The sequence below is a fragment of the Kocuria sp. MNB10 genome, assembly GCF_054073685.1.
The window spans coordinates 978026-1206943 of sequence record NZ_CM133411.1; the positions used below are offsets into that span (position 1 = coordinate 978026).

A 228918-nucleotide genomic window follows, 5' to 3' on the forward strand; every position below is an offset into this window, starting at 1 on the left:
GAGGTCGCGCGGCTGGAGGGAGGGGAATGCGCGGTCGCGACGTCGTCGGGACAAGCCGCGGTGACCCTCGCTTTGCTCACGCTGACCGGGCCCGCGAAGGACGCGCACGTCGTCGTCTCCTCGCGGATCTACGGCGGGACGGTGGACCTGCTCACGGACACCCTCGCGGACACGGGCCTGGAGGTCACGTTCGCGGATCCCCGCGAACCGCAGCAGTGGGAGGATGCCCTGCGCCCCGGCACGCGCGTGTTCTTCCTCGAATCCGTGGCCAATCCGCTCACGGAACTGCCTGAACTCGAGGCGATCGCGGAGATCGCGCACCGCAACGGTGTGGTCGTGATCGTGGACAACACCGTGGCCACGCCGCACCTCTACACTCCCGGGCGCCACGGTGCGGACCTCGTGGTGCACTCGGCCACCAAGTACCTCTCGGGACACGGCGGGCCCCTGGGCGGTGTGCTCGTGGACACCGGGTCCTTCGACCCCACCGAGGACCCCGAACGGTGGCCGTGGCTGACCCGCAAGCACCACCGCTGGGGGGACCGTTCCCCCGTGGAGGTCTTCGGTGCCCGGCGTGCGCTGCTGGGTGTGGCCCGGTGCAAGTACCTCAACGACCTGGGCCCGTGCATGGGCGCGACCACGGCCCACGAGATCCTGCAGGGCATCACGACCCTGGGTGTGCGCGTGGAACGCCAGTCCGCCACGGCGGAGCGACTCGCCCTCACCCTGGCCGAGCATCCCGCGGTGGAGCGTGTCCACCACCCCCGCTTCGGGGATCCGCGACAGCAACAGCTGCGGGAGACCGGAGGCTACCGCGGGATGGGCGGCGTGTTCTCGATCGACCTCAAGGGAACCCCGGAACAGGTCGAGCATGCCGTGAACTCGTTGCGTCTAATCAAACTCGCGGCCAACATCGGTGACGTCCGCACCCTCGTGGCGCACCCCGCGAGCATGACCCACTGCCGCCTCACGCCCGAGCAGTTCCGCGCGAGCGGGATCACCGAACGGACCCTGCGCGTGAGCGTGGGGCTCGAGGACGAAGCCGATCTCACGGCCGATCTCTTCCAAGCCCTGTCGGTCATCGCCCCCGCGCACGCACCGCAGCCCCGCTCAGCATCGACCACCGCGGCCCACTGAGCTGCCCGCACCCCCCGAAGGAGACCACCCCATGATCCGCACTGACACCCGCCTGCCCGGACTCGCCACGCGCGCCATCCACGACGGCCAACAGCCCGACCCGACCACCGGCGCCGTGGTCCCGCCCATTTACCAGACCTCCACGTTCGTCCAGGACGGCGTGAACCAGTTCCGCACCGGGGGCCACGAATACAGCCGCGGTTCCAATCCCACACGCAACGGTTTCGAGGAACAGCTCGCCTCCCTCGAGCAGGGCACCCGGGCCTTCGCGTTCGCCTCCGGGATGGCCGCGGAGGACGCCTTGTTGCGCGCGGTCCTTGCCCCGGGGGATCACATCGTGCTCGCCTCGGACGTCTACGGCGGCACGTTCCGCCTCGTGGACCAGGTGCTGTCCAAGTGGGGTATCGAGCACGGCTTCGTGCCGTCCGCCTCCGCGTCCGACGCCGCGGAGACCGTCCTCCCCGGACGCACCAAGGTCCTGTGGCTCGAGACGCCGTCCAACCCGTTGTTGCGCGTCGCGGACATCGCCGCGTGGGCGCAGGTGGCCGACGACGCCGACGCCCTCCTCGTCGTGGACAACACCTTCGCGTCCCCCGCCCTGCAGAACCCGCTCGTGCTCGGCGCCCACGTGGTCGTGCATTCCACGACCAAGTACATCGGCGGGCACTCGGACGTGCTCGGCGGTGCCGTGGTCGTGGGTGACACCGAGTGGCGGGGTCAGCCGCTGTCCGAGCTCATCGGGTTCCAGCAGTTCGCCGGGGGCGCGGTGGCCGGCCCGTTCGACTCGTTCCTTGCGGCCCGGGGGTTGAAGACCCTCCCGCTGCGCATGGAACGGCACTGCTCGAATGCGCTGGAGGTGGCCCGCTTCCTGCGCTCACGCTCCGACGTCCTGGAGGTCAACTACCCCGGTCTCGAGGAACACCCGCAGCACGAGCTGGCTGCACAAACCCTCACCGGCGGATTCGGCGGCATCATCTCGTTCCGGCCCGCCGGGGGCATCGAGGCCGCCCACGCGTTCGTGCGCGAAACCGAGATCTACAACCTCTCGGTGAGCCTAGGGGGTGTAGAGTCCCTCACGTGCGTGCCCCACAGCATGACCCACGGTTCCCGGGTGGGCACCCCGTACGAGGTTCCCGAGGATCTGGTGCGCCTGTCCGTGGGGATCGAGGACATCGAGGATCACCTGGCGGACCTGGACCGGGCGCTCGGCGCAGCCAGGTGAACCGGTCCTGACCCGGAAGAGGGACGCGTCGACCACGACCCGGGACAGGGGCCCGTCGATCTTGGCCCGGGCAGGTGGCCCCCGAGAATGCAGCCGGCGGCCACCTGCCCGGTGCAACTGACCGAAACGACCTGCGCGGGCCGCCCAGAGGCAGACGCGCGGGATCCTCGGAGTCAGTCCCCGCGCAGCCCCGCGATACTGAGCTTTTTCATCTCCAGCATGCGTTACCCGCGTTGATGAGGACCACGTGGTAGTCCCCGATCCGCAGATCCGCGGTGAGCAGTTCGCCGGCGAACGTCTACTGGAAATCGCGCAGCCCCTCCAACGGATACCGGGACGAACCGGCGAGCGTGCAGTCCGGCAGGGCGTTCCGGTAGAACGCGACTGCTTCCTCCGCGGTGCCCTGGCACCACACATGCGGGATGATCTTTTCTGCATGGGATCCCACCTCGGGGTCGGTGATCGGTGCGGGGTCGCTCCGGGCAGGGAAGCGCGAAGCGTCACTTACCCCGCAGGATGCGGTGCCAGTAGATCCAAGGAAGGCCCCAGCGGTCGAGGAGGAACGTGGACCTGCGTTCCTTCCGCGGGTCGAACACCTTGCTGCTGGGCTTGGGGGTGCCGTCCGCGGTGAACTCCGCCAGCACCAGCGTGCGGCGGGAGACGGTTAACGGACTCACGGTGTACCCGGAGTACCGGGCGGGGGCGGGCCGCCCACGCAGCGCCGACAAGACGTTTTGCGCGACGACCGGTGTCTGCTTCCGCAGCGCACCACCGGAACTGGAGCCCGGGGTGGCCGCGATGTCCCCGAGTGCCCAGACGTTCTCGTACTGACGATGGCGCAGGGTCTCGGGATCCACGTCCACGAACCCGCGCGCTCCCTCGGCGGAGAGGCCGCAGTCCACCACCCAGTCCGGGGCGATGTGCGGGGGCGTGAGGTGCAGGAAGTCGTACGAGATCTCCTCCGTGGCACCGTCGGATTCGATCGTGATCGCGCTCGTCCCCGAGTCCACCGACCGGACACGGGTGCGCGTGCGTAGCTCGATCCCGTAGTCGTCCATCGCCCGTTGTAGTTCATCGTCCACCACGGGGACGCCGAAGATCGTGTCTTCCGGGACGGTGAGGACCACCCGCATGTCGTCCAGGACACCGCGGCTGCGCCACAGATCGCACGCCATGTAGAGAATCTTCTGGGCGGCCCCCGCACATGGGCACGTGGTGTCGGGCATCGTGAACACAGCGGTCCCCGAGGTGGCGGCGTCCACGAGTCGCCACGTCTTCGGGGCGAGATCGAACAGATAGTTAGTGGACGCGTTCTCGGACAGGACGGCCTCAGCCGATCCCGGGATGAAGTCCCAGTCGGGACGCGAGCCAGCGGCAAGCACGAGCTGGTCGTAGCCGATCGTCGCGCCGCTGCCCAGGGTCACCGTGGAGAGTTCGGGATGGACCCGTGTCACGACGTCGCGCACCCAGGTGGATCCCTCCGGCATGACTTTGCTTTGCTCCCGCCGTGCATCGCCCAGGGTCGCCAGGCCGGCTCCCACGTAGGACAACAGCGGGCGGTAGAAATGCTCCGAGCGGGGCTCAACGATCACGACGTCGCTCTCGCCCTTGCGATTCAGGCGCGAGGCCAGGGCGATCCCGCCATTGCCACCGCCCACCACGACGACGCGCGCTCGGTTCGGAGGCTTCACAGCTGCTTCAACGGCCATAGCCCCAGACACTACAGCGTTCCGGCGTGTTAAATGGTGGGAGGCCGCGCCCCCTAAGGGGGTGCGGCCTCGACCACTTCTTTCTTTCATGTTAATCCCGGCGGTGTCTTACTCTCCCACACCCTTCCGAGTGCAGTACCATCAGCGCTGTGGGTCTTAGCTACCGGGTTCGGGATGGGACCGGGCGTTTCCCCCACGCTATAACCACCGGAAACCCTGCCACCAACCCCTACACGGTGACTACCAGCAACCATGCGTGGGGTAATGAAACCATGGGGTCCCGTGTTTCGTGGACCAAGCTTTATTATATTACCAACCACTACCCCCAGCCCACCCCACGCACCAGCCTGCGCGGCCGGGTAGGGGTGGGGGGTTGTTGGTGGTCAACCACATGGTGGACGCGAACATCACATTCTTCGAATGAAGGCTATGTGTGTGTAGAAGTCTTCGGTGTATTAGTACCAGTCAGCTCCACGTCTTGCAACGCTTCCACATCTGGCCTATCAACCCAGTCGTCTACTGGGCACCTCACACCCCACAAAGGAGGTCAGGAAATCTTATCTCGGAGCAAGCTTCCCGCTTAGATGCTTTCAGCGGTTATCAATCCCGAACGTAGCTAATCAGCGGTGCTCCTGGCGGAACAACTGACATACCAGAGGTTCGTCCGTCCCGGTCCTCTCGTACTAAGGACAGGCCTCCACAAATTTCCAACGCACGCAGCGGATAGGGACCGAACTGTCTCACGACGTTCTGAACCCAGCTCGCGTACCGCTTTAATGGGCGAACAGCCCAACCCTTGGGACCAACTCCAGCCCCAGGATGCGACGAGCCGACATCGAGGTGCCAAACCATGCCGTCGATATGGACTCTTGGGCAAGATCAGCCTGTTATCCCCGAGGTACCTTTTATCCGTTGAGCGACGGCCATTCCACAATGTACCGCCGGATCACTAGTCCCGACTTTCGTCCCTGCTCGAGCTGTCACTCTCACAGTCAAGCTCCCTTGTGCACTTACACTCAACACCTGATTGCCGACCAGGCTGAGGGAACCTTTGGGCGCCTCCGTTACTCTTTAGGAGGCAACCGCCCCAGTTAAACTACCCATCAGGCACTGTCCCTGACCCGGATCACGGGCCGAAGTTAGATATCCAGAGTGACCAGAGTGGTATTTCAACAACGACTCCACCACCACTAGCGTGACGGCTTCACAGTCTCCCACCTATCCTACACAAGCCACACCGAACACCAATACCAAACTATAGTAAAGGTCTCGGGGTCTTTCCGTCCTGCTGCGCGAAACGAGCATCTTTACTCGTACTGCAATTTCGCCGAGTTCATGGTTGAGACAGTAGGGAAGTCGTTACTCCATTCGTGCAGGTCGGAACTTACCCGACAAGGAATTTCGCTACCTTAGGATGGTTATAGTTACCACCGCCGTTTACTGGGGCTTAAATTCTCCGCTTCAACCCCGAAGGGTTTAACGAGTCCTCTTAACCTTCCAGCACCGGGCAGGAGTCAGTCCGTATACATCGTCTTACGACTTCGCACGGACCTGTGTTTTTGATAAACAGTCGCTTCCCTCTAGCCTCTGCGACCCCGACCAGCTCACACCGCGTGGGTGTTCACCAACCAGGGCCCCCCTTCTCCCGAAGTTACGGGGGCATTTTGCCGAGTTCCTTAACCATGATTCTCTCGAACGCCTTAGTATTCTCTACCTGATCACCTGTGTCGGTTTAGGGTACGGGCGACTAGAACCTCACGTCGATGCTTTTCTTGGCAGCATAGGATCACCGAATTCCCTCACCTAAGAGAGTCCCATCACATCTCAGGCCCATGACCCGCGGATTTACCAACGGGTCGCCCTACATGCTTAGACCAGGACAACCATCGCCTGGCTCGGCTACCTTCCTGCGTCACACCTGTTAACACGTTTACCTCCCCGGATCAGGTCCCACGCTCCCCACACACTCCCGTGACCGTAAACGGCCACGGATCGTGATGGTTCGGGTGGTTAGTATCCCCGGTTCGATAGGGTCGGTTCTTCGTCGGTACGGGAATATCAACCCGTTGTCCATCGACTACGCCTGTCGGCCTCGCCTTAGGTCCCGACTCACCCAGGGCAGATTAGCTTGACCCTGGAACCCTTGATCATCCGGCGGACGGGTTTCTCACCCGTCTATCGCTACTCATGCCTGCATTCTCACTCGTTGAGGTTCCACCACTGGGTCACCCCGCAGCTTCACTACCCCAACGACGCTCCCCTACCCACAACACCACCTCAACCACAAACGGCTCGGCTATACGGTGTCATGCCACAACTTCGGCGGTGTACTTGAGCCCCGCTACATTATCGGCGCGGAATCACTTGACCAGTGAGCTATTACGCACTCTTTCAAGGGTGGCTGCTTCTAAGCCAACCTCCTGGTTGTCTAAGCAACTCCACATCCTTTCCCACTTAGCACACGCTTAGGGGCCTTAGTTGATGGTCTGGGCTGTTTCCCTTTCGACTATGAAGCTTATCCCCCACAGTCTCACTGCCACGCTTACACTTCACCGGCATTCGGAGTTTGGTTGACGTCAGTAACCTTGTAGGGCCCATCAGCCATCCAGTAGCTCTACCTCCGGGAAGCAACACGCAACGCTGCACCTAAATGCATTTCGGGGAGAACCAGCTATCACGGAGTTTGATTGGCCTTTCACCCCTACCCACAGCTCATCCCCTCCATTTTCAACTGAAGTGGGTTCGGTCCTCCACGCGCTCTTACACGCGCTTCAACCTGGCCATGGGTAGATCACCCCGCTTCGGGTCTAGATCACGCCACTACACAACGCCCTATTCAGACTCGCTTTCGCTACGACTACCCCACACGGGTTAATCTCGCGACGTAACACTAACTCGCAGGCTCATTCTTCAAAAGGCACGCTGTCACCCCAAAAGGCTCCAACGGCTTGTAAGCACACGGTTTCAGGTACTATTTCACTCCCCTCCCGGGGTACTTTTCACCATTCCCTCACGGTACTGATCCGCTATCGGTCATCAGGAAGTATTCAGGCTTACCAGGTGGTCCTGGCAGATTCACACGAGATTTCACGGGCCCCGTGCTACTCGGGAACAACGTCACACCACGCACACCACGGTTTCGTCTACGGGACTCACACCCCCTACGGTCTGGCACTCACCACCAGTTCGACTACCACAGCGCCACAGCGCCCGGGGTGGCGACCCCGAGAACAACGCATCCCACAACCCCGATCATGCAACCCTCGCCAGGTATCACACACAACCGGTTTAGCCACCATCCGCTTTCGCTCGCCACTACTCACGGAATCACTATTGTTTTCTCTTCCTATGGGTACTGAGATGTTTCACTTCCCCACGTTCCTCCTCGCACCCTATGAATTCAGATACGAGTGACCACGCATGATACGCAGCCGGGTTACCCCATTCGGAGACCCTCGGATCACAGCTCGTTTATCAGCTCCCCGAGGCTTATCGCAGATTTCCACGTCCTTCATCAGCTCCTGATGCCAAGGCATCCACCGTGTGCCCGTAACAACTTCTACGCCACACAACACAAAACAATCATCAAAGAACACACCACACACACCCACCACACCACCACAACCAGGAATCTAAAAAACCCCTTGACCGTGATCATCGTGTGACCAGATGCACGCGGCGTCAAAGATGCTCGCGTCCACTATGTAGTTGACAAACAACAACCCACCAACACCACACACCCACCACAATGGATGCGTCAGTGCCCCAGGAAACCAACCAACGTAACTTGTTGATCGACAACCCAACAATGTGCCACCACGAACCCCCACACACACCACCACCAACCATCCAAGCCGGCAGTGTTCCCGTGTGCGTAGTATCCGTGTCCGCTTGCTGATATTCCACCCATGAGCAAAACACCCACCACCGACTCAACGGCGCACCACGATCTCGTGGTCTGTGGGGCCACCAGCCACCCGGCCGGTCAGCGTGCTCCTTAGAAAGGAGGTGATCCAGCCGCACCTTCCGGTACGGCTACCTTGTTACGACTTAGTCCCAATCGCCAGTCCCACCTTCGACGGCTCCCCCCACAAGGGTTAGGCCACCGGCTTCGGGTGTTACCAACTTTCGTGACTTGACGGGCGGTGTGTACAAGGCCCGGGAACGTATTCACCGCAGCGTTGCTGATCTGCGATTACTAGCGACTCCGACTTCACGTGGTCGAGTTGCAGACCACGATCCGAACTGAGACCAGCTTTTTGGGATTAGCTCCACCTCACGGTATCGCAACCCATTGTACTGGCCATTGTAGCATGCGTGAAGCCCAAGACATAAGGGGCATGATGATTTGACGTCATCCCCACCTTCCTCCGAGTTGACCCCGGCAGTCTCCTATGAGTCCCCACCATCACGTGCTGGCAACATAGAACGAGGGTTGCGCTCGTTGCGGGACTTAACCCAACATCTCACGACACGAGCTGACGACAACCATGCACCACCTGTACACCAGCCCCACAAGGAGGAAAACCCATCTCTGAGCCGATCCGGTGTATGTCAAGCCTTGGTAAGGTTCTTCGCGTTGCATCGAATTAATCCGCATGCTCCGCCGCTTGTGCGGGCCCCCGTCAATTCCTTTGAGTTTTAGCCTTGCGGCCGTACTCCCCAGGCGGGGCACTTAATGCGTTAGCTACGGCGCGGAAAACGTGGAATGTCCCCCACACCTAGTGCCCAACGTTTACGGCATGGACTACCAGGGTATCTAATCCTGTTCGCTCCCCATGCTTTCGCTCCTCAGCGTCAGTAACAGCCCAGAGACCTGCCTTCGCCATCGGTGTTCTTCCTGATATCTGCGCATTTCACCGCTACACCAGGAGTTCCAGTCTCCCCTACTGCACTCAAGTCTGCCCGTACCCACTGCACACCCGGGGTTAAGCCCCGGGCTTTCACAGCAGACGCGACAAACCGCCTACGAGCTCTTTACGCCCAATAATTCCGGACAACGCTTGCGCCCTACGTATTACCGCGGCTGCTGGCACGTAGTTAGCCGGCGCTTCTTCTGCACGTACCGTCACTTTCGCTTCTTCCGTGCTGAAAGAGGTTTACAACCCGAAGGCCGTCATCCCTCACGCGGCGTCGCTGCATCAGGCTTGCGCCCATTGTGCAATATTCCCCACTGCTGCCTCCCGTAGGAGTCTGGGCCGTGTCTCAGTCCCAGTGTGGCCGGTCACCCTCTCAGGCCGGCTACCCGTCGTCGCCTTGGTAGGCCATTACCCCACCAACAAGCTGATAGGCCGTGAGCCCATCCACAACCAGTACAAACCCTTTCCACCCCCCACCATGCGACAGGAGGTCATATCCAGTATTAGACCCAGTTTCCCAGGCTTATCCCAGAGTCAAGGGCAGGTTACTCACGTATTACTCACCCGTTCGCCACTCATCCACCCAGTGCAAGCACCAAGCTTCAGCGTTCGACTTGCATGTGTTAAGCACGCCGCCAGCGTTCGTCCTGAGCCAGGATCAAACTCTCCGTCAAAAAACATTCAACAGAAACCACCCCACCACCACACCAAACAGCGCAGCACAACCAGGGCAGGATCCCAGCTGACACCCAACACCCCCAGGAAACGGGAAAACACCCAGGGAACTGTCAGGCCATCAACCAAAAACAAAAAAACTTTGGTATCAACAAACTAGACACACTATTGAGTTGACAAACAACAAACCACACCTAAGCTCTTATTCAGAGCCATGAGTTGGAAGTTTTGGTCGCCACTGATTCGGAACGCTTTTCGCTGTCCTTGCGGCAACTCGACTAGCTTATCCGTTCCCCGTTTCCTTCGCAACTCGGCGTTCGCACGCCATTGCCGTTCGGAAGTCGGGGAGGTAGCTGGTCGGCCTGCCGGACCAGCGGTTCGCTGTTCGTCCTTGCGGCGACTCGGAATACATTACACACGCCCGCGGGACTGCGCAAAACGGCCCTGGGGTGGGCCCGCCACCCCCTGGCTGCGTTCGCACGCGGCGTCGTCGCCCGTCCCGCGCCGGGCATTGGAACCGCGCCCGCAGACAACGGCCGCATAATCACGTGGCCGTGGTCGCGCAATCGCGTTGCCCGGGTGGCTGCTTCAGTCCCGCAGGAGGTTCTTGCGCACCTTGCCCGTGGCCGTGCGCGGCAGCTCGTCACTAAACACGACCGAGTCCGGCACCTTGAACCCGCTGAGCTGGTTCCGGACGTGGTCGCGCAGTTCCTCCTCCGTGACCGTGGACCCGTTCACCCGCACCACGTGCGCAACCGGGCGTTCGCCCCACTTCTCGTGAGCTACCCCCACGACGGCGACGTCCGCGACGTCCGGATGCGAGTAGAGGGCCTGCTCCACCTCGATGGACGAGATGTTTTCCCCACCGGAGATGATGATGTCCTTGGCGCGGTCCCGCAGCTGGATGTAGTTGTTGGGGTGCATGACCCCCAGGTCACCCGTGTGGAACCACCCGCCCTCGAATGCCTTCCGCGTGGCGGGTACGTCCTTGTAGTAGCCGATCATCACGTTGTTGCCCCGCAACACCACCTCCCCCACGGTCGTACCGTCCGCCGGCACGTCCTCGAGGGAATCGTCCACCACGCGGGCGGATTCCGCCTGGATCATGGCCACGCCCTGCCGGGACATCTGCTGCGCCCGCTCCCGGGGCGAGAGCTCACGCCACTGTTCCTGGGGTTCGCAAATGGTGATGGGGCCGAAGACCTCGGTGAGCCCGTACACGTGGACGATGTCGAAGCCCGCGCTCTCCAGCCGCTCGATGATGCTCGGCGCGGGCGGGGCCCCGGCGGTCGTGATCCTGATGGTGTGTTCGAGTGGGTGAGCCTCCGAGGCGTCCACGATGATCGAGCACACGGCCGGCGCGCCGCACAGGTGGGTGATGCCCTGCTCGTCGAACGCGCGCCAGATCTCGTCCGCGCGCACGGCCCGCAAGCACACGTGCGTACCACCCGCGGCGGTCACGGCCCACGTGGTGCACCACCCGTTGCAGTGGAACATGGGCAGGGTCCAGAGGTATCGCGTGGCGCCGGTGAACCCATTGTGGAACACCTCCCCGAGGCTGTTCAGGTACGCCCCGCGGTGGCTGTACAGCACCCCCTTGGGGCGCCCCGTGGTGCCGGAGGTGTAGTTCAGGGTGATGGGCGCATTCTCGTCCGCGACGCCGTAGCCGACGCCGCCGTCGTTGCCGCCCGACGCACCCGGTCCTGCCGGCTGGGCGGGCTCGACGTCGATGAACTCCTCGAACGTGGGCACTCCCGACCCCGCGCCGTCGCGAACGGGGTGCACGCCCGCCTGCGGGTCGTCGATCTGCACGAGCGTCACGTCCGACCCGTCACCGAGGGCCTGTGCGACGGTCTCGAGCGCCGAGGTGTCCGCGAGCACCACGTGGGCTTCGCAGTGCTCGAGGATGTAGCGCAGTTCCCGCGCGCTCAGTCGCGGGTTGAGCGGCACCAACACCGCCCCGGCCGCCGGCACGGCGTAGTGCGCCATGAGTGTCGCGGGAAGATTGGGCGCGATCACCGCAACCGTGGGCCACGAGCACTCCAGCAACTCCGCGCCCTGGAACGATTCGTTCCCCTCACCCGAGGCCCCCGCGGATCGCTCGGACCCGGCAGTGTCGCCCGACTCGGCAGTTCCGGGCGAACCGCCCGTGACCGGTGACCCGGCGGACTCACGCGACCCCGCGGACGCGGGCGACCCAGCGGCGTCGTCCGATCCAGCGGACCCCCGGGAAGCAGCGCCCGCCGAGCCGTCGGAACCGGACAGCAGCGGCAACAGCGCCGTGGCGAACCGGCGCACGTCTCGTTCGAACTGCTCGTAGCTCCACACCCGCGAGCCGTGCACGATCGCCGGGCGGTCGGGGAAAACCTCGGCGCTGCGCTCGAGGAAGCGCAACGGGGTCAGCGGCTCGGTGTTCGCGAACATGGTGCTCCTGAACGGTCATGGCCCGGCACGCGCCGGACGGGCGCGAACCGGGCCGTGTGGGCACGAGCGGATCAGTTGTAGGCGGAGAATCCCGTGATCGACTTGCCGATGATCAGGGCCTGCACCGTCTCTGTCCCCTCGTAGGTGTGCACGGCTTCCACGTCCGCGAAGTGACGTGCAACACGGTTCTCCAACAGGATGCCATTTCCGCCGAGCAGATCGCGAGCGTTGGCCGCGACCTGGCGTGCCGTGCGGGTGGCCGTGTACTTGGCCAGCGAGGCCTGGTGCCCGGTCAGGGTCCCGGCCTCCTCCTTGCGGGTCATCGCCATTACGAGCGTCTGGATGGAGGTGAGCTCGCTCAGCATGCGGGCCAGGCGCTCCTGCACGATCTGCGACGCCGCGAGCGGACGGCCGAACTGCACGCGCTGCGCCGCGTACTGGACCGCGGTCTCGTAACACGCCTGCGCGTGACCCACCGCGGCCCACCCCACGCCAATGCGGGTCGCGAAGAGGACCGAGGCCGTGTCCCGGAAGGAGCGGGCGTTCGGCAGGACGTTCTCGGTGGGGACGAACACGTTCTCCATGCGGATCTGGGCCTGGTGGATGGCCCGCAGGGAGAGCTTCCCGCGCATGGTGGTACCCGTGTAGCCCTCGGAGTCCTGGGGCACCACGAAACCGTGGACCGCGCCGTCCTCGTCGCTGCGGGCCCACACCACGGTGATCCCGCCCATGGACCCGTTGCCGATCCACTTCTTCTCACCGTTGAGGACGTGGCCGCCATCCACGGGGGTCGCTCGGGTCTCCAGGCCGATCGAGTCCGAACCGTGGGCCGGCTCGGTGAGCGCGAAGGAACCAAGCAGCTTGCCCGCGGCCATGTCCGGGAGCCACCGGTCCTTCTGCTCGTCGCTGCCGCACATGGCGATCGAGCGCATGGCCAGGCCACCCTGCACACCGGCCACGGTGGACACCGATCCGTCCCCGCGGGCCAGTTCCATGGTCACGAGACCCGCGGCGAGCTTGGACATGTTGTCCATACCCGGGACCGCCACGCCGTCGCGCAGCAGGTCCAGCTCGCCCATCCGGGTCACGAGATCCAGGTTGTACTCGCTCTCGTCCCAGTACCGGGCGATCACGGGCAGGACGTCTTCCTGCACGAAGGACCGGGCGCGCATCCAGTGGGCGCGGTCCTCGTCCGCGACGTCCGTGAACACCCCCGCCTCGTCCGTTCCCAGGGCCTCGGTGAGCGTGTATTCCGGTTCCAGCGTGCCCGCGGGGAAGTTCTCCGACGTGGGTGCCGTGTTCTCAGTGGTCATGACTGGTCCTTCGCGATCAGGGGTTACTGCTGGGCGGCGTCGAAACGCCGACCGCGGACGCGCTCGGCGGCGCCGGTGCGGTCCAGGTAGGGGGTGATGCCGCCCAGGTGGAACGGGTAGTTGGCGCCCAGGATCATGCACAGGTCCACGTCCCGTGCGGAGGCGACCACGCCCTCGTCGAGCATGTGCCCGATCTCGTCCGCGAGCGCGTCCTGGACGCGCGTGAGCAGCTCTCCCCCGGCGCCGTCGTCCGACGACGCCGCGACGCCGCTCTCCTGCCGCGTGCGCTCGAGTGCGTCGTGGGCCTCGGGCGAGAGGTAGGTCTGCGAGGTCTCGCCGCGCGCGGGCAGCGTGTGGGTCAGACCCGCGTCCGCGACGGCGTCGAGCCACGGGGAGAGGGTGAACCGGTCCGGGTAGGCGTCGTTCATGGTGTGCGTGATGTGCACGAGCACGGCCGGGCCCACGAAGTCGAGCAGCTGCAGCGGTGTCATGGGCAGCCCCATGGGGGCGAGGGCGTGATCCACGGTCTCCGGATTGCCACCGGCGTCCATGGCGCGGCCAATCTCGTCGAACATGCGGGTCAGCACGCGGTTGACCACGAAGCTCGGGGCGTCCTCCACGCGCACCGCGATGCGCCGCAGCTTGGCGGCGAGGTCGAACGCGGTGGCCAGGGTGGAGTCGTCCGTCTGCTGCGCGGAGATGATCTCGAGCAGCGGGGTGACCTCCACCGGGTTGAACACGTGGAAGCCCACGAGCCGCTCGGGGTGCTTCAGGTCCCGGCCCATGGCCGTGACGGACAGGGACGAGGTGTTAGTCGCGAGGATCGCGTCCTCGCGGATCACGGGCTCCCACTGCGCGAAGACCTGCCGCTTCACCTCGAGCTCCTCGAAGACGGCCTCGATCACGAAGTCCGCGTCCGCGAGGTCCTGCGGGCTCTCGGCCCCCGAGATCAGGGAACCGAGCTGCTCCGCCTGCTCCGCGCTCATGCGGCCCTTCTCGGCCTGGGCGGTGAAGCGGTCGCGGGTGCGCTGCACGCCCGTGGCGAGGCGCTCGTCGTCGAGGTCGGTCATCACCACGGGGACCCGGGCGCCCTGGGCGAGGAGGGACGCGAGCTGACCCGCCATGAGTCCCGCGCCGATCACCGCCGCCTTCTTGATCGGGCGCACGGTAGCGTCCGGGACGTTCGCGGCCTGTTTGCTGCGAGCGCTCACGAGTTCGAACGCGTACAGGGACGCGCGGGCGGCGTCGGACTGCACGATCGAGCTGAAGAGCTGGACCGCGGCGGCACCGTTGGCCTGGCGGGTGTCCGTGCGCGCACGGCCCACGAGGTCGATCGCGGCCACCGGGCCGGGAGCGGCACCGTGCCACGCGGCGTGGGCCTTGGCGGCAGCCTTGTCCACGGCGGCCTGCCAGGTCTGTTCGTCGTCGTCGGCGCGGCGCGGTTCGTGCTTGCCCTCGAGTGCCTCCACGACCCAGCGTTGCCACGCCGTCTCCCACTCGTCCGTGCCGGGGGCGGCGTCCAGGACGGCGTCCACGAGACCGATCTCCGCGGCCTTGGCGGGCTTGAGGTTCCGCCCGCGCATGGAGTCCGTGACGATGATGTTCAGTGCCGCCTCAGCGCCCACCAGGTGCGGCAGCAGGTAGACGCCGCCCCAGCCCGGAAAGAAGCCCAGCCGGCACTCGGGCAGACCCATGGGTGCCTTGCCGGACGTGGCCAGGCGGAAATCGGTGTGCAGCGCGAGTTCCAGACCGCCGCCGAGGGCCACTCCCGTGATGAGCGAGAACGTGGGAACGGGCATCTCCGCCAGGACGCCGAAGGCCTCGTGCCCGGAGCCGATGTAGTCCTCCGAACCCCCGTCGAACTGTGCGGCGCGGATCTCCTTGAGATTGGCGCCTGCGCCGAACGACTTCTCGTTGCCCGTGACCACCACGGCCTCGACCTGAGAGGTGTCAATGGCCGATAGCTCCCGGCGCAACTCGCGCATGGCCTCCGAACCCCAGATCACGAGCCCGTTGGGCTCCGTGGAGCCCAGGGACACCAGGGCGATCGGTCGTTCCCGCCCGGGCAGGACGGGACGGGTCACGTCGATGGTCACGGTGGACGGGAAGGTCTGTTCGCTCACGCTTGGCTCCTGTGTCTGGGCGAAAAGTGGTGTGGCCCACAGTATCGCGAGAACAGTCTGACGTGAGACTGCGTCTCACGTCAAGACATTCAGTGTCACCCGGCCCCCGGATGCCCGGTACGTCCTGGATAGGCTGATCCGGTGACTCTCCAGCTGCCGCTGCACTCGGACCGCTTGCGCTTCCGCTGGCCCACCGATGCCGACATCGAGCCCATGCACTCCTACCAGTCCCGCGAGGACTACGCCATGCATGCATGGCGCGAACCCCGCGACATGGACCACGTGATCAGGACGGTCGAGGCCAATCGCGAACCCGGGTCCTGGTCCTTCGACGGCGACAGCCTGCGGGTCGCGATCTCCCCTCACGACTCCGACGAGCTCGTGGGCGAGATCGTGCTGACCCTCGTGGACGCGGAGTCCGCGCAGGTGGAGATCGGCTGGGCGTTGCACCCGGACCACACGGGCAAGGGGTACGCCGCGGAGGCCGCGCGCACCGCCGTCGACGCCGCGTTCGAGCACCTCGGCGCGCACCGCGTCTTCGCGCGCCTGGACAGTCTCAACGTGGCGTCCGCGAAGGTCTGCGAGCGCGTGGGCATGCGCCAGGAGGCGACCCTGCGGGAGAGCCACTACCAGTTGGGCGAGTGGCGCGACGAACTCGTCTACGCGGTGCTCGTGTCTGAGCGACGCGCGGACTAATCCGCCGCGGGGACACGCACCTCGCCGGAGGGTCGCGCCCCGGCGAACCCGCCGCCCTCGGAGGCGTCCTGCTCCCCACCGGGCCGGGCATCCCGCGCGAGCTGCGTGCCGCCCGGGGCCAGGGCCTCGTACACCGAGCGCGCCGTCCGCTCGGCGACGTCCCGCGCGTCGACCCCCTCGGGGACGATGACGACCACGGGCGCCGTGCCAGCACCGTCGTCCGCGGAGCGAAGTTGCTGAACCGGGCGCCCGGGAACGAACGAGAGCCCGAAAAGGGTGCACAACCACGCGATGCGCCGATTGAGTCCCGCGGCCAGCCGCTCGCCGTCCGAGGCCTGGGGATCGTGCAACCACGTGCGCAGGTAGGCGTTGTGCACGGCCACGATGGCGGAGGCCAACGAGATCGCCGTGACCCGCCGGTCGGGGCCGTCCGGCAAGACGCGGCGCAGGAACTCCCGGAACACCCGCTCGTACCGGTGGGATGTGGCGAGCTCCCGGTCCCGCAACGCCTCGACCCGCTGCAGCAGTCGGTGTCGTGCGAGCGCACGGTCCGCGTGGTCCAGGTTGTACCGAAACACGAGCTGCACGCCCTCACTCACCCCCGCCTGGGCGGTGAGGTACGGGCGGTTGAGCAACTGCTCCAGCCGCTCCAGGTTGGACGCGTGATCCGCGAACACGATGTCCTCCTTGGACCCGTACTTGCGGAAGAACGTGGCGCGACTGACCCCCGTGGCGTGCGCGAGCTGGTCCACGGTGGTGGCGTCGTAACCCTGCGCAGCCAACAGGCGGATCGCTGTGGTGACGGCGTCGCCGCTCACCCCGGGTGCGGTACTCATCTGGCCTCCTGCGGTGATGGTAACCGTGCGGCGAGGCCGCCGCGGTGCGGCGACCACGTCCGCGGGCCGCGCCGGTCCGGGAGCCGGCCCGCCGACGCGCTCAGCCCCCGAAGGCCTGCGTGACCTGGCCTGGGACGGACACGCGCACCGAGTAGAGGGAACCGGCGGTGGGCTGGACGTCGTCCGGGAGGTCCTCGCGCGACGTCGTGATGTACAGCGTGCGCAGGTCCTCACCACCCAGCGTGCACGCGGTGGTTTGAGTGGCGCCCACGGCGACGACGGTGTCCAGGGCCCCGTCCGGGAGGTAGCGGTGGACCTGCCCCGCGCCGTAGAGGGCGACCCACACCGCGCCCTCGGAGTCCACGGTCAACCCGTCCGGGCTCACCGAGACGCGGCCCGGCTCGTAGCTCTCCTCCGGGTCCGTGGCGGCCGCGGCGGCGTGGTCGTCCAGGACGGGCGCGACGAACGTGCGACGGTTCTGCAGGCCGGCCTCGGGGCTCCAGTCGAAAACCGAGACCTCGTGGGTGGGGGTGTCGTTGTAGTACGCGAGGGTGCCGTCCGGGGACCACGCGATCCCGTTGGAGATGCTCACGTTCTCGAGGACGGGCTGCCACGACAGATCCGGCGCGACCCGGTACAGCGTGGCCGCGCCCTCGGTCTGCTCGTACGCCATGGACCCCACGTAGAAGGAGCCGTCGGGGGCCACACCGCCCTCGTTCATGCGGATCTCGGGGTCCCCCCACATGGGGATCTCCCGCTCCACTGCGCCCGTGGGATCGGTCAGGACCACTCCCCGTTCCACCGCGATGATCTGCCCACCCGAACGGCGCGGACGCACACACGCGGCCACGGCGTCCACGTGCTGGCGGCGCGGCTGGTCGTCCGGGGTGAACGTCATGACGTCCCCGGCGAGCATGTCCACCCAGGCCAGCCCGTTCCATTCCTTGCTCCAGCACGGCCCCTCACCGTGGTGCATCCACGACGGGGTGATCCTCTGGGCGGTGAGCTGCTTCACGACTGCGACCTCCTGGGGCTGTTGTGGGCGGGGAGCGACATGCTGGGAATCCTGTCGCGGTCGTACGTGATCTGCGTGTACCCGTGCGGGGCGGGCTTGCCGTCCTCCCCGAGGTTTACGAACACGATCTTGTCGATGCTCAGGATCAACTCGCGGGTGATCATGTTGCGTACCTGCGCCCGCATGGTCAACGAGGTGCGTCCGAACGTAGTGGCACTGAGGCCCATCTCGATGATGTCCCCCTGCACCGCGGAGGAGACGAACTCGATCTCGGACATGTACTTGGTGACCGCCCGCTGATTACCCAATTGCACGATCGCGTAGATTGCCGCTTCCTCGTCGATCCAGCGCAGCAGCGATCCCCCGAACAGGGTGCCGTTGGCGTTGAGGTCTTCCGGCTTGACCCATTTGCGGGTGCGGAACGAGATGTCACCGTGGTGCTGCATGCCCCCAGCCTAGGGGACCGCCTGGACACCGGGCAGCGAACGGCCCAGCTGGCGGGGACCAGGAACGTGGTGTCCACCCCGTAGTGCTCGATGCCCGCGAGCACTTGCGAGGGCACGAATGTCCTGCGCACCAGGGTCGTGTTGCCCCGCACAAGCGCGCGCACGGTGAACGAGTTCAATGCACCGATGCGGAACAGCGGCGCCGTCGCCCCCGAAGCCTCCCCGCCCTGCGAACCGTCCGGGATCCAGGGCACGGCGGGGTCCGTGTCCATGACGACGACGCTGCCGCCCTCGTAACCCTCCGCGAGCGGCAGTGCCGCCTCCAGAACGGGGACGTGACCGGGCTCCACGATGGTCACCGCGGGGGTCGATCGGGTGTGCAGGCCCGCGACCTCGCGCGGGGCGAGGCTGAAGTTCAGGGGCTCGAAAACCGCGCCGAGCCACCACGCGGCGAACATGGTGCGCAGGAAGACCTCGGAGTTCAACCCCAGTGAGGCGACCCGGTCCTCGGTGCCCACCCCGGAACGCGCGAACGCGCCCGCGAGACGCCGCACGCTCTCGGTGAAGTGGGCGTAGTCCACCGTCTCGTCCTCGTAGATCACCGCGGGGTGCTCGGGCTCGGGGCCGTAGCGCGCCTGGTAGAGCAGACCTCGCACGGGGTTGATGTTCACGGGGTGGCTCATGGCGGCTCCTGACATGGGCACGGACACCCCGCAAGTCCCCCGAGTGATATGCGCCACCCTAGCAAGCGGTCACGGCGTTGTGGTCACTGCATCGGTGATGCACACTGGTCCAGCCGTCACGTGTCAGCAGCATCCGTCATGGGCCCCGGCTCCGCGATCCTCACCCGTTCGCGCGGCGGTCCCGGTGTGGAAGGAAATCCTCATGTCCGATCAACGCCCCCTTGCCATGGTCACCGGTGGTTCCTCCGGCATCGGGTTCGAACTGGCCAAGCAGTTCGCCCGGCACGGCTACGACGTCGCCCTGTCCGGTTCGAGTGACCGCGTCCATGAGGCGGCCAGGAGCATCGAGGAGCTCGGCGCACAGGCCTACCCGTTCCAGGCGGACGCCGCCACCTACGACGGTGTCGAGGGCTTCTGGAACTTCGTGGCCGAGCTGGGTCGTCCCCTGGATGCCGCGGCCCTCAACGTCGGTATCGGACTGGGCGGGGCGTTCATGGACACCGACCTCCAGGACGAGTTCCGGCTCATCGACATCAACGTCAAGGGCACCGTGCACATGGCCAAGCGCGTCGTGCAGCACATGGTCCCCAACGGCCACGGGCGCATCCTCATCGTGTCCTCCATCTCCGCCACGACACCCACTCCCTACGAGACCGTCTACGGCCCCTCCAAGGCATTCGGTTTCTCCTTCGCGGAATCGTTGCGCGAAGAGTTGCGTGACACCGGCGTGACGGTCACGGCGCTCTTGCCCGGTGCCACGGACAGCGACTTCCACTCCAACGCCGGCATGGACAACACGGCGCTCGGGCCGGGCGCCACCAAGAACGACAAGGTCCTCGTGGCCCAGCAGGGCTTCGAAGCATTGCTCAATGACGTGGACGAGGTCGTGGGCGGCGATGAGGAGACGAAACAGACCCGCGAGGACAACCGCACCACCCCCGAGCCGGTGAAGGCGCACCGGCAGGCGGAACTGACCCGCCCGCGCGGCGACTGAGAGCGGGACGCAAGCCGGTGATGATGGTGCGCCGGTGCGTTCGTCCGTCATGATGCGTGCATGACCGAAACCTCCACGGCCTCCACCGCGCAGACACCCGACCCCGGGCCAGAGTTCCAGCGCAAAGTGCTGACCGTGCTGGCGCTGGGCCAGATCCTGGGTGGGCTGGGAACGGGTGCGACCCTCGCGTTGGGTGCCCTGCTCGTCACGGAGGTCTCCGGGCGCAGTGCGGCGTCCGGGTTGGCGGCCACCATGAACACCCTGGGTGCCGCCATTCTGGCCATCCCCCTGGCGCGGTTGGCGCAACGTCGTGGTCGGCGGATCTCCCTGACCACCGGCGCCCTCGTGGCGGTCGCAGGGGCGGCCGTGATTGTGGCCGCCGCCGCGCTGAATGTTTTCCCGCTGCTGCTCGCGGGCATGGGATTGCTGGGCTCCGGGATGGCTCTGAACCTGCAGTCCCGCTTCGCCGCGACCGACGTCGCTCCCGCGCGTACCCGCGCACGCGACCTCTCGCTCATCGTGTGGTCCACGACCGTGGGCTCCGTGGTGGGCCCCAATCTCTTCGGGCCCAGCGAGACACTCGGGCGGGTGCTGGGGCTGCCCCAGTTCACCGGCGGGTTCGTGATCGCACTGTGTGCCCAGGTGCTGGGGGCCATCGTGTACTTCATCGGATTGCGCCCGGACCCGCTCAAGGTCGCCCTGTCCCGCGGTGAATCGGTGGCCTCCACACCCAGCCCGGCCGGCGGGTTCACCCTGTTGCGCACCGTCCCCGCGGCTCGGCGCGCGGTGCTCGTGGTGGCCCTGTCCCACGCGGTGATGGTGGGTCTCATGTCCATGACGCCCGTGCACCTCACGACCCACGGGGCCACGCTGTCCGCGGTGGGGCTGACCATCTCCCTGCACGTGGCGGGGATGTATGCCCTTTCCCCCGTCTTCGGCTGGCTCGCGGACAAACTCGGTCGCGCCGCCACGGTACTCGCGGGCCAGGCCCTGTTCGCGGTCGCGCTCGTGCTCACATGGTTGGGCGCCGACCACCAGGGACTCGTGTTGGCGGCCCTGATCTTGCTGGGACTGGGCTGGTCCGCGTCCACGGTGTCCGGGTCCACGATGGTCACCGAGTCCGTGGCGACCCACGACCGCCCCGGACTGCAAGGAACCTCCGACCTCACGATGAACCTGTGCGGCGCGGCCGGTGGGGCCCTCGCGGGGCCGGTCCTGGCGCTCGTGGGTTTCTCCGGACTCGGCCTGATGGCCCTCGTGTTGGTGGCAATCACCACGGTGACGGCGATGCGCTCGCTGCGTTCCGGGAGCAACACCCCGAATCCGGCCGAGGCCTGAATCGCCCTTGGTGCGTCGTGGGCCCGGGCGGGACTATCTGAGCGCCGCCGGCAAGCGGGACCTGCAGAAGGACAGCGCCCGGCCCCAGGACCGCGCGCGGATCGCCTCGATCACCAAGGCGATGATCGCGGTGCTCGTGATGCAGCGCATCGAGGCGGGGCAATGGACTCTGCGCACGACCATCGACCAGGTCACCCCGGGGCTCTACCCGGGCCACGGCGGCGTGACCGTGGCGCAACTGATGAACCACACCTCGGGCATGCCGGACGGGATCTATTCCTTGCTCCCGGACCGGGAGTGGTACACGTGGACCGTGCAGGACCTGGAGGCCGCGGTGGTCCCGTACCACTCCGAGCAGGAACTTGTGGAACTCAGTCGCAGGCTGCCCTGGGAGTTCGAGCCCGGGACCGGCTGGTCCTACTCCAACGCCGGGTACGTGGTGCTGTCCATGATGCTCGAGGCCGCCACGGGGTCGCGCATCCAGGACCTCGTGCGGGACCGGGTGTTCAAGCCCGCCAAGATGCAACAGTCACGGCTCGAGGAGTCCACGCTGGTCCGGGGCCGCTACCTCCTGCCGTACGGGAAGTTCCAGGCCGGGCTGGCCCCGCTGCCCCTGGTCAACCCGTCCATCTTCTCCGGTGCGGGCGGGGTGTACGCGACCGCCGAGGACATCACCGATTTCACCGGCGCCCTCATGACCGGACGGCTGCTGCGCAAGGACCTCGTGGACGCCATGGTCACTCCCGTGGGCGCCGCGCAGCAGGCGCGCTACGGTTACGGTCTCTACCTCATCAACGGTCCCTGCCGCACCGCGGCGGGCACCCCCGAGGTGCTCATCGGTCACGACGGCGCCGGGTTCGGCACCCGTGCGGTGTCCTTCACCACGCGGGACGCCTCCCGCCGGGTGGCCCTGGCCTACACGGGCCGCTCCTACGTGGAGGAGGGCCCGGACCCGGACGCGGCCATGAACGCCGCGCTCATCGCGGGCTTCCGTGCCACGTGCCCGGCGAGCGCCCCGACCACACCGGCATCCGGCAAGGGGCCGGCCTCCGGTGGTGCGGGCTCGCTGCGGTTGTAGTGCCGAGCAGGCCGTAGTACCGCGCCGACCGTTGTGTCACGTCGGCCGTGGTTTCACGCCAGGGGGTGCATCGGGTCTCAGCGACCGGTGCGCTCCCGGTGTTTGCACCCGGGCCAGCAGCACGGGCGGCGCTTGCCCTCGTGCATTTCCTCCTCGGTGCGCCGGATCCGGCGCTGCCGGGTCTCCGGTTTCTTGGCGTCCTCCACCCAGCACACGAACTCGTTGCGCCCGAGCGGGGTGAGTCCGCGCCACAGCTCGGCGGTCGCCGGGTCCAGCGCGAGCGCTTCGGCGAGGTCCGCGGGCAGCTCGTGGACGACACCGCCAGGGAGGTCGGACAAGGTGTTCGCGCCATCGATCGTGGCCGGGTTCTCGGCGGCCTCGGCGCCGTTCACGTTCTGCGCGTCCGTCACGTTCGTCGCATTCTCCGCAGACGACGCCGCAGCTCGGGTCGTGTCGGTCATGGTTCTCTCCCTGCGCTGTCACCTGTTGCCGTGGATCCCCGGCAAGCAGCAGTGTGCCATGAGTCGGACCGAAGACTCCCAGTACTCGATTCAAGAATATCGGGGGCCGCACCCCGCCCCACCGGACTCACGCCAGGTAGAACCCACCGTCCGAGGTGAGGACCTGACCGACGATCCACGCGCCGTCGTCCGTGGCGAGCCAGCCGATGAGGTTCGCCGGATCGCTGGGCGCCCCGAAGCGGCCGAACGGGGTGCTGTCGATCAAATCCTGGATCTCCCCGAGTGGACGGTCCGTGGCATCGGGAGTGAGGTACCCGGTGTCCACCGGTCCGGGATTCACGGTGTTGAGCACGATGCCGAGTTCGAGCAGCTCCGCGGCCACGGTCGCGGTGACCCCGGCGAGAGCGGCCTTGCTCGTGGCGTACGCGACCTCGCCGCGCATGGGCCCGTGTCCCTGTCCCGAGGTCATCCAGAACACCCGTCCCGTCGGTGCGGTGAACGTCCGCTTGCGCTCGCCCCGGATGCGCTCTCCCGGCCGCGCCGCAGCGGTCGGGGCATCGGCCTTGAGGAGCGCGAACGCCCGGGTCAACAGCAGCGTGGAGCGGGTGTTGGTCTGCCAGAACGCGTCCAGAGCCTCGGGGGTCATGTCGAGGATGGAGCCGTCCCCGCCGCTCCTGGCGTGGTTGCACACGAGGATGTCCAGCGACCCGGTGAGCTCGCTCGCGGCGTCGATGAGCGGTTGGATCCGTCCGGGGTCCCGCAGGTCCGCGCTCATCTCCCCCAGCCGCGCACCCTCGGTGAGTTCGGCCCGCAATGCGTTCACGACGCCGCTCAGGTCGTCCGCGCCCCACGGCTGGTCCTCGTCGTGCGGGCCGTAGTGGTGGATGAACACGCTGGCGCCAAGCCGCGCGAAGGTGCGGGCAACGGCGAAGCCGATGCCGCGGCGTCGCGACACCCCGGTGATCAGCGCCGTTCGACCGAGCAGGGGCAGCGTTGCGGGTGAGGCCGTCATGCGATCAGTCTGCCAGTGCCGCTTATTGAGACCGGATCGGTGGATTTTCTCGATAAGGGCTAACCCAACAGCCCACCCACCCGGCGCATGAGGTCGGCCAGGCGAGCGGCGTCGTCGTCCTGGAGTGCGGAGAAGAAGAGCTCCTGGACGTCCCGCGCGTGGGCGGGACGCAATTCGCGGAAGGCGCGCAGGCCCTCGGGGGTGAGGACCGCCTCGAAGCCGCGGCCGTCGCACTCCACGCGGCGGCGTTCCACCCAACCGCGCTTGTCCAGCACACCGATCTGGTAGCTCAACCGCGACGGCGAGAAGATCAGCCGGTGCGCCAGCTCACCCATGCGCATCCGGTGCTCCGGCGCGTTGTAGAGCAGCAGGAGCAACTGGTAATCCATGAGCGAGCAACCGTGCTGCTTGAGCCGCTCCTCGATCCGGGCGGTGAGCAGCGCGGTGGTCTCGAAGTAGACCTGCCACGCGTCCCAATCCTGCCGGGACGCGTCCGAGACGCCCGCGCCCTGCGTCCCGCCGATGCACTCCGCATCACCGAGGGATTCCGCGCCTGCGATGCATGCCGCGCCGGTGGCGTCCGCGCCGTCCGAACCCGTCACGGGCTCGGACGGCGCGGACCCGGACGGCGCGCGCTCGGACCGCACTGGCTCAGACTGCGCCGAGGCGCGGGTGGCCGTGTCGTTCACGATCCCACCGAGGCCAGCAGGCTCGCGAAATCGGGGACGTCACTGAACTCGTCCTTGACCTCGCGGCGCAGACCCGGCCGAGCGGCGTCGTCGGCGGAGGCACCGGAACCGTCCGAGGAACCGGCACCGCCCTGCGAGCCCGCGAGCAGCATGGCGCCGAGCGAGGCGCCCACGCGATCGATCCGGCGCTGCAGGTCGTTGTGACCCCAGTCCTCGGACGCCGCGTAGATGCCCAGGGGCAGCACGAGGGCCTTGAGGTAGCTCAGCAGCGGCCGCATGGCGGTGTCCAGCACGAGCGAGTGCCGCGGGGACCCGCCCGTAGCGGCGACCACGGTGGGCAGGTTCTCGAGCGCGGACTCGTCGATCACGTCGAAGAACTGCTTGAACAGCCCCGAGTAGGACGCCTTGTACGTGGGCGACGCGGCGATCAGGCCGTCCGCGGTGAGCACGGTGTCGATCGCGTCCTGCACGGCGCGCGAGGCCACATGGGTGATCATCATGTCGGTCAGCCCGTGGGCCAGATCTCGCAGCTGGATCACCTTGATGTGCACGTGCTGCCCGGCGTTCTCGACCGTGGTGCTCGCGGCCTGGGCGATCGCCTCGCCCAGGCGCGTGGTCGTGGAGTCCTCCGACAGTCCCGCGGTCACCACCGCGAGGGTCAACCGATCGGTCATGGTGTCCTTCTCTCTGACGTGGTACGTGAACTTACTTGGCGTTCTCGTGGTCGCGCTGCGCGGCCTCCGCCTACTGTGCGCGATCCTTCGCGGCCTGCGAATCCGGGCCACCGCCGGGGATCGGGTCCTTGCCCGCGGCGTGGCGCGCCACGAGGGACTCGTGGGTGGGGGCCTCGGGCACGTGGGCCGGGCGAGCGGCGTCGAACTCCTTGCGCAGCACCGGGACGACCTCCTCGCCCAGGATGTCCATCTGCTCGAGGACGGTCTTGAGCGGCAGGCCGGCGTGGTCCACCAGGAACAGCTGACGCTGGTAGTCACCCGCGTACCCGCGGAAGGACAACGTGCGCTCGATGACCTGCTGCGGGGATCCCACGGTCAGCGGGGTCTGCTCGGTGAAGTCCTCCAAAGACGGCCCGTGACCGTAGACCGGCGCGTTGTCGAAGTACGGGCGGAACGTACGCATGGCGTCCTGCGAGTTCCTGGCCATGAACACCTGACCACCCAGACCCACGATCGCCTGATCGTAGGAGCCGTGGCCGTAGTACTCGTAGCGCTGGCGGTAGAAGTCCACCATGCGCTCGGTGTGCTCCTTGTTCCAGAAGATGTTGTTGTGGAAGAACCCGTCACCGTAGAACGCGGCCTGCTCCGGGATCTCCGGGGAGCGGATGGAACCGTGCCACACGAACGGCGGGACGTCGTCCAGCGGGCGCGGCGTGGCTGTGAAGCCCTGCAGGGGCGTGCGGAAGCGACCGGAGTAGTTCACGCTCTGCTCGCGCCACAGCCGGTACAGCAGCTGGTAGTTCTCCACGGCCAGCGGGATGCCCTGCCGGATGTCCTTGCCGAACCACGGGTACACGGGCCCGGTGTTGCCGCGACCCAGCGTGAGGTCCACGCGCCCGCCCGCGAGGTGCTGGACGTACGAGTAGTCCTCCGCGATGCGCACGGGGTCCGTCGTGGTGATCAGCGTGGTGGCGGTGCCCAGCTGGATCTTCTCGGTCTGCGCTGCCAGGTGGGCCATGAGGATCGGCGGGTTCGCGGGCGCCACAAACGGCGGGTTGTGGTGCTGGCCCATGGCGAACACGTCCATGCCCACCTCCTCCGCCTTGCGGGCGATGGCCACGGTGGCCTTGATCCGCTCGTTCTCGCTGGGGGTCTCGCCGGTGGTGGGGTCCTGGGTCACGTCCCCGATGGTGAAGATGCCGAGTTGCATGTCAGCCTCCTTGGCTTGTGGTCGACGACGCCGCAGCGCGGGCGCCGCGGCTCCGTTCCGTAGGTCTTTCAAATTTGAACTACCTACATAATGCACCCCCGCGGGGATTTATTCCAGGGAAAATACCCGGGTGTGGCGAACGGCACTCGGGCTGCATCCGGGTGGCCTTGCACTGCCCGGAACATCTGGGGCATGCCGAGACCACACACTCGAAACTTTGAGGCACCTCGGGGCCACCCCCGAAACTTTGGGGCACCTTGAGGCCACCCCCGACTTGTCAGGCACGCCAACGCCACCGCGGGGGCATCGAAGTGGCTTTGGCGTGCCCACAAGTTCACGGGCAGCTTTGGCGTGCCCACAAGTTCACGGGTGGCTTTGACGTGCCCCAGATACACCCGGGCCTGGGGCGTGGCGCGGCGGGGCGGAACCCTGAGGGTCACGATGGAACTCTCAGGCACCGTGAGGCCACTTCAGGCCGTCGATTGTGGCTTCCGTGTGTCTGAAAGTTGTGCGAGTCGGGCGGATGGGCCAGAAATTGTTGAACAATCCTTTCCGGTGGGGCATTCTGGAACTCGGCACTGAGACGGAGGTCACGCATGACGGTCATCGATCTGAACAGCGACGTGGGCGAGTCGTTCGGCAACTGGCACATGGGCGACGACGCCGCCATCTTCCGTTCCGTCTCCTCCGCCAACGTGGCCTGCGGGTTCCACGCCGGGGACCCGGGCACCATGGCACAGACGTGCCGGGACGCGGTGGCCGCAGGAGTCACCGTGGGCGCCCACGTGGCGTACAGGGACCTGGCCGGTTTTGGCCGACGGTTCCTGGACTGCTCCCCCACAGAACTCGCCGACGACGTGCTCTACCAAATGGGTGCACTCGAGGCGATGGCGCGCTCGGCCGGCGCGACCATCGAATACGTCAAACCCCACGGGGCGCTGTACAACACGATCGTCCACCACGAGGCACACGCGCAGGCGGTCGTGGACGCGGTCAAGGCGTTCGGCGGTGACCTTCCGTTGCTGCTGCTGCCCGGTTCCGTGGCCCTGGACAAGGCCGAGCGGGCGGGACTGCGCGGGGTGGCCGAGGCATTCGCCGACCGCGGGTACACCCCCGAGGGCACGCTGGTCTCCCGCCGCGAGCAAGGCGCTGTGTTGCACGACGCCGCCCAGGTCACCGAGCGCATGATCCGCCTGGCCGAACACGGCACGCTGACCGCGGTGGACGGCTCCACGGTGCATCTCGCCGCCGAGAGCATTTGCGTGCACGGGGACACCCCCGGGTCCGCAGCCATGGCCGCCGAGGTCCGCGCGGGTCTGGAGCGCGCGGGTATCACGATCCGGTCGTTCGTGTGAGCGGCCGCGACTCGACGACGCACGGTCCGGGCACCGCCCACGACGGCACGGGCGCGCCCTTCCCGGCCACTCCGCGAGCCGCCAACGTGACGCGGAGCGGATCCGGCGCGCCGCGCACCGCACCCCGGGACCGAGCCACCGCGCCTGCCACGTCCTCGTCGGCAGCACCCGACACGGCCACCCCGCCGCGGACGGGTCTGCGCTGGGCCGGCACGCGGGCCTTCCTGATCGAGTGCCCCTCGCTCGAGCACGTGATGCGGCTGCATGCCCACCTGAGTGCCCATCCGTACCCGGGTCAGCTCGATGTCCTGGCCGCCGCGGAGACCGTGTTGCTGACCTTCACAACTCCCGCCGCGGCGCGGAGGGCCGCGAGCGACGTCGTCGACATCCGGCTCGATTCCACCGAGCCGGCCGCGGGTAAGGACGTGGCAATCGACGTGGTCTACGACGGCGAAGACTTGGCCGCCGTGGGAAAGCTGACCGGGCTCGGCGAGCGCGGCGTGATCGAGGCGCACACGGGAACCGGCTGGACGGCGGCGTTCGGCGGGTTCGCGCCGGGATTCGCGTACCTTGTGGCCGACGGCGATCCGCTCGAGGTGCCGCGCAGGGACTCGCCCCGCACCGCGGTGCCGGCCGGGTCCGTGGCGCTCGCGGGACGCTTCTCGGCCGTCTACCCACGGCGTTCCCCCGGGGGCTGGCAGCTGATCGGTCACACGGACGCGCCGCTGTGGGACGTGGACCGGGAGGAGCCCGCCCTGATCCGACCGGGTGACACCGTGCGCTACCGGGCGGTGCGCGAACTCGTGACGGTGTCCTCAGAGACGGCACTACCCGCGTCGCGCCGGGAGCGGAAACACGCCCTGATGATCGAGGATCCCGGGATGCAGTCCCTGCCCCAGGACCGCGGCAGACCCGGCCGAGGCGACCTGGGCGTGGTGGCCTCCGGCGCGGCGGACCGCGCGTCGGCCGAGCAGACCAACCGGCTGGTGGGCAACTCGCCCGAGGCCGCCGTGATCGAGACGCTGCTGGGTGGGCTGTCGGTCACGGCCCGCGGGCACCACGTACTGGCCCTCAGTGGCGCGCCCACTCCGGCCCGGATCGAGGGACCCCTCGGCGGACGCGCCGTCACGTGCCACGCTCCGTTCGCCTTGTACGACGGCGAGCGCCTCACCCTGGGAGCCCCGGACAGAGGCCTGCGCACCTATCTGGCAGTGCGAGGTGGGATCGACGTACCCGAGGTGCTGGGGAGCCGCTCCTCGGATGCGCTCTCCGGGATCGGACCGGACCCGTTGAGCGCCGGTGACGAGCTCCCGGTTCTCAAGGCCGCCGCGGGCCGGACCGTGGGGTTGCCCGAACCGCCGGCGGTCACGCTTCCCACCCCCGAGGAGACCGTCACCTTGCGGGTGAGCCCGGGGCCCCGTGACGATTGGTTCACACCGGAAGCACTCGAGACGTTCACCTCGCGGGACTGGGTCGTGAGTGAGCAGTCCAACCGCGTGGGGGTGCGCTTCGAGGAACCCCCCGAGGGCCCGCCGCTCGAGCGTTCCCGCGAGGGCGAACTGGCGAGCGAGGGCGTGGTGGCCGGTTCCCTACAGGTCCCCCACTCGGGGGTTCCGGTGCTCTTCCTGGCCGACCATCCCGTGACGGGCGGCTATCCCGTGATCGGGGTCGTACTTCCGGAAGACCTCCCCCTCGCCGCGCAGCTACCCCCGAGCAGCGCGGTCCGCTTCACGTTCACCGATCCGCCCCACCCCGCATCCGACACCGCAGGAGACACACCATGAAGAAGGTCCTGATCGCCAACCGCGGGGAGATCGCGGTGCGGATCGCGCGGGCGTGCGCGGACGCCGGCCTGACCTCGGTGGCCGTGTACTCCGAACCTGACGCCGACGCCTTCCACGTGCATATGGCCGACGAGGCCTACGCCCTGCCCGGTTCCGCCTCCGCGGACACCTACCTGCATATCGACCGTCTGCTCGCCGTGGCCTCCCGTTCCGGCGCGGACGCCGTGCACCCGGGCTACGGGTTCCTGTCCGAGAACGCGGACTTCGCGCAGGCCGTGGCGGACGCCGGCCTCACCTGGATCGGTCCGTCCGCCCGGGTCATCCGCGAGCTGGGCAACAAGGTCACCGCCCGGGCCATCGCCGTGCGCGCCGGCGCTCCCCTGGTTCCCGGCACGGACGGTCCCGTGGACGACGCCGCTGCGGCCCGGTCATTCGCCGAGGAGCACGGACTGCCCATCGCCATCAAGGCCGCCTTCGGCGGTGGTGGTCGTGGGATGCGCGTGGCCAGGACCATGGACGAGATCGACGCGGCGTTCGAGGCGGCGGTGCGCGAAGCGACGTCGGCGTTCGGGCGGAGCGAATGCTTCGTGGAGCGTTTCCTGGACAAGCCCCGCCACGTGGAGGTCCAGGTCGTGGCAGACGCCCACGGTTCCGTGATCGTGGTGGGCACGCGTGACTGCTCACTGCAACGGCGGAACCAGAAGCTCGTGGAGGAGGCCCCTGCGCCGTTCCTGACCGATGAGCAGCGCACGACGATTCATGAATCCGCGCGCGCCATCTGCCGGGAGGCCGGGTACACCGGGGCGGGCACGGTCGAGTACCTCGTGGCCCCGGACGGGCTGATCTCCTTCCTGGAGGTCAACACGCGGCTGCAGGTGGAACACCCCGTCACGGAGCAGACCGCGGGCGTGGACCTCGTGCGGGAACAGTTCCGCGTGGCCGACGGGTTGGCGCTGAGCCTCACCGAGGACCCGTCACCGAACGGGCATGCGTTCGAGTTCCGACTCAATGCGGAGGACCCGGCCCTCAGGTTCCTCCCCACTCCCGGCGCGGTGGAGGCGTTCGAGGCGCCCACGGGCTCGGGGGTGCGCATGGACACCGGCGTGCGTTCCGGGTCCGTGGTGCCCGCCGAGTACGACTCCCTGCTGGCCAAACTCATCGTGTGGGGCGAAGACCGGCAGCAGGCCCTCGTACGCTCGCGCGCCGGGCTGCGGGAGCTCGTGATCCGCGGGGTGCCCACAGTGGTCCCGTTCCACCGGGCGGTCCTGGAAGAGCCCGCGTTCACGTCCCCGGACGGGATGGGGGTGTACACCACGTGGATCGAGGACGAGTTCACATGCAAGCTGGAGGCCTCCCCGTACGTGGCGCCCGGGGCCGGCGAGCGCACCACGGTCACGGTGGAGATCGACGGGCGCGCCCATCAACTGGGCCTGCCCGCAGACCTTGCCGCCGCCCTCCTGGGTGGCGGATCCGTCGCAGGTTCCGGGTCCGCTTCGGCATCCGGGGGCGCCGAATCGCGGCCCGGTGAGACCGCGGGAGCGGGGGCAGAAACCGGGGCGGCGTCGTCGCCCAATGCGGACTCGGCAGGAACGAGCCTGGTGGCGCCCATGAACGGGACGGTCGTGACGTGGGCCACGCAGGACGGCGCCGAGGTGGCCGAGGGCGACACCGTCCTCACGCTGGAGGCGATGAAGATGGAGACGCCCGTCCGCGCTCATCGCTCCGGCACGCTGACCCGGGCGGACCTGGCGGAGGGGTCCGCCGTGCGCAAGGGGCAGACGCTGGGAGAGATCGCGTGACGGCCGTCGAGCCGCGCGAGAACGCCCAGGCGAGTGCCCAGGCGAGCGCCCACGCGGCCCGGCAGTTGCGCGCCCGCATCTCGAACGGTCAACTGCCCCCGGGAGCGAAACTCTCGGAACAGGCCGTGGCCCGGGAGCTGGGGGTCTCGCGCAACACCTTGCGCGAGGCGTTCACCATGTTGGCGGCGGAGCGCCTCGTGGATCGGATCGCGCACCGGGGTGTGTTCGTCGCACAGCCCGACGCCGACGACGTCCGCGACCTCTACGCCGCCCGCTGCGTCTTGGAGCCGGGCACCATGCTGTGGGGTGCGCCCGATCCGCAGTCGCTGTCCCGGCTGAGTGCGCTCACCACCTCGGCGCTCGCCGCCCGGAATGCCGGGGACGTGATGGCCATGGCGGATGCGAACCAGGGCTTCCACCGGGAGCTCGTGGCGTCGTCCGGTTCGGCGGAGCTGGTCGCGGTCATGGATCGGTTGTCGGCGCGGATGCGGCTGGTGTTCCACGCGATGTCCACGGATCCGCAGTTCCACGCGCGCTACGCGGTGCGCAATACCCAGGTGCTGCGATCCCTCGAGTCCGGCGACCGTGACCGGGCCGTGCACCTACTCAGGGAGTCCCTGACCGCGGCACGGGACGAGATCCTCGCGCACCTGACCTGACGGGTCGGGTGGGCGGGATCAGGACCAGAGCTTCGCGAGGCCCGCCAGGGAGTTCCACGCGAGATACACCGTGAGCAACCAGGCGAGGACACCCACCACGAGCAGCCACACCGGGTAGCGGTAGCCGTGCAACAGATCCCTGCGGCGCCATGCGACCCACAACAGGATGGCGAAACCGACGGGCAGGATCAGGGCGTTGAACGCGCCAGCGAAGATCAGCAGGGTCTGCGGTGCCTGGCCCAGGAAGAGGTAGACCACCGCGCACACCGCGATGAAGGCCACGGTGAGCAGGTTCCGGGTGCGCGGCTTGCCCTGGGACGAGGTCACGAAGGAGATGGACGTGAACGCGGCCCCGATGACCGAGGTCAGCGCCGCGGCCCACAGCACCACACCGAAGATCCGTACACCGATCTCACCGGCCGCGGCACCGAAGGCCTCCGCCGCCATGTTGTCGCTCGTGAGGGAGACCCCGCCGGCCACCACCCCGAAGATCGCGAGGAACAACAACACACGCATCACGCACGTGACCAGGATGCCCAGCACGGAACTGCGCGTGATCTCCCGGACGCTCTCCACACCGGTGACTCCCGAGTCGATCATGCGGTGCGCGCCGGAGTACGTGATGTACCCGCCCACCGTGCCGCCGATCAGCGTGGTGATCACCAGGACGTCGATCCGCTCCGGCAACACCGTGTTCTTCAGCGCCTCCCCCACGGGCGGAGCCGCCACGATGGCCACGTACAGCATGAGCAGGATCATGACGGCGCCCAACAGCACCACGATGCGGTCCAGCGCGAGTCCCGCGCGCTTCGAGAGGAAGATCAACACGGCGATCGCGGCGGAGATCCCCCCGCCGATCTTGGGATCCAGGCCCAACATGGCGTTGAGGCCCAGACCGGTTCCCGCGATGTTGCCGATGTTGAAGACCGCACCGCCCAGGAAAACCAGCGCCGCGAGCACCGCCCCGGCACCGGGCAACACCCTCCCGGCCAGTTCCTGCGCCCGGCGACCCGAGATCCCGATGACCCGCCACACGTTCAGCTGCACGGCGATGTCCACGAGGATCGAGATGAGGATGGCGAACGCGAAGGCAGCGCCCAACTGCACCGTGAAGACGGTGGTCTGGGTGATGAAACCGGGCCCGATGGCACTCGTGGCCATGAGGAACATGGCCCCCAACAGGGCACTGCGGTGCCCGGTGGTGCGCTGGGGCGTTTTCCCGCCCTCGGTCACGGACTCGCCGGGCTGCGGGCTGGGACTGACAGAGGACATGCTTCCATCCAAGGGGTCACGCGAGCGGGGACACATTCGTGCAATGAAGGCAGCCTATAGGTTGTTCAACAATCTGCCCAGCGAACTGTCGGACAACTGACGGCGCGGCGGCAATATCCGAGGCATCCCCAGACCATGCCCGAGATTCTGGGTAGCGAAAAGCCACTTCGGACGGACCGAAGTGGCTTTTCGATGCCTCGATTTCCATTAACGGCTTCGCGCTGCCTCAGCAGTTGAGGAGCGGCTCACCCTCCGTGGGGGCGGCGCGCTCAGCGCAGGATCGGCAGCTGCATGGGATAGCGGTACACCACGCCCCGGCCGGCCCTGACCGCGGCCATGATGTGGCACACGAGCAACAGGACCCAGTACGCGGCGATCAGCAGCAGCCCCACGGGCGAGAGGATCACCGTGAACAGCAGGATCCAGCCCACCAGGTTGACGAGCCACATGGTCACGTTGAAGTTGAACGCGCCCGCGGCGGCCGACCGCAGGAACGGGCTCTTGTCCTTGTAGACGAACCACACGATGAGCGGGCCCAGGAAGCCGAGCCAGCCTACGGAGACGATCGCGGCGATCGGGCCCGCGAGGTGGGTCAGCACGGCCACGGTGCGCTCGTCGTCCCGGGGCCCGGAGGAACCCGCGCGGTAGCCGTTGGGACCCTGGGCGTGCGGGCCGCCCTGCGCGTACTGCTGGCCGCGGGGGTCGGGCCCGCCGGGGCCCGTGGGTCCCTGCGAGCGGTAGTCGGGACGCGGTTGCTGCGGTTCGTAGCTCATGTCATCTCCGTGGTGTCCGAGCCGGGAAGGCTCACTGGTCGTGTCCTGGCTCCAGCCTAGGCGGAGGCGCCGTTCGGCACGGAGGGGTTATCCGCAGTCTTGGAGAGGGGTTTCTCACCGGCGGGCACGGGAGACTTCGCACTGTGCTTGGCGGCGCCGTCGGAACCGCGCAGACCCACCCACTTGTCGTAGCCCCAACCGCCCAGCACGCCCACGAGCAGAGCGAGCGCGAGCATGACGAACAGTCCGATGACCCCGGTAGTGAGACCGGCCTCCGGGATCGCGTCGAAGAACAGCGCGGAGCGGATGGACGTGAAGATGTGATGCAAGGGCTCGATCGGGGCGATCGCACGGAAGAATCCGGGAACCGCCTCCAACGGGACCACGGCGCCCGCGGAGGGCAGGCCCATGAAGACGAGGTAGGCCAGGCACAACAACATGCCCACGCTACCGCCCACGGAGATCAGGGCCAGGGCGATGGCCGAGACCGTGGACATCGCGAGCCACCCGAGCAGGAACACGAGCAGCCCGTGAGGAACGGGCATGCCCACGGCGGAGGCCACCCACATCATGAGCGCGGACGCGGGCAGTGCCGCGACCACGAACGTCAGCCACTTCATGAGAAAGCCCACCGGGCGGGGCAGCACGGCGCGTTCGTAGTCCTTGAAGAACGGGCCCATCTCGAAGGGCGCCATACCCATCCGCGCATCCATGAGCAGGTTCAGGGCAACGGACCCGGAGAACCCCACCACGAGCAGGAGGATGGAGTAGTAGAAGGCGCTCATCCCCAGCGCAGTACCCTCCTGGAGGTCGTTGTACGGCTTGGAGACCATGGACACCGGGTCGGCCAGGGTCTTCTTGGCCACGGAACTGACCGTGGGCGAGAGATTCTGGGCGATCTGCTCCGCGGAGCCCTCCTGGGCCTTCTGCACCTGCTGCGCGAACTGCTGGACCTCGGGGCCGCCCTGCGCGGCTTGGCGCTGTAGCTGCTGGGATTGTTGCTGCTGGGACTGCTGCAGTTGCTGCAGCACCTGGTTGTATGCCTGTTCCTCGGCGGGAGCCACAGATTCCGAGAGCTGCTCGCCGAGCTTCTTGCTGGCCTCGCGCACGCCGGGCTCGACCGCCCCCGTGGCCAGTCGGGTGCCCAGGGAACCGGCCTGCGGGTCCGTGTAGACCGTGACCTCGGGGCGCGCGGCGTTATCCCGGGTGAGGGACCCCTCGATGAGACTCACGGTGTCCTCGGAGAAGGACTCGGGCACCACCACGGCGGCGTAGAGCTCACCGCGATCCAACTGTTCCCGTGCCTCGTCGATGCTGAGCTGCCGGAGGTCGATCTTGTCCTCCTCCGCGGCCTTGTCCGCGAACTTCTGGACGAGGTCCTTGCCCAGGTTCTCCTGGCTGGCCTTGCCGTCGGCCTGGGGCACCTCCGCGCCCTTGTCCTGGTTGACCACGGCAATGGGGAACTCCTTGAAGTGCTTGTCCGGGCTGGACAGGCCTCCCAGGTAGAGGGCGGTGCCGATCACGCCCACGGCGATGATCGCGAGCATGGGCAGCAGCCAGAACCCGACCTGGCCGAAAGGCCGTCCGAGTCGGGCCCGGAGGGAGTGGGCGGGAGCGTGTTTGGGTGTCACAGGTTTCTCCTGGCGCGAGGAATGCACGACGTGTCTGGGGGTTCCTGATCACGATACACTGATGTATCGAGATGTGAAGACGAGGCGATGGATACGTGAGCAACCAGACAGACGCACCCGCTGCACCCGCTGCGGACCTCTCGGAGGGCACGCGGCCCGTCACGAATGACCCTGCCACACAGCAGGCCGCGCGGGACAGGCGTTCCCGCAGCGCCACGCGGCTCAAACTGATCCGCAGCGCCCCGGCCGTCTTCGCGCGGCAGGGGATCGACGGCGCCTCGGTGAGCGACCTGTGCGCGGCCGCCGGTTTCACGCGCGGTGCGTTCTACTCCAACTTCGAGTCCAAGCGGGAACTCGCGATCCTCGCGTTCGAGGACCTCGCCACCCAGCTCGTGGACACCCTCGGCACGGAGCTGGACCACTGGCTCGGCTCGGGACTGGACGTAGAGGACGTGGTCACCCGCATCATCGAGGGCGTGACGGGCCAGGTGGCCAACGTGAACCAGCAGGCCCTGCGCGTGGAACTGTCCCTCGCGGCGTTCCGCTTCCCCGAGGTGCGCCAGCAGATGGCACCCATCCGCGCGCGGGTCTACCACGCCATCGAGCAGGCCCTCGTGCGGGTCGCGCAGACCCAGCGCCTGGAGTTCCTGGTCTCCCCCGGGGACGTGGCCCGCATGCTGCTCACCAGCTACTCGGGCCAGCTCGCGGACCACATGGCCATGGGCGGCTCCGGGCACGGCGCGCAGCAGGTGATCCCCACCATGTGGCTCGCGTTCACGCGCCCCGCCTGATCCCCGACCCCCTGCTCCTCGGGGTGCTCGTCCTGTTGGTAGTGTTCCGCAGTTCCGAGCAACTGGCGATCGTCTACGGATTGGCCGTGACGGGCACGTTCCTGCTGACCACCACACCGTTCTTGGTCTACGCGCACCCCAACACGGTCTCCACTCCCCTCGCGCTGAGCGAGAACGCCCAGTTCAACAGGGTCATCCACGAGAAGGTGTTCACCGCGCACGGTTCCCGCCAACGTCCCGCACATGGCACCTCAGGACGCAGTCACGGTGGATCGCACGGGTGCGGAGTCCGATCACATCACCCAGTTGACCCTGCACTACGGGTTCCTGGACGACCCGGACGTCCCCGCCGGCCCGCGGATCGCGCGTGACCAGGGGGTGGACATCGACCCGGACATCGCCCCCGGAAGTCCCGCAGCCGCGGGACGACCGGGGGCGATCGAACGCGAGCCGGACGGGCCGGTCACACCACGAACGGCAACACGAACAACATGGTGAGCGACCAGATCAGGTGGGTCACGATCCCGGGGACCAGGGAGCGCGTGCGCTCGCGCAGGTACCCCACGAACGCGCCGAGTGCGGCGGCGGCGAGCGCAAGCAGGGGGATGCCGGCCAGGGACGTGACCGCGGTGTAGGCGATCGTGGTCACGAGGATCCGGCGGCCCCGCGGGAGCACGCGCCACAGCGCGCCGCGGTAGTAGGTCTCCTCCGCGACGCCGTTGACCGCGGTGGTCAGGGCCACCATGAACAAGCTCCCCACGCGGGCGTGGTTGAGCAGTTCGTGGACGGGCCCGGCCAGGAACGGCACGAACCGCACCATGAAACCGCCCGCGATGAAAAGCGCCGCCAGCAGCAGACCTCCGATCACCGCGTCCCGCAAGCCCTTGGGGGTGACCTTCCAGGGCAGGCGCTCCCCCGTCATCCGCACGGCGATCGAACTGCCCACGATGTATACCCCCGCGAGGATGAAGGTTGCGGGGGTGAACCACGGGTCCCCGGCGGGGATGCGCAGGGACCACGCGAGACCTGCGGCGGCCAGGAGGCCCGTGATGATCACGACCCACACGGTGCGCTTGCGCGTGGCCTGGGTGGTGTCCCCGTAGGGGCTGACCCGGTACTCGCTCACATCATCACTTCCTGCGCCGATTGAGTGCTCGGAGGGTGTTGGTCAGGACGGCGGCGAACGCGGTCCAGCCCGCGTACGGGCTGAGCACAGCGCCCTTCTCGGGGGACACCTTTGCGCTACGGCGCACGAGGTCCGCGCTGCTGAGTGTCAACAGGACAGACTCCACGGAGGACGCGGTGAGCTGCTTGCGGTGGAAGAACAGGATGCTCCACCCGGCGTTGAGCACCAGGTTGGTCCCGAGCGCGGCGATGTAGGCGCGCTTCTCCTTCTCCTGCTTCTTCTCCCCGAGATCCGCGATGGACAGCGCGCCCACCGCGGCGATGTCCGCGTACAGCGCCGTCCACGCCACGGGGAACAGCCAGGCCGGGGGCTGGAACCGGGGCTTGCGCAGTGTGCGGTACCACCGCGAACCGGGGTCGGTCGCCAGGGAACCGGCCACCGCCGTGGCCGCCACGGCCCCCGCGGTGGTCAGGAAGACGCGGCGCCACCGGCCGAGGTCCTCGTTCTTCACGGCGGCGCGCACCGCGTCAGCGAAGGACGTGTGCCCGCCCTCCGGGGCACCGATGTAATCGTCCAGGTCCCGTTCGTGCAGCACGGTGTCGTGCTGGAGGCTACCGATCAGAGGCCGCGCGAGCCGGGAGCTGATGGGGGTCGCCAGCCCGATCCAGTACGCCGCGAGCTCGGCGGTGGTCACGGGCGCGGTGAGCATGAACCGCCCGCCCTTGCCCACAGCCCGGGCGTACTGGTCCAGCATGTCCGCGTACTCGATGGCGTCCGGACCGCCCACGTCGAACGTGCGGTTCACGTCCGACGGCAGGTCCGCCGCCCCCGCGAGGTAGTGCACCACATCCGCCACGGCGATCGGCTGGATCCGGTTGCGCACCCACTGGGGGGCGATTGCACCCGGCAGTCGCTCGGAGAGGTGACGGATCATGATGAAGGACGAGGACTCGTCCCCGATCACCACACCCGTCTGCAGCGCCGCAGTGGGCACCCCGGAGTCCATGAGCGCCTGCCCCACCTCCACGCGCGAACGCAGGTGATCGGACAGTTGCTCGACCGGTTCGTCCGTGGGGTGCAGTCCCCCCAGGTAGACGATCCGCTGCACGTGGGCGTCGTGGGCGGCCCGCGCGAACGTCTCCGCCATCTCCACTTCTTCCTGTACGAAGTTCTCGGAGTCGCCCATGGAGTGCAGCAGGTACCACGCGACGTCCACGTCCTTCAGGGCGCGGGCGACGTCGCTCGCGTCCGAGGCGTCCCCCTCCACCACTTCCGCGCGGCCGGGTTCGGCGCTCTGCCCATCGGGGACGACAGCGTCCCCCCAGGGGAGGCCGCGCACCTTCTCCGCACTGCGGCTGAGCAGGCGCACCCGCCACCCCCGCTGCAACAGTTCCTGGGCCACCTGGCCGCCAATGTATCCCGTGGCTCCCGTGACCAGGGCGAGCCGTGCGGTCTCAGTCATGCGAACTCCCAACCGTGAACGATCCGTGGATGACCGCGGCGGCCACCCCATCCATGTCGATCGTATGCCGAGCATCCGACGCCACTCACGGGCAGGGCTCCGTCACCCGCGGACGTCCACGTCCTCGAAGATCAGGAACGTCTGCGTGTCCACGACCTCCGGCATGGGCTGGATGCGGTCGAAGATCACCTCCCGCAGTTCCGCCGTGCCCCGGGCGCGCACGAGGAGCATGACGTCGAACGCGCCACCCACCAGTGCGATGTGCTGCACCTGGGGGATCTTGCGCAGCTTCACGCACAGGGACGGCCACGTGTTCTGCTTCAACCGCACTGTTACGTATGCCGAGGCCTCAAGCCCCGCCCGCGCGGGATCGATCACCGCGGTGTAGCGCAGCACCACGCCCTGTTCGTGCAGCCTGCGGATGCGCTCGTAGGCGTGCGCGCGGGAGATGTGGACCTTGGCCGCGAGCGCGGTCATCGATTGCCGTGCGTCCGCCGAGAGTTCCTCCAGGATCCGCCGATCCGTGTCGTCCAGTTCGGGGCGCTCCCGCTCCGCCATCCGGCACTCCTTCTCTGTCATCGTGCCCCGCGGTCTCTCGTCATGGGCCTCGCGCGCCATGACCATGGGCCTCACACCCCTTCGCGACGGCCCGCGTGCTCCGGGACGACGACGCCGCGCCGAGCGCCGTCGTCACCGGTCGCGACGCGGTAGACGAAGCAGCATGACGCACGTCACTACCAAGCATATTGTCCATGAGAGCGTCCCAGAATCGCCGTTCGTCCACGAGTTCCCCCCGGTGTGGAGACGAGGCGGCCGAATTTTCCATACTGTGCGGACGATGTGTCCACCCCGCCCTTCGCTGCGCGCTGCCGCGGAACGAGGTGCCGGGCACCACCGAGTTCCACACAGAGAAGAAAGGGACGCACCATGAGCGAGCCCACCCCCGCCGGTGGCGAATCCGCCGCCCAGGAGCACACCCCGCCCGTGAATCCGGCGGTGGAGGCCTCCAAGAACTTCGGGATCACCCCCGAGCAGTACATGCTGCCCGCGAGCAGCGAGATCCGGCTGCTGAACCCCGACGGCAGCGCGGTCCCGGAGTCCGAGCAGGGTCAGGAGCCCGGCCACGAGTACCCCATGCCGGAGAACTCCCGCCTGCTGGACGCCTACGAGAAGCTCGTGGTGGGCCGGCGCATCAACGACCAGAACATGGCGCTCGTGCGACAGGGCCGCATGGCGGTCTACCCGTCCAGCCACGGCCAGGAGGCCTGCCAGGTGGCGGCTGCCCTGTGCCTCGAGGACGACGATTGGCTGTTCCCCACCTACCGTGACTCCGTGGCCGTGATGTCCCGCGGTGTGGATCCACTGGAGGTCATGAGCACCTACCGCGGGGACTGGCACGGCGGCTACGACCCCCGCAAGTACAAGGTCTCCGTCCAGGCCACTCCGCTGACCACGCAGCTGCTGCACGCCGTGGGCGTGGCCCACGCCGCCAAGCTGCGCGGCGAGAACGCGGTGACGTTGGCCATGTGCGGTGACGGGGCGACGTCGGAGGGGGACTTCCACGAGGCCCTGAACTTCGCGGCCGTCTTCCAGCTGCCCGTCCTGTTCCTGGTGCAGAACAACGGGTACGCAATCTCCGTGCCGCTGTCCTCGCAGACGCGCGCGCCGTCCCTGGCCCACAAGGGTGTGGGCTACGGGATGGCCAGTGAGCGCGTGGATGGCAACGACCTCGCGGCACTGCTCTCCGTCCTGGGCCGCGGCGTGGAGCTGTGCCGCCAGGGCGGCGGTCCGCTGCTCGTGGAGGCCATGACCTACCGCATGCAAGCGCACACCAACGCGGACGACGACACCCGTTACCGCGAGCGCGACGAGGTCAGCGAGTGGGTGGCCAAGGACCCGATCACCCGCATGCAGCGCTACCTCTCCGACCAGGGTGCGCTGGACGACGCCGCGTCCCAACGGATCTCGGAGCACGCCGAGGCCATGGCCAAGCGGCTGCGCGAGGCCATGGCCTCCAAGCCGGAACTGGATCCCCAGGACCTGTTCCGCTTCGTCTACCACGAACCCACGACCCAGTTGCGCGAACAAGCCGCTCAGCTGGCCGACGAGCTCTCCCGAGAGGAGGCGTGATGAGCGTTTCGAAAGTCAGTTTCGCCAAGGCGCTGAACACCGCACTCGCGGACGCCATGGAGGCGTCCCGGGAGGTCGTGGTCTTCGGTGAGGACGTGGGGACCCTGGGCGGGGTCTTCCGCATCACGGACGGGTTGACCGCGCGCTTCGGCCGCGAGCGCTGCTTCGACACCCCGCTCGCGGAGTCCGGGATCATCGGCACCGCGGTGGGTATGGCCATGAACGGCATGCGCCCGGTCGCGGAAATGCAGTTCGACGCGTTCGCGTACCCCGCGTTCGAGCAGGTGGCCTCCCACGTGGCCAAGATGCACAACCGGACCCGCGGCAAGCTGTCCATGCCCCTGGTCATCCGCATCCCCTACGGCGGCGGCGTGGGCGGTGTGGAACACCACTGCGACTCCTCCGAGTCCTACTACGCGCACACCCCGGGGCTGAAGGTCTTCACCCCGGCGTCCGTGACGGACGCCTACGTGATGCTGCGTGAGGCGATCGACTCGCCGGACCCCGTGGTGTTCTTCGAGCCCAAGCGGCTGTACTGGTCCACCGCGCAGGTGGACCTCGAGGAGCTGCGCTCGCAGTACGAGAACGGGACGCTGCCGCGCCGGGAGGGCCGCGCCGTCGTCGCCCGCGAAGGCAGTGACGCGACCCTGATCAGCTACGGGCCGTCCGTGCCCGTGTGCCTGGCCGCGGCCGAGGAAGCCGCCCGGGACGGGATGTCCGTGGAGGTCGTGGACCTGGGCTCCGTGGTCCCCTACGACGACGAGACCGTGGCCGCCTCGGTGCGCAAGACCGGGCGCGCCGTGGTCGTGGCCGAGGCCCAGGGCTTCGCGTCCGTGGCCTCGGAGATCGCCGCGCGCACCCAGGAACGCTGCTTCCACTCGCTCGCCGCACCGGTGCTGCGGGTCACGGGATTCGACATCCCCTACCCCTCGCCGTCCTTCGAGCACCACCACATCCCGAGCTCCGAGCGCGTCCTGGATGCCCTGGACGACCTGCAATGGGAGGACTGACCCGTGAGCATCAATGTGTTCAACCTGCCCGACCTGGGCGAAGGGCTCACCGAGGCGGACATCCTCCGCTGGCTCGTGGCCGAGGGTGACACCATCACCATGGACCAGCCGATCGTGGAGGTGGAGACCGCCAAGTCGGCTGTGGAGGTACCCACCCCGTTCGAGGGCGTGGTGCACACGCTCCACGGCGCCGAGGGTGACACGCTGCTGGTGGGCCAACCGCTGATCTCCGTCTCCGACGGCATCGAGGCCCCGGAGTCCGCCGCGGGTTCCGGATCCGACGACGACGCTCCCGAGCCCACCTACGGGGCCGGGTACCGCGAGGAGGAGCTCGCGGGCACCCGCCCGTCGGCCGAGCTCCCCGTGGACGAGGCCGACCCCGAGGCCGGCGAGGACGAGTCCTCCGGCAACGTGTTGATCGGTTACGGGACGTCCGCCGCGGGGTCCTCCCGGCGGCGTCGGCGCAAGCGCGGCGGTCCTGCCGCTCCGGACGGCGCCGCCCCCACGGGTGCGGCCGCCCACACGCACGACGCACTGACCGCGGCACCCCGGATGGCCCCCACGGTCGTCTCGCCACTCGTGCGCAAGCTCGCGCGCGAACACGGCGTGGACATCACCGCGCTCGCGGGCACCGGCCCGGGCGGTCTCATCATGCGCCGCGACGTCCTCGCTGCGCTCGACCAGGTCGAGGACCAGCGTTCCCGGGCCGACGCCGCCGGGCCGGCTCCCACGGGTCTGGCCACGGCCGGTCCCGCGGCCCCGGGACTCACGACCGGTGCACCCGTTCCGCCGCCCCCGGTACCGGGTGGACCGGGGGCTCAGGGTGGACCTGCGGGCCTGGCCGGGGCTCCGAAGCCGCCCGCGGCGCCGTCGTCCTCGCCGGAGCTCGGTGGGACGGGTCAGGACGTGGACCCCCGCACGGGGTTGGGCGTGGCCGTCCGGGAGCCCGTCAAGGGTGTGCGCAAGACCATTGCGGACGCCATGACGCGCTCGCGAGGCGAGATCCCCGAGGCCACCGTGTGGGTGGACGTGGACGCCACCGAGCTGCTGCGCTTGCGCGCCGAGCTCAAGGCCGCGGTCCCGCAGACCACGCCCAGCCTGCTCGCGCTGATCGCGCGGTTCACGTTGGCCGGGCTGCAGCGGTTCCCGCAGTTGAACGCGCGCATGGACACCGCGCCGGACGGATCCCGCACGATCACCCGGTTCCAGGGCATCAACCTGGGGCTCGCCGTGGAGTCCGAGCGCGGGCTCATGGTGCCCAACCTGCGCAACGCGGACCGGCTCAGCGCCGTGGAGCTCACGGTGGCCATGCGGGAGGTCATCGACGTCGCCCGCTCCGGCAAGGCCTCCCCCGCGCAGCTGAGTGGTTCCACGTTCACGCTGAACAACTACGGGGTGTTCGGCACGGACGGGGCCACGCCCATCATCAACCACCCGGAGGTCGCGATCCTGGGGATCGGTCGGATCATCGACAAGCCGTGGGTGGTCAACGGTGAACTCGCGGTGCGCAAGGTCGCGACCCTGTCGATCGCTTTCGACCACCGCGTGTGCGACGGCGGCGCGGCGGGCGGCTTCATCCGCTTCGTGGCCGACTGCATCGAGAACCCCGCGGGGGCGCTGGCGCGGATCTGATGTTCCCTGCGCGGGGTGCCCTACTGCTGGCACCCCGCTCTCCTGACGACGGCGCGTGGACCTCGGTCCGCGCGCCGTCGTCGTGCGTGCGGGACGGTTTGGGCCGCGCCGACCTCAACGGATCAGCTCTCGCTCCGCCCAGCCCGTGAGTCGTTCAGTGAGGGACGCGGGGAGGTCCCCGGCCGTCATGGCGTCCCGCGCCCGCTCGACGGCGATCTCGACCATCCGCGCCACGGCCGCGTCCGCTCCGGAGCGGGACAGCAAATCGCGGGCCTGGGCAACGTCGTCGGGCGAAGCGGTTCGCTGCGCGCAGCGTTCCCGGAGCGCCCGCCACGCGGGGCCGTGCGGGCCGGACTCCACGAGGCACCCCAGTACGGTGCGGCGACCGGAGGTCAGGAACCGGGCAGGGGCGTCGTCGTCCTCCGAGCCCGTGCACGCGCTCAACTCCCCGGCGAGTGCGTGGGCGACGCCGAGCGCGCGGCCGGCCTGCGCGAGGGCCGTGACCTGCGCGGTCGGGGCGCCGCCGAGCACCGCTCCGGCGCGCAGCGGTGCTTCGAAGCACGGGACAGCGCTGCCGATCCGCAGGGCGTCGAGGACCTCCTGGCGGGAGACCGCACCCGCGCGCCGGGCATGTTCAGCGGCCATCCGATCCCCGGCGGCGGCGTGGAACGCGGCGTGGTCCAGGATGTCCAGGAGCTTGAGCAGGCGGGACTCCGGGGCGTGGGACGTCGCGATCATCCGGTAGGCGCCGGACAGCGCGAGGTCGCTCGCGAGGGCTTCGTCGGTCTCCCCGGCGGCATCGGTGTGGGCCGAGCGCGCCATGGTCGCGCCATGGGGCGAGAGGTCACTGGGCGTTGCGCCGCCGGGTGTCGTCTGCACGCCGTCGCGGAGCTCGAGGGACGCGCGGAGCAACTCGAAGGCGGCCGCCACCGCGTTGAGGACCGGGCGGGTGGGCCGGGCCGGATAGGACTCCGCCGCGGCCATCACGAGCCCCTGTTGCAGCCCGTCCCCGGGGCCGGTCACGCGGGCCACGCACTCCCAGACGTGCTCGTAGCCGGGACTCAGTTCGGCGGCCCGGCGACCGGAGTGCTCCAGGAAACCGCACAGTGCCGCAGCCGGGGTGAACTCCTGGGACCTACGCCCGGTTCCGCTGCTGGTGTAGGAGGACGTGGGCGTCATGGCACCATTCCAGCACACGCGTCAATGAGGGCTCAGACCCCTGGCATGAACGCGAGCTTGACGGCGATGAACAGCATGACCAGCCCCACACCCACATCCACGATCCGCCAGGTCAGCGGGGTGTTGAGCACCTGGGACAGGGCGCGCGCACCCCAGCCCAGCGCGGAGAACCAGATCACGGAACCGGTCATGGCACCGGCGGCGAAGATCCAACGGTGGTCACCGTGCTGATTGGCCAGGTTCCCGAGCATGAGCACGGTGTCCAGGTACACGTGGGGGTTCAGCCACGTGAGGGCCAGGGTGGTGAGCACCGCGGTGCGCAGTGAGCCACCGCCCTCCTGAGCCGCCTCGAGGGTCTGGGGTTTCAGCGCCGACTTGAACGAGAGCACGGCGAATCCCACGAGGTAGAGGACCCCGGCCCAGCGGAAGATGTCCAGCAACCAGGGCGCACGTTCGATCAGGAACCCGATGCCGGCGGTTCCCAGGGCGATCAGCACCACGTCCGAGGCGATGCAGATCGCCACCACGACGCCCAGGTGTTGGCGGCGGATGCCCTGTCGCAGTACGAAGGCGTTCTGGGCCCCGATGGCCACGATGAGGGCCAGGCCTGTGAGGACACCGGGCAGGAAAGCTGTAGTCACCCGAACAAGTTACCGCCCACGTGAGCTTGCTGACATTCGGTTTACGGTGCCACGGCACAGCACGTATAGTTTCTGAAGAAATTATTGCGGACGCCCGATGAACCGGGTGTCCGACGCCGTAGAAAGGACGTGCCATGACCGTCATGACCGCTGAACATTTGGCCCTCGCGATCACCGAGGAGGATGCCGACCGTCTGTTTTTCGACGCCCGCACCGCAAACCACTTCACGGACGAGCCCGTGACCGAGGACGAGAAGCGCGCCATCTACGAGATCACCAAGATGGGCCCCACCGCGTTCAACTCCCAGCCCCTGCGCATCACGTGGCTGGAGACCCCCGAGGCCCGCGAGCGCCTGGTCCAGCACATGAGCGGCAGCAACCAGGAGAAGACCCGCAAGGCCCCGCTGACCGCGATCCTGGCCTACGACGAGAACTGGCACACCCGCTTCCCCGAGTTCCTCCCCGCCGCCCCGCAGCTGCAGGGCATGTACGACGACAACGATGATCTGCGCCTGACCAGCGGCAAGGCCAACTCCCACATCCAGGTGGGCTACTTCATCGTGGCCGCGCGCGCCGCGGGTCTGGCCGCCGGGCCCATGACCGGTTTCGACGCCGAGGCCGTGGACCGGGAGTTCTTCGCCGGGACGGGCAAGCGCTCGATCGTGGTCGTGAACCTGGGGCACCCCGTGGCCCCCGCCTACGAGCGCGGCCCCCGCTTCCTCGAGGACGACGTCACCGAGACCCTCTGACCCGGGTCAGTCCCCGCTCGACTCCTGGGCCCGCGCGAGCTTGGCCAACACCGGCAGCGCGGCGTCCAGGAGGTCGAGTTCCTCGGCACTCAATTCGTACAGCACATCCGCGACCCGTTCACTGCGGTGCTGATCCTCACGCGCGAGCACCTCTTCCCCCTGCGGGGTCAGCGACACCAGGACGGCCCGCGCATCGGTGGGGTCCGGATCGCGTTGCACGAGTCCGGCCTTGCTCAGCCGGTCCACGCTCTGCGTGGCCGTGGGGGTGCGCACCCCGAGGTTCGAGGCGATGCTCGTCATGCGGGCACCGCCCGGTTTGAGCATGGTCAACAAGCTGATCTGCTGACTCGTGAGCTCCCGCGCCCCCTCCATGCTGCGTAGGAAGTACACCCCTTGGCGCAGCACCGCACGCAGTCGCGCGGCGCTGCGCAGCATGCGGGCTCGGCGGTCGTCGGCGGCCGGAGCGTGCGAGGAGTCCATGACTCACAATCCTAAGCATGCGCGGTACGGCCTCCTCCCGCGTGAACCCCGCGGAGCGCGCCCGTGTGCTTGAATCGTGGCCCACGGTTCCGGCCCCGGGAGGCAGCGGCATGCAGGAGATCCTTTCGGCCCTCGACAGGCTGCTCCCGCGCGCGAGCGAGCACGCGGCGGCTGCGGTGCACGGTAGTGGTCGGTACTGGTCCGGGCCGTTGGACGTCCAGCGGCTGGCGGTTTCGGGGGTGGGGCTGGCAGTGGCGGGCGCCCAGCAGCTCGCCCGCACCATGGGCCATCGGGACAGCGTCATCACGGCGCGGCTGCCGGAGGTCATCGCGGCGTTCGGCTCGGTCTCCCACCTCCGCCTCGGCGGGCAGTCCCTGCCCGGCTTCGCCCCGTGTTCCGGTTTCTTCCCCGTGTCGGACGGCTGGCTGCGCACGCACGCCAATTACCCGCACCACCGCGAGCGTTTGTTCCGCGCCCTGGACATCACGCACGACGACGCCCTCGCACCCGCCCTCGCCCAGCTCACCGGGGAGCAGGCCGAGTCCCGGATCGTCGCCGAAAGCGGCATTGCCGCTCGCGTGGCCACGGAGCAGGAATGGCGCGCAGATGCGGCGTCCGAGCCGGGGCCGTGGCTCGAGCTCACCCCGGCGGACATCCCCGTCCGACTGTTCGACCGTGCCGGTTCCGGCGCGTCGACCCGTTCGTCCGATTCCGCAGGCTGTCCGTCCGGTTCCGCGAAGGGCCCGTTCGCGGCAGCGCGGGGGACGGCGTCGCTCACTCCCCTGGCGGGCGTACGCGTGGTCTCCCTGACCCGGGTGATCGCGGGCCCCACGGCCACCAAGTTCCTGGCGGCCCTGGGCGCGGACGTGCTGCGCATCGACCCGCCCGCCCTGCCCGAACTGCTCGGCCAGCACCTGGACACCGATTCGGGGGTGCGCTGCGTGTCGTGGGATCTGGCGAATCCCGCGCGGGCGGAGGATCTGGCCGACGCCCTGGACGCCGCGGACGTCCTGCTCACGGGGTACCGGCCCGGCTCCCTGACCGATCTCGGTCTCGCCGCCGCGAGCATCCGCGACCGCTTCCCCCACCTGGTCCACGTGGAACTCAGCGCGTGGGAGCCTTCCGGCCCCCGGGGCGGGCAGCGTGGATTCGACAGCATCGTCCAGGCCGCCACGGGGATCGCCCATCACTACGGTGCGCGGGACGAGCACGGGAGGTGGCGCCCCGGGGCCCTACCGGTCCAGGCCCTGGACCACACCGCGGGCTACGGCATGGCCGCCGCGGCCTGCGCGCTGCTCGCCACGGGGACCGCGGGCCACGCACGGGTGTCCCTCGAACGCACCGCGCGGGCCCTGTTGGATGCGCGCACTCTCCGGACGGCGCAGGACGCCCATCTCTCCCCCGCGACCCTGACCGCGCCCACCGACCACGGGATGCTCGAGTACGTCCCGTCGCCGGTCCGCGTCGACGGCGCTCGGCCTCCGGCGCAAGCACCGCAGTGCGAGCACGACGGCGTCAGAGGTCCCGCAGCACCTGCGCGAACCGCTTGACGCCCTCCCGGATCCGCGCGGGAGCAACACCGGAGAACGCGAGCCGCACCGCGTCCGAGTCCCGGCCGTCCATGTAACACGCCGAGCCCGGTACCAGCACCACCCCATGGGCGATCGCCTCCGCGAGGACGTCCTTGCCCACCAACTCGTCCGCCGTGACCCACGTGAAGAACCCGCCCGTGGGCGTGGTCCACCGCACGGAGGACGGCATGAACTCGGTCAACGCCGCGTCCATGGCTTCCCAGCGCTCGCGATACAGCGTCACAGCGTTGTCGAGCGTGGGCTCCCAGTGCTCGGAACCCACCCACGCCGTGACGAGGGACTGTGCCAGGTTGGACGGGTGGATCACCACGGACTCCGCGGCGATCTGCAACCGGCCCCTGACCTCCGGGGGAGCCGCGATCCAGCCGATCCGCAGCCCCGGAGCGAAGATCTTGGAGAAGCTGCCCAGGTGGATCACGTGCTCCGGGTCCATCCCGTGCATCGAGGCCAGGGGCTGCGCGCGGTCGAAGGACAGCAGCGCGTAGGGATCGTCCTCGATGATCATCACGTCCCGCTCGGCGCACACCCGCACCAGTTCGCGCCGCCGCTCCACCGGCATGGTCACGCCCGTGGGGTTCTGAAAACTGGGGATCACGTACACGAACGGGACGCGCTCACCCTGCGCCGCGGCGTCGTCCAACGCGTCGGCGACGGCGCTCGGGTCCATGCCGTGCTCGTCCACCGGGACGTGACGCACGTCCACCTCGTACGCGCCGAACACGCCCAGCGCACCCACGTAGGTGGGGCCCTCGGCCAGGATCACGTCCCCGGGGTCGCAGAACAGCTTGGTCACGAGGTCCAGCCCGGCCTGGGACCCGGTGGTCGGCAGGACGTCCGCCTCCGTGACCGTGGACCCGCCCCGCGCCATGAGCCGCACGCTCAGTTCGCGCAGGCCCGCGGTCCCCGCGCCGGAACCGTACTGCAGGATCTCACCGGCGCGCTCACGGATCAGCTGCGCGGCCAGATCCCCCACGGTCCCGCCCGGCAGCACGGACAGATCCGGGTTGCCCCCGGCCAGGGACACCACCGAGGGGTCCATGGCCGTCTCGAACACCGCGCGCACCGGGGAGGGCCGGAACTCCCCCGCGCGGGACGCGAACGCGCTCATCACTGGCCCCCGTAACGGGCACCCGAAATGCCATAGGCGGGGCCGTCCGCGGACGCGCCGGCGCCCAGGCTGATGAGCGAGATCAGCTCGTAGACGACGTGGGCCGCGGCGATCCCGGTCAGTTCGGCGTGGTCGTAGGCGGGGGCGACCTCCACGACGTCGCACGCGACGACGTCCAGCCCGCGCAGACCGCGCAGGATCTCGAGGACCTCGCGGCTCGTGATGCCACCGGCCTCGGGCGTGCCGGTGCCGGGTGCGTGGGCGGGGTCCAGGACGTCGATGTCCAGGGAGACGTACAGCGGGCGGTCCCCCACGCGCTCGCGCAGAGCCGCGACCACGGCGTCCACGCCGGAGCGCATGACGTCCGCGGAGGAGACGATCTCGAAACCGAAGCGGGCGTCGTCGTCCAGGTCCTGGGTGCCGTAGAGGGGCCCGCGGGTGCCCACGTGCATCACGGCGTCCGTGTCGATGATGCCTTCCTCGAACGCCCGGCGGAACGGGGTGCCGTGGGTGTACTCGGCACCGAAGTAGGTGTCCCACGTGTCCAGGTGGGCGTCGAAGTGCAACAGCGCGATCGTGCCGTGCCGTGAGTGGGCGGCGCGCATGAGCGGCAACGCGATCGTGTGGTCCCCGCCGATCGCCACGACCTTGGTGGACTCTCCCATGAGCTCCTTGGCGGCGGTCTCGATGGACGCGATGGCCTCGGGGATGTCGAACGGGTTGCCCACGATGTCCCCGGCGTCCGCGACCTGCAGGTGGGCGAACGGCGAGTGGTTCTGCGCGGGGTTGTAGGGGCGCAGCAACCGGGAGGACTCGCGCACGTGATTCGGACCGAAGCGCGCACCGGAACGGTAGGAGACGCCCGAGTCGAACGGCACGCCCACCACGGCGATGTCCGTGTGCTCCACCTGATCCGTGCGGGGCAACCGCGCGAACGTGGCCGGCCCGGCCCACCGCGGTGTCAGGGCGGCGTTGACGGGGCCCACCCGTTGCTCACCCGCTGCATTGGTTTCGACGACGCGTTCCGGTTCCACTGCTGAACTCCTTACCTCCCGGGGATCGCCCGGGGACGTGCACCGCGATTCTCGGGGCGTGGTTCCCACGAACACGGCACCCGCGGCGGCGTGAACCGCCACCGCGGTGATACTTTTTGTGACCTGGTGCATAAAACCCTAGTGCCAACCACCCCGCCCACGAGCGCATCCGCTCGCGCGCGCGGACACCCCGAGTTCTGTCGAGGAGACCCCCGTGAACGTCCTGGTCATCGTGCTGTACCTGATCGCCATGGTGGTGATCGGGCTGTGGGCGGCACGCCGCGCCCGCACCGCCACCGATTACCGGGTGGCCGGGCGCCGGCTGGGAACGGGGTTGTACACCTCCACGATGGCCGCCGTGGTCCTGGGCGGCGCCTCCACCGTGGGCGGTGTGGGTCTCGGGTACCAGTACGGGATCTCCGGGATGTGGCTCGTGGTGGCGATCGCCGTGGGCCTGGGGGTCCTGAGTCTGTTCTTCGCCGCGCGCATCCAGTCGCTCAAGGTCTTCACCGTCTCCCAGATGCTGCAGTTGCGCTACGGCGCCAAGGGCGGGGCCACGGCGTCCTCCTTCGTGATGCTCGCGTACACGATCATGATCGCGGTGACCTCCACCGCGGCGTACGCGGCGATCTTCTCCGTCCTGTTCCCGATCTCCCGGCCGTGGGCCATCCTCCTGGGTGGCGCCGTGGTGATCGCATACTCGGTGCTCGGTGGCATGTGGTCCATCACCCTCACGGACCTCATGCAATTCGTGTTCATGACCGTGGGGATCTTCGCGATCCTCCTGCCGTTCTCGCTGGCCGCCGGGGGTGGGTGGTCCGGGATCCGTGAGCGGCTGGACTCCTCCTTCTTCGACCTGGGCGCCATGGGTCTGCAGGGGATCATCACGCAGTTCGTGATCTACGGATTCGGCATGCTGATCGGGCAGGACATCTGGCAGCGCGTGTTCACCGCCCGCTCCCCCGGGGTCGCCCGCTGGGGCGGGGTGATCTCCGCCGGGTATGTGGCCCTGTACGGCGTGGCTGGCGCCCTGATCGGCACCGCTGCGGCCGCCGTTCTTCCCACCCTCGAGATGCCGGACGAGGCCTTCGCGACCATGGCCCAGCAGCACGTCCCCGTGGGCCTGGGTGGTGTGGTGCTCGCCGCGGGCGTCGCGGCCATGATGTCCACCGCCTCCGGGGCCACGATCGCCGCGGCCACCGTGGCGCGCGTGGACGTGGTCCCCACGCTGCGCGGCCTGTTCGGGGCGTCCGACGCCGACGTCGCCCGCTCCCGCTCCGAGGACGCCTCCGTCCTCAAGGACCGCGTCTACGTGGTGGTCGTGGGCCTGCTCATCACCGTGATGTCCATGCTGGTCAGCTCCACCGTGGTGGCCCTGACCATCGCCTACGACCTGTTGGTGGGCGGACTGCTCGTCGCGATCCTGGGCGGGCTGCTGTGGCCGCGCGCCACCGCGGCCGGCGCCATGTGGTCCATGGGGGTGGGGGTCGTCGCCACAGTGGCGGGCATGATGGTCTTCGGGGTGCTCGCCAACGCACCCATCTACATGGGGCTGATCACCTCCGCAGTGGTGTTCGTGGCGGTGTCACTCATGAGCAGGCCCACCCCGTCCGACGTCAGTCAGGAATGGAACCGACGGATTCAGGAGTCCAAGGCATGAGCAACGAGAACACGGTCACCGCCGCCCCCGGGGGGTTCGAGAACCCGGCGGGGGCGGCGTCGTCGTACCCCGAGCGCACCACGGCCCGCGCTGTCCTGGAGACGCTGCGCGGCTACGGGATCGACACGGTCTTCGGCATCCCGGGCACGCACTCGCTCGAGTTCTACCGGCCGCTGCGCGAGCTGGGGATCCGCCCGATCACCACGCGCCACGAACAGGGCGCGTCCTACGGCGCGGACGGTTGGTCCCAGGTGCGCGGGCTGCCCGGCGTGGTCATCACGACCTCCGGACCCGGTCTGCTCAACTCACTGTCCGGCGCGGCCACCGCGTACGCCGAGTCCCGGCCCATGATCCTGCTCTCCCCGGGGCGGCCCGTGGGACACGACTTCCGGGACATCGGCTCGCTGCACGAGACCAAGAACCCGTCCGCGGCGGTCAATGCGATCGTGGGGGTGTCCCGGCGCGTGACCTCTGCGGCCGAGGCCGTGACCATGATCCACGACGCCATGCGCGACTTCGCCCACTCCCGGCCGCGGCCCATCCACATCGAGATCCCCCTGGACATCCTTGAGGCCCCCGCGGACGTCCCCGAGTCCGCGACCGCACCCCGCCCCCTGGGCGAGCCCGCGCCGGCACCGGAGGCCGACGTCGCCGCGGCCGTCGAGGCGCTCGCCGCGAGTGAGCGCCCGGTCATCCTGGCCGGCGGTGGTTCCCTGGCCGCCGGGGAGCACCTGCTCGAGCTGGCCGAACTGCTCGAGGCACCCGTGATCACCACGACCAACGGCAAGGGAGCGATCCCCGAAAAACACCGGCTCTCCCTGGGCGCGGACCTGCGGCTGAGCACGGCCCACGAGTTCCTGCGCTCGCGCGACGCCCTGCTCGTGATCGGCTCCAAGGTGGGCGAGGCGGAGCTGTGGGGCGGCGACATCACCCCGCAGGGGCCCGTGGTGCGCGTGGACATCATGCGCGACCAGATGCTCTGCAACCTCACCCCGGACGTCGAGGTCCCGGGCAACTCCGCCGCGGTGGTCCCCCAGTTGCTCGCGGGTCTGCGGGCGCGGGCCGACGCCGGGGGGCCCGGCCACGCCGCCGGCTCGGGCGACGTCGCCGGCTCGGATGCGGCGGGCGACGTCGCGCCCTCCGCGCGGACGGCACCAGACCTGCGCGAGGTCTTCGATGCGATGGACGAGGAGGGCCGCACGTGGGCCCCCGAGCTCGCGGCGCTCAACGAGATCATCATGAACGTGGTCCCGGACGACACGATCCTGGCGGGCGACTCGTCCCAGGTGACCTACATGGGATCCACCACGTTCTTCCGCGCACCCGTTCCCCACTCCCTGCTCTACATGGGGACGTACGCGACGCTGGGTTACGGCCTGCCCGCGGCGATCGGCGCCAAGCTGGCCGCGCCCGAGCGCCCGGTGGTGTGCCTCGTGGGGGACGGCGCCCTGATGTTCTCCATCCAGGAACTGATGACCGCGGTGGAACTGGGCCTGGACCTGCCCGTGATCTGCGTGGACAACGGCGGCTACGGGGAGATCCGGCAGAACATGGTGGACCGCTCCATCCAGCCGCTCGGTGTGGACCTCGTGCAGCCGGACTGGGTGCGCTTGGCCGAGGGCTTCGGCGCCACTGGCCTCTCCGCGAGCATGGACATCCTCGCGGACACGGTGCGCACGGCGCTGGAGACCAAGGGGACGAGTTTGGTGCACCTCAAGATCTGAGCGTGCCCGCCTGGGGCGCGGCCGGGTGAGGCGTGCGGCCGGACGGAGGCGCATGCTTCACCGGCTCGACCGTCACGTTGCCCTTTCCACCTCCCTGGGCATTTCTAGTGGAGCGAATGCACGCAGGGCGGCAGAAATCTGCTTCGACGGAGTAAAAGCAAAGGCGCATCCAGCGCTCGCGCCGCAATCACGTGAGTCATCCGTTGGATCCAGGAGTGGGCACTCACTGGCCGTCGCGAGGCATGAGGTCTCCTAGCTGTACAGCTAGGAGACCGCCATCGTGGATGACCACTTGGTGGAGGAGACGCGCCGTCGCGTGGAGAGCAGCGAGCTCACGGACACCGGCCAGATCCATCGCGTCTACAAGAGCGACTCCCCCTGATTCTCACCACCGCAATCTAAGACCCATGACAGGAAGCACCATGACCCCTCCCAACCACACCACCTCGGCCCCGGCCGACGCCTCCGTGCAACGCCACCTCCGCAGCGCGATCGACGTGGCCGTGCGCAACGCCTCCGAGGACGGCGGCCCGTTCGGCGCCGTCGTCGTGACCGCGGACGGGCGCGAGTTCACGGCGGTCAACCGCGTCACCGCGGACAACGATCCCACCGCCCACGCCGAGGTCTCCGCGATCCGTGCCGCGTGCGCCGCCCTGGGCACGTACGACCTCAGCGGCGCCGTGCTCTACTCGAGCTGCGAACCGTGCCCCATGTGCCTGTCGTCCTCGCTGTGGGCGCGCTTGGACGCCGTGTACTTCGCCGCGGACCGCCACGACGCCGCGGACGGCGGCTTCGACGACGCCGTGTTCTACGACTTCTTCACCGCCACCCGGGCCCAGCGGGACGAACTGCTGCCCGTGCGCCACGTGGGCATCGACAACCGCACCAAACCCTTCGACACATGGGCGGCCAACACCTCCCGCACCGCGTACTGACCCGAATCCATCCACTGCACCACCGCATTCGGAGCACAACACGTGCTCACCATGTACGGCGCGATCGTTGCCGCCCCCTCATCATCGGCCAGACCGCGGGGCTGGCACCCGAACGTATCGCGCGGATGATCTCGTCCGGGCGGCGCACGCCCCGCACTCGCCCTTCGCGCAGCCTTCCTTGGCCCTGGTCAGTCCGCGTTCCCGCAGGAAGTCGAGCAGTCGGGTGTGGGGGCTGACGTCGTTGAACCCACATTGCCGACCGTTGATGGTCAATTGGATCTCGCTCATGGCGCTGAAGTCCTCGTGACAAGCCACCGGTCACGACGTGGAGTGTGGATCCTCAGCTGTTCCGGGAGCTCCCTGGTGTCGCACCAGTGCATTTCTTGGTTGCTCGCCCGGTAGATAGTCCGATGCAGGACCCGCCGTAGGCTTCCCTCAAGGAAACCCAGATCACATGTCGGCGCAATGCGCGGGGTCCGCCCTCAGTCCTTGTTGATGAGCTTTCCGATCCCACTGGCGGCGCACAACACGAACACGGTGCCGGCCAGGATCAGCAGGAAGAAGGGGATGGCCGGGGACGACAGGGTGGCCTCCGGGAACCAGGAAGCGCTCACGTAGGACACCCAGGCACACAGAATCAAGACTGCGCCACTGACGGCGAGGATGATTTCTCCCTTGAATTTCTTCATGGTCCTATCCCTTGAAATAGGGTGCGCCGAATGCCCTGACCATCCAGTAGTAATAACTGGCGGTGCCGATGCAGCGTTTGTGTTCGATGCCCGTGCTCACGTAGGTGCGTGTGCAGGTGGCATTCATGGCATTGCGGAATTCGCTGTCGCATTGCGCGCGGGAGCGGCCAGCGTCACCCTCGGCCAAGTAGCACACGTCGTGGGCGTTGCAGTCGGCGTTGAACAGCGCGTTCTGGTAGCCATGGCCGGGCACGGGGTTCGAACAGCCGTTGACCTGGGCCGATGCACTCATGCTCACCACCCCGGGGAAACGGTGGGGTGTGGTGGTCCGGGTCGCGTAGTCGATGTCCGCGGCAACCTGCGTCTCGCTGATGCCCGCGGCGTTGGCTGCTCGCACGATCCGGGCGTATTCGGATGCGGATATCCCCATCGATTCCGCCGTTGTCGTGGTCACCGGTTGCGCACTCGTCGTGGACACCGGCTCCGACGCGAAAGAATTCGTCACCAACAGGGCGAGGAACAGCAGGGCAAGGAGCGTGATTCCCGCTGTCCTGCGGACCATCCCACCTACGGCATCCATATCGATTCTTTCGCGTGGACGATGATGTGGACCCCAGCCTAGGAACCCCATGGTCCACGGACAATGGCCATCCGGCCACTTTCCCGGCTCTTCAACTTTGAGCGTGGTGGGGCCCTGAAGTAGGGCTCGCGGCCCTACGCCAGCATGGGTGTTGTCTAGACATCTCATGAGCGAGGACCGCGAGCGTGCACAAGCCTACGTTCGACGTCGATGCGGCGTCGATCCTGTTCAACCTGTCCGGTTACCGAGTCGTCTCGGCCACCCCTGGCGTCGGCGTTGAGCAACCGCGGCAGGTGCTGATCGAGACGACCACGAGCGAGGGCGTCTGCCCCTCCTGCGGGGTGCTGTCCTCGCGGATCCAGGCAAGACCTACCCAGCGCGTGAAGGACGTGCCGTGCGGGGGTGAGCGGCTCGACGTGCTCGTGCGCAAGCGCCGCTACGCCTGCCGTGAGTCGTTGTGCCCGCGGCGGTCGTTCACCGAGGAGACCGAGCAGCTGCCCGCGCGGGCGAGGGTCACGACCCGGCTGACCGAGCAGGTGATATCCGCCTGCCGGGCCGAGCCGCGGGCGGTGTCCCGGGTCGCGCACGAGGCGCACCTGTCCTGGCCCACGGTGATGCGGATGCTCACCACCACCCTGGACCTGGACACCGGCGTGGACCGCCGGCACGTGCGGCACCTGGGGATCGATGAGCACCGGTTCCGCACCGTGCGCTACCTGCGCGACCCGGACACCCACGCGGTGAAGCGGGTCGAGCCGTAGTCCATCGTGTTCACCGACCTGGACGACGGCGCGATCCTGGACGTCGTCGACGGCCGCCGCGGCTAGGTCGTCACCTCCTGGCTCGCGGCGCGGCCGCGGTGGTGGCGCCGGCGGGTGCAGGTCGTCGCCCTGGACATGTCGAGTGAGTTCCGGGCCGCGGTCCGCAAGGCACTACCGCGGGCGAAGGTCAGCGTGGACCACTGGCACGTGGTGCGGCTGGCCAACGAGATGGTCACCAAGGTGAGGAGGCGCCGGGTGTGGGAGCTGCACGAGCGCCGAGGGCGGGCGACCGACACCCCGTGGAAGTACCGCAAGCTGCTCACCTGCGCCGGTGACCGGCTCACCGTCCGGCAGCGCACCAAGCTGCAGCAGATCCTGGCCGAGGACGTCGAGCTGGCCGTCGCGTGGGGCATCAAGGAACACGTCCGCCAGGTCCTCACCGCCACCGACACGCCCTCCTTCCAGCGGCACTGGGCCCGCCTTGAGAGCGCCGTGCGAGCCACCCACCTGCCCGAGCCGGCCGCGCTGTTCCGGACCCTGCTGGCCTGGCGTCGTGAGCTGCTCACCTTCTGCCGAACCAGGGTCACGAACGCTCGCACCGAGGCGGCGAACCTGACCGCCAAGACGATCAAGAGGGTCGGGCGCGGGTACCGCAACCATCGGAACTACAGATGCCGCATCATTGGCTATGCGCCCCGACCGATCGCGGCGTGAACACCCAGCACCACGCTCAAAGTTGAAGAGCCAAATTGAGTCCAGTACAATATTGTTGTCGCGATGTCGAGGAGGCATACCGATGAACCCCATCCGCTACCACGATGACGTCGAGGTCCCCGTCGAGAACGAGGCCGAGATCTCCCAGCGAATCGTCGAACGAATGGCCGCCACCCAGGCGGAGAACGCCGACCGTCACCGCCACGCCCACCGCGACGCGCACGCCAAGAGCCACGCGATCATCACCGGGCAACTCACCGTCCACGACGACCTGCCGCACGAGCTCGCGCAGGGCATCTTCGCCACCCCCGGCACCCACGAGGTCGTCGCCCGCCTCTCGTCGGCACCCGGCGACATCCACTCCGACGAGATCCCTGCCCCGCGGGGTTTCGCGCTCAAGATCATCGGCGTGGAGGGCGAGCGCCTGTCCCCCGACCTCGGTGGCGCCAACCAGGACTTCCTCATGGTGAACTTCCCGACGCTCGCGTTCGGCACCGTGACCAAGTACGAGGACATGCTCGACATCCTCGAGAAGAACGCGAGCAACCCGGCCGCCGCGCAGAAGGCGGTCTCCGCCGCCGCCCGGGGCATCGCCTCGATCACCGAGAAACTCGGTCGCACCCCCGGCGCGACCGTCCAGGGCCTCGCGAACGACTACTCCCACATGCTCGGTGAGACCTTCTACACCCAGGCCGCGATCCGTTACGGCGACCACGTCGCCAAGATGTCCCTCGCGCCGACCGGGGAGGTCGCCGAGCTCACCGGCGTCGACGTCGGCGACGACTTCGACGCGATGCGTACCGCGGTCGTCCGCCACTTCATGACCAAGGGCGCGACGTACGAGCTGCGGGCGCAGCTGTGCACCGACCTGAAGACCATGCCCGTCGAGGACGCCGCCGTGCTCTGGGACGAGGACGAGTCCCCGTTCCGCGTGGTCGCGACGGTCCGTTTCGACCCGCAAGACGTCGGCGGACCCGCCCGTCGGGTCGCCGGTGACGACCACCTCGCGTTCAACCCGTGGAACGGAGTCGAGGCCCATCGGCCCCTCGGGTCGATCATGCGCGTGCGCAAGCTCGCCTACGAGTCGTCCTCCGTGCAGCGTCACCACCTCAACGACGTGACGCGCCACGAGCCCGACGCCCTCACCGAGATCCCCACCTGAACTCCGAACCGGAGGAGAGAACCGTGACCGACCACTCCGACACGACGACCGGCGACCCCCGCATCGCACACGAATCCAAGCTGGAGGAACTCCGCCGCCTCATCGGCGAGATCGCGGAGGACGCCCCGCAGATCGGTCGGATCGCCGCCGAGGCCATCCTCGCCGACCGCGAACCCGACCTCGAGGGCACGGCGCATTCCGCCGGCCGCGCGGGCATCCAGTCCGGCAACGTCTCCGAACTCACCGCCATCGCCGACCTCAAGCCCGGTGGCGCCAACCGCCTTCGCCGGATCTTCTCGCTCACCGGCGGCAACTTCGACGGAGCCCAGCGCGTCTCCACCCTGCACAACATGCGGTTCGTGTTCCTCGACGACGACACCCGCATCCTCTTCGCGACCGCCTACGACGGGGACTGGGACACCTACATCGACGACTTCGCGACGAAGATCCCCGAGCTCATGGACCTGTTGTTCGCCAACGTCGAGGGGTGGCCCGGTATCGACTCGCCCGACGTCAAGGACTACATCGCGAATCACCAGATCGATGCGGCCGGCTGGTTCGTCGCCAATCCGCAGGCCACCGTCGTCGACGTGCGCCGCTACCAGCGCACCGACAAGGCTCTGCAGACCTTCCTCGACCGCATGGCGGAGAACTCCGCCATGGACGCGACGACCCGCGAGGCGCTCACCGAGCTGACGAAGGCGCTGTCGACGCCCGAGGGAGTGGATTATTGATGGCGGGGCTGCTGCAGCACCTGCGCGAACGGTTCCGGCAGGAACGCGTCACGGTCGACCTCGAGGACATCCAGGCGCTCATCCTGCGCTCGCGCCCGGAACCGTACGTCGGCATCCACGCCGCGCTGCGCATCGACGAGGCGGAGGGTGGCCGCGCCCTGCTCGGCAAGCTCGTCGACCACGTGCCCTCGGCGAAAGACTGGACCGAGGAGCTGCACGCGTGGACCGGGGTCGCCCTCAGCCACGACGGCCTCACAGCACTCGGACTCCCCGAGGAGTCGCTCTCGAGCTTCCCCCTGCCGTTCCGTCAGGGGATGGCCGCGCGGGCGGAGCAGCTCCGCGACACCGGCGAGAACGCGCCGGAGACGTGGGAGGAGCTGTACCGCGGAGACGACTTCCACATCGCCGTGACGATCTACGCCGACGGTGAGGAGGCCCTCGAGGAGGCGAGGTCGAAGGCCCTCGGCGTCCTCGACGACACCCCCGGCGTCACCCTGTTGCGGTCGCACCCCTTCGGCGCCGACGAGGACGCCGAGAACCCGTTCGGGTTCCGTGACTCGATCAGCCAGCCCGTCGTCGCGGGTGCGGGCGTCGAGGCCCTCCCCGGGGAGGGTCCGGCGATCGCCGCGGGCGAGTTCATCCTCGGCGAGGACAGCGAAACCGGCGCGCCCGTCGCGATGCCGAGTCCTGACGTCCTCGGCCGCAACGGTTCGTTCGTGGTGTTCCGCAAGTACGACAGTCGCGTGGGCGCGTGGAACGACTTCCTGCGGGAGCACGGCGACAGCGTCGAGGCGCAGGACCGGCTCGGCGCGAAGATGGTCGGACGGTGGCGTTCCGGAGCGCCGCTCGAGCTGGCCCCCCAGGCCGACGATCCCGAGCTCGGCGCCGACCCGATGCGCAACAACGACTTCGACTACGACGACGACGCGACCGGGTTCGTGTGTCCGCACGCGGCCCACTCCCGTCGTCTCAATCCGCGCGGTTCAGAGCTCACCATCCTCTCGGACGAGAACATCCACCGGATCATCCGGCGCTCCTCGACGTTCGGCCCCAAGTGGACCCGCGACGTCACGGCGGCGGACGACGACGGATCGCGCGGCATCGTGTTCATCTTCATCAGCGCCCGCGCCTACGACACGGTGGAATTCCTCCAGCAGGAGTGGATCAACCGGGGCAACTTCATCGACCTCGGCACGGAACGAGACCCCGTCGTGGGCCTCCACGAAGAGCCGGGCGTGTTCACCATCCCCGCGGAGCCGGTGCGCCGCCGTGTCGACGGCGTGACGACGTTCAACCGCCTCCGCGGCGGGCAGAACATGTTCATGCCCTCCCTCACCGCCCTGCGCTGGATCGCCGACGCGGGCTGGGAGAGCTGACCAGGCCGGCGGATCGAGACCGGTGCTCGCCCGGTCGTCCGCACCGGCGATGAACGAGAGGCCCCCTCCCAACCCGGGAGGGGGCCTCTCGACTTGGAACGCCGTGGCTCTGGGGCCGTCCGCGCCCTCGGACCTCACGAGGGCGAGCACGCGCTCGACGCGCTCAGCCGTGTCGATGGCCCCCCTGCCCCCTTCCTCACCCCGCATGACGTCATCGATGACGTCATCCGGGGGGCGGGGGTCAGGTGGTCGCGAGTTCCAGGACCTGGGCGGCGACCTCGCGGGCGGCGGGGACGGCGGACTCGACGAAGGAGGTGCGGGTGCGGCGTTCGACGAGGTCCTCCACCGTGAGGGCGCCCTCCGCCAGCACGCCGAAGAGCATCTCCGCACCGGTGTAGGCGACGCCCTCGGCGACGGGGCCCGCGAACCGGGGGTACCGACGGCCCAACTCCGCGACACGACCGGCCTCGGTGCCGTAACGGCGCACGAGACGGGTCGGTTCCTCGAGACGGGCCAGCACCTCCCGCGGCGCCGCGCCCACGAGCGGGAGCGTCCTCGTCCGGCACTCCCGGTCCGTCCCGAGACGACGGCAGGCGGCGTCCACGGCGTCCTCGGCCATCGTGCGATAGGTCGTGAGCTTGCCCCCGGCGATCGTCAGGGGCCGGCCAGGTTCGTCGATGAGCAGGTGCCGTCGGGACACGTCGGCGGTCGCGCCCGCCTCGACGAGTGCGCGCTCCGCGCCCTCCGACAGATCCCCCGACGCGCCGTGCTCGCGCCTCTCCCCGAACCCGTGCCTCCCGATCCGCCTCTTCGTCCCTCCCGTCGACCCGCCCGACGGAGTCGGCAGCACCAACGGCCGCAGCCCGGCGAACCGGCCCACCACGTCCTGCCTGGTCAGGGGGCGCTCCAGCGCGCGGTTGATCGTGGCGAGGAGGAAGTCCTCGTCGGATTCCGGCACCGGCGGAGCGATGCCGTCGACCCCGGGAGCGGCGTCGTCGGTGAGGCCGACGAGCACGAGGCCGTCGCTCTGTGGCAGAGCGAACACGAACCGGCCGAAGTGACCCGGCACCGGCGCGGTGAACACGGCGCTGGGACACCCGAGCGCCTCGGCCCGCACGACCAGGTGGGATCCGCGGCTCGGCGAGATCCGCAACGACGGGTCGTGTTCACCGGCCCACACGCCGGTCGCCGAGACGACCGTGCCCCGAGCCTCGACGCTCTCGCCCGTCGTCTCGTCCGTGAGGGTGAGTCGGTCCTCACGCAGGTCGGTCGCGGCGCACCGGGTGAGGACGTCCGCGCCGTGCGCCGCGGCGGTGCGGGCCAGCGCGATCACGAGGCGGGCGTCGTCCTCGAGCTGACCGTCGGTGTAGTAGACGGCACCGCGCAAGGGCCCTACCCCCGGATCTTGGACACGGGGTGTGATTACGCAGCCGTCGGCAGCGTAGCGGTGTTGCCGGTCTCGTAGAGGACCGGCGGGACGTAGCGGCACCACGAATGGCGTCGCTTGGTGTTGTAGCGGACGAGCCACCTGAAGACCTGCCGGCGGCAGACCAGTTCGTTGCTCCAGCAGGCGGCGTCTTGGAGAACCTCGCGCTTCATGGTGGCGTTGAACGACTCGGCCAACGCGTTGTCCGCGCTGGACCCGACGGCGCCCATGGACTGGGTGACGCCGAGCTTGCGACAGAGCTTGGCGTAGTCCTTCGAGCAGTAGACCGACCCGTGGTCGCTGTGAAATACGCTGCCCTTGAGGGTGCCCCGGGTTGCGGCGGCGGCCTTCAACGCGTCCTCGACGAGCTCGGTACGCATGTGGTCAGCGATGGCCCACCCGACAAGCCGACGGCTGTAGCAGTCGATCACGGTCGCCAGGTAGAGGTTCGTGCCGTCGGCGATCGGCAGATAGGTGATGTCGCCGACGTAGCGCAGCCCTGGCGCCGGGGCGGTGAAGTCGCGCTTGAGCAGGTCGGGGTACTTCTGGCCAGACGGTTCGGGGATCGTGGTCCGCACCCGCCGCTTCTTCACATAGCGGCTCTTCAACTTTGAGCGTGGTGGGGCCCTGAAGTAGGGCTCGCGGCCCTACGCCAGCATGGGTGTTGTCTAGACATCTCATGAGCGAGGACCGCGAGCGTGCACAAGCCTACGTTCGACGTCGATGCGGCGTCGATCCTGTTCAACCTGTCCGGTTACCGAGTCGTCTCGGCCACCCCTGGCGTCGGCGTTGAGCAACCGCGGCAGGTGCTGATCGAGACGACCACGAGCGAGGGCGTCTGCCCCTCCTGCGGGGTGCTGTCCTCGCGGATCCAGGCAAGACCTACCCAGCGCGTGAAGGACGTGCCGTGCGGGGGTGAGCGGCTCGACGTGCTCGTGCGCAAGCGCCGCTACGCCTGCCGTGAGTCGTTGTGCCCGCGGCGGTCGTTCACCGAGGAGACCGAGCAGCTGCCCGCGCGGGCGAGGGTCACGACCCGGCTGACCGAGCAGGTGATATCCGCCTGCCGGGCCGAGCCGCGGGCGGTGTCCCGGGTCGCGCACGAGGCGCACCTGTCCTGGCCCACGGTGATGCGGATGCTCACCACCACCCTGGACCTGGACACCGGCGTGGACCGCCGGCACGTGCGGCACCTGGGGATCGATGAGCACCGGTTCCGCACCGTGCGCTACCTGCGCGACCCGGACACCCACGCGGTGAAGCGGGTCGAGCCGTAGTCCATCGTGTTCACCGACCTGGACGACGGCGCGATCCTGGACGTCGTCGACGGCCGCCGCGGCTAGGTCGTCACCTCCTGGCTCGCGGCGCGGCCGCGGTGGTGGCGCCGGCGGGTGCAGGTCGTCGCCCTGGACATGTCGAGTGAGTTCCGGGCCGCGGTCCGCAAGGCACTACCGCGGGCGAAGGTCAGCGTGGACCACTGGCACGTGGTGCGGCTGGCCAACGAGATGGTCACCAAGGTGAGGAGGCGCCGGGTGTGGGAGCTGCACGAGCGCCGAGGGCGGGCGACCGACACCCCGTGGAAGTACCGCAAGCTGCTCACCTGCGCCGGTGACCGGCTCACCGTCCGGCAGCGCACCAAGCTGCAGCAGATCCTGGCCGAGGACGTCGAGCTGGCCGTCGCGTGGGGCATCAAGGAACACGTCCGCCAGGTCCTCACCGCCACCGACACGCCCTCCTTCCAGCGGCACTGGGCCCGCCTTGAGAGCGCCGTGCGAGCCACCCACCTGCCCGAGCCGGCCGCGCTGTTCCGGACCCTGCTGGCCTGGCGTCGTGAGCTGCTCACCTTCTGCCGAACCAGGGTCACGAACGCTCGCACCGAGGCGGCGAACCTGACCGCCAAGACGATCAAGAGGGTCGGGCGCGGGTACCGCAACCATCGGAACTACAGATGCCGCATCATTGGCTATGCGCCCCGACCGATCGCGGCGTGAACACCCAGCACCACGCTCAAAGTTGAAGAGCCCACATAGCCCCGGATTCCTTGCAGCCGCATCACCCTGGCGACGCGCTTGTGGTTTACCCGCTCACCGGCAGGCGCGCTGTCGTTGAGCTCGGCGGTGATCCGTGGCGCACCCTGGGTGTTGTCCTCGGCATGGACAGCCCTGATCCGCTCTGCCAGCGCCGCGTCGTCAGCTGCCCTGGCTTCTCGGGCCGGGGCAGTCTTGAGCCAGACGTAGTAGGACGAGCGCTCGATCTCGACGAGCTCACACAGTCGCTTCACCTCGAAGGTGGCGGAGTTGTCGGCGACGAACTGGAAGCGACTCACCAGCCCGTCTCCCCAGCGAAATACTTGGCCGCCCGCTGGAGGATCTCCCGCTCGGTGGTCAGCTTCGTCGTCTCGACCTCGAGCTCGTTGACCCGGGCCTCGAGCCGGGCGATCTTCTGCTCAGGCGTCTCACCGGCGGGACCCGTAGGGCTTGTCGGCGACGGCTTGGACTGCAGTGGGCTGGAGGTCAATGTCCCGTCAGCGGCGGTCTTCTTGCCGGTCCCGTAGACCTCGAGCCAGTGCCGCAGCGTGCCGCGCACGATGCCGAGATCCTCGGCGATGCCGCGGACCGTGGCGCCCGGGGTGGACTCGTACAAGTCGACGGCCTGACGACGGAACTCCTCGGAGTAGTTCTTCCTGGCCATGATTCCTGGATCATCTCGCTTCCCCAGCAGGTGCTGGATTCAGCGTGTCCAAGAACCGGGGTCAAGCCCCGACGTGCGCCCGATCTACACCGCCCCGACCGCGGCCGCGGCCAGGGACCGGTTCGAGGAGTTCGCCGAGAAATGGGGCAAGCCCTACCCGGCGATCGTGCGGCTGTGGGAGAACGCCTGGGCGGAGTTCATCCCGTTCCTGGACTACGACATCGAGATCCGCAAGGTGATCTGCTCGACCAACGCGATCGAGTCCCTCAACGCCCGCTACCGCCGGGCGATCCGCGCCCGGGGCCACTTCCCCAACGAGCAGGCCGCGATGAAGACCCTGTACCTCGTCACTCGGAGTCTGGACCCCAAGGGCACCGGACAGACACGATGGACCATGCGCTGGAAGCCAGCGTTGAACGCCTTTGCTATCACCTTCGCCGACCGCATGCCGGCCGCCGAAGACCGCTGACCATGAAAACGCCACTTACACCGTTAGGCGGACAGTCCCTCGTCAAGACCTGTGGATCGGCGAGTTCTACGGGTTGTTCGCGGTGAGCTCGGGTCTGTCCGTTAAACGGTGTGTGGGGTCCGGCGGTTCTCATTAGTGAGTGGTTCTTTCGAACCGTCCGGCGAAGGTGATCGCGAACGCGTTCAGCGCGGGCTTCCACCTCATCATCCAGCGTGCCCTCCCGCCGCCGGTGGGGTCAAGCGAGCGTGTCACCAGGTACAAGCACTTCAACGCCGCTTGCTCGTTCGGGAAGTGTCCGCGGGCTCGGACGGCCCGCCGGTATCTCGCGTTGATCGACTTGATCGCGTTGGTCGTGCAGATCACTTGACGGATCTCGACGTCGTATTCGAGGAACGGCACGAACTCCGCCCAGGAGTTGCGCCAGAGCTGCACGATCGCTGGATACCGCTCACCCCACTCGGCGGCGAACTCCTCGAACCTGTCCTTCGCCGCCTGCTCGGACGGGGCCGTGTAAACGGGCTTGAGCGAACGGACGATCGCATCCCGGTGCTGCCGGCCGGCATAACGGAACGAGTTGCGGATCAGGTGCACGATGCACTGCTGCACGACCGCCTGCTCCCAGGTGGTGTTGATCGCTTCCGGCAACCCCTTGAGGCCGTCGCACACCGCGATCAGCACGTCCTCGACCCCGCGGTTCTTCAGCTCGCTGAACACCTGCAGCCAGAACCTCGCCCCTTCCGCGCCGTCGCCGGCCCAGATACCCAGGATGTCGCGTTCCCCGTTCGTCGTGACGCCCATGACGACGTAGAACGGGGTGTTGCGGACCTGCCCGTCACGAACCTTCACCACGATCGCGTCGACGAAGATCACCGGATAGATCGCATCCAGCGGGCGGGAAGCCCACTCCGCGAGTTCCCCGGTGACCTTCTCGGTAATCTGGCTGATCGTGTCCTTGGAGACCTTCGCCCCATAGACCTCGTCGAAGTGAGCGGCGATCTCCCCGGTCGTCAGCCCGCGCGCGGTCAGCGACAGCACGATCTGATCGATCCCGTCCAGCCGGCGCTTGCGCTTGGGCACGATCACCGGCTCGAACGACCCGTCACGATCCCGAGGAACCTCGATCTCCACCGGCCCGATCTCGGTGAGCACCGTCTTTGTCCGGGTCCCATTGCGCATGTTCACCCCCATTGGGGTCTCGCCGTGCTCGTGACCGAGATGCTCGGTCAGCTCAGCGTTCAGCGCGGTCTCAAGCACGTTTTTCGTGAGCTGGTTTAGCAGGCCTCCTGGCCCGACCAGGCTCACACCCTGCTCCTTCGCCTGCGCCAGTAAGCGCGCGGCGAGGTCTTTCTGATCGATGATCTCTCCCGTCACGGGATCAATCATCTCGTCGTCCAACAAATCGGTCGTGTCAGCCACGGCCGTCTCCTCTCGGATCAGGCCGGACCCTCACACACCGTTCTTCTGACAGTCCCGTGAGCTCGACTTGGTAGCCGTCGGTGTTCGATAGGTTGGCGGCGTAGGTCTGTGGACCGCCGGCGTGGGGGTGTTTGTTGGCGAACATGAGTGCCCAGCCGTGGTCGGCGGCTGCCGCGGTGAGGGCATTGACGCGGTCGTGGTCGCCGGCGTGGAAGGCCAGGTGGTTGAGCCCGGGGCGCTTCCGGTTGTGTGGTTTCACCAGCATGTCGGGTGACTGCTCGATCACGATGTAGGTGCTGTCGAGTCGCCAACTGCGTCCGCCTGGCCATTCTTGGCTCTTCAACTTTGAGCGTGGTGGGGCCCTGAAGTAGGGCTCGCGGCCCTACGCCAGCATGGGTGTTGTCTAGACATCTCATGAGCGAGGACCGCGAGCGTGCACAAGCCTACGTTCGACGTCGATGCGGCGTCGATCCTGTTCAACCTGTCCGGTTACCGAGTCGTCTCGGCCACCCCTGGCGTCGGCGTTGAGCAACCGCGGCAGGTGCTGATCGAGACGACCACGAGCGAGGGCGTCTGCCCCTCCTGCGGGGTGCTGTCCTCGCGGATCCAGGCAAGACCTACCCAGCGCGTGAAGGACGTGCCGTGCGGGGGTGAGCGGCTCGACGTGCTCGTGCGCAAGCGCCGCTACGCCTGCCGTGAGTCGTTGTGCCCGCGGCGGTCGTTCACCGAGGAGACCGAGCAGCTGCCCGCGCGGGCGAGGGTCACGACCCGGCTGACCGAGCAGGTGATATCCGCCTGCCGGGCCGAGCCGCGGGCGGTGTCCCGGGTCGCGCACGAGGCGCACCTGTCCTGGCCCACGGTGATGCGGATGCTCACCACCACCCTGGACCTGGACACCGGCGTGGACCGCCGGCACGTGCGGCACCTGGGGATCGATGAGCACCGGTTCCGCACCGTGCGCTACCTGCGCGACCCGGACACCCACGCGGTGAAGCGGGTCGAGCCGTAGTCCATCGTGTTCACCGACCTGGACGACGGCGCGATCCTGGACGTCGTCGACGGCCGCCGCGGCTAGGTCGTCACCTCCTGGCTCGCGGCGCGGCCGCGGTGGTGGCGCCGGCGGGTGCAGGTCGTCGCCCTGGACATGTCGAGTGAGTTCCGGGCCGCGGTCCGCAAGGCACTACCGCGGGCGAAGGTCAGCGTGGACCACTGGCACGTGGTGCGGCTGGCCAACGAGATGGTCACCAAGGTGAGGAGGCGCCGGGTGTGGGAGCTGCACGAGCGCCGAGGGCGGGCGACCGACACCCCGTGGAAGTACCGCAAGCTGCTCACCTGCGCCGGTGACCGGCTCACCGTCCGGCAGCGCACCAAGCTGCAGCAGATCCTGGCCGAGGACGTCGAGCTGGCCGTCGCGTGGGGCATCAAGGAACACGTCCGCCAGGTCCTCACCGCCACCGACACGCCCTCCTTCCAGCGGCACTGGGCCCGCCTTGAGAGCGCCGTGCGAGCCACCCACCTGCCCGAGCCGGCCGCGCTGTTCCGGACCCTGCTGGCCTGGCGTCGTGAGCTGCTCACCTTCTGCCGAACCAGGGTCACGAACGCTCGCACCGAGGCGGCGAACCTGACCGCCAAGACGATCAAGAGGGTCGGGCGCGGGTACCGCAACCATCGGAACTACAGATGCCGCATCATTGGCTATGCGCCCCGACCGATCGCGGCGTGAACACCCAGCACCACGCTCAAAGTTGAAGAGCCACTTTCCCGGGGTAGCGCGTGCGGCGCCCGCGAGGACCATACGATGAATCCATGAGCGAGCACGCCGGCGCAGCGCTGCCCGAGCACACCGACATCCTGATCATCGGGGCCGGCCTCAGCGGGATCGGGGCGGCCTGCAAACTCCGCCACGAACATCCCGGCAAGAGCATCACGGTGCTCGAGTCCCGCGGGAACTCCGGTGGCACGTGGGATCTCCTCCGCTACCCGGGGGTACGCTCCGACTCGGACCTCTACACCTACGGCTACGACTTCCGCCCGTGGACCCGACAGAACCCCATCGCGGAGGGCTCCGCGATCCTGGACTACATCCGCGACACCGCTCGCGCCTCCGGGGTTGACAAGCTCATCCACTACCACCGGCGCGTCACCGCCGCGGATTGGTCCTCCGGGACCAGCCACTGGACCGTGACGGTCGAGCGCACCGCGCCACCCGAACCCCGCACGGGGGCGGCTCCGAGCGACGTCGGCGGCGGCGCACCCGGGCACTCGGCTGATGGCCCGCGGCCCGAACCCATCGGCACCGGCGAGACCCAGCCGATCACCGCCACGTGGGTGTTCGTGGCCACCGGGTACTACGGCTACGACCGTCCCCACATCCCGGACTTCGCGGGGGTCGGGGGGTTCAGGGGCCAGCTCGTGCATCCCCAGTTCTGGCCCGAGGACCTGGACGTCCGGGGCAAAAGAGTCGCTGTGATCGGCAGCGGGGCCACCGCGGTGACCCTGCTGCCCGAGCTCGTCACGCGGGGTGCCGAGACCACGATGGTGCAGCGGACGCCGTCGTACATCCTGCCCCTACCCTCCCCCGGCGTGGCCGAGAAGGTGCTGTTCATGGCGCTCGGCAGGACACGGGCGGCGCGAGTGCTGCGCCCGCTCATGGCCGCGGGGCAGAGAGCACTGTGGGTGGCGAGCAAGGCCGTGCCGCGCCTGGTGCGGGCGGGAATCGCGGCCGTGAACCGCCGTCGCCTCCCTGCGGACGTCTCCGTCCGGGAGCACTTCACCCCGCCGTACGACCCGTGGGACCAACGGCTGGGCGTGGCGCCCAATGGGGATTTCTTCGCCGCGTTGCACGAACCCAACGCCCATATCGTGACCGCGGGCATCGACCGTTTCGACGCGGACGGCCTCGTCCTGACGGCCGGGCGGCGGGTGGCGGCGGACGGGCGGCGGGTGGCAGCGGACGTCGTCGTGAGCGCCACGGGCTTCGACCTGCTCATGTTCGGTGGCGCGCGCTTGAGCGTGGACGGGCGACCCGTGAACCTCCCCGAGCGGATCGCCTACCGCGGCGCCATGCTGAGCGACGTGCCCAACCTGGCCTTCGCGATTGGGTACACGAACGGGTCGTGGACGCTGAAGATCGGACTCGTGGTGGACTGGCTGTCCCGGTTGATCGCGCACACGGATTCCGTGGGCGCGGCATCCGTGCGCCCGGTCGCACCCGAGGGTCTGCGCACGCGCCCGTTGCTGGACTTCGACGCCGACTACGTCCAACGCTCCCTCGACCAGCTGCCCCGCCAGGGGGACACGGCGCCGTGGCGGATGGCCATGAACTACTTCGATGACCGGCATCAGTTGGTGGCTAAGCCGGTCGTGGATCGATTCCTGCGGTTCGACGACGCCGCCGCTCCCGTTCCCGAGCAGCTGCCCGCCCTGCTCACGGGCCCCGGTGAAAGCGGTGAGGAACGCACGGTGCGGTTGGATGATGACCGCTTCATCTGCGTGCGCCTGGACGGGCCGTCCGACGGGGCGCCGCTCGTGTTGATCACCGGGCTCGCGTTCGACCTGGCCACGTGGCCCATGTCCTTCGTCCATGCCCTCGCGGATCGCGGGTACCGGGTGATCCGCCTGGACAACCGGGACGTGGGCCGTTCCTTCCGGGTGACCTCCACACCCCCTTCGGCCCGCCGGTTGCTGCGCGGGCCCCTGCCGGAGGGGCAGTACTCCGTGGAGGACATGTCCGAGGACGTCGCGGACACCCTGCGGGCGCTGGGGGTCGAGCGAGCGGATGTCATGGGGTTCTCACTCGGTGGGATGATCGCCCAGTCGTTGGCGGGCCACCACCCCGAGCTGGTGCGGCGACTCATTTCCCTGTGCTCCACCACGGGCGATCCGTCCGTGGGGACGGCCGCGACCTCCACCGCGGCGTTGCTCATGTTCCCCGGGGCGAAGACCCGGGACATGTATATCCGGGGGCGACTGGTCATGTCCCACCACCTGGCCGGTCCGGGGTTCCCCGTGGACGTGGCGTACGAACGTCAACTCGCCGCAACCCACTGGGACCGCAGCCTGGATCCGCGAGGTGAGGCTGAGGCGATGCGCCGTCAGATCGGGGCGATCCGCTCATCCGGGGACCGCACGGAGGTGCTGTCCCGGATCACCGCCCCCACGCTGGTGATCCACGGGGACAAGGACAAGATCGTGCGCCCGGACGGCGGCCCCGCCACGGCCGAGGTCATCCCCCATGCGCGCTTCGTCCGGATCCCCGGGATGGGCCACCAGGTGCACCCCATGGTGGTCCCGCGGTTGTTCGAACTGGTCATCGATCACCTGGGGTATCCGCGGGAGGGGTGAGCGTCTTCCCGCGGGGCTCCCGCGCCGAGGCGTAACTCTCAGGCACTCCGAGGCCATGGCGTAATTTCTGGTCGCATGGAAGCCACTTCACTCCGCCCCATGTGGCCTCTGCGTGCCCACAATTCGCCGCGTGGCCTCAGCGTGCCTCACAGTGTCCAGCGCTAAAGCCGTGTGGCCTCAGCGGGCCGGGGAAGTGGGCGCTGTCTCGGCCCGCTCGGCCCGCGAGGGGACGCGGCCACTGCGCAGCAGCACCACCGCGGCCACCGCTCCCACTGCGCCCGCCACCGTCAACGGCACCGTGAGCAGTGTGACGATCTCCCACAACGGCGGCACCACGGCACACACGAGTGCCACGACCACGGCGGCATTGGACAACCGGATGGGGCGGGCGCCCCACGGTGCCGTGGATGAGGACTCGAGCCGCCGCAACACCGTGGCCACCACGAGCACCACCGCCCAACACAGGACGGTCAAAGGGATCCGCAGCCACCACCAGTCGGGGGAACCGGGGACGGGGTCGTAGCCCACGGCGAAGAACCACACCGCCATGACCGCCACCACCACGGGCAGGTGCCACAGGTAGATGGTCAACGCACGAGTGCCCACCACATACACCACCGCGCGGACCACCCGGGAGTGCATGGCCCGCCGCAACAGCGGGGAGAACACCTCCAGCAGACACGCCTGAGCGAAGCCCAGCAGCACCATGCACACGGTGGGCGGATTGAGGTTGGTGAGCATGTCCGGGGCGTAGGACCCGGAGGCCACGCACACCCCGGACACGGCGTAGCATCCCGCGGCAAGCGCCACGAGCACCGGTCGACGCCGCGCCCCGAACCACCCGTCCGCCCGGAAGAAGCCGAACTGCTGGATGAGCGGCCACACGAACACCATGTTGAGCAGCCCCCACCACTGCCAGCCGGTGGTCAGGCGCAGCAGGTCCACGGCCACCGCGCACGAGAACAGGAACCAGCACCACACCCACCCCATGCGTTCGTGCAGGTCCACGAACAGCGGTGCCAATCCCTGGCAGACGAGGTAGGCCGCCAGGAACCACAACGCCATCCCCACACCGGACAGCGCGAACGTCACGAGTTCGATCCCGGCTCCCGCCACCACCGCGATCCCCGCACCGAGGGCGAGCACACACCACAGCACCGCCGCGGGTTGGATCAGCCGCAGCGTGCGTTCCCGCACGTACTCGCCCCGCGCCATTCCCCGGGCCCGACGACGCCGCCACGCCCCCGCCGTGGCCGTCCCACCCACCACGAAGAACAGGGGCATGATCTGCAGGAGCCACGTGGCCCACCAGTACCAGGGCTGCTGAGTCGGGACCAGGACAGAGCGGATCCCCCCGGTGGCGGGATCCGCCGTGAGGGTGACCATGAGGATGTGACTGCACACCACGGTGATCACGCACCCCACGCGGGCGACGTCCACGGCGGGGTCGCGTTCGACGTCCCCCGCGGGGACGGAAACGGCAGTGGGCCGCCCGAGGGCGCGGACGTCGTCGTTCATGGCACACACTGTAGGGCGCGCGAACACGGAACCCCGGGCGGGCGCGCGCATGTGGATCATCCGCGCCGCCGCGGCACCCGGATGGGACGCACCTGGCGCCTCACGAGACGCGCGCTCGTGGAGCGGACGCCGCAGCACGCACCCCGCACCACGTAGCAGGCGCCCCGCAGACCACATCCCGCAGCCCGGGGGTGCGGAAAACCCCACCCCGACTCGGTGGCCAGCTCTGGCGCGGGATCCACGGGGGTGTCCGTAGCGTGGAGGCCATGAGCACCACAGCCTCGAATCCCACGCCACCGTGGGACGCCACAGAGCCCATCTCCTCGGACACCGAACGCACCCGGCCGATGCCCTCGGCCGGTTCCTCACCTGCAGACGCTGAGACCACCCGGACCCTGCCGCCTCCCGGGCACCCGGAACCCCCGCGGGCCGCCTCCGTGGCACGCCCGGCATCGGAAGGGCCGCACATCGCTCCCCGCGAGTGGCGGACCTTCTCCTTCAAGACCCTGTTCTTCGGGACCCTGGACCTCGTGGTGGACTCGGTGCTCAACACCGTGCTGCTCGTCGTGATCCTCACGTTCCTCACGGTGGGAGCCGCAACCGTTCCGGCGCTGGGCTTGGGCGTGCTGATCCTCGCCGCGACCGTGTACGTGATGATGGGGGCGGTGTGGCTGGAACGTAGGCGTTCGGCGTCATCGTTCGGCCTGGACATCCGGGACCCCCAGCGCCGCCGCAGCCCGCATACCGACTGGGTGCGGGTCCCGCACCAGTGGTGGCTGGACGCGAGCGACGGGTCCCTGTGGCTCGGCATGCTCCACGTGGCGCTCACGTGCGCGCTGGGCTGGCTCATGCTGTTGCCCTTCGTGGTGGGTAGCGCGGCCCTCGTGCTGACCTTCGCGCCGTGGTTCGCCTCCGAGTCCTCGGTGCTGTGGCCCGCGCTGCAGAGCACCCCGCGCTGGACGCTCCCGATGCTGGGTGTCGCGGGCGTGCTGCTGAGCATCATGCTCGCGGTGCTGCTCACCTTGGCTCACCGCGGTCTGTCCGCTGGGCTGTTGCGGCTGAGCGAGGCCGCGCGACTGCGCCGTGAAGCGGACGAGCTGCAGCGCCTCGCCGAGTACGAGACCGCCGCCAAGGAGTCCGCGGTACGCGGTGCGGAGACCGAGCGCTCGCGCATCGAACGCGATCTGCACGACGGCGTCCAACCCCAGTTGGTCTCGGTCGCCATGAACCTCTCGATGGCCGGTTCACGCATCGACACGGATCCCGCCGCAGCCAAGGAGCTCGTGGCGGAGGCGCACGGCACCACCAAGGCCGCGATCACCGAGCTGCGCCGGCTCGCCCGCGGGTTCCACCCCGCCGTGCTGGAGGATCGGGGGCTCGACGCCGCTCTGTCCGCCGTCGCCGCCCAGGCACCCTTCCCCGTGGACGTCTCCGTGAACGTCCCCCGGTTGCAGCCGCGCACGGAGGCGGCCATCTACTTCGCGGTCTCCGAGAGCCTCAGCAACGCGATCAAGTACTCGGGGGCGCGCTCTGCGGACGTCGCAGTGTCCATCCAGGACGGCGCCGCACCGGGCGCGAACATCGTGGTCGCCGGTGTGCGCGACTTCGGCCGCGGCGGCGCCCGTGTGGTCCCCGGGGGCGGGCTCTCCGGGATCCAGGACCGGATCCGTTCGGCCGGGGGCAGGTTCTTCGTGAACTCGCCCGCAGGCGGGCCCACCGAGGTCATCGTGGAGCTGCCCCTCACGGGTGTTCCTCCGACGACGACGCACAGCGCCCCGCGCGCGTCCGGCACCGCATACCCCCCTCACCCCGGCCACGCCGACGGGGTCCAAACCGCGCCCGGAACCGGTCCTACCGCGCACGGTGCGGCGGGGGCGGGAACGGGCGGAGTGGCGTCGTCGCCCGCCGGGCAGCACGGACGGGGGAACTGAGATGCGCATCGTGATCGCCGAGGACGCCGTGCTGCTGCGCGCCGGACTGGTCCGCCTGCTCACGGACGCGGGGCACGAGATCGTGGCCGAGACGGATACCGCCGAGGGACTCGTGCGGGCCGTGGAGGAACACCGGCCGGACTTCGCGCTCGTGGACGTACGACTGCCACCCACCTTCACCGACGAGGGGATCCGCGCCGCGGTGCTCATCCGCTCGAGCCACCCCGGCGTGGCCGTGCTGGTGCTGTCCCAGTACGTGGAGGAGCGCTACGCGTCCGAGCTCATCGCGTCCCGCCGGGAGGGGCTGGGCTACCTGCTCAAGGACCGCGTGGCGGACGTGGACCAGTTCCTGGAATCCGTGCAGACCGTGGGCTCGGGCGGGACCGTGCTGGACCCGGAGGTGCTCACCCAGATCCTGGTGCGCTCGCGGCGCCGGGAGGACATGGAACTGCTGTCACCGCGCGAACGTGAGGTCCTGTCGCTCATGGCGCAGGGGCTGTCCAACGCATCCATTGCCATGAACCTCTACCTCACCGAATCGGCCGTGGAGAAACACATCGGCTCGATCTTCGCCAAGTTGGGTGTCACCTCCGAGACCGGCAACCGCAGGGTTCTGGCCGTTCTCAAGTACCTGGGCTATTCGGACCACTCTCTTTAGGACATCTCATGAGCAATCAGAATCCCTCGCATCCCACGCCCGATCCTCACAACGCAGCCGGCCCCCGTCATGGGTCCGATCCCCGTCATGGTTCCGACCCGCGGAATGGTGCCGACCCCCGGGACCTGCCTGATCCTCGGAACGACCGTCCCGTGGGGCGCGGTGAGCGCCGCGCCTGGAACACCGCGACCGCCGTGGTGGGCGGTGTGGGTGCCCTCGCCCTGCTGCTCGGCGGGGCCGGAACCGCCACCGCGGTGGCCATGACACAGGAGCGGGACGGTTCGTGGACGGCGTCGTCGGACGTGGAACGGATCCGGATCGACGCCCCCTCGGGCATGGTCAACGTGAACACGAGCCCGACCGTTGATCGTGTCCAAGTGCAGTGGCACGAATCCGGATGGTCCTTGTCCGAGCGCGGCGTCATCCCGTCCGTTCGCGACGGCGTGCTGCAGCTGGATGTACCCGACCGGCCCTCTCAATGGGGTTCCGGCGTGCAGAGCGTCAGTATCACCGTTCCTCAAGACGGCCCGCACACCTCGCTCGACCTCAAGAGCGGCACGGGAGCGGTGCACGTGAACGGCACGTACCGGGACGTGCGGGCGAGGACCGATCTGGGGTCCATCAGCGCCACGGACGTGGAGGCCGCTGTGTTTGACGCCCACGTCACCACGGGTCAGGTGCTCCTGGACGGGGTCAGCGTGAAGAACCGGCTGGACGCACACACCAACCAGGGCGGGGTGCTCGTGAACGTGCGGGGCACGGCTCCTCAGCGCACCTCGGTCACCGCGACCAGCGGGGTTTACGGGATCTCGATGCCCGCCGCCGACTACTGGTACCCGCAGGACAGCCAGCGCGACGTCGCGGACCCGCGGCACCCCGTGACCACGACGCCGGGGTCCAACGAACGGCCGGGTGGGGCTCGTTCCTCGGGTGCCCCCACCTCTCCGGACTATACGGGCGACGACGCCGCGCGGCCGTCCGAGGTCAGCGCGGACACGGTGTGCGCCGCAGCCCCCGAGGGCCAGCCGTGCTTGTTCGTGTCGGGTACGCCGGTGGGCGTCAATGACTACTCCTACATGCGGGAGTGGAGCCAGGGGTGGGACGAGGTGGCCCGCGAGTACGGGGAGGCGCCTCGGTCTTCCGAGCGGGCGACGGAGTCGAAGCAGCCCATTGACCGTGCAACGGATGCGGCCATGGCATCCCCCACGGGATCCGCCACACCGTCCCCCGCCGACGGGAACTGAGACTCCCGCTCCCGGGCATACGGGTCCGGGAGCGGGCGCCCCGCGTCACCGCCGACCAGGTGGGCGCAGGGTTTTTCATGGGTGTTTCCACGCGCCGGCGCGGTAGTGGTTGGTTACATCCTGCTGGGTGAAGGCGGCCGCCCAGGCTGCCGAGCTGCACGAGGCTCTGGCCAAGGCACAGGACGATCATCTGCCCTATGTGACGCTTGATGGCACGTTGATCCCCACCGATCGGGTCGCCGAACGAACGGAGGCCGGTAATCACGCCTGGTACTCGGGCCAGCACAAGAGATTCGGCGATAATGTCCCAGTCATCGCCGCCCCCACCGGCTTCCCGCTGTGGACCTCCCCAGTAGAACCCGGCTCCACCCACGACATCACCGCAGCCCGGGCCCACTGCTCGGACGCCCCGTACCCGATCGCCGCCAAGGGTTAGCCGACCCTAATCGACAAGGGTTACCAAGGGGCTGGGATCGGGGTGCACACCCCCCTTCAAAGGCTCCCGCCTCGGGGCCGATAACCGGCCATATGTAAAGGGCGCGCCGAGCACTGATGCAATCGGTGTCCACGGGTCCATCAACAGTTGCTAGGTCAGTGCTGGAAGTGCGATTGATCGCCCAACTGAAGGTATGGGAGGCCTGCACAGAGCCGTGCATTTGGGGCGGGTCGATTTTCGCCTTGGTGGTCCCGTAGAAGCATTGCCAGAGGCTGATGCCGGTGCTCCACTGGAACAACGGGCCTGTTCTGGGCTCGTTCGACCAAGGGGGATCATCATGGCTGGTCATGACAAGCAGGCCGAGCACACCAAGGCGGAGCATACCCACGGTGAGAATTGTGGGCACGAGACCGTGGAGCACGGTGATCATGTGGACTATCTCCACGACGGTCACCGGCATGCGGAGCATGAGGACCACTACGACGAGTGCGCGTAGCCTGCCCCTGGCATCCTTCAAGAGGCCCCTCTTCTGTGCAGGGGTCTCTTGCTCTGCACCGACCAACGGTTGAGGGATAGTCCTTGCCGCCCTGCTCTGGGCGCGCACATCAACGGGTGTGCTGTGCGACCGCTTGGGACGAGGACAGGGCAGGGACACCCGCCCACGAGCTGGTGGGTGCGAACCGGGTCAGAGCAGCTGTTCGGTGGTGTTCCCGCCGTCGGTGCTCCGCAGAACGGTGCTGTCGGCCACCATTAGAACCTCGATCTCACCGTCCGCGGTGATGCTTGCGCCCAGGGCGGTGATCTCCCCGACCGGCTGGTCGCTGGCGGTCCAGGTGTCCCCGGCGTCTGTGCTGGTCAGCAGGTGTCCATCGATTCCCGCCCCGACGATGGTATTCTCGTCGGCCCAGGCGATCAGGGATATCAGCTGCGGGGTGTCCAGGGTGTTCCAGGTGGCGCCGTTGTCGGTGGAGCGCAGGACCCCGTCCTGGGTGGTGGCCAGGATGATACCTGTGTCCGGGTTGATTGCCAGGGCTGCCGGGGCGGAGGGGATCTCGAGAATGTCCCAGGTGCGGCCGTTGGAGCTGGCGCGCAGTTGGCCGTCGAAGCCGAGCACCCCGGTCGGGCCGGCGGCCAGGGCGTGGAAGTCCGATTCTCCGCCCCGGGAGAGCACCTGCCAGGTCTGGCCCTGATCGGTGGATTCGATCAACCCGACCGGCTCGGGCAGGTCGGTGCCGGGCCCGGGGTGGCCCGAGGCCAGATAACGGCCCTCGGGGGTGACGGTGAAGCCCATCAGGTCCACGACCGGACCCATCTGGGTCAGTTCCCCATCCTGCAGGTGGAACAGGCCCTCATGGGTGGCCAGCAGGATCGTCCCTGCCCCGGCCCCGCCTCCGGTCACCGTGTCGCGGGTGATGGCGTGCACGTGGGTGATCGCCGTCCCGGGGCTGCTCGCTTCGGCCGGTGCCGGGGTCTGCGCCGGGGACGCACAGGCTGCCAGGGCGCCGGTACCGAGGAGGCCGAGGCCGCCGAGGACCAGGCTTCTGCGGGTGAGGAGGTTCATGGGTCCTTTCCGCCTCGCGTTACCTCGCGAGGACCACCCCCCCATTGTCGATCGCCCGGGCAGGGGGCCTGCGGCGTTTTCCTTGAAGGTTTGGCGAAGATTCCCGCTGGGACCAGCCATCAGCGCCGGTGCGTGCCGGGTCGAGAGGGACACTGAAGGCATGAATCCTGGCATCGATGCGGTGGCCGGACGGGTGCTGGTGGTCGACGACGAGAAGCCACTGGCCCAGATGATCGCCACTTATCTCACCCGCGCCGGCTATGACGTGGCCACCGCCCACACCGGGCCGGAGGCGGTGGAGGCCGCCCGCGCTCAGGCTCCGGACGTGGTGGTGTTGGACCTGGGATTACCCGGGCTGGACGGGATCGAGGTGTGCCGCAGGATCCGGGGTTTTTCCGAGTGCTATGTGCTGATGCTCACCGCCCGCGGGGACGAAGACGACAAGTTGGCCGGACTGGCCGCCGGGGCCGATGACTACATCACCAAGCCCTTCAGCGTGCGCGAGCTCGTCGCCCGGGTGGCTGCGGTGCTGCGCCGTCCGCGCACCACCGTGACCGCGGTGGAGCCGGCCCGGGTGTTCGGGGCGTTGAGCATCGACCTCACCGCCCACCAAGCGCGGATAGACGGTGAGCCGGTGGCCTTGACCCGCACCGAGTTCGAACTGCTGGCCGCCCTCACCGCCCGCCCGCACCAGGCCCTCACCCGCAGACAGCTCATCGACACCGTGTGGGGTCCGGCCTGGGTGGGTGATGAACGGATCGTGGATGTGCACATCGGTCACCTGCGCCGGAAACTCGGCGAGGACAAGGCCACCTTCATCGACACCGTGCGCGGGGTCGGCTACCGGATGGTGACCCGGTGAGGGGCCAGCGGCGCAATCGAGGGTTGGCTTCCCGGTTCTTCCTGGCCCAGGTCATCGTGGTGGCCGCCAGCATCCTCGCCGCTGTGGTCGTGGCCTCTTTGGTCGGCCCGCCGATCTTCCATGAGCACCTGATCATGGCCGGGCACGCGGAGAACTCCCCGGAACTGTTCCATGTCGAGCAGGCCTACCGCGACACCAACCTGATCATCCTGGGCGCAGCCCTGGGTACCGCCGCGGTGTGCGCGGCGGCGGTGACCTGGTTCTTCACCCGCCGCCTCCAACGGCCCCTGGGCGCCCTCACCGCCGCCGCCCAGGGCATGGCCCGCGGGCGCTACGACACCCGGGTCCCCGCCCTGGGCGCCGGAGCCGAGGTGGACGCGGTGGCCACCTCGTTCAACACCATGGCCACCCGGCTGCAGCGCACCGAGGACACCCGCCGGCGGATGCTCTCGGACCTGGCGCACGAGATGCGCACCCCGATCTCGGTGCTCTCCGTCTACTGCGAAGCTCTCCAGGACGGGGTGACGCACTGGGACGAGGCCACCGGGGCGCTGATGACCGACCAGCTAGCGCGCCTGACCCGGCTGGTTGAGGACATCCACGACGTCTCCCGGGCCGAGGAGGGCCGGATCGAGCTGGACTGCTCTCCACACCCTGTCGAGGAGCTGCTGCGCACCGCGGTCGAGGCCCACCGGGAGGCCTACGCCGCCAAGGGCGTGCACCTGGTGCTCGACGCCGGCGACGTCGGCAGGGTCGTGGAGGTGGACCGGCAGCGGATCGGTCAGGTGCTGGGCAACCTGCTCACCAACGCCCTGCGCCACACCCCACCCGGTGGCACGGTCACCGTGGGTGCCACCGCTCACGGCCCGCACCGGCTCGCCCTGAGCGTGGCCGACACCGGCGACGGGATCACCGCCGAACATCTGCCCCAGGTCTTCGAGCGTTTTTGGCGCGGAGACACCGCCCGGGACCGCGATCACGGCGGCTCCGGGATCGGGCTGACCATCTCCCGGGCCCTGGTCGAAGCCCACGGCGGCACGCTGAGCGTCACCTCCTCCGGGTCCGGGGCCGGATCGGTCTTCACCATGGAGCTCCCCCGTCCCACCCGGCACCGCACCCGTGAAGCCAGGGCCACCGCATGACCCCACCCCCTTGCACCATACCCCTAGGGGGTATATACCTGGGGGTGATGAGACCGTTCCCGACCCTCACCACCCGAACCGATCGAAAGAGCTTGAGATGACGAACTCGACCCGCTCCCCGTTGCCGATGGCCTCCACCGGATGCGCCTGCTGCGCCCCGACCCCGGCGACCAACCACACCGTCCCTGCGGCTGGGACGACTTCGGCCGGATCAACCGCGACCTACCAGGTGGAGGGGATGACCTGCGGCCACTGCGCCAGCAGCGTCACCGAGGAGCTCACCACCGTGGACGGGGTGAGCGAGGTGCACATCGACCTGGTGGCCGGGGGGATCTCCACGGTCACCGTCACCGCCGATCGGGCGCTGTCCGTGGAAGCGGTTCGCGCGGCCGTGGAGGCCGCCGGCTACACCCTCGTCAGCGCCTGACGAGCCCCATGACTATTTCGGCCCCTCTGCAGGGCCTGCGCGGAAGGAGCACATCATGAGCACCCCGCACCACCACGACCATCCCCGCCCCGCCGTCCCGGGCCACGAGCACCCCGGCCACGGCCCGGAGCAGCCCCTGGACCACCACAGCCACGGGCGCCACGCCGACGCCGACACCCACGGGCAGGCCATGCCCGCCGATCACCCCCACTCGGGCTTCGATGAGGATCACGTGGTCCACGCCCACGGGGAGCACGCCGGGCATTCCACGGCGATGTTCAAGAACAAGTTCTGGCTCAGTCTCGTACTGGCGGTCCCCGTGGTGATTTTCAGCCCCATGGTCGGGCACCTGCTGGGCTACCACATACCCCAATTCCCCGGCTCTGCCTGGATCCCGCCCGTGCTGGGCACGATCATTTTCTTCTATGGTGGGATGCCGTTCCTCAAAGGTGGGCTCACCGAGCTGAAGTCCCGCCAGCCCGGGATGATGCTGCTCATTGCCATGGCCATCACGGTGGCCTTCCTCGCCTCCTGGGTGACGACCCTGGGGATCGGCGGCTTTGACCTGGACTTCTGGTGGGAGCTGGCCCTGCTGGTGGTGATCATGCTGCTGGGCCACTGGATGGAGATGCGCGCCCTGGGCGCGGCCTCCTCCGCCCTGGACGCCCTGGCCGCCTTGCTGCCCGATGAGGCCGAGAAGGTCCTCGACGGTGAGACCGTCACCGTTGCGATTCATCAGCTGGCCGTGGGCGATGTGGTCCTGGTGCGCTCCGGGGCCCGGGTGCCCGCTGATGGGACGATCATCGGCGGGTCGGCCGAGTTCGACGAGTCCATGATCACCGGGGAGTCGAAGGCCGTCTCTCGCACGGTGGGCGAGGCGGTCGTGGCCGGCACCGTGGCCACCGACAACACGGTGCGGGTGCGCGTGGAAGCGGTCGGGTCCGACACGGCCCTGGCCGGGATCCAGCGCATGGTCGCCGACGCCCAGGCCTCCTCGTCCCGAGCCCAGGCCCTGGCCGATCGGGCGGCGGCCTGGTTGTTCTGGTTCGCCTTGGTCGCCGGGCTGCTGACCGCCATCGCCTGGACTCTGCTGGGTCAGCCCGATGATGCGGTGGTGCGCACCGTGACGGTCCTGGTGATCGCCTGCCCGCACGCCCTGGGGCTGGCCATCCCGCTGGTCATCGCCCTCTCCACCGAACGCGCCGCGAAGACCGGGGTGCTGATCAAGAACCGGATGGCGCTGGAGCGGATGCGCACCATCGACGTGGTCCTGTTCGACAAGACCGGCACCCTCACCGAGGGCGCCCACGCGGTCACCGGCGCTGCCGCTGTGCCCGGAACCTCTGAGGGAGAGCTGCTGGCCTTCGCGGCCGCTGCGGAGGCCGACAGCGAGCATCCGGTGGCTCGAGCCATCGTGCAGGCGGCCACCGCCCACCCCGAAGCCACTCGCCTGGGCCTGCGCGGCACCGACTTCCAATCGGCCACTGGCCGTGGAGTGCGCGCGAGCGTGGATGGCGCCGAGGTGATGGTGGGCGGACCGAACATGCTGCGCGAACTGGGCCTGTCCACCCCCGCCATGATCGCCGCTGCCACCCGGGAGTGGACCGACCGCGGGGCCGGGGTCCTGCACGTGCTGCGCGAGGGCACCGTCATCGGTGCCCTGGCCCTGGAGGACCAGGTGCGCCCCGAGTCCCGCGCGGCCGTCCGAGCCTTGCAGGACCGCGGGGTGAAGGTCGCCATGATCACCGGCGACGCCCGCCAGGTCGCCGACGCCGTGGGCGCCGACCTGGGCATCGACGAGGTCTTCGCCGAGGTCCTCCCGCAGGACAAGGACAGCAAGGTCACCGAACTGCAGTCCCGCGGGCTGACCGTGGCGATGGTCGGCGACGGCGTCAACGACGCCCCGGCCCTGGCCCGCGCCGAGGTCGGCATCGCCATCGGCGCCGGCACCGACGTGGCCATGGAGTCCGCCGGGGTGGTCCTGGCCGGCAACGACCCCCGCGCCGTGCTGTCGATGATCGACCTCTCCCGCGCCAGCTACACCAAGATGATCCAGAACCTGGTGTGGGCCACCGGCTACAACATCATCGCCGTGCCCCTGGCCGCCGGCGTCCTCGCCCCGGCCGGGATCGTGCTGTCCCCGGCCGTCGGGGCGGTGCTGATGTCGGTCTCCACCATTGTCGTCGCCCTCAACGCCCAGCTGCTGCGCCGCCTGGACCTGGACCCAGCGCACCTGGCGGCCACCGATGCCGAGGACCGGGCTGCCGCCCTATCGAAGCGGCCCGCGACGGCCCCCACCCACTGACCCACCGATTTCCCACCCCTCCACAAAGCAAAGGACTGAACCCATGAAGCGTTCGACCACCCTGACCACTCTGGCCCTGGCCTCTGCCCTGGCCCTGGCCGGCTGCGGCACCAGCGGCGAAGAGACCGCCGGTGAGGCACCGGAGACCACCACATCCGCGGCGGCCGGTACCGGGAGCACGGACACCGCCACGGCCACTCCTTCCACGTCCGCCCAGGCGGTCACGGAGGAGCACAACGACGCGGACACGATGTTCGCCCAGATGATGATTCCCCACCACGAGCAGGCCGTTCAGATGAGCGAGGTGATGCTCGCCAAGGACGATCTCGACCCGGACATCGAGGCGTTGGCCAACAAGATCGTCGCCGCCCAAGGCCCGGAGATCGACCAGCTCAAGACCATGCTCGAGACCTGGGGGGAGCCCACCTCGATGGAGTCCGGTGGTATGGAGGGCATGGACCACGGCTCCGATTCCGGTGCAGGCATGGAGGGCATGATGACCGAGGAGCAGATGCAGGAGTTGGAGGCCGCCGAGGGCACCGAGGCCGCCGAGATGTACCTGACCATGATGACCGCCCACCACCGCGGGGCCATCGACATGGCCCAGGAGGAAGTCGCCGAGGGTCAGAATCCGCAGGCCATCGAGATGGCTCAGAAGGTGATTGAGGACCAGGAAGCGGAGATCCAGGAAATGGAGCGTCTGCTGCAGCAGATCCAGGGCTGATATCTGCGGGTTCGCCTCGATCAGGCCTCCACTGTGCGCCCGTGGCCGGTGGCAACCGGTGGGCCATGAGCTCAGTCCTCCGTGAGGCCAGCGCCTCGGTGCTGGCCCGGTTCTTAGCCGCGGCCGGCGAGCCAGGTGCGGAAGTCCGCGACCTGGGCCTGCTGGGTGGTGATCCCCGCGGTGGCCGCCACTCGCAGCTGCGGGTGCACGGCACGGGACTGCGGCTCGAGGAACTCGATGATCCCGCTGTTGTGGTGCGGAATCATCTTCTGCACGAAGGCGACGTCGAAGTCCTCACCGGCCTCCACGGCCGAGAGTTCCTCGATCATCATCTGGGTCTCCTCCTCCAGGATCTTCATCTCCTCCTGGGCTTCTGCCGGGACCTGGGCCATGGCCTCTTCCGGGGTCAGCCCGTACCACTCCTCCAGCCACCGGGTGAACTGGTCGATCTGGTGCTGCTGGTTGGCGATGATGTTCTCCGCGTGCGTGCGGATGTCCGGGCTGACCCCGCGCTCGAGCTCCAGTTCGGACATCTCGATCGCGGCCTGGTGATGCGGAATGATTTCGGCCAGGAAGGTGATTTCCAGCTGCTCGCCCTCCAGCCCGGCCAGGGTCTCACCGAAGTCGTAGGCGGTCGGGGAGGTCGGATCCGGCTGGAGCATCTCCACCGTGGACGGGTCCTGGGCGGGGGACGCGACCGGGGTACTCCCCGGCCCGTGGGCCAGGGCCGGAGCGGTGGCCCCGCCCAGCAGGGCGGTCGCAAGAACAACGGTGGAGGCGGCGGCCGTAGTGCGGCGGCCAAGGAACTGGGTGGAACGCATGATGATGTCTCTTTTCCACGATGAAGAAGCTCGACCCCGATGTGCCGGCCTCGGCAATCCGCCCGTGCCCGACGTGCGCCCAAGCCGCGCGGGTAGAGCTGTACTGAACAGGGAGCGGGAGAAGAGGAAACCCGCCTCCGGGCGGGCCCGATCAGCCCATCAGGATCCTCTTTCACCGACGGAGACCCGTCACGGGTATCCGCCGGTCAGCGTCTGAGCCTGTAGAAAAGGCCAAGTTCCCGCGGAAGCCGCTCTCCACGGAACCCCCGGTAGGGGGCCATCACCCAGGCGGCGGGTGCGTCATGGCGGTGGCCCCCTCCGCAGAGGAGATCCGGCCCGTGACGCCGATCCCGGTGGCCACGGGTGTCCTCACCGCCCCCGCCGCCCGGGTGATGGGTCTGTGGGAGGCGAGACTCAGCCCAGGGAGGCGACCAGTTCGGCGCAGGCGGCCTCGCACCGCCGGCAGGCCTCGGCACAAATCCGGCAGTGCTCGTGCATGGACGCGTGCTGCTCGCACTCATCTGCACACGCCTTGCAGGCCATCTGGCAGGCCTTGATCGCATCCAAGGTGATGTTCGCGTCGTAGCCGGTGTGCCGCGAGAGCACACGTCCGGTGGCCTCGCACAGGTCCGCGCAGTCGAGGTTGGTGCGGATGCACTTGGTCAGCTCGGCGACCATGTCCTCGGACAGGCAGGCATCCGCGCAGGCGGTACAGGTCTGGGCGCACTGGAAACAGGCCTGGATACAGGCGGCCAGCTTCCCCTTGTCCACCCCGCCGAGGTCCTTCGGGTAGGCCTCCCGCATCGCACTCACGTGATGGGTCATGGCTTGCTCCTTCGTCGGCTTCCTCGAGGAGACGAACCAGCCGGAACCAGCCCGCCATACCATCGACAGTAAACTGCCTTTTCCGTGTGGCGCGCCCCAAATTCTTGAAGATTTGATGAAGATCCAGGCCACAGTGGCGCACAGCGCTACTCCCTCGGGCGGCCTTCTCCGCCGGGGATCCGGGCAATTATGGAGTTTTCATGAAGAAATCGCGCTGCGCGGCCCAGAACGGCATCCCCGAAACTTCTCAATCTGAAGGAAAGCTCAAGGAATCCTCAAAGTCTTCTCCGTGCCACCCCTCGTGATACTGAAGGCCGCCCACGACCCCAAACCCCCTCGCCCTGGGGGGTGGTGTCCATGCAGGGCCGTGCACTGACGCCATTTCCCCTAGTCAAACGGCATTGGATGCGACGCCAGTCGTGATGCGGAGCCACAGGAGCGACGAACCCACGGCTTCTGGGCCGGGCCTTTTCAGAGTCGGCAGCCCAAGCTTTCAGACCCGGCCGAAGAAAGAATCCGGGCCGTGATCTAAACGTGACACTTTCGTTATGAGTGGGCTACTGTCCACTGCGTGCCGCTGATTGATCCGGTCGGCGCCCTCGTGCACATCGCCGAATTCTGCCGGTGCTCGGGGTTCCTGAAGAGAAATCGCTTGGCAGAAGCGGGGGAACCATTTTCGGTCCTGGGGTCCGGGACCTAGGGGTTAAGTCACCCGGAACGCATGCGTCCGGGGCGGCCGGGTGTCTCCCACCCGCATCCGACAGCTCACCTCGTAGGCAAAGGGAGGAACACACCCCATGACCATTTTTAAGCGCCGTACTGCCCGCCACCGCGCCGAGACCACCTCGCCCCTGGTGCGTACCACCACGGTCGCGGCTGCCGCAGGTGCGGCAGTGATCGGCTCCATCGCCCCGGCTCAGGCCTACGCCGAGGTCCCGACGGACACCGCCACTGCCTACTCGGCCCCCGCGTCCGCTCTGGCGGCCTACTCTTCGACAGCCCCCCGGGCCGTCGTTGCCCCCCAGGCCGTCTCCCCCCAGGCCTCGGCGGCTCCTGAGCAGAGCGCTTCGACCGCGACGGTGTCCACCCAGTCGACGGAGATCACCGAGATCACCGGCGCGTCCGGGATTGTGGGCACCGCGATGCAGGGCGCCGGCACCGGCTACGTCTGGGGCGGGACCGCCTTCGGCGCCTGGGACTGCTCCGGATTCACGAAGTGGGCCTACGCCCAGAACGGCATCGAGATCCCCCGCACCAGCTTCCAGCAGATCGCCGCGGCCACCCCCACGACCAACCCGCAGCCCGGAGACCTCGTCTCCCAGAACGGCGGGGCCCACATCGGCATCTACATCGGCGGGGGCAAAATGATCTCCGCCCTGAACCCCGCCCAGGGCACCTTCGTCCACTCCGTCAACGCCATGCCGGTGGACGGGTACTACACCTACCGCTGACCCGGTGCGCCCTCCGCAACGGCCTGAGTCGCTGCGGAGGGCCCCGGTTGTTGCAGCTGCTGATCCAGGGAATTCCTGCCTCGCGAGTGAGTTTTTCCTCCCCTGCAGACACCACACCGTTCCTCCACTTCTCCGCCGTGCGCGGTGCTCCTGATCCGGGGCCCGCTCTGCCGGACCCCGCGACATCTTGCGCCCCCGAGCGGGGTGCTCCGTGCTGTCACCGCACCGTTCCGGCAGATCCGCCCGGCCCGCCAGAAAGCCTGCACAACTCCTCATGACTCGTGACCTGACCTCCCCCAACGGCATCACCTCCCTCCTCACCGGCAAGGCCCGCACCGTGGCCGCCGTCGCCGCCTTCTCCGGGCTGGCCCTGGCCACCACCGTCTCGGTGCAGGCCACCCCGGCCCCGGATGCCTCCGCTGAGGCTCCGCTGTCGGCCGTCGCTGCCGCCACCCCCACCGCAGCGCCCACCCCGTCCCTGGAGCCGGTCGCCCACGTGACCACAGCCGAGAAGCAGACCGACCAGAAGACCGAGCAGAAGAAGGCCGAGCATAAGAAGACCGAGCAGAAGCTCGATGTTCCGGCCGTTGTGGCACCCGGTGGGGCCGTTCCGGCGCCGGCCGCCACGCCCGTTTCGGCCAACGCACCGGCCAACACACTCGCCGCGAAGCCAGTTGTCCAAGAAGCAGCTATTCAAGAACCAGTCGTCCAGACGGTCCCGGAGCCTGTCACCGAGCCTGCCCCGGTGGCGGTTCCCGCCCGGGAACCAGCCGCGCAGGCTGGCCCGAGGACCGCCGTCGCTTCTGCCCCAAAGCCAGCTACGCCGGCCGCTCCGTCCGCTGAGCGCACGGTCACCTCGCTGAGCTCGCCCTCCGGCAAGAGCGCGACCATCGCCTCCGCTGCCATGGGACAACTAGGCACCGGTCAAGACTGTCCCGTGACGGGTTCAGTGGAGGCTTGGTAGTGCCGCTCCGGCGGTCGCCGGGGCGGTGTGGTGACGATAGTAGGCGTCTTCGAACTCGATCGGGGGCACGAGCCCGATCTCTCCGTGCAGGCGCCGGCGATTGAACCAGTCGACGTACTCGGCCACCCCGATCTCCAGGTCGTCGATCGACTTCCAGGGGCCCTTGTTGCGGATCAGTTCGGCCTTGAACAGCGAGTTGAACGCCTCAGCGAGGGCATTGTCGTACGAATCGCCGGTGGATCCCACCGAGGCCACCGCCCCCGCCTCGGCCAGGCGCTGGGTGTAGCGCACGGCGACATACTGAACGCCTTTGTCGCTGTGATGGACCACACCGCTGGTGTCATGGCCGTCGTGGGAGCGGGTCCACAACCCCATCTCGAGAGCGTCCAGAGCCAGGTCCGTGCGCAACGAGGTCGACAGCTGCCACCCCACCACCCGCCGGGAGAACACATCGATGACGAAGGCGGCGTAGACCCAGCCGGCGAACGTTCTGCAATACGTGATGTCGGCGACCCACAGCCGGTCCGGGGCAGCGGCGGTGAAAGATCGTTCCACCAGGTCCGGGCGGGTCTCCGGTCCGGTGCCGGCCACCGTGGTGCGCGGGCCCTTGGCGCGAATGATCCCGCGCAGACCCGCCGCCCTCATGAGCCGGTGAACCGTGCACCGGGCCACCCGGTGGCCGTTCCGGCGCAGCGCGGCGTGGACCTTGGTGATCCCGTACACCCCGTAGTTCTCCGCGTGCACCTTGGTGATGACCGCGGTCGTGGCCGCGTCGCTGACCGATCGCGCTGAGGGCGGGCGGGTCTTGGCTGCGTAATAGGTGCTCGGGGCGACCTGCAGAACCTTGCAGATCGGCTCGACCCCGTACTCGCCCTTGTGGGCGTCGATGTAGGCCACTACCTGTTGTGTGGGCGGTCGAGCTCCGCCGCGAAGAAAGCCGAGGCCGACCGCAGGATGGCGTTAGCCCTGCGGAGTTCCCGAACTTCTCTCTCGAGCTCGGCCAGCCGCTGGGCGTCATCAGTGGTGGTTCCTGGTCGATATCCCTCATCGACCTCGGCCTGTCTCACCCAGTTCCGCAGCGTTTCCGGGTTGATCCCCAGCTGCTGACCGATCCGCGCCAGCGCCCCGGCCTTCGTCGCCGGGTCCCGCCGGGCCTCCACCGCCATCCGGGTGGCGCGCTCTCGCAACTCGTCCGGGTACTTCCTCGGTGCCCCCATGACTCTCATCCTTCCGTGGAATGAAAGCCTCCAACAGACCCGTCACGGGACATAGCGTTGGGGGCATGAGTTGGGAACCAGTCCTCGAAGCAGTCGGTCAAGCGGTTAACGGTCAGAGCGAAGCCGCTAAGGCGGCTCTTGAAAAGTGCTGGGATGAGACGGTCGAAGAAGACCATGCCCACCGGTGCGTGTTGGCGCACTACCTGGCCGACCAGCAGGAGAATCTTCAGAGCGAGACTCGCTGGGACGAGCAAGCCCTGACAGAGTTCACACACCTCCAAGACGGTGACCTCGCAGCCATCGGAGTTCCCTCGACAGCGGGGTTCGCTCCGAGCTTGCACCTCAACCTCGGTGATGATTACCTGCGCGCTGGGCGCGTCCAAGACGCCGAAGATCAGGTTGTACGGGCGCAGCAATCTGTCGCACGACTGCCCGAGGAGGGATATGGCGCGATGATTCGAGACGGCGTTCGTCGCCTCCAAGGACGTGTCGAGGCGGCGAACGCGGCCCTGTGGCTCAACCGGTCGATTTCGCTACATGAGCAGCACGGCCGCGGATTGGTCTGTGACTCGCCGCGATAAGCGTCCGGTTCTTCTCGTCTGTCGCTGCCCGGCTAGCTCGACTTCCCCGTCATCATGACCCCGCCTCCACTCAGGGAGGTCTTTGCGTCTCGCCTTTTGAGGGATCGACTCTTCCCGCTATCAACGAATCTGCTTTGCTTCGGCACTCCACCCACTCAAAATGAGGCCATGGACATCCTCATTCTCGGCGGCACCGGGTTCTTGGGCCGGGGCCTCGCCCTCGCCGCACTTAACGCCGACCACACCGTCACGTGCCTGGCCCGTGGCTCGGCTCCGGCGCCCGCAGGAGTGGAGTTCATCCAGGCTGACCGCGACCACCCGAAAGCCCTGGCGTCCGTCACCGGCAGGGCGTGGGACGCCGTCGTCGATCTGACCAGCCATCCCCGGCACGCCCGGGATGCCACGAGCCGGCTCACCGCCTCGCACCGCATCTTTGTCTCAACGACCAGCGTCTACGTTTCGTTTGAGGTACCCGACCAGGACGAGGACGCAGCCGTGGTGGCTCCGCTGGAAGCTGACCTCATGACAGCGATGGACCAGTACCCGGCGGCCAAACGCCGGTGTGAGCTCACCTACCTGGACGTCCCGGATCCCGTGACGGTCATCCGGCCAGGGCTGATCGGCGGTGCCGGCGACGAGTCTGGCCGCTCCGGCTACTACCCGTGGCGCTTCGCCCATCCGACGGGTCCCGACGTGATCGTCCCCGACGACTCTTTCCCTGTGGCCCTGATCGACGTGGAGGATCTCGCCGCCTGGATCCTGCGGTGCGCCGAGCAACGGATTACCGGGGTTTTCAACGCGGCCGGCACCCCGCACGTCCTTCGGGACGTCGTCGACGCCAGTATCGACATCACCAGCTCGACCGCCCGGCCGCGTGTGGTCGACGACGCGACGCTCGACGAGTGCGGTATCAGCCCGTGGGCCGGCCCTGCGTCGCTGCCGCTGTGGGTGCCATGGGAGGGCTGGCGATACGTGAACATTGTCGACTCCTCCCGGGCTCTCGCCCAGGGCCTGAACCGCCGCCCGCTGCGCGACACGCTCATCGCAGCTTTGCGGACGGAGGAGTCCAGGAGGACCCCCCGCCCGGCGGGACTCAGCGACGGAGAGGAGATCTGCCTGCGGGCAGCTCTCCACTGAGACGGGAAAAGGACCCACGCCTTGGCTCGTTGGGGGCTAAATCGGTCGTTTTTGCTACCCCCTCTCCGAGTAGTCGGGGTTGACGTGTGAAGTGCGCCGATAAATTTCCAGTATCTCGCGTGGGCAAATGCCCATCCTAGGTCCGGCCGCTAGACCGCCGCACGGTGTTCTAGGCCGGCAGCGCGCCCACCTCATACCAAGGTGACTTAAGGTGTTGCCGTGATCATCGAACTGACCCGATTCCGCGTCCGCGCCGGCGCCGAGGAGCGCGCGGCCGCGTGGATGGACTTCCTCCGCGCCAATCCCGAGGCGTTCCGCGAGACCCTCGAGCCCGAGCAGATGTACGTCGAGACGATCCTCAGTGAGGTTCGCGACGGCATCACCTACCTTTACTGGTACTCCGTGCAGGGTGAAGACCGCGCCTCCGTCCAGGAGTCGCAGCACTGGTTGGACAAGAAGCACCTTGAGTTCTGGCGAGACGTCATCGACCCCGACTTCCCTCCCCAGGAGCTGACCCCGCAGATCCACATGACGCCGGAGCGCGTCGAGGCCGCCATGAAGCCCCTCGACGGCCCGCAGGACAGCACCCCTCACCCCGGGCGCGACACATGACCACCCGACTCCGCCCCACCTCTCCCGACGACACCCCCGCCCTCGCGACGCTGATCGTCTCCCAGCGGGAGCACCTCGTCCCGTGGGAGCCGGCCCGGCCGGAGTCCTGGTTCACTGCGGAGGGCCAGCGGGAAGTCTTGGAGCAGGCGGACGCGGACCGCGCAGCGGGCCGCTCTCACGCCTTCGTCATTACCGACGGCTCCTGCGCCCTCTTCGGACGTCTGAACCTCGCCAGTGTGGTGCGCGGAGCCGGCCAGTTCTGCTCCCTCGGCTACTGGGTCGCCCGCGAGCAGACTGGCCGGGGCGTGGCGACCACCGCAGTCAGGCAGGCCCTGCGGATTGCCTTCGACCACCTCAACCCCGACCAGTCCGGCGGGTGGCCCAATGGCGGGGCGCCTACCCCGGGATGTGTGGGAGCAGTGGGCGCACCGCCGCAACGAGCTCCTCCTGGCCGTCGTCGCCATCCGGGCCTACGAGGCCGAAATTCCCACCTCGGTGAGGAAGGAGGAGGAAGGGGTGTACGTGGGCTATAGGGCCGCTCCCTCTACCAGTTGCACCACCGATACGAACGCGACCGCAAGCTGGTGGCCGCCAAGAAGGACGCCGTCCGCGCCGCCACAGGCGGTTTGGCGTGCGAAGTGTGCGGGTTTGACTCCAGGGCCAGCTACGGCATCGAGGGGGTCGTGGACGTCCACCACGTCCTCCCGCTGAACCAGCGCGGCGAAGGCATTACGGGACTGAGAGCGTGTTCGGCTTCTACCCTGTGGCCCCTCTGCCGTGGTGGTTCGACGGTCACCAGTGGTCCCCGCAGCCGTGAACACAGGTGCCTCGGAACAGAGGCTGCATACATAACATAATATTTGTTATGTCATTGCTTAGGCGGTAGGGTGGTTCCCGTGCCCGAAACCACCCAGATCGTCTCTCGCACCCCGCCCGCGCCCAACGCGGACGCTCATGGTGGGTTGATCGGTTCCTGGTTGGCGTCTTACCCCTCACCGAACACCCGGGCCTCGTACCGGGTGGACGCACGGGTGTTTTGTAAGTTCCTCGACGCCGGTGGCGTGGATCTACTGCGGGTGACTCGCGCGCACGTGGATGTTTTCGCCCGCGCCCGTAGCTCAGCCGGTGACGCGGACACGACGTTGGCGCGTCGGCTGGCTGCGATCTCCGCGTTCTACACCTACGCCATCACCGTTGATGCTGTGGCCAAGAACCCTGCCCAGTACGTGGGCCGGCCGGTCGTGGACCAGGACCACACCACCACCGCGGCTCTGACCAGGCGGGAGGCCATGCGCTTACTGGACGCCGCGGTGGCCGACTCCCCCAGATCCCACGCCCTGGTGGACTTGTTGCTCTCCACCGGGGTACGGATCGGTGAGGCACTCACCGCAACCCAGGCTGGGTTGTCGTCGGACCGGCTGGTGATCCGCCGCAAGGGTGGGAAGAAAGCGGTGGTTGCACTGCCAGAGCACACCGCCGCAGCTCTTTACGGGTTGGTCGGTGTCCTGGGAGACGAACTGGCCACCGGGCGAGAGGTGGACCGGTTGATCTTCACCACCCGCACCGGGGCCCCCTGGGCCAGAACCAACGTCCACACCACCCTGACCCGATTGGCTACCAAGGCGGGGATCTCCAAACCGATGTCCTCCCACGTGCTGCGCCACACCCACGCCACTCTTGCCCTGGAACTCGGGGTACCCCTCCACCACCTTCAGGATTCTTTGGGGCACGCGGACCCGCGCACCACCCGCCGTTACGACCACTCCCGCCGGCGCCTGGCCAACTCCAGCGCCCACACCGTCGGAGCCCTCTTCGACTAAGGACACGGGTGGAGTGACCTATATCCCAGATAGAGAGGTGGTAAAACTGTCGACTCTGGCCTCTTCAACAGAGAATGAGTACGTATATGGATAGAGGTCTGCGGTAAGAATGGGGTGCGGCGTTCTGCTACCATTCACGGTGATTAGCAAAGTTCGACGGGTGTAGACCATATAGGGCTCTTCAGGATCCAGGGTGTAGTCGCGGCCTGAACCCGCCGGTCTCCAGGAGCGATCTGGCGATGTAGTTGGTGAGGTTGCGGAACCCGAGCGCGGAGCCGCGCAGGTGTTCGAGCCGGCCGTTGATCGCCTCGGTCGGGCCGTTGGATGTACCAGGACGATCGAAGTAGGCCAGCACGTCGGTGGCCCGCTTGGTCAGGGTCCGGCCGAGCGTGATCACCTCGCTCAACGCACCCGGGACGCCGTGGCTGAGGGAGTGGATCAGCCGCTGCATCAGCGCTCGGCCTCGGGCCCGGTCGGGTTCTCGGTAGGCGGCGATCATCCTCTGGTAGATCCCCCAGGTGGCCTCGACCTCGACGTGGGCGTCGGCCGTGAACAGCTTCTCCAGCCGGTCCCGCTGCTTGTCGGTGAGCAGGTCCGCTCCGGTGTGCAGGGTCCGGCGAGCCGAGTAGAGGGGATCGCCGGCCCGGCCGCGGTGGCCACGGGTGTCCTGCTGAACGCGGCGCCGGCACTGATCCAGGGCATCGCCGGCCAGGCGCACGACGTGGAAGGGATCCATGACCGCGGTCGCCTCGGGCAGCTCCTCGGTGGTGGCGGTCTTGAACCCGCTGAACCCGTCCATCGCGACTACTTCCACGCCCTGGCGCCAAGGGTTCTCGCGCTCGGCCAACCATGTCTTGAACGCCTGTTTGGAGCGGCCCTCGACCATGTCCAGCAGCCGGGCGGGACCCGTCCCGGCGCGAACCGGGGTGAGGTCGATGATGACGGTGACGTACTTGTCGCCGCGGCGGGTGTGGCGCCAGACGTGCTCGTCGACGCCGATGACCTTGACCCCGTCGAACCGGCCGGGGTCGTCGATGAGCACCCGCTTGCCCTCGGCCAGCACGGCGTCGTTGGCGGTGTTCCACGAGACTCCCAGGCCTTCGGCGACGCGGGCCACGGTCAGGTGCTGGCACACGATCCCTTCCAGCGCCCACCGCAGACCGCGACGGGAGAGCCTCGCCCGCGGCTCGGCCGCCTTGGTGGTGTCCTGGCGCCACACGTGTCCGCACCCGGTGCACCGGTAGCGGCGAACCGTGACCAGCAGCGTCGTAGGTCGCCAGCCCAGCGGCTCGTGCGCCAGGCGCCGCACCACGGTGTCGCGGGGCGTGCCCTCGCAGCCGCAGCGTCGGCACCACTGGTCCGGTTCCAGGACCCGGCAGGCCAGGATCGCCTGCTCGGGCTCGAGGCGCTGACCGACGACGTCAAGACCGAGCTCGTCGAGACAGCAGAAGGTGGTCAAGTCAGGGCAGGCGAAGGTAGCGTCAGGCACGTCGAGGTCTTCCAGATGAGGCGTGTAGGAACCTTCATCTTCGGGAGGCCTCGACCCCTATCCGGCGACCGACGCGCCGACCCCAACTACACCCTGGATCCTGAAGAGCCCCATATAGGGTCGAGAGTCCTTTTGGGAACAGTCCCGCGCTACGTGTTGACTACCAGTACCGCCCTATGCGACATCTACAGACACTAGACGGGGGTAGAGACCTTTCCCGACGCCTACGAAGCACTGATGCTGGACGCTCGACCCATGATCTCAGCCCCAGCCTAAAACTCCGGAGGAATCGTGAATATTGCACTAGGAACGATGCATTTTGGTACCCGCGTTGACGAACAAACCAGCTACAACATCCTTAACAAGTACGTCGAGCTGGGCGGTCGATGGATCGACACGGCTAACTGCTACGCGTTCTGGGGGTCAGCGGGCGGGTTCGGCGGGCAAAGCGAAACGACGATCGGTCGATGGCTGGCATCCCGCCCAGACGCCAGGGAGCACGTATTGCTGAGCACCAAGGTAGGGGCTGAGCCGAAGCGGCCCGGTGGCTTTCCCACGGACGTCGAGGGTCTTTCGAGGCGAGCCGTTCTCGATGCTGTAGCGGGCAGCCTCGAGCGTTTGGGTGTGGACTCGGTGGATTTGCTCTGGACCCACATGGAGGACCGCAGTACTGAACTCCACGAAACGGTTGACGTGTTCGGCGATCTCGTGGACGGCGGCCGGGCAGCCCGGATTGGTTGGTCGAACCATCCAGTCTGGAGAGTCGAGCGGGCACGGTGCCTCGCCGGAGACCGTGGCAACTCAGTAGTGACCGCCATCCAGCAGAGATGGTCCTACCTACACCCCCGCCCCGACGCCCCCGTGGAGGGCCAGGACCACCCATTTGGCATGATGTCCACGGAGACTCTGGACTACGCCAGCTCAAACCCAGGAATCGAGCTATGGGGGTACACCCCCTTGATGACAGGTTTCTACCATCGCCCCGGCTCACAGCTTCCATCCTCCTACGATCATCCAGGCACCCACCGCAGGCTCCGGGCACTCCAGGAGGTGGCCGATGAGACGGGAGCAACACTAGGACAGATAGTTTTGGCTTGGATGAACAGTTCCCGTCCTGCGGTGCGGCCGATTGTGGGAGTGAGCTCGGTGGAGCAGCTCGAGTCCGCTGCGGCTGCTGCGGAGCTCCGGTTGTCGCAGGCCCACATGGAAAAACTGGATACAGCGTCCTGACGGCACACGCAGGCTTATTAGCGTGTGCGGGATTAGCAAGGCTGGCTGCTGAGCAACCCCTGCACAGTGCTCTCCTTTTCAATCCATCCTGGTAGGTCAGGATCTATATATCCGGCTGATTCTGTCGCTGCCATCACACCTGCTACCTGTACAGCGGAAGCGATGACGTAGAGAACCGCGGCGCCTGACTCAACCCGCGCCACACCAGGCGCAGCTCCGCCGCACGATACCTAGACCCGTAGGCACTTTTGTCGCACAAGTCAGGACGGGGCCTCATCGCAACGCGCTGGAGCCAACAGTAGAGGTGTCGCAATGAGGCATACCCAGCGCTACGGATTAGGTGCCAGGTCTGCGGCGCTGTTCAAGTAAGAACCGCGGACCATTGGTCGTGTCGGTTCCAAAACCGTCGGGGCTCAGGATCATCATGGTGACCGAAACTTCCCATCGAAGGGCGATCAGGCAATGACCAACAAACTGGAGGCTGGGTGCCCCGAGTGTGGAGGCAAGGTCCGCTTCACACTCGATGACGTCGCCAAGCAACGCACGCTGCGCTGCTCGCGCGGGCACAGCGTGAAGATGCAGGACGAAGGCGGCGGCGCCCGAAAGACATCGAAGGCTCTCAGTGACCTAGACAAGGCACTGAAGAAGTTCGGAAAATAGCGGCCACCCAGGGAGCGACTCCAGAAACGGGAGCGGGTCACCGACTCGGTGATCAAATGCCGGGCAGCTGGCAAGGACCTCGACGGGCACCGTCCCACGTTCACTGACTCCCAGATCCGGGGCGCGTTGCGACGGATCGAGGTGAGGAGCCGGCCACCCAGGTCGCCCGCGACCTGGGCATGTCGAGGGCGACCCTGTACCGGCGGAGCCGGGAGCCGCCGCAAGCGAGCACTATCTGAGGTCGTTCTGTCCCATTGAAGCCATGATGCATATGTCGCCCCCTCAGCAGGCTTTTCACCGGGCGGGTCAAACGGGCATCACTAGTCAGCGGACTCCCGGGACTCCCGAGGAAGCATGTCAGTGCCCAGCTGTGGTCCCCTTAGAGATGTTGCTCCACGCGTCGAAGAATGTTGCTTAGGAGGATCACTGAGTCCGCGGTGATGCCAGCATCTCGACGGGTCGGAGTCGAGGAGTGCTTCACGCGGTGGGCGAGGGCGATGACTTTGGTGGCCACACCACGGATTTCTTCGTTGTCCTTACCGGCGAGGGAGTCTTCGACATAGCGGCCGATTCGTTGCTTGGTCTTATCCACGGGAGGTTCTTCCTCGCCTGCGCGGAGGTGACGGTCGGGGTCGTAGACGGTTCGGCTCAGTGCTTCCAGCACGGCCACGCACCTGTTGCCAACGTCGCGATAGTCCTGAGTGGTGGTGGCAGATTGGAAAAGCCTTCTCATCTCTATAAGTTCTTCATCGACCTTGGGCCAGCCCGTCTTGGTGTGGGGTGAGACGCCCTGTGCCATGACGGCGTGGAAGCGATCCTCCTCAAGCTGCTCAAGTTGCCGTTCGGCCGGGCCCAGCTTCTCGTCCAGCAGATCACGTCGAGCTTGCCAGCTGTCCCGGCAGTCATTTTTTATCCAATAGCTCCTGAACGTAGTGAAGTTTCGCCAGGGCAGTTCCAACGTGATGCGGTGGCGTTCCAGGGCGGCCCGCAGACTGCGCTGGGATGCGGCGATCTGTGCGTCCGTGAGCCGTTGGCTGCTGTCGGTGCCGTATGCTTCCAGCTCCTCATGAACGAGGTGCATCAGTGCGATGGTGCAGGAGAGATCGTCTTCACCAGGCAGGGGGCCGCTGCGGAGCTGATCGATGAGATCCTCTCGCAGTTTTTGGGAGTGGCCAGCGAAGTCCCGGGACATTCCGACGAAGGCTTGGCGAGGCGCTTCCTCGAAGAAATCTTCAACACGCATGATGCGGATGCTAGGTCATGAGTGTCCCTAGACCTCGGCGGACACTGCGTCGCCCAGACGACGCATGTAGCGACTGCCCGGTTTCGGACGGGGTTACTGATCGACGCCTACGGGAAGCCCTGGGAGCTGAGGGAGTTGCTGGTGGCGGTGGTGGCACGGCTGGAGGAATTCGCGGTGTTCACCGGCGGGTGAGCTGTTGAGAGCGGCCGAGAGGACTTTTGCGGGCACGCCGCGATGTGTCGCCGCGATCGTGACCGGGTGCTGGCCACGGGGAGCTTTTCCCGGCGTCCTGTCGCCGGCAGCGGTGATCGCTGTTAGGTTCCCCAACATGAAGACTGCGTGAGTGCCTGCCCTGTGATCGACGAATCCCCGACTACGTCAGGAGCACCACCATGTCTCATCCTTCTTCCGCGCGCCCGCTGCAGGGCAGAACCGCCCTGGTCACCGGGGTTTCCCGCCGCCGCGGCATCGGCTACGCAGTGGCGGTCGAACTCGCCTTCCTGGGGGCCAGCGTGTTCTTCCACCACTACAGCCCGCACGACACGGATCAGCCGTGGGGCGCCGACGACCTGAATGCCGTGCGCGCCGGCATCCGGGCGGTCCTTCAGGACGGGGCGGTCGCCGGGGACTTTTCCGCATACCTGCGGGACGCCCACGCCGTCGAGGACCTCGTGGCCCAGGCTCACGCCCTGACTGGGCGCCTGGACATCCTGGTGTGCAACCACGCCCGCAGCGGTGGGGACGGTTCCATCCTCGATATGACCGCCGAGACCCTGGACGCGTTCTGGGACACCAACACCCGTTCCACACTGCTGTTGACCCGTCACTTCGCCCAGCGCCACACGGCCACGGCTGCTCGGTCCGCACCGGCCCGGCCTGGGCAGCGCCTCGGGAGCACCGGACCCATCGAGGAACGGGCGGCGGGCCGGGTGTTCTGGATGACCTCGGGCCAGGACGATGGGCCCATGCGCGGTGAGGTCGCCTACGCGACGAGCAAGGCGGCTCTGGCCGGGGTGACACCCACGGTGGCCGCGGAACTGCTCGAGGTGGGCATCGTGCTGAACACCATCAACCCGGGACTGTCCCGTGACGGGTCTGTTGGAGGCTTTCATTCCACGGAAGGATGAGAGTCATGGGGGCACCGAGGAAGTACCCGGACGAGTTGCGAGAGCGCGCCACCCGGATGGCGGTGGAGGCCCGGCGGGACCCGGCGACGAAGGCCGGGGCGCTGGCGCGGATCGGTCAGCAGCTGGGGATCAACCCGGAAACGCTGCGGAACTGGGTGAGACAGGCCGAGGTCGATGAGGGATATCGACCAGGAACCACCACTGATGACGCCCAGCGGCTGGCCGAGCTCGAGAGAGAAGTTCGGGAACTCCGCAGGGCTAACGCCATCCTGCGGTCGGCCTCGGCTTTCTTCGCGGCGGAGCTCGACCGCCCACACAACAGGTAGTGGCCTACATCGACGCCCACAAGGGCGAGTACGGGGTCGAGCCGATCTGCAAGGTTCTGCAGGTCGCCCCGAGCACCTATTACGCAGCCAAGACCCGCCCGCCCTCAGCGCGATCGGTCAGCGACGCGGCCACGACCGCGGTCATCACCAAGGTGCACGCGGAGAACTACGGGGTGTACGGGATCACCAAGGTCCACGCCGCGCTGCGCCGGAACGGCCACCGGGTGGCCCGGTGCACGGTTCACCGGCTCATGAGGGCGGCGGGTCTGCGCGGGATCATTCGCGCCAAGGGCCCGCGCACCACGGTGGCCGGCACCGGACCGGAGACCCGCCCGGACCTGGTGGAACGATCTTTCACCGCCGCTGCCCCGGACCGGCTGTGGGTCGCCGACATCACGTATTGCAGAACGTTCGCCGGCTGGGTCTACGCCGCCTTCGTCATCGATGTGTTCTCCCGGCGGGTGGTGGGGTGGCAGCTGTCGACCTCGTTGCGCACGGACCTGGCTCTGGACGCTCTCGAGATGGGGTTGTGGACCCGCTCCCACGACGGCCATGACACCAGCGGTGTGGTCCATCACAGCGACAAAGGCGTTCAGTATGTCGCCGTGCGCTACACCCAGCGCCTGGCCGAGGCGGGGGCGGTGGCCTCGGTGGGATCCACCGGCGATTCGTACGACAATGCCCTCGCTGAGGCGTTCAACTCGCTGTTCAAGGCCGAACTGATCCGCAACAAGGGCCCCTGGAAGTCGATCGACGACCTGGAGATCGCGGTGGCCGAGTACGTCGACTGGTTCAATCACCGGCGCCTGCACGGAGAGATCGGGCTCGTGCCCCCGATCGAGTTCGAAGACGCCTACTATCGTCACCACACCGCCCCGGCGACCGCCGGAGCGGCACTACCAAGCCTCCACTGAACCCGTCACGGGACAGACCGGTGAACACCGGCTACCTGGACCCGGAAACCACCGACCGGTCCCTGGCCGAGCTCGAGGCGTGGCGGCAGGCCACCCCGTTCGGCCGCTGGGGGCGGCCCACGGATCCGGCGCGACTGATCGGGTGGCTGACCACCGACCACGGAGTGTGGGTCGCCGGTCAGGTCATCACCACCGACGGGGGCCTGAGTCTGACCTGACCGCGCAACGAGACCCGACTGCTCCGCTAGGACGGGAACAGCCGTCCTGCGAGATGAGTAATCCCCGACGTATGGTCCACGACCACTGCGGTGCAGCGGGGGTTCGGCTTGATGGGCACTCCTCAGCGGTGTGGTCGGGATAGCCTGCGATGGTGAATGAGCTGGAAGTGCCATTGGACGGGGGCAACACCAGCGATGGTGTCGGGCGCGTCGGGGAGACTGTGCGCAAGCCCTGGGGGACCGCAACGAGTGCGGTCGTAGAGTTCATGGCAGCAGTGCGGGCCAAGAACGTTGATGTCCCTGCTGTGCTCGGCAGGGACGATCGTGGCCGGCAAATCACGGAGTTCGTCCCGGGTTGCTTGGCTCTTGATGCTCCACCGCTGAGCCTGTCCGGGCTGAATCGGGTCGGGCGGATCGTGCGAGCGATCCACGACGCGAGCGAGGGATTCACTCCCACCGTCGATGCCCCTTGGGATGTAGCGATCCCTACCCCCTCTGAAGAACTCATTTGCCACAACGACCTGGCGCCCTGGAATCTGATCATCGGAAATCGGTGGGTGTTCATCGACTGGGACGGCGCTGGCCCGAGTAGTCGTGTCTGGGACCTGGCCTACGCGGCCCAGGCATTCACCTTGTCGGATGCCGGCGAGGTCCCCGAGGTCGCCGCCACGCGGCTCGCTGCGCTGATTGATGGCTACGGCGCCGACCAGAACCTGCGTCAGCAGCTTCCGTGGACCATGGCGCTGCGCGCCAGGGCAATGTACGAGCTGTTGCACTCTTCCCATGAAACCGGCCGGGAACCTTGGGCCTCGATGTTCGCCAGCGGCCACGGCCACCATTGGCATACAGCAACCGAATACGTGGAACGCCACCAGGACGTATGGTCGAGGGCGCTCCTGTCCCAGGCCCGCTGAACAGCGCCGCTGAAGCTGCCCGCCGCGCGCTGGTGGACTCGCAGCTGCCTGTACCGGGGTTGCATTTGGGGTTCCCATGTAGTGCGAGGATGCCGAGCTGTTCCGTGGAGTGGCACGGTAATGAAACTTTTTCACCCGGAGGGGCACTCCGTCCGGACGTGACCAATTGACCAGACACGTATAATCGGTCAATATTGATGAATGAGTGATGTGATCGGTCAGGTGCGTGAAGTAGTGATGGAGCGCGCCGGGTGTCGTCTGCGTGCCTGGGTCTGCGGCCCGGAGACGGCGCCCCTGGTGGTACTGGTCCATGGGGCGACGATGGACCACCGCATGTTCGACGCCCAGGTGGCCCCGCTGCTGGAGGCGGGCTACCGGGTGATGACGATGGACCTGCGGGGCCACGGGGTGTCCAAGCCGATCGGGTTGGTGCCGGTGCAGGTGTCGGATCTGGCGGAGGACGTGCTCGCGCTAGTCGATGAGGTCGCCGCCGATCGGTTCGTGGTGGTCGGTCAGTCGCTGGGGGCCTATGTCGCTCAGGACCTGGTGCTGCGCTATCCCCGGCGCATCCTGGCCCTCGGGGTCATCGGGGCCACGTGTACGACGGCGCCGATCTCGCGTGCGGAGCTGGTCCTGCTGCGCAGCTCGCTGCTGTGGTTCCGGTGGTGGCCTTACGGGCACCTGCAGGGGCTGATGGCGACCTCGCTGGCGATCAGCCCCGGGGTGCGGGCCTATGCCCGAGAGGCGATGGGCGCGCTGAGCAAGCAGGAGTTCCTGGTCGTTTGGGGCGCGGTCACCCGTGTTCCCCGGCCGCGCCCGGGATATCGGATCGAGCACCCGCTGTTGCTGACCCACGGTGACCAGGACCGGACCGGCACCATTTCCCGGTCGGCGCCGGCGTGGGCTGCCCGTGATCCCCGGGCACGGTATGAGGTGATCCCGCACGCCCGGCACAACGCCAACCAGGACAGCCCCGCATTCTTCAACCGTGTCCTGGTGGAGTTCCTGGTGGAGCACGCACCCGCCGGGAGGGCGCGGTGAGCGCCCGCGACGCCCTCCGCCGGGAGAAGCTGCTCGATGCCGCCGTTGCACTCGTACTGCGCTCGGGTGTCCGGCGCACCTCGATCGATGACATCGCCCGGGACGCGGGAATCTCCAAGGGTGCCGTCTACCTAGAGTTCTCCAGCAAGGCCGCCCTTCTCGACGCCGCCGTGCGGCGGGAGTTCAGCCGTTATCTCGCCCAGACGTGCGCCCGGGTCGAGGCCGATCCCGAGGGCGGGCGCTTGTCGGGCATCTACCGCCACTCGATCGCGGTGCTGCTGGAGCGCCCCTTCATGCGCGCCCTCTACACCGACAACGGACGCATCCTCGACGGGCTGATGCGAGGACCCGAACGCTACCGCCCCCGCGCGCTGCTGGGGACGGCCTTCCTGCAACACCTCACCGATGCCGGCCTGCTGAGGGCCGGCATTGATCCCGCCGTCACCAGTCATCTGCTCAGTGTGCTCTCCGTGGGCCCGTTGCTGGCCGAACCTGTACTGCGGGAGGGGACGACCCCGCCCTTAAAAGCGACCTTCGAGCTGCTGGCCGACCTCGTGGTCACCGGGCTGGAACCCGACAACCCGGCCGCACCAGCCGCCGGCGCGGCCGCCTTCCGCGAGCTCGCCGACGGACTCCAACGAGCACTGGCCGACGATTCCCCGCCCAATCCCTGACCCACCAGCGCAACCCGGTACTGCAAAGAACCCACCTCAGGGACAGTGCAGATGGGGTTCCTTCGATGGAGGACTTTTTCCGGCTGCCGGGTGGGTAAAGTGAGGGCCATGATGCTCAACCGTCTGGCGTGGTGGTGGCTGCGATAGCAGCCGGTTGACGCATGTTCACGGGCTGCACAGCAGCCCGTGCCACCTCGGCGGTCTTGTGTGCAGCTTCCGACCTTCGAGGAGTACGCACATGAAGTCCTTCGCCGCCGCCGAGCAGCGCTCGGCCGAACTGACCCGCGCCATCGACCGGACCCCGGAGACATTCCGGGTCCTCACCGGGGAACGCCCGACTGGGGCCTTGCACCTGGGCCACTACTTCGGCAGCATCGTCGAACGCCTTCGTCTGCAACGGGCCGGGGTCCAGACGTTCCTGGTGCTGGCCGACTACCAGGTAATCACCGACCGCGACACCACCGCCCGCGTGCAGGAGAACGTGCACAGCGCGGTGCTGGACTACCTGGCCGCCGGCCTGGACCCGCAGCGGACGACGATCTTCGCCCACTCTGCCGTGCCGGCGCTGAACCAGTTGTTGCTGCCCTTCCTGAGCCTGGTCACCGAGGCAGAACTGCACCGCAACCCCACCGTCAAGGCCGAAGCGGCCGCCTCCGGGCGGGCGCTGAGCGGGCTTCTATTGACGTATCCGGTGCACCAGGCCGCGGACATCCTCTTCTGCAAGGGCAATTTGGTGCCGGTGGGCAAGGACAACCTGCCCCACGTGGAGATCACCCGTGTCATCGCCCGCCGTTTCAACGACCGCTACGGGCCGGTCTTCCCCGTCCTCGAGGCCCTGCTCACCGCCACCCCGGAAGTGCCGGGGCTGGACGGGCGGAAGATGTCCAAGAGCTACGGCAACGCCATCGCCTTGTCCATGACCGCGGATGAGACCGCCACGGTCATCCGCCGCACCACCACGGACTCCGACCGCCGAATCACCTTTGACCCGGACACTCGCCCCGGGGTCTCGGCCCTGCTCTCTACGGCCGCCCTCTGCTTGGACACCACCCCGCAGACGCTGGCCGAACAGATCGGTGACGCCGGCAGTGGACGCCTCAAACAGGTGACCACCGAGGCGGTCAACGAGTTCCTCGCCGGTCACCGCCAACGGCGCCAGCAGCTGGCCCAGGACCCCGACGTCGCCCTGCGAGTCTTGAGGCGAGGGAACGATCACGCCAACGAGTTAGCCGACGACACGCTCTCCGAGGTCAGGGAATTCATGGGAACCGTCTACTGATGCACCCGTACGTCGCTACTGCAATAGTCCCTAGACCCTTGCCGCCGCGGGGGAACAGCGCCTCCGCATCTCCTGCTCAGAGTGTGCATCAGGGGTTGCCTTCTGGTGCCTGTGTTTGGCGGCTACGGCTTGCTTTGCCGGCTCTTCACAGATGAGGGTGTAGCTGTGGTGCGACCTGGGGCGGCGCGTCGGTGTCGGGGTGAGGGTCGAGGTCTTCCGATGATGGGAGTTCTCACACAACCCGTCCGGAAGACCTCGACGTGCCTGACGCTACCTTCACGCGCCCTGACCTGACTACCTTCACCCGCCTCGACGGCCTCGGTCTGGAGGTCACCGGCCAGCTGCTCGAGCCTGACCGGTCCGTGCTGGCGTGCCGGGTCGTGGAGCCGGACGACTGGTGCAGGCGGTGCGGCTGCCAGGGCGTGCCCCGTGACACGGTGAGCAGGGAGTTGGCGCACGAGCCGTTCGGGTGGCGCCCTACCACGCTGGTGCTCACCGTGCGCCGCTACCGCTGCAAGGAGTGCTCGCACGTGTGGCGTCAGGACACCACCGCTGCGGCGCCGCCGCGGGCCAAGATCTCCCGCGCCGGCCTGCGGTGGGGTCTGGTCGGGATCGTCGTCGGCCACCTGTCGATGCCCCGAGTTGCCGAAGGACTGGGCGTGGCGTGGAACACCGCCAACGACGCGGTCCTGGCTGAGGGCCGGCGTCTGCTCATCGAGGACCCGACCCGCCTGGACGGTGTCAAGGTCGTCGGGGTCGATGAGCACGTGTGGCGGCACACCCGGCGCGGTGACAAGTACGTCACCGTCGATCATCGACCTCACCCCGGTCCGGGACGGCACCGGGCCCTCACGCCTGCTGGACGTGGTCGAAGGTCGGCCGAAGAAGGCGTTCAAGGACTGGCTGGCCGAGCGGGAGCAGGCTTGGCGCGATGGGATCGAGGTCGTGGCCATGGATGGGTTCGCGGGCTTCAAGACCGCCACCACCGAGGAGCTGCCGGACGCCGTCACGGTTATGGATCCCTTCCACGTCATCCGGTTGGCCGGGGACGCTCTCGATGAGTGCCGCCGCCGAGTCCAGCAGGAACTGCACGGACACCGCGGACGCAAGGGCGACCCGCTCTACACCGCGCGGCGGACCCTGCACACCGGGGCTGACCTGCTCACCGACCGCCAGCACGAGCGCCTTGACAAGCTCTTCGCTGGGGACCGGCACGTGCAAGTCGAGTGCACCTGGGGGATCTACCAGCGCATGATCTCCGCCTACCGTCACCCCGACCGGGCAGCCGGCCGCGTCGAGATGAGCTCCGTGATCGACGCCCTCGCCGACAGTGTGCCTGAGGCGTTGGTAGAACTGCGCAAGCTCGGCCGCACCCTGACCAGACGCGCCTGCGACGTCCTGGCCTACTTCGACCGGCCACGCACGAGCAACGGACCTACCGAAGCCGTGAACGGTCGCCTCGAGCACCTGCGTGGCCTGGCCCTCGGCTTCCGCAACCTCACCAACTACATCGCCAGATCGCTCCTGGAGACCGGCGGGTTCAGGCCGCGACTACACCCTGGATCCTGAAGAGCCGGCAAACGTTCGGTGGCCGCGGTGCGCCAGCAACAGGAGCAACAGGCTCAGGTGGTGGCGGCACGCCGCGCGGAGTGGGAGCAGATCCGCGAGGTCGTGGAGCTGGACACCCCAGCACCTCGGAAGCAACCCCCGGCGCCCCAGCAGCAACAGCGGGTAGCCCCGCTTCACCCGTTGGAACAGGCGCAGCACCTTCGTCGCCCCGGTCCTGGCCGGGAGGACCACGGGCGAGGCCTGTAGCTGGGCTTAGGCCGAGAAGATGCGGGGAAGAACCCGCGGAGCGGCTCGGGCGGTACCACAGGGGCTGCGGGTTCCGGTGACGTTTCCGGCTCTGCCGTCGGGTGGGACGAACAGGTTCCGGAGTAGTAGGAGCCTGCGTGATGTGGGAGCTCTGCCCGGTGAGCATGCGCAGCGCCATGCGCTCGGTTTCGTTGGCGATTTGCAGGGCGTCGAGAGCTCGCCGGCGTTCTTCGGCTCGTGCTTCAGCAACTTCGGCGCGCCGGCGCCATTCCTGGACCTCGGTTTCCAGCTCACGGACGCGCTCGAGCAGCCGACCGGTGCTCTCCGATGCCTCAGGGGTTTGAGCGGAAGATGCCAAGGGACTGGTCTGGGGGGCGGTATGGAAACCTTCGCCGTGAATGAGGCCTACAGCGATGAGTGCGGTCATGGGCATCTGCCACTCGGCGGAGGTGATGGTGGCCCCCGCTTCCTCCAGCTCGACGCGCCGTCAACGGAGGGTGCTGTGGAACCCCTGGCACCGTGTTCACGGCCAGCTGTTTTCCTGACCGGCCATAGGAGAGAACGAAAAGGCGCCCTCAGCTTGGGGCGCGTCCTGGCGGTAGTGAGGCCCTGGCAAATTGCCAGGGCCTCACTACCGGGTGAGCAAGATCAGGAGGCAATCATGCCGTGGGGGTCGATGATGTACTTCTCCTGCGAGCTGTTGTCGAAGTCCGCGTAGGCCTGAGGAGCCTCGTCAAGGCTGATGACCTTGGTCTGCAGCATGTCCGACAGGTACGGCATGCGGTCCCACAGGATCGCCTGCATCAACTCGTAGTTGTAATGCATGATCGGCGCCTGGCCAGCGGTGATCTTCGGGGACTTGATCCAGGCGTTGCCGAATTCAATCGGGTAGATGCCGTTCTGCTCGTCCTTGGAATCCGCCAGGGGGTCAGGCCCGTAGATGCCGATGATGCCGGTGGCGCCTCCCGCGCGGGTAACGTCGATCACCTGGTTGATCGCATAGGCCGGATCCTCTTTGTCCGCGTCCTTGCCGATGCCGTGAGCTTCGGTGCCGACGTAGTCCACGGCGCAGTCGACCATCGGCTCGCCAAGGATCTTTTCAATCTGGTCCTGCAGCGGGACATCCTCGTTGAGGTCAATGGTTTCGCAACCGTTGCGCTTCATCAGGGCCAAGCGATCCTTGTCATGGTCGCCGACGATGATGCAGGACGCCCCCAGCAGGCGCGCAGCTGCGGCGCCGCAGCGGCCCACGGGGCCGGCCCCCGCGATGTACACAGTGGACCCGGGCTTGGCGCCAGCCTCCATGAGGCCGTGGAAGGCAGTCGGGAGGATGTCAGAGAGAAGCGCCAGATCGCGGATCTTCTCCATGGCCTGGTCACGGTCCGGGAACTTCAGCAGCTGGAAGTCCGCATAGGGAACAAAAAGATACTCGGCCTGTCCGCCGTCCCAGCCGCCCAGGTTGAAGCCGTAGGCAGCGGAATCGGCGTCCGGGTTGCAGGTCTGACAGACCTCGGTGCGACCGTTGCGGCAGTTGCGGCAGCGGCCGCAAGCCACGTTGAAGGGAACCGAGACCAGGTCGCCTTCCTTCAGGAACTCGACGTCAGAGCCGATTTCCACGACTTCCCCGGTCATCTCATGCCCCATGACCATGCCTTCCGGGGCGGGGAAGGACCCGCGGTAGATGTGGAGGTCACTACCGCAGATGTTGGAAGCCACGATCTTCAGGACAACACCGTGGGGTGCCTTCTTGCCGTTGGGCATCTGGAGCTTCGGAAAGTCCAGATCCTCAACCTGCATGTTCTTCACGCCGCGGAAGACGACGGAACGGTTGCCTGCCATGTTCTTCACTCCTTCTTGAGTTCTCACACCGGGGCCCGGGGAGACTCGGTCCAGCCCCAGTCCTGAGGCTTCTTTCAGTTAACCATAGGTCTCGCACAACCTAAATCGACCCCCAGGGGCCTCGTGGGGAGGGAGGCGTCCTGGACGAATCCACGTTCTGCATGGCGCAAAATGTCGATATTGACGATGCCTTGGCTTGGTGGGAGATTCCGATTATTTCGGGCGAATGACTCAATGCGCGCTTTTGACATACATGTCAAACACCCCGGTGGGTGTACTTTTCACGCATTTCTCACCCAAAATGTTCATGTTACGAACCCCGCGGATTCAGGCCCTGCGGACTCACGCACACACCACCCCCGAGTGTGCTCCACCCTCCCCGGCCCGTAGCCTGACGGGGTGACGCCAGCTTCCCCACCACCGGCCATGGACCGCCTGCGGATCACCCGAGCGCGCATCGCGGTGTCCCTGCTGTTCCTCACCAACGGCGCGATCTTCTCCAACCTGTTGCCTCGCTTGCCCGAGATCAAGGACATGTACGACCTGTCCAACGCCCTGTACGGGTTCGCGCTAATCGCCTTCCCCATCGGAGGTGTGGTGGCGGGCCCCCTGCCGGCCCCCATCCTGCGGAGGTTCGGAACGGCGCGCGTCGCCGTGGTGGGTTCGATCCTGCTCGCCACAGCGGTGTTCGTGGCCGGATCCGCTCCCCTCGTGGCCGTGTTCTGGATCGGATTGTTCGTCGCGGGCATGCTGGACGCCCTCGTGGACACAGCGCAGAACGCGCAAGGACTGCGAGTACAACGCCTCGCCGGAACCTCCATCATCAACTCCATGCACGCCCTGTGGAGCGTGGGTGCCGTGATCGGCGGCCTCATGGGCACCGCCGCCGCAGCCATGAACCTACCCCTGCCCTGGCACTTCCTGATCAGCGGTGTCATCTTCGCGGCCGTGGCGGCCTTCGCCATGCGCTGGGCCGTCCCCGACGACCACGCGGAACATGCCGCCACCCAGGCCGAGAACGCCCCCCTGGACACCGCCGGGATGCCCAAGCTCCCGCGTAGCGCGGGAGTGGCCGCGCTCGCGCTGCTGCCGATCGCCGTCGTCGCCATGTCCGGGGTGCTCGTGGAAGACGTGGGCTCCAACTGGTCCGCCGTCTACCTGCGGGACGCCCTGGGCGCACCCGTGGGCATGGTGGGGCTCGGCTACGTCAGCCTGGTGGGCGCGCAGTTCGTGGGTCGCCTTTTGGGGGACAGGCTGATCGACGCGTTGGGCGCTGTGCTGGTCACGCGCATCGGGGGCGTACTGATCTTCGTGGGCCTGGGCGCCGTGGCGCTCGCGCCGACACCGTGGGTGGCCCTGGCTGGGTTCGCCCTCGCGGGCTTCGGCTGCGCGACCATGGTCCCCAACGCCTATGCCGCCGCGGACCGCGCCCCCGGCCTGAGACCCGGCACGGGCCTCACCCTGGTGAGCTGGTGCATGCGCATCGTGTTCGTGCTCTCGCCCCCGCTGATCGGCCTCTTTGCCGATGCCGCCGGGTTGCGGACCGCGCTGTTCGTCTTCCCGCTCATGGGCCTGTTCGCGTTCCTCTTCGCGGGCGCCCTGCGGGTGCGCGCCCGGCGTTGAAACCTCCCAGTCGGCGAAAGGTCAGTACCCGTACGATCGGAGCATGACTTCCACCGCGGGACGCACCCGCCCCGACCAAGTCCTCTCCTTCCTGCGCTCGGGCTACCTCTTCGCCTCACGCGTACGACGTCGCACGGGCGTCTCCCCGGGGTCCGCCGCCCCGGTGAGCATGAACCTGCTGGGCAAGCGCTCGGTCCTGGTGCGCGGGGAAGAAGGGGTGGACCTCTTCTACGACACCTCCCGCATGAAGCGCCACGGCGCCATGCCCCTGTTCATCCGCGGCCCGCTCTTCGGGTCGGGTGCCGTCCACGCCCTGGACGGGGACGCCCACGCCGCACGTAAGAACCAGATGGCGGACATGGCCTACGAGGACGAGCGGGTGGCCCAGTACAAGCCGTTCGTGGCCGAGGAACTCGAGATGCTCATCCGTGAATGGACCTCCCCCGGCAACATCTACGACGGCACGGCCCTGGCCTTCGGCCGTGCGTCCTTCCGGTGGGCCGGGATCCCGTGGAGCCGCCAGGAGATGGACCGGCAGGCCCGCCGCATGAGCCGTCTGCTGGACACCTTTGGGCGCCCCGCCACGCACCCGATCTCATGGTTCGAGCGCTTCCGCCTGGATCGCACGTTCACGCAGCTGATCCACGGGGTGCGTTCGGGCACCGTGGCCGCCGACCCGGATTCGGTGCTCGCCCACATGGCGCGCCTCGTGGACGAGAACGGTGGCCTCGTGGACGAGAAGACCGCCGCGGTGGAGTTGCAGAACCTCACCCGCCCCAACGTGGCGGTGGCTCGCTTCGCGGCCTTCGCCGGGGCAGCACTCGTGGAGCACCCGGAATGGGCCGCCCGTATCCACGAGGCGTCCCAGGCACGGGGTGGTTCTCTGCTCGACATCCCGGAGGCCGTGGCCTTCGCCCAGGAGGTCCGCCGCGTCTACCCATTCGTCCCGATGCTCCCCGCCGAGGCCACCGCGGACACCGAGATCAAGGGCTGCCCCATCCACAAGGGTCAGCGCGTGCTGATCGACATCCTGGGCACCAACAACGATCCCGCTTCGTGGGAGCGCGCCGGCACCTTCGACCCCGAACGCTTCATGGGGGTCGACGACGCCGAGGCCATCTGCACGTTCATCCCCCAGGGCGGTGCCGAGGTCCGTACGGGCCACCGCTGCCCCGGTGAGAAGATCGCGGTGACATCCCTGTCCGCGGCCGTGGTGGCACTGGCCCGCCCGAACGTGGAACTGGGCACCGACCCGGACGACCTCACGTTCTCGTGGACCCACATGCTGACCCGCCCCGCTACGGGCATGCGGGTGCGTGCCGCCCACTGATCCACCCGAGCGAACCGAAGGGTCACCCCGCGTGCGAGCGGGGTGACCCTTCGGGTAAGCACCTCTATGTCCGGAACACCGGGGTGTCGCCCGCCGCTGTGGGCGGGATCGCCGGCCCACGGGTACCCACCGCCGTTACGGGCGGGAGGTGGAACCCCGATCCTCACCCGTCCTTGGCAGAGGGAGCCGGGGGCTGATACGGCGGGGCATCGGCCACCAGCTTCTGCAGCGTGGTCAGCTCGGCCGTGGCCGCCGCGGTGAGTTTCTTGTCCGCCGGTTTCGCCGACGCCGCCGCCACCGCGTGCTGGGTCTTGTTCAGCTGCGCGGTGAACGACGGATCCGCGGCGGCCAGCTTGGAACCCGTGAGCCGCTGGGACAGCAAGGTCAACTCGGTGTTCAGTGGCGTGACGGGTCCGAACTGCTGAGCCGGGGTCAGCACCAACTGCGTGGCCAGCAGGTGCTGCGTGCGCTGCTGCACCTGCTCCAGCGTGGTCAGCTGATTCACGGGCGCAGTGTAGGGATCCAGACCGGGCACGTTCGGCTGAGGGTTGGGATCCTTGCCCGGCTCGGTGTGCCCCGGTGGCTTGGGGTGCCCGGGCGTCGACGGATTCGGGGTGGGCAGGGTCTTCCCCGGATCACTCGGGGTGCCCGTGGGGTCACCGGACTTCGACGGGGTCGGCGTAGGACTCGGAGTCGGGGAGCCGCTCGGGTCGAGCTTCTGCGTGCCCGGATCGCTCGGCTTACCCGTGGAACCACCGGACTTGGACGGGATCGGCGTAGGACTCGGAGTCGGGGAGCCGCTCGGGTCGAGCTTCTGCGTGCCCGGATCGCTCGGCTCACCCGTGAGGCCACCGGACTTCGACGGGGTCGGCGTGGAAGTCTTGTCCCCCGGCTTCTTGGCGCCGGAGTCGTGTCCTCCCGGTGTCGCCCGGCCCGGGGTCTGCTCGGACCTGCCCGGCGTGGATGCTCCGGACGGGGTCGTGTTCGGGCGCGGCGTCGTCGTCGACCCTGACTCGTGAGCGGGCCCCTTCTTGGCAGGTGCTTTCGTGGCCGGCGCAGCCTGGGGCGCGGACTTCTTGGCGTCGTTCCCGGCCTTCTCGCCGGACGCCTGCTTCGCGGCGGCCGGTTTTCCGGAGTTCGACGACGCCGCTGCCGGCTGCGGGGTCTTCCGGCCGAGTGCCATCACGCGTTCGTGATCTGCGTCGGGAACGTCGGCCGGTGCGGGACCGGAATCGGTACCGGGTTCCGCGTGCGGATCCACGGGAGGCTGCATCGCGGCCTGGTCCTCCGTGGAATACGGCGCGCGCGACGCGGGGATGACACCCTTGCCGGTCTCCCAGTCGAAGGACTCCGGATCCGCGACCTTGCCGCGCACCCAGATCTCGAAGTGCAGGTGGGGACCGGTGACACGCAGACCCGTCTGCCCCACGGTGCCCAGTTGTTCGGAGGCGCGCAGGGTGTCCCCCACGCGCACCATGACGTCCTTGAGGTGGTTGTACGTGGTCTTGATGCCGTCCGCGTGCGTGACCTCCACCCGATTGCCACCCCACACGTCCCAGAAGACCGCTGTGACGGTGCCGTCCAGGGCGGCTACCACGGGTGTGCCCTCCGGTACGGAGATGTCCGTGCCGTTGTGGAAGTCCTTCTGCTTGGTGTCCGGGGCGATCCGCCATCCGAAGCGGCCACCGTCCAGCACGACCACCGGTTGGGCCGGGGCGATGATGGTGTTGACGGGCAGCTCACCCTCGAAGGTCGCCGGAGCGCGCGTGCTCGGTGCCACGGGGGACGTGTCACCCGCGCCGCTCCCGGAGCCGCTCGAGCCCGAACCGCTTCCGGATCCGGCAGCGCCCGCGCCTCCGGCTCCGGAGGCGCGGGGACCGGAACCCCCGGGAGCGATCTCCACCGCATTGCGGACGAACGTGCCCGGGGCGGTCACCGGAACGTCGTGGGACGCGGCGATCGCCGCCTGGTCCGGCACCACGGCGAACAGGGAGGCCTGAGCCGGCCGCGCGGCGTCGTCGTCGGGAGCGGGAACGCCCGGGCGCTGGGGGCCTTGCGCGTCGTGAGCCATGGCGGGCTGCCAGGGGGCGGTTTCGGTGCCATTGCTGAGCGCAACGCTCACGGCCACGAGCATGGAGAAGGACGTGAAGGCGGTCAGCGCCATGGACGGCTTCCTGGCCGCCGCGGCGCGTGAGCGTGAACGAGTCATGAGGCGATCGTGTCTCCCGGGATGGACTTCGGCACCGTTAGCCCGCGGCCCGATAGTCAGTACAGCCAGTGTAGGTGAACCGGGGGTGTCCATGTAGTTGCATGAAGACTAAGATCCCCGCGTGTTCAGTACTTCCCGGACCAGCCGTGCTCGACCAGCCCGCGGACGTAGGCGGCCTGCCCCACGTGCTGGGCGGCGTCGTCGATCGCGGACACGATCCGCACACCCCGCGTGACGGGCGGATCCCAGGAATCGTCGATGACCTCGTCCAGCTCGGCATCCGAGAGGGAGCGCACGTACTCGGCCGTGGTGTCCGTGACGGCTTCGAGGTAGCCCAGCAGCAACTCGGGGCCGTCCACGCGCACGCTCGCCACGGCCTGCGGATCGTCCCCGAAGCCGAAGTCCTCACACGGGCGGTCCAGCCCGAACCTCTCGCACCACCCGCCGGAACGCCACACCTGTTCCGCTCCGCGCAGCTCCGCGACCTGGGCGTCCTGCTGCCGCGCCGCATGCCACACGAGCCAGGACATGGAGTTCAGTTCGCCGCGCGGCATCTCGTTGAGGGTGTCCGCGGAGGCCCCCTCCACGGCGGCCCGCGCCGCCTCCAGGGGCCGCTGCGCGGCGTCCGCGATCAGTTCCAGTGCGCTCATGCCCGCGCCTCACTTCCTCGTGCCGACGATCCACGTCGCCCGCCCGGTCCGGTTCCTTCCGATCCGACGACGCCGCTCCTCGCCACTCTACGGGCGCCCCGGCGGATCCGGGAGGGGTGGGGCCTGATCGGCCCCACCCTGCAGAAGGTCTTCACGGGGCTGTGCTTTCGAGGACGTGGACCCACGGGGCAGGACGTCACGCCCTGGTGCGCTGTGTCAGGGCCACGCACGCGAGGACGAGCACCGCGGCCACCACGACATCCGGAGAGAACGGTTCGCCGAGCAACAGGACGGCCCAGACAAGGGTCAGGAGCGGTTGCATCAGCTGCAGTTGACTCGCCCGGGTGACGCCCATCAGCGCCATACCGCGATACCAGACCACGAATCCCAGGAACTGGGAGACCGCCGCGATGTAGAGAAGCCCCGATATACCGCGCGCGGAGAGGTGGACGGGCTCCATGGGCAGAGCGGCGATCGTCACGACCAGGTTCACGGGAGCGGCCAGGAGCACACCCCATGCGATCACCTGCCAGCCGGGGATGCGGGAGGACAATCTCCCGCCCTCCGCGTAGCCCGCGGCACACACCACGAGGGCGGCCACGAGATAGAGATCCCCGATGCCGGGTACCCCATTGCTCTGCAACAGGGCGAATCCCACGACCACCGCCCCTCCCGCGGCGGCCGCACACCAGAACGCCCACGACGGCCGGTTCCCGGTGCGCAGCGTGGAGATGACGGCGGTGGCCATGGGCAGGGCACCGATGACCACCGCGGAGTGCGAAGCGGACGTGGTCTGCAGCGCCAAAGTGGTCAGAAGGGGGAAGCCCAGGGCGCAGCCGAGGGCCACGACGGTGATCCCCGCCCAGTCGTGACGCGCGGGCACGGGCGGACGGGCCCACAGGAGGGCGGTCCCGGCCAGGGCCGCCGCGGTGACGCCCCGCAGCCCGGTGGCCGTCCAGGGCCCGAACCCGTCCAGGGCGAAGACCGTGCCGGGGAAGCTCAGAGAGAAGGCGACGACGCCCAGGGACGCGAGAAGGGGGCCATTTCCCCATACACCGTCGGCCCGTCCCGGGCCCCGAACCGATACTCTCGTGGGAACAGTAGCGCTATTCTTGGTTTTCATGAATCACAGTAGCAGTTCCGAGGACATTGCCCGGGAACTGACGCGGGACATCACGCCGCTTGCCACGGGAACGCGGCTACCGTCCCACCGGGCCCTCGTGACCCGCTTCGGCGCGAGCGCCTCCACCGTGTCCCGGGCACTCGCGCTACTCGCCCAGCGTGGCCTGGTGGTGTCCCGACCCGGGGCGGGGACGTTCCGGGCCGCACGGGAGCCGGCGTCGTCGTCGAGGGACACGACGTGGCAGGAAGCGGCCCTGGCACTGAACCCGGGGCTCGCGGACGGCAATCCGGGAGCGCGACGCCTGCACTCGCCCGGCCTGTCCAACACCCTGGCCACACCGAGCCCCGGGGTGATCGACCTCAACAGCGGCTACGCCCATCACAGCCTGCTTCCCATGACGGCGCTGCGTGCGGCGCTGACCCGTGCGGCGCGCAGTCCGCACGCGTGGGAGCGCCCTCCCGCGGGAGGCCTCGCAGACCTGCGGATGTGGTTCGCGGAGGATATCGGGGCGGGGCTGGGGCGCGAGGACGTGTTGGTCGTGGGTGGCGGACAGGCCGCCCTGTCCACCGCGATGCGGGCAGTGGCCCAACCGGGTGACCCCGTGCTCCTGGAGGCGCCCACGTATCCGGGGACCCTCGCCGCTGCTCGCGCCGCGGGTTTGCGCACGGTGTCGCTCCCCGTGGACGCGCACGGGATGCGCCCGGACTACCTCGACGACGCCCTGGGCCGCACCGGGGCCCGTCTCGTGGTGCTCCAGCCCCTGTACCAGAACCCCACCGGGGTGAGCCTCACCGAGGGACGCGCCCGTGAACTGCTCACGGTCGCCCGCAGCCACGACGCGTTCGTCCTGGAGGACGATTACGCGCGGCACATGACGCACGACGACGGCATTCCGCCGGCGAAGCCGTTGATCCTGCTCGAATCGGACGGCACGGTGATCCATATCCGCTCCCTGACCAAGGTAACTTCTCCCAATCTCAGGATCGGCGCACTCGCGGCTCGCGGGCCCGTGCTCGAAAGACTGCGCACGGTCCACATGATCGACACCTTGGTGGTGCCCGCACCCTTGCAACACACCGCGCTCGAAGTACTGACCTCGTCCGCGTGGAAGCGGTCCGTGGCCCGGTTGCAGACGGCGCTCACGCAACGCAGGCGGCTGGCGGTCCGCACGGTCGTCGAGACCCTAGGGGCAGATGTCCTCCCCGATTACCCCCGCGGGGGTTATCACCTGTGGCTGCGCCTTCCTCGGGGCACCGACGAGAGCGAGTTCCTCTCGGCAGCCCTCGCGCGCGGCACCGCGCTGGCCCCCGGCACCTACTTCCACGCCGACCAGCCTGACGTCCCGCGCGTTCGCCTGAGCTACGCAGCAGCGCCCACGACAGCGGACCTGGTCACGGGCATCCATCGACTCGAAGGACTCGTGTGAGGAGAACCGCTACAGCACCGCGGTCCGGTCAGTGGGCGCGGGGCATGCGACGGTCCGCGCGGAGCACGCGCACCAGGACCATGGCTACGACCAGCACCATGAAACCGCCCACGAGCGAGCTCCACTGCATGCCGGAGGAGAAGGCGGCCGTGGCGGCGTCGACGATCGAAGCCTGCAACGGCGACTGAGCGGCCACGTCCAGGGCGCCACCCAGCGTCTCGTGCGCGGCCTGCGCGCTCGCGGGATCCAGGGCCGCGGGCAGGTCCAAGTGGGCCTGGTAGAACGCGGTGGTCACACCACCCAGCACGGCGGTGCCGAGCACGGCGCCCACCTCGTACCCGGTTTCGGACACGGCCGACGCCGCTCCGGCCTTGCGTTCCGGCACGGACGAGACCACGAGGTCGGTGGACAGTGTGGTCGCGATACCCACACCCGCGCTCATCACGGTGAACCCGCCCAGGACCGGCAGCGCCGAGGCCTGTTGATCGGTGAAGAACACCAGGAAGAAGCCCAGGGCAACGAGCAAGAGACCCAGCACCACGGCGTTGCGCAATCCGATCGTGTAGGCCAGCTTCGCGGCGGTGAGCCCGGCGACGATCGCCAACAGCAGCCCGGGGACCATGAACAGACCGGAGGTCATGGGGTCCATGCCACTGACCAGCTGCAGATGCTGGGTGAGGAAGAACAGGAACCCGAACATCGCCACGTTGGACACCACGTTCACGGACAACCCACCCGAGAACCGGGGGCTGCGGAAGAAGCGCAGGTCCAGCATGGGGTAGTCCTTGACCACCTGGCGGCGCGCGAACAACAACCCGGACAGCGCACCCACGGCGATGAACAGCACACCATGCAGAGCGGAGCCACCCGTGGCCATGGTCTTGATGCCGTACACGATCGGGGCCATGGTCAGGATCGCGAGCACGATGGACGCGGGGTCCACCGGTCCCGGGTGGGGGTTACGGGACTCGGGCAGCAGCAACGGGGCCGCGATCAGGAACGCGATCAGCACCGGGACAGCCAGCAAGAATACCGAGCCCCACCAGAAGTGGTTGAGCAGGAAGCCCCCGGCGATGGGACCCAGGGCGGCGCCGGCGCTGAACCCGGCCGTCCAGATCGCGATGGCAAGGCTGCGCTGGCGATCGTCCTGGAACACGGTGCGCAACAGGGACAGCGTGGTGGGCAAGAGCATGGAACCGAACACGGCGATCCCCACGCGGGCGGCCAACAGCCATTCGGCGCTCGGGGCGAAGGCCGCGCCCAGGGAGACCAAGCCGAAGCCCGAGGAACCGATGATGAGCATCTTCCGCCGCCCGATCCGGTCCCCCAGGCTCCCCATGGGGATCAGCAGGGCGGCCAGGACCAGGGGGTAGATGTCCACGATCCACAGCAGCTGCGCTGCGGTGGGACGCAGCCCCGCGGAGATCGCGGGCAGGGCGAAGCTCAGGGCGGTGTTGTTCACGGAGACCAGGAGCACCGGGAACATGAGGGCGCCCAGGGCGGCCCAGCCACGGGCATCGGCCTTGCGGTGTTGATCGACCATCACGGACACGTGGAACCTCCTGGGAGAAGAGCTGCGGATTCGGGTGTGCGAGCCGTACACGGTTGTACCGAGCTCCTTCACAGGAGCCTCTCGCCAAGTCTTTACCGTCTAGACGGTACAGTTAACGTGGTTAGGCTGGCAATGATTCCCACCCCGTGAGGTTCACTACACCCATGCCCCGCAAACCCGTGGCCCGCGAGAAACTACTCACCGCGTTCGAGCACCTCGTGCTGTCGGAGGGCGAACGCGCCGCGACCCTGGACGCCGTCGCCGCCCGGGCGGGGGTGTCCAAGGGCGGATTGCTCTACCACTTCCCCCACCGGCAAGCGCTCGTGGACGCCGCCCTGGCCCGGTGCGAGGAGATGGCCCGCGAGGACCTGACCCGGCTCACGCAGTCCCCCCGGGGGGCCGCGCGGGAGTTCCTGGCCACGTCCCTCTACGACGACAGTCCCTTGGACCGCAGCCTCATGGTGGCGTTCCGCATGGTGCAGTCCGGGGAGCCCGGTGCCCGCGAGACGTGCGAGCGCGTGACCCGCGAGTGGTACCGCGTGGTCCTCGAGGACGTGGGGGACCCGATGATCGCCACGGCCGTGCAGTGCATGGGTGACGGGCTCTACCAGCGGGCGTCCATGGGTCTGCTGCCGGAGGACCCGGAGGAGAAGCAGCAGATCCTGCAGCGCCTGCTGGACACCGCGGATCGGTTGGCGCGGGACTCGTGACGAAGCCCCGGCCGAGCACCTCGCGGTACTCAGCCGGGGCTTTGTGGCGGGGCCGTTCAGGGCGCCGCCGTGCCGGAGCGATCGGGTCAGTCGACCCGCGCCAGCCCCTCCACCGGGTTGAGCTTCGTGGCCCGTCGCACCGGCAGCGCGGAGGCGATGACCGCCACCACCACCACCGCACCGGCCAGGAGGAGCAGAAAACCACTCCACGGCACCACGGGCCGGACGGTCATCCCCTCCACGACCAGGGACATCACCCCCAGCATCCCGAAGAGCTAGCCCACCACCAGGCCCACCACGGTGGCCACGAGTGAGATCACGAGGGCTTCCCGCCGGATGACCGCCCCGAGTTGCCGTGTGGACAACCCCAGCGCCCGCAGCAGAGAGCTCTCCCGGGAGCGTTCCAGCACCGACAGGGACGTGGTGGACGCAATCCCCAGGACGGAGACCACCACGGTCACCGCGAGCAGTGCCAGCATCACCGCAAGCAGGATGTCCAGGAGGTTCACGTAGCCGGCCTTCTCGAGTAAGGCTCCACCCAGCTCATCCGTGCCCACGTGCAGGATCTTCGCGACGGACTCCTCCAGCTTGGTGGCTTCCTGCACGTCGAGGCGCTGCGCGGCGTCGGAATGCCGTCGGCGGAGCGGGAGCCGCGCAGACCGTCGAGTGCCGCCGCGCCGGGCCCAGGGAGGCCACGAGGGTCAGGAGCACGCCGGTGACCAGTCCCGCGATCACGCCCCGCGGGGCCTGCGGTGTGCATCATGCGAGGGGATGAGCGGGCCACCGTGGGGCTCCCCTCAGGAGAACCACTCGGTAGGCGGGCCCGCAGTGAGCAGCACCGAGAACAGCGCCACCACGAACACCAGCAGGGCCAGGGCGGAGAGCACGGGCCACCGCAGGATGACCGCGAGCAGCCGCTCCGCGGGAGTGCGGGCGGGCTCACGCAGCCGGCTCGGGACCCCGCCGGGGGTGGCGGAGGTGGCGCGGGCGTCGTCGTCCCCCGCAACCCGTCCGTCCGACGTGGTGCCGGCCCCGGTGCGAGCGTGACCCGCGGGGGCCACGCGCCACTCGTCCGCGAGCAGACCCTTGCGCTCCACGTGCCGTTCGAACGGCACCGTGGCGAACGGGACCACGGAGAGCACGAGGCCCAGCACGCCCGTGGCGGTCGGCCAGCGCCGATCCGTCCAGACCACCACGGTGGAGACGCAGTAGCTCAGGAACACGAACCCGTGGATCCCCCCGGCCAGGCGCACGGGGAGGTCACCGGCACCGAATCCGTACTTGGCGATCATGCCCAGGATCAGCAGCGCCCACGTGACGGCCTCGGCGGTCGCGGCGATCCGGTACAGCTTCCGCGGGCTCATGCGGCGGAGTCCTGATCGGCCTTGGAGGTGGCGTCGCGGACCTCGCCCACGAGCTCCTCCAGCACGTCCTCGAGCGCCACGATGTACACGGACTCGTCCGTGGTGCGCGAGTCCCGGGCCACCTGGCCCAGCAGCGCAAAGTGCGCGCCGTTGGCCTGCATGGTGCGGGTGACCTTGCGCAGCTTGTCCTCCGGGGCCACGCGCGCGAAGCGGCGGATGATGGCCGCGGGGATCGGTTGCTCCCGAGCGGTCTCCGGCAACCCCAGCACGTCCTTCGTGTGGACGTAGCCCATGAGCCGCTCGTTCACGTCCCGCACGGGGAAGCGCGAGAAGCCCGTCTCCGCGCACAACTGCTCGACCCCGGCCACGGTGATATCGGACGGGACGGTGCGCATGCCCGCGAGGGGCAGGGCGACGTCGCCGGCCGTCTTGTTCTCGAAGTTCAGCGCACCCGTGAGCAATCGGATCTCGTCGGTGTCGAGCAGGCCCTCACGGCCGGACTCGGCCACGAAACCGCGGACGTCATCGGACGTAAAGGCCGAGGCGACCTCGTCCTTGGGCTCCACCTTGAACAGCCAGCGCACCAGGTGGTTGGCCGTCTCGTTCATGACCCAGATGGTGGGGCGGAAGACCACCACGAAGCCGTGCAGCACGGGGCCGAGCACCTGGGCCACGCGGCTGGGGATCGCGATGGCGATGTTCTTGGGCACCATCTCGCCCAGGACCATGTGCAGGAAGGTCACGATCAGCAGCGCGATCGCCAGGGCGATCGGGTGCAGCAGAGCGGACGGCACGCCCGCGGCCTCGAGGGGCACCTCAATAAGGTGAGCGATCGCGGGTTCACCCACGGCACCGATCAGCAGGGAGCACGCGGTGATCCCCAGCTGGGTGGCGGCCAGGGACACGGACACGTTCTCAATGCCCTTGAGGGCGTACTTCGCGGACTTGGATCCGTCCGAGGCGCGGGGTTCGAGCTGGTCGCGGCGGGCCGATACCATCGCGAACTCGCTGGCCACGAAGAAGGCGTTGCCCGCCAGAAGCAGGACCAGGACGATGATGGCGGTACTCGTGGTCATCGCTGCTGCTCCTCACGCGGGTCCTCCACGGACACGTCCTCGTCCCGGTGGAAACCGGCGGCGCCCACACGGTCGCCGTGCGAGACCCGGAATTCCTCCGCGGTCTCGGGGTCGCGGTTCTCACCGCCCAGCGGGTCCGGTCGCCCGGGTGGGCGCCAGGACGTGGACGACGTCGAACCGCCCCGTTCGTCCGGATTACCGCCTTCGCGGTGCACCATGATGCGGTCCACGCGGTGCTGGTCCATGCGCACCACGGCCAGGTGGATCTGCGCTTTGGTGGGCAGGTCGTCGTCGTCGCGGTGGATGTGGTCGATCGCTTCCAGGGTGAGCTTGTCGCCCACGCTGGGCAGCCGGTCCAGTTCCTCGGCGATGAGACCGCCCAGGGTGTCGGACTCCTCGCCCTCGGGCATATCCACGCGCAGCACGTCGCCCAGTTCGTCCGGGCGCAGCAGTCCGGAGACCACCAGGCCACCGTCGCGGGTGCGGCGGAAGCGCTGCACCCGGGTGTCCTGCTCGTCGTCGATCTCCCCCACGATCTCCTCGATGAGATCCTCCAGGGTCACGATGCCCGCGGTGCCGCCGTACTCGTCCACGACCACGGCCAGTTGCAGACCCTTGTTGCGCAGTTGACGCATGAGCGGGTCCAGGGTCATGGATTCGGAGACCACGTCCGCGGGGACGCACACGTCCGCGACGCGCACCACCGCGCGTTCCTCGAACGGAACCGCGAGCGCGTGGGTGTAGTGCACCACGCCCACGATGTCGTCCACCGATTCCCCTGTGACGGGGAACCGGGAGTGACCGGACTCGGACGCGGTGAGCAGCATGTGCTCCACGGTGTCGTCCGCGTCCAGGAAGGTGACCCGGGGGCGGGGACGCATCACGTCCGCGGCAGTGCGGTCACCGAACTCGATGGACCGGGCCACGAGTTCCGCGGTGCCCGCGTCCAACGTGCCCTCACGCCCGGAGCGGCTCACCACGGACGCGAGTTCCTCCGCGGTGCGCGCGTTGGCCACTTCCTCCGTGGGCGTGAAACCGAGCATGCGCAGCACCGCGTTCGCGGAGCTGTTGAGCATGGTGACGAGCCAGCCGAAGACCACCATGAAGATCTTCTGCGGCAGCACGACCACGTGGGTGACCCGCAGGGGGTCCGCGATGGCCCAGTTCTTGGGGACGAGTTCACCGAACACCATCTGCGTGAAGGTCGCGACGATGAACGCGGCGGTGGTCGCGATACCCACCGCAGCGGCGTCGGGCACGCCGGTCCACCCGAGGCCCTCGGTGAACAGGGTGCCCAGACTGGGACCGGTGAGGAAGCCCGCCATGAGGCTCGTGACGGTGATGCCCAATTGGGCACCGGAAAGGTTGGTGGAGGTCTTCTTGAGGCTCTGCTCGATGGTCTTGGCGCGCTTGTCGCCTTCGGCCTCCGCGCGCTGGACCGCTTGGCGGTCCACGGTGAGGAACGAGAACTCGACCGCCACGAACAGGGCGTTGGCGAGGACCAGCAGGAGAAAGACGAGGAGGAGCAGCCAGGCAGTCAGCACCAGCTCACCTCAATGCACACCGCATCGGCGCGGGAAGGGAACGGGGAACCGAACGAGCGGATGTCAGGGGAGCAGCGGCGCTGCCCGGGACTGTCCGACTCCTTGTCATCGGCCGAGGGAAGCGCACCGAAGTACGCTGCGGGCCGGTTGTGTTGAGATGTCACGGGAAAAGGATACCGAATCCGCTCCCGGGGAGGAGAGGGACACCGCCCGACCGGTGGAACTCTGCCCCCGCGGTGTTCCGCGATCACACCTGAGCGGCGGGCTCAGCCTCAGCGGGTGCGCCCCAGGATGTGCTCGGCGCAGCTGCGCAGGTCCTCGTTGCGGAACCGGTACCCGCTGGCCAGCAGCTTGCCGACGTCCACCCGGTGGCTCGCCGCCACGAGTTCCTCGGTGGCCTGCGCCCCCAGAACGGCCTTGGGACCGGCCAGGGGTGTGGGGACCACCGCGGGGCGGTGCAACACACCGGCCACGGTCTTGGCGAACTCCTTCTGCCGCACGGGTTCGGGGGCGGCCACGTTGAACGGGCCCTCGGCGTCGTCGCTCAGCGCAAGGTGGGCCACGGCACCGGCCATGTCGTCCAGGCCGATCCAGCTCTGCCACTGCTTCCCGCCGCCCATGGGCCCGGACAGACCGGCCTCCATGAGGGGCAGTTGCGGTTTCAGCAGGCCACCCGTGGGTGAGAGCACCAGACCGGTGCGGACGTTGACCACACGCATGCCGTACACGGCGGCCCCGTGCGCGGCACGTTCCCACTCCCGGCACACCTCCGCGAGGAAACCGTCCCCGGACGCGGAGTCCTCCGTGAGGATCTCGTCCCCCCGCCCGGTGCCGTAGTAACCGATCGCGGAGGCGACCACCAGCGCGCGCGGGCGCTTCTCGGCCGACACCTGGCCCAGCGCGCGCACGAGCAGGTTGGTGCTGTCCACGCGCGAGCGCATGATCTCGTGCTTCTTCGCGGGCGTGAAACGCGTAGCGATACTTTCGCCGCCCAGGTGGACGACGACGTCGACCCCCTCCAGATCGTGCGGGTTCAGCACCCCTTCGTCCGGGTCCCAGCCGATGACACCCTCACCGGTGGCGCCGCCGCGCTTGAGGCGGAGCACCGTGTGCCCGCCCGTTTCGAGTAGCGCGCACACCTGGGTGCCCACGAGCCCGGAGGAACCGGCCACCGCGATGGTGAGCCGGGGCCCGTCGTGCTGGTCGTGGAAGTCCAGGTCGGCACGCAGTTGACGTTCCCGGTAGGCGAAGATCCGCTCGAGCTGCGGCGTCATCACGCGCTCACCCAGGTCGTTGAGCTTGCCCGCCCACTCCGGCAGTGGGCGCACCGTGACCTGGTCCCGGACCAGGGTCCCGCCGTTCTCCGTCTCCTCGAAGACGTGCCGGTGCTCCCACTCCCCCAACGGCCCGCTGACCATGCGATCCGTGAAGTACCGCGGCGGATCCCACTCACCGTGTTCGGCTGTCCAGGGCAGGTGCACCATGCCGAACGTCCCGGGCACGGAGATCCCCAGCTTGGCTTCCGAGCCCGGTTCGATCCCGTCCGACGGCGCTTGGCGCACCTGGTCGGGGCCCCCACCGAACGGCGGGGTCAGGCGGGGCAGGGCTCCGGGGCGCTCGTGCCACGCGAAGACCCGCTCCCGGGGTTGGGACAACCGTGTCTCATGGATGTACTGGTGTGTCATGGCAGTGCTGTCCGTTCGTCGAGGGGCCCGGGATGCGGGAGATCAGCCGTTCTGGGGAACCTGGTCCACGAGCTCGTCGTCCTCCGGCTCGTCCGCGGGGGTGACGCGGCGGACCTGCTCGGAGGTCACCGTCCGTTCCCGCTGATAGGGCTCGAGCGTGACGGGGCGGCCGGTCTCGAGCGATTTGAGGACGGCCTCGTTCACGCGCACGTCCAGCATGCCCTCCTCGCCGTCCGGTTCCGGGGCCTCGCCCCGGCGCAGGCAGTCCACGAAGTACTGGGTCTGGCCACCGAACTGTTCCACGGGGTCGTGGGCGAAGCTCTCGGAGGAGCCCTCCTGGGTGAGCGTGTACTCGATGCCCACGCCCGGACCGAAACCGAAGCACGGCTGCGCGCTGATCTCGCCCTTGGTCCCGGCCACGGTGAACTGCTCGGCGGACTCGGAGGCGTAGCTGATGGTGAACTGCGCCACCCGTTCACCCGGGAAGGTGAGGGTCACGGCCACGGTGTCGTCGAAGTTGAACTCGCGGCCCGGGGTGCGGACTCCCTTGGCGTAGACCTCCACGGGTTCGTCGTGGAAGAGGTTGCGGACCATGTTCTGCGGGTAGGTGCCCATGTCGGGGATGGGCCCACCCCAGAAGCCCGAGTGACCGCGGTGGTTCTCCTCCGTGATGTCCTGGGAGAAGGTCGCGGTGAAGAATCGCGGGTCACCGATGACCTGCTGGTCACGGACCTTCTCGATCATCTCCACGGTCGCGGGTTCCTGGTGCAGGCGGTAGGCGACCATGAGGGTGGCCCCGCTCTGCTTCGCGGCATCGGTGATGGCCTGGCAGTCCTCCACGGAGGTGGCCATGGGCTTCTCGAGCAGGGTGTGGATCCCGGCCTTCAGCGCGGGTTCCGCGAACTCGCGGTGGCGGAAGACGGGAGTGGCCACGTACACGGCGTCGATGTCACCGGACTCCAGCAGCGCGGGGTACTCCTCGTAGGAGTAGGTGGCCACACCGAATTCCTGACCCAGCACCTCCGCCTTCTCCGGGCTCGAGGTCACCAGGGCCGCGAGCTCCGCGTCCTCGATCCGGGAGAGCCCGGGGATGAATGCCTGCTGGGAGATCTGTCCCACGCCCACGACGGCGAAGCGGACGGGGTGGTTGTTCTGAGTGGCATCAGCCATGATTCTGACCTCCGGACTGCTCGAGTATGACGGTCCACGCCCACAAGTCAGGGGCTTATGACGTGCTACTGCCCACTGTAGGCACGGGCCGCGAGCCCTGTCAGCGCTCGTTCACCCACCGCGCACAGCTTCCCGGGTCTCAGAGTTCGCGCGCGTTGCGCAGCACCGGGATGGCCTTGCGCGTCCGCTCCACGAGCTCCGGGTCCAGGTCCACGACCGTGTAGTCCGGGGCGTCTCCCAGCCGCGCCACCACGGAACCGTCCGGCGCGGCCACCAGGCTGTGGCCCACACCGCGCGGCGCCTTGTCCGGGTTCTCCTCCCCCACCGACTCGGGGTTCGCCTGTCCCACGGCCACCACGTACGACGTCGTGTCCAGGGCTCGCGCGCGTGCCAGCAGTTCCCACTGCGCGACCTTGCCCGGCCCATCCCCCCAGGACGCGCCGAGAACGGTGACTACGGCGCCGTCGTGCGCCAATCGCGTGAACAGACGCGGGAAGCGGATGTCGTAGCACGTGGCGACGCCCACCGTGAGGCCGCCCGCGGAGAAGGTGACCGGTTCGTCGCCGGGGTCCACGGTGTCCGACTCCAGGAAGCCGAAGGCGTCGTACAAGTGGATCTTGGCGTAGCCGCGCACGGTGCCGTCCGGGAGGGCGATCACCGCGGTGTTGCGCACGCGATCACCGTCGCCGGGGGTGAACATGCCGGCGACGATCGCGACCGAGTGCTCACGCGCGAGCTCGGAGACCGCCGTGGCCCATGGCCCATCGAGAGGTTCGGCGACGTCCTTGAGGCTGCGACCGAACGCAAACATCGTGGCCTCGGGCAGCACGAGGAGATCCGCGCGGTCCTCCCCCGCGCGGCGCGCGAGCTCGCGGACGCGCTCGAGGTTGTGTTGCGAGTCGTGGGTGCTAAGCAACTGGCCGAGTGCGATACGCATATCAGTCACGGTAGCCGGGCGGCGCAGGGATCCGGAAGTGCTGCCGGGGCGCAGGGGCCGTCTCCGTGCGGACGTCGACGGCGCGTCTCACGCGGAACCACCCGGCCGCCCGCGGGTGCGGGGCGGCCCCGGGACCTATGCGTTCTTGGCGATCTTGACCGCGCTCATGATCATGGGGATCTGCAGCGGGAGGCGGCCGAGGGAGATCGCCTGCTTCGCGGCGGACGCGTGGCGCCAGTCCCACGCCATCTTGAAGTTGCCGGGCCACACACCCACGAACAGGGCGGCCGCGGCCACCCCGCCGGCCTTGCGTGTGGCGGGGATGAGCAGCAGCGCGGCGGTCCCGAGTTCCGCGAATCCTGAGCCGATGGACCACTGCCGGGCGGTGCCGGGCAGCTGTTCGGGGATCAGGTGGTCGAACGGTTCCGGTTTCACGAGGTGCAGGGTCCCCATCCCCGTGAGTGCCAATCCGGTGAACAGCGCGGCGCGGTGGGCCCTGCGGCGGGCGGTCATCAGTTTTTTGGTCATGCTCCACGGTACCCGGGAGTGGACTCCCCGCAGCGGCGGTAGGACGGGCCCCACTCCTCACCGCAGTCGATGAGGTACTGCGAACCGTTCACGGTGAGCAGCGTGGAGATGCCCACCCGGTCGGAGCCGTCCCACCACGGCGGCCCACCGGAGGTCCCCAGCAGGGTCACGCGCGTGGCGTAACGGGAGGCGTCCTCCCGACTCAGTGGCCGCGGTGCGACGTTCATGCCCGGGCCCCCTGCTGAGAAGCGTCCCGCGTTCCCTGCTCGGAAGCGCCCCTGGAGTCCTGCTCGGAAGCGTCGCGAGCACTCACGGAGCTCCGGCCGCCCTGAAGCGCACCCTCCCCGCTGCCCAACACCGCGCGCAGCGTCTCGGTCAGCGTGGCCGCGGGATCCTCGGCCATCCCGTGCGAACGGTAGGCCACGTGGTTGTGGGGGCGCACGAGCACCATGCCGTCGTCCGCGACCTCGCGCAGTCCGGCCCAGTCACCGTAAAGGTCCTCGTACTCCTGCTCCGGCCCGATCACGTGGGCCGTGAGCGGGATGCCGAGCTCCTCGGCCACCCGTTTGGCGGCGTCCGCCCACTTGGCGCCGTTGATCCCGGTGAGCACCGTGAACCGGCCGTGCCCGCAGATGTCGTGCGTGGACACGGTGGGTTCCCGCGGGTCGGCGAGCCCGAGCCACGCGTGGGGCAGCCGCGAGCCGGGGCGCGTCGTCGGACGGTAGTACAGCTCGGCGTCCCGCTCGTCCACGGGCAGCTCGGTGCCGTCCGCGACCACGGCGGAGGACGATCCGGCGGCGCCGTGACGGCACGGCGCTCGCGGTGGAGGGGAAAGGGGTGGGCTCAGACGTCCTCGGGGGCGAGCACCACGTCGAAGCGGGTGCTGGCCCAGCTCTCGTCCAGGCGGCGACCGTCCGGGGTGGGTTCGTTCGCGTCATGGGTCTCGAACGTCTTGATCAGGGAGTCCTTGACGCCGAACACCGAGTCGCCGGCCTCGAGCTGCGGATCCCCCTCCACGAAGATGTGGGTCACGAGCGTGCGCTGCCCCGGGGCCGAGACCATGAAGTGCAGGTGGGCGGCGCGGTACGGCGAGCGCCCGGTGCTCTGCAGCATCTTGCCCACGGGCCCGTCGTGCGGGATGGGGTACGGGGTGGGTGTGAGGCCCCAGAAGCGGAACGTCCCATCGTTGTCGGATTCGAGCCATGCGCGGCCGTAGACCCGGCCGTCGGTGTGCTGGACGTCGTACAGACCCTCGTCGTCCGCCTCCCACACCTCGATGCGCGCACCCGCCACGGGGTTGCCGTCCGTGTCCTTGACGGTTCCCTCGACCCAGCACGGCTGGCCCGGGGCACCCCCGGCGATGTCTTCGCCCTGGTCGATACGCGGGGCGTCCTGGGCGAAGAACGGGCCGAACACGGTGGCTTCCGTGGCGTCCTCGTAGGCCCGGTTGTTCACGGCGATGGTCTGCATGGAGATGCCCAGCACGTCCGAGAGCAGCACGAATTCCTGACGGGTGTCCGTGGTGATGTTCCCCGCGTCCGTGAGGAACTTGATCGCGGCGTTCCACTCGTCCTCGGTCAGCCGGGTCTCGCGCACGACGGCGTGGGCGTGGGTCACGACGCTGCGCAGCACCTCCGCGAGGCGCTGGTCGGGGGACTCGTCGAAGGACGCCAGGACCTGTTCGGTGAGTTGCGCTTCGCGCTGGCACTGCTCCTCGCTCTCGGTGCTGTCGGACGCGTCACCGGTCGTGGCCGTGACCACCGAGGGGTTCTCTCCCTGCAGGGCCGCGCGCAACAGCACGGTGAGGTTCTCGGTCGTGGGCGTGACCGGGTTGGACTCCGGGATGGCCTTGAGCGAGCGCTCCACGGCCTCGGTAACGTCCTCCTCGGTGAAGCCCACGTCGGACAGCGCCCGGGGTGCGTCCAGGTCCTTCCGCAGTGCGGCCAATGCGTCGTTGGCGGCCCGGGCCTCCCCACCGGCCACGGTGCCCTCGTACCCGAGCGCGGCGGCGAGGCGGCCGGCGAGTTCCGGGACGGCCGGGGCGTTGAACGCCAGGACGTACGGCAGCACGGTCGCGTGGGTCTCGGCGTGGGGCAGGTTGAACGTCCCCCCGAGCACGTGCGCAATCTTGTGGTGGATCCCCGAGCCCGCGGACGCGAACGACAGCGCGGAGAGGTAGCAGCCGTAGAGCGCCTGCTCACGGGCGTGCATGTCCTCGGGGTCCTTGACGATCCCCCGCAGGGCGATCGCGAGTGCCCGCGCACCCTCGAGCGCATGCGTTTGGTTGATGGGATCGGCCTTGGGCGCCCACAGCGAGTCCACGCAGTGCGCGAGTCCGTTGAGCCCGGACGCGACCGACAGGCCCACGGGCAGGGAACGCGAGAGTTCGGCGTCGTAGATCACAGCCTCGGGCAGCACCTTGGGGTCCAGGCCGGTGGACTTGGTGCGGTCCTCCGTCATACCCCACATGCTCGTGGCCTCGGAGCCCGCGTAGGTCGTGGGCACGGCCAGGAGGGGCAGCCCGGACGTCAGTGCGATGGCCTTGCCCAGCCCCGTGGTGGAGCCGCCGCCCACGGTGACGAGCGCGTCCACGTCCGCCTCGCGTGCGGCGTCCCGCGCGCGCTCGGCGAGTTCCACGGGGACGTGCTGGACGACGTCGTTCCACGTCAGGGCGGGCTGCGCACGCTCGGCGACCTGCCGGACCAGCTCGGCTTCGTGCTCCCCCGCGATGATCATGGGGCGCGTGGCGCCGAGGCGGTCGAGTTCGGCCACGAGGTGTTCGGCGGCCTTGCCCGAGCCGAACAGGACACGTTGCCCCAGGGTCGTGTGCTCGAAGACCATCGGCCGGGGCGCTGAGTCGGAACGCTGGATGGACATGGGAAACCTGCCTTGACTGGATGATCCTGATGTCCTTCCAGTGTGGTGCACACCATATCCATAGATCCAAGACAATTTTTTCTAGGCAGACGTAAGGACACATTATGGATACGCGCCAGCTCACGTACTTCCTCGCGGTCGTGGACCACCAGGGCTTCACTGCCGCGTCCGCGGCCCTGCGGATCACGCAACCGGCTCTGAGCAACACCGTGAAGCAACTCGAGAAGGAATGCGGCGTGCCGCTGCTGCACCGCGGCGCACGCGGCACCCGGCCCACCGAGGCCGGCAAACAACTCGCCACGGACGCCCGGCGCATCCTGCACGACCTCGCGTCCACCACAGCGCGCATGCGGTCGATCGCCCAGGGTCGGCGGGGTCAGGTCACGCTGTCCGTGGCACCCGCGTTCGAGTGGTGGCACCTGCCGCACGCGCTGAACATCCTGGAGAGCGCGGCCCCGGACATCGACATCGACCTGCGGGACCCCTCCCCGGACATCACACTGCGCACGTTGCACGAGGGCGTGATCGATCTGGGGGTCGTCCTGACCTCGGACGTCTCCGCCCTGCGGCGGATCCACGGCGCGGACCTCTCCCTGGAACCCCTGCTGACCATGCCGCTCGTGGTGCTGTTGCCGCGCAGCATGGACACCCTGCCGCCTTATGTCTCCTTGGCGGACCTGGCGTCCGAGACGTGGCTCGTGCCCGCCCGCTACCCGGGACTGTCCGGGCTGCCGGAGTTACTGGCCAACGTGTGGCGCGAACGCCCCACGACCCGCCCGGCGGCCGTCACGGAGGTGTCCACGCTGCAAACATGTGTCCCGCTCGTGGCGGCCGGGCGCGGGGTGGCGCTCGTGCCCGAGCAGGTGCGGGAGATCATGGGCGCCAAATGCGTGATCCGGAAGGTGCGGGAGAGCGTGGCGCAACAAACCGCCGTCGTCGGCTGGCGCACGCAGCAACCGCTGTCCCCCGCCGCCCTGCGCGTCAAAGACGTCCTGTTGGACCCCGCCACGTGGGCGCGACCCGGGGACGCCGTGGGTCCGGATCCCGCGCTCGAGCAGGAACAGAGCTGGTGACCACCTCCTGCCATAACCGGCGCTTATCGGTCATCCCGCGTTCCTCGTGAAGGGACGCACGTACCGGGCCTAGGCTGGGAGACAGCACGCGGCGTCGTCGTCGGAGGACGTCGTCGCAGGAAGTGGGGGAGACGGTCATGGACCCGTTCGTATCACCCGATTGGCTCGCCGAGCACCGCGAGGACGTGGTGATCGCGGACGCCCGCATGTACCTGGACGGACGCAGCGCGGAGGCCGCCTACCTGCAGGGACACCTGCCCGGCGCGGTGTTCGTGGACGTGGCCACCGCGCTCGCGGCCCCGGCCTCCCCGGAGAAGGGTCGGCACCCGCTGCCCACCCCCGAGGATTTCGCCGCGGCGATGTCCCGGGCGGGCATCGGCGACGACACCACGGTGGTCGCGTACGACGACGCCGGCAACGTCATGGCCGCGCGCCTCATCTGGATGCTGCGCACCACGGGCCACCGCGCCGCGCTGCTCGACGGCGGCCTGTCTGCCGCAGGCTCCGGCGAGCTGGAACGACGCCGCACGGTCCTCCCCGAGGCACGTTTCACCCCGGTGCCGTGGCCGCCCGACGCGCTCGCGAGCATCGACGAGGCGGTCCACGGCCCGCTGGTCGTGGACGCGCGCGACCGCACACGGTTCGCGGGCAACACCCCCGATCCCGTGGATCCGCGCCCCGGCCACATCCCGGGCGCCGTGAACGTCCCGTGCCGTGAGCACCTGACCGAGCGACAGACCCTGCAACCGGTGGAGCAGTTGCGGGAGCGATTCGAGCGCGCGGGGGTCACGGACGCGCACCACATGATCTCCTATTGCGGCTCCGGTGTGACGGCGTGCCACAACCTCCTCGTGGCCGAGCACGCGGGACTCGGCACGGGACGGCTGTTCCCCGGTAGCTGGTCCCAGTACTCCCACACGGACCGCCCCGTGGAGACGTCCCCTCAGGGCTGAACCATCCATCACGGTACTTACGGTTTCCCCACCTCGGTGCCAAGATGGGAAGCACCACAGTGGTTAGCGCCACGGACAGTACAGGAGGCACGTCATGACTCAGCAACCCGAGAACCCGGATCCCATCGCATCCGCCGGTCAGATCGACGATCCCGACCAGCCCACCACCGTGCAGGGCCACGACGACTCCCGCGCCGGCCGCGACACCCAACCGGATGAGAGTTCCGCGGAAGGGGACCCCGACCAACCCGGCGCGGTCCGTCGCACCAGCGTCCCCCCGGCGGGCGCCACCGATCCGGGCACCGTCGACGGCGCGGTGAACGCGACCGATCGCGGCGACGTCGTCGAGGAGCGCACCGTCCGTGACGACCGCGACGTCGTGCGTGATGACCACGCCGCGGACCACGGCAAGCCGCCCAAGGCGTTGAAGGAGACCGGCTTCCCCAACGTGGGCGAGGGCACCGTGGACGAGCAGAGCGCCCGCGACGTCGATTCGGAGGCGCTGGCCGGAACGCGGAAGTTCCAGCCCAGGCCCGGGGATCCCAACCCGAACATCTCCGCGAACCCCGCCGACCGCCCGGACGTGGACGGCGAGGTCGACGACGAGGGCAACGCCCAGTACGAGCGCGCCGAGGAGATGCCGGACATCGAACCCGTGCGGCACTCGCACATGGTCGAGGACCGTGTCCAGGAGCAGGAACGCGACTACGACCTCGAGACCACCGAGGACGGCGAGCGCTACCTCACACCCAAGGACCTGCCGAACAACTGACGGCGGTCCCCCAAGCGCGCCCGGTCGGACACCCGTTCGACCGGGCGCTCGTGTTTGCGTGGCCTTGATAGTCTCGGGCTTTCCGGGCACCGCAGGTGCCGCGTCCCCGACCACGAAAGAACCGGGCCATGACCGACCCTTCGTTCACCGTGCATGCCGCGGCCGGCAGCTCGCCCGCCCTCGGCCCGGGGCGGGACCCCGCGCCCGGCGGCCGACCGCCCTCGGGAACGTCCGGGCGCGACGGCGCACTGCTGCGGTTCCTGAACGGCGTCGAGTGGGTGGGCAACAAGTTGCCGCACCCGTTCTGGCTCTTCGTGATTCTCGCCGGTCTCGTGGCGGTGCTGTCCGCCGTACTCGCGACGGCCGGTGTCACCGCGCAGAACCCCGCGACCGGGGACGTGGAGACCGTTCACAACCTGCTGACGTCCGAGGGGCTGCAGGCCATGGTGGGCGACGCCGTGGAGAACTTCGCCTCCTTCCCGCCCCTGGGCGTGGTGATCACGGTTTTGCTGGGCGTGGCCGTCGCCGAACGCAGCGGGCTCATCAACACCGCGGTGAAACTCGTGGTCTCCCGCGTCTCGGCGGGATGGCTCACGTTCGTGCTCGCGCTCACGGGTGTCACCGGTTCCGTGGCCTCGGACGCGATCGTGGTGGTGCTGATCCCCCTGGGCGCGGCGGCGTTCAAGGCGGCCGGCCGCTCCGCCGTGCTGGGCGCGGTGATCGCGTTCGTCTCGTCCTCGGCCGGCTTCAACGCCTCGCTGGTGGTCAACCTGACCGATCCGCTGGTGGGCGGGATCACCCAGTCCGCGGCGCAGCTCGTGGATCCCGAGTACACGGTCTCCCCCATCGCCAACTACTTCTTCTCCGCGGCCTCCGCCGTGGTGCTGGCGCTCGTGATCACCCTGGTCTCGGAGACCGTCCTGACCCGGATGACCAAAAAGTACCACGCGGCGGAACGCTCCGAGGCGGAGGCCGCACGGGCGGCCGAGGCCGGCGACGGCGAGCACGCCGAGACCTTCACGGCCCAGACCCTGACGGTCACGTCCCGGCGGGAGACCACCGCCCTGTGGGCCGCCGCGGGAACGCTCGTCGCGGGCCTGGGCATCTACTTCACCCTGTTGTTCATCCCCGGCACACCGTTCCCCGGGGAGGACGGCACCCCCCTGACCTCGGTGCTGATCAGCAGTGTCGCGGTGCCCATCGGGCTGCTGTTCTTTGTGTGCGGTATCGCTTACGGGATCGTGGCCGGGACCATCGACAAGGCCTCGGACGTGCCGCCCATGATGGCCTCCGCGATCACCCAGGTGGCACCCCTAATCGTGCTGTTCTTCGCGGCCGCCCAGTTCATCGCGTGGTTCGACTGGTCCAACATGGGCACCGTACTGGCCATCAAGACCGCCGGGGTGCTCGGCTCCGCCGGGGTCCCGCCCGTGGTGCTCTTCGCGGGCATGGTGGTGCTGATCTCCGTGATCAACCTGTTCATCACGTCCGGCTCCGCGCAGTGGACCCTCACCGCGCCCGTGCTGGTGCCCATGTTCATGTACTTGTCCATCCCCCCGGAGACCACGCAGATGCTGTTCCGCATCGGGGATTCCCCGTCCAACGTGCTCTCGCCGCTGAACCCGTTCTTCGCCATGACCCTGGGCTTCATCCAGCGCTGGTACCCCAAGGCCGGGATCGGCACTCTCATGTCCATGGTGCTACCCCTGTCCCTGGCCATGATCGTGGTGTGGTTCCTGTTCTTCCTGGCCTGGTGGGGCCTGGGCATCCCGCTCGGACCCGGCTCCCCCACACACTGACGCCGCAATGTTCACGGACACTTCGCTCGTTGTCCCCCAAAAGGGACAGTGTTGTCCCCTTAAGAGTTCGACGTCGCCGTGAACCGCGTTCTCCCAGGTCATCGTGGGATTACGCGGGGACGGAACTGCGTTCTATGAAAATGAAAAATCACGGGTTGATTACAACGCGGATGTGGCATTGCAGCGACCCGGACAAGTTGTCAGCCTGTTTGCTATGGCGAAGACGACATCACCTCGAACATGGATGACCACCCTTGCCCTGGTCGGGGCGTTCGCAGTGACCGGATGCGGGTCCAGCAACGATTCCGGCCCGGGCAACGACGCCGCCGGGGCCACCCAGGGGAGCACGCCGCAGGGTGGGGAGCAGACGAGCACCGACGCGAGCGGCACACAGCCCCAGACCGGTGACTCGCCGTCCGGTGAGGCGCAGTCCGGGGCGAGTGCCACTCCGGATGCCGACCACAGCGCGGACGTCTACGAGCTCACGGAGACCTACACGGATCCGGCGAAACTGTTCACGGTGAAGTACCCCAAGTCCTGGAAGGTCCAGAAGGACAACGGGTACCTGGAGTTGACCAGCCCGGACGGGAAGGTCCAGGGCAAGGTGGCCTCCACCAAGGTCCGACCCCCCAAGGGCGATTGGTTCACCCGACCCGCCCACCCCCTGATCGGGGAGGAAACCGGGTTGAGCAAGCAGGTGGGCACCCAGGTGTTCACGTACTCCACCTACGTCCCGGCCCCGCCGCACAGCGAGCGCAGCGATTCGATCCTGTGGGGGCTCACGGAGTCCGGCAGCCAGGGCATCGTATCCCTCCCGGGCGGGGACAAGCGGGACGAACTGTGGGCGGAGTTCTACTACGCCCCCGTGAACAAGGGGAACCGACCGCTGTCCCAGAGCCAAGGGGTCAAGCTGGTCAATCAGATCAACGAGACGGACGAGGCCGGCACGGTGGACGCGATCCTCAAGTCCATCCGGGCCGTCGACTAGAGACGACCCGCCGGCCGTTCGTCGGGGCGGGGCAAAGAGCGCGGGGAGAGTGGCCGGTGCGGTCATTCCGGTGGGTTGCCGGGATGACCGCACTGATGTTTTTCGGCGGGTGATCCGAGTGGGCACGCCGATCCGATCACTCGAGAACACCCTGCGACATGGGCAAACACGGAGGTGTCCTACATCACAGGTGCATCACACTTTATTGTTCACTATTGCAAACAACATGGCTCGGATCCACGCTGGTGCCATGACACACAACACAGCCCGCAGCTGGGCCATCACCCTCGGTATCACGTCCGCCCTCGCTCTGACGGGGTGCACCGCGTCGAACGGCGCGGCCACCCCCACGAGCTCCGACACCACCACGCACAGCACCGCACCGCCGCAATCGGGCGGGACGGCGACGTCGACTGCGGGGTCCGCCGCGCCGTCGGCGACACAGCCCGGGGACTCCGGAACGACCGCACCATCCACGCCCTCGGCGTCGGATGCGAGTTCCGAACCGGTTGGGGCGCCCGGCGCCACCACTGAACCGACCGAGCCCGCACCGGGCGACCAGACAGGTGACACGATCGCCCTGTCCGAGATCTACACCGCGCCGGACGGGGCCTTCAGCATGAAGTACCCCGCCTCGTGGACCGCGAAGACGGATCAGGGGTACTTGGAGCTCACGAGCCCCACGGGTCAGGCGATGGGTCGGATCGCCACCACGGACGTACGACCGCTGCGCGAGGACTGGTTCACGTCCCCCCGCTACACGGTGCCCGGTGAGACCACACAGTTGTCCGAGGACATCGGGGCGCAGGTGAGCACGTACTCCGCGTACCTCCGCAGCGCCAAGGGTCCGGACGAGGACTCCGTGCTCTTCGGCCTCTCGCAGGTCAACTCCTCCGGCCTGGTGAGCCTGGCGGGAGGCGAGACGGGTCGCGAGTTGTGGGTCGAGTTCTCCACCGGCCCGGTCAACACGACCGGGAGGTTCGTCACCGATGAGGAACTGGTCGACATCCTGAACACCACGGTCGCCACTCACCCGGACGTCCCCGCCATCCAAGCGATGCTGCACAGCATTTCCATGGACTGACACGCGACGCTCTGAGCCACAAGATTTCAGGCAGTGCCGCGTGCATTCTGGGACGTACGGAAGCCAGTATCGAAATTCTGGGCACCCTGGAGCCAGTATCCGGCGAGCGAGTGGTTTTGGAGTGCCCAGGAAATCGTGCCTGGCTTTAGCTGCCCCAGAAATCGCCGGTGGCTTCGGAGTGCCTCGAAGTGCGCGGATGGCCTGCCGGGCCCGAGAGCTGCGGCGCGACGCCGGCCCTCGGCGGCTACTTCCGGAACGCCTCCAGCAGGGCCTTGCTGCCGGCGGCGAGCAGAGCGACGTCGGCGCCCACGTTCACGAAGTCCGCGCCCGAAGCGAGGTAGTCCCGCGCCTGGTCCTGGGCGAACGCGTTGACGCCCACGAACTTGCCGGCGGCCTTCACCTCCGGGATCACGTGCTTCACGGCGGCCACGACGTCCGGGTGGGTCTGCTGACCGAGCAGCCCCATGGACGCGGCGAGGTCCGACGGGCCGATGAACACACCGTCCACGCCGTCCACGGCGGCGATCGCGGCGGCGTTCTCCACGGCAGCGGCGGATTCCGCCTGAACGATCAGCGTGATGGTCTCGCGTGCCCGGGTCAGGTACCCGGGGATCCGGTTCCACCGGCCGGAGCGGGCCAGGGCGGAGCCGACGCCGCGCACACCCCCGGGCGGATAGGCCACCGCCCGAGCGGCGGCCTGCGCCTCTTCGACCGAGTCGACCATGGGCACTACGAGCGACTGGGCGCCGAGGTCCAGGTACTGCTTGATGAGCACCTCACTGTTCTCGGGGACCCGCACGACCCCGAGCGTGGGGTAGGCGGCGATCGCGCGCAGCACGGACTGGATGGTCTCGAGCGACAGCGGCGAGTGCTCGCCGTCGATCAGCAGGTAGTCGAAACCGGCCCCGGCCAGGATCTCCGCGGCGGCGGGATCCCCGGAGGAGTGGAACATCCCGATCACCGGCTGATCGTCAGAGGCCAGCGGGAAGAGGTCCTTGAGGCTCGGCAGCACACCGGGCAGGTTGGGAGCGTCCTCCGCGCGGAACGCGTGGATCAGATCGTTCACTCGAACCGACATGTGATGGCCCCCAGATCTCCGTAATCGGCGTGCACGGTGTCCCCGGGGTGGACCCACATGGGCTTGGTGAAGGAACCGGCCAGCACGATGCTTCCGGCGGGCAGGGTGTCGTCGTGCGCGGCGAGCTTGTTGGCCAGCCACGCCACACCGTTCGCGGGGTGGTTGAGCACGGCCGCGGCCACGCCGGTGTCCTCGAGACTCTCGTTGCGGTACAGCAGCGCGGAGACCCAGCGCAGGTCCACGGAGTCCGGAGCTACGGGGTTACCGCCGTAGACCATCCCACCCAGTGCCGCGTTGTCCGAGATGGTGTCCACGATCGTGCGACCCTCCATCTCGAGGCGCGAACTGAGGATCTCCAGCGCCGGGACCACGTACTCGGTCGCGCGCAGGACGTCGAAGATGGTCACGTTCGGCCCGGTCAGCTCGTCCCGGAGCACGAACGCGAGTTCCACCTCGATGCGCACGTTCGAGTACTGGTCGTGGCGGATCACGGAGCCGTTCTCGTACACCTGGTCCGCGAAGATCGCCCCGTAGTCCGGTTCGGTGATGCCCGTGGCCTCCTGCATGACCTTGGACGTCAGCCCGATCTTGCGCCCCACCAGCCGACGTCCGGCGGCCTCGCTGCGGCGGCGCCACTCGTTCTGCACCGCGTAGGAATCCTCCACGGTCATCTCCGGGTACTGCTGCGTGAGCCGCGGAATCATGGTGCGCTCGCGCTCGGCCGCGGCCAGATCGTCCGCGATCTTCGTGATGCGTTCCTTCTCCAGCATGGTGTCTCCCTCGCGTTGGTCGTGGAAGCCGAACGGTCAGAGCTGGTGACCCAGCTTGTACTCGCCCTGCTTCCACTCGGGCATGGACTCGTCGCCCTCGGAGGGGCGGGTGTAGGAGAAGCCGTCCGCGCCGATGGTCGCCGCGAGCTCGGACTCCTCGGTGCGGGCCACGACCTCCTGCGGGTTGCCGTCCAGGTCCAGCACGAGGGAGGCGTCCGTGTACCAGGACGGAACCACGGGGGTGCCCCACCAGTCGCGACGCTGGTTGTCGTGGACATCCCACGTGACCACGGGGTTGTCCGGGTCACCCGTGTAGTAGTCCTGCGTGTAGATCTCCACGCGGTGACCGTCCGGGTCGCGCAAGTACAGGTAGAAGGCGTTGGACACGCCGTGGCGGCCGGGGCCGCGCTCGATCATGTCCGAGCGGCGCAGCGCACCGAGCTTGTCGCAGATCGCCAGGATGTTGTGCTTCTCGTGGGTGGAGAAGGCCACGTGGTGCATCCGGGGACCGTCGCCGCCGGTCATGGCGGTGTCGTGCACGGTGGGCTTGCGGCGCATCCACGCGGCGTACACCGTGCCCTGCTCGTCCTGGATGTCCTCGGTCACGCGGAAGCCCAGGTCCTGCATGAACTTGGTAGCGCGGGGAACGTCCGGGGTGACCTGGTTGAAGTGGTCCAGGCGCACCAGGGCACCCGGGGTGTAGAGGTCGTAGCGCCAGGCCAGGCGCTCCACGTGCTCCACGTCGTGGAAGAACTCGTACGGGAAGCCCAGGGGGTCCTCCACGCGCACCGACTCGCCGATGCCCTTGGTGAAGCCCTCCGCGCGGCGTTCCACGCGGCAGCCGAGCTCCTCGTAGAAAGCCACGGCCTTGTCCAGGTCCTCGGGGGTGTGCACACGGTAAGAGAACGCGGCCACGGCGGCCACGGGGCCCTGGCGCAGCACCAGGTTGTGGTGGATGAACTCCTCGATCGAACGCAGGTAGATGGTGTTCTCGTCCTCCTCCGTGACCGTGAGTCCCAGCACGTCCACGTAGAACTCGCGGGACTTCACGAGGTCCGTGACCACGAGCTCCATGTACGCGCAACGCAGGATGTCCGGCGCGGGCACGGACGGGGTCGCGATGGGGTTGTCGGCGGTGATCGGGGCTTCCTGCGAAACGTAGAAGCCCGAGGACGTCATTGTCCGATCAGCGGGATTCGTCATGGTGTGTCCTTCTCGTGGGTGGTACCGGGTTGTTGGAGGAGGTGGGACGCTCAGGCGTCCATCTTTTCGGCGGCGTCTTCCTGCTTGCCGAACACGGGGTTGTGCACCTCGCCCAGGTTGATGTGCACGGCCTGCTGGTCCGTGTAGAAATCGATCGAGCGGTAGCCGCCCTCGTGGCCCAGCCCGGACGCCTTCACGCCGCCGAACGGCGTGCGCAGGTCACGCACGTTGTTGGAGTTGAGCCACACCATGCCCGCCTCCACGTTCTGCGCGAAGTTGTGGGCACGCTTGAGGTCGCTCGTCCAGATGTAGGCGGCCAGGCCGTACTTGGTGTTGTTAGCCAGCTCCAGGGCTTCTTCCTCGGTGTCGAACGGCGTGATCGCCACGACCGGGCCGAAGATCTCCTCCTGGAAGATCCGGGCGTCCGGCTTGACGTCCACGAACACCGTGGGGGCCACGTAGTTGCCGGTCTCGAAGCCCTCGGGGCGGCCGCCACCGGCCACCAGACGGGCTTCCTGCTTGCCGATCTCCACGTAGGACATGACCTTCTCGTAGTGCTCGGGGTGCACGAGCGCGCCCACCTCGGTGGACGGGTCCGAGGGCAGACCCACCTTCACGCGCTTGGCCTGGGCCGCGTAGCGTTCCACGAACTCGTCGTAGATCCCGCGCTGGACCAGGATGCGCGAACCCGCGGTGCAGCGCTCGCCGTTGAGGGAGAACACGCCGAAGATCGTTGCGTTGATGGCGCCCTCCAGATCGGCGTCGTCGAACACCACGGCCGGGGACTTGCCGCCCAGCTCCATGGACAGACCCTTGAGGAAGGGCGCGGCGTTGCCGAAGATGATCTGCCCGGTGCGGGACTCGCCCGTGAACGAGATCAGCGGGACGTCCGGGTGCTTCACGAGCGAGTCACCGGCGTAGCCCTCCTCGCCGTACCCGTTGACGAGGTTGAACACACCGGCCGGGACACCGGCCTCCTCGAAGATGCCCGGCCACAGGGACGCAGACAGCGGCGTGAACTCGGCCGGCTTGAGCACCACGGTGTTGCCCGTGGCCAGGGCCGGACCCAGCTTCCAGGACTCGAGCATGAACGGGGTGTTCCACGGGGTGATCAACCCGGCCACACCGATCGGCTTGCGGTTGACGTAGTTCACCTGGCGGCCGGGGACCTTGTAGGCGTCGTCGATCTGGGCGACGATCAGGTCCGCGAAGAAGCGGAAGTTCTCCGCGGCGCGGCGCGCCTGACCCAGTGCCTGGGTGATGGGCAGACCGGAATCGTAGGACTCCATAGCGGCGAGCTGGTCACCGCGGGACTCCACGATGTCCGCGATCTTGTGCAGCACCCGGGAGCGCTCGCGGGGCAGCATCTTGGGCCAGGGCCCCTCGTCGAACGCCTTCTTGGCCGCGGCCACGGCGGCCTCGATGTCCGCCTTCTTACCGGAGGCGGCCTTGATGTAGGGCTCGTTGGTCACGGGGTTGAGCACGTCGAACGTGTCCCCGTCCAGGGAATCCACCCATTCGCCGTTGATGTAGTGGCGGATGGACTCGGGAAGGTTCTCGGGCTCGGTGTCCTGCAGAGCTGCCATGGGATGACTCCTCCAGTCGATGACTTCTGACGGGTTGCTTCTGATTGCGTGTTCTTGATGGACCGGTCCTGACCGGGCGCGCCCGGCCGGCGGCCCGATCGGTACGGGTGGGTCGGTGGTTCACGAGCTCCGGCGCTGCGGCTCCTCGTGGGTGTCGGCGCGGCTGCTGAGGTAGCTGCGCAGGGTCGCGGAGCGGTGCTGGCGCACGGCGCGCTCCACGGCATCGGCCGGGGCGCGGGTCTCGATGAGGTGCAGGATGTGGTAGTGCTCGTTGACCGAGGCGCGCGCACGTTCGGGGATGAACGAGAACGTGGAGGTGCGCAGGTGGTTGAGCCGTTCCCACTCGACCATCACGAGGTCGTTGAGGCGTTCGTTGGGGCACCGGCACGCGAGCACCCGGTGGAACTCGTGGTTGGTCTCGGTGAACGCCTGCGGGTCGAAGTTCTTCAGGGACGCCTCCAGGGAGACGTTGAGCTGGCGGGCGTGCGCGAGGTCCGCCGCGGTCATGTGTTCCGCGGACAGCGCGGTGGCCGCACCCTCCAACAGACCGAGGGTCTCCATGCTGTAGCGGTACTGCTCACCGTTGACCATGGAGACGCGCGCACCCACGTTGCGCTCGAAGGTCACGAGGCCCTCCGCCTCGAGCCGCCGGATGGCCTCGCGCACGGGTACCACGGACATCTCCAGGGTCTCCGCGATGCTCGCGAGCACCAGGCGGTAGCCGGGCGAGAACGCCTGGGTCATGATCTGGCTCTTGATCCAGTCGTAGGCACGCTGGGCCTTGCTGGGGGCCCCGGTGGTCGTGGTCATGGATTCCTCGGTTCGCTAGGGGTGTCGGTCAGTCGTCGGAGGCGGGGTGTTCCGCCAACCACTGCTGGAATTCTTCCTTCCACTGCCCCGTGGGCGGGAAGAGCCCCTTGACGGGGTTGCCCTCGGCGACGCGCTCGGCCACCCAGGCGTCCTCGTGCTCCTTGGCCAGGGCGGCGTCCACGACGTCCTCGGCGAGCTCGCGCGGGATCACGATGACGCCGTCGTCGTCACCCACGATCACGTCACCGGGCAGCACGGTCGCGTTGCCGCACGCCACGGCGACGTCCTGGTCCCACGGGACGTGCCGGCGGCCCAGCACCGCGGGGTGCGCGGTCTGCGCGAAGACGGGCAACCCGATCTCGGCGACGGCCGCGTAGTCGCGTACACCGCCGTCGCTGACCACTCCCGCCGCGCCGTTGAACTTGGCGCGCAGCGCGAGGATGTCACCGAGCGTGCCGGAACCTGCCGCCCCGCGGGCCTCGATCACGATCACCTCACCCGGGCCCACGGCGTCGAAGACCTGCTTCTGGACGTTGTACCCGCCGCCGTGGGATGTGAAGAGATCCTCGCGGTTGGGCACGAAGCGCAGGGTCCTGGCCGTGCCGACCATCGTGGTGCCGGGCGTCTGCGGGTACACGCCCTCGATCACCACGTTGTTAAGTCCGCGCTTGCGCAGCTCCGCGGACAGCCCGGCCGTGGGCGCCTTCTCGAGCTTGGCACGCAGCGCCTCGGGCAGCGCGGCGTCGGAGTCCCGCAACCCCGCGGCCTCGCGGGAACCCCACGCCTCCTCGCGCTGCTTGTCGTCCACGGCGGGCATGGCGCCCAGCCCCTCGTCGAAGCTCTCGTCACCCTCGGTCACGTGGCTGATCAGGCGGCCCGACGACGGCGCTCCCGCCACCTCCGGCGCGTCCACCTCGATCTCCACGACGTCCCCGGGCTGTGCGACCGAGGAACCGGCGGGGGTGCCCGTGAGGATCACGTCCCCCTCCTCGAGGGTCAGGTGCTGGGAGAGGTCCGCCACGAACTGGGCGAGCGGGAAGATCATGTTTTCCGCCGCAGTGGTGTCCTCCTGGACCAGCTCACCGTTGCGCCACGTGCGCACGCGCAACTGCTCCGGGGAGATCTCGCGGGCGTCGATCAGGGAGGGGCCCAGCGACGTGTAGCCGTCACGTCCCTTGTTGCGCAGGTTCGAGCCCTTGTCCGCGGCGCGCAGGTCGTAGAGACCCCAGTCGTTGGCGGCGGTCACGGAGGCCACGTGGGACCACGCGTCCTCAAGGGAGACGTTCTTCGCGGGCGTCCCGATCACCAGGGCGATCTCGCCCTCGAACGCGAGCAGCTCGGTGCCGGCGGGGCGTTCCACCGCGGCGCCCGAACCACCCAGCGAGCTCGCGGGCTTGAGGAAGTAGGACGGGACGGCGGGCTTGCGACCGCGCTGCGCCGCACGGGACTCGTAGGCCACGTGCACCGCGATGATCTTGCCCGGATCCACGGGAACCGGCTGTCCAGGGGCTCCGGATGAAGCCTGCTGAGCGTTCTGGGGGTTCTCGGTCACGGCCACGGCCACTGCCTCCTCGTCAGAATATTATTTGAAATCGTATATTATCTATATATTCTGGGCAAGTGGCGCGGATCACATCACCTCCCCCTGGGACACCCGGGCGGCGCACCCACCCCAGAGAACCAGACTCGCCGGACGGAGGAGTCACACATGGCGACCCACGATCCCATCACCCACGAAACAACGGCCAGAAGTGCCACGCGGCGTCGTGAGCAGCGCAAGGTCGTGGCCGGAACCATCATCGGTACCCGTATCGAGTGGTACGCCTTCTTCCTCTTAGCCTCCGCCGCGGGACTCGTGTTCAACCACTTATCCTTCGAGCCCATAGACCCCCAGGTGGCCACTCTTGTGGCCTTCGCCACAGTGGGGCTGAGCTTCCTCTTCCGCCCCTCGGGGCGTTCCTCGCACGGCCCCTCGTTTCCGTATTCCCGTGCACCCGGGAGGACCATGGGGCTGGAATGGTTACCCAGAACACAGATCGTATATGATCCGTGACACACTCTTTCGACGCCACCGAACCACCCCGGGGCGGGCAACGTGGCCCGCACCCGCCGTACGGATCTCACCGGTGGAACCGCACAGCACGGACGCCGCCCCGCGGCACGTCCGCGACTCGGACCCGGATCCCGGACCTTGCGGGAACGCCCTGCGAGATCACCGCACAAACCAGGAGAAGGCATGTTATTTCACCAGAACGGATACGTCTCCGAGGATCCCCGGATCGAGGAGCCCCGCGGCTACGGCGTGGACCGTCCCGAGGACCTGACCGACACCATGGACGTGCTGATCGTGGGCACGGGACCGGCGGGTGTGATCGCGGCGGCACAGCTGTCCCAGTACCCGGACGTCAACACGCGCATGATCGAGCGCCGTCCGGACCGGTTGGAGATCGGCCAGGCGGACGGTATCCAGGCCCGCAGCGTGGAGACCTTCCAGGCCTTCGGTTTCGCGGAGGAGATCACACAGGAGGCCTACCACCTGCGCGAGATGTGCTTCTGGAACCCGGACCCCACCAACCCGCAGAACATCGTGCGCACCGGCCGCCCCGCGGATGACCCCCACGGCGTGTCCGAGTTCCCGCACCTGATCGTGAACCAGGCCCGCGTGCTGGACTACTTCCTGCGCTCGGCCGAACGCGGCCCGGCCCGGATCACCCCCAACTACGGCATCGAGTTCGTGAACCTGGAGATCGACCAGGACCAGGAGTACCCCGTGGCCGTGACCGTGCGCTACGCCGCCGGTGAGCGCGAGGGCGAGGAGCGCACGGTGCGCGCCAAGTACGTCTTCGGGTGCGACGGCGCGTCCTCCCGCGTGCGCAAGGCGATCGGTCGCACGCTCAGCGGCCAGGGTGCCCACCACGCGTGGGGCGTCATGGACGTGCTCGCCAACACCGATTTCCCGGACATCCGCACCAAGTGCGCGATCAACTCCGTGAACGGTTCCATCCTGTTGATCCCGCGCGAGGGCGGGCTGCTGTTCCGCATGTACGTGGATCTGGGCGAGGTCCCGGAGGACGACAACCACGAGATCCGCAAGACCCCGGTGGAGGAGATCATCCGCCGCGCGAACAAGATCCTCAACCCCTACAGCGTGGACGTGAAGTCCGTGGCCTGGTCCTCCGTGTACGAGGTGGGCCACCGCCTCACGGACCACTTCGACGACGTCGACACCGAGGACCGCGGCACCCGCGTGCCCCGCGTGTTCATCGCCGGGGACGCGTGTCACACCCACTCCGCCAAGGCCGGCCAGGGCATGAACGTGTCCATGCAGGACGGCTGGAACCTGGGCTGGAAGCTCGGGACGGTGCTCTCCGGGCGCGCGGACGAGTCGCTGCTGGACACCTACTCCGAGGAACGTCAGGTGATCGCCAAGAACCTGATCGACTTCGACCGTGAGTGGTCCACCCTCATGGCCACCCCCCAGGACAAGCTGCCGGATCCCACGTACCTCGAGGACTTCTACGTGAAGACCGCGGAATTCCCGGCCGGGTTCATGACCGAGTACCAGCCGTCCCTGATCACGGCGGGTACCGACCACCAGGACTTCGCCGAGGGCTACCCGGTGGGTAAGCGCTTCAAGTCCGCCCGCGTCCAGCGCGTGTGCGATTCCATGGTCGTGCACCAGGGTCACGAGGCCACCGCGGACGGGCGCTGGCGCATCCACGTCTTCGCGGACAGCTCCGTGGCCGGGGCGGATTCCCCCACCACCGCGTTCGCCGAGTGGTGGCAGAACGATCCCTCATCCCCGCTCGTGGCACTGCGCCGTGATGACGACGGCGATGCCACCCTCTTCGACGTGGACGTCACCTACCAGCAGCCCTACACGGACGTCGACATCACCAAGGTGCCGCGCGCGTTCAAGCCGCAGGTGGGCCCGTTCGAGCTGAACTACTGGGAGCGCGTCTACGCCGCGATCCCCGGCGAGGACGTCTTCGACGTGCGCACGATCAGCCGCGACGGCGCCGTCGTGGTGGTCCGCCCGGATCACTACGTGGCCGCAGTCCTGCCGCTCGACGCGACCGACGAACTCACCGAGTTCTTCGGGAAGTTCCTGCGCAAGAACTGACCCTGCCCCCGGGGGTTACTCCCGGGGGCCGTGACGAGGCCCGGGCCGGGCTCAGCGGGTGATGACCACGCTCGCCTCGGACGTGTTGACCCGGAACGTGAGGGTCTCCCGGAAGTAGAGGTCCACGGTCTCCGCGGTGTGGGACGAGTAGCCGATCGCGGCGTCCAGGCCCAGGCGCAGTTCGGTCTTGGCGCGGGCCACGGCGTCCGGGGACTCGCGAACGTCCTGCGGTGCGGTCACCGGGTCGTTGTCGCTCGCGGGCGCGTTGCCCTGGATGTCCGCGGCCAGGTCGCTCACGTGTCCTGTTCCCAGGGCCGAGAACTCGGCGCCCGCGGGGTCCGCGTCCGGGGCGCCGTCGCGCGGGGGCACCGTGGTCGGGTCCTCCAGAAACGAGCGCGGCGGCGCAAAGAACAGGGACCCGTGACCGCGGTGGAGAAGTCCAGGATGCGGTCGTCCGTGCCCGGGGGGATCGCCCAGGAACATGTTCTCGAGCATGGTCTCCGCGACGCCCGGATCCGCGGGGTAGCTGATGAAGTACGTGCCGAACTCCTCGGTGCCCACGCGACCGAACGGCACGTTGTCACGTATGATCTCGCAGGCCTGGCCGTCCACGTCGTCGAGGTCGTTGAGGGCCACGTGCGAGTTGGCGGGCTTGTCCTCGTCCGAGAGCTCGATGTCCTCGAGCTTGGTTCGCCCGATCACCAGCTTCTGCTCCGTGACGGACAGTGCCTCCCACGCGCCCATGTCGTGGAGGTACTTCTGCACGTGCACGTAGCTGCCGCCGCGGCAGGTCGGGTCCTGGTCACCCACGACCGCGACCGTGAACGCGTCCTCGTCCTCCGGGTTCGCGGTGCCGTCCACGAAACCCAGCAGATCGCGTTCCTGGAAGAATGTGAAGCCCTGCACCTCGTCCACCACGTCCATGTGCGGGCCCAGGCGCTTCATGAGGTGCTTGGCCAGCTCGAAGCACATGTCCTGGGAGACCGCGCGCAAGTGGATCAGCAGGTCCCCCGGGGTGGACACGGCCGCGTGCACAGGACCCACGATCTCCGGGAACGGGTGCAGGTCCTTGGGGCGGGGCGCATCGTAGAGCCGGTCCCACGCATCGGAGCCGATACCGACCGCGCACAACAGGTCACTCGTGGGGACGCGGAACGAGACCGCCTTGGTGAGGTCCGAGACTCCCGTGAGGATGTCCGCGACCTCCGCCTCCGATCCCTCCTCGATGGTCAGGACCAGGAACATCGCGGACTTGGCCGGGGCGGCCACGATCTTCCGAGTGGGCATGGGCTCTCCATGGGTGGGCGGTGCGCCACCCGGATGCTCACGCGCCCTGGACGTACCGAGCGCGGTCGATCCGGGGTGGGCGGGTGTGCTGTCCTTCCCACGCTAGCCTTCAGGTACCGCCCCGCGGCAGTGGGTCACAGCCCCCGGAAGAGTTCCACGATCTCCGCCGCGCTCGTGTCCCGGCACGCGCCGAAACCGGTGCCCGCCCACAGGTTCAGCCCCTCGGCGTCGCCCGCGGACGCGGCCCGCAGCGGCGCCGTCATGTAATGCACCTGCGGGTAGCCACTCACCTGCGCAGATCCGAGTCGGTCGGTGAACCCATTACGCAGGGCGCGGGCCCAGCGGCCCGAGAACGCCCGGGTGACCACGGTGTCCCTGCCCCCGCCGTTCAGCAGGGCCTCCCGGTGGGCGGGTTTGGTCCCCGCTTCCCGCGCGGTGAGGAACAGGGTGCCCACTTGCACCGCTACGGCTCCGCGGCCGAGCAGGTCCGCGGCGTCCTCGCGACTCGCGATCCCGCCCGCGGCGATCAACGGGATCTCGCTCAACTCACGCGCCTGGTCGAGCAGTTCCGCGGTGCTGATGTCCTCCGGGGTCGTGGCCTGGCCGTGTGTGGCCCGGTGTCCGCCCGCTTCGCGGCCCTGCACCACGATCGCGTCCGGTGCGAGTTCCACCGCGGCCTCGACTTCCCGCGCGTCCGTGGCATTGAGGACGACGACGCTGCCCGCCTCACGCAACCGCGCGACGTCGGCCGCTCCCGGCAGTCCGAACGTGAGCGAGACGAGGGGCACGGGGTTGGCCACGAGGTGATCCAGCTTGGCCGGGTAGTCGTCATCCGTGAACGGGCCCGGCTGCGGTGCGGGGACGTCCAGGTCGGCGGCCACGGGGGCGAGGGCTCGCGCGTACGCCTTGAGCTGCTCCGGATCGGAGGGGTCCCGTTCGGGGACGAAGAGGTTGACCCCGAAGTGGTCCGTGCGTGCGGCGACCTCACGGATCTCCTCCGCCATGACACTCGCGGATTTGTAACCCGCGGCCAGCATCCCCAGTCCGCCCGCTTCCGCCACGGCCACGGCGAGCGCGGGGGTCGAGGGGCCACCCGCCATGGGCGCCTGCACCACGGGTACGGACAGATCGTGCAGGGGGTTCGTCATCGTGGCTCCTTATAGTGGGGGCGTGCCGGATTCCCATGATGCCAGTCCCCTCACCAGCGCCGACAGGACCCCCTCACGTCCCGTGATCAAGGTGACCGGCGTGGTGCTGCGGCGCGCCTCGGACGGGGCGGTCCTGACCGTGCGCAAGCGTTCGACCGGGATGTTCATGTTCCCCGGGGGCAAGCCAGAGGGGGACGAGACACCGCTGGAGACCGGGATCCGCGAGGTCCGGGAGGAACTGGGGATCTCGCTGACCCCGGAGCAGTTGCGCCCCGTGGGGGAATGGCACTCGGATGCCGCGAACGAACCCGGTCACGCGCTGCACAGTCACGTGTTCGTGAGCACCGTGCCGCTCACCGACACCCCCGTGCCTGCAGCGGAGATCGTGGAACTGCGGTGGCAGCCCCTCGCGGGTGCGGAGGACGTCACGGACCTCGCTCCCCTGGCTCGGTTGCACGCTCTCCCGGCGCTGCGTGCCGCGTCCAGCGGGGCGTGTGTCTCCGGCTGCGAGTCGTGAGGCACGCGGAGGCCACCGGCAAAGTTTGAGGCACGTAGAGACCCACCGCGGATTTTCAGGCACTCCAAAGCCACTTAACCGCCCGAATACTGGCTTCCGCGTGCCCAGCGTTTCGATAGTGGTTTCCGCGTGCCCAAAGGTTTGTGAGGGTCACATGGGCGGGCATTCCCGGGGCGGGTCACTGGGGTATCGCCGTTTCACTCTGTTCCACGCCACGACAGCAGAGGCTCCGGGTCACGTGCGGCGCATGACCGTGGCGGCGTCCACGGTGACGTCGTCGAGGGGGGCGGGTGCGGCGTCGTCGGCGGAGGGATCGCGAGGGGTGATGCCCAGAGCGTCCGGGGCGAAGGTGCGCAGGGTCTGGTGGGGGTCGTCCACCGGGGCGCGCAGCAGGGTGGCCGTGGCCCAGCCGTGGGTGAGGAGGTAGTGGTCGCTGTCGGGTTCCTCCGGGCCGGTCTCGGCGCTGTAGGTGACGGCGATGTGCTTCTCGTCCCCGCGGCCGATCTGCGCTTGCACCGCGCCGAAGCCCGCCAACCGCGCGGGTTTGAGTCCGCGGAGGCGTTCGGGGGCGACGTCGGGGACGTTGATGTTGAGGATCCACTCGTCGAACGGACGGGTCTCCCATCGCTCGAGCGCGAACCGGGTGACCAGGTGCGCGGTGTCCCAGTGCTGCGGCGCGCCGGACGTGATGGACACCGCGATGCCGGGGATCCCGTGGGACGCGGCCGTCAGGACCGCCCCCACGGTACCGGAATGCAATGTGGCCTTGCCCGTGTTCGCGCCCAGGTTGACCCCCGAGAGCACGAGATCGGGCCGCTGGCCGAACGCACCATAGGACGCCAGGAACGCGATCAATGCGGGTGCGGCCTTCACGCCCACGCAGTCCACGTCGCGCGGCATCCCGGGCGGCGCGGCTGCGACGAGCGCGATCCGGCCGTCGATCTCCTCCCCAGACAGGGAGGAACTCGCACCCGAGTACTCCTCGGCGGGTGCGGCCACCTTCACCGTGTGCCCCCGATCCAATGCAGCGCGCACCAAAACCGCGAGCCCCGGGGACGAGATGCCGTCGTCATTGGTGACCAGGATGTGCATGTGCACCATGGTGACACGCGCCCGTCACGCGGACCAGAGCCCGGTATTCGGGCCATGCCACCCAGGAGGACCAACCCGGTCACGCTTCACACGGGCCGAACTGCCCGCGACCACGTCCGGTCAGGGTGCACTGGGCGTCAGACCGAACTGCTCGGCGCGTCGAGCCGGAGCCGGGTCGTGGCACCGAATCGGAGAGCCACAGGTCAAGCACCCGGAACGTCAGGACAGCGTGCGCACCGTGATCTCGCGGGCGAACTTCTCGATGGTCGTGCGGTTGCCGGTCCCCAGGCCGCGGCGCGCCACGTTCAGCGCTCCCGCTGATGCACCGAGGGCCACGGCCTCCACGAGATCGAGACCGCGCGCCAGACCCACCGAGATCCCCGCGGTCATCGAGTCCCCCGCCCCTCGGTGGTCCAGCGGTGTGATGGACGGCGCGGAGACCTCCCGCACGGAATCCTTCTCCACGAGCAGCGCGGGGTCCTTGGCGCGTGAGATCACCACGGCGCCCGCACCGCGTTCGAGCAGCATGTGTCCGGCGCTCACCAGGGCCTCCGCGGTGTCCTCCGCGACGAGCTCGAGATCGAGCACCTCTTCGTGGCTGATCTTGAGCACGTCCACGTTAGCCGCCACGGCCGCCAGTGCGGGCTTGCCGCTGAGGTCCGCGACCACGGTGGTCCCGGCATCCCGCGTGTCCCGGATAAGGCGGCCGAAGAACGACGCCGGCACCACGTCCCCGGGTTCGGCCCCGGTAACCGTGAGGACGTCCGAGGCGAGCGCGTCCACGAACGCCGTGCCGTAGAGATCGTCCAGTTCATGGCGGGAGAGCTCCGGGGGCGGCATGTGGGCCACGGTCTCCCGGTCCTCACCGCGCAGGTCGTAGACGTATCCACCGTTGCCGTATCCGTAGCGCACAGCATTGACCTGCATGCCCAACCCGTCCAGCATGGTGCGGATCAGCGAGCCCAGTTCCCCGCCGAACGGCCCGCTCACGGACACGTCCACCCCCAGCGACCCGGCCATCCGGGCGACCCACAGCCCTTGCCCGCCGGGGTGCATGTGCACGTCCGACTCGTGGGAACTACGGTTACGATGCGCAGCCGGTTCCGTGATTTCCGTGATCAGCAGCGGAGTGGGAACCAGGATGGAGATACGCGGCTTGGGGCCGGGGCGGGTCTCGGTCACGAACGAAAGCTACCTGACACGGGCGCTGGTGAACAGCACACCAAGGTGTCACCATGGTGGGATGAACGTCACCGCACCGGTTCGTATCGTGGAAGGTCAGGCCGCCAGTGAGCACACGCTGCGCGCCCTGAGCGCGTACTTCAGCGAGTTGAACAACCGGATCGACGGCGGTTTCGATCCCGAACTCACCGAGGTCACCGCCCCGGAGGACGTCACTCCGCCGCACGGGGATTTCTTCCTCATGACGGATTTGGTCACGGGCTCGGTCATCGCGTGCGGCGCGGTGCGCAAACTCGACGATGACCGCGTGGAACTGCGCCGGATCTGGGTCACCCCGGAACACCGCGGACAGGGCCACGCGCGCACCCTGGTGCGGGCACTCGAGAACAAGGTGCGCGCTTTCGGCGCCACCACGGCCGTGGTCTCCCTCAACGAGGAGATGACCGAGGGGATCGCGATGTTCCGCAAGCGCGGCTACGAGCCCGTGGATTCCTTCCACGACGCCACCACGGCCTCGGTCTTCCTGGCCCGCCAGTTGTAGACCCACCGATCGCAGGCCAGCAGTCACAAACCCGCAGGGTATGAGCCCGCCGAGCGGTGAACCTCAGTCGCGGGCCTCGCGCGTCTTCTTCCGGTTGGCCTTGTCGATCGCCTCGACCAATTCGTCCTTGGCCATGTCCGAGCGTCCCGTGATGTCCAGTTCCTGGGCGAGTTCGTACAGGTGCTCCTTGCCGGCATTAGCGTCCACCCCGCCGGCGGTGTCCTCCGAGTTCAGACCGCCCTTCTCGGCGCTGTCGTCCGAGGGCCCGTTGTGCTCCTTGGGCTCCCAGTGGTCCCCGACCTTCTCGTGGGTGTGCTTGACGGCCGACCACGCGGTGCGCGCCGCCCGAGCGTCGTCGTGGTATTCCTCCTGCGCCGAGTCGTAGGTCTGCGCGAACGTGTCCTGTGCGTTCTCGTCCGAGCGTTGCAGCGTGGACGGGATCTCGTCCTGACGCGCGTGGCCGTTCTTCTTCGCCTTGGGCACGGGGGCCTCCTCAAAGCGTTCGGGTGTCACTGGTGACTCGATCTTACGCGCCGCCGACGCCGCTGCAACAGGCCCGCCCGCTGCTTGAGTCAGTGCCACTCAGCTTTCGTGCGTCAATGACTAGCACTTCCGTCGACAGCCTGCTACATTAGACGTTGTTGAGTCACAAAGACTCAAGAAACGTGATGGCTCCACGCGGGTAATCGACCGGATCGCGGGGCACAGCACGTGGGTGCCGCAGAGTGAAGGAGTAATCGTCATGGCTACATTCGACCCGTTCTCCGAGGTCCAGAACTTTGCCAACCAGGTCCTCTCTGGCCGCAACGGCCTGGAGCAGATGCCCATGGACCTCTACCGTCAGGGCGCCAACTATTACCTTGCCGCGGACCTGCCGGGCATCGATCCCACGAGCGTGGACGTGGACGTGGACGGTCAGCTGCTGACCATCCGTGCGCAGCGTCGTCTGCCCTCCGCGGAGAAGGACACCAAGTGGATCGTGCGCGAGCGCCGCAGCCACTCGTTCGTCCGCCAGCTCAACCTGGGCCAGGGCATCGACACGGAGAACATCACCGCCGCGTACGACAACGGCGTGCTGACCGTGACCATCCCCGTGTCCCCCAAGTCCCAGCCGCGCAAGATCCAGGTGGCCACCGGCCAGGAACACCACGACAACGTGGTCCTGGAGCACGACAAGGGCTCGGACGAGGACCGCTCGCAGAACGTGCAGAAGGACTCCGAGGGGTCGCAGGACTGAACAGGGCCGATCAGGACCGGCCCTTCACCGGCGCTGACCGGCGAATCCACCCGGTCGGAACAAGCCTGCTCAATCGGGGGCTCACCGCCCCATGACATGACTGTGCCCCGCAGGTCACCCTGCGGGGCACAGTCATGTTCACGACGGGGTCAGCGGTTCATCCACCGCACCACGTGGTCGAGGTCCTCGGACGCGCGGGAGGACCAGACCATGAGCGCGTACACGTGCGGTCCGCCCTCGCAGACCACCGCGGTGGTGTCGACGTTTGCTCGCACCAGCTCGGCCACGAACTCCATGGTGTCCGGGTAGAGCATGTCCCGGTCACCCTGCAGCACGAACGTGCGGGGTAGTCCGCGCACGTCGCCGAACGCGGGGCTCACCATGGGGTCAGTGACGTCCCGTGTGCCGGCCCACCAACGAGCGGCGGCCCGAGCGCCGTCGGTACCGAGCATGTGGTCCGCGTCCCGGTACGCCTCGATCTGGGGGTTCGTCACCGTGGTGTCCACCCACGGGGCCATGAGGATCAAACCCGCCACGCCGAGATCATCCGCGTCCCGCAGTCGCATGGCCTGGGCCAACGCCAGACCACCGCCGGCGGAGTCGCCCGACAGGAAGACGCGCGGGCCGAACGAACGGGCCAGGTCCCACACGCCGTCGGCGAGTTCGAGCGCCTCGTCCACCGTGTGATCGGGGGCGAGCCCGTAGCCCGGCACCACCACGGTGACCCCGGTGCGCTGCATCAGGGCGTCGATCCAGCGCCAGTGCACCGTGGTCATGGGGTTCACGTACGCTCCGCCGTGCCAATGCACGACCACCGGGGCGTCCGCCCGGGTGATGGCTGCCTTGGGCCGCGCGACGATGACCGGGTACCCGGCCACCATGACCTTCTCGAAGCTCGCGCGCTTGTGCATCGCCTTGTGCGGTGCCGCTTCCTCGCCGCGCACGGCCAGGGACTCGAGCAGCTTCTCCTCGGAATCCAGCACGTCCGGGAGCACCCGCAACGCCTGGTTCGTGGCGCGCAGCACCGGGTCCGCGGCGCGCACGATCACGTCCGCGGCCGGCTTGGCGGCCCGGTCCTCGGCAATGCACGTGCTCGTGGAAGCCGCCGCGTGCCGACCGCGACGCCGCTGGGTCCCCGCGGTTCCGGGCGTTGCGGCGTCTTCGCGGGAGCCCCCATTCTCGGCAGCGCCCTCGGGCTCACCGCGGCGCTGGGCGTCATCGGCCACGGCACCGAGAGGGGTCCCGGTGGCATGGTGCTGCCCGGCCGAGCGGCGCTCGGATCCCCGGTGGTAGGTGGCACGGTGATCGGCCGCGGTGCGGTGGTTCCCGACGTGACCGTGGGTCCGCTCGCCGGCCCCGGCACGGTGACCGTGCGACGTCGTCCGACCGGAAACACCGGCCGCACCGGCCGCACCCGCGGTGGCCACGGCGGCGGTCGCGGCGTGCTGCCCGTGACCGGACTTTTCCCGGCGCTTCCCCGACACCGCGCGATGGCGACCGGTGACGGGGGCGGACACGGCGGCGTCGCCCGCGGAGACCGTGCCGGACTGCCCGGCACCCTGCACGGCGAGGGACTCACCTTCGACGTCCACGTGCGGGAGGATCTTGTCCAGCCAGCGCGGGAGCCACCAGGCCTTCTCGCCCAGCAAACGCATGACCGCGGGGATCAGGAGCATGCGCACCACGAACGCGTCCAGGAGAACGCCGATCGCGAGTGCGAAGCCGATGGGCCGGATCATGGCCATGTCCGCGAAGATGAAGCCCGCGAACACGGAGATCATGATGATCGCCGCGGCGGTGACCACGGAGCGGCCCGCCTTGAAGCCGTAGACCACGGCCTGGCGCGCGGGGTGCCCATGGGCGTAGGCCTCGCGCATCCCGGAGACCAGGAACAACTGGTAGTCCATGGCCAGGCCGAACAGGATGCCGATCATCAGCGTGGGCAGGAAGCTGAGGATGGGCCCGGGATCGTGCACGCCGAACACGGCGCCACCCCAACCCCACTGGTACACGGCCACCACGGCACCGAAGGCCGCGAGCACGGAGAGCAGGAAGCCCAGCGTGGCGATCACCGGGACCAGGATGGAGCGGAAGACCATGAGCAGCAACAACAGCGAGATGATCAGCACGACGCCCAGGTAGAGGGGCAGTTTCTCGCCCAGCAAATGGGAGACGTCGATGTTCGCCGCGGTGGTGCCGGCCACACCCACGTGGACGTCCTCGTTGGCCTGGAGGTCGCCGTTGAGGTCCCGGATGTTGTTGACGAGTTCCTCGGTCGCGGCGTCCGCGGGTCCCGAGGAGGGGATCACCTGGATCACGCCGGTGGTGTTGTCGTCCGTGGTCACACCGGGGAGCACGTTGGCCACGTCGTCCTGCTGCGCCAAGCGGTCCGCCACCGTGTTCATCTTGTCGGTGGCCTCGGCATCGTTGAGACCCCCGGGGAGGTCCACGACCACGGCGAGGGGTCCGTTCTCACCCGCACCGAAGTCGTCCGCGATGCGCTGGTAGGCCTGGTACTGGGTGCTGTCCTGGGGTTCGGTGGACGCGTCCGGCAGGCCCAGGCGCATGGTCTGGGCCGGCAGCGCGAGCACGATGAGCACGGCCGCGCACGCCAGGGTGGTGATCCAGGGGTGGCGCAGGTGCAGGGGGACGTCGTGCTCGTCGATGTTCTCCTCGCGGGGCGCGGCGTCCCGCACCTTCCTGGGCAGCACACGCCGCCCGGCGAGGGAGAGCAGAGCAGGGGTGAGTGTGAGTGTCAACAGCAGGGCGATCGCCACGGCCACACCGGCCACGGTGCCCATGAGTCCCAGGAACGGGATCGCCGTGACGTTCAGAGCCACTAGGGCCACGATCACGGTCAGCGCCGCGAAGAACACGGCGGTTCCGGAGGTGCCCACGGCCATCCCGATGGATTCCCGCACGGGCATACCTCGTCGCAACTGCTGCCGGTGCCGGTTGAGCACGAACAGGGAGTAGTCGATGCCCACGGCCAGGCCCAGCATGACGCCGAGCATGGGCGTCACGGACATCATGTCGATCACGCCGGAGAACGCGAGGGTGGCGCTCGTGGCGATGGCCACGCCCAACAGCGCGGTCAGCACGGGCAGCGCCGCAGGGACCACGGCGCGCAGCATGATCAGCAGCACCAGGGCCGCGATGATCACGCCCACGATCTCCGCCGGACCCACCAGGGAAGAGATGTCCTGCGCGAGCTCCTGGGAGAACTCGGCGTCCACGCCGTCCACGGGGTGGTCCTTGATGGCGTCCATCACTGCGCTCTTGGTGTCCGATTCCACGGAGGTCTGGTCCACCGAGAAGCTCACCACGCTGATCGCGGAGTTGCCGTCCCGGGAGACCACGCGGTAGTCACCCATGCGTTCCGTGGCCCGTTCACCCTCTTCGAGCTGGGCCTTCTGCTGGGCGATCTGCTGCGGGTCGATCCCGCGTTGCTGCAGGATGCGCTGTTCGCTCACGCCCGGCGGCAGATTCTGGCGCAGCTGTGCGAGTGCTTGCTCGCCCTGCTCGAGCTGCTGGCGGCCGTCCCGCAACTGCTGCCGACCGTCGTCCAGCTGCTGCTGCGTCTGGAACGGGTTGCTCGTGGAGGCCACCTGGTCCACGTCCTCGGTGGCCTTCAGGGCCTCGGCGATGCCGTCCTTCTGGGCCTGCGTGAACTCGGAGCCGTCCTCCGTGAAGAACACGACGCGCCCGGTACCCTGGTTCGCCTCCGGGAGTTCGTCCTTGAGCCGGTCCGCGAGGTTCTGGGTCTCGGTGCCCGGGATCGTGATGGCGTTGCTCAGGTTCACACCCGACATGGCGACCCCGCCCACGGCCAACGCAAGCACCGCGAGCCATACCAAGATCACCGCCCACGCGTGGGAGGCTGCGCTCTTGCCCAGCCTGTACAGAAGTCGTGCCACGGGATTCTCCTACTGAATCGGAAGTTCTCTGGTGGGTGCGTCGCGCGGGGCGGCGGCTGATCGGTCCATGGGTGCTGTGCGGTTGTCGACGACGCCGCGGCGCCGGTCTGCGGTCTCGGGCCCCGGCGTCGGGGGCTCGCCGGTGGTGCTGGTCAGGGTTTCGGATCGGTGCGCGGCATCAGGAATCGAAGCCCCGCCCCAGGACGCCGAGCGCGGTGGTCAACAGTTCGTCCCAGATCCGGCGACCCCGCTCGTCCAGCTCGCCCCCGGTGCGCGCAACCCATTCGTCGAGGCACTCAGCGAACGAGTTGATGAGCGTGGTGGCCACCAAGTGCGTCTCGAAGGACGAGTGCTGCGGCAGTCGTTCGCGCAGCACCTCGTTCAAGCGGTCCACGGCGGTGCGGGTCACCCTGAATCCCCACAGCGAGGCCGCGGGGGTGTCCTGCAGGTCCACGGAGAACACCGGTTGGAGTTCCTCGATCAGGGTGTGGGTGCGCAGCGATCCGATCAACTGCCGGTAGACGTCCCCCAGGAAAACGTCCGACGTCGCCGCTGTCGTACCCTTCGGCGTCGTCGGCTCCGGGAGATCCCGCAGCACCCCGTCGATCAGCCCTGCCACGAGTTCCGAGAGGTACTCGAACACCGCGTCCTGGGCCGAGGGGAAGTGGTTGAAGATGGTCCGGCGGGAGACCCCCGCCCGCGCGGCCAACTCGTTGACGGTCACGCGGTCGGTGCCCAGCTCGGTGGCCAGTTCACCCGCGGCCGCGATGATGGCCCGCCGATTGCGCAGCCGGATGGCTTCGCGCTTGTCCTTGGGCTCCCCTGATCGAGGCTCACCCGAACGGTCGTCGGCGCATCCGGACAGCAACGTGGTCAACACGTGATCCATCGTACGGCAGTAATTGCACTGTGTGCATCTTCTGATGAGGAGGCTCTCATCACCTCCCTGCCAGGTCTGCGTACTTCAGTCCTTGAGGGATCGATGGTGGGGGCGTCGGTCCCTGGAACGTCGGTTGTCGGAGCGTCATGCGAGGTATCCCGCCCGCACGTGATCCGGGAGCATGCCACCACCGGTGAGCCAGGCCAGATGGGTGGCCCCGTCGGGGATCTTCATCGGGTTCTCCCCCGCTCCCTCGTGGGCGACGCGCCGCAGGGCGTCCAGGGCCGCGGCGGCCGAGGGCTCCACCACCATGCCCTCCGCGCCATACAGGCTCCTGACCTGGGACAACATCGCCTCATCCGTGCACGTGACGTAACCGGCGAGCAACCCTTCCACGGCTCGACCCACGAATCCTGAGGCCCGCCCCACCGCGAGCCCGTCCGCCACCGTGCGGGTGTCCAACCCCAGTTCCGCCACCGAGATCCCGTCATGACGACCCGTGTACACACCCAGGAGCATGCAGGGTGCGCGGGTGGGTTCCACGAACACACAGTGCACTGCATCCCCGAATTCCCGTTTCAATCCGTAGGCCACGCCGCCCGGGGCTCCCCCGATGCCACATGGAAGGTACACGTACAGGGGATGCTCAGCGTCCACAGCGACACCCAGGTCATGTAATTGCCGGGCCACCCGCGCCCCCGCCACGGCGTACCCCGCAAACAGGCTCAGCGAGTGTTCGTCGTCCACGAAGTGCACCGACTCGTCCGCCTCGGCGGCCACACGCCCCGCCGCGACGGCTTCCGTGTAGTCGGTGCTGTGTTCCACGACCTCCACTCCCCGCGAGCGCAGCAGATCCTTCTTCCACTGTTGCGCGTGTACGGACATGTGCACCGTGGCCCGCAGCTCGAGCGCCGCGGCGATGATCCCGATGGACAGCCCCAGGTTTCCCGTGGAACCCACGACCACGCGGTGCTCCCGCATGAGCCGGCGGAAGGGCTCGGCCCCGAACACGGTGTAGTCCGGTCCGGGCCGCGGTGGTTCCGGCAGCAGGCCGTGGCGCACCGCGAGCGTCTCGGCGTACTGCAGGACCTCGTGCACCCCGCCACGGGCCTTGATGGAACCGCTCACGGGGAGGATGTCGTCACGTTTGAGCAGGACCCGCCCCGTCCGGATACCGCTAACGCGCTGCCACTCGCCGGCCTCGTCCAATGGCGACTCGATGAGCCCCCGCGCGGGCGCGGTCTCGGGGAAGGTCGCCGCAATCCAGGGCCGGAACCGCTCGAGGCGCGCCGCGGCGTCGTCGACCAAGGCCGGGTCCACCCCGGAAGCCGCCAGCCCCCGGGCGCTGTCCACCGCGGGATTCCACCATGTCAGGGGTTCCTCCCGGGCCAGCCGGGACAGCACGGGATCCGACGCACCCCTTGACCCGTGCTGCCTCGGCGGCTCCGCGGTGGGTTCGATCTCCGGCGTATCCATGGCCCCATCATGGCGCGGCATGCTCTCACAGGCCACCGACCGGGCTCAGCCCCCGAACTCCCGGTACTGCGCGGCCAACCGGACGGGAGCATTGGGGGCGCCGAAGCCCTCGTAGCCGCCGCGGCGTTCCACGACCTCCACGAACACCTCGCCCAGCGTGGCCGTGTAGAAGTGCAGGAACTCCCCGTGCTCGTCCCGGTCGTAGAGCAGCCCGTGGGATTCGAGCTCGGCCACGAACTCAGGATCCAGGTCGAAGCGGGCCACGAGGTCCTCGTAGTAGTTGCGCGGCACGGGCAGGAAAGCGAGCCCGCGGCGTCGTGCCCGGCGTGCCACCGCGACGACGTCCGAGCACGCGAGCGCCACGTGCTCCGGGTAGGCCGCGCCCGTGAAGGCGCCCTGCTCCGCGGCCATGGGCGCCACGTTGAGGGGGATCCGCACGGTGTTGCCCTCCGAGCGCATGACCTGCGAGCGCACGAGTCCGGACGGCCCCGCGACCTCTTGCGAGGACGTGGGATGCAGGTTCAGCAGGGACGTCAGGAACAGCACCGCCTCGTCGTAGTGCTGCCACGGCTGGGCCAGGTTCACGTGGTCCACGCCCGTGATCAGGGCGCCCGACGCCGCGTCGTCCTGGTCCGCGCCGAACTCCCCGAGCCACGGGGGCACCCCATGGTTGCCGTGCGGGCCGAAGAATAACTCCGTCCCGTCCGGCGCGAGCACGCCGTGCAGCACGGTCTCGTCCGGCTGCTGGGCGCGATCCACGGCCCGGGCGAGCAGGCGTTCCGCGCGGTACGCGGCGAGGTCGGGATCCGCGACCTGGAAGCCGAGGGCCGCGAGCCGCGTGGGCTGCACGGTGGCCCCCGGGTCCTCCGAGACCACGATCCGCACCGGCCCCTGCGTCCACGCCTGGACCGAGTCCTTGGAGCGGTGGTGCCCGGCCAGGGAGAACCCCAGCTGATGTAGCAACCGGGTCACGCGCCCGAGCTCCCGGGTGCGCAGCTCCACGAAGTCCCAGTCGTCGGGGGTCTGCGGAGCGGGCAGATCGGTGAGCACGAGCGGCTCGCGCTCGGGTTCCCCGCCGGCGTCGCGCACGACGTCCGCGGTCTGGTCCTCGAGCCAGCGCAGGGACCGCAACCCGTCCACGGCCGTGCGATAGACGTCCGCCTGCCGGAACGAGTCGTTGAAGATCTCCAGGGACACGGGCCCGGCGTACCCACACTCGTGCAGGCGGCCCAACAGGTCCACCAGGTCGAAGTCCCCCTCACCCGGGAAGACCCGGTGGTGGCGCGACCACGAGAGCACGTCCTGTTGGAGCAGGGGCGCGTCCGCGAGCTGCACGAAGAAGATCTTGTCCGGGTCGCACTTTTCCACCCCGGCCACGGTGTCCCCGCGGGAGAAGATGTGGAAGCTGTCCAGGCACGTCCCGACCCGGGGGTGGTCCGCGAGTTCCACGATCCGGTGTGCGTGGCGCCAGTCGTTGACGTGCGCGCCCCACGCGAGAGCCTCGTAGGCCAGGTCGATCCCGTATTCGTCGGCGACGTCGCCCGCGGTCCGCAGCTGCTCGGCGATCGCCTGGTCGTCGTCCAGAACACCGGTAGCCACGTTCGAGCACACGAGCAGCACCGTGGTGCCCAGCCGGTTCATGAGTTCGCACTTGGCGCGCAGTCGGCGCAGGGAATCCGGGAACGTCTCCGGGGCCACCTCCACGCCGTCGCGGAACGGCTGGTACATGTCCAGGGAGAGCCCCAGCTCCGCTGCGAGCTCTCGGAGTTGTTCGGGCGACGACGGCGAGACCACCAGGTCCGGCTCGAAGACCTCGATCCCGTCGAACCCGGCGGAGGCCGCCGCCCGCATCTTCTCTTCGAGGGTTCCGGACAAGCACACCGTGGCGATACTGGTCCTCACAGGACACCCTCCTGTTTCTCGTGGTTGCGCTCACCCTCGGGAGCGGACGCGGGGACGGTAACGGCGTCGTCGCCCTGGCCGGTGAGCTCCAGGAAGTGCCGGCGCATGCGGGCACTGTCCGGGGCAACCCCCGTGATCAATGCAAACGCATCTACTGCTTGCCCCACGGCCATGTGTCCACCGTCCAGCACCGAGCACCCGAGAGCCCGCGCCGCCCGTACCAGGGGCGTCTCGAGCGGAAGATAGATCACGTCCGCGACCCAGTGCTCCGGTCGCAACAGACCCACGTCGAAAGGCGTCCCGGGGTGGTGGTGCATCCCCACCGGGGTCGCGTTGACCACGCCGTCGGCCGCCGCGATGTGCTCCGTGGCCCGTTCGGCCGTGACGGCTTCCACCACCGCGTCCGGGTAGCGGGCGGCGAGTTCGCTCGCTCGCTCGGCGGCGCGGGCCACGTCCACGTCCACGAGACACAGCCGCTGCGCACCCAGGGACAGCAGGGCCTCGGCCACCGCGGACCCCGCCCCGCCGGAACCGAACTGCACCACGGACCCCACGGTCACGCCGGGCAGACCGTGCCCGAATCCGGTGGTGAACCCCGAGCAGTCCGTGTTGTACCCGATGAACTTTCCTTCCCGGATGAGCACCGTGTTCACGGCCTGGATGGCCTCGGCGCGCGGATCGATCTCGTCCAGGTGCTCGAGCACGAGCTGCTTGCACGGGTGCGTGATGTTGAAGGCGTTGAACCCCAGATCACGCCCGGCCCGCAAGAGGTCCCCCACACTCGTGCCGGGGCGTCCGATCACCCCCAGGTCCACGGGGCGGTAGAGGTAGCGCAGACCGTGCCGGTCCGCTTCGGCCTCGTGCATGGGCGGGGTGAGGCTCTGGGTGATGCCGTCGCCGATCAAACCCACCAGGTAGGACTCGTTGCGAGTGGACATGGGACTCCTTCCGGGGAGTGTGTGCCGTGGTCAAGAGGTGCGAATTCAGGGCCCGGGGAGCCCGGACCCGAACATCAGCTGCGCTGCGGAAGCACCACCGCGAGTCGGTCCGCGGCCTCCCGCAACAGGGGGACGTTCTGGATGAGCTCAGTGGGATCGCACCGGTGTACGGGCGCGGCGAGCGCGAGCGCCGCCTGGAGGGGAGCACCTGGGGACATGACGGGCACGGCCAGGGCGGCCATACCGTCGTCGTGCTCCTGGTCCTGCAGGGCCCACCCCTGCTCCCGGACCTGCGTGAGGATCGCGCGCAAGCGCTCGCGGTCGGTGAGCGAGCGCTCCGTGCGCGCGCTGAGGTCGAGGGACGCCACGAGGTCATCGCGGACGCCCGGTGCGGTGAAAGCCAGCAGCACCCGGCCGAGCGCGGAGGTGTGCAGCTCCCCCCGGTCCCCCGGGTCCGTGGTGATGCGGTGGTGCGGGCCGTCCACGGTGTGCACGGTGAGGAAACGGTCCCCGTCCAGCACGGCCAGCAGACAGCTCTCGCCGGTCGCCTCCACGACCTCCCGCATGACGGGCAGTGCGGTGCCGGCGTAACCCCTGGCCGTGGCCGCCTTCTGTCCCATCGCGAAGAGCAGCAGACCCAACCGGTACTGCTTGGTCGCGGGCTCGTACTCCGCGTACCCGGCGTCCACGAGGGTGCTCAGCAAGCGGTAACACGTGCTGAACGCGTAGCCGGAGTCCGCCACGAGTTGCCCGGCGGTCGCCCCGTGGGGGTACTCGGCCAGCATCTCGAGCAGCGCGAGCCCCTTGCGCACGGTTCCCGAACGGTCAGCGGCCCGGGACCGGCTACCGGCCCCGCCCTCCCCGGACTCCCGACCCGGTTCCCGGTCGCCTTCTCGCTCCGGTTCCCGGCCGGATTCCTGCTCCGGTTCCTGGGCCGGTTCCTGGGCCACCGACGCCGCGACGCGCGGCTGCGATGCGTTGGGGCTCACACTCAACTCCTGATTCGCTAACGGGCATTTTTCTCGACCACTTGACGAACAGTGTGACCCACACCATTCTTGGTTTCAAGTATTCGGAAGTGATTTTCATTATTTGGCAATTGCTAACGCGATGACGCCCCACGGAAGGACCCGCTCATGAGCACGACCCCAGGACCGGATCAGCCGATCCACCCGCCGGCCCCGGCGGCGTCGTCGGGACAACTGACCGACGCACGCCCCGAGAACGTCAAGACCCCCAAGAAGGCGGCGCTGGCCAGCTGGATCGGCTCCGCGCTCGAGTACTACGACTTCGCGGTATACGGCACCGCGGCGGCGCTCGTGCTCAACCACTTGTTCTTCCCCAAGGACGCGTCCCCGGGTGTGGCCATCCTGTTGGCCATGGGCACCGTGGGCGTGGCCTACGTGGTGCGGCCGCTGGGGGCGCTCATCATGGGCCCGCTCGGTGACCGGATGGGACGCAAGTTCGTCCTGATGCTGACCCTGTTCATGATGGGCGGCGCCACGTTCCTGGTCGGGTGCCTGCCCACGTACGACCAGGTGGGCCTGTTGGCACCCGCCCTGCTCGTGCTGTGCCGCGTGATCCAGGGCCTGTCCGCCTCGGGTGCGCAGGCCAGTGCCATCTCGGTGTCCCTGGAGCACGCCGAGATGGCCACCGTGCGTTCACCACATCGTGGACCCTGCAGGGGACGCAGTTCGGCACCCTGCTGGCCACCGCCGTGTTCATCCCGTTCACCCTGCTGCTGAGCGAGGAGCAGCTGTTCAGCTGGGGCTGGCGCGTCCCGTTCTGGATCTCCGCCGTAGTGGTCCTGGTCGCCTACCTGATCCGCCGCCACCTGGAGGAGCCGCCCGCCTTCGAGGACGCCCAGGCCGAGACCCCCGGCGAGAAGCCCGCGACCCCGCTGGCCCTGATGCTCAAGTACCACAAGGCCGCCGTGATCCGGATCGCCGCGGCCGCGCTGATCAACACCGTCAACGTGGTGTTCCTGGTGTGGTCCCTGTCCTTCGCGACCTCGGTCGTGGGCCTGGAACGCTCCACCATGCTGTGGGTGTCCGTGCTCGCCAACTTCGTGGCCCTGTTCACCATCCCCGCGTGGGCGCTGCTCGCGGACCGGGTGGGCCGCAAGCCCATCTTCGTGATGGGTGTGATCGGTTCCTCGCTGCTCATGTTCCCTTATCTGGGCGCGGTGTCCTCCGGTAACTGGGTCCTGATCTTCCTCCTGGGTGCGGTGCTCTCCGGCGTGTTCTACTCCATGGCCAATGGCATCTGGCCGTCCTTCTACGCCGAGATGTTCCCCACCCGGGTCCGTGTGTCCGGGCTCGCGCTGGGCACGCAGATCGGCTTCGCGATCTCCGGCGGCGTGACCCCCTTCCTGGCCACCGCCGTGGCCGGCGCCGAGGGCGACGCCTGGCTCAACGTGGCGCTCGTGGTCTGCGCCGCCGGTCTGATCTCGGTGATCGCCGCACTCACGGCCAAGGAGACCAAGTCCCGTTCGCTGCGCAACATCGACGACCTGCACACCAGCCGCACGGAGGCTCTCGAGGTCGTGGCACTGGACAAGCGCAACGCCGCGGGTCGCTGATTCCGGGCTCTGGTCATCGCACTGCCATTCCGTGGAAGGCGCGGTCGGGAGCTCCCCGGTCGCGCCTTCCGTCTGCCCGTCGTCAGGTGCGGTGGGTCGCGGAGGCGGCGCAGCGTCGTCGTCCGAGCACGGGGACGACGACGCCGCGCGGCCCCGTCCTCAGACGTCCCGGCGGCGTCCGGGCGGGCGGGTCGCGTGGATGGCGACCGAGACCAGGAGGGCGGCCACCCCGGCCCCGAGGGTGAGCAGGAACCCGTGCCGCGGCACGACCGACAGGACCCCGCCCAGTGCCGAGCCGAAGGAGACCCCCAGGACCAGGCAGGTCGTGAGCATGGTCATGACGCTCGCGATCCGGTGGGACGGGGCCACGCGCTCACCGCGCGTGTAGGCGCTGACCAGGATGGAGCCGACGCCCAGGCCGATCACCGTGAACAGCAGCGCCAGACCCACCGAGCCGGGGACCGGCAGCAGCAGGACGGACACCAGCACCACGAGAAGTGCTCCGCCGGCCACGCGCCATGCGAGCGGCACGCGCTCCGGGAGCCGGGACACCAGCACGCTCGCCACGGCGCTGCCCAGCCCCATGAAGCCGTAGATGATGCCCGTGTAGGCATCGGTCCCTCGGGCCGCGTTGATCGCGGTGAGTGCGGTCTGCGTGGAGCCGAAGACCGTTCCCACGCACAGGCACGCGAGCATGGGCGGGAGGACGGCCTTCAGGCGGATCCGTGGGGCGGTGCCGTCGGTGGGGGTGGGCGTCTGCGTGTCCACCCTCATGCCGCGGCGGCTCACCAGGTAGGCGATGAAACACCCCTGACCCGCCACGACCCACGTCATGAGCACCAAGAGCGCCGGATTCGGGCCGAGTACACCCACCAGGATCCCGGCGATCACGGGCCCCAGGATGAAGCTGATCTCGTCGCACGCGGTCTCGTACCCCAGGGCCTTGCCCACCAGGCCGGGGGTGTCCCGGCGCCTGGCCAGGGCGGACCAGCGGGCCCTCGCGATGGCTCCCACCTGGGGGTTCGCGGCGCCGACCACCGCGGCGCACACCAGGATCAGTGACCGGGGCGCGTCGTGAAGGACCACGGCGAGCAACGATCCCATCCCGAGCAGTTGCACCACGGTGGCCGCGAGCACCACGGGCAGGGGTCCGAAGCGATCCACCAACCGCCCGATCACGGGCGCGCCCACAGCGGAACCGAGTCCCGCGGCGGCCACGGTGATCCCCGCGAGCCCCAGGCCCAGACCGGCCCCGCTCACATATAGCAACAGACCCAATTGCACCGTGGCGGCGGGGAGCCTGCCAACCAGCGCGGTGATGAGGAAGGGCCATCCGCCCGCAGCCGAGAGGGACGGTGAGTCCCGGGCGGGTTCGGGGACGGCGGGTGGGCGAGTGCTCACGGATTCTCCTGGGTACGACCGACGCCGCGCACCCGACCACACGCGCGGATAATCCCCTGACGACACCTCGATGCTACCCGGGGGCCATCGGGCCGCGGTCTCTACTGCACCCTCGTGGCCCAGCGCGCCAAGTCGGCCCAGGTCCGAGGCAAGCGCTTCGTCCACGTCGACTGCACGGAGTATTCCCGGCCCATCCTCGAACGGACGGGCCTGATACCGATCACTTCGGTCACCGCCGCGACGTGGCGCCGAGGCTGATGACAGGGCAATTCGTCGAGCCCGAGCGGTTGTCGGGGCCGATCAAGGGTCAGCTATTTCGTGCAGTTGACGTAGTCGAGGAATGCGAAGTGGAGCAAAAGCAGCATCACCCCCGCGAATCGACATGTGCTCAGCTAAAGCAGGGGGTCAGCCGCTCGTCCGAGGGTCCCCGGGCTGAGGCGCCAGTCACGACCCAAGAAACGCAGGAGGGTGGCAGCCGTCCGTCCAGACGGCTGCCACCCTCCTGAAGGAACCCGTACCTACCGGGCCGCCACCTTCGCGAACGGGTAGTCCACGTACCCCTTGGGTCCGCCCACGTAAAAGGTCGTGGAATCCGGGGTGTTCAGCTCCAGCCCGTCACGCCAGCGCTCCACCAGGTCCGGGTTGGCGATGAGCTCACGGCCCACCACCACGCCGTCCGCGAGATCGGCGCTCATGATGTGCTCCGCCTCCTCGAGTTCGGTGACCACGCTGAAGCCGCTGTTGAGGTAGAACACACCCTCGAAGTCACGGCGCAGGTCCCGCACGAACTCCCCGTCCACGTCCTTGTGCAGCACGGACAGGTACGCGAGGTCGAGTCCGCGCAGACCGGTGAGCAACGCGTCATAGGTGGCCACGACGTCGTCGTGGTCGTCCTCGATCGCGCCCTGGACGTTGTGCTCGGGCGAGATCCGCAGCCCCACGCGCTGCCCGCCGATCTCCTCGGCGACGGCGCGCACCACCTCGATCACGAACCGTGCCCGGTTCTGCGGGGAGCCGCCGTACTCGTCGGTGCGGTGGTTGGAGGACGGGGCGAGGAACTCGTGGAGGATGTAGCCGTTGGCGCCGTGGATCTCCACGCCGTCGATCCCGGCGTCCACCGCGCGGCGGGCCGCGGCGACGAACTCCTGCTTGATGCGGGGCAGCTCGTCGGTCTCCAGGGCACGGGGCGTGGGCATGGGCTGCTTGCCGCTGGGCACGTGCACCGCCTGGTCCACACCGATCGCGCTGGGGGCCTCGGGCAGGGGGCCGCCGGTGAGTTCGGGGTGGGAGACCCGCCCGGCGTTCATGATCTGCAGGAAGATCACGCCGCCCTTCTTGTGTACGGCGTCCGCCACCCGGGACCAGCCCTGTGCCTGCTCTGCGGTCTCGATGCCGGCCTGACCCCAGAACCCGCGGCTCGTCACGGCCGGGAACGTCCCCTCCGTGACCACGAGGCCCGCGGACGCCCGCTGCGAGTAGTACTCGACGTTCATGTCCTTGGGTACACCGTCCGCGTCGGAACGCATCCGGGTCAGCGGCGCCATGGCCACACGATTGGCGAGCTCGAACTTTCCTACGGTGATCGGGTCGAACAGGGTGGGCATATGTTTCCCTTCGTCGAAAGCTGTTGGTACTTAGTCAGTACCCACAACATCCTTCCCCCGCACACCATTCCCGAGGAAGGCTTTCAGAAGGGTCGCCGGAGGAGTTGCCGCAGCCCTTCTGCTCCTGGCCCACCAACGGGTTGTCGTACTGCAGCTTGTTCTGCAGCGGACCCAGGACGTTCTGTTCCTCACGGCCATTGCCCATGGGCATCTGCTGCGCCACGGCGACGAGCGCCTCGCACACGGAGTCGTAGACGTCCTCGTGGACGTAGAGGCGCGTGAGCGCGGCACACGTCTGGCACGTGTTGATGAACGCACCCCAGAACAGGTCCCCGGCAATGGCCTGCGGGTCCACGTCCGGCAGCACCACACCGGCATCGTTGCCCCCGAGCTCGAGGGTCAGTCGTGCGAGCCCGTCCGCGGCCGAGCGCATGATCGCCTGGCCGGTCTTGGTGGAGCCGGTGAACATGATCTTCTCCACACCGTCGTGTTCGGACAGCGCCTTGCCCACCTCGCCGCCGCCGGGCACCACGTGCAGGACGTCCGCCGGGAGCACCTGGTTGAGCACGTGGATCAGGCCCAGCACGGACAGCGGGGTGTACTCGGAGGGCTTGACCACTGCGGCGTTGCAGGGCGCTCCGGGCACCGGGGTGAATGGCTCCGGCCTGGGGGTGCTCCCGCTCTAGGCCAGCCCCAGCATCGCCCGGGCGATCAGGAAGTAGACCACGAGCCCGGCGGCATCCACGAACGTGGAGATGAACGGGTTGGAGAACACGGCCGGGTCCGCCCCGATGGCGCGTGCGATCAATGGCATACATCCCCCCACGGTGGCGGCTAACGTGCACAGGGCCAGCAGTGTCAGCCCGATCACCGCGCCGATGTCCCACCCGTAGATCAACCCCACGATCACGAATCCCAGTCCGCCCAACAACAGCCCCAGACACAGTCCCACGCGCATCTCGCGCAGCATGACCTTGACGACGTCCCGGGTGTGCACGTCCCCCAGGGCGAGCGCGCGGGTCAGGGATGTCGCCGCCTGGTTACCCGTGTTGCCGCCGGTGCCCGTGAGCAGCGGGATGAACACGGACAGCACCACGAGCTGTTCCAGGGTGGACTCGAACGTCTCCAACACCCGTACGGTGAGCACGGCGCTGACCGCGAGCACCAACAACCACACCACGCGCGAGCGCACGAGCCGGAACACGGGGGTGGACAGGTACGGCCTGCGCAACGGCTCGGAACCGCTGAGCCGCGCCTGGTCCTCGGACTCGGCGTCCTCGAGAATGTTCAGGGCGTCGTCCACGGTGAGCACGCCCACCAGGCGGTCCTCGTCGTCCACGACGGGCAGGCTGAGCACCCGCAGGGCCGCGCACCGGCGCGCCGCCCGCTCCCGGGGTTCCGTCGCGGACACCCGGTCCGCCTCCTCCATAACCTGTGAGACGAGGGTGTCCGGAGGGGCTGCCATGAGTCGCTGCAGGCTAGTCACGCCCAGGAGCCGCCGCTGCGGATCCGTGACCATGACCGTGTACACATTGCGGGTGCGTTCCAGTTCCCCGCGCACCCGTTCCAGACTCTCGGCGCACGTCAGGTCGGGGTGGGTCGTGACGTACGAGGGGTTCATCCGCCGCCCGATCGAGTTCTCCGGGTAGCCGAGCACCGCCGCGGTGAGCTCGCGCTCGGAGGGCGGCAATCCCTTCAACAGCCGGGTGGCCAGGGCCGCAGGCAGTTCGTCCAGCAGACTCACGCGATCGTCGGTGTCCAGGGACTCGACGACGCCCGCGACCTCCTCGTCCCGCAGACCCGTCACGAGTTCGCGCTGCAGCGGCGCGTCGAGACGTTCGAACACGGTCACCGCGCGGTCCTTGGCCAGCATCCGGTAGGCGACGGCGCGCTGGCGCACTCCCAGCCGCTCCAACAGGTCCACGACCTCCCCCACCGTGAGCTCCGCGAGCAAGCGTGCCACCTCCGGCAGGTCCTGGCTCCCGATGGCCGATTCGACGGCGCGGAAGGGCCCTTGGACCTTGACTTCGTGGACACGGCTCACGTGCCACCCCTTCCTGGTCATTGGACGGCACCGACGGGACGCGGGAGCCGTTGCCAGCCTGTCAGAAATCGGACGCGCCCGCCCAGTGGTGGCCGCACTCTAGAGTGTTCTCGTATCGCCCCACCCCGCACCCGGGAGTGGTCCTCCAGGCCCGGCCAGGCCCCGCACCGAAGGGTGACCGTGTACGCAGACCCCACCGACATGACCGCCATCCGTGAACTCCTGCACGAGATCCTGCGCAACGATCCCGCACCCCTGCACCTGGGCATGGACCTCGGTGAGATCGAACAGGGCCGAGTGACCATGTCCATGACCGTGTCCGACTTCATGGCCAACGGCCACGGTGTCTGCCACGGCGGATACCTGTTCACCCTGGCGGACACCACGCTCGCGTACTGCTGCGCGACCGCCGGTTCCCCCATCCTCACGCGCAACGCCGAGATCACGTTCACGGCTCCCGCGCACAGCGGCCAGGTGATCACCGCGATCGCCACGCGCCGGGTGAGCTTCGGCAGGAATCAGATCTGCGACGTCGTCCTGGAGGCCGACGGGCGCGTGATCGCCTACTTCACGGGGCAGGGCACCACCCCGCCGCAGCCCAAGGGTACGGTGAAGTGACGGGCCGGGCACTGGAACGCCGCGCCATCACCGCATGACAGACCGGAACGGCGCTACACCCGCCCCCGGTGCACGATGCGACCGTCGCACACCGTGAACTCCGAGACGATGTCCTTGAGCTCGGACTCGGGAACGTCGAGGGGGTTGCGGTCCAGCAGCACCAGGTCGCCCAGGAACCCCTAGGCAATGTGCCCCGGGCGGTCCTCCCCGAACGACGTCTTGGCCGCTTCCGCGGTGTAGGCGTCGAGCGCCTCGGCCACGGTGATGTTCTGGACGGTGTCCGCGACCCAACCCGAGACGGACGTGCGGGTCACGCACGCGTAGATCCCGAACCACGGATTGGCGGTGGTCACGGGGAAGTCCGAATTGCTGGGCGCCGTGATCCCCCGGTCCAGGAAGGTGCGCATGGGATAGGCGCGGTTCATGCGCTCCTGGCCCAAATTATTGATGTGCGAATTCCCGAGCTCCTACACGAACGCAGTCGAGGACGCCGCGATGAGGTCCAAGACTTGCGTCACGGCGCGGTCCCCGATCCCGTGGATCGCCCCCCGCAGCCCACTGCTCAGGGCACGCCCAACCATGGGGGCACGGCCGGAAGCGCGTGGTCAGCTCTTCCGCGGTGGGCAGCCGCTGGTAGGCGCCCACTTCCAGGGGGCCGCTGCTCATGTCGTGGACGGTGGTGATCACCCCATCCTCGACCACGACCCCCAGGGGTCACGGCTAAACCGGCCGCCGGGTTGGTGCACCACGGCGTTGACCACTGTGAGGTTCCGGACGGGGTGTTCACTCATACTCTGTTCCTCTTTCGTCGCTGGTTCCCGCCCGAGGTGTCAGGTGACGCCGCGAGCGGTGTTCTGGGCGGGCCGGGCCTTCCGCCGCACACGATGGCCGAATAGCGGACCTTGACCGGGAACAACTGGGTCAGGACGGTGCCCACGGGGGCGTACGGGATGGAGGCGAAGCCGAGTCCCAAGATCATGGCCACGGTAATTAGGGCGGTGTCCCGGGTGTCCACGAGCCAGAAGATGGGGAAAGCGACGAGCGCGGCGATCGCGTAGCCGGCGGCCTCCACGATGGACGGGGAGGTCTTGTCCGCGACTTTGCCCGCGATGAACATCACCACGATCTGCGCCACGGCACCCCATGCGATGGCCGTGAGGATCACGGTGGAGGGCAGACCGAGCTGCTTGGTCACGTAGCTGATCATGAACGTGGTCAGCACGAAGAAGTCGGCGTTACCGAACAGGTAGGTGCCGATACCCACGATCAGGCGACCGGGAGCGGCGCGCAGGGTGTCGGCGACGGGCGCGCTCTGCTTCTCGTGCGGCGTCGCCGACCGAGCGGCCTCGGCCTGCCTGCAGTCCTCCGTCTCGTCGATCTTGAGCCGGATCCACACGCCCACGGCGACCAGGACGATGGAGATCAGGTACGGGATACGCCACGCGCCCTCGAGGAACCGCTCGCCCGAGAGGGCCACCACGGCGGCCACGATCATGGAGGACAGGATGGTGCCGGTGGGCGAACCCAGCTGCACCACCGCGCCGGAGAAACCGCGCTTGTGCTCAGGGGCGTTCTCCACGGCCAGCAGGGTGGCGCCGCCCCATTCGCCGCGGACCGCCATGCCCTGCACGATCCGCAGGACGGCCAGCGCGGGGTCCTCACCGCCGAAGAACAAGGGCGCGAAGACGATGGACGCGGTGGCGCCGAACAGGAAGAAGTCGTACCACTCGAGGGACGTGCCCACGTAGGCGCCGATCAGCGCTTTGCAGGCCTTGCGGGGGTCGTGTTCTCGGGCCGCGGGATGCTCCGCGGTATGGTCCGTGGGACCTTCGGTCGTGCTGGACGTGACAACCTCTGGATCAGGGAAGTGGTGCCGTTGCCCCGAGACCCGCCCATACGCGCACCCGGAACAGTGGCCGTGACAAACTGTATGACCAGCGTCACACACCGGAGCTTTCCGCCGGGTTTAGGACTGGAAGGGGTCCGTCCGAAATTCGCTGCCGCGAGACGGTTGTCGCGTCCCGTGGCAAGTGGTCGAATGAACGCATGAGTGAAAACAGCATCTGGGATGCCCTGGAATCCGCACGCGACAAGGCCAAGGAACGGGAGCAGGAGGAGATGCAGCGCGTCGAGGACGCGGACAACCACGAGCAGCAACGCGCCGCCAGCTCCCGCGTGGCAGCACGCCAAGCCGTGCGCGAGACGCTCGACGACATTCTCGCGCAGCGGGAGGGGTGAGGGGTTCACGGAGGGGGTGAGCCCCCTCCGGCAACCCCGTGCGGCTCGGGGAACGGTTCCGTTCCCCGAGCCGCTGCGCCATCTGATATTGATGCTGGGGACGCACATCGACCGAGGAGTCCCCACGAGCACGCATCACTTCATCCGAGCACGGCTGCCGTGGGTGGTGGCCGGGATCATCCTCGTGGCGCTGAGCTTGCGCGGGCCCATCATCGCGCCCACGCCCGTGATCACGAACATCCAGGCGGACATCGGCCTGTCTTCGGTCGCGGCGGGGCTGCTCACGGGACTCCCGGTGTTCCTCTTCGCCGTGGTCACCCCGGCGGCCTCCGCGGTCATCCGACGCGCGGGCCCCGAGGCCGCCGTCCTGCTCTGCCTCATCGGTGTCCTAGTGGGCACCATCATCCGTTCCCTCGGCTCCACGCCCCTGCTGTTGGTGGGCACCGTGGTCATCGGGGCGTCGATTACGATCGGCAACATCGTGATCCCGGTCATCATCCGCCGCGACGTCCCCTGGCGCCAGGTCTCCGTGGTCACCGCCGCCTACTCCGCGGCCCTCAACGTGGGGTCCATGATCACCGCGCTCGGCACCGCGCCGCTCGCCGCCGCCCTGGGGTGGCGCTGGGCCCTCACGGCCTGGGGCGTCCTGGCGCTCGCCGGCATCGGCTACTGGCTCCTGCTTTCACGACGCCGCTCCGGCAGCCCCGGCGACGACGCCGCCCCAGCCGCCCACACGCCGTCGTCCCCCGACGCCCCCGGCCGCGGCGCGGCCCCCAACCCCCACGCGCCGTCGGCCCCCGAAACTTCAGAGGCCCCCGCGGAGATGCTGCCGCCAGCGGAACCCGACATCGCTCACGCGACGGGGCGTGTGCGGAGCATCGGCTGGCTGCTCGCGCTGGCGTTCTGCGGGCAGGCCATGGCCTACTACTCGGTGACGGCGTGGCTACCCGCGCTGCTCGCGGACACGCGGGGGTTGAGCTTGGCGAGTTCCGGGGCCTCGGCGTCGCTGTTCCAGGTGGCCGCCGTCATCGGGGCGTTCGGCGTGCCCCTCCTGGCCGCACGGGCGCCCGCGTGGGTTCCGGTGGCATTGATCGGAGCGCTGTGGATCACGCTACCCATCGGCCTGATGCTCGCGCCGGGGTGGTTCATCGCGTGGTCGCTCATCGGCGGGGCGGCCCAGGGCGGCGGTTTCACGGCGATCTTCTCGATCGTCGCCCGCGTAGCCCGCTCCTCCGCCGAGGCGGCGCGGATGTCCGCGCGGGTGCAGGGTATCGGCTACCTCGCGGCCACGATCGGGCCACCCCTGGCCGGGGGTTTGAACACCGCGACCGGGGCGTGGACGGCGCCCCTGCTGTTGGTGCTCGCCGCGACCGTGGTGTTCACGGTGGGCGGGGTGTTGGCGGCGTTCAGGGCGCGGTCGTGAACACCACGACATGACAGCGCGCGTTCCACTGCAGTTGATGTTGCGGATACAGGACTGGGGCCCACTCACGAATGAGTGGGCCCCAGTCATCAGGTCCTGGATCTAGAACCTACGGAACGAGGTCTCAGCGACCCGGGTGGGTGGTGCCGTCCACGTTGGTGGTCCCGGTGTCGCGGCGACGATCCGTGGTGTGGTCGACGTGGCGATCGTTGTGGACGGTCTTGTTCTTCTTCAGCAGACCGGCCAGACCCAGGAGACCGGCCAGATCCCACAGGCCGGCGTTGCCGTTGTCGTCGTTGGTCTCCTGGCTCGTGGCGGGAGCCGGGCTCTCCTCGGCGGCGATGGCGGGGGCCGACACACCGGTGAGGATTGCGAGGGACAGGGCAGCGGTAGCAGCGGTCTTACGCATCATTTTGCACTCCTGGCTGGGAAAGGAAGCACCATCATCTAACGGCTTAATAAGCACCCCACCTTACTTGTATGTTTCCGGCGACCAGCCGGTGAGGGATATATGCCGTGGCGGGCCGGGAATAACAGCATGGATATTCGATAAGGTGGCGCATTGATTTCGCACCCTTGGAAATATGGTCTTAACTGGCCTAACGTGCCCCCCATTATGACTTCGCCGCCTCTCGCGGGCAACAGTGTGCTCTCTTTATATTCGGGAATAATCGGAGGCGAGTCCGAGAGCTTGATTCTCCTGGCCGGGGCCCGCCGGAACACCGGCGCGTACTGCATCACCCAGGTGAAGCGGCGATTTCCTTAAATTTTCCCGGATACACGCGGGCGAAGAGGATGAATCGGAAATAAATATACGACTTCGTCCTCGCGCCCCCAGCACCGATGATCGAGGAATGTAGAGGGCATTCCCCTACCCCCTTCGTAACCTCACCCGCCCCGGACCAGCGCGCCCCCTTCCCCGGGTAGTTTCAAGATCAGTCACCCCGGGAGGAGCTCACATGTCCCAGCGCATCGCCATCATCGGCGCGGGAATCGGCGGTCTGACCCTTGCCATCGATCTGCAGCGCAAGGGGTTGGACGTCCGGATCTACGAACAGACCGCTGTCCTGCGGGAGGTCGGCGCCGCCGTCCCCCACCACGGCCGGGGTGCGAACCAGTCCATCGAGGACGCGATCGTCCTATCCGACCTACTCTCCAGTACGACCGACTGGGACCATGCGCGTGCCGAGTACGAGCGGCGTCGCCGTTTCCGTACCCGCAAGATCGTGGACGCGTCCGTCACCGTGGGTGAAATGCTCCACCTGCCCGACGGCGCTCGCGCCCGGGAACGCAACACTCGCCTGGCCTCGCCGGACGCCTTCGACCGGGACCTGGACTCGATCCATTCGTTCCATGCCGATGAGCAGGTCCCGGAAGCCCCGGCCGTGGGTGGGTGATCAGGAAGGGCGTCGCGCCCAGCGCGGCGCCCGCTCCGGCCGCGGTCCTACGCCCACCGCCAACGCCGGGAACGCACTGAGCCACGGGACCCGCCGCACGACCTTCACGACCCACGACGGTGGCCGCAGGTCCCTGCCCCGGATCGCCGGCATGATCAGTGCCGCGTGCAGGATTCGCTGCATGCCCTGGATGACCACCGTGGGCACCATGCGGCGTCGCTGGATCCGCGCCAACGCACGCGCCTCCGCCCGCCCGGAGGCCCCGCCAGAACGCAGCAGCGGAGCCAGAATGCGGGCCGCAGCCACCGCGTCCTGCACCGCCAGATTGATCCCGACGCCGCCCACCGGCGACATCGCGTGTGCGGCGTCCCCGATGCACAGGACCCCCGGGGCGTGCCAGCGGCGCAGCCGGTCCAGGCGCACGTCGAGGTGCTTCACGTCCGCCATGGACCCGATCCCGGTCACCCCGGCGGCCGCCTCCGGGAAGAGCTGCGCGGCGTCGACCCGGAAGGCGTCGAGACCGCGGGCGCGCACGGCGTCGTCGGCACCCTTGGGGCCCAGCTGCGCGACCTGGATGTAGCCGTCGCGCGGGATGCCGATGGCCACCCGCCCCCGGTTCGAGCGCGGCAGCAGCGACTCCCCCACGCGGCGATCGGTGGGCAGGCGGTACCACCAGACGTCGAAGCCCACGGCGCGTTCCCGCGCCGGAAACCCTACGGCGCGGCGGATCACGGACCAGCGGCCGTCGCACGCGATCGTGAGATCAGCCGCCACCTGTCCAGTACCTTCCGGCGATTCGACGACGACGCCGCTCACCCGCCCCTTCTCCCACGTCACCCCGGTGACCTCGTGCTCCGCGCGCAGCGAGAACGTGGATTCGGCGGCGGCCGCGTCCGCGAGCAGGTCCAGAAGATCCCACTGTGGGACCATGGCGATGTAGGGGTGGCGCACCGGCAACCGGGTGAAGTCCACCATGCGCACCGGGCGGCCCTCGGGGTCCGGGAGGTCCACGTGGGTGACCCTGGAATGCGGAATGGCCTTGAAACGATCGACGAGACCGAGATCGTCGAGCAGGGCCAGAGTGGTGGGATGCACGGTGTCCCCGCGGAAGTCGCGGAGAAAGTCCGCGTGCTTCTCCAACACCGTGACCGCCACACCCGCACGCGCCAGTAGGAGACCCAGCACCAGGCCGGCCGGACCGCCGCCGACGATGGCGCACGTGGTGCGAACGGTGGGCGGCTCCGCGGGCGTCGTCACCCCGCCAGCCCCTTCACGAATCCCCAGAACGTTTCCGCGCTCACGGTCAGATTGTGCGCGAAGGCCTCCAGGTCCTCACTCGAGTCCCGGCGGTAGTTCACGCAGAACTCGTAGCCGTCCGTATGGGTCGTGTACGTGACACCGAAGCCCTCGGGTGTGGTGGGCGCGAACGCGTAGCGCACGATCGGGTCCGGACCGCCGATGGACGTGGTGGACAGGAAGTCGTGGCGCATGGCCGCGATCCCCGGGGAGTCGAAGAACTCGGACAGCTCCCCCGTCTTCCGGGCCATCATGGCGAGTCCCAACAGGTGGCGATCCACACCGCGGGCGTTCTTGCAGGCCTTGACCCAGCCACGATGTGCGTCCAGGGCCTCCGTGAACAGCTCCTCGGTCGCCTCACCGGCGAGCAGGGCGCGGGCGAACGCGGTGGCCTGCGGGGTCACGGGGCGGAGGCACTCGGTGCGCCCCGCCTGGAACTCACGCATGTCCACCGCTTCATATACACCGCGCGCCGTCCCGTACGTCGCGAGCTGGGCGAGCAACATGATGAATTGCTGAGCGGCGTCGTCGCTGATCTTGAACGGGAGTTCGGCGGGGTGCAGCCGCGGCACGAACACCCGGTGCACGCCCAGCAGCGCGGCCTCCGTGCGGTATTGGGCGACCCGCGCCACGAGTTCGTCACGCAACTGCGGCTCGAGCTCCCACGTGATCGCGGCGGGTTGCGGGGCGTCCGGCAGCGCGGCCTCGTCCGGGATCGTCACGTCCTGCATGGCTCCCGCGACGGCCAGGATCGTGGCCCCGTCCACGGTGCTGTGTTCCACGTGCATGGCCAGCCACGGATCCTCGAGGCACACCTCGTACGTGATCGGTTTGTAGGCCCATGCTTGCCCCATCTCGAACGCGCAGCGCTCCAGGTGCTCCACGACCTCGGCCCGTGCCCCCACGACATTGACCAGGAACACCATGCGGCTGATCCGGTCGTAGATCTCCGCGTTGTGCTCGTTCGAAGTCAACTTCTCCAACAGGGGCGCGGCCGTCTCACTGCCCAGGTAGGACAGCGCCCCGAACGGCAGCTCGGTCTCCCGCGGTTCGTCCCGCTCCACGACCGCGCGCAGCCCCGCGGCCACCGTGCGCAGCGGCAGCGGTTGCCGGTCCTGGGTGCTGATCGTCAGCGCGTACAGCCGGCCGCGGTGGATCACGCCGATCTCCTCCGCTGCCTCGGCCGACCCCGACGACGCCGCTCGCTCCGGTCTGCGGATCTCGTCCCGTTCCGCGCGAGGATGCCGCACTCCGCCCGTGAGACATTCCCATTGGGACATACTCACGTCGTTACCGCGGGGGTCCACCTCCTGCGGGGTCTCCCCGCGCACCTGCCGTAGATGCACCCACGCCGCCCGGTAGACGAGTTCGGCCGCCCGGCCCAGCCCCGGGGCGCCGAAGTCCCCCGTGATCTGGAATCCCACGTTGGTGGTCAGCGGCAGGGGTGTGCGCACGGTCAGATATCCGTCCAGCCACTCCCGGGACAACCAACTGCGCCCCTCGGCGTCCTCCGCACGGGCGAACTCCTCGAGTGCCGCTTGCAACCGCGGACCCTCCCCGGTCCGGAACGCTTCCGCATCACGCCGGGTCCGCTCGAGCGCCGCGCCGTCCACGAGGGGTTCGACGGCGCTCAGCATCCGCTGCAGCGTCTCCTCCAGCGGGGGCACGGGAAGGGGTTTCACACTCATGAGGGATCCTTTCGGTCGCGGGAACGGGAGGGTCGGGTCAATGGGAGGGTCGGCGCGACGGCGTCCGTGCGGATCCGCCGCGGTGTTCCATGGGGTCGAGGTCTACAGCTCCCCGTAGCGGGCCAGCGCGCGGCCCAGCCGCTGCACGCCCTCGTGGATCACGTCCGGGGCATGGGTCACGAAGGACAACCGCATGGTGGACTCGTCCGGGTCGTGCGCGTAGAAGGAGGCACCCGGGACGAAGGCCACGCCTTCCTCCACCGCGAACGGTAGCAATCGGGCGGTGTCGATCCCGTGCCCCAGTCGGACCCACAGGAACATGCCTCCGTCCGGGCGGGTGATGTGAGCGTCCCGCGGGAGGACGGCCTCGAGTTCCGCGTACATGGCCCGCGCCCGCTCGGCGTAGACGGGACGTACGCGCTCGAGGTGCGCCTCGACGTCGGCGGTTGCAAGATACCGCGCCACGGCCAACTGGTCCGGCACGGGCGACTGCAGCCCGATCGCCTGCTTGGCCACAGTGAGCGTGAACTGGATGGGTCCCTCGGAGCGCATCCACCCGATCCGCACCCCCGGGGCGATGATCTTGGACACCGAGTTCAGCAGGATCGTCTGCGCGGACATCCCCGGAAGGGATGCGATGGGGGCCATGGGCTCGCCCGTGTAACACAACTCGCCGTACGGGTCGTCCTCCACGAGCGCGGCGCCGGTGCGCAGCAGGACGTCCGCGACGGCGCGGCGTCGTTCCACGGGCATGCAGATCCCGGACGGGTTCTGGAAGGACGGGATCAGGTAGACGAAGGTGGGGCCGTGCTCGGCGATGAGCCGCTCGAGCTCCTCCGGCACCACGCCGTGCTCGTCCGTGGGGACGCCCACCATGTGCGCACCGTTGAGATCGAAGGCCTGCACAGCCGCCAGGTAGGTGGGCCGTTCCACGAGGATCACGTCCCCCGGGTTGACGAGCGCCTGGGCCACCACGAACAACCCCTCCTGGGAGCCCGTGGTCACCTGGACCTGGTCCGCAGTGGTGGGCAGGTGCCTGCTGACCCGACGCGCCGCTTGCTCGCGAAGTTCCAGCTCACCCTCGCTCGAGGCGTACTGCAGCGCGCGTGCGGGGTGGTTCGCGAATACCCACTCGTAGGCGGCCTTGACGTCATCGACCTCGAAGTACGCGGGATCCGGGACACCACCGGCGAACGAGATCACACCCTCCTTGGACACCACCTCCAACAGGTCGCGCACGGGGGAGGAATCCACCCCGCGCAGACGGTCGGCGATACGGAACGAGAAGGGTTCGAGGGTGCTCATGCGGCCAGTATCCCACCGGCCCCGGAACGGTGAGGGTCCGGGATCACTCACCCAGGGGCATGCGCGCGCACCAGGCTCTCAGGAGGGCGAGCACGTGACGGTCGAACGCGGCGTCGGCGTCCGTGTCGGGGAGGACCGGACGGCTCATCTCGATGGCGATCCATCCATGGACGCCCACCCAGAGTGTGGCACCGATGACCTCCACGGGGAGGTCATGGAAGATCCCCTTGTCGATGGCCCCGCGGACCAGTCGGTACATGGGTTGCATGGCCGTGTTCGCGAATTCCGCGCGGCTGGATCCCCCGGCGGAACCGTCCCTGCGGGCGCCGATGCAGTCCCCCGCCTTGCCCAGGATCACGTTGTACAGCGCCGGGAACTCCAGGGCCCAGCGTCTGCCGGAGCGGGCGAGTGCGCGCATGTCCGCCACGGGTTCGCCGGTGCGCACGGCCATCTCGTGCGCGCTGAGGTAGCTCACGATCGCTTCCTCCCGCACGGCATCGATCAGGGCGTCCCTGCTGCCGAACATGGTGTAGATCGCGGTGGTGGAGCAGCCGTGCTTGGCGGCCAGTGGCCGGAGGGAAACGGACTCGACGCCACCGGCCAGGATCTGTTCGGCGGTGTTCTTAATCAGTGCTTTGCGAGTAATCTCGTTAAATTTTCGGGGTCGGGCCACACGCGCGATCGTACTGGTCAGAGCCTTGTTAGTGCATTAATTATCGAGAATTGTGGGCATCTTAGGGGACAACTGTATCCCAGTTCGCGCCCCCTCGAGGTGCCCCGTGATTCATCCCTCGTGAGCCGAACGACGATTGCGTCGGATCCGCTTGACGACCCACCACACCAGGAACAGCAGGACCGCGATCACCACGATGCGTGAGAACACCCCGGCGTACTGTTCCGCGATGTGCCAGTTCTCCCCCAGGAAGTACCCGGCGAGCACGAAAATGGTGTTCCAGATCAGGGACCCGGCCGTGCTGAGCACCACGAACAGCCAGAACGACATCCGCTCGATCCCCGCGGGAACGGAGATCAGGGATCTGAAGATGGGGATCATCCTCCCGAAGAACACGGCGGCCTTGCCGTGGCGGTCGAACCACTCCTCGGTGCGATCCAGGTCGTGCAGATCCACGAGCGGCATCTTGTCCACGATCACGCGCAGGCGGCGTCGTCCCAGTGCGGCGCCGATCCAGTACAGCGCGATCGCGCCCACGACCGACCCCAGCGTGGTCCAGAAGATGGCCCCGCCCAGGCTGAAGTTGCCCTGGCTGGCCGTGAAACCGGCGAGCGGGAGGATCACCTCGGACGGCAGCGGCGGGAACAGGTTCTCCAGGGCCACGAGCAGTCCGGCGCCGGGAGCACCGATGGCTTCCATGACGTCCACCACCCACCCCGCGATACCGGAGAGCTGAGCACTCTCGTCGGCTGATGTGGCGGCCAGGATGGCAGGCAGGGACATGAAGGTGTTCTCCGCACGTGGTCGTCAGGGGTGTGTCCGCCATGCTACGGGAGGAATCTTGGGGTCCGCTTGGAGCTATCGGGGCGGTGCGCGATTGAATGGGGCCATGCGTCTGTGGTCAGTTCACCCGTCCCTGCTGGACCGTCGTGCTCTGGTGGCGTGCTGGCGGGAGGGTCTGCTCGCCCAGAAGGTCCTGCTCGGTCAGACCAAGGGCTACACGCGCCACCCCCAGCTGCAGCGCTTCCGCGCCACGAGCGATCCGGTCCTGTCCGTGGCCACGTACCTGCACGGCATCGCCGCCGAGGCCGACCGCCGCGGCTACAACTTCGACCGCACCCGCCTGGCCCGGGAGGCGAGCACACAGCCCATCACGCTCACCGTGACCACCGGTCAGCTGCGCTACGAGTTCGAGTTCCTGCTGCGCAAGGTCCTCGACCGCGACCCCGAGTGGGCGCGATCCGCACTGGACGGCATCGATCCCCATGCCGCTCCCCACCACCCGTTGTTCGTCCCGGTTCCCGGCCCGGTCGCCGAGTGGGAGCGCGTGAAGTAACCGGTTCGGTCCACCGGCGGCCTCGCGGACCGGTGCGGTGGTATGGCGTGGGGCATCGCACAGGCAGCCCTGTGGCGTCCTCGTCGGGACCGGTTCGATGGTTTCGACGGTGAGGCAAGGGGCGACGCATAGCCGGCGCAGCGGCGTCGTCGTCCGGGGCACCGCCGTGTCCGAAATCCGCTAGCGCCCGGCGCCCGGGCGTGGGACCGTGGGACGCATGCCCCCTCAAGACTCCTCGTTCGACGAGCGCTACCGGGCTGTCGAGTCCCGGGACGGGCGCTTCGACGGACAGTTCGTGACCGCGGTGCGCACCACCGGGATCTACTGCCGCCCGAGCTGCCCCGCGCGCACGCCCCACCGCGAGAACGTGCGCTTCTACCGCACGAGCGCGGCCGCCCACGCCGCCGGGTACCGCGCCTGCAAACGCTGTATCCCGGAAGCCGTGCCGGGCTCCCCGGAGTGGGACCTGCGCGGGGACGTGGTGGGGCGCGCCATGCGGCTCATCACCGAGGGGGTCGTGGACCGCGAGGGCGTGCTGGGACTCGCGCGGCGCGTGGGGTATTCCACGCGCCACCTCACCCGCGTGCTGACCGAGGAACTCGGCGCCGGGCCGCTCGCGCTCGCCCGAGCCCACCGGGCCCAGACGGCGCGCGCCCTGCTGACGCAGACGGACCTGCCCGTGGCGGAGACCGCGTTCGCCGCGGGATTCTCGAGCATCCGACAGTGCAACGAGGTGATCCGCGAGGTCTACGACATGACCCCGCAGCAACTGCGGGCGCGCGGCACGAGCGCCGGACCCTCGGGGCCCGGCGCGGCGGGCGAACCGGGCGAGGTGGACCTCGCGCTGAGCTACCGCGAGCCCCTGGACGTGCGCGGGCTGTTCGTGTGGTTCGCGGTCCATGCGGTGGACGGCGTGGAGATCGGGACCCCCACCTCTTACACCCGCGCGCTGAGCCTGCCCGGCGGCCCGGCCTGGCTGCGCGTGTACGAGCGTGCGGGGCGGTTGCGGCTGCGCACACGGGTCACGGATCTCGCGGACCTGCCCGTGCTGATCGCCCGGGTGCGTCGGCTCTTCGACCTGGACGCCGACCCGGAGGCGGTGGCCGCCGCGCTGTCCCGCGTCCCGGTGTTGCGCCCGCTGGTCGAGGCCGCCCCGGGGCTGCGGGTCGCCGGTTCTGCGGACCCGCACGAGACGTTGATCCGCACGCTCATCGGTCAGCAGATCTCCCTGGCCGCGGCCCGCACCGTGTTGGGTGCCCGCGCGCGGGACATGGGAGAGCCCGCGCCCTCCTTCGCCACGGGCATCCGGTACATGTTCCCGACCGCAGCGGCCATCGCCGAGCACGGCGTCCAGTTCCTGGGCGGGCCGGCCGCGCGGGTCCAGGCGGTCCTGGGTGCTGCCCGCGCGCTCGCCTCGGGTGATTTGCAGTTGTCCCCCGGCGACGACGCCACTCAGCAACGCGCCGCGCTCCTCACCCTCCCCGGGGTGGGGCCATGGACCGCGGACCACGTGCGCATGCGGGTCACCGGGGACCCGGACGTGTTCCTGATCGACGACGGGGCCATGCGCGCCGGTGCCCGACGGCTCGGGCTCCCGGACACCAAACCCGCACTCGTGGACTGGGCAGGGGCCGCTGCCCCATGGCGCAGTTACGCGACCACCCATCTGTGGGGCCCGCTGACCCCTCCCGCATCCTTCTCGGAAAGTGCGCAGTCATGACATATGTCGTTGAGAGCATTGACACTCCTGATGGTTCCTTCACGGCAGTGGCCCGGGAGGACGGAACCGTCGTGGCCTCCGGATGGACACGCTCGACCGAGCAGCTGCTCGCGCGGATCCGCCCGGCCTTCCGTCCGGAGGAAGCGCAATCCGGCGACGTGCCCGCACTGGAGGCGGTCCGCGCGTTCTACGACGGCAACCTCGACTCCGTCATGACCGTGCCCGTGGACCTGCACGGCACCGAGGGCCAGCAGGCCGGGTGGGCCGCGCTGCGCCGCATCCACCCCGGGTCCCCCCTGACCTACACCGAGTTCGCGCGGGAACTCGGCAATCCCCGGGCCGTTCGGGCGGCGGCGTCGGTGTGCGCCCGCAATCCCGTGGCGCTGTTCGTCCCGTGCCACCGGGTGCTGCGTTCGGACGGTTCCATGGGTGGGTTCGCGTGGGGCGAGGCGATCAAGCGTGATCTGCTGCGGCGAGAGGCACGCTCCGCAGCATGACAGACTGGACGGGTGGAACGGGAGAACACCGAGCAACGCATGACCTGCAGCGTGGTCATCCCCGTTCGTAACGACTCTTTCTACCTGGAGCGCTGCCTCCGGGCCCTGCGTGAGCAGACCCGCACCCCGGACGAGATCGTCGTGGTGGACAACGGTTCCACCGATGATCTTTCGACAGTCCTGGACCGCCACCCCGAAGTACACCGGGTGTGGGAACCCGTCCCCGGAGTGGCCGTCTCCGCGGCCGCGGGCTACGATGCCGCCCGCGGGGACCTCATCCTGCGCTGCGACGCGGACAGCCTCCCCTCCCCCGGCTGGGTCGAGCGACACACCGCGGTGCTGTCACGGGCCCTGCGGGATCCGCAGGGGAAGGCCACCGTGGCGGTGTCCGGGATCGCGCGGTTCGGGCCGAAGTACGGGTTGGCCGGACGCATCCTGGGGGCGGCATACATCACGGCCTACCGCCTGGTGGCCGGCACGGCGCTGGGCCACTGGGCCTTATGGGGGTCCAACATGGCCTTCACTCGGGCGTGGTGGCAGCATGTCCGGGAAGAGGTGCACCGGGATCCACGGGTGCACGACGATTTCGACCTCAGCTTCCGCGTCCGTCGCGATCAGCGCGTGATCATGGACCCGGGCAATGTCGCGATCGTGTCCTGGCGGGCCTTGGTCTCCCCCGCTCGGATCCGCCGGCAGCTGCGCATGGCCATGGCCACCGTGTTCCTCAACTGGCGCGGTGAACGACCGTGGGTGCGTATCCGGCAACGCGTTCTCTCCGGCCCCCTGGGTCGTGGGGGCAGCCGATGACGTCCGAGCAGACGCACAGCGTGGGCGGCGTGGTCGCATCGGCCATGTGCTTCACGGCGATCATCGGGGCGGGTTACTACGCATTGGACGGGCGCCGGGTGGACATGGCCGTCCTACTGCTCGCGGGACTCGGACAGGTGATCGCGTTTCTGTGGTTCCGCACCCAGTACGCGCGGGCCGTGTGCTCGCTCATCATGCTCACCGCCGCCATGAGCGCGGCCGAACAGCTCTACAGCAGGATCTGGTGGTGGGACATCCTCATCCACTTCGTGACGCTGTACGCCCTGGTGTGGATGGCATGGAATCGCGTTCTGACCCACCACCCCCGGGTGCGGGGCCGGGTGCGCGATCGTCCCGCGATGCGGTTCACGTGGTGCGCGGTGGCCGGCTTCGTGATCGCCGTGGTGTGGGAGGTCATGGAACTGTTGGGGTTCCTGTTCGCGACACCGGACATCCACATCCCACCCCTGGACACGCTGGGGGACATCGTCATGGGGGTGCTGGGGGCTGCCTGCGTGGGCTTCCACAGGGAACCGCGCTGAGCGTCGTCGTCCCCGGCGGGCCGCGAACGGTCGCGTGCGGTGAGTCCCGACCCCCCAAGTGCCGGGACTCACCGCACGCTTGCGGCGTCGGCGAACAGTATGGAGCCCCGCTGGGGAGCGGGGCGTTCGATCCGGACGCGCGGCCACCGGCCGTGTGCTGGACCAAGGCGGGGGCCGGGGTGCAGTGCTCGGGCGACCGGGCTTAATCATAGTTGTTCACATTTTAGTTGTCCACAATTAGATAGAGACACCAGTTGCCCTTCGCGGTCGCGGCGCGGTACCGGGCCGGTCACGCCCAGCGCGGACGACGTGGCGCGGTACCGGGCCGCGGTGCAATTCTGGGACGCATGACCCACGAACACGCTCCCCACCGCACGCCCGAGACCGCTGCCGGCTGGGACGAGCGCTACGGCGCCACGCACATCTGGAGCGGCGAGCCCAACGGTGCCCTGATGGCGCTCACGTCGGACCTCGCTCCCGGCACGGCGCTGGACGTGGGTTGCGGTGAGGGCGCCGACGCCGTGTGGCTGGCCCGACGTGGCTGGACGGTGACGGGGCTGGACGTCTCACGCGTCGCCGTCGACCGCGCTCGGGCCGCGGCAGCAGCCGCGGGGGTCGAGATCACGTGGCTCGTTGAAGGGTTCGGCGAGCGCCCCCTCGGCCCGTTCGACCTGGTGTCCGCCCAATACCCCGCGGTGCCCAAGCGGGGCGACGACGCAGCGGTGCGCGCGTTCGCGGACGCCGTGACACCGGGCGGGCGGCTGGTGTTCGTGCATCACGAGCTGGATGAGACGCCTCACGGTTTCGACCCCGCCGACTACGTGATGCCGGAGGACGTGGTGACGTATCTGACCGGGCAGGGATGGTAGATCGAGACGAACGAGATCCGCGAGCGACACCTGGAACGCGGTGCTGGGTCCGGCCACTCGCGGGACCGGATGGTCGTGGCGCGGCGGGGCGCGTGAACACCTCCGGCGTGGATCGCGCCTCGGTGGGGCTGCGCTCGCAGCGTGGTCCCGTCCTGCTGGCCGTAATGCTCTCCACGGCTCTGGTGGCCCTGGACGCCACGATCCTGGCGACCGCGGTGCCGAGCATCGTGGGTTCCCTGGGTAACTTCGCCCAGTTCCCGTGGCTGTTCTCGAGCTACATGTTGGCGCAGGCGGTGAGTGTGCCGATCTTCTCCAAGCTCTCGGACATGTACGGGCGCAAACCCGTGATCCTCACCGGCGTGGGGCTGTTCCTGGTCTCCTCCGTGCTCGCGGGATGCGCGTGGAGCATGCCGTCGCTCATCGTCTTCCGGGTGATCCAGGGATTGGGTGCGGGAGCCGTGGCGCCCATGGGCATGACGATCGTGGGGGACATCTACACCGTGGCCGAGCGCGCCGCCGTGCAGGGGTACGTGGCCGGGGTGTGGGCGGTCTCTTCGGTCGTGGGGCCCACATTGGGTGGGCTGCTGTCCCAGTTCTTGAGTTGGCGGTGGGTCTTCTTCGTCAACATCCCGGTGGCCCTCGTGGCGGGGTGGCTGTTGCTGCGCAGCTATCACGAGAAGATCGAGCGCGAGGAGCACCGGGTGGACTTCACCGGTGCCACGGTGCTCGCGATCGCCCTGTCCGCCCTCATCCTCGGCGCGCTGGAGGGCGGCAACGCGTGGGAGTGGCTTTCGGTGCCCACCCTGGTGTGCGGCGTCGTCGGCGTCATGGGGCTGGCGATCTTCGTGGCCGTCGAGCGTCGCGCGAGCGAACCGATCATCGACCTCGCGCTGGTACGACGCCGCGTGGTCGCAAGCACCACCCTGGTCTCCCTGGGGATCGGCGCGCTGCTGATGGGGATGACGAGCTACGTTCCCACCTATTTGGAGCGCACGGCCGGGGCCACACCGATCGCGGCGGGAGCGGCCGTGGCCGCCGTGAGCATCGGCTGGCCCGTGGCTGCGTCCACGGCGGGGCGGATCTACATGCGGTGGGGCTTCCGGCGCACCATGTTTCTGGGCGGTGCGATCGCGACCGTGGGAGCGGCCCTGACCGCCGCGCTGTCGCCGTGGCCGAGCGTGATCGGTATGGCTGTGTGCGCGTTTATCATCGGGCTGGGGCTCGGTTACACCGCGGCGCCGTCGCTGATCATGGCCCAGTCCTCGGTGGAGTGGAACCAGCGCGGGTCGGTGACGGGTCTCAACATGTTCGCCCGCTCCGCCGGCTCAGCCGTGGGGGTGGCGATCTACGGCGCCATCGCCACCAACCTCATCCGTGCCGGTGGCGGTGAGGGCGATCCCGCCACCGTGATCCACGCCTCCGGATGGGTCTTTGTGGCGACGGCGGGTACCGCCGTACTCATGGCCGCCGCGACACTCGCCGTCCCGCGGGACGAGCCGGGGTCGGTGAAGTGAGCCGCGGGTACCGGCGGGTCGGTGGGGCGTCCACACGGGTCCCGGTACGCCGTCGCCGCCAGGGTTCGCACGATGTCGGCACCTCGGGACCCACGGTGGCCTCAGCGCTCGGGGGTGCGACGTCGCCCCCGGGTTTGCCACGCAGCAGGGACGTACCCGGTCCGTATGCCAACTTCTCCCCCACCACCCCTTCCTCCCCTACCCTGGCCCCATGACCTCCTCCATCCGTCACCGCTTCACCGGCCACATCGCCGGGGTCGGCACGTCCTCCGGCACGCGGCTAGTGCTGGGGTGCTGGTCCCACACGCCGCAGGGCCCGTTCGCGGACGTCATGGTCGCCCACCCGGACGGACGCCGTGAACTGCTGGCGCCCAACGACTGGGTCGCGCATTTCGTGTCCGACACCTACACCTTCGACACCGTCACCCGCGTCCCCGTGAACGTGCAGCGCACGGGCTTCTCCCGCGCCTCCCGGTGGACGGTCACCGCGGGGCCGCTTACATGGCACTTCAGTGTGGGGCCGCGAGCGCCCCTGGGGTACCTGCTGCAGACGGTCCCCCGACCGATCAGCACCTCGCTGACCTTCGCCCGGCTCACCGATCAGGTGGCCCACCGCGTGATGCCCGGCGTGCGCACCCTGGGTACGGCCGGCAACGACCGCACCGAGTGGTACGCCGCCTACGACCTCCACACCATCACCCACTCCCGCGCCACCTGGGACGACCAGGACCTGGGCCGCCTCACGGACATGACCCCGGCCCCGGACTTCGGTTTCAGCTCCACCCCGCGCCGGCCCAGCCTCACCGCCCTGACCAGCACCGTCCGGGTGCCCGACGCCGCTGCGGTCACCTTCCCTGCGCGCACCCCGGAACTCGGGTGAGCGCCGTCGACGAACCGGCAGAACTGCGTCGACTGAGACCGGAGGACGCGCCGGCGCTACAAGCGCTGTTCGAGGCGACTCCCGATTACACCCGCCGGATCAGTGGACACGCGCCCCTCCCCGGCGACGCCGCCGAGATCCTTTCCGCGCGCCCGCCCGGCCTCGCACGCGAACAGAAGTACGACGTCGGGCTGTTCCGCGGGTCTGCTCTGGCAGCCATGGCCGACGTCATCCGCAATTTCCCCGAGGAGCATCACGCTCACATCGGTCTGCTTCTCGTGCGGCAGGACCACCAGGGAGAGGGCCTGGGGCGGGCGATGCATGATGCCGTCACGAACCTCGTGAGCGGCTGGCCCGAGGTGACCACCCTGCGCCTGGGGATCGTGGAGACCAACGCGGCGAGCGCCGTCGGTTTCTGGAAGGCTCTGGGGTACGAGCCCACGGGCGAGACAGCGCCGTACGAGAACGACGAGGTGCGCAGCCGTGTGACCTTGTGGGAACGACCGGTACACCCGACCCCGCCATCTCATGAGAAGACTGCCACATGAACCGGAACTGGTTCGAGCAGGGCGGAGGGAACTACGCCGCGCACCGCCCCGATTACCCCGCGGAGCTGGGCGCGGAACTGGCACGGATCGCTCCGCGGCGGGGCACCGCGGTGGACGTGGGCTGTGGGACAGGCCAGCTCACGGGCTTGCTGGCCGAACACTTCACGCACGTGATCGGCGTGGACCCCGGTGAGGATCAACTCGCTCATGCCGCCCCCGCACGCGGCGTCGATTACGTGCACGGGACGGCGGAGGACCTGCCCGTGGCCGACGGCCGCGCCGATCTCGTGACCGCGGCCCAGGCCGCACACTGGTTCGACCTGCCGGCCTTCTACACGCAGGCACGCCGCATCGCGGCCCCCGGCGCCGTCCTCGCACTCATCAGCTACGGCGTGGTGGAGGTGGAGCCGGGCCTGCGGGAACGTTTCGAGCGGTTCTACTGGCGCGAGATCAGTTCGTTCTGGCCGCCCGAGCGCCGCCTCGTGGAGACCGGGTACCGGGACATCGACTTCCCCTTCCCGCAGGTCCCGGTGGCCGCGCTGTCCATCCGGCGATCCTGGCCGCTCGATGCCTTCCTGGGCTACCTGGGCACGTGGTCTGCGGTGCGCAACGCCGCGGAGTCCGGGCACGACGACGTTCTGCGCCATTACGCCGCCGACCTCACCGAGGCGTGGGGCGAACCGTCCCGGCCGCGCGACGTCGTCTGGCCCATCACTGTGCGGGCGGGCAGGCTGGACGGGGAGTCCCGATAGGTGCCGCCCGTGCGCTTGGACCGGGTCTCCCGCAGCACCACGTTGTGCCGGCGCACCTGCTCCTCACCCGTCGCGGGATCCGTGACGCGGTAGAAGTACGCCTCGTCCTCGCGGATGTGGAACTTCTCCGGCCAGGTGTCGTCCGAGAGCAGCTGACCGCGCAGGTACTCGTCGTCCACGTACACGCGGAACTGGTAGCTCTGCCCGGTGTCGTTGCGTAGCCGGTAGTCCAGGAAGTTGTAAATGATGGACGTCCCGGTCCCGAACGGGATCTGGCGTTTGAAGTCGGGGAACAGGTCCAATCCGCTGTGGTGGTGGTGTTCCACCACGGTCAGTGGCGAGTGCAGCGCCATCCAGTGCAGCAGGTTGGTGAACTGGCACATGCCCCCGCCGATCCCGACGTCCGCGTGGTCACCGTTGATCACCACACCCGGCAGGTAGCCGCGGGAACGCGTGGGATTGCCCACGAGCCGCCAGAAGGAGAACGTCCGCCCCGGGCGGATCACGATCCCGTCCACGAGCGGCGCGGACAGTTCCAACGAGCGTGCCTTGCCCTCCTGCAGGTCCAGCTCGGTGTTGCCGAGCGTGCGCCGGATGAGTGAGTTGTGACGGTAGACCTTCACGGGCAGGTCCTCGGTCGAACGCTCGGCGGCGAACGCCCCGCGTCTGCCGAGGTCCTTCGCGCGCCGCTGCCATCTCTGACGCTCCACCGCAATGCGGTAGGTCAGTGGGGAGATCTCCGAGAAGAGTTTGCGTCCCATGGACCCAGCGTAGGAACGCCCACAGTGATTCGCAATAGCAAACAAACGTTTCTAGTGAGCCTCTCCCTCAGCGTCGCGCGACCCGCGCCTCGAGTCCCGCCTTTACCGAGGGCCACTCGTGCTCGAGCACCGAGTACACCACGGTGTCCCGCAGCGCGCCGTTGCGCTCCAACCGGTCCGCGCGCAGCACACCGTCCAGCCGAGCACCGAGGCGCTCGATCGCTGCCCGGGACTGCTGATTGGCCCAGCTCGTCTCATAACGCACGCACCGGCACCCGAGCTCCTCGAACGCGTGGGTCATGAGCAGCAGCTTGGACTCCGCATTCGTCCCCGTCCGGTGGGTGGATGCCCGGTTCCACGTGTGGCCCACGCTCACGCGCGGCACACCCCACTGCGGGTCGTAGAACGTGGTCATCCCGAGCACGACGTCGTCGGCCTGCCGCACTGTCACGAAGGGCAGCATGAATCCCTCGTCCTGCCACGTGAGCCGCTTTTCCACGGCCGCGGCCATGCCGTCCGGGTCCGCCACGCTCGTGTACCAGCGCTCCCACATGCGCCCGTCCTCGGTGGCCTCGATCAGCCCGTCCAGGTGCTCGCGGCTGAGGGGTTCCAGGCGGACCAGCCGCCCGCGCAGTGTCACCGGTGTCCACATCATGGGATCACTGTCTCACGACGACGCCGCGCGGCCCGCGCGCAGCCCCTGACGGGTTCACAACCCCGCAGGAAGGCGACTGCCTCCCTACAGGTGTATGCCCACCCCCAAGGGTGCTGACAGTATGGGAGAACCACGTCGCACTCCATGACCGCGGCGTGCGTCAGCTTTGTAGGAGGATCGTCATGTCCGCACGCGATAACAACGCCCCCCAGGTCCCGGGAGTTCCCGGGACCGGTGAGCCGACCATCGAGGAGCCCACCGCTCCCCGTCAGCCGCTTCCGCCCAAGCCCGATCAGGGTGCCCCCGAGCGGGTCACACCCACGGGTGCGCCCACCGATGCCCCGATGTCCGCGATGGCCCAGCAGGGTGAGTACCTCACCACCGCGCACGGCGCGCGCCTAACGAACTCCGACCAGTCCCTCAAGGCCGGGGCCCGCGGTCCCGTGCTGCTGCAGGACCACCACTTCCGGGAGAAGATCTCCCACTTCGACCACGAGCGCATCCCGGAGCGCGTGGTGCACGCCCGCGGCGCGGGTGCCCACGGCACGTTCCGCGGCTACGGCTCGGCCACCAAGCTCAGCCGCGCGGGCCTGTTTGCCAAGGACAAGGAAACCTCGGTGTTCGTGCGGTTCTCCACCGTGCTGGGCTCCCGCGGTTCGGGCGATCTGGCCCGTGACACCCGCGGTTTCGCCGTCAAGTTCTACACGGACGAGGGCACCTGGGACCTCGTGGGCAACAACATGCCGGTGTTCTTCATCCAGGACGCCATCAAGTTCCCGGACGTCATCCACGCCGGTAAGCCCCACCCGGATCGCGAGATTCCCCAGGCCCAGTCCGCCCACGACACGTTCTGGGACTTCGTGTCCCTGCACACCGAGGCCCAGCACCACACCATCTGGAACATGTCCGACCGCGGCATCCCGCGCTCGTTCCGCATGATGGAGGGCTTCGGCGTCCACACGTTCCGTCTGGTGGCCGAGGACGGCTCCACCGTGCTGGTCAAGTTCCACTGGAAGCCGCGCCTGGGCGTGCACTCCGTGGCGTGGGAAGAGGCCCAGCTGATCAACGGTGCGGACCCGGACTTCCACCGCCGGGACCTCGCGGACGCCATCGAGGCCGGCGCGTACCCGCAGTGGGAACTGGGCGTCCAGGTGTTCGAGGACACCGAGGACCAAATGTTCCAGGGCATCGACTTGCTGGACCCCACCAAGATCGTCCCGGAGGAACTCGTCCCCGTGGAGCCCGTGGGTCTGATGACCCTGGACCGCAACCCCTCCAACTACTTCGCGGAGACGGAGCAGGTGGCGTTCAACCCCAACAACCTGGTCCCGGGCATCGACGTGACCAACGACCCCTTGCTGCAGGGGCGTCTGTTCTCCTACCTGGACACCCAGATCACCCGCCTGGGCGGGCCCAACTGGAACCAGCTGCCCATCAACCGCCCGCACGCGGCGGTCAACGACATGCTGCGTGACGGTTTCCACCAGAGTGCGGTGCACTCGGGTGTGGCCCCCTACCGGCCCAACTCGCTGGACGGCGGCAACCCGGCGGAGACTCCCGAGGACGAGCACGCGTTCATCGACTACCCGGCCCCGGTCCCCGCGTCCGTCAAGGAGCGCGTGCGGCCCCAGTCCTTCGAGGACCACTTCAGCCAGCCACGCCTGTTCTGGCTCTCGCTGAGCGAGGTGGAGCGCGAGCACACCGCGCAGGCCTACGCGTTCGAGCTCGGCAAGTGCTGGGACGAGAACATCCGCACCCGTCAGCTGCGCCACCTGTTCGCGATCGACCCCGCGCTGGGCAAGACCGTGGCCCAGGCGCTGGGGCTGCCCGAGCAGGAGCCCACCGAGGCTCCTGCCCAGGACGTCCAGGCCTCCCCGGCCCTCACCCAGGTGGGCGAGACGTGGCCCGTCGAAGGCCGCCAGGTGGGCATTCTCGTGGGTCCGGACACGGACGCCGACCAGCTCGCCACGCTCGTCTCCGAGATCGACGGCGCGGATATGGTCCCGCTCGTCATCGCACCCCAGGGAGGTGAGGTGGCCCCGGGCATCGTGGCGCACCGCACCCTGCTCACGGCACGGTCCATCGAGTTCGACGCCGTGGTGGTCGCCACCGCCGGCGCTCCTGTGAACCCCGTGGCCGGTGGCCTGGACGCGAAGGCCGGTGCACCCAGCCCGGGTGACATCGACCCCCGCGTGAGCCTGCTGCTCAACGAGATGTGGCGCCACGCCAAGGCGATCGCCGCGTTCGGCCCCGGCACGGACGTGCTGGACGCCCTGCAGATCGCCCAGACGCCCGGCGTCGTGAGCGCGGACTCCGCCAAGGACGTGCTGAGCACCGTGGTGGAACTGCTCGGCAGCCACCGGGTCTGGGAACGTTTCCCGACCACGGGTATGTTGGCCTAATGAATAGGAAGTAGTCGTACTATTTCCGCCGATTGCCCGCGGACCGCTCCACCGCGGTCCGCGGGCAGTCCCCGTCTTCAGAGACACCCCACCCGCGCCGAGCACCCACCTTCCCGAGCGGAGAACACCATCATGACGACCGTCCCCACCCGAACCGTGGCCCCGACCGCTCGCGGACCCGTGAGCACGGCCCTCCTGGAGATCCTGACCGGCCCGGAGGAGACCCCGGCGAGCGGGTACGCGGCGCTGTCCGAAGCGACGGCCACCGCGGTTAACGCGTCGCAGGACGTCCTCGCGGACGAGGACCTGCAGCTGTCCCTGTTCCTGCTCTACCTGTTGCACTACGGGCCCGCGGAATTCGTGACCGCGGACCGCGAGTGGGATCCCGAGCTGCTGCGCGTGCGCACAGTGCTCGAGGCCGGTTTCGAGGCCGAGCTGCGCCGTCGCGTGCCCCTCCCCGATCCCCTGCCCGGCGACTCCGCGCAGCTCGTGGACACGATGTTCGCGATGACCGGCGGGGACGCTAAGCCCACCCTGGCCACGTGGCTCGCCCGGCACCCGAGCGAGGAAATCCTGAGCGAGTTCCTGGTCCACCGCTCCATCTACACGCTGCGCGAGGCGGACCCCCACTCGTGGGGCATCGCCCGGTTGCGGGGCCGCGCGAAGGCGGCGCTCGTGGAGATCCAGTCGGACGAGTACGGCGGGGGCCGTCCCGAGCGCGTGCACGCCACGATCTTCGCGCGGACCATGCGAGGTCTCGGCCTGGACGACACCCTGGACCACTACCTGGACCTCGTGCCCGCCCCCACGCTCGCGTCCATGAACCTCATGAGCCTGTTCGGACTGCACCGCCGGTTGCGCGGGGCCATCGCGGGTCACCTCGCGGCGTTCGAGATGACGTCCTCGATCCCCAACAAGTACTACGGTCGGGCGTTCCGCAAGCTCGGCTACGACGCGGACGTCACCTGGTACTACGACGAGCACGTGGAGGCCGACGCCGTTCACGAACAGATCGCCGCGCGTGACCTCGCCGGGGCGCTCGCCCAGGACGAGCCCGAGCTGCTCGAGGACGTCTTGTTCGGCGCGGCCGCGTGCCTGTACGTGGACGGGCTCATGGGTGATCACATGCTCGAGTGCTGGTCGGACGGGCGGACCTCCCTGCGCGGGAACATGCCGGGACTGCAGACCGTAGGTTCCGAGGCCCCGGTCGCCGAGCGGGTGGCCCTGTGAGCGAGCAGGATCCACGCACCACGGACGACGGGAGCCCCGTCCTCTCGGTGGCGCACGACGCCGAGGATCCCGTGGTGATCACCCCGTGCCCGGACGGACCGCTCTTGGTGCGCGGTGACGTGCTGATCGCCCCGGAACCGGGGGCCGAGCCGCAGAAGCCGCCGCGGCGCGTCGTCGCCCTGTGCCGGTGCAACATGTCGTCGATCGCGCCGTTCTGCGACGGTTCGCATAAGCTCGCGAACTTCCGCACCCGCCCGCCGCGGTACAACATCGGCAACCCCCGCGAGGATCCCGGCGAGGAGGACTGAGCCGGACATCGGAGACCTGAATACGCGATCGGCCCGTGGCATGTGCCACGGGCCGATCGCGTAGTGGTTCAGGTCAGTTCTCGGTGGCGGGCTCGTCGCCCTTGTTGTCCGTCATGGCGCCCACGCCCTCGTCGGCGGGTTCGGCGTCCGCCTGGGTCTCCCGACCTAGGGCCGCACTCTCTTCCTGGGGGCTCATCTTGATGGATTCCTCGCCCGCGTTGGCGGGATTCTTCTCTGCCACGTGCTGTCCTTTCGTTGGACGTCTCGGTCGGCGGAATCGCTGACCCTCCCATCCTCGTCAGCGTACTGACGATTGACAAGGGAAGACGTCCCCCGGCCGATGTCAAGCGGATGTCATCGCACTACACGTTGTGACGCACGGCGCAACATTCCTTGGGTGAGCGCCCGCCCGGTTCCTAGGCTGAGTGACCTCACCCCTTCCACTGCACAGGAGTCGCACCGTGCGTACATTGATCTTGCTCGCCCTGGTGGGTTTCGGGGCGCAACTCGTGGACGGTTCGCTCGGTATGGCCTACGGCGTGACCTCATCCACCCTGCTGTTGGCCGTGGGCCTGACCCCCGCCTCGGTGTCCGCGACAGTGCACCTCGCGGAGGTGGGCACCACCCTGGCCTCCGGGCTCTCGCACTGGCGCTTCGGCAACATCGATTGGCGCGTCGTAGGCTTCATGGCGGTTCCCGGCGGGATCGCCGCGTTCGCGGGCGCCCATCTGCTGACCCTCTCCGGGGAGGCCGCCGCACCGGTGATGTCCGTGATCCTGTTGCTGCTGGGCTGCTACGTGGTGTGGCGGTTCTTGCGGCTCGGCGGGCGGCGCCCGAACTTCACGGGCAAGGTGCGCGGATTCTTCCTGATCCCCCTGGCCACGGTCGCGGGCTTCATGGACGCGATCGGCGGCGGTGGGTGGGGCCCCGTGGGCACCCCCACCCTGCTGGCCTCCGGCAAGATCGCCCCGCGCAAGGTCATCGGATCCATCGACACGTCCGAGTTCGTGGTCAGTCTGGGTGCCTCCATCGGGTTCCTGATGGCACTCGGCAGCCAGGGCGTCGACTTCGGCATGGTCCTGGCTCTACTGATCGGCGGTGTGGTGGCCGCGCCGATCGCCGCGTGGCTCGTGCGTTGGCTCGCCCCGCGCATCCTCGCCGTCGGCGCCGGCGGACTCATCATCTTCACGAACACGCGTACCCTGTTGCGCCTGGACGCCGTGCAGGCGCGCCTCCCCGGCGACGCCGCGTACTACGCGATCCTCGGCGCGCTCGCCCTGCTGTGGATCGTCGCGGTCGTCTGGGTCGTGCGCCGCGAACTCGCCGACCGCCGCTCCGCGACCCTGCGCACCGAGGTGCGCGTCCCCGAGAGCGTCTGAGGGCGACGTCGCGCCGAGGGGACGTGACATCCCCCTCGGCGCCGTGGGGCTCGTGGCCCCCGCCCGTGCGTCACGGCACGGCCCCGTCAGGGCCTCAGTGGGCCGCAGAACGCCGGGGACGTGCCGTGCGCTCTCATCGGGCGCGGTGCGACGCGCTCGTCAATCCTCCACGACGGTCACGGTGACCTCGATGTTGCCGCGCGTGGCGTTGGAATAGGGGCAGACCTGGTGCGCGGCGTCCGCGAGTTCCTGGGCCGCGTCGTGCTCGAGTTCGGGGATGATCACTTCCAACTGCACGGCCAGGGTGAACCCGCCTGCGCCGTTGTCGCCGATCTGCACGCGGGCCCCCACGGCGGAATCACCGAGCGAGACCTTCTGCTGGCGGGCGACCATCTGCAAGGCGGAGTGGAAGCAGGCCGCGTACCCGGCGGCGAAAAGCTGCTCGGGATTGGCGCCGTTCCCGGATCCCCCCATCTCCTTCGGCACGGCCAGGTCGAACTGCAGCGACCCGTCCTTGGTGGCGACGCTGCCGTTGCGGCCCGCGCCCTGGGCAAGCGCTTCCGCGGTGTACATAGCCTTCATGATGATTCCTCGTCCTTTCCGTGGCCGGTGAGCCCCGGCCCTGAACGCCGGGTGGTACGACCGCAATCGATGGTAGGTCGCGGTATTTAGATTGTCCACAATCTAGACGTTCACTTTTCATGCGGGACGGGCCGGTGAGGGCCACCCGGAATCCCCCTCCCCTGCACCCCACCGCGTGATCCGCACACGGTTCTCCCTCGCTCCAAAATTACCCCCGGGAGTATGTGCTACAGCGAGTGCGGCTTGCTTCGGCGCGCACCCCAGGACCGTCATCATCCCGCAGGAGTGATCGCGCTCATCGTCGTCATCGCAGGGCTGCTGGTGGGGCTCGTCATGGGCGCGCTGGGCGGCGGCGGGGCCATCATGACCGTGCCGCTGCTCACCTTCGCCCTGGGACTCCCCCCGACCCACGCAACGGTGGGTTCCCTGGTGGTCGTGATCTCGGGTGCGATTTCGGGCCTGGTCTCGCATCTCCGGCGCCGCCACGTCCGCCCTGGGATCGGCGTGGTCTTCGGCGCCCTGGGCACAGGGGGTGCGGTGCTCGCTGCCAACGTGTCCGGCCTGATGGACGACGCCGTGCTGCTCACGCTGTTCTCCGCGCTGCTCGTGGTCGTGGCCGCGGCCATGATCGTGAAGAACACGCGGCGACGCTCGTCCCGCCCGTCCTCGAACCACGACGGCCCCGAGAACCGTCTCGTATGATCCGACCCGCGCTCATGGCTACCGCTCATCCTCACCGCCCTCGTCAACAGTCTCGTGACCCTGTCGCTGCACACGAGCGTCCTACCCCACCTGGAGTGGGAGGCCGTGGGGCCGTTCGCGGGCGCCGCCGTGGTGGGCCCAGCACTCGGCGCCCGCGTGGGCCACCGGATCAACACGCGCCTGCTGTCGTTGGACTTCGCCGGCCTGCTGGTGCTCACGGAGTGTTACACCGCCCTGCAAAGCGTGCCCCGGCTCCTGGGCTGACCCTGTGACACCCCGCACCCGAGCCGGGCACCGTCCCGTCCGAGAACCACTCGAGAAGGAGAACACCATGTCCTCACCCGCCACCGTTTCCGCCTCCGAACTCCAGGACCCCCATGAGGGTGCACCGCTGTTCCTGGACGTCAGGGCCCCCGTGGAGTTCGGCATCAGTCACATTCCGGGCTCCGTCAACGCCCCCCTGGCTCTCACCGAGAAGCACACCCGGCAGATCGGGCAGCTACTACCCCGCGACACCGTGGTGATCTGCCGCTCCGGAGCCCGCTCAACGCGCGCCGCGGAGCTGTTGGCCTCGGCGGGTATGACGAGCGCAACCGTCCTGACCGGCGGGATCGACGCATGGCGCGACGCCGGACGCACGGTGCGCACCGGTGCTGGGATCTGGAACGCCAGGTCCGACTGACCGCCGGGTCCCTGGTACTCGCAGGGCTTCTGACGAGCACCGTGGCGCCGCGTGCCACATGGTTCTCCGGCGCCGTCGGCGCGGGGCTGGTCTTCGCCGCCGTGAGCAACACCTGCGCCATGGGCCAGCTGCTCTCGGCCCTGCCGCACAACCAGCGCGACCACGTCCACCTGGCGGACGTCACGCGTCGGCTCGCCTGAGACGCGACACCGCAGCGCCGCCGAGAACGTTCTCTCGGCGGCACTGCACGGAGAAGGACCGCATCGTGGTGGTGCCGCCGCTGTATCACTGCTTCGGGATGGTGATCGGCAACCTCGCGGCCACGTCCCACGGCAGCGCGATCATCCTGTCGGGGCCGGGGCTCGACCCGCGGGCCGCGCTTCGCGCCGTCTCTCAGGAGAAGACCACAAGCCTGTACGGGGTGCCCACCATGTTCATCGCCGAGCTCGAGCTGCCGGACTTCGGGGACTACGACCTGTCCTCGCCGTGCAGCGGCGTGATGGCCGGTTCCCCGTGCCCCATGGAGGTCATGCGCAAGGTGATCGACAAGATGCACATGAGCGAGGTCGCGATCTGCTACGGCATGACGGAGACCTCGCCGGTGAGCTTCCAAACGCGCGCGGACGACTCGTTGGACCGCTGCGTGGAGACCGTGGGCCGGGTGCACCCGCCCGTGAAGGTCAGGACCGTGGATCCCTCCACAGGTGAGACCGTGCCGCGCGGCACGGCCGGGGAGTTCCACCCCCGCGGCTACTCGGTCGTGAAGGGCTACTGGGGTCAGGAGGAGAAGACCCGCGAGACCGTCGACTCCGACGGCTGGTTGCACACCGGGGACATCGCCGTCATGGATCAGGACGGGTACGCGCAGATCACCGGCCGCATCAAGGAGATGGTGATCCGGGGCGGGGAGAACATCTACCCGCGCGAGGTCGAGGAGTTCCTCTACACCCACCCGGACATCGTGGACGCCCAGGTGATCGGTGTACCGAGCAAGAAGTACGGGGAGGAGCTCATGGTGTGGATCCGGGCGCGTCAGGGCGCGGCCCCCCATCACGACGGAATCCATCGCGCAGTTCTCGCAGGGGAAGATCTCCCACCACAAGATCCCGCGCTATGTGCACGTGGTGGAGGAGTTGCCCATGACCGTCACGGGCAAGGTCCGCAAGGTGGAGATGCGTGAGGAGGCGCTCAAGCTGCTGGATCTGGAGCGCTGAACCCGCAGGTTATTTCACTTGTATGTGAATGAGTGTTACGGTATAACTAAATACTTACGAGCACGGCGCGAAGGGAGACGCCAATGACCACCATGACTGAGCGGATCACGATCTCGGCCCAGACCGTGCGCGCGGCGCAGGCCCCCGCGCGTCAGGGTTCAACCTTGGTTCTGCGCGATGCAAACGGCGGGGAGGTGGAACTCCCGGACGAGGTCCAGAGGACACTCCTCCATGCACTCACGGCCATTGCCGAGCACGGTTCGGTCAGCATTGCTCAAATGCCCGACGAGCTGACAAGTACGGTGGCCGCGGACATCCTGGGGGTCTCTCGCCCCACCCTTCTCCGTTGGACCCGCGAGGGGCTGATCGAATCCTTCAAGGTCGGATCACATACGCGCTTCCGTCGTTCCGATGTCCTCCGATTGCGGGAACAGCGGGAAACGGAACGTCGCGACGCCTTCGAGAAACTGCGGGCACTCGACGCGGCAGACAATTTCGAGCTTTTCGAGGACTGAGATCATGCGTTCGTGAGCGACACGGGGGGCACCCCTGTTTTCAACCGGGGTGCCCCCCGTGATGTCATTAGATTGGGGCCATGACGCAAAGAGTTTTCGTCGATGCCAACGTCCTCTTCAGCAAGACCCTGATGGATTGGCTCTTCTTGTTGCGCCTTGAAAACCCCGCGATGTTCCAGGTCCACAGCACGGAGGACGTCTTCGCGGAGGTCATCGCGAACATGCGTAAGAAATGCCCTACAGCTCCGGGACATAGAACCGCCCAGCGGGCGCAGCTGATACGCAAGAACATGGATGAGGTCCTGCAGGGCTTCCCGTCCGATCTCGATTTCACCGGTACGGATCGCCACGATTACCACGTCCACGCGGGGGCCGTTTTCGGAGGCGCAGACATCATCCTCACATGCAACGATCCCAATGACATCACGACAACACCCGAGACAGAACCGTATGAGGTCATCCATCCAGACGATTTCTTTTTGCTGGTTACTGATTCGAATCCGGCCTGCGTAGCTCCCATTGCGCGCAATCAAATAAAGTATTGGAGTGGCAAGTCCAACCACCTGCAGTTGGACCAGGCGCTCCTCAAAGCTGGGTGTCCCCGATTTGCTTTCCGAATCCGAGAGGCCTTAGCCCACATTGCTCAGCTACCCTGAGGACGCTTCCTGACATGCTCACGTTGGAGGAGATCTTCCCGCCCTACGGACTGCGCATCACCTGCAGGAACGTGGAACTGCGTGTGCTCCGGGACGAGGACTTCCCGGAGCTCGTAGAACTCGTCCAGAACGGCATCTCGGTCTCCGGCCTCCCCATGCCTTTCCCGCGCGCGTGGCACGAGGAACCGTACGCCCCCGGGACACCAGACGGTTTCCCGGCGACGTCACTGTCCTGGTGGTGGACGCAACGGTCAACGTTCGCGCCGGATCGCTGGAACCTGGCGCTGACCGTCCGCTGTGACGGCGAGCTCGTCGGCGTGCAGGACGTGATGGCCCAGGACTTCCCCCTCACCCGCTGGGTCACCACGGGATCGTGGTTCGGCCGAGCACACCAAGGCAGGGGTCTCGGGACGCTCATGCGCCAAATGGCAGTCGGCTTCGCATTCGATGAGCTGGACGCGCTCACGTGCGAGTCCGCGTACGTCGTAAGCAATCACGCCTCGGCGGCGGTCAGCCGGAAGACCGGTTACGTGGACAACGGCCGGGTCCGCGGGGTGCAGCACACCCGGGAGGGGACGGTCGGGATGGAGGAGCAGCGCGTCGTCGTCACGCCCGACACCTACGTGCGGCCCGGGGAGCTGGTGACCTACGAGGGCACGCAGGCGCTGCGCCGCTTCTTCGGGATCGAAGGCGACTGACCTCCAGCACACTAGAGGCCCCCGCACCATGCTCTGACGACGGCGAGATAGCGGTCCTCGCGACATCGATCCGTCACACGACGGGCCGCTGCGGTGCCGCCTCTCAGTGCTCCGTCCGCAACCACTCGTCGAAGCGCTGCGAGGTGACGAACGCGTCCTGTGGGATCAGGCCACCGTGGGCGATCGCCCGGCCGAGCAGCGGCGCTTCCTTCAGCACACTGGGCGTGCGGCCCGCGAGGTCACCGCCGGCCGCGAGGATGCGGCGCGCGAAGTTCGCCATGGTGTCCACCTCCGGGCCGCGCGCCGCGAGGATCTCGTGACGTGCCTCGCGATGGGTGGTGGCGACCTCGGTGACGAACCGTGCGACCTCCTCGCGCCGCGCGGGCGCCATGAGAAGGGTGGGCATCAGGGCCACCGGGCCGCGGGCGACCAGGCCGGTGGTTGCGGGAATGAAATCGAACCACTGGGTCGAGCGCACCGTGGTGGAGGGGATCCCCGCCTGCTGGTACACGCTTTCCTGCGCGGCCTTGCCCTTGTAGTAGCCGAAACCGCCGTTGACCCGCGGATCCACGGCACCCGCGATGGACAGGCACACGATCCGGCCCACGCCCTGCTCGCGCGCCGCCTTAACGGTCTGGGACGCGGCCCGCGTGAAGAACGGGACGGACTTGCGGGCACCGAACGTATTGATGTGCAAAGCGTCCACGACCACGTCCACACCCGCCAAGGCCTGCAACAACCCCCGACCGGCCACGACGTGGCCGTCGGCCTCGAGGAGGTCGGCGACGTCGGACCCAAAACTCCCGCTGGCACCCAGCACGGCGATCTTCATGGGGCCAGCGTAGGCGTGGAGCGTGCGAGGTTCACAGGGTCTTGAACAGCTCCAGGGCGTGGGCGCGGGAAGCCTTGAGGTCCACGATGGATTCCACGCCCTCCTGCCGCCCGTTCCAGCGGTCCACGTACACGAAGTCCGGGTCGAACTTCTTCTGCTGGGTCTCGGGGTTGAAGATCCGGAAGTAGGGCGCGGCGTCGGTCCCGGAACCGGCCACCCACTGCCAGTTGTGAGGGTTCGAGGCGGGGTCCGCATCCACGAGGGTGTCCCAGAACCACTGCTCCCCCAGCCGCCAGTCGATCAGCAGGTTCTTGGCCAATAGAGACGCGGTCACCATGCGCACCCGGTTCTGCATGGTCCCGGTCTCCCATAGTTCGTGCATGCCCGCGTCCACCAGGGGGATCCCCGTGCGCCCGCGCTGCCACGCGGCGAGCGCGTCGTCGTCCAGCGGAGGCCATGGGAAGCGCTCGAATTTGGGGTTGATGGGGCGGGTGGCCATGTCCGGGTGGATGTAGAGGTTGTACCAGGCGTACTCCCGCCATCCCAGTTCGGTGAGGAACTTCCCCGGGTTCTCCGCGCCGGACAGCGCCCTGTACCACACGGTGTGCGGGCTGATCTCCCCCCAGCGCAGGTGCGGAGACAGGCCCGACGTCGCCGGTTTCGCCGGGACGTCCCGGTCCTGCGTGTAGGTGGGCAGGCGCTCGTCGAGGAAGTCGTCGAGGCGGTCGTGGGCCGCGCGCTCGCCCACGGTCCACGTGCGGGCCAGCCCTGCCGACCAGTCCGGCGCGGTAGGTAGGAGCCCCCAGTCCTCGAGGGCGTCGGAGGCAGGGGTGGGCTCGGCGGGCACCACGGACGACGGCGCCGGATACGGTTCACGCGGCGGCGGCCCGCTCGTGCACGCGCGCCAGAACGGGGTGAACACCCGGTAGGGGTCACCGGCCTGCGTGGTGATGGCCCACGGTTCGAACATCAGGTTCCCGGCGTAGGAGTGCGCCTCTACCCCGTTCTCCCCGGCCCAGTCCTTGAGCCCGGCGTCCACCGCGCGCTCGGGCCCGCCGTAGCGCCGGTTCCACAGCACACGGTCCGCACCGGTTTCGCGGACGACGTCGCGCACGACCTCCCCCGCCGCCCCTCGCCGCAGGGTCAGGGGCGTCCCCAGGGCGGCGAGATCCGCCGTCAGCGACGTGAGGGAGTGATGCAGCCACCACTTCGCTGCACCCCCGAGGGGCCGGATGCCCGGGGATTCCTCGTCCAGCACGTAGAGGCACACCACAGGCTCACCGTGGGACACCGCCTCGTGCAGGGCGGGGTGGTCGGTGACCCGCAGGTCGTCGCGGAACAGCACCACGGTGGTCATGCGAACTCCTCGATGGGACGTGCGTGGGACGTGCCGGATTCCAGGCCGGTCAAGGGACACCTGTCAGCCTGGCACATCCACCGGTGAGAAGGGACCGGGCACCGGCCTGTGTGGCATCGGCGCCGTGCGTAACACGTCCGACTCCCTCGCACCCCGCGGCGCCGTGTGGCTGATCGTGGCACTGGCCGCGCCGGCCCTGGGGCTGCTGCGCACCACGATCGCCCTGAGCGTCGAGCCTACGGCAACAGCCCGCCGTAGAGCCGGTCCCACGGCACGCGGTCCGCACCGGTTTTGCGGACGACGTCACGCACGGCCTCCCCGGCCGTCCGGCACTGCGCGGGGCCCGGAGCCTGCTCCCCGTCAATCCACAGCCCCGGCACAAGCACACCCCACACACAGCACAGGCCGGTCGGACCGTGGATCCAGCCCGGCTCCGTAGCGTCGGGGTTTCGACGCGCCACTGAGCGCCTTCCGAAGGAGCATGTAATGAACCCGATCCGTCGACGCCGCGGCATCCGCACCTACCCGGCCACCTCCGAGACCTGCGCCATGCAGTCGCAGAGCACCGACCGCGACCACGCGGGCCGCCACCACCCCGGGCACCGCGACACCGGCGGCCCTGACACCGGCCACCCCCGCGATGGGGGTCACGACGCCTCCGGGGCCCTCCCCGCAACCGCAGCCGGCACGTTCGAGGGACGGGTCCTGGACCGTCCCCACGAGGACGTGGAGGACCAGGGCCTCGCTTTCGACCTCGGAACGCTGATCGACCGCCGCCGCGCGCTCGGCATCTTCGGGGCCGGCGCGAGCGTCTTCGCACTGGCGGCGTGCACGGGCACCACGACGTCGAGCTCGTCCAGTTCCGCCTCCGCGACGGCATCGGCGTCCGAGACCGCGAGCGCCACGCCATCGCCCTCCAAGACCTACGACGAGGAGATGCCTCAGGAGACCGCTGGGCCCTACCCCGGTGACGGCTCCAACGGTGCGGACGCGCTGGACGTCTCCGGGGTGGAGCGCAGCAACATCACCGCGAGCATCGACGGCGGCGCCGCGGTGGACGGCGTAGCCATGACCCTGACGATGAACATCGTGGACATGGTCAAGGACAACGGTCCCATGACGGGCGCGGCCGTGTACGTGTGGCACTGCGACCCGGACGGCAACTACTCCATGTACTCGGAGGGCGTGGAGGACGAGACGTACCTGCGCGGCGTCCAGGTGGTGGGCGACGACGGCAAGGTCACCTTCACGTCGATCGTCCCGGGCTGCTACGCGGGCCGCTGGCCGCACATCCACTTCGAGGTCTTCCCGGACATCGGCTCGATCACGGACGCCACCAACGCGGTGCTGACCTCGCAGATCGCGCTGCCGGAGGAGATGGCCAACACGGTCTACAAGGACTCCCGCTACCCGGACTCCGCCACGAACATGTCCCAGGTCACCCTGGAGACGGACAACGTCTTCTCGGACGGGGTGGACATGCAGATGCCGAAGGTCTCGGGCAGCGTGGCCAAGGGGTACACCCTTACCATCGACGTGCCCGTGGACACCAGCACCGCGCCGCAGAACGCCGCGGCTCCCGGTGGCGGAGCCGGTCCGGGTGCCGCGGGCGGGGGTGGAGCTCCGGGTCAGTGAGACCGCGGACCGCACTCCGTGGCGGGACGGGTCAGGGGACCAGGCCGTAGACGATCCCGCTGACCGCGACCAGCCCGGCCACCGTGACGAACACGTTGGAGGCCTTACCACGGTACGGCGCGAAAGCGGGGATCCGATGGATGGCGTGCATCGGCATGAGGTACAGGATCACGGCGATCACGGGCCCGGCCAGGGACTCGATCAGCGACAGGGTGCTCGGGGTGGTCACGGCCGCGATCCAACCCGTGATGAAGATGAACGCCGCCACGGAGGCCCGCTCGCGCGGTCCCCGTACTCGTGCTTCATGGCCACGGAGAACTGGGAGATGGCCGGCGAGTGGTTGAACGCGAACGTAAGCACCGGGATGATCATCCACACGGACATCAGGAAGTCCCCGGCGGAGGGCACACCCCGGAACGCACTGAAGTTCCACGCGGGAATCAGGTACAGGGTCACGCCCAGCAAGATCAGGATCAGCGGGTACACCAGCCACTGGGTGATGATCAGCATGATCCGCTGACCGGTGAGCATGACCGCCATCATCGGTGCCACCAGAAGACCGGAGCAGCCAGCGCGGCGGTGGCTGCGGTCACCGAGGATCCTCCGGCCGGTGTGGACGTACGGTCATGGTCATGCTCCGGCACCGGGGTCTCCGTACTGTTGGGGGAAGGGCAGAGCGGAAGGATGCGGACACCCTGTGAGCGGGGCCATAGCTATACGCGACGTGTTCTCGTTGTTCCACAACCCCGCCGTGGTGGGCACCTCCCGTACCATGGTGGGCATGGATCCCGAGTTCCGCCTGGACGCGCAGCTGTGCTTCGCGCTGTACACCGCCTCGCGCAAGGTGACCAGCGCGTACCGTGAACCTCTCAAGGCCATCGGGCTGACTTACCCGCAGTACCTGGTGATGCTCGTGCTATGGGAGCAGGACCACCGCTCGGTCCGCCAGCTGGGCGAGACCCTCGCCCTGGACAGCGGCACCCTCTCCCCGCTGCTGCGCCGCGTGGAGGCGGCGGGCTTCGTGACCCGCCGCCGCAGCGAGCAGGACGAACGCTCGGTGGTCATCTCTCTCACGGACGCCGGGCGTGCCCTGCAGGAACCGGCCGCGGAGATGCAGCGCCAGCTGCTGGACGAGCTGGACATGTCCCCCAGGGACACGAAGACCCTGCACATGCTGGCCCAGAATCTGTGCCACGTACTGTGACGGCTTTCGGGTGCACCCGTGCAGGGTCGCTCAGCCCGCGCTGAGGATCACAGCACGCCGTACTCCTCGAGAAGCTCTCCCACCTCACCGTTCTCCAGACGACGACGCAGCCGCTTGCGCAGCGGTTCCGGCCCGGGGACCCGGACCTTCTCGCCGTCCCGCAGCCGGGTGAGGCCCTCGAGCAGCACCCGCACGTCGTAGGTGCTGCCCCACGTCTCGGGAACTCCGCGCTCCACGCCCATGAGCTGGTACACGGCCTCCATGCCGGTGCGCACCGAGTACTCGGTGGTGAAGATGCAGTCGCGGCCGGTCTCGGCGAACTGGCCGATGAACGCGAAGTTGCGGGCACCCTCGGGCACCACCCGGGGGCGGTCCCCCGCGTGGCGGGGCATGAAGAAGCTGGTCACGTACGGCATCATCACGGGAACCGTCTTGGCGCCGGTGGCCGCGAGCTCCGGGATCTCCTCCACGGGAACGCCCATGTGGTAGAGCCACTCCTGGGTGATCTCCTCGCCCGTGCACTCGGCCATGGTCTTCTTCACGAAGTCACCGGGAGTGTCCACGAACAGCGAGTAGACCCACACCACGACCTGGTCCTTCGGCTGCTTCTTGAAGTGCGGCTGGCGGTTCACGGTCCAGCTGAGCAGCCATGAGGAGTCCTCCGCCGTGACGATCCCGCCCGTGACCACCCGGCCGCTGAACGGGTCCCGCTGCGCGATCTTGCGGATGTACTCGGGGATCCGCTCGTCCAAGGTGGTGACGGTGGCGGACTCCCACTTGGTCTCGTCGATCGATGAGCAGAACACCTCGGGGCGCCCGAACGACGGGTCCTTGGCGGCGATCCGCTTCCACAGGTCCCAGGCCGAGGCGGGGCCGCGGTCTAGCGTGGCGGCCGTGGCGTGGTCGCCGTCGTTCGAGTTGTCCACGAGGGATCCGATGGTGGTGAACACGAGGTCGTGCTCACCCAGTTCCTGGGTCTCGGTGGAGCCCTCGCGCACCCAGTGGATCGCGGTGGCACGGATCTCGCCGTTGCGGTGGGCGAAGTCGATGTCGCGGACATCGGTGTCGTACTGGAAGGTGACACCGCGCTCGGTGAGGTAGGAGATCAGGGGCAGCACGAAGGACTCGTACTGGTTGTACTTGGTGAACTTCAGCGCGGAGAAGTCCGGCAGCCCGCCGATGTGGTGCACGAAGCGGTGAAGGTAGAGCTTGAACTCCAGCGCGGAGTGCCACTCCTCGAACGCGAACATGGTGCGCCAGTACATCCAGAACGGGGAAGCCAGGAACTCCTTGCTCATGACTTCCTGGATCTGCTTGCCCTCCATCTCCTCACGCGTGGCCAGGAAGATGTGCAGGAGGTCCTTCTGGGCGCGCTGCGGGAGGTCGAACTTGCCCTCGTGGCCCGCGTCCTGGCCCTGCTTCACGGTGGCGCGGCGCAGGGAGTAGTTGGGGTCGTCCCGGTTGAGCCACGCGAACTCGTCCAGCACGGACGCGCCCTCGATCTCCAGGGACGGCACGGAGCGCATCATGTCCCACAGGCACTCCATGTGGTTCTCGAGCTCACGGCCGCCACGGATCACGAACCCCTTCTCGGGGACGTCCAACCCATCCAGGGCACCGCCGGGCAGCCGGCCCTTCTCCACCACAGTCACGTTCTCGCCGGGCACGCCGGCGTCCCGGACCAAGAACACTGCCGCCGCGAGTCCGGCGAGACCGGATCCCACGATCCACGCGCGGGTGTCCTGTGCGTGCTCCGCCGGGCGGGGCCGCATGAAGGCCTCGTAGTTGCCTGCTGTGAACTGCATGTCGTTCCTCCTTCCGCGGGGGCGTCACCTTGGCGCTCCCTGCGTTAATAATTGAGCATACTCAATTTTGAGTGCAATACAATTATCCGGTGGAGAAAATTCAGAACCCGACGCCCCGGCGCAGAGCACGCCCCCTGGAACACGTGGCCGCCCGCGTGAGCCCGCGCGGCCCCGGGCGCCGCGAGATCGCCAAGGCGCAGAAACGCGCCCGCATCCTGGCCGCCGCCCGCTCGCTCATGAGCGAGAAGGGCTACGCGCAGATGTCCATGAGCGAGGTCGCCTCCCGCGCGGACGTGGCCGCGGGCACCGTGTTCCAGTACGCCGCCACCAAGGCGGAGCTGCTGATGATGGTCACCGAGAACATCTGGGCGGACCACATCAACGACACCCTGGACGCCACCCCCGACCCCGGCCACCGCTCCCCCGCTGCGGTGGTGGACGCCATCATGGACTCACTCGCCCCGGTCTTCGACATGGCCGTGCACTGGCCAGAGACCACCGTGTGGATCGCGCGGGAAATTCTCTTCGGCGAGGACCTCCCCCACCGCCGCGAGGTGTTGGTGCTGGTGGAGAAGCTCGAGATCCACATCGCGCGGATGCTCGCGGGCTGCCGCTCCGCCGCGCACGCCGGCACTACGCCTCTGGATGTGGGCGCACGGATGATCGTGACCAGTGGGCTCGCAGAGCTCAACCGCGCCCGCCAGGGCCGCGCCGAGCTGCGCCTGGTGCTCGAGCGAATGCGGGAAATCGTCGCCCTCGTGGCCGCGGGCGTGGACAGTGCACTTCCTCCCGCGCACGATGCCGCTGCCCCCGCCTTCCCGGCGACCGCCCGGTAGTCCGTACCCGGGAAGGCGGGGTTGCGCGCGGACCCGGCGGTGCGGCGTCGCCGTGCGGGCGTTGAAGAACCCCGGCTCGCAGATGGGCCGGGGCTCTTGGAGCGCAGGGATCAGCTGCGGGGCAGGGTGATCAGCGCGGTGTGGTCGTCCAGCGGCGGGCGGTGGCGGCCGCCGCCCCGGACGAACAGCGCGTAGCCCACGCCCAGGAGCACGAGCCACACGACGCCCACGATCAGCGCCACGCGGGTGTCCGGGAATCAGCCGAGCAGCACGATCACGAGCCACACCCACACGGGGGCGAACGTAGCGGTCGAGGCGCTGATGAGGAACACGTCCTCGGGGATCACAGCGTTGAGCACCGCGCCGATGCCCAGGGCGATGCCCCTGACCACCACGGTGAGCCACGGGACGCCGTTGCGGGAGACCCTGGTGAAGGCCCAGGGCGCCTGGCCCTGCTCCGCGAGGCCGAAGAGCATGCGGCCCGCACCGGAGGAGTCGGCGTTGATGGCGGAGATGGCCACCACGATCATCTCGAAGACAAACGTCCACCCCGTCACGAATCCGGCGAAGGGCCCCAGGTAACGAACGGCGTACTGCCCGAAGGAACCCGGCGCGGGGTGACGGACCGCCATCTCACCGAGTGCTCGCATGACCATGTACACGGCCGCGCCCGCCAGGAGGTAGGCGAGGATCACCGCGGGTCCGGCCTTCTGGATGGCCGTCGCGAAACCGTAGAACAGTCCCGTGCCGATCGCCGATCCCAGGGCGATGAACTGGATGTGACGCATGGTCAGCCCACGGGACAGGGCCGGGCCTCGCTCGCCCGCACCATCGGAACGCCCGACGGCGTGTTCGTCCCCGAGCTGCACGAGCCGTTGCGCCCCCCACCCGGGCCAGAAGTATGCCGCTGCGAACATGCTCACTGCGCTGGAAGGCTCCGGCATCGTGGCGTACGCCCTGAACGTCGCGCAGCAGGAGCTCGCCGCGGCCGTGGACATCCCCGTGGTGCTGGACAACGACACCGTGGGCTCCAACGGCAACTTCCACGGCGCCCCCGTGGCCTACGTGCTGGACTTCATGGCCATCCCCATCGCGGACCTGGCGTCCATGTCCGGGCGCCACACGGACCGCATACTGGACCCGGCCCGCTCCCACGGCCTGCCCCCGTTCCTCGCGGAGGACCCGGGCACGGACTCCGGGATGATGATCGCCCAGTACACCCAGGCCGGGCTTGTCTCGGACATGAAGCGCCTCGCGGTGCCGGCCTCGGTGGACTCGATCCCCAGTTCGGCCATGCAGGAGGACCACGTGTCCATGGGCTGGCACGCCGCCCGCAAGCTACGTCAGGCCGTGTTGAACCTGCGCCGCGTGCTCGCCATCGAGCTGCTCTCCTCCGCCCGCGCGATCGCTCTGCGCGCGCCCCTGGAACCGGGCGCGGCGGCGTCGGCGGTCATCGCGGACCTGGACGGCCGCGTGGACGCACCCGGTGAGGACCGTTTCATGGCGCCGGAGATCGAGGCCGCCGAGGAGTACGTGGCTTCGGGGCGCCTGGTGCGCACGGTCGAGTCCGCGGTGGGCCCGCTGAACTGACCGGAGCGCGCGGGGGCGGGGCACGACGTCGCCCGCGTGCCTCCCCGCGCACAGCCAGTACGTAGGGTGAGGGACGCCGCGTTTGCGGGGAGGTTCTGCCCTTGAATATCGCGTTGTCGGGGGCAGAACCTCTCCCTGCGCGTCGCGCCACCCACCCCGAACGCCCGGCCCTTTCCCCTCTTCAGAGCGAGTTGTATTGTGGCTCACACGCGTGAAGGGAGCGCCCATGCCCGTCTACGAGTTCCGGTGCGAGGCCTGCGGGCCGTTCGACGCCCACCACGCCATGGCGCAGGTCCCGCGCTCCCAGGACTGCCCGGCGTGCGGCGCGGATGCCCGCCGCGTGTTCTCCGCTGTGGGCCTGTCCCGCGCGAACTCTGCCCGGGCACGCGTGATTGACGACGCTGCCCGCACGGCTGACGCGCCAGACGTCGTCCGATCCCTGCCCCGCCAGCCCGGCGCCCCCGGCGCGGCCCCGGCCGTGACCCGGGACCCCCGGCACGCGAAACTGCCGCGGCCGTAGCTTCCCCACACTGCCGCGCGGGAACCGCCCGCGGGGCTCTCCAGAAAGGTCACGGACCATGCCAGAAGTGATTTTCCCGCTGGACTCGACCAAGCCCTTCACCGAGCAGAAGCTGACCGGCCACAACCGCTGGCACCCGGACATCCCGCCCGTGGCCACGCTCAAACGTGGCGAGAGCTACCGCATCGACTGCCGCGAGTGGTTCGACGGCGCCATCAAGAACGACGACTCCGCGGACGACATCCGGGACGCACCCCTGAACCGGGTGCATGCACTGTCCGGGCCGTTCCGGATCGAGGGCGCGGAGCCCGGTGACCTGCTGATCGTGGACATCCTGGACGTGGGGCCCATTCCGCAGGAGGAGGGGCCGCTGGCCGGGCAGGGCTGGGGCTACACCGGGATCTTCGCGCAGAAGAACGGCGGCAGCTTCCTGGTGGACCAGTTCCCGGACGCCTACAAGGCCGTGTGGGACTTCCGCGGTGGCGAGTGCACGTCCCGGCACATCCCCGGCGTGAAGTTCACGGGCATGGTCCACCCCGGTCTCATGGGCACCGCGCCGTCCTCCGAGCTGCTGAAAACGTGGAACAAGCGCGAGGGCGATCTGATCGCCACCGATCCGCAGCGCGTGCCCCCGCTGGCTCTGCCACCCGAACCCGACGCCGCGATCCTGGGTTCGCTGACCGGCACCGACTTCGACCGCGTGGCCGGCGAGGGCGCCCGCACGGCTCCCCCGCGCGAGAACGGCGGCAACCAGGACATCAAGAACTTCACCAAGGGCTCGCGCGTGTTCTACCCGGTGTACGTGTCCGGGGCGAACCTCTCCATGGGGGACCTGCACTTCTCCCAGGGGGACGGTGAGATCACGTTCTGCGGCGGCATCGAGATGGGCGGGTTCATCGACATCCACGTGGACGTGATCAAGGGCGGCATGGACACCTACGGCGTGAGCGAGAACGCCATCTTCATGCCCGGGCGCAACGGTCCGGTGTACTCGGAGTGGCTCGCGTTCTCCGGCACGTCCGTGACGCTCGACGGCGAGCAGCGCTACCTGGACTCCCACCTGTCCTACCAGCGCGCGATCCTGCACGCGATCGACTACCTCGCCAAGTTCGGCTGGTCCAAAGAGCAGGCGTACCTGCTGCTGGGCGCCGCCCCCATCGAAGGTCGCTTCTCCGGGGTGGTGGACATCCCCAACTCGTGCGCCACGGTGTATCTGCCCACGGAGATCTTCGACGTGGACATCCGCCCCTCTGCCAGCGGCCCCACGCAGGTGGACCCGGGCATGGGCGCGCCGCGGGCGATGAACCCGGGCTGATCCCCACACGGGCCCTCGCGGACGACGCCGCTGGGACGACTCTCACAGGTGAGTGCGCTTCCGCCACGGGAACCGCGGTTTCCCGCCGGTGGAGGTGCACTCGCATGTTTCACGGGTGGTCCCCTCAATCCCGTGCGGCGGCCACCAGGTGCTCCTGGATCTCCGCCAGCACCTCGTCCGGGCGCTCTTCCACCATGAAGTGCCCGGTGGGAACCGCCCGACCGGTGATCCGCGGCAGCCACGGCCGCCACGCCTCCAGCGGATCCGTCTGGGCACCCACCACGCCGTCGCCGCCCCAGAGCAGCAGGGCGGGGAGGTTGCGGGAGGTGCCGCGGTCGGCGTCATCGTGCTCCCGGTCCACCCCGGCGGCCGCGGCGTAGTCCGCGCACCACGCGGCCACCACGGACGGGTTCTGGGCAGCGGCCTCGTAGGCGGCGAGCGCCTCGGGGTGGAACGTGTCCAGGGAACCGGGAGTGCCACCCATTCCTTCCAGAGCCGCGTAGAGAAAGGTGAGGGGCTCGGCGCTGATGAGCCGCTGCGGCATGGGTGCCGGCTGGGCCAGAAACAGCCAGTGGTAGTACCGGGTGGCCAGCCAGTCGTCCACGAGCTCCCACACGGTGGGGGTGGGGAGGATGTCCAGCAGCGCCACGGAGCGCACGGCGTCCGGGGCGTCCAGGGTCATGCGGTGGGCGGTGCGGGCGCCGCGGTCGTGGGCTACCACGTGGAAGGACTCGTGGCCCAGGTGGCGCATCACGGCCACCATGTCCGCGGCCATGGCCCGGAAGCTGAAGTCCTCACTGCACGCCGTGGAGTCACCGTAGCCGCGCAGGTCCGCAACGACCACACGATGGCCCCGCGCGAGGGCCGGACCCAGGCGGTGCCACATGGCGTGGGTCTGCGGGAAGCCGTGCAGCAGCAGGAGCGGCTCGCCCCGCCCGCCGGTCCGCACGTGGATGGTGGCCCCGGGGACCGGGATGCGGTGGGTCTCGAAGTTCTCGAACATGGGGCCATTGTGCGCGCCCCGGGGACCGCCGGGCGCTTCAGGCCCCTGGGAGGCGCCCCCCAGCGTCTGCTCCCGCGACTCGTAAACTTGCCCCATGCGCGGACAGGTGACTGAAGTTCTCAAGGTGTACGGGATGCAGGAGCGGCAGCTGGTGATCCCCGTGTACCAGCGCAACTACGACTGGGGGCTGAAACAGTGCCAACAGCTGCTGGAAGACCTCGTCAACGTCATCCAGCAAGGCCGGCCCAAGCATTTCTTCGGGGCCGTGGTGGGCCAGCCGGAGGGTTCATGGCGGTGGGTGGTGATCGACGGTCAGCAACGACTCACCACGGTCAGTCTGCTCATGCTGGCCCTTGCGGACCTCCTGGACGAGGGCACCCTCGAGTCGCGCGATCCAGGACTCGCCCACAGGATTCGCACCAGCTTCCTGCTGCTCAACGAGCAGCAGGACACACCCCGGTTCAAGCTCAAGCCCGTCAAGCATGATGCGGACGCCTACGCCTTGCTGTTCAGGTCTGACTCGGATCACATCGACACGTCCTCGGTGACCGCCAACTACCGTTTCTTCAAGGATCAGATCCCCCGACTGCCCATCGATGGGGACGACCTGTGGGCCGCGGTAGAGCGCCTCGAGGTCATGCATCTGGACCTGGAGCAGCACGACGATGCACAGCGCATCTTCGAATCGCTCAACTCCACGGGGCTGGCTCTGAGCGAAGCGGACAAGGTGCGGAACCTGGTTCTGATGGGCCTTCACGTTCATGAGCAGGAACGGGTCTACAGCGACTACTGGAACCGCATCGAGGTCAACGTCGACTATGACACCGGGGCATTCCTGCGCTGGTACCTCGTGACCCGCACCTCGCGCATCCCCCGCCAGGACCAGGTCTACGAGTCCTTCAAGAAGTACATTTCCGACACCGGGCTGCGGGGCGCGAGCCTGCTGGACGGGGTGCGGAAGTACTCCACCTATTACCGCCAGATCCGCACCGCCACCACCGGAAGCTCAAAGATCGACCTGCGTCTTCGCCGGCTCAACCTCTTGAAGACCGATGTCGTGCTCCCCCTGCTCATGCCCCTCTTCGAGTCGCGGGAGACCGGCGAGATCACGGACCTCGATCTTGCCGAGTGCATCCGCACCGTGGAGTCGTATATTTTCCGTCGCTACATTGCAGAAGTTCCGACGAATGCGCTGAACAAGGTGTTTGCCACGGTCTACAGGGACGTGAAGCGCATCCGCCCCGAAAACCGTTCCTTCGCCGAAGTCCTGGGGTACTCGCTGCGGAAGCGCTCCGGCTCCGGAGCCTTCCCCGATGACGCTGAGTTCATCAGCAGTCTTGAGGTGAAGAACCTGTACCACTTCAAGGGCGAGCGTCGGAAGTACCTGTTCGAGTGCTTGGAGAACCTGGATTCCAACGACACCAGAGACATCGCCAACGGCATTGAGGACGGGTCTCTCACCATTGAGCACGTCATGCCGCAGACGCTCACGCAAGCATGGCACGACGAACTGGGTGATGAGGCCCAGCGCATCCACGAGCAGTGGTTGAACCGGCTCGGCAACCTGACCGTGACCGGGTACAACTCCTCCTACTCGAACTCTTCGTACTCCACGAAACGCACCATGAAGCACGGATTCATGGAGTCCCCGTTCCGGTTGAACCTGGAGATGCGCAGCGCCGAACACTGGGGCGAGGACCAGCTGGCGGCACGGACCCGCCGTCTCTGCGCAGATGCGCTCACCTACTGGATCTATCCCGAGAGCGACTTCGAACCGGCCCGACCGCAGCTGCCCACGGAAGCACTGGGAACGGACACCAACTTCACGGGCAGGGCTGCTGTGTCCTTCACGTGGAACGAGCACCACGCCACGGTGGCCAACTGGCGGGACCTGACGGCCCGGGTATTCACGATCCTTCTGGTTGAGCACCGGGACGAGTTCCTCCAGTGGGCCCGGACCTCCGACTGGTTCCGCGTGGGCGCGGCCTACGACCCGGACGAGAACGGCGTGTACCGCCTGGACGACAGCATCGGCTGGAACGCATCGTCGAGCACCTGGACAAAGGTCTCCCTGATGCGCAGGGTTTTTTCCCACCTGGAGCTGGACCCCGAAGAGCTGATCATCACCCTGCGTTCGGACGAGACCGCGGAGCGGGAACAGGAAACCGCAGAAACTGCCGAGGGCGAGAACTTCCCCTACCTGGAAATCGTGAAGTTCCTGCCCCGCCTCGTTGAGCTCGAGGGCATGGCCACGGACGACCCCCTGGTGCAGGAAACGGTGGAGGAGTTCATGCAGTCCTTCCACCCGTTTCGGGACGAGCAGCCACTCAAGACCCTGGGGACCAGCGTGCGCAAGTTCTGCGCCGATCCGGAACGACGCGCCGCCGCGAATGCGGAGGAAACCATTGCCCTCATCTCCTCCAAGGTGGACGAGACGGAGCACGTGGATCCGGATGCCCTGGCCGAGGCAGCCGTGGAGGGCACCCTGTCCCTGTGGGTGGGGCGCCTGCGGGAAACGAGTCCCAGCACCTGAGATCTCGGACCGTCTCCTTCCGAGGCGCGCCCCAGAAGTGGCCACCGGCTGAGGCAGGATGGGGAAATGGCGATGTCTCAGATGAGTCCCGCGCAGCAGCGCATTCTGGACTACTGGTGGATGCTGGAGCTGTTCAGTCCGCAGCCGCTCCCCAAACTGACGCCCCGGTCAACACGGCCCGAGGACCGGCAGGTCGTGGCCTGGACATCCGATGCGCCCCTCCCGTGGGATTCACTGCCCGAGCCTCGACCCATGGAAAATACCCCGCGGGAGTGGCGGCATACGGTCTATCTCGGTGTTTACAAGGTGGAGGACACCTACGAGGTCATGCACTGGGTGTTCGCGGACGATCCGGATGCCTACGACGAGCGCCCCGGCGGTCGGAGCGCCTGCGCGGGGGTTCTGGTGGGCCACGACGGAAAGCTGATCGGGGACACCGCCACGCTCTCGTCCTGTCTCTGGGCGGTGGGCCGCCTCCTCCACCCGGGCCCGCGGGATCCGTCGTGGATGTCCGGTTTTGAGGCGGCGCAGGAATCCTTCGTGGAAGCCCTCGACGAGCTGGGGGGCCGTCGTCTGGAGCAGGAGAGCTCGCACGAGGTTCCCCGGCTGGGCGAGGCGTATCTGAACGACATTCTGCGGGCCGCACACGCCGGCGCCGGCGTCCAGGGCCGCGAGGATCTCGCCACCCACCAGATCGTCATCGAAAGTCGAGTGGTCGCCGTACGCTCGCACGACAGCGTCAGCGACATGGACTTCCTCAACAGCTTCTACCTGCAGGATCTGGGCACCGTACGGCAGGCAGCGGCAGCGGGACGCAGCGGAACCGCCCTACTGGAGTACCTGACCGAGGACGGGAAGGAGACGTCCGCCGGACGAGTGGACGTCATCCAGCACCCCGAGGCAGTCGATGCCCTGACCCGTGTGGACCAGCTGCCCTTGGGCCGCTGGCCTTCGAACCCCGAGCACCCGCTTGCCCTGAGCCAGCAGTTCGCGGTGAACCGCGCCCTCAACGACCTGCGCCAGAACCTCGGCGTCATGGGCGTCAACGGCCCGCCGGGCACCGGCAAGACCACGATGCTACGGGATGTGCTGGCGGGCAACGTGGTGGAACGAGCCCGCCGACTCGCAGCTCTCGACGATCCGTCCCGTGCCTTCACCGGATCAATGCACCGCTGGACGTCGGCGTCCGGGTACAGCAGATCGGTGCCGCAGCTCATTCCCGAGCTCACGGGGTTCGAGATGGTCGTGGCATCGGCGAACAACGCCGCTGTGGAGAACGTGGCGGTCGAAATCCCTTCTGCGGATGCGATTTCTTCGCCGTGGGAGAAGTCTGCCGACTACTTCAAGGACATTGCGACGGCGACTCTGCGGGCGGCCGCCGGAAAATCAGCAGCCGACGAGGCGGACACTCCAGGCTGGGGACTGGTGGCAGCCAGACTGGGCAAGAAGTCCAACCGCATGGCTTTCCAGAGCGCTCTCTGGTTCGACGAAAAAGCGTCGCGGGACCGATCCACCGGGTCCGACGGCGCTCCGTCCCACAGCGGCGGGAGGACCTCGCCCCGGGTGGAGAGGGAGGGTCTCGACACCATTCTCAAGCACTGGGCCGAGGGCACCCGGCCGAAGCGCACCTGGGGAGAAGCCCAAGCAGTGTTCCAGCGTGCGCTGGAGCGCGTGGAGAACCTGATGGGGCAGCGCCAGGCCGCTGAAGGACGACGGGAAGAAGTCCAGTTACTGGTGCGTAAGATCGCCCGCCGGGAAGAACACCTGCGCACTCTCCGGGCGGAAGAAGGCCGGGCGCGCGAGATCCATCGCGCGCAGGTCCTGAGAGCCGGTGACCTGCAGAACGAGCTGGACACCGCGGCCGCCGCCTACCAGCAGCACATGGGCGAGAAGCCAGGCATCCTGGAAACCATCTTCACCCTGGGCGCCGCGCCACGTGAGTGGCGAACGCACCTGAGCCCGCTGAGCATGGCACTGGAGACCGCCCGGCAACGGTCCGCGTCCCACGCGGCCGAAATCGACCGCGTCCAGCGCCATCTGGCCAGTGTCCGGCAGGAGGCGGAGACAGCTGAACGGGATCTGGCAATGAAGACGTCGCGCAGGCGTTCCCTTGAGGCCCAGTGCGCCCAGGACCGCACGAGATACGGCAAGCACCACCCGGATGCCCACGCGTCCGTCGAGGACCGGGAGTTGCACGCCCCGTGGCTCGACCACGATCTCAGCAAGGCGCGTTCCGATCTCTTCCTCGCTGCCCTGGAGCTGCACCAGGACTTCATGGCCGCCACTGCCACCACCATGAGACAGGGACTGAGAGCAGCTTGCGAAGTGGTGGCGGGAGACCACCCGCGGAAACTGGAGCGGGAGAAACTGCGCGCCGCATGGCAGCTGTTCTTCCTGGTGGTGCCGCTGGTGTCATCAACCTTTGCGTCGCTGGGACGAATGTTCGGTGACGTAGGCCCCGAAGCATTCGGGTGGCTCCTCATCGACGAGGCAGGACAGGCGTGTCCCCAGTTCGCGGTGGGAGCCATCTGGCGCGCACAGCGCGTTCTCGCGGTCGGCGATCCCCTGCAGCTGCAGCCGGTGGTCACGATTCCCCCGAAATCGCGGCGAGACATCGCTGCGGCGTACGGCGTCTCTGCGACGTGGATACCGCCCCGCGCCTCCGTTCAGACCCTTGCCGACCGAATCTCTCCCTACGGCACCGTTCTTCCGCAGGGCGAGCAGGACGTGTGGGTCAGCGCCCCGCTCAAGGTGCACCGGCGCTGCGACGACCCCATGTTCTCCCTGTGCAACCGCATTGCCTACAACGGGATCATGGTGAACGGGGTTCCAAAGCCCCGCGCCAAGGACGCAGCCGTCGACCCCTTCGAGGACACGGGGACGGGGCCGGCAGTCGCGTGGAGCTACTGGGCGGATGAGCCCGCGACCACCCCCGGAACACACCTGCAGATGGGGCAGGTCAAGCGGCTGGAGAAGGCGCTTGAGTTTCTGGACGAGAAGGGCGTGGACCCGTCACGAGTGATTGCCATATCCCCGTTCCGTGATGTGTCGAACCATCTGCGGCAGCTCGTGGACCGCAAGAAGTATCCCGGTCTGCAGGCGGGCACGATCCACACGGCTCAGGGCCGAGAGGCGGATGTCGTCATCCTGGTTCTGGGAGGAGATCCCGCAAGCCCGGGGGCCAAGGCCTGGGCGGCGTCAACCGTGAATCTGGTGAACGTCGCGGCCAGCCGCGCCAGGCGCCGGCTGTACGTCATTGGTGACCGTTCGGAGTGGTCCGGTCACCGATACTTCTCGGACCTGTCCGATGCCCTGAAGTGATCATCTGAACGGTCCCGGAGGAGGGCCAAGGCCACCGCGTCCGAGGAGAGCTTCTGCCACCGAAAGGCGCGCTGTCGGTGGCAGAACTTCCCCTGACGCGTCGGGCCCCCGTTGCGGGGCACCGCCGCAGGGTAGAACCCGCCCTCCGCAGTCCGGCTCGGTCCCCACCCGCGGAGCCGCCCCTACTCCCCCTCGAACGGCCACCCGTGGGCCGCGAGCATCGCCCGGATGCGCTCCATCTCCTCCGGCTTGGGCTCGTCCTCCGTGGCCCGGTGGATCGCAGCGCGGGCGTCCGCCTCGGAGAGGGAGGTGCCCTCAGTGCGGGCGTCCATTGCGAGCTGCTCGGCGATCGCGGCCATGTCCTCGTCGTTGAGCTGCGGGCGCAGCACCGCCAGGACCGGGAGGTAGTCCTGCGCGGGCACGCCGTGGGGGTAGTCCGCGCGCAGCCAGTTCATGGCGCGGGCCACGTAGCCCGGCTGCCGGACGGGGGCATCCGGACCCGGCCCGGCGAGGGGCCAGCCGGCGCGCGCGAGGGTGGCGGCGACGTCGGCAAGCTGCTTCGCGGACGCGGAGGCGGCCACGAGCGTGTCCTGGCTGGGGAGCTCGAGGGCCTCCAGGAGGCGCTCCGCGCGGCGGGAGCCCACCGTGCGCACGAGCAGCTCCGCCAGAACGGGGCGCGCGTCCTCGGGGACACCCTGGGGATAGGCGGCTCGGAGGTGCTCCAGCGCCGCGTCGAAGGTCATCATCCGAACACCGAGATCCCTAGGTAGTGGTCCAAGCTCTTCCGGGTGATCCACAGGACCCCGATCACCACGGCGGCGAGCACGATGGCAAAGCACAGCACGGCGCCCGCGAGCGCCACGGCGTTCCTGCGCGCCGTGCCGTCCGGGCCCGGCGGCAGGGTGGCGCGGCTCCACAGGGCGATGCCCACCGTAAACAGCGCGGGCAGTCCGGCGCCGAAGCAGAGCCCGGCCAGCAGCACGGCGAGGGCAGATTTCGCCATCTGGGCGATCATGAGCGAGCCACCTCCTGGGTGTCGGCCCGGTCCGGGTCACCGGGGGCCACGGAGTGGGTGTTCTCGTCCCACTCGGCATTGACGTTGTGCCGGTCCACCTTCTGGTGCCGGGAGCGCAGGAAGATCACCGCGGACGCCGCCGCCAAGAGCAGGAAGATCACCACGGCTCCCGGCAACCCGCCCACGGCCCGGGCGATGATGAAGCACACCGCACCCACCACGGCCGCGGCGGGGAGGGTGAGCAGCCAGCCCACCACCATGCGCCCGGCCACGCCCCAGCGCACCCGTGCCCCGGGCTTGCCGACGCCCGAACCGAGGATGGATCCGGTGGCCACGTGCGTCGTCGACAGCGCCATGCCGAAGTGGCTGGAGGTGAGGATGATCGCGGCCGAGGAAGCCTCCGCGGCCATGCCCTGCGGCGGTTCGATCTCCACGAGTCCCTTGCCCAGGGTGCGGATCACGCGCCAGCCGCCCAGGTAGGTGCCGAGCGCGATGGCCACGGCGCACGTGACGATGATCCACGGCGGCAGCCCGTTGTCCTCGATTCCCTGGACGCTCAGGTTCCCGTGGGCGATCAGCGCGAGGGCAATCACGCCCATGGTCTTCTGCGCGTCACCCGTGCCGTGCGCGAGAGACACCATCGACGCTGTTCCCACCTGCCCCCAACGGAAGCCGCGGTCCTTGTGGCGGTTCGAGGCGGCGCGGCTGATGAGGTAGACGAGCGCCGTTCCCACCGCGGCCACGCACCCAGCGATGAACGGGGCGAGGGCGGCGGGGACGAGGATTTTCTGGACCACACCGGACCAGTTGACCCCGGCGACGCCGAGCGAGGCCAGGCCGGCGCCGATCAGCCCGCCGAACAGCGCGTGCGACGAGCTGGAGGGCAGACCGAACAGCCAGGTGGCCAGGTTCCAGAGGATGCCGCCGATGAGTCCGGAGAAGATCAGCACCAGCGCGAGAGTGGGGTCCAGGCCGTGAACCAGTCCGCCGTCCGAGGTCTGGATGAGCAGGACGTCCTTGGTCACCGTGGTGGCCACCTCCACGGAGAGGAACGCCCCCACCAGGTTCAGCACCGCGGACAGTGCAACCGCCGTCCTGGGTGAGAGCGCACCGGTGGCGATGGATGTTGCCATGGCGTTGCCGGTGTCGTGGAATCCGTTGGTGAAGTCGAAAGCCAGTGCGGTCACGACCACCAGGCCCAGGATCACCAGTTCAACTGTCATGCCTCCAGGATGACGCCCCCCTGTCCCGCGCACCAAAACCGCCCCCGGGACGGCACTGGGACAGCACCGGGGGGGCATGCGTCCGGCACGATCCGCCGCAGGGAAACATCGCCCAGCGCGTCTGAGACCGGGCCCATAATGCGTTCATGACCTCTGACTCCCACCGTGATCCGGACCCCGGCGAGACCTGGCACGAACGCTCCCCGGCCACGGGAACCGGCGAGCTGCCCATCCTCAGCCCGCGCCCGGATCCGCAGACCCACCGGGGCTACGCCCACGGCACGGATCCGCGGCGGTGGCGGATCCTGGCCGTGCTGCTCGTGGCCATCTTCATGTCCCTGGTGGCCGTGAGCATCATCAACGTGGGGCTGCCCTCCATCCAGGAGGGACTGGGCGCCTCCGAGTCCCAGCTGCAGTGGATCCTCTCCGGCTACGCGCTGACTTTCGGTGTGGTCCTGGTGGCGGGCGGCCGCGCCGGGGACGTGTTCGGGCGTGGGTTCCTGTGGATGCTCGGGGTGGCCATCTTCACGCTGTCCTCGATCGCCGCGGGCCTGGCACCGGATCCCACCATGCTGATCGTGGCCCGCTTCGTGCAGGGTGTGGGCTCTGGGCTGCTCAACCCGCAGGGCGTGGCCATGATCCAGCAGTACTTCAAGGGCGCAGAGCGCGGGAAGGCGTTCGGAATGCTGGGCAGCGCTGTGGGTGTCTCCGTGGCCATCGGCCCGGTCCTGGGAGGTCTGCTGATCCAGACGGGCGGCGCGGCCGAGGGCTGGCGGTGGCTGTTCATGGTGAACGTCCCCGTGGGCGTCGTCGCGCTCGTGCTCGCGTTCCTCTGGTTCCCCCGCCCGCTGCTGCGCAGGCCCGAGGGCACCACCATCCGCCACGCCCTGCGGGAGATGGACCCCACGGGTTCGGTGCTCCTGGGCATCGCGCTGCTCGCCACCCTGCTCCCGTTCATCGAGACCGGCTCCCCCGGCACGAGCCCGTGGGTGTGGGCCCTGCTCGCGGTCGCCGCCATGTTCCTGGCCCTGTGGATCGCGTGGGAGAAGCACTTCAAGGCCTCTGGGCACCAGCCCATGGTGGACCTGGACATCTTCAGGGTCAGCAGTTTCCTCAACGGCACCCTGCTGATCTCGCTGTATTTCCTGGGCATCACGAGCGTGTGGGTGCTTGTCACCCTCTACATGCAGAAGGGGCTCGGCCACACCGCACTGGCCGCCGGTTGCGTGGGCCTGCTCAATGCTTTGGCGAGCGCGGTGGCCTCCAACCTGGCCGGCAGCCGCGTGAACCGGATGGGCCGCAAGATCGTGGTGCTCGGCATGCTCAGCGTGGTCGTGGGCCTGCTGCTGAGCATGGCGGTGATCCTGCTGCACGACTCTTGGCACATCAGCGAGTGGTGGCTCGTGCTCACCCTGGGCTTCGTGGGTTTCGGCCAGGGCGCCGTGGTGAGCCCCAACCAGACACTCACGCTCGCGGAGGTGCCACTCGAGTACGCGGGCAGCGCCGGTGGCGTGATGCAGACCGGTCAGCGCGTGGGCACCGCCGTGGGCATCGCCATGATCACCGCGGTGGCGTACGGAGTAATCGCCGGCCAGGGCTGGTCCGTGGGCATCGCGGCGGGACTGGGCGTTGTGGTGCTCGTGGTGCTCGTCGCCCTGGCCGTGGCCCTGCGGGACATGCGCCACCGCGCCCGGAAGGACTCTCGCGCCTGAGTCACGGCGCGCACACCACGGCACCTCCGGAGCGCTCGCCCCCCGGTGGGCCCACGCTCCGCACTGTTCCGGTGGTACGACGACGCCGCCGCGCCCTCCCTGCCTCGGCCCCCGGCGTGCGGGGTCCATGGAACGCAGAGGTGGCGCGGCGGTGTCGTGAGCGGGGGCTCTGAGTGGGTCAGCCCTTCTTGAGGGTGATCTGCCAGCTGGCGTCGCCCTTCTCCACGAAGTCGGTGACCTCGTGGCCGTCCGTGGCCGCCCACTGCGGAATGGCCTCGGTGGCCTGGGTGCAGTCGAAGTCGATCACCAGGTGCTCACCGGCCTGAAGGGTCTGCATGACATCCTTGGCCTCGATCAACGGGAACGGGCACACGGCACCGAGCGAGTCCAGGGCATAGTAGCCGTCCCCCAGGCCTGTGAGCTTCTTCGACGGTGCACCTGCCGGGTCCTTGACCATGAGCGCGGCGGGTGCCGCGGCGAAGCCCGAGAACACGTTCGCACCCGAGGTGCGGGGAGCCCCCGCGGTGGGAGCGGCGTCGATCGAGTTGTCGTCCGGTGCGGTGGCGCCCACCGTGTGGTCCAGGCTCTGAGCAGTGGAGTAGGTGCCGTCTTCGCCGGTGGCGGGCTGCGTAACGGTGGGCTTGAGCCAGATCCTGGTGGCCACGGCCACGCCCAGGGCGATGAACAGCAGCGCGATCCAACCCTGGAACGTGAACAGGCTGGTCTGGACCATGCCGTTGCCCACTGTGCAGCCACCGGCCAGGGCCGCGCCCACACCCATGAGCAGGCCGCCCGCGATGGAGCGCACCGTGGTGGTGGCGTCCGGCACGCGCACGCGGAACTCACCCGTGGACTTGGCGGCGATGAACGAGCCCACCAAGATGCCGAGCACGAGCATCACACCCCAGTCCAGCTTCCCGTCCGCTCCGGTGACCAGGAAGTTCAGCAGGTTGGCGGTGGGGGTGGTGATGCCCAGACCGTCGTTGCGGCCGGTCGCGGCGGACAGCGGCCACGCGATGACGCCGAGCAGACCCACGAGCGCGCCGGCAGTGTAGACGTGCAGGGGCTTCTTCCATGCGGGACGGCCGTTCAGCCGTGCGGGCTTCACGGTGTTCTTCTCGCGGTTGAGGAAGTGGCGCACCATCACACCGGTGACCGCTGCCAGGACGATCACGAACAGCCACGGGGAGACGCTCAGGGCACTGGGGATGGTGGTGAGCCCGGTGTCCCACTGCTTCATGCCGGAGTTGAAGCCCTTGAGCACGCCGGTCTTCATGGCGGACGCGGACAGCGCGTACATGGCCAGCGCGATCCACGAGCCCACGAGGCCCTCGCCGGAGCGATACCACGTGCCGGAGGCGCACCCGCCGGCCAGGATGATGCCGATGCCGAACATGAATCCGCCCACGATCACCGCGAGGGGCGCGAAGGAGGGGTAGTTGGGGGAGATGACGCCGGCGGAGGTCAGGGCGGTGAGACCAATAGCGTGCACGGAGATCACCACGAGCAGCGCGGCGAAGGTCCGCCACGACTTCTGCAGGAAGATGTCCCGCAGCATGCCGGTGACGCAGAAGCGGCCGCGCTGCATGACGATGCCCAGCAGCGCGCCGATGACAAGTCCGGTAAGGATCATAGGTGAGTACCAGTTTCCCGCGCACCGGAAAGAGGGCGCGTTCGGAGGAAGGGACGATGAGATGAGGGATCGAAAAAGACTCCGTATACTCAACTCCTCACCGGGGGCAACGTCCAGGTTGTCGTCACAAAGTGTCACACTTCCCGGAAATGCCCCGAAGTACTTACTCGTGAGGTATTAGCGACATTGCGTCACGTTGTCCGGCGCGATACCGCCCGCAGCGCCCCGACGGCACCCTCCCCCGCCCGACTCACGGACATGGGCACCTGCCTGAAAACCTCCCGCGGGATCGGGGTCCGGCACAGCTGCGCGGTCCGCTCCACGTCCCAGTCCACGAGCACGAACCACTCATCGCCCTCCCGCACGACTTCCCGCACGGCGCCCGTGGCGCACAGCTCCTGCCGCTGGGACAGGTAGGCCCAGATGGTGTCCCCCGCCCTCATGGTTCGGTAGCCCGTGCGCAGGCACCACCGATCCGCGGGCTGCGAGCGCCCGATCGCCTCCCACACCGCCGTGGCGTCCTCGCGGGTGCGCCAGTCGGCGGGCATGTGCTGCCCGTGAGCGGCCGGGTTGATGGGAAGCAACCAGTGGGTCTCCGCGGCCATTCACGCGCCTCGCGATTCGGTCGTGGCGTTCGACGTCGCGCCCCGCCCGGTCCCGGCGTCACACTCGGCGGCATCGCCGGAGGCTCGCCCGGCGTCGGCGTCGCGCTCCTCCGGCGACGACGCTCCCAGCAGCGCGTCGTACCCCTCCCGGAACGTGGGGTAGCGCCACCGGGATCGAGGAACCAGGGAGTGCACGAGCGCCCCGTCGATGATCTTGCCGAGCGGCCCCTCCCCCGCGGGCGAGTTGTCCGGGGGCACCGCGACACCCAGCCGCGCCGCGAGGTGCGTGACGACGTCACCCAGCTGAGCGGCGTCATGATCCACGGCGTGCAGCAACCGCAGCGGCTCGGGAGCGTCGAGCACGGTGGAGAGGACCGTGACGAGATCGTCCCGGTGGATCCTGTTGGTCACGCGCCGGTGGGTGACAGGCGTGGCCGTGCGGACCCGCTCGATCAGGGACGTGCGGCCGGGCCCGTAGATCCCCGCGGGGCGCACGATGACCAGGTCCGGGAAGAGATCGGCGGCGAGCTCCTCCGCGGCGAGCAACACGTGGGCGGTGGCGCGCTGAGGGTCGGGCGGGGTGGCCTCGGTGACGACCTCACCGTCGGTGCCGCCCAGGACGCCCGTGGAGGACACGAGCACCACGCGCGGCGCGGCGTCGGACGGCAGGGCCAGGTGCAACCCGCGCAGCGCACCCAGGTAGGTGCGTTCGTAGGCGGTCGCGTCGCGGCCGTCGGCGGTGAGGGTGACCACCACGGCGTCGGCCGCGGGAAGGACGGCCTCCCCCGGGTCGGTGAGGTCCAGAGAGACCGGCTCGATGGGCTCGGGCAGCGCGTCCGCGCGGCGACGCACGCCCACCGCGCGCACTCCGCGTTCGGCGAGGCGCAATCCCAGGGCGGTCCCCACGTCCCCGCAGCCGGCCAGGAGCACTGTTGCAGCGGAATCATTCATGGCACCAGCCTGTCATGTCCGCGCGACGGCGCGTGGTCCGGCTCGGTAAGGGAAAGGAACGGTGCCATGACCGGGCAGAACCTGATCCATCACCCCCCTTATTATTTGGCCCTCCGGCATCTACGGTGGAGGTACCCAGCCCTGCTTCACCACCACTTGCTCAGCAGAGCAGAACGGAGATCACACCATGATCATGAAGACCCTGCACGACGCCGGTATCCGCTCCGAGTACGCCTACACCGCAGGCATGGGCTCGATCGCCCTGTCCTTCGTGTCGTGGGGAATCTCGCGTCTCAAGAGCGACGACTCCAAGGCCCAGTCGGACCGCTGGGGCATCTTCGTGGGCCACTGGGCGCCCACCTTCATGAGCGTGGGCCTGGCTCTCGCCCAGTACGAGCAGACCCTCGAGAACAAGAAGAAGTAGCCACCGACCCCGCAGCCACTCGGCGCAGAAGAACCGCCCCGCACCTTCCTGGTGCGGGGCGGTTCGCCTGTCAGCGGCTGCCCGGTGCGGTGCTCAGTGCCCGTAGCCCTGGGACTGCTCCTCCGTGCCGGCCTGCTCCTCGAAGAACTCCTGCTGCTCCTGGGTGTTCGCCTGCTCGGCGGCCTTCTGGCGCTGCTCGTCGGTGTCCACCTGGCTGACCGACTCGGTGTTCTCGTCCTGCGGGTTCTTGCCCATGGCTGCGCTCCTTCGCGGTTGCGTGGTGCGCCGCCCCGAGCTCCGCGGCCCGGACGACGGCGCCGTGCCCCGAGCATCCTCACCTCACCGGGTCGTGTCAATGGGGGCGATGCCGCCCGTTCGTCACGGGGCGTCCGCGAGCGCGCGCTGCACCCACACCGTCACAGGCCCAGGGGCCCACGCACCCACACCGCGGATCTCCCCCACGGGCCGGGCACCCCGCAGGGCGTTGGTCACGAACACCTCCGACGCCCCAGCGATGTCTGCGAGAGTGATGTCCTGTTCACGGACCTCGTACCCGGCGGCCCGCAGGCTCGAGAGCACCCGGGCGCGCATCACCCCGGGCAGGATCCGGCCGTCAACGGGCGGGGTAGTGACCACGCCACCGCGCACCACGAACACATTTGCACGCCCGGTCTCCAGCACCGTGCCGTCCTGGTCCACCAGCAGCGGATCGCACACCGGGGACCACGGACCGGGTGTCGTGTCCAGGGCGCGGCGGTCCGCCCACTTGTGGCGCCCCCACCCGCCGGGCACCACCACCGGGCGCAGCACCCACGGAGCCACGGGAGGGGCCGCGCCGGGAGGGTTCAGCGGGGCGTGGGTCATCTCGAGACACAGACTCCCAGCGTCCGGAACTGCCGTGACCCGCAGCCGGTGCGGGCCATCCAATCCGGCAGCACGCTGGCGGACCTGCTCTGCGAGCGCGCCCGGCAGCTCATGGGAGAAGCACGCCCGCACGCTGCTCCCGAGCCTTGCCAGGTGCTCCACCAGCTGCTCGGGACGCCCCTCGCGGACGAGCATCGTGGTGAAGACCCCCAGGGAGGGGTCGGGGGTCGAGCGGATCATGGGCGCGTCCCGCAGCGAGGCTGCCGCGCGCGACGGCGCCCCACTGCCTCCCACGCACGCCGGGGTCGCCACCTCCGAGGACTCCGCGTGCTCACGCCACTCCCGGGACAGCTCGGGCCCGAAGCGGGCGCCGACCGCA

Annotated in this window: 199 protein-coding genes, 3 rRNA genes, 15 pseudogenes, 1 riboswitch and 2 other annotated features (2 of these 220 only partly in view); of the genes and pseudogenes, 108 read left to right on the top strand and 109 right to left on the bottom strand. The window is 68.5% G+C overall.

Going from position 1 to position 228918, the window contains the following annotated elements:
• Positions 1-1137: the 3' portion of an aminotransferase class I/II-fold pyridoxal phosphate-dependent enzyme gene (locus ACW9PK_RS04325; RefSeq protein WP_457016696.1), read on the top strand. Its footprint begins 171 nt before the window's first position; only the last 1137 of its 1308 coding nucleotides appear in the window; its start codon lies beyond the left edge, outside the window; it ends in the stop codon at positions 1135-1137.
• A gap of 31 nt (positions 1138-1168) precedes the next feature.
• Positions 1169-2359 carry a cystathionine gamma-synthase gene (locus tag ACW9PK_RS04330; RefSeq protein WP_457016698.1) on the top strand — a complete coding sequence of 397 codons (1191 nt, stop codon included), beginning with the start codon at positions 1169-1171 and terminating at the stop codon, positions 2357-2359.
• Between the two features lie 298 nt (positions 2360-2657).
• On the opposite strand, the gene ACW9PK_RS04335 is transcribed toward ACW9PK_RS04330, so the two are convergent.
• The 8 genes from ACW9PK_RS04335 to ACW9PK_RS04370 form a co-directional block, all read right to left on the bottom strand.
• Complete coding sequence (locus tag ACW9PK_RS04335) at positions 2658-2807, bottom strand: hypothetical protein (protein WP_457016700.1); 150 nt, start codon at positions 2805-2807, stop codon at positions 2658-2660.
• 52 nt (positions 2808-2859) lie between these two features.
• Positions 2860-4068 (bottom strand): NAD(P)/FAD-dependent oxidoreductase, encoded by a 1209-nt coding sequence (locus tag ACW9PK_RS04340; RefSeq protein WP_457016702.1) that lies wholly within the window; start codon positions 4066-4068, stop codon positions 2860-2862.
• A gap of 95 nt (positions 4069-4163) precedes the next feature.
• Positions 4164-4280, bottom strand: a 5S ribosomal RNA gene (rrf, locus tag ACW9PK_RS04345).
• A 223-nt stretch (positions 4281-4503) separates the two neighbouring features.
• Positions 4504-7631 (bottom strand): 23S ribosomal RNA (locus tag ACW9PK_RS04350).
• Between the two features lie 438 nt (positions 7632-8069).
• Positions 8070-9601: ribosomal RNA gene (locus tag ACW9PK_RS04355) — 16S ribosomal RNA — on the bottom strand.
• The 16S, 23S and 5S rRNA genes sit together here, the layout of an rRNA operon.
• Positions 9602-10190: 589 nt before the next feature.
• Positions 10191-12026: an AMP-binding protein gene (locus ACW9PK_RS04360; protein ID WP_368844922.1), complete on the bottom strand. Its 1836-nt coding sequence runs from the start codon at positions 12024-12026 to the stop codon at positions 10191-10193.
• 71 nt (positions 12027-12097) lie between these two features.
• On the bottom strand, positions 12098-13339 hold the full coding sequence (locus ACW9PK_RS04365) for an acyl-CoA dehydrogenase family protein (protein ID WP_368844923.1): 1242 nt from the start codon (positions 13337-13339) through the stop codon (positions 12098-12100).
• A gap of 23 nt (positions 13340-13362) precedes the next feature.
• Positions 13363-15462 carry a 3-hydroxyacyl-CoA dehydrogenase NAD-binding domain-containing protein gene (locus ACW9PK_RS04370; RefSeq protein WP_457016705.1) on the bottom strand — a complete coding sequence of 700 codons (2100 nt, stop codon included), beginning with the start codon at positions 15460-15462 and terminating at the stop codon, positions 13363-13365.
• Positions 15463-15603: 141 nt separating this feature from the next.
• Here ACW9PK_RS04370 and ACW9PK_RS04375 point away from each other — a divergent pair, with 141 nt between their 5' ends.
• The gene (locus ACW9PK_RS04375) at positions 15604-16158 is read left to right on the top strand and encodes a GNAT family N-acetyltransferase (protein WP_457016707.1); all 555 of its coding nucleotides are present in this window, start codon (positions 15604-15606) and stop codon (positions 16156-16158) included.
• Here ACW9PK_RS04375 and ACW9PK_RS04380 read toward each other — a convergent pair.
• From ACW9PK_RS04380 to ACW9PK_RS04395, 4 genes and pseudogenes are all read right to left on the bottom strand, one after another.
• A complete protein-coding gene (locus tag ACW9PK_RS04380; protein WP_457016709.1) occupies positions 16155-16994 on the bottom strand; it encodes a TetR/AcrR family transcriptional regulator in 840 nt (279 codons plus the stop codon). The two genes, ACW9PK_RS04375 and ACW9PK_RS04380, sit on opposite strands and share 4 nt — an antisense overlap.
• 100 nt (positions 16995-17094) lie before the next feature.
• Positions 17095-18009, bottom strand: a complete 915-nt coding sequence (locus ACW9PK_RS04385; RefSeq protein WP_085108452.1) for an SMP-30/gluconolactonase/LRE family protein — start codon at positions 18007-18009, stop codon at positions 17095-17097.
• Complete coding sequence (locus tag ACW9PK_RS04390; protein ID WP_084118111.1) at positions 18006-18455, bottom strand: acyl-CoA thioesterase; 450 nt, start codon at positions 18453-18455, stop codon at positions 18006-18008. The genes ACW9PK_RS04385 and ACW9PK_RS04390 overlap by 4 nt, the downstream gene beginning before the upstream one ends.
• Positions 18456-18766: 311 nt before the next feature.
• A pseudogene (locus ACW9PK_RS04395) lies at positions 18767-19153 on the bottom strand (AMP-binding protein); the annotation flags it as partial.
• Positions 19154-19340: 187 nt separating this feature from the next.
• Between ACW9PK_RS04395 and ACW9PK_RS04400 the strand changes: the two are divergent.
• Genes ACW9PK_RS04400 through ACW9PK_RS04410 form a run of 3 tightly spaced genes read left to right on the top strand, consistent with a single transcriptional unit; the run spans position 19341 to position 22548 of the window.
• Positions 19341-20132, top strand: coding sequence for an SDR family NAD(P)-dependent oxidoreductase (locus ACW9PK_RS04400; protein ID WP_206069156.1), 792 nt, complete (start codon positions 19341-19343; stop codon positions 20130-20132).
• A 60-nt stretch (positions 20133-20192) separates the two neighbouring features.
• Positions 20193-21470: an MFS transporter gene (locus ACW9PK_RS04405; RefSeq protein ID WP_457016712.1), complete on the top strand. Its 1278-nt coding sequence runs from the start codon at positions 20193-20195 to the stop codon at positions 21468-21470.
• Positions 21471-21480: 10 nt separating this feature from the next.
• A complete protein-coding gene (locus tag ACW9PK_RS04410) occupies positions 21481-22548 on the top strand; it encodes a serine hydrolase domain-containing protein (RefSeq protein WP_270260365.1) in 1068 nt (355 codons plus the stop codon).
• Positions 22549-22625: 77 nt separating this feature from the next.
• Here the strand turns inward: ACW9PK_RS04410 and ACW9PK_RS04415 are convergent, their stop codons facing one another.
• The 5 genes from ACW9PK_RS04415 to ACW9PK_RS04435 all read right to left on the bottom strand — a co-directional run bounded on the left by ACW9PK_RS04415 (position 22626) and on the right by ACW9PK_RS04435 (position 26594).
• Complete coding sequence (locus ACW9PK_RS04415; RefSeq protein ID WP_270260362.1) at positions 22626-23009, bottom strand: YdeI/OmpD-associated family protein; 384 nt, start codon at positions 23007-23009, stop codon at positions 22626-22628.
• 127 nt (positions 23010-23136) lie between these two features.
• Positions 23137-24021: an SDR family oxidoreductase gene (locus ACW9PK_RS04420; protein WP_270256971.1), complete on the bottom strand. Its 885-nt coding sequence runs from the start codon at positions 24019-24021 to the stop codon at positions 23137-23139.
• A 59-nt stretch (positions 24022-24080) separates the two neighbouring features.
• Positions 24081-24710: a MarR family winged helix-turn-helix transcriptional regulator gene (locus tag ACW9PK_RS04425; RefSeq protein ID WP_319023328.1), complete on the bottom strand. Its 630-nt coding sequence runs from the start codon at positions 24708-24710 to the stop codon at positions 24081-24083.
• Entirely contained in the window at positions 24707-25384 is a 678-nt protein-coding gene (locus ACW9PK_RS04430; RefSeq protein ID WP_290656377.1) for a CE1759 family FMN reductase, read from the bottom strand. Before ACW9PK_RS04430 ends, ACW9PK_RS04425 begins: the two co-directional genes overlap by 4 nt.
• Before the next feature lie 70 nt (positions 25385-25454).
• Positions 25455-26594, bottom strand: a complete 1140-nt coding sequence (locus ACW9PK_RS04435; protein WP_457016717.1) for an LLM class flavin-dependent oxidoreductase — start codon at positions 26592-26594, stop codon at positions 25455-25457.
• 596 nt (positions 26595-27190) lie between these two features.
• Between ACW9PK_RS04435 and ACW9PK_RS04440 the strand changes: the two genes are divergently transcribed.
• Genes ACW9PK_RS04440 through ACW9PK_RS04455 form a run of 4 tightly spaced genes read left to right on the top strand, consistent with a single transcriptional unit; the run spans position 27191 to position 32191 of the window.
• Positions 27191-27949 (top strand): LamB/YcsF family protein, encoded by a 759-nt coding sequence (locus ACW9PK_RS04440; RefSeq protein WP_368844933.1) that lies wholly within the window; start codon positions 27191-27193, stop codon positions 27947-27949.
• Positions 27946-29733, top strand: a complete 1788-nt coding sequence (locus ACW9PK_RS04445; RefSeq protein WP_457016719.1) for a 5-oxoprolinase subunit B/C family protein — start codon at positions 27946-27948, stop codon at positions 29731-29733. The genes ACW9PK_RS04440 and ACW9PK_RS04445 overlap by 4 nt, the downstream gene beginning before the upstream one ends.
• Positions 29730-31532 carry an ATP-binding protein gene (locus ACW9PK_RS04450; protein ID WP_457016721.1) on the top strand — a complete coding sequence of 601 codons (1803 nt, stop codon included), beginning with the start codon at positions 29730-29732 and terminating at the stop codon, positions 31530-31532. Before ACW9PK_RS04445 ends, ACW9PK_RS04450 begins: the two co-directional genes overlap by 4 nt.
• On the top strand, positions 31529-32191 hold the full coding sequence (locus tag ACW9PK_RS04455; protein WP_457016723.1) for a GntR family transcriptional regulator: 663 nt from the start codon (positions 31529-31531) through the stop codon (positions 32189-32191). The genes ACW9PK_RS04450 and ACW9PK_RS04455 overlap by 4 nt, the downstream gene beginning before the upstream one ends.
• Positions 32192-32209: 18 nt before the next feature.
• Here ACW9PK_RS04455 and ACW9PK_RS04460 read toward each other — a convergent pair whose 3' ends face one another.
• The 3 genes from ACW9PK_RS04460 to ACW9PK_RS04470 all read right to left on the bottom strand — a co-directional run bounded on the left by ACW9PK_RS04460 (position 32210) and on the right by ACW9PK_RS04470 (position 35867).
• Positions 32210-33463 carry an NRAMP family divalent metal transporter gene (locus tag ACW9PK_RS04460; RefSeq protein WP_368844937.1) on the bottom strand — a complete coding sequence of 418 codons (1254 nt, stop codon included), beginning with the start codon at positions 33461-33463 and terminating at the stop codon, positions 32210-32212.
• 269 nt (positions 33464-33732) lie between these two features.
• The gene (locus ACW9PK_RS04465; protein ID WP_085108480.1) at positions 33733-34236 is read right to left on the bottom strand and encodes a DUF4870 domain-containing protein; all 504 of its coding nucleotides are present in this window, start codon (positions 34234-34236) and stop codon (positions 33733-33735) included.
• Between the two features lie 56 nt (positions 34237-34292).
• Entirely contained in the window at positions 34293-35867 is a 1575-nt protein-coding gene (locus ACW9PK_RS04470) for a YhgE/Pip domain-containing protein (protein WP_368844938.1), read from the bottom strand.
• Between the two features lie 95 nt (positions 35868-35962).
• On the opposite strand from ACW9PK_RS04470, the gene ACW9PK_RS04475 reads away from it, so the two are divergent.
• Both ACW9PK_RS04475 and ACW9PK_RS04480 read left to right on the top strand, forming a co-directional pair.
• Positions 35963-36658, top strand: a complete 696-nt coding sequence (locus tag ACW9PK_RS04475) for a TetR/AcrR family transcriptional regulator (RefSeq protein ID WP_144999211.1) — start codon at positions 35963-35965, stop codon at positions 36656-36658.
• A gap of 243 nt (positions 36659-36901) precedes the next feature.
• Positions 36902-37156, top strand: a complete 255-nt coding sequence (locus ACW9PK_RS04480) for a hypothetical protein (protein ID WP_240919151.1) — start codon at positions 36902-36904, stop codon at positions 37154-37156.
• Here ACW9PK_RS04480 and ACW9PK_RS04485 read toward each other — a convergent pair.
• From ACW9PK_RS04485 to ACW9PK_RS04495, 3 genes are all read right to left on the bottom strand, one after another.
• A complete protein-coding gene (locus ACW9PK_RS04485; RefSeq protein ID WP_457016727.1) occupies positions 37122-37784 on the bottom strand; it encodes a CPBP family intramembrane glutamic endopeptidase in 663 nt (220 codons plus the stop codon). The two genes, ACW9PK_RS04480 and ACW9PK_RS04485, sit on opposite strands and share 35 nt — an antisense overlap.
• A gap of 4 nt (positions 37785-37788) precedes the next feature.
• Complete coding sequence (locus ACW9PK_RS04490; RefSeq protein ID WP_457016729.1) at positions 37789-39246, bottom strand: tryptophan-rich sensory protein; 1458 nt, start codon at positions 39244-39246, stop codon at positions 37789-37791.
• Between the two features lie 102 nt (positions 39247-39348).
• Complete coding sequence (locus tag ACW9PK_RS04495) at positions 39349-39804, bottom strand: Lrp/AsnC family transcriptional regulator (RefSeq protein WP_457016731.1); 456 nt, start codon at positions 39802-39804, stop codon at positions 39349-39351.
• Positions 39805-40173: 369 nt separating this feature from the next.
• Here ACW9PK_RS04495 and ACW9PK_RS04500 point away from each other — a divergent pair, with 369 nt between their 5' ends.
• The 3 genes from ACW9PK_RS04500 to ACW9PK_RS04510 are packed head-to-tail and all read left to right on the top strand — an operon-like array spanning position 40174 to position 44018.
• A complete protein-coding gene (locus ACW9PK_RS04500) occupies positions 40174-41376 on the top strand; it encodes a thiamine pyrophosphate-dependent dehydrogenase E1 component subunit alpha (RefSeq protein ID WP_457016733.1) in 1203 nt (400 codons plus the stop codon).
• Complete coding sequence (locus ACW9PK_RS04505) at positions 41376-42386, top strand: alpha-ketoacid dehydrogenase subunit beta (RefSeq protein WP_457016735.1); 1011 nt, start codon at positions 41376-41378, stop codon at positions 42384-42386. Before ACW9PK_RS04500 ends, ACW9PK_RS04505 begins: the two co-directional genes overlap by 1 nt.
• 3 nt (positions 42387-42389) lie before the next feature.
• On the top strand, positions 42390-44018 hold the full coding sequence (locus ACW9PK_RS04510) for a dihydrolipoamide acetyltransferase family protein (protein ID WP_457016737.1): 1629 nt from the start codon (positions 42390-42392) through the stop codon (positions 44016-44018).
• Between the two features lie 114 nt (positions 44019-44132).
• On the opposite strand, the gene ACW9PK_RS04515 is transcribed toward ACW9PK_RS04510, so the two are convergent.
• Both ACW9PK_RS04515 and ACW9PK_RS04520 read right to left on the bottom strand, forming a co-directional pair.
• Positions 44133-45197, bottom strand: a complete 1065-nt coding sequence (locus ACW9PK_RS04515; RefSeq protein WP_457016739.1) for a hypothetical protein — start codon at positions 45195-45197, stop codon at positions 44133-44135.
• A 32-nt stretch (positions 45198-45229) separates the two neighbouring features.
• A complete protein-coding gene (locus ACW9PK_RS04520) occupies positions 45230-45838 on the bottom strand; it encodes a LysE/ArgO family amino acid transporter (RefSeq protein ID WP_193520091.1) in 609 nt (202 codons plus the stop codon).
• A 134-nt stretch (positions 45839-45972) separates the two neighbouring features.
• On the opposite strand from ACW9PK_RS04520, the gene ACW9PK_RS04525 reads away from it, so the two are divergent.
• On the top strand, positions 45973-46587 hold the full coding sequence (locus tag ACW9PK_RS04525) for a malonic semialdehyde reductase (protein WP_193520092.1): 615 nt from the start codon (positions 45973-45975) through the stop codon (positions 46585-46587).
• Between the two features lie 6 nt (positions 46588-46593).
• Here the strand turns inward: ACW9PK_RS04525 and ACW9PK_RS04530 are convergent, their stop codons facing one another.
• Positions 46594-47067, bottom strand: coding sequence for a MarR family winged helix-turn-helix transcriptional regulator (locus ACW9PK_RS04530; RefSeq protein ID WP_085108500.1), 474 nt, complete (start codon positions 47065-47067; stop codon positions 46594-46596).
• Positions 47068-47084: 17 nt separating this feature from the next.
• Here ACW9PK_RS04530 and ACW9PK_RS04535 point away from each other — a divergent pair, with 17 nt between their 5' ends.
• Positions 47085-48617: a CoA transferase gene (locus ACW9PK_RS04535; protein WP_457016742.1), complete on the top strand. Its 1533-nt coding sequence runs from the start codon at positions 47085-47087 to the stop codon at positions 48615-48617.
• Here the strand turns inward: ACW9PK_RS04535 and ACW9PK_RS04540 are convergent.
• The gene (locus ACW9PK_RS04540; RefSeq protein ID WP_085108594.1) at positions 48583-49767 is read right to left on the bottom strand and encodes an aminotransferase-like domain-containing protein; all 1185 of its coding nucleotides are present in this window, start codon (positions 49765-49767) and stop codon (positions 48583-48585) included. The genes ACW9PK_RS04535 and ACW9PK_RS04540 overlap by 35 nt on opposite strands.
• Positions 49767-50801, bottom strand: coding sequence for an agmatinase (gene speB / locus ACW9PK_RS04545; RefSeq protein ID WP_457016745.1), 1035 nt, complete (start codon positions 50799-50801; stop codon positions 49767-49769). The genes ACW9PK_RS04540 and speB overlap by 1 nt, the downstream gene beginning before the upstream one ends.
• Before the next feature lie 214 nt (positions 50802-51015).
• Here speB and ACW9PK_RS04550 point away from each other — a divergent pair, with 214 nt between their 5' ends.
• The 3 genes from ACW9PK_RS04550 (at position 51016) to ACW9PK_RS04560 (ending at position 55120) form a co-directional block, all read left to right on the top strand.
• Entirely contained in the window at positions 51016-52461 is a 1446-nt protein-coding gene (locus ACW9PK_RS04550) for a sodium:solute symporter (RefSeq protein WP_144999192.1), read from the top strand.
• Positions 52458-54185 carry a thiamine pyrophosphate-binding protein gene (locus ACW9PK_RS04555; RefSeq protein ID WP_457016747.1) on the top strand — a complete coding sequence of 576 codons (1728 nt, stop codon included), beginning with the start codon at positions 52458-52460 and terminating at the stop codon, positions 54183-54185. The genes ACW9PK_RS04550 and ACW9PK_RS04555 overlap by 4 nt, the downstream gene beginning before the upstream one ends.
• Before the next feature lie 422 nt (positions 54186-54607).
• Positions 54608-55120: a nucleoside deaminase gene (locus tag ACW9PK_RS04560; RefSeq protein ID WP_193520097.1), complete on the top strand. Its 513-nt coding sequence runs from the start codon at positions 54608-54610 to the stop codon at positions 55118-55120.
• A gap of 81 nt (positions 55121-55201) precedes the next feature.
• Here the strand turns inward: ACW9PK_RS04560 and ACW9PK_RS04565 are convergent, their stop codons facing one another.
• The 3 genes from ACW9PK_RS04565 to ACW9PK_RS04575 form a co-directional block, all read right to left on the bottom strand.
• Positions 55202-55408, bottom strand: a complete 207-nt coding sequence (locus ACW9PK_RS04565) for a 2Fe-2S iron-sulfur cluster-binding protein (RefSeq protein WP_457016750.1) — start codon at positions 55406-55408, stop codon at positions 55202-55204.
• A 194-nt stretch (positions 55409-55602) separates the two neighbouring features.
• Entirely contained in the window at positions 55603-55809 is a 207-nt protein-coding gene (locus tag ACW9PK_RS04570; RefSeq protein ID WP_035964387.1) for a hypothetical protein, read from the bottom strand.
• A gap of 4 nt (positions 55810-55813) precedes the next feature.
• Complete coding sequence (locus ACW9PK_RS04575; RefSeq protein ID WP_457016753.1) at positions 55814-56371, bottom strand: hypothetical protein; 558 nt, start codon at positions 56369-56371, stop codon at positions 55814-55816.
• Between the two features lie 203 nt (positions 56372-56574).
• On the opposite strand from ACW9PK_RS04575, the pseudogene ACW9PK_RS04580 reads away from it, so the two are divergent.
• From ACW9PK_RS04580 to ACW9PK_RS04595, 4 genes and pseudogenes are all read left to right on the top strand, one after another.
• Positions 56575-57864 (top strand): annotated as a pseudogene (locus ACW9PK_RS04580) (ISL3 family transposase).
• Between the two features lie 82 nt (positions 57865-57946).
• Positions 57947-59026: a catalase family protein gene (locus ACW9PK_RS04585; protein WP_019310331.1), complete on the top strand. Its 1080-nt coding sequence runs from the start codon at positions 57947-57949 to the stop codon at positions 59024-59026.
• A gap of 23 nt (positions 59027-59049) precedes the next feature.
• Complete coding sequence (locus tag ACW9PK_RS04590; RefSeq protein WP_019310330.1) at positions 59050-59760, top strand: hypothetical protein; 711 nt, start codon at positions 59050-59052, stop codon at positions 59758-59760.
• Positions 59760-61136, top strand: a complete 1377-nt coding sequence (locus ACW9PK_RS04595) for a Dyp-type peroxidase (RefSeq protein WP_019310329.1) — start codon at positions 59760-59762, stop codon at positions 61134-61136. The genes ACW9PK_RS04590 and ACW9PK_RS04595 overlap by 1 nt, the downstream gene beginning before the upstream one ends.
• Positions 61137-61377: 241 nt before the next feature.
• On the opposite strand, the gene ACW9PK_RS04600 is transcribed toward ACW9PK_RS04595, so the two are convergent.
• On the bottom strand, positions 61378-62523 hold the full coding sequence (locus tag ACW9PK_RS04600) for a glycerol-3-phosphate dehydrogenase/oxidase (RefSeq protein ID WP_019310328.1): 1146 nt from the start codon (positions 62521-62523) through the stop codon (positions 61378-61380).
• Positions 62524-62558: 35 nt separating this feature from the next.
• Positions 62559-63158 (bottom strand): annotated as a pseudogene (locus tag ACW9PK_RS04605) (IS3 family transposase); the annotation flags it as partial.
• Between the two features lie 102 nt (positions 63159-63260).
• On the opposite strand from ACW9PK_RS04605, the pseudogene ACW9PK_RS04610 reads away from it, so the two are divergent.
• A pseudogene (locus tag ACW9PK_RS04610) lies at positions 63261-64550 on the top strand (ISL3 family transposase).
• Positions 64551-64582: 32 nt separating this feature from the next.
• On the opposite strand, the pseudogene ACW9PK_RS04615 reads toward ACW9PK_RS04610, so the two are convergent.
• A pseudogene (locus ACW9PK_RS04615) lies at positions 64583-65250 on the bottom strand (transposase); the annotation flags it as partial.
• Positions 65251-65320: 70 nt separating this feature from the next.
• On the opposite strand from ACW9PK_RS04615, the pseudogene ACW9PK_RS04620 reads away from it, so the two are divergent.
• A pseudogene (locus ACW9PK_RS04620) lies at positions 65321-65719 on the top strand (transposase); the annotation flags it as partial.
• 132 nt (positions 65720-65851) lie between these two features.
• Here ACW9PK_RS04620 and ACW9PK_RS04625 read toward each other — a convergent pair.
• Both ACW9PK_RS04625 and ACW9PK_RS04630 read right to left on the bottom strand, forming a co-directional pair.
• On the bottom strand, positions 65852-67102 hold the full coding sequence (locus ACW9PK_RS04625) for an IS256 family transposase (RefSeq protein WP_457017158.1): 1251 nt from the start codon (positions 67100-67102) through the stop codon (positions 65852-65854).
• Positions 67103-67127: 25 nt separating this feature from the next.
• Positions 67128-67421, bottom strand: coding sequence for a hypothetical protein (locus ACW9PK_RS04630; protein ID WP_457016757.1), 294 nt, complete (start codon positions 67419-67421; stop codon positions 67128-67130).
• A gap of 147 nt (positions 67422-67568) precedes the next feature.
• On the opposite strand from ACW9PK_RS04630, the pseudogene ACW9PK_RS04635 reads away from it, so the two are divergent.
• A pseudogene (locus ACW9PK_RS04635) lies at positions 67569-68858 on the top strand (ISL3 family transposase).
• An 83-nt stretch (positions 68859-68941) separates the two neighbouring features.
• Entirely contained in the window at positions 68942-71479 is a 2538-nt protein-coding gene (locus ACW9PK_RS04640) for an alpha/beta fold hydrolase (RefSeq protein WP_457016759.1), read from the top strand.
• A gap of 177 nt (positions 71480-71656) precedes the next feature.
• Here the strand turns inward: ACW9PK_RS04640 and ACW9PK_RS04645 are convergent, their stop codons facing one another.
• Complete coding sequence (locus ACW9PK_RS04645; protein WP_457016761.1) at positions 71657-72997, bottom strand: acyltransferase family protein; 1341 nt, start codon at positions 72995-72997, stop codon at positions 71657-71659.
• A gap of 266 nt (positions 72998-73263) precedes the next feature.
• Here ACW9PK_RS04645 and ACW9PK_RS04650 point away from each other — a divergent pair, with 266 nt between their 5' ends.
• From ACW9PK_RS04650 to ACW9PK_RS04670, 5 genes are all read left to right on the top strand, one after another.
• Positions 73264-74928 (top strand): sensor histidine kinase, encoded by a 1665-nt coding sequence (locus tag ACW9PK_RS04650; RefSeq protein ID WP_457016763.1) that lies wholly within the window; start codon positions 73264-73266, stop codon positions 74926-74928.
• Between the two features lies 1 nt (position 74929).
• Positions 74930-75586, top strand: coding sequence for a response regulator transcription factor (locus ACW9PK_RS04655; RefSeq protein ID WP_457016765.1), 657 nt, complete (start codon positions 74930-74932; stop codon positions 75584-75586).
• Positions 75587-75594: 8 nt separating this feature from the next.
• Positions 75595-76830 (top strand): DUF4097 family beta strand repeat-containing protein, encoded by a 1236-nt coding sequence (locus tag ACW9PK_RS04660; protein WP_457016767.1) that lies wholly within the window; start codon positions 75595-75597, stop codon positions 76828-76830.
• Positions 76831-76957: 127 nt separating this feature from the next.
• Positions 76958-77266 carry a transposase family protein gene (locus ACW9PK_RS04665; protein ID WP_457016769.1) on the top strand — a complete coding sequence of 103 codons (309 nt, stop codon included), beginning with the start codon at positions 76958-76960 and terminating at the stop codon, positions 77264-77266.
• Positions 77267-77603: 337 nt separating this feature from the next.
• Entirely contained in the window at positions 77604-77762 is a 159-nt protein-coding gene (locus ACW9PK_RS04670; RefSeq protein WP_075872999.1) for a zinc transporter permease, read from the top strand.
• Positions 77763-77951: 189 nt separating this feature from the next.
• Here ACW9PK_RS04670 and ACW9PK_RS04675 read toward each other — a convergent pair whose 3' ends face one another.
• A complete protein-coding gene (locus tag ACW9PK_RS04675) occupies positions 77952-78827 on the bottom strand; it encodes a F510_1955 family glycosylhydrolase (RefSeq protein WP_085108574.1) in 876 nt (291 codons plus the stop codon).
• Between the two features lie 160 nt (positions 78828-78987).
• Between ACW9PK_RS04675 and ACW9PK_RS04680 the strand changes: the two genes are divergently transcribed.
• The 5 genes from ACW9PK_RS04680 (at position 78988) to ACW9PK_RS04700 (ending at position 84287) form a co-directional block, all read left to right on the top strand.
• Positions 78988-79689, top strand: a complete 702-nt coding sequence (locus tag ACW9PK_RS04680) for a response regulator transcription factor (RefSeq protein ID WP_085108572.1) — start codon at positions 78988-78990, stop codon at positions 79687-79689.
• Positions 79686-80831 carry a sensor histidine kinase gene (locus tag ACW9PK_RS04685; RefSeq protein ID WP_085108570.1) on the top strand — a complete coding sequence of 382 codons (1146 nt, stop codon included), beginning with the start codon at positions 79686-79688 and terminating at the stop codon, positions 80829-80831. Before ACW9PK_RS04680 ends, ACW9PK_RS04685 begins: the two co-directional genes overlap by 4 nt.
• Positions 80832-81069: 238 nt before the next feature.
• Entirely contained in the window at positions 81070-81258 is a 189-nt protein-coding gene (locus ACW9PK_RS04690) for a heavy-metal-associated domain-containing protein (protein ID WP_035959062.1), read from the top strand.
• 274 nt (positions 81259-81532) lie between these two features.
• Positions 81533-83563, top strand: coding sequence for a copper-translocating P-type ATPase (locus tag ACW9PK_RS04695; RefSeq protein WP_206051980.1), 2031 nt, complete (start codon positions 81533-81535; stop codon positions 83561-83563).
• A 43-nt stretch (positions 83564-83606) separates the two neighbouring features.
• On the top strand, positions 83607-84287 hold the full coding sequence (locus tag ACW9PK_RS04700) for a DUF305 domain-containing protein (RefSeq protein ID WP_035959054.1): 681 nt from the start codon (positions 83607-83609) through the stop codon (positions 84285-84287).
• A 113-nt stretch (positions 84288-84400) separates the two neighbouring features.
• Here the strand turns inward: ACW9PK_RS04700 and ACW9PK_RS04705 are convergent, their stop codons facing one another.
• Together ACW9PK_RS04705 and ACW9PK_RS04710 are read right to left on the bottom strand one after the other, a co-directional pair.
• Positions 84401-85108 carry a DUF305 domain-containing protein gene (locus ACW9PK_RS04705; protein WP_457016774.1) on the bottom strand — a complete coding sequence of 236 codons (708 nt, stop codon included), beginning with the start codon at positions 85106-85108 and terminating at the stop codon, positions 84401-84403.
• Positions 85109-85522: 414 nt separating this feature from the next.
• On the bottom strand, positions 85523-85933 hold the full coding sequence (locus ACW9PK_RS04710; RefSeq protein WP_457016776.1) for a four-helix bundle copper-binding protein: 411 nt from the start codon (positions 85931-85933) through the stop codon (positions 85523-85525).
• A gap of 599 nt (positions 85934-86532) precedes the next feature.
• Positions 86533-86724: riboswitch (cyclic di-AMP (ydaO/yuaA leader) on the top strand.
• A gap of 6 nt (positions 86725-86730) precedes the next feature.
• Between ACW9PK_RS04710 and ACW9PK_RS04715 the strand changes: the two genes are divergently transcribed.
• Positions 86731-87384 (top strand): C40 family peptidase, encoded by a 654-nt coding sequence (locus tag ACW9PK_RS04715; protein WP_035959043.1) that lies wholly within the window; start codon positions 86731-86733, stop codon positions 87382-87384.
• A 274-nt stretch (positions 87385-87658) separates the two neighbouring features.
• Positions 87659-88348 carry a hypothetical protein gene (locus ACW9PK_RS04720; protein ID WP_144999381.1) on the top strand — a complete coding sequence of 230 codons (690 nt, stop codon included), beginning with the start codon at positions 87659-87661 and terminating at the stop codon, positions 88346-88348.
• Here ACW9PK_RS04720 and ACW9PK_RS04725 read toward each other — a convergent pair.
• Positions 88331-89565, bottom strand: a protein-coding gene (locus ACW9PK_RS04725) for an IS3 family transposase (RefSeq protein WP_457016779.1) whose coding sequence is annotated in 2 segments (ribosomal slippage) — positions 88331-89286 and positions 89286-89565 — 1236 coding nt in all. Because the reading frame shifts where the segments join, the coding sequence is not laid out codon by codon here. The two genes, ACW9PK_RS04720 and ACW9PK_RS04725, sit on opposite strands and share 18 nt — an antisense overlap.
• Positions 89174-89287: a sequence feature (AL1L pseudoknot), on the bottom strand. It overlaps the preceding gene by 114 nt.
• A gap of 65 nt (positions 89566-89630) precedes the next feature.
• Between ACW9PK_RS04725 and ACW9PK_RS04730 the strand changes: the two genes are divergently transcribed.
• The 5 genes from ACW9PK_RS04730 (at position 89631) to ACW9PK_RS04750 (ending at position 93715) form a co-directional block, all read left to right on the top strand.
• A complete protein-coding gene (locus tag ACW9PK_RS04730) occupies positions 89631-90146 on the top strand; it encodes a hypothetical protein (protein WP_457016781.1) in 516 nt (171 codons plus the stop codon).
• A 168-nt stretch (positions 90147-90314) separates the two neighbouring features.
• A complete protein-coding gene (locus tag ACW9PK_RS04735) occupies positions 90315-91283 on the top strand; it encodes an NAD-dependent epimerase/dehydratase family protein (protein WP_457016783.1) in 969 nt (322 codons plus the stop codon).
• A gap of 219 nt (positions 91284-91502) precedes the next feature.
• Positions 91503-91895, top strand: coding sequence for a DUF6176 family protein (locus tag ACW9PK_RS04740; protein ID WP_144999534.1), 393 nt, complete (start codon positions 91503-91505; stop codon positions 91893-91895).
• The gene (locus ACW9PK_RS04745; RefSeq protein WP_144999532.1) at positions 91892-92428 is read left to right on the top strand and encodes a GNAT family N-acetyltransferase; all 537 of its coding nucleotides are present in this window, start codon (positions 91892-91894) and stop codon (positions 92426-92428) included. Before ACW9PK_RS04740 ends, ACW9PK_RS04745 begins: the two co-directional genes overlap by 4 nt.
• Positions 92429-92791: 363 nt before the next feature.
• The gene (locus ACW9PK_RS04750; protein ID WP_457016786.1) at positions 92792-93715 is read left to right on the top strand and encodes a tyrosine-type recombinase/integrase; all 924 of its coding nucleotides are present in this window, start codon (positions 92792-92794) and stop codon (positions 93713-93715) included.
• 181 nt (positions 93716-93896) lie between these two features.
• On the opposite strand, the gene ACW9PK_RS04755 is transcribed toward ACW9PK_RS04750, so the two are convergent.
• Complete coding sequence (locus ACW9PK_RS04755; protein ID WP_457015433.1) at positions 93897-95204, bottom strand: ISL3 family transposase; 1308 nt, start codon at positions 95202-95204, stop codon at positions 93897-93899.
• Positions 95205-95495: 291 nt separating this feature from the next.
• On the opposite strand from ACW9PK_RS04755, the gene ACW9PK_RS04760 reads away from it, so the two are divergent.
• The 3 genes and pseudogenes from ACW9PK_RS04760 to ACW9PK_RS04770 form a co-directional block, all read left to right on the top strand.
• Positions 95496-96434, top strand: coding sequence for an aldo/keto reductase (locus ACW9PK_RS04760; RefSeq protein ID WP_457016788.1), 939 nt, complete (start codon positions 95496-95498; stop codon positions 96432-96434).
• Between the two features lie 462 nt (positions 96435-96896).
• The gene (locus ACW9PK_RS04765) at positions 96897-97094 is read left to right on the top strand and encodes a hypothetical protein (protein WP_457016790.1); all 198 of its coding nucleotides are present in this window, start codon (positions 96897-96899) and stop codon (positions 97092-97094) included.
• Between the two features lie 24 nt (positions 97095-97118).
• A pseudogene (locus tag ACW9PK_RS04770) lies at positions 97119-97333 on the top strand (helix-turn-helix domain-containing protein); the annotation flags it as partial.
• Positions 97334-97473: 140 nt separating this feature from the next.
• On the opposite strand, the gene ACW9PK_RS04775 reads toward ACW9PK_RS04770, so the two are convergent.
• Positions 97474-98337 carry a hypothetical protein gene (locus ACW9PK_RS04775; RefSeq protein WP_457016792.1) on the bottom strand — a complete coding sequence of 288 codons (864 nt, stop codon included), beginning with the start codon at positions 98335-98337 and terminating at the stop codon, positions 97474-97476.
• 392 nt (positions 98338-98729) lie between these two features.
• On the opposite strand from ACW9PK_RS04775, the gene ACW9PK_RS04780 reads away from it, so the two are divergent.
• From ACW9PK_RS04780 to ACW9PK_RS04815, 8 genes and pseudogenes are all read left to right on the top strand, one after another.
• Positions 98730-99464 (top strand): SDR family NAD(P)-dependent oxidoreductase, encoded by a 735-nt coding sequence (locus tag ACW9PK_RS04780; RefSeq protein ID WP_457016794.1) that lies wholly within the window; start codon positions 98730-98732, stop codon positions 99462-99464.
• 5 nt (positions 99465-99469) lie between these two features.
• Positions 99470-100704, top strand: a protein-coding gene (locus ACW9PK_RS04785) for an IS3 family transposase (protein WP_241246949.1) whose coding sequence is annotated in 2 segments (ribosomal slippage) — positions 99470-99749 and positions 99749-100704 — 1236 coding nt in all. Because the reading frame shifts where the segments join, the coding sequence is not laid out codon by codon here.
• Positions 99748-99861, top strand: a sequence feature (AL1L pseudoknot). (Overlaps the previous gene by 114 nt.)
• Positions 100705-100724: 20 nt before the next feature.
• A complete protein-coding gene (locus tag ACW9PK_RS04790; RefSeq protein ID WP_457016796.1) occupies positions 100725-100922 on the top strand; it encodes an SDR family oxidoreductase in 198 nt (65 codons plus the stop codon).
• A gap of 149 nt (positions 100923-101071) precedes the next feature.
• Positions 101072-101836, top strand: a complete 765-nt coding sequence (locus ACW9PK_RS04795; protein WP_457016798.1) for a phosphotransferase — start codon at positions 101072-101074, stop codon at positions 101834-101836.
• A gap of 201 nt (positions 101837-102037) precedes the next feature.
• Entirely contained in the window at positions 102038-102877 is an 840-nt protein-coding gene (locus tag ACW9PK_RS04800; protein ID WP_436434564.1) for an alpha/beta fold hydrolase, read from the top strand.
• Positions 102874-103551 carry a TetR/AcrR family transcriptional regulator gene (locus tag ACW9PK_RS04805; RefSeq protein ID WP_457016800.1) on the top strand — a complete coding sequence of 226 codons (678 nt, stop codon included), beginning with the start codon at positions 102874-102876 and terminating at the stop codon, positions 103549-103551. The genes ACW9PK_RS04800 and ACW9PK_RS04805 overlap by 4 nt, the downstream gene beginning before the upstream one ends.
• 238 nt (positions 103552-103789) lie before the next feature.
• Complete coding sequence (gene trpS, locus ACW9PK_RS04810; protein ID WP_457016802.1) at positions 103790-104830, top strand: tryptophan--tRNA ligase; 1041 nt, start codon at positions 103790-103792, stop codon at positions 104828-104830.
• A gap of 260 nt (positions 104831-105090) precedes the next feature.
• A pseudogene (locus tag ACW9PK_RS04815) lies at positions 105091-106399 on the top strand (ISL3 family transposase).
• Between the two features lie 894 nt (positions 106400-107293).
• Here the strand turns inward: ACW9PK_RS04815 and ACW9PK_RS04820 are convergent.
• Positions 107294-108484, bottom strand: coding sequence for an alcohol dehydrogenase catalytic domain-containing protein (locus ACW9PK_RS04820; RefSeq protein WP_131333726.1), 1191 nt, complete (start codon positions 108482-108484; stop codon positions 107294-107296).
• Between the two features lie 399 nt (positions 108485-108883).
• Here ACW9PK_RS04820 and ACW9PK_RS04825 point away from each other — a divergent pair, with 399 nt between their 5' ends.
• Positions 108884-110107, top strand: a complete 1224-nt coding sequence (locus ACW9PK_RS04825) for an MFS transporter (RefSeq protein ID WP_457016805.1) — start codon at positions 108884-108886, stop codon at positions 110105-110107.
• A 43-nt stretch (positions 110108-110150) separates the two neighbouring features.
• Positions 110151-111437: a cytochrome P450 gene (locus tag ACW9PK_RS04830; protein WP_457016807.1), complete on the top strand. Its 1287-nt coding sequence runs from the start codon at positions 110151-110153 to the stop codon at positions 111435-111437.
• A 163-nt stretch (positions 111438-111600) separates the two neighbouring features.
• Here ACW9PK_RS04830 and ACW9PK_RS04835 read toward each other — a convergent pair whose 3' ends face one another.
• From ACW9PK_RS04835 to ACW9PK_RS04845, 3 genes are all read right to left on the bottom strand, one after another.
• A complete protein-coding gene (locus ACW9PK_RS04835) occupies positions 111601-113646 on the bottom strand; it encodes a peptidoglycan DD-metalloendopeptidase family protein (RefSeq protein WP_457016809.1) in 2046 nt (681 codons plus the stop codon).
• Positions 113647-113771: 125 nt separating this feature from the next.
• Positions 113772-114296, bottom strand: a complete 525-nt coding sequence (locus tag ACW9PK_RS04840; protein ID WP_144997800.1) for a mycothiol transferase — start codon at positions 114294-114296, stop codon at positions 113772-113774.
• Between the two features lie 196 nt (positions 114297-114492).
• A complete protein-coding gene (locus tag ACW9PK_RS04845) occupies positions 114493-115419 on the bottom strand; it encodes a DMT family transporter (protein WP_457016812.1) in 927 nt (308 codons plus the stop codon).
• Here ACW9PK_RS04845 and ACW9PK_RS04850 point away from each other — a divergent pair.
• On the top strand, positions 115418-116845 hold the full coding sequence (locus tag ACW9PK_RS04850) for an aminotransferase-like domain-containing protein (protein WP_457016814.1): 1428 nt from the start codon (positions 115418-115420) through the stop codon (positions 116843-116845). The two genes, ACW9PK_RS04845 and ACW9PK_RS04850, sit on opposite strands and share 2 nt — an antisense overlap.
• Before the next feature lie 28 nt (positions 116846-116873).
• Here the strand turns inward: ACW9PK_RS04850 and ACW9PK_RS04855 are convergent, their stop codons facing one another.
• Positions 116874-118388, bottom strand: coding sequence for an MFS transporter (locus ACW9PK_RS04855; RefSeq protein WP_457017160.1), 1515 nt, complete (start codon positions 118386-118388; stop codon positions 116874-116876).
• Between the two features lie 173 nt (positions 118389-118561).
• Between ACW9PK_RS04855 and ACW9PK_RS04860 the strand changes: the two genes are divergently transcribed.
• Positions 118562-119107 (top strand): TetR/AcrR family transcriptional regulator, encoded by a 546-nt coding sequence (locus ACW9PK_RS04860; RefSeq protein ID WP_457016816.1) that lies wholly within the window; start codon positions 118562-118564, stop codon positions 119105-119107.
• An 86-nt stretch (positions 119108-119193) separates the two neighbouring features.
• Here ACW9PK_RS04860 and ACW9PK_RS04865 read toward each other — a convergent pair whose 3' ends face one another.
• The 13 genes from ACW9PK_RS04865 to ACW9PK_RS04925 form a co-directional block, all read right to left on the bottom strand.
• Positions 119194-119361 (bottom strand): hypothetical protein, encoded by a 168-nt coding sequence (locus ACW9PK_RS04865; protein ID WP_457016818.1) that lies wholly within the window; start codon positions 119359-119361, stop codon positions 119194-119196.
• A 21-nt stretch (positions 119362-119382) separates the two neighbouring features.
• A complete protein-coding gene (locus ACW9PK_RS04870; protein ID WP_457016820.1) occupies positions 119383-119712 on the bottom strand; it encodes an FtsX-like permease family protein in 330 nt (109 codons plus the stop codon).
• A gap of 192 nt (positions 119713-119904) precedes the next feature.
• A complete protein-coding gene (locus ACW9PK_RS04875) occupies positions 119905-120471 on the bottom strand; it encodes a DUF3817 domain-containing protein (RefSeq protein WP_457016822.1) in 567 nt (188 codons plus the stop codon).
• Positions 120468-121547: a hemolysin family protein gene (locus ACW9PK_RS04880; RefSeq protein ID WP_098054609.1), complete on the bottom strand. Its 1080-nt coding sequence runs from the start codon at positions 121545-121547 to the stop codon at positions 120468-120470. The genes ACW9PK_RS04875 and ACW9PK_RS04880 overlap by 4 nt, the downstream gene beginning before the upstream one ends.
• A complete protein-coding gene (locus ACW9PK_RS04885) occupies positions 121544-123091 on the bottom strand; it encodes a hemolysin family protein (RefSeq protein ID WP_167318983.1) in 1548 nt (515 codons plus the stop codon). The genes ACW9PK_RS04880 and ACW9PK_RS04885 overlap by 4 nt, the downstream gene beginning before the upstream one ends.
• On the bottom strand, positions 123085-123255 hold the full coding sequence (locus ACW9PK_RS04890; RefSeq protein ID WP_156523453.1) for a hypothetical protein: 171 nt from the start codon (positions 123253-123255) through the stop codon (positions 123085-123087). The genes ACW9PK_RS04885 and ACW9PK_RS04890 overlap by 7 nt, the downstream gene beginning before the upstream one ends.
• Positions 123256-123363: 108 nt before the next feature.
• Positions 123364-124776 carry a TIGR01777 family oxidoreductase gene (locus tag ACW9PK_RS04895; protein WP_064847114.1) on the bottom strand — a complete coding sequence of 471 codons (1413 nt, stop codon included), beginning with the start codon at positions 124774-124776 and terminating at the stop codon, positions 123364-123366.
• Positions 124777-124818: 42 nt separating this feature from the next.
• Positions 124819-125946, bottom strand: a complete 1128-nt coding sequence (locus tag ACW9PK_RS04900; RefSeq protein WP_098054613.1) for a Gfo/Idh/MocA family protein — start codon at positions 125944-125946, stop codon at positions 124819-124821.
• Positions 125947-126085: 139 nt separating this feature from the next.
• Positions 126086-126883 (bottom strand): carbon-nitrogen hydrolase family protein, encoded by a 798-nt coding sequence (locus ACW9PK_RS04905; RefSeq protein ID WP_131333738.1) that lies wholly within the window; start codon positions 126881-126883, stop codon positions 126086-126088.
• Positions 126884-127018: 135 nt separating this feature from the next.
• Entirely contained in the window at positions 127019-127411 is a 393-nt protein-coding gene (locus ACW9PK_RS04910; protein ID WP_085106837.1) for a DoxX family protein, read from the bottom strand.
• Positions 127408-127638 carry a hypothetical protein gene (locus ACW9PK_RS04915; protein WP_035965611.1) on the bottom strand — a complete coding sequence of 77 codons (231 nt, stop codon included), beginning with the start codon at positions 127636-127638 and terminating at the stop codon, positions 127408-127410. The genes ACW9PK_RS04910 and ACW9PK_RS04915 overlap by 4 nt, the downstream gene beginning before the upstream one ends.
• Positions 127635-128189 carry an aromatic-ring hydroxylase C-terminal domain-containing protein gene (locus tag ACW9PK_RS04920; RefSeq protein WP_098054617.1) on the bottom strand — a complete coding sequence of 185 codons (555 nt, stop codon included), beginning with the start codon at positions 128187-128189 and terminating at the stop codon, positions 127635-127637. Before ACW9PK_RS04920 ends, ACW9PK_RS04915 begins: the two co-directional genes overlap by 4 nt.
• Before the next feature lie 65 nt (positions 128190-128254).
• Complete coding sequence (locus ACW9PK_RS04925) at positions 128255-130288, bottom strand: maleylacetate reductase and hydroxyquinol 1,2-dioxygenase domain-containing protein (protein WP_457016828.1); 2034 nt, start codon at positions 130286-130288, stop codon at positions 128255-128257.
• Positions 130289-130392: 104 nt separating this feature from the next.
• Between ACW9PK_RS04925 and ACW9PK_RS04930 the strand changes: the two genes are divergently transcribed.
• The 6 genes from ACW9PK_RS04930 to ACW9PK_RS04955 all read left to right on the top strand — a co-directional run bounded on the left by ACW9PK_RS04930 (position 130393) and on the right by ACW9PK_RS04955 (position 136957).
• On the top strand, positions 130393-131361 hold the full coding sequence (locus tag ACW9PK_RS04930; RefSeq protein WP_064847118.1) for a LysR family transcriptional regulator: 969 nt from the start codon (positions 130393-130395) through the stop codon (positions 131359-131361).
• A 137-nt stretch (positions 131362-131498) separates the two neighbouring features.
• A complete protein-coding gene (locus ACW9PK_RS04935; protein ID WP_206069160.1) occupies positions 131499-132314 on the top strand; it encodes a sulfurtransferase in 816 nt (271 codons plus the stop codon).
• A 94-nt stretch (positions 132315-132408) separates the two neighbouring features.
• The gene (locus ACW9PK_RS04940; RefSeq protein WP_144997776.1) at positions 132409-133086 is read left to right on the top strand and encodes a hypothetical protein; all 678 of its coding nucleotides are present in this window, start codon (positions 132409-132411) and stop codon (positions 133084-133086) included.
• Between the two features lie 128 nt (positions 133087-133214).
• Positions 133215-134885, top strand: a complete 1671-nt coding sequence (locus tag ACW9PK_RS04945) for an AbgT family transporter (RefSeq protein WP_457016831.1) — start codon at positions 133215-133217, stop codon at positions 134883-134885.
• A 244-nt stretch (positions 134886-135129) separates the two neighbouring features.
• Positions 135130-135873 (top strand): hypothetical protein, encoded by a 744-nt coding sequence (locus ACW9PK_RS04950; RefSeq protein ID WP_186317169.1) that lies wholly within the window; start codon positions 135130-135132, stop codon positions 135871-135873.
• A gap of 250 nt (positions 135874-136123) precedes the next feature.
• Positions 136124-136957 (top strand): hypothetical protein, encoded by an 834-nt coding sequence (locus tag ACW9PK_RS04955; protein ID WP_457016834.1) that lies wholly within the window; start codon positions 136124-136126, stop codon positions 136955-136957.
• A 244-nt stretch (positions 136958-137201) separates the two neighbouring features.
• On the opposite strand, the gene ACW9PK_RS04960 is transcribed toward ACW9PK_RS04955, so the two are convergent.
• The 6 genes from ACW9PK_RS04960 to ACW9PK_RS04985 form a co-directional block, all read right to left on the bottom strand.
• Positions 137202-137909: an aldolase/citrate lyase family protein gene (locus tag ACW9PK_RS04960; protein WP_231885629.1), complete on the bottom strand. Its 708-nt coding sequence runs from the start codon at positions 137907-137909 to the stop codon at positions 137202-137204.
• A 110-nt stretch (positions 137910-138019) separates the two neighbouring features.
• Positions 138020-138805, bottom strand: coding sequence for a 2-oxo-hept-4-ene-1,7-dioate hydratase (gene hpaH / locus ACW9PK_RS04965; protein WP_131333745.1), 786 nt, complete (start codon positions 138803-138805; stop codon positions 138020-138022).
• A 36-nt stretch (positions 138806-138841) separates the two neighbouring features.
• A complete protein-coding gene (gene hpaD, locus ACW9PK_RS04970) occupies positions 138842-140008 on the bottom strand; it encodes a 3,4-dihydroxyphenylacetate 2,3-dioxygenase (protein WP_457016836.1) in 1167 nt (388 codons plus the stop codon).
• A gap of 50 nt (positions 140009-140058) precedes the next feature.
• Entirely contained in the window at positions 140059-141594 is a 1536-nt protein-coding gene (gene hpaE / locus ACW9PK_RS04975; protein WP_457016838.1) for a 5-carboxymethyl-2-hydroxymuconate semialdehyde dehydrogenase, read from the bottom strand.
• Between the two features lie 120 nt (positions 141595-141714).
• The gene (locus tag ACW9PK_RS04980) at positions 141715-142404 is read right to left on the bottom strand and encodes a GntR family transcriptional regulator (RefSeq protein WP_064847124.1); all 690 of its coding nucleotides are present in this window, start codon (positions 142402-142404) and stop codon (positions 141715-141717) included.
• A gap of 28 nt (positions 142405-142432) precedes the next feature.
• Positions 142433-143956: a fumarylacetoacetate hydrolase family protein gene (locus tag ACW9PK_RS04985; RefSeq protein ID WP_457017163.1), complete on the bottom strand. Its 1524-nt coding sequence runs from the start codon at positions 143954-143956 to the stop codon at positions 142433-142435.
• 156 nt (positions 143957-144112) lie between these two features.
• Between ACW9PK_RS04985 and ACW9PK_RS04990 the strand changes: the two genes are divergently transcribed.
• Positions 144113-144457 (top strand): hypothetical protein, encoded by a 345-nt coding sequence (locus tag ACW9PK_RS04990; RefSeq protein ID WP_457016840.1) that lies wholly within the window; start codon positions 144113-144115, stop codon positions 144455-144457.
• A 183-nt stretch (positions 144458-144640) separates the two neighbouring features.
• A complete protein-coding gene (locus tag ACW9PK_RS04995) occupies positions 144641-146527 on the top strand; it encodes an FAD-binding monooxygenase (RefSeq protein ID WP_457016842.1) in 1887 nt (628 codons plus the stop codon).
• A gap of 51 nt (positions 146528-146578) precedes the next feature.
• Here the strand turns inward: ACW9PK_RS04995 and ACW9PK_RS05000 are convergent, their stop codons facing one another.
• Together ACW9PK_RS05000 and ACW9PK_RS05005 are read right to left on the bottom strand one after the other, a co-directional pair.
• A complete protein-coding gene (locus ACW9PK_RS05000; protein ID WP_457016845.1) occupies positions 146579-147814 on the bottom strand; it encodes a Dyp-type peroxidase in 1236 nt (411 codons plus the stop codon).
• Positions 147815-147948: 134 nt separating this feature from the next.
• Entirely contained in the window at positions 147949-148962 is a 1014-nt protein-coding gene (locus ACW9PK_RS05005) for an NAD(P)H-dependent flavin oxidoreductase (protein WP_085106850.1), read from the bottom strand.
• Positions 148963-149044: 82 nt separating this feature from the next.
• Between ACW9PK_RS05005 and ACW9PK_RS05010 the strand changes: the two genes are divergently transcribed.
• Complete coding sequence (locus ACW9PK_RS05010; protein WP_457016847.1) at positions 149045-149479, top strand: NUDIX hydrolase; 435 nt, start codon at positions 149045-149047, stop codon at positions 149477-149479.
• A 234-nt stretch (positions 149480-149713) separates the two neighbouring features.
• Here ACW9PK_RS05010 and surE read toward each other — a convergent pair whose 3' ends face one another.
• Together surE and ACW9PK_RS05020 are read right to left on the bottom strand one after the other, a co-directional pair.
• A complete protein-coding gene (gene surE, locus ACW9PK_RS05015) occupies positions 149714-150571 on the bottom strand; it encodes a 5'/3'-nucleotidase SurE (protein WP_064847149.1) in 858 nt (285 codons plus the stop codon).
• Positions 150572-150790: 219 nt separating this feature from the next.
• Positions 150791-151753, bottom strand: a complete 963-nt coding sequence (locus ACW9PK_RS05020) for a 1-phosphofructokinase family hexose kinase (protein WP_085106851.1) — start codon at positions 151751-151753, stop codon at positions 150791-150793.
• Positions 151754-151814: 61 nt separating this feature from the next.
• On the opposite strand from ACW9PK_RS05020, the gene ACW9PK_RS05025 reads away from it, so the two are divergent.
• Complete coding sequence (locus ACW9PK_RS05025; RefSeq protein ID WP_035965631.1) at positions 151815-152294, top strand: GNAT family N-acetyltransferase; 480 nt, start codon at positions 151815-151817, stop codon at positions 152292-152294.
• 63 nt (positions 152295-152357) lie between these two features.
• Here the strand turns inward: ACW9PK_RS05025 and ACW9PK_RS05030 are convergent, their stop codons facing one another.
• A complete protein-coding gene (locus tag ACW9PK_RS05030) occupies positions 152358-152777 on the bottom strand; it encodes a ChaB family protein (RefSeq protein ID WP_085106911.1) in 420 nt (139 codons plus the stop codon).
• A 259-nt stretch (positions 152778-153036) separates the two neighbouring features.
• On the opposite strand from ACW9PK_RS05030, the gene ACW9PK_RS05035 reads away from it, so the two are divergent.
• The gene (locus ACW9PK_RS05035; RefSeq protein WP_167319000.1) at positions 153037-153531 is read left to right on the top strand and encodes an Hsp20/alpha crystallin family protein; all 495 of its coding nucleotides are present in this window, start codon (positions 153037-153039) and stop codon (positions 153529-153531) included.
• Between the two features lie 149 nt (positions 153532-153680).
• Here ACW9PK_RS05035 and ACW9PK_RS05040 read toward each other — a convergent pair whose 3' ends face one another.
• The 6 genes from ACW9PK_RS05040 to ACW9PK_RS05065 all read right to left on the bottom strand — a co-directional run bounded on the left by ACW9PK_RS05040 (position 153681) and on the right by ACW9PK_RS05065 (position 163633).
• Entirely contained in the window at positions 153681-157448 is a 3768-nt protein-coding gene (locus ACW9PK_RS05040; protein WP_457016851.1) for an MMPL family transporter, read from the bottom strand.
• 178 nt (positions 157449-157626) lie between these two features.
• The gene (locus ACW9PK_RS05045; RefSeq protein WP_457016853.1) at positions 157627-158328 is read right to left on the bottom strand and encodes a TetR/AcrR family transcriptional regulator; all 702 of its coding nucleotides are present in this window, start codon (positions 158326-158328) and stop codon (positions 157627-157629) included.
• 144 nt (positions 158329-158472) lie between these two features.
• Positions 158473-159804 carry a D-serine ammonia-lyase gene (locus tag ACW9PK_RS05050; RefSeq protein WP_457016855.1) on the bottom strand — a complete coding sequence of 444 codons (1332 nt, stop codon included), beginning with the start codon at positions 159802-159804 and terminating at the stop codon, positions 158473-158475.
• A 45-nt stretch (positions 159805-159849) separates the two neighbouring features.
• Complete coding sequence (locus ACW9PK_RS05055) at positions 159850-161706, bottom strand: bifunctional sugar phosphate isomerase/epimerase/4-hydroxyphenylpyruvate dioxygenase family protein (protein ID WP_457016857.1); 1857 nt, start codon at positions 161704-161706, stop codon at positions 159850-159852.
• Positions 161703-162644 (bottom strand): shikimate dehydrogenase, encoded by a 942-nt coding sequence (locus ACW9PK_RS05060; RefSeq protein WP_085106857.1) that lies wholly within the window; start codon positions 162642-162644, stop codon positions 161703-161705. Before ACW9PK_RS05060 ends, ACW9PK_RS05055 begins: the two co-directional genes overlap by 4 nt.
• Positions 162645-162718: 74 nt before the next feature.
• The gene (locus tag ACW9PK_RS05065) at positions 162719-163633 is read right to left on the bottom strand and encodes an IclR family transcriptional regulator (RefSeq protein WP_457016859.1); all 915 of its coding nucleotides are present in this window, start codon (positions 163631-163633) and stop codon (positions 162719-162721) included.
• 147 nt (positions 163634-163780) lie between these two features.
• On the opposite strand from ACW9PK_RS05065, the pseudogene ACW9PK_RS05070 reads away from it, so the two are divergent.
• Positions 163781-165225: pseudogene (locus tag ACW9PK_RS05070) on the top strand (MFS transporter).
• 159 nt (positions 165226-165384) lie between these two features.
• Here ACW9PK_RS05070 and ACW9PK_RS05075 read toward each other — a convergent pair.
• The 4 genes and pseudogenes from ACW9PK_RS05075 to mgtE all read right to left on the bottom strand — a co-directional run bounded on the left by ACW9PK_RS05075 (position 165385) and on the right by mgtE (position 170274).
• The gene (locus tag ACW9PK_RS05075; protein ID WP_457016861.1) at positions 165385-166626 is read right to left on the bottom strand and encodes an MFS transporter; all 1242 of its coding nucleotides are present in this window, start codon (positions 166624-166626) and stop codon (positions 165385-165387) included.
• Positions 166627-167144: 518 nt separating this feature from the next.
• Positions 167145-168230 (bottom strand): alkene reductase, encoded by a 1086-nt coding sequence (locus ACW9PK_RS05080; protein WP_457016863.1) that lies wholly within the window; start codon positions 168228-168230, stop codon positions 167145-167147.
• A gap of 73 nt (positions 168231-168303) precedes the next feature.
• Positions 168304-168858 (bottom strand): annotated as a pseudogene (locus tag ACW9PK_RS05085) (aldehyde dehydrogenase family protein); the annotation flags it as partial.
• A 54-nt stretch (positions 168859-168912) separates the two neighbouring features.
• Positions 168913-170274 carry a magnesium transporter gene (mgtE, locus tag ACW9PK_RS05090; RefSeq protein ID WP_457016865.1) on the bottom strand — a complete coding sequence of 454 codons (1362 nt, stop codon included), beginning with the start codon at positions 170272-170274 and terminating at the stop codon, positions 168913-168915.
• Positions 170275-170475: 201 nt separating this feature from the next.
• On the opposite strand from mgtE, the gene ACW9PK_RS05095 reads away from it, so the two are divergent.
• The gene (locus tag ACW9PK_RS05095) at positions 170476-170892 is read left to right on the top strand and encodes a PaaI family thioesterase (protein WP_231885612.1); all 417 of its coding nucleotides are present in this window, start codon (positions 170476-170478) and stop codon (positions 170890-170892) included.
• 53 nt (positions 170893-170945) lie between these two features.
• Here the strand turns inward: ACW9PK_RS05095 and ACW9PK_RS05100 are convergent.
• Together ACW9PK_RS05100 and ACW9PK_RS05105 are read right to left on the bottom strand one after the other, a co-directional pair.
• A pseudogene (locus tag ACW9PK_RS05100) lies at positions 170946-171317 on the bottom strand (amidohydrolase family protein).
• Between the two features lie 362 nt (positions 171318-171679).
• Complete coding sequence (locus ACW9PK_RS05105) at positions 171680-172636, bottom strand: MFS transporter (RefSeq protein WP_457016868.1); 957 nt, start codon at positions 172634-172636, stop codon at positions 171680-171682.
• 302 nt (positions 172637-172938) lie between these two features.
• On the opposite strand from ACW9PK_RS05105, the gene ACW9PK_RS05110 reads away from it, so the two are divergent.
• On the top strand, positions 172939-173130 hold the full coding sequence (locus tag ACW9PK_RS05110) for a hypothetical protein (RefSeq protein WP_035965649.1): 192 nt from the start codon (positions 172939-172941) through the stop codon (positions 173128-173130).
• Positions 173131-173221: 91 nt separating this feature from the next.
• Complete coding sequence (locus ACW9PK_RS05115; protein WP_457016870.1) at positions 173222-174553, top strand: MFS transporter; 1332 nt, start codon at positions 173222-173224, stop codon at positions 174551-174553.
• 124 nt (positions 174554-174677) lie between these two features.
• On the opposite strand, the gene ACW9PK_RS05120 is transcribed toward ACW9PK_RS05115, so the two are convergent.
• Complete coding sequence (locus tag ACW9PK_RS05120) at positions 174678-174965, bottom strand: WGxxGxxG family protein (protein ID WP_457016872.1); 288 nt, start codon at positions 174963-174965, stop codon at positions 174678-174680.
• 547 nt (positions 174966-175512) lie between these two features.
• On the opposite strand from ACW9PK_RS05120, the gene ACW9PK_RS05125 reads away from it, so the two are divergent.
• Complete coding sequence (locus ACW9PK_RS05125) at positions 175513-175950, top strand: NAD(P)-binding protein (protein ID WP_270241376.1); 438 nt, start codon at positions 175513-175515, stop codon at positions 175948-175950.
• Here ACW9PK_RS05125 and ACW9PK_RS05130 read toward each other — a convergent pair whose 3' ends face one another.
• The 5 genes from ACW9PK_RS05130 to ACW9PK_RS05150 all read right to left on the bottom strand — a co-directional run bounded on the left by ACW9PK_RS05130 (position 175951) and on the right by ACW9PK_RS05150 (position 181695).
• Positions 175951-177207, bottom strand: coding sequence for an FAD-dependent oxidoreductase (locus ACW9PK_RS05130; RefSeq protein ID WP_457016874.1), 1257 nt, complete (start codon positions 177205-177207; stop codon positions 175951-175953).
• On the bottom strand, positions 177204-178934 hold the full coding sequence (locus ACW9PK_RS05135; protein ID WP_457016876.1) for a choline/carnitine O-acyltransferase: 1731 nt from the start codon (positions 178932-178934) through the stop codon (positions 177204-177206). The genes ACW9PK_RS05130 and ACW9PK_RS05135 overlap by 4 nt, the downstream gene beginning before the upstream one ends.
• 102 nt (positions 178935-179036) lie before the next feature.
• On the bottom strand, positions 179037-180239 hold the full coding sequence (locus tag ACW9PK_RS05140; RefSeq protein ID WP_457016878.1) for an aminotransferase-like domain-containing protein: 1203 nt from the start codon (positions 180237-180239) through the stop codon (positions 179037-179039).
• Between the two features lie 43 nt (positions 180240-180282).
• On the bottom strand, positions 180283-180912 hold the full coding sequence (locus ACW9PK_RS05145; protein ID WP_457016880.1) for a TetR/AcrR family transcriptional regulator: 630 nt from the start codon (positions 180910-180912) through the stop codon (positions 180283-180285).
• Between the two features lie 111 nt (positions 180913-181023).
• Positions 181024-181695: a DedA family protein gene (locus tag ACW9PK_RS05150; RefSeq protein WP_085106869.1), complete on the bottom strand. Its 672-nt coding sequence runs from the start codon at positions 181693-181695 to the stop codon at positions 181024-181026.
• Between the two features lie 106 nt (positions 181696-181801).
• Here ACW9PK_RS05150 and ACW9PK_RS05155 point away from each other — a divergent pair, with 106 nt between their 5' ends.
• From ACW9PK_RS05155 to ACW9PK_RS05200, 10 genes are all read left to right on the top strand, one after another.
• A complete protein-coding gene (locus tag ACW9PK_RS05155; protein WP_457016883.1) occupies positions 181802-182248 on the top strand; it encodes a pyrimidine dimer DNA glycosylase/endonuclease V in 447 nt (148 codons plus the stop codon).
• 217 nt (positions 182249-182465) lie between these two features.
• A complete protein-coding gene (locus ACW9PK_RS05160) occupies positions 182466-183968 on the top strand; it encodes a DNA-3-methyladenine glycosylase 2 family protein (RefSeq protein WP_457016885.1) in 1503 nt (500 codons plus the stop codon).
• Positions 183965-184465, top strand: coding sequence for a methylated-DNA--[protein]-cysteine S-methyltransferase (locus ACW9PK_RS05165; protein ID WP_085106872.1), 501 nt, complete (start codon positions 183965-183967; stop codon positions 184463-184465). Before ACW9PK_RS05160 ends, ACW9PK_RS05165 begins: the two co-directional genes overlap by 4 nt.
• 12 nt (positions 184466-184477) lie before the next feature.
• Positions 184478-185272 (top strand): glycosyltransferase family A protein, encoded by a 795-nt coding sequence (locus tag ACW9PK_RS05170; protein ID WP_457016887.1) that lies wholly within the window; start codon positions 184478-184480, stop codon positions 185270-185272.
• The gene (locus ACW9PK_RS05175; RefSeq protein ID WP_260849446.1) at positions 185269-185814 is read left to right on the top strand and encodes a hypothetical protein; all 546 of its coding nucleotides are present in this window, start codon (positions 185269-185271) and stop codon (positions 185812-185814) included. The genes ACW9PK_RS05170 and ACW9PK_RS05175 overlap by 4 nt, the downstream gene beginning before the upstream one ends.
• A 347-nt stretch (positions 185815-186161) precedes the next feature.
• On the top strand, positions 186162-186683 hold the full coding sequence (locus tag ACW9PK_RS05180; protein ID WP_457016890.1) for a methyltransferase domain-containing protein: 522 nt from the start codon (positions 186162-186164) through the stop codon (positions 186681-186683).
• 92 nt (positions 186684-186775) lie between these two features.
• Positions 186776-188197: an MFS transporter gene (locus ACW9PK_RS05185; RefSeq protein WP_457016892.1), complete on the top strand. Its 1422-nt coding sequence runs from the start codon at positions 186776-186778 to the stop codon at positions 188195-188197.
• 211 nt (positions 188198-188408) lie between these two features.
• Positions 188409-189077, top strand: a complete 669-nt coding sequence (locus ACW9PK_RS05190; protein WP_457016894.1) for a hypothetical protein — start codon at positions 188409-188411, stop codon at positions 189075-189077.
• Entirely contained in the window at positions 189074-189625 is a 552-nt protein-coding gene (locus ACW9PK_RS05195; protein ID WP_457016896.1) for a GNAT family N-acetyltransferase, read from the top strand. The genes ACW9PK_RS05190 and ACW9PK_RS05195 overlap by 4 nt, the downstream gene beginning before the upstream one ends.
• The gene (locus tag ACW9PK_RS05200) at positions 189622-190377 is read left to right on the top strand and encodes a class I SAM-dependent methyltransferase (protein ID WP_457016898.1); all 756 of its coding nucleotides are present in this window, start codon (positions 189622-189624) and stop codon (positions 190375-190377) included. Before ACW9PK_RS05195 ends, ACW9PK_RS05200 begins: the two co-directional genes overlap by 4 nt.
• Here ACW9PK_RS05200 and ACW9PK_RS05205 read toward each other — a convergent pair.
• Complete coding sequence (locus ACW9PK_RS05205; RefSeq protein ID WP_457016900.1) at positions 190272-191138, bottom strand: VanW family protein; 867 nt, start codon at positions 191136-191138, stop codon at positions 190272-190274. The two genes, ACW9PK_RS05200 and ACW9PK_RS05205, sit on opposite strands and share 106 nt — an antisense overlap.
• Before the next feature lie 67 nt (positions 191139-191205).
• Positions 191206-191793 carry a GNAT family N-acetyltransferase gene (locus tag ACW9PK_RS05210; RefSeq protein WP_457016902.1) on the bottom strand — a complete coding sequence of 196 codons (588 nt, stop codon included), beginning with the start codon at positions 191791-191793 and terminating at the stop codon, positions 191206-191208.
• A gap of 182 nt (positions 191794-191975) precedes the next feature.
• Here ACW9PK_RS05210 and ACW9PK_RS05215 point away from each other — a divergent pair, with 182 nt between their 5' ends.
• The 3 genes from ACW9PK_RS05215 to ACW9PK_RS05225 all read left to right on the top strand — a co-directional run bounded on the left by ACW9PK_RS05215 (position 191976) and on the right by ACW9PK_RS05225 (position 195733).
• A complete protein-coding gene (locus tag ACW9PK_RS05215) occupies positions 191976-194195 on the top strand; it encodes a catalase (RefSeq protein WP_064845432.1) in 2220 nt (739 codons plus the stop codon).
• Positions 194196-194327: 132 nt separating this feature from the next.
• Positions 194328-195425 (top strand): iron-containing redox enzyme family protein, encoded by a 1098-nt coding sequence (locus tag ACW9PK_RS05220; RefSeq protein ID WP_457016905.1) that lies wholly within the window; start codon positions 194328-194330, stop codon positions 195423-195425.
• Positions 195422-195733 (top strand): CDGSH iron-sulfur domain-containing protein, encoded by a 312-nt coding sequence (locus ACW9PK_RS05225; protein ID WP_307723023.1) that lies wholly within the window; start codon positions 195422-195424, stop codon positions 195731-195733. The genes ACW9PK_RS05220 and ACW9PK_RS05225 overlap by 4 nt, the downstream gene beginning before the upstream one ends.
• A gap of 73 nt (positions 195734-195806) precedes the next feature.
• On the opposite strand, the gene ACW9PK_RS05230 is transcribed toward ACW9PK_RS05225, so the two are convergent.
• The gene (locus tag ACW9PK_RS05230; RefSeq protein WP_165489832.1) at positions 195807-195974 is read right to left on the bottom strand and encodes a hypothetical protein; all 168 of its coding nucleotides are present in this window, start codon (positions 195972-195974) and stop codon (positions 195807-195809) included.
• Positions 195975-196194: 220 nt separating this feature from the next.
• Here ACW9PK_RS05230 and ACW9PK_RS05235 point away from each other — a divergent pair, with 220 nt between their 5' ends.
• Positions 196195-197112, top strand: coding sequence for a sulfite exporter TauE/SafE family protein (locus tag ACW9PK_RS05235; RefSeq protein ID WP_035965671.1), 918 nt, complete (start codon positions 196195-196197; stop codon positions 197110-197112).
• A gap of 159 nt (positions 197113-197271) precedes the next feature.
• Here ACW9PK_RS05235 and ACW9PK_RS05240 read toward each other — a convergent pair whose 3' ends face one another.
• A complete protein-coding gene (locus ACW9PK_RS05240; RefSeq protein ID WP_035965673.1) occupies positions 197272-197694 on the bottom strand; it encodes an organic hydroperoxide resistance protein in 423 nt (140 codons plus the stop codon).
• Between the two features lie 285 nt (positions 197695-197979).
• On the opposite strand from ACW9PK_RS05240, the gene ACW9PK_RS05245 reads away from it, so the two are divergent.
• The 8 genes and pseudogenes from ACW9PK_RS05245 (at position 197980) to ACW9PK_RS05280 (ending at position 202161) form a co-directional block, all read left to right on the top strand.
• Positions 197980-198396, top strand: coding sequence for a sulfite exporter TauE/SafE family protein (locus ACW9PK_RS05245; protein WP_052161002.1), 417 nt, complete (start codon positions 197980-197982; stop codon positions 198394-198396).
• A 54-nt stretch (positions 198397-198450) separates the two neighbouring features.
• The gene (locus tag ACW9PK_RS05250) at positions 198451-198660 is read left to right on the top strand and encodes a hypothetical protein (RefSeq protein WP_035965675.1); all 210 of its coding nucleotides are present in this window, start codon (positions 198451-198453) and stop codon (positions 198658-198660) included.
• A 67-nt stretch (positions 198661-198727) separates the two neighbouring features.
• The gene (locus ACW9PK_RS05255; RefSeq protein ID WP_239321951.1) at positions 198728-199078 is read left to right on the top strand and encodes a rhodanese-like domain-containing protein; all 351 of its coding nucleotides are present in this window, start codon (positions 198728-198730) and stop codon (positions 199076-199078) included.
• A complete protein-coding gene (locus ACW9PK_RS05260; protein WP_239321949.1) occupies positions 199015-199278 on the top strand; it encodes a YgaP family membrane protein in 264 nt (87 codons plus the stop codon). The genes ACW9PK_RS05255 and ACW9PK_RS05260 overlap by 64 nt, the downstream gene beginning before the upstream one ends.
• A 47-nt stretch (positions 199279-199325) precedes the next feature.
• A pseudogene (locus ACW9PK_RS05265) lies at positions 199326-200292 on the top strand (AMP-binding protein); the annotation flags it as partial.
• Between the two features lie 92 nt (positions 200293-200384).
• Positions 200385-200807: a helix-turn-helix domain-containing protein gene (locus tag ACW9PK_RS05270; RefSeq protein ID WP_260850499.1), complete on the top strand. Its 423-nt coding sequence runs from the start codon at positions 200385-200387 to the stop codon at positions 200805-200807.
• 80 nt (positions 200808-200887) lie between these two features.
• The gene (locus ACW9PK_RS05275) at positions 200888-201463 is read left to right on the top strand and encodes a PIN domain-containing protein (protein ID WP_239321538.1); all 576 of its coding nucleotides are present in this window, start codon (positions 200888-200890) and stop codon (positions 201461-201463) included.
• A gap of 14 nt (positions 201464-201477) precedes the next feature.
• Positions 201478-202161, top strand: coding sequence for a GNAT family N-acetyltransferase (locus ACW9PK_RS05280; RefSeq protein WP_457016911.1), 684 nt, complete (start codon positions 201478-201480; stop codon positions 202159-202161).
• A 103-nt stretch (positions 202162-202264) separates the two neighbouring features.
• Here ACW9PK_RS05280 and ACW9PK_RS05285 read toward each other — a convergent pair whose 3' ends face one another.
• Positions 202265-202993: an SDR family oxidoreductase gene (locus ACW9PK_RS05285; RefSeq protein WP_457016913.1), complete on the bottom strand. Its 729-nt coding sequence runs from the start codon at positions 202991-202993 to the stop codon at positions 202265-202267.
• 31 nt (positions 202994-203024) lie between these two features.
• Positions 203025-204350, bottom strand: coding sequence for a cryptochrome/photolyase family protein (locus ACW9PK_RS05290; RefSeq protein WP_457016915.1), 1326 nt, complete (start codon positions 204348-204350; stop codon positions 203025-203027).
• Between the two features lie 486 nt (positions 204351-204836).
• Here ACW9PK_RS05290 and ACW9PK_RS05295 point away from each other — a divergent pair, with 486 nt between their 5' ends.
• Positions 204837-205985, top strand: a complete 1149-nt coding sequence (locus ACW9PK_RS05295; RefSeq protein ID WP_457016917.1) for a dioxygenase family protein — start codon at positions 204837-204839, stop codon at positions 205983-205985.
• Between the two features lie 31 nt (positions 205986-206016).
• Here the strand turns inward: ACW9PK_RS05295 and ACW9PK_RS05300 are convergent, their stop codons facing one another.
• The gene (locus ACW9PK_RS05300) at positions 206017-206214 is read right to left on the bottom strand and encodes a hypothetical protein (protein WP_457016919.1); all 198 of its coding nucleotides are present in this window, start codon (positions 206212-206214) and stop codon (positions 206017-206019) included.
• Positions 206211-206537 carry a hypothetical protein gene (locus tag ACW9PK_RS05305; RefSeq protein ID WP_457016921.1) on the bottom strand — a complete coding sequence of 109 codons (327 nt, stop codon included), beginning with the start codon at positions 206535-206537 and terminating at the stop codon, positions 206211-206213. Before ACW9PK_RS05305 ends, ACW9PK_RS05300 begins: the two co-directional genes overlap by 4 nt.
• A gap of 220 nt (positions 206538-206757) precedes the next feature.
• On the opposite strand from ACW9PK_RS05305, the gene ACW9PK_RS05310 reads away from it, so the two are divergent.
• The gene (locus ACW9PK_RS05310) at positions 206758-207189 is read left to right on the top strand and encodes a MarR family winged helix-turn-helix transcriptional regulator (RefSeq protein ID WP_457017165.1); all 432 of its coding nucleotides are present in this window, start codon (positions 206758-206760) and stop codon (positions 207187-207189) included.
• 47 nt (positions 207190-207236) lie between these two features.
• Here ACW9PK_RS05310 and ACW9PK_RS05315 read toward each other — a convergent pair whose 3' ends face one another.
• Positions 207237-208994, bottom strand: a complete 1758-nt coding sequence (locus tag ACW9PK_RS05315; protein WP_098056007.1) for an oleate hydratase — start codon at positions 208992-208994, stop codon at positions 207237-207239.
• Between the two features lie 89 nt (positions 208995-209083).
• Here ACW9PK_RS05315 and ACW9PK_RS05320 point away from each other — a divergent pair, with 89 nt between their 5' ends.
• The gene (locus ACW9PK_RS05320; protein ID WP_457016923.1) at positions 209084-209830 is read left to right on the top strand and encodes a TetR/AcrR family transcriptional regulator; all 747 of its coding nucleotides are present in this window, start codon (positions 209084-209086) and stop codon (positions 209828-209830) included.
• Between the two features lie 110 nt (positions 209831-209940).
• Here the strand turns inward: ACW9PK_RS05320 and ACW9PK_RS05325 are convergent.
• Positions 209941-210618, bottom strand: a pseudogene (locus ACW9PK_RS05325) (hypothetical protein).
• 54 nt (positions 210619-210672) lie between these two features.
• Between ACW9PK_RS05325 and ACW9PK_RS05330 the strand changes: the two are divergent.
• The 3 genes and pseudogenes from ACW9PK_RS05330 to fmdA all read left to right on the top strand — a co-directional run.
• Positions 210673-211420, top strand: a pseudogene (locus tag ACW9PK_RS05330) (aromatic amino acid lyase); the annotation flags it as partial.
• Between the two features lie 226 nt (positions 211421-211646).
• Positions 211647-211940 (top strand): FmdB family zinc ribbon protein, encoded by a 294-nt coding sequence (locus ACW9PK_RS05335; protein ID WP_064845445.1) that lies wholly within the window; start codon positions 211647-211649, stop codon positions 211938-211940.
• Between the two features lie 58 nt (positions 211941-211998).
• Positions 211999-213255, top strand: coding sequence for a formamidase (gene fmdA, locus ACW9PK_RS05340; RefSeq protein ID WP_193519229.1), 1257 nt, complete (start codon positions 211999-212001; stop codon positions 213253-213255).
• 124 nt (positions 213256-213379) lie between these two features.
• On the opposite strand, the gene ACW9PK_RS05345 is transcribed toward fmdA, so the two are convergent.
• The gene (locus ACW9PK_RS05345; protein ID WP_457016926.1) at positions 213380-214258 is read right to left on the bottom strand and encodes an alpha/beta fold hydrolase; all 879 of its coding nucleotides are present in this window, start codon (positions 214256-214258) and stop codon (positions 213380-213382) included.
• Between the two features lie 94 nt (positions 214259-214352).
• On the opposite strand from ACW9PK_RS05345, the gene ACW9PK_RS05350 reads away from it, so the two are divergent.
• Together ACW9PK_RS05350 and ACW9PK_RS05355 are read left to right on the top strand one after the other, a co-directional pair.
• On the top strand, positions 214353-216791 hold the full coding sequence (locus ACW9PK_RS05350) for a DUF262 domain-containing protein (RefSeq protein ID WP_457016928.1): 2439 nt from the start codon (positions 214353-214355) through the stop codon (positions 216789-216791).
• A 72-nt stretch (positions 216792-216863) separates the two neighbouring features.
• The gene (locus ACW9PK_RS05355; RefSeq protein ID WP_457016930.1) at positions 216864-220112 is read left to right on the top strand and encodes a DEAD/DEAH box helicase; all 3249 of its coding nucleotides are present in this window, start codon (positions 216864-216866) and stop codon (positions 220110-220112) included.
• Between the two features lie 182 nt (positions 220113-220294).
• Here the strand turns inward: ACW9PK_RS05355 and ACW9PK_RS05360 are convergent, their stop codons facing one another.
• The 3 genes from ACW9PK_RS05360 to ACW9PK_RS05370 are packed head-to-tail and all read right to left on the bottom strand — an operon-like array spanning position 220295 to position 222350.
• Positions 220295-220858 carry a DUF3349 domain-containing protein gene (locus tag ACW9PK_RS05360; protein ID WP_457016932.1) on the bottom strand — a complete coding sequence of 188 codons (564 nt, stop codon included), beginning with the start codon at positions 220856-220858 and terminating at the stop codon, positions 220295-220297.
• The gene (locus tag ACW9PK_RS05365; protein ID WP_064845450.1) at positions 220855-221127 is read right to left on the bottom strand and encodes a hypothetical protein; all 273 of its coding nucleotides are present in this window, start codon (positions 221125-221127) and stop codon (positions 220855-220857) included. Before ACW9PK_RS05365 ends, ACW9PK_RS05360 begins: the two co-directional genes overlap by 4 nt.
• A complete protein-coding gene (locus ACW9PK_RS05370) occupies positions 221124-222350 on the bottom strand; it encodes an inorganic phosphate transporter (protein ID WP_085106897.1) in 1227 nt (408 codons plus the stop codon). The genes ACW9PK_RS05365 and ACW9PK_RS05370 overlap by 4 nt, the downstream gene beginning before the upstream one ends.
• Positions 222351-222496: 146 nt before the next feature.
• Here ACW9PK_RS05370 and ACW9PK_RS05375 point away from each other — a divergent pair, with 146 nt between their 5' ends.
• The gene (locus tag ACW9PK_RS05375) at positions 222497-224062 is read left to right on the top strand and encodes an MFS transporter (protein WP_457016935.1); all 1566 of its coding nucleotides are present in this window, start codon (positions 222497-222499) and stop codon (positions 224060-224062) included.
• 178 nt (positions 224063-224240) lie between these two features.
• On the opposite strand, the gene ACW9PK_RS05380 is transcribed toward ACW9PK_RS05375, so the two are convergent.
• From ACW9PK_RS05380 to ACW9PK_RS05390, 3 genes are all read right to left on the bottom strand, one after another.
• The gene (locus ACW9PK_RS05380; protein WP_368844615.1) at positions 224241-225695 is read right to left on the bottom strand and encodes a YeeE/YedE thiosulfate transporter family protein; all 1455 of its coding nucleotides are present in this window, start codon (positions 225693-225695) and stop codon (positions 224241-224243) included.
• A 191-nt stretch (positions 225696-225886) separates the two neighbouring features.
• Positions 225887-226300 (bottom strand): hypothetical protein, encoded by a 414-nt coding sequence (locus ACW9PK_RS05385; protein ID WP_085106900.1) that lies wholly within the window; start codon positions 226298-226300, stop codon positions 225887-225889.
• Positions 226301-227251 (bottom strand): NAD(P)H-binding protein, encoded by a 951-nt coding sequence (locus ACW9PK_RS05390; RefSeq protein ID WP_457016938.1) that lies wholly within the window; start codon positions 227249-227251, stop codon positions 226301-226303. It lies immediately after the preceding gene.
• A 187-nt stretch (positions 227252-227438) separates the two neighbouring features.
• Here ACW9PK_RS05390 and ACW9PK_RS05395 point away from each other — a divergent pair, with 187 nt between their 5' ends.
• Positions 227439-227675, top strand: a complete 237-nt coding sequence (locus tag ACW9PK_RS05395) for a hypothetical protein (RefSeq protein ID WP_055085169.1) — start codon at positions 227439-227441, stop codon at positions 227673-227675.
• Positions 227676-227768: 93 nt separating this feature from the next.
• On the opposite strand, the gene ACW9PK_RS05400 is transcribed toward ACW9PK_RS05395, so the two are convergent.
• Together ACW9PK_RS05400 and ACW9PK_RS05405 are read right to left on the bottom strand one after the other, a co-directional pair.
• Positions 227769-227930 (bottom strand): hypothetical protein, encoded by a 162-nt coding sequence (locus ACW9PK_RS05400; RefSeq protein WP_164497787.1) that lies wholly within the window; start codon positions 227928-227930, stop codon positions 227769-227771.
• A 123-nt stretch (positions 227931-228053) separates the two neighbouring features.
• A protein-coding gene (locus tag ACW9PK_RS05405; RefSeq protein WP_457017167.1) for a chorismate-binding protein crosses the window boundary here: on the bottom strand, positions 228054-228918 show its final stretch. The gene runs 1304 nt beyond the window's last position; 865 of the gene's 2169 nt are visible here — the last part of the coding sequence; the start codon falls outside the window, past its right edge; its stop codon occupies positions 228054-228056.

Bases quoted from the DNA above. Each gene is read 5' to 3' on its own strand.
- ACW9PK_RS04330 (WP_457016698.1), top strand. From the start codon at position 1,169: ATGATCCGCACTGACACCCGCCTGCCCGGACTCGCCACGCGCGCCATC.
- ACW9PK_RS04340 (WP_457016702.1), bottom strand. From the start codon at position 4,068: ATGGCCGTTGAAGCAGCTGTGAAGCCTCCGAACCGAGCGCGCGTCGTC.
- ACW9PK_RS04360 (WP_368844922.1), bottom strand. From the start codon at position 12,026: ATGTTCGCGAACACCGAGCCGCTGACCCCGTTGCGCTTCCTCGAGCGC.
- ACW9PK_RS04365 (WP_368844923.1), bottom strand. From the start codon at position 13,339: ATGACCACTGAGAACACGGCACCCACGTCGGAGAACTTCCCCGCGGGC.
- ACW9PK_RS04380 (WP_457016709.1), bottom strand. From the start codon at position 16,994: ATGAGTACCGCACCCGGGGTGAGCGGCGACGCCGTCACCACAGCGATC.
- ACW9PK_RS04390 (WP_084118111.1), bottom strand. From the start codon at position 18,455: ATGCAGCACCACGGTGACATCTCGTTCCGCACCCGCAAATGGGTCAAG.
- ACW9PK_RS04400 (WP_206069156.1), top strand. From the start codon at position 19,341: ATGTCCGATCAACGCCCCCTTGCCATGGTCACCGGTGGTTCCTCCGGC.
- ACW9PK_RS04405 (WP_457016712.1), top strand. From the start codon at position 20,193: ATGACCGAAACCTCCACGGCCTCCACCGCGCAGACACCCGACCCCGGG.
- ACW9PK_RS04415 (WP_270260362.1), bottom strand. From the start codon at position 23,009: ATGACCGACACGACCCGAGCTGCGGCGTCGTCTGCGGAGAATGCGACG.
- ACW9PK_RS04420 (WP_270256971.1), bottom strand. From the start codon at position 24,021: ATGACGGCCTCACCCGCAACGCTGCCCCTGCTCGGTCGAACGGCGCTG.
- ACW9PK_RS04430 (WP_290656377.1), bottom strand. From the start codon at position 25,384: ATGACCGATCGGTTGACCCTCGCGGTGGTGACCGCGGGACTGTCGGAG.
- ACW9PK_RS04435 (WP_457016717.1), bottom strand. From the start codon at position 26,594: ATGCAACTCGGCATCTTCACCATCGGGGACGTGACCCAGGACCCCACC.
- ACW9PK_RS04440 (WP_368844933.1), top strand. From the start codon at position 27,191: ATGACGGTCATCGATCTGAACAGCGACGTGGGCGAGTCGTTCGGCAAC.
- ACW9PK_RS04450 (WP_457016721.1), top strand. From the start codon at position 29,730: ATGAAGAAGGTCCTGATCGCCAACCGCGGGGAGATCGCGGTGCGGATC.
- ACW9PK_RS04460 (WP_368844937.1), bottom strand. From the start codon at position 33,463: ATGTCCTCTGTCAGTCCCAGCCCGCAGCCCGGCGAGTCCGTGACCGAG.
- ACW9PK_RS04465 (WP_085108480.1), bottom strand. From the start codon at position 34,236: ATGAGCTACGAACCGCAGCAACCGCGTCCCGACTACCGCTCGCAGGGA.
- ACW9PK_RS04480 (WP_240919151.1), top strand. From the start codon at position 36,902: ATGGCACCTCAGGACGCAGTCACGGTGGATCGCACGGGTGCGGAGTCC.
- ACW9PK_RS04490 (WP_457016729.1), bottom strand. From the start codon at position 39,246: ATGACTGAGACCGCACGGCTCGCCCTGGTCACGGGAGCCACGGGATAC.
- ACW9PK_RS04495 (WP_457016731.1), bottom strand. From the start codon at position 39,804: ATGGCGGAGCGGGAGCGCCCCGAACTGGACGACACGGATCGGCGGATC.
- ACW9PK_RS04500 (WP_457016733.1), top strand. From the start codon at position 40,174: ATGAGCGAGCCCACCCCCGCCGGTGGCGAATCCGCCGCCCAGGAGCAC.
- ACW9PK_RS04505 (WP_457016735.1), top strand. From the start codon at position 41,376: ATGAGCGTTTCGAAAGTCAGTTTCGCCAAGGCGCTGAACACCGCACTC.
- ACW9PK_RS04515 (WP_457016739.1), bottom strand. From the start codon at position 45,197: ATGACGCCCACGTCCTCCTACACCAGCAGCGGAACCGGGCGTAGGTCC.
- ACW9PK_RS04525 (WP_193520092.1), top strand. From the start codon at position 45,973: ATGACCGTCATGACCGCTGAACATTTGGCCCTCGCGATCACCGAGGAG.
- ACW9PK_RS04530 (WP_085108500.1), bottom strand. From the start codon at position 47,067: ATGGACTCCTCGCACGCTCCGGCCGCCGACGACCGCCGAGCCCGCATG.
- ACW9PK_RS04535 (WP_457016742.1), top strand. From the start codon at position 47,085: ATGCGCGGTACGGCCTCCTCCCGCGTGAACCCCGCGGAGCGCGCCCGT.
- ACW9PK_RS04540 (WP_085108594.1), bottom strand. From the start codon at position 49,767: ATGAGCGCGTTCGCGTCCCGCGCGGGGGAGTTCCGGCCCTCCCCGGTG.
- ACW9PK_RS04555 (WP_457016747.1), top strand. From the start codon at position 52,458: ATGAGCAACGAGAACACGGTCACCGCCGCCCCCGGGGGGTTCGAGAAC.
- ACW9PK_RS04560 (WP_193520097.1), top strand. From the start codon at position 54,608: ATGACCCCTCCCAACCACACCACCTCGGCCCCGGCCGACGCCTCCGTG.
- ACW9PK_RS04565 (WP_457016750.1), bottom strand. From the start codon at position 55,408: ATGAGCGAGATCCAATTGACCATCAACGGTCGGCAATGTGGGTTCAAC.
- ACW9PK_RS04570 (WP_035964387.1), bottom strand. From the start codon at position 55,809: ATGAAGAAATTCAAGGGAGAAATCATCCTCGCCGTCAGTGGCGCAGTC.
- ACW9PK_RS04575 (WP_457016753.1), bottom strand. From the start codon at position 56,371: ATGGTCCGCAGGACAGCGGGAATCACGCTCCTTGCCCTGCTGTTCCTC.
- ACW9PK_RS04585 (WP_019310331.1), top strand. From the start codon at position 57,947: ATGAACCCCATCCGCTACCACGATGACGTCGAGGTCCCCGTCGAGAAC.
- ACW9PK_RS04595 (WP_019310329.1), top strand. From the start codon at position 59,760: ATGGCGGGGCTGCTGCAGCACCTGCGCGAACGGTTCCGGCAGGAACGC.
- ACW9PK_RS04625 (WP_457017158.1), bottom strand. From the start codon at position 67,102: ATGATTGATCCCGTGACGGGAGAGATCATCGATCAGAAAGACCTCGCC.
- ACW9PK_RS04640 (WP_457016759.1), top strand. From the start codon at position 68,942: ATGAGCGAGCACGCCGGCGCAGCGCTGCCCGAGCACACCGACATCCTG.
- ACW9PK_RS04645 (WP_457016761.1), bottom strand. From the start codon at position 72,997: ATGAACGACGACGTCCGCGCCCTCGGGCGGCCCACTGCCGTTTCCGTC.
- ACW9PK_RS04650 (WP_457016763.1), top strand. From the start codon at position 73,264: ATGAGCACCACAGCCTCGAATCCCACGCCACCGTGGGACGCCACAGAG.
- ACW9PK_RS04655 (WP_457016765.1), top strand. From the start codon at position 74,930: ATGCGCATCGTGATCGCCGAGGACGCCGTGCTGCTGCGCGCCGGACTG.
- ACW9PK_RS04660 (WP_457016767.1), top strand. From the start codon at position 75,595: ATGAGCAATCAGAATCCCTCGCATCCCACGCCCGATCCTCACAACGCA.
- ACW9PK_RS04670 (WP_075872999.1), top strand. From the start codon at position 77,604: ATGGCTGGTCATGACAAGCAGGCCGAGCACACCAAGGCGGAGCATACC.
- ACW9PK_RS04675 (WP_085108574.1), bottom strand. From the start codon at position 78,827: ATGAACCTCCTCACCCGCAGAAGCCTGGTCCTCGGCGGCCTCGGCCTC.
- ACW9PK_RS04680 (WP_085108572.1), top strand. From the start codon at position 78,988: ATGAATCCTGGCATCGATGCGGTGGCCGGACGGGTGCTGGTGGTCGAC.
- ACW9PK_RS04690 (WP_035959062.1), top strand. From the start codon at position 81,070: ATGACCTGCGGCCACTGCGCCAGCAGCGTCACCGAGGAGCTCACCACC.
- ACW9PK_RS04695 (WP_206051980.1), top strand. From the start codon at position 81,533: ATGTTCAAGAACAAGTTCTGGCTCAGTCTCGTACTGGCGGTCCCCGTG.
- ACW9PK_RS04700 (WP_035959054.1), top strand. From the start codon at position 83,607: ATGAAGCGTTCGACCACCCTGACCACTCTGGCCCTGGCCTCTGCCCTG.
- ACW9PK_RS04705 (WP_457016774.1), bottom strand. From the start codon at position 85,108: ATGCGTTCCACCCAGTTCCTTGGCCGCCGCACTACGGCCGCCGCCTCC.
- ACW9PK_RS04710 (WP_457016776.1), bottom strand. From the start codon at position 85,933: ATGACCCATCACGTGAGTGCGATGCGGGAGGCCTACCCGAAGGACCTC.
- ACW9PK_RS04715 (WP_035959043.1), top strand. From the start codon at position 86,731: ATGACCATTTTTAAGCGCCGTACTGCCCGCCACCGCGCCGAGACCACC.
- ACW9PK_RS04720 (WP_144999381.1), top strand. From the start codon at position 87,659: ATGACTCGTGACCTGACCTCCCCCAACGGCATCACCTCCCTCCTCACC.
- ACW9PK_RS04730 (WP_457016781.1), top strand. From the start codon at position 89,631: ATGAGTTGGGAACCAGTCCTCGAAGCAGTCGGTCAAGCGGTTAACGGT.
- ACW9PK_RS04735 (WP_457016783.1), top strand. From the start codon at position 90,315: ATGGACATCCTCATTCTCGGCGGCACCGGGTTCTTGGGCCGGGGCCTC.
- ACW9PK_RS04745 (WP_144999532.1), top strand. From the start codon at position 91,892: ATGACCACCCGACTCCGCCCCACCTCTCCCGACGACACCCCCGCCCTC.
- ACW9PK_RS04765 (WP_457016790.1), top strand. From the start codon at position 96,897: ATGACCAACAAACTGGAGGCTGGGTGCCCCGAGTGTGGAGGCAAGGTC.
- ACW9PK_RS04775 (WP_457016792.1), bottom strand. From the start codon at position 98,337: ATGCGTGTTGAAGATTTCTTCGAGGAAGCGCCTCGCCAAGCCTTCGTC.
- ACW9PK_RS04780 (WP_457016794.1), top strand. From the start codon at position 98,730: ATGTCTCATCCTTCTTCCGCGCGCCCGCTGCAGGGCAGAACCGCCCTG.
- ACW9PK_RS04795 (WP_457016798.1), top strand. From the start codon at position 101,072: ATGGTGAATGAGCTGGAAGTGCCATTGGACGGGGGCAACACCAGCGAT.
- ACW9PK_RS04800 (WP_436434564.1), top strand. From the start codon at position 102,038: ATGAGTGATGTGATCGGTCAGGTGCGTGAAGTAGTGATGGAGCGCGCC.
- trpS (WP_457016802.1), top strand. From the start codon at position 103,790: ATGAAGTCCTTCGCCGCCGCCGAGCAGCGCTCGGCCGAACTGACCCGC.
- ACW9PK_RS04820 (WP_131333726.1), bottom strand. From the start codon at position 108,484: ATGGCAGGCAACCGTTCCGTCGTCTTCCGCGGCGTGAAGAACATGCAG.
- ACW9PK_RS04830 (WP_457016807.1), top strand. From the start codon at position 110,151: ATGACTTCCACCGCGGGACGCACCCGCCCCGACCAAGTCCTCTCCTTC.
- ACW9PK_RS04835 (WP_457016809.1), bottom strand. From the start codon at position 113,646: ATGACTCGTTCACGCTCACGCGCCGCGGCGGCCAGGAAGCCGTCCATG.
- ACW9PK_RS04840 (WP_144997800.1), bottom strand. From the start codon at position 114,296: ATGAGCGCACTGGAACTGATCGCGGACGCCGCGCAGCGGCCCCTGGAG.
- ACW9PK_RS04850 (WP_457016814.1), top strand. From the start codon at position 115,418: ATGAATCACAGTAGCAGTTCCGAGGACATTGCCCGGGAACTGACGCGG.
- ACW9PK_RS04845 (WP_457016812.1), bottom strand. From the start codon at position 115,419: ATGAAAACCAAGAATAGCGCTACTGTTCCCACGAGAGTATCGGTTCGG.
- ACW9PK_RS04855 (WP_457017160.1), bottom strand. From the start codon at position 118,388: ATGGTCGATCAACACCGCAAGGCCGATGCCCGTGGCTGGGCCGCCCTG.
- ACW9PK_RS04860 (WP_457016816.1), top strand. From the start codon at position 118,562: ATGCCCCGCAAACCCGTGGCCCGCGAGAAACTACTCACCGCGTTCGAG.
- ACW9PK_RS04865 (WP_457016818.1), bottom strand. From the start codon at position 119,361: ATGTCCCTGGTCGTGGAGGGGATGACCGTCCGGCCCGTGGTGCCGTGG.
- ACW9PK_RS04875 (WP_457016822.1), bottom strand. From the start codon at position 120,471: ATGAGCCCGCGGAAGCTGTACCGGATCGCCGCGACCGCCGAGGCCGTC.
- ACW9PK_RS04880 (WP_098054609.1), bottom strand. From the start codon at position 121,547: ATGACCACGAGTACCGCCATCATCGTCCTGGTCCTGCTTCTGGCGGGC.
- ACW9PK_RS04895 (WP_064847114.1), bottom strand. From the start codon at position 124,776: ATGACACACCAGTACATCCATGAGACACGGTTGTCCCAACCCCGGGAG.
- ACW9PK_RS04900 (WP_098054613.1), bottom strand. From the start codon at position 125,946: ATGGCTGATGCCACTCAGAACAACCACCCCGTCCGCTTCGCCGTCGTG.
- ACW9PK_RS04905 (WP_131333738.1), bottom strand. From the start codon at position 126,883: ATGCGTATCGCACTCGGCCAGTTGCTTAGCACCCACGACTCGCAACAC.
- ACW9PK_RS04910 (WP_085106837.1), bottom strand. From the start codon at position 127,411: ATGACCAAAAAACTGATGACCGCCCGCCGCAGGGCCCACCGCGCCGCG.
- ACW9PK_RS04915 (WP_035965611.1), bottom strand. From the start codon at position 127,638: ATGAACGTCGCACCGCGGCCACTGAGTCGGGAGGACGCCTCCCGTTAC.
- ACW9PK_RS04925 (WP_457016828.1), bottom strand. From the start codon at position 130,288: ATGTCCATCCAGCGTTCCGACTCAGCGCCCCGGCCGATGGTCTTCGAG.
- ACW9PK_RS04930 (WP_064847118.1), top strand. From the start codon at position 130,393: ATGGATACGCGCCAGCTCACGTACTTCCTCGCGGTCGTGGACCACCAG.
- ACW9PK_RS04935 (WP_206069160.1), top strand. From the start codon at position 131,499: ATGGACCCGTTCGTATCACCCGATTGGCTCGCCGAGCACCGCGAGGAC.
- ACW9PK_RS04940 (WP_144997776.1), top strand. From the start codon at position 132,409: ATGACTCAGCAACCCGAGAACCCGGATCCCATCGCATCCGCCGGTCAG.
- ACW9PK_RS04945 (WP_457016831.1), top strand. From the start codon at position 133,215: ATGACCGACCCTTCGTTCACCGTGCATGCCGCGGCCGGCAGCTCGCCC.
- ACW9PK_RS04950 (WP_186317169.1), top strand. From the start codon at position 135,130: ATGACCACCCTTGCCCTGGTCGGGGCGTTCGCAGTGACCGGATGCGGG.
- ACW9PK_RS04955 (WP_457016834.1), top strand. From the start codon at position 136,124: ATGACACACAACACAGCCCGCAGCTGGGCCATCACCCTCGGTATCACG.
- ACW9PK_RS04960 (WP_231885629.1), bottom strand. From the start codon at position 137,909: ATGTTCCACTCCTCCGGGGATCCCGCCGCCGCGGAGATCCTGGCCGGG.
- hpaH (WP_131333745.1), bottom strand. From the start codon at position 138,805: ATGCTGGAGAAGGAACGCATCACGAAGATCGCGGACGATCTGGCCGCG.
- hpaD (WP_457016836.1), bottom strand. From the start codon at position 140,008: ATGACGAATCCCGCTGATCGGACAATGACGTCCTCGGGCTTCTACGTT.
- hpaE (WP_457016838.1), bottom strand. From the start codon at position 141,594: ATGGCAGCTCTGCAGGACACCGAGCCCGAGAACCTTCCCGAGTCCATC.
- ACW9PK_RS04980 (WP_064847124.1), bottom strand. From the start codon at position 142,404: ATGACCACGACCACCGGGGCCCCCAGCAAGGCCCAGCGTGCCTACGAC.
- ACW9PK_RS04990 (WP_457016840.1), top strand. From the start codon at position 144,113: ATGGCGACCCACGATCCCATCACCCACGAAACAACGGCCAGAAGTGCC.
- ACW9PK_RS04995 (WP_457016842.1), top strand. From the start codon at position 144,641: ATGTTATTTCACCAGAACGGATACGTCTCCGAGGATCCCCGGATCGAG.
- ACW9PK_RS05000 (WP_457016845.1), bottom strand. From the start codon at position 147,814: ATGCCCACTCGGAAGATCGTGGCCGCCCCGGCCAAGTCCGCGATGTTC.
- ACW9PK_RS05005 (WP_085106850.1), bottom strand. From the start codon at position 148,962: ATGACGAACCCCCTGCACGATCTGTCCGTACCCGTGGTGCAGGCGCCC.
- surE (WP_064847149.1), bottom strand. From the start codon at position 150,571: ATGCACATCCTGGTCACCAATGACGACGGCATCTCGTCCCCGGGGCTC.
- ACW9PK_RS05025 (WP_035965631.1), top strand. From the start codon at position 151,815: ATGAACGTCACCGCACCGGTTCGTATCGTGGAAGGTCAGGCCGCCAGT.
- ACW9PK_RS05035 (WP_167319000.1), top strand. From the start codon at position 153,037: ATGGCTACATTCGACCCGTTCTCCGAGGTCCAGAACTTTGCCAACCAG.
- ACW9PK_RS05050 (WP_457016855.1), bottom strand. From the start codon at position 159,804: ATGGATACGCCGGAGATCGAACCCACCGCGGAGCCGCCGAGGCAGCAC.
- ACW9PK_RS05060 (WP_085106857.1), bottom strand. From the start codon at position 162,644: ATGTCCACTCGCAACGAGTCCTACCTGGTGGGTTTGATCGGCGACGGC.
- ACW9PK_RS05080 (WP_457016863.1), bottom strand. From the start codon at position 168,230: ATGCCCACCCTGTTCGACCCGATCACCGTAGGAAAGTTCGAGCTCGCC.
- ACW9PK_RS05095 (WP_231885612.1), top strand. From the start codon at position 170,476: ATGACCGCCATCCGTGAACTCCTGCACGAGATCCTGCGCAACGATCCC.
- ACW9PK_RS05110 (WP_035965649.1), top strand. From the start codon at position 172,939: ATGAGTGAAAACAGCATCTGGGATGCCCTGGAATCCGCACGCGACAAG.
- ACW9PK_RS05115 (WP_457016870.1), top strand. From the start codon at position 173,222: ATGCTGGGGACGCACATCGACCGAGGAGTCCCCACGAGCACGCATCAC.
- ACW9PK_RS05120 (WP_457016872.1), bottom strand. From the start codon at position 174,965: ATGATGCGTAAGACCGCTGCTACCGCTGCCCTGTCCCTCGCAATCCTC.
- ACW9PK_RS05125 (WP_270241376.1), top strand. From the start codon at position 175,513: ATGTCCCAGCGCATCGCCATCATCGGCGCGGGAATCGGCGGTCTGACC.
- ACW9PK_RS05135 (WP_457016876.1), bottom strand. From the start codon at position 178,934: ATGAGTGTGAAACCCCTTCCCGTGCCCCCGCTGGAGGAGACGCTGCAG.
- ACW9PK_RS05140 (WP_457016878.1), bottom strand. From the start codon at position 180,239: ATGAGCACCCTCGAACCCTTCTCGTTCCGTATCGCCGACCGTCTGCGC.
- ACW9PK_RS05150 (WP_085106869.1), bottom strand. From the start codon at position 181,695: ATGTCCCTGCCTGCCATCCTGGCCGCCACATCAGCCGACGAGAGTGCT.
- ACW9PK_RS05155 (WP_457016883.1), top strand. From the start codon at position 181,802: ATGCGTCTGTGGTCAGTTCACCCGTCCCTGCTGGACCGTCGTGCTCTG.
- ACW9PK_RS05160 (WP_457016885.1), top strand. From the start codon at position 182,466: ATGCCCCCTCAAGACTCCTCGTTCGACGAGCGCTACCGGGCTGTCGAG.
- ACW9PK_RS05165 (WP_085106872.1), top strand. From the start codon at position 183,965: ATGACATATGTCGTTGAGAGCATTGACACTCCTGATGGTTCCTTCACG.
- ACW9PK_RS05175 (WP_260849446.1), top strand. From the start codon at position 185,269: ATGACGTCCGAGCAGACGCACAGCGTGGGCGGCGTGGTCGCATCGGCC.
- ACW9PK_RS05180 (WP_457016890.1), top strand. From the start codon at position 186,162: ATGACCCACGAACACGCTCCCCACCGCACGCCCGAGACCGCTGCCGGC.
- ACW9PK_RS05190 (WP_457016894.1), top strand. From the start codon at position 188,409: ATGACCTCCTCCATCCGTCACCGCTTCACCGGCCACATCGCCGGGGTC.
- ACW9PK_RS05200 (WP_457016898.1), top strand. From the start codon at position 189,622: ATGAACCGGAACTGGTTCGAGCAGGGCGGAGGGAACTACGCCGCGCAC.
- ACW9PK_RS05205 (WP_457016900.1), bottom strand. From the start codon at position 191,138: ATGGGACGCAAACTCTTCTCGGAGATCTCCCCACTGACCTACCGCATT.
- ACW9PK_RS05210 (WP_457016902.1), bottom strand. From the start codon at position 191,793: ATGATGTGGACACCGGTGACACTGCGCGGGCGGCTGGTCCGCCTGGAA.
- ACW9PK_RS05215 (WP_064845432.1), top strand. From the start codon at position 191,976: ATGTCCGCACGCGATAACAACGCCCCCCAGGTCCCGGGAGTTCCCGGG.
- ACW9PK_RS05220 (WP_457016905.1), top strand. From the start codon at position 194,328: ATGACGACCGTCCCCACCCGAACCGTGGCCCCGACCGCTCGCGGACCC.
- ACW9PK_RS05240 (WP_035965673.1), bottom strand. From the start codon at position 197,694: ATGAAGGCTATGTACACCGCGGAAGCGCTTGCCCAGGGCGCGGGCCGC.
- ACW9PK_RS05255 (WP_239321951.1), top strand. From the start codon at position 198,728: ATGTCCTCACCCGCCACCGTTTCCGCCTCCGAACTCCAGGACCCCCAT.
- ACW9PK_RS05260 (WP_239321949.1), top strand. From the start codon at position 199,015: ATGGCGCGACGCCGGACGCACGGTGCGCACCGGTGCTGGGATCTGGAA.
- ACW9PK_RS05270 (WP_260850499.1), top strand. From the start codon at position 200,385: ATGACTGAGCGGATCACGATCTCGGCCCAGACCGTGCGCGCGGCGCAG.
- ACW9PK_RS05275 (WP_239321538.1), top strand. From the start codon at position 200,888: ATGACGCAAAGAGTTTTCGTCGATGCCAACGTCCTCTTCAGCAAGACC.
- ACW9PK_RS05280 (WP_457016911.1), top strand. From the start codon at position 201,478: ATGCTCACGTTGGAGGAGATCTTCCCGCCCTACGGACTGCGCATCACC.
- ACW9PK_RS05285 (WP_457016913.1), bottom strand. From the start codon at position 202,993: ATGAAGATCGCCGTGCTGGGTGCCAGCGGGAGTTTTGGGTCCGACGTC.
- ACW9PK_RS05290 (WP_457016915.1), bottom strand. From the start codon at position 204,350: ATGACCACCGTGGTGCTGTTCCGCGACGACCTGCGGGTCACCGACCAC.
- ACW9PK_RS05295 (WP_457016917.1), top strand. From the start codon at position 204,837: ATGAACCCGATCCGTCGACGCCGCGGCATCCGCACCTACCCGGCCACC.
- ACW9PK_RS05310 (WP_457017165.1), top strand. From the start codon at position 206,758: ATGGTGGGCATGGATCCCGAGTTCCGCCTGGACGCGCAGCTGTGCTTC.
- ACW9PK_RS05315 (WP_098056007.1), bottom strand. From the start codon at position 208,994: ATGCAGTTCACAGCAGGCAACTACGAGGCCTTCATGCGGCCCCGCCCG.
- ACW9PK_RS05335 (WP_064845445.1), top strand. From the start codon at position 211,647: ATGCCCGTCTACGAGTTCCGGTGCGAGGCCTGCGGGCCGTTCGACGCC.
- fmdA (WP_193519229.1), top strand. From the start codon at position 211,999: ATGCCAGAAGTGATTTTCCCGCTGGACTCGACCAAGCCCTTCACCGAG.
- ACW9PK_RS05345 (WP_457016926.1), bottom strand. From the start codon at position 214,258: ATGTTCGAGAACTTCGAGACCCACCGCATCCCGGTCCCCGGGGCCACC.
- ACW9PK_RS05350 (WP_457016928.1), top strand. From the start codon at position 214,353: ATGCGCGGACAGGTGACTGAAGTTCTCAAGGTGTACGGGATGCAGGAG.
- ACW9PK_RS05355 (WP_457016930.1), top strand. From the start codon at position 216,864: ATGTCTCAGATGAGTCCCGCGCAGCAGCGCATTCTGGACTACTGGTGG.
- ACW9PK_RS05360 (WP_457016932.1), bottom strand. From the start codon at position 220,858: ATGATGACCTTCGACGCGGCGCTGGAGCACCTCCGAGCCGCCTATCCC.
- ACW9PK_RS05365 (WP_064845450.1), bottom strand. From the start codon at position 221,127: ATGATCGCCCAGATGGCGAAATCTGCCCTCGCCGTGCTGCTGGCCGGG.
- ACW9PK_RS05370 (WP_085106897.1), bottom strand. From the start codon at position 222,350: ATGACAGTTGAACTGGTGATCCTGGGCCTGGTGGTCGTGACCGCACTG.
- ACW9PK_RS05375 (WP_457016935.1), top strand. From the start codon at position 222,497: ATGACCTCTGACTCCCACCGTGATCCGGACCCCGGCGAGACCTGGCAC.
- ACW9PK_RS05380 (WP_368844615.1), bottom strand. From the start codon at position 225,695: ATGATCCTTACCGGACTTGTCATCGGCGCGCTGCTGGGCATCGTCATG.
- ACW9PK_RS05385 (WP_085106900.1), bottom strand. From the start codon at position 226,300: ATGGCCGCGGAGACCCACTGGTTGCTTCCCATCAACCCGGCCGCTCAC.
- ACW9PK_RS05390 (WP_457016938.1), bottom strand. From the start codon at position 227,251: ATGAATGATTCCGCTGCAACAGTGCTCCTGGCCGGCTGCGGGGACGTG.
- ACW9PK_RS05395 (WP_055085169.1), top strand. From the start codon at position 227,439: ATGATCATGAAGACCCTGCACGACGCCGGTATCCGCTCCGAGTACGCC.
- ACW9PK_RS05400 (WP_164497787.1), bottom strand. From the start codon at position 227,930: ATGGGCAAGAACCCGCAGGACGAGAACACCGAGTCGGTCAGCCAGGTG.